Here is a 229226-nt window from a genome sequence, read left to right as displayed (position 1 = left end):
GTGAGGCCGAAGGTGTCGTCCCCGGGTTCCGCCGGGGCCGGGGCCTGCTCCTCGGGGGCGAGGGAGAGGCGGGCGCGGGCGGCGAGGAGTTCCACGTCCTCGCGGAGCGGGCGGGCGCCGAGCCGTACGGCGGTGGCGTGGGCCTCGCGGAGCAGGGCGGTGGCCTCCTCGCGGCGGCCTCCCTCGACGAGCAGCGCGTCGGCGAGGCGGTGCCGGGCGCGGGCCAGCTGGTGCGGGCGTTCGAGGGGCTCCCAGGCGGCGACGACCTCGGCCCAGCGGGCGGCGGTCTCGCGGCCCTCGGCGCGGGCGAGCTCCTCGGAGACCTGCCGGGAGTGGGCCTCCCAGACCGGGGCCGGGGTGGCGAGGGCGCGGACGCAGCGGCGGACCCGGTCGATCGCCGCGGCGCGGCCCCCGTCGGCGGCGGGCAGTCCGCGGCTGTCGGCCTCGGCGGTGATCGCGGTGAGGACGAGCGGCCAGCCGTAGCGGTGGGTGCCGGGCGGGAAGCCGGTCTCCGCGTGGGCGGCGAGCTGTTCCCGTACGTCCGTGAGGCGTCCCTCGGCGGCGGCGATGGCGATCTCGGCCTGGGCCATGGGCAGGGTGTACTGCGGGATCGGGTCGCGGGTGCCGTAGCGCGAGCGGGCCTCGGCGAGGTGCGCGGCGGCCTTGGCGGGCTCGCCGCGGTCGACGGCGAGGTGGGCGAGCTGGAGCAGGGCCGTGCCGCCCGGCTTGGTGCTGCTGGCCCCGGAGCGGAGCAGCTCCTCGGCCTCCTCCTTGCTGCGGTCCCATTCGCCGAGCGCGAGGAGCGACTCGGCGAGGTTGGCGCGGATCCAGCCGGCGCTGTCGACGAGGCCTCGGGAGCGGGCCATCTCGATGCCGGTGACGGCGGTCTCGACGGCTTCGCGGGAACGGCCGAGCGACTCCATGGAGGAGGAGAGGTTCACATGGGCGCGGGCGGCCTCGTGGAACTGGCCGAGGGCGAGGGTCCGTTCGCGTGCCGCTTCCATGGTGGCGAGGCCGCCCTCGGTGTCGCCGGCGGACACCATGATGGTGCCGAGGGTGATCCGGGCGTTCAGCTCGATCGGTTCGGCCTTGACGAACCGGGCGTATTCGACGGCGCGTTCGGCGGCGGCGAGCGCCTCGGGGCCGGGGTTGCGCAGCATGCCCCAGCCGGCGGCGCCGACGAGGACGGTGGCGTGGACGGCGGACGGCGGGAGGCCCTTGACGAGTTCCTGGGCGCGGGCGATCTCCGCCCAGCCGTCGCCCTTGCCCAGGTTGGACTGGAGGCGGGCCATCTCGGTCCAGAACCAGGCGGCGCGCAGCGGGTCGTTCTCGGCGTCGTCGAGGATGCGCAGGGCGGTGCGGCAGATCTTCGAGGCCCGTTCCCGTTCGCCGCTGAGCCGGGCGGCGACGGCGGCCTCGGCGAGCAGGTCGAGGTAGCGCAGCGAGGCGGTGTCGGGGTCGCAGCCGCAGGCGGGGTAGGCGTCGGCGTAGTCCATGGGGCGCAGGGAGTCGCGCGTCCCGGCGGGGACCTTGTCCCACAGTTCCATGGCCCGTTCGAGGAGGCTGAGCTGCTCGGCGTAGGCGTGGCGCTTGCGGGTCTCGACGGAGGCCTGGAGGACGGCGGGGAGGGCCTTCTCGGGGTCGTGCGCGTGGTACCAGTACGTGGCGAGCCGGGTGGTCCGCTCGTGGGCGCGGACGAGGCCGGGGTCGGCTTCGAGGGCCTCGGCGTAGCGCCGGTTGAGGCGGGAGCGTTCGCCGGGCAGCAGGTCGTCGCTGACGGCCTCGCGGACGAGGGAGTGGCGGAAGCGGTAGCCGTCGCCGTCGGGGACGGTGAGCAGGATGTTCTTGCCGACGCAGGCCCGCAGGGCCTCGATGAGTTCGTCCTCGGGGAGCCGGGCGACGGCGGCGAGGAGTCCGTACTCGACGGTGGAGCCGCCCTCGGCGACGATCCTGGCGACCCGCTGGGCGGCTTCGGGGAGCATCTCGACCCGGACGAGCAGGAGGTCGCGCAGGGAGTCGCTGAGCTGGCCGGCGGCGCAGCCGGCCTCGTGGGAGACGACGAGTTCCTCGACGAAGAAGGCGTTGCCGTCGGAGCGTTCGAAGACCTCTTCGACGAGTCCGGGGTCGGGTTCGGCGGCGAGGATGCCGGTGAGCTGGCGGTGCACCTCGGCGCGGGTGAAGCGGGCGAGTTCGATGCGGCGGATGGTGCGGAGCCGGTCGAGCTCGGCGAGGAGGGGGCGCAGCGGGTGGCGGCGGTGGATGTCGTCGGCGCGGTAGCTGGCGACGACCACGATCCGGCCTCGGCGCAGGGTGCGCAGGAGGTAGGTGAACAGGTGCCGGGTGGAGGTGTCGGCCCAGTGCAGGTCCTCCAGGACGAGCACGATCGTGCGGTCGGCGGCGAGCCGTTCCAGGAGCCGTACGGTCAGCTCGAAGAGGCGGGCGGTGGAGTCCTCGTCGGCGGGTTCGTGACCGCCGGGGTCGCCCAGTTCGGGCAGCAGGCGGGCGAGTTCGCCCTCGTGGCCGTCGGCGGCGGCGGTGAGTTCTTCGGGGAGGCGGCGGCGGAGGGCGCGCAGGGCGGAGGCGAAGGGAGCGAACGGCAGCCCGTCGGCGCCGAGTTCGACGCAGCCGCCGAGGGCGACGACGGCGTCCCGGTCGCAGGCCGTGTCGAGGAACTCCTCGATGAGCCGGGTCTTGCCGACGCCCGCCTCACCGCCGATGAGCAGAGCCTGGGGCTCTCCCGCGGTCGCGCGGGAGAGCGCCTCGGTGAGGGCGGTGAGTTCGCCGGCGCGGCCGACGAAGACGGGGCTGACTGACCTGGTCTCCACGGCGCCGAGCATCGCACAGACTTCCTTGCCGTCGCTCATGCGGGGGTCACGCGGCCTTGGTGAAGCGACCGCGACCGCCGACGGCGGCCTGGGCCTCGGCGTGGTGGCCCCCGATCCGGATGCCGAGGATGCGCAGACCCTTGTGGGCCGCGGCCTCGTGGGCCAGGCGGTGGGCGGCGGCCTCGGCGACGAGCTCGGCGTGGTGCATGGTGTGGAGTTCGTACTCGAACATCGTGTGCTCCCTGGGTTTCTTCGGTTTCGGTATCGCTCTCTTGCGATGCCTCTACTTTCGTTTCCCAGGGGGTGCCGTCACATCGGTCGAGTGCCGCATGTTCGGGGTACGGGGGGCCTTAGGGGGGTCCTAGGGGGGCCTTAGGCGGGGTCCCCGGGTGCTCAGGACCCGGTGGTCGGGAGGCTCAGGAACAGGTCGAAGTAGGTACCGACCGACAGCAGCAGCCCGAGCCCGCCGAGGACGGCGCCGGCGACGGCGACCGCGCGGACCCAGACGGGGCGCCGGGGCAGGGTCAGCACGAGGACGCCGACGATCAGGGCGAGGAGCGCGAAGACGCCGTTGACGAGGGCGGTGCTGTGCCAGGCGTCACCGTAGATCTCGTTGATCTGCTGGGCCGGGGTGCCGCCGGCGGAGGTCTTGATCTGCCCGATGAGCGTCTCGCGCTCGGCGACGACCTTGCCGGTCCAGGTGCCGGTGAGGGCGACGGCGGAGAGGGCGGCGGAGACGACGGCAGCGGCGGCGGCGCCGATGCCGGTGGCCTCCGGCGAGGAGACCTCCTCACCGTCGAGCTCGTCCTCGCCCGGCTCGTCGAGCGGATCGACGGCAGTGTCCGCGGCGGTCTCGGTGTCCGGAGTGGTCTCGGCGGTCCCGGCGGTCTCGGTGTCCGGGGTGGTCTCGGCGGTCTCGGCGCTCGTGCCCGCCGCCACCTCGTCGGTCTTCGAGGTGGCGGTCTTCTCGGTCGTCTTGGTGTCCATGCGGCGCACGCTAGGGCGCCCACATGAGAGGCGGCTTAAGACGCCTTCGCCGCGCGCCATTCGGGGGCGAGGACGGCCCAGATCGCGGTGTCGCTGCGGTGGCCGCGGTACAGGTAGTTCTCCCGTACGACGCCTTCCTGCGTCATGCCGAGGCGGCGGGCGACGGCGATGCTCGGCTCGTTCTTCGTGGAGGCGTACCACTCGACGCGGTGGATGCCGCGCTCCTCGATCGCCCAGTCGATGATGACCCGGCAGGCCCGGGTGATCAGGCCCTTGCCGGCGGCGGAGGGCTCCAGCCAGCAGCCCGCCTCGGCGGTGCCGCCCACGGCGTCGAAGGTGCGGAAGAGGACGCCGCCGACGAGCGTGCCGTCGGTCCAGATGCCGTAGATGCGGCCGGTGTCGGTGGCGGCCTTCTCGGCGTACGAGGTGAGGTAGGCGCGGGCGGAGTCGAGGTCCGCGACGACGTCGGGGAGGCCGATGTGCTGTCCGATGAACTCCCGGCCCCGGTCCATGTGGGTGAGGAATTCCTCGGCCTGCCAGGGCTCCAGGGGCCTCAGCTCGGCGCCGTCGTCACCCAGCGATATCGCGAACATCGTCGTTCCTCTCTTCCGCGGCCGTGGCCGTCACGCGCTGTACGGGGATCTTCGCACGGGTGTCGGCGGCCTCGCGGCACTCGGGCGGTTCGATGCTGATCCGGGGCAGGAGGCGGTCGAGCCACTTCGGCAGCCACCAGTTCGCACCGCCGAGCAGGTGCATGAGCGCGGGGACGAGGAGGGTGCGCAGGATGAAGGCGTCGAGGGCGACGGCCGCCGCGAGGGCGATGCCGAACATCGCGATGACCCGGTCCCCGCTGAGGACGAAGGCGAGGAAGACGGAGATCATGATGACCGCCGCGGAGTTGATCACGCGGCTGGTCTCGGCGAGGCCGACCCGGACCGCCCGCCGGTTGTCGCCGGTCTCCAGCCACTCCTCGTACATCCGGCTGACCAGGAAGACCTGGTAGTCCATGGAGAGCCCGAAGAGGACCGAGACCATGATCACGGGGAGGAAGGGTTCGATCGGTCCGGCGCTGCCGAGGCCGAGGAGTTCGCTCCCCCAGCCCCACTGGAAGATCGCGACGACGACGCCGAAGGCGCCGGCGACGGCGGCGACGTTCATGGCGGCGGCCTTGAGCGGGATGCCGATCGAGCGGAAGGCGAGCAGGAGCAGCAGGCAGCCGAGCGCGATGACGGAGCCGACGAAGAGCGGCAGCTTGCCGACGATGATCCCGGCGAAGTCGTCGTACGAGGCGGTGACGCCGCCCACGTGCACGTCGAGGGAGGTGCCGGCCTCGGCCTTCGGCAGGACGTCCTGGCGGAGCCGGTCGACGAGGTCGCTGGTCTGCTTGGACTGCGGCGAGGAGTCGGGGACGACGGTGAGGAAGGCGGTGTCGCCCGCGCTGTTGTACGTGACCGGGGAGACGGCCGCGACGCCCTTGGTGGCGTCGAGCGCGGCCGGCAGCTGGTCGAGGGCGAGCCGGTCGTCGGCGCCGTCGAGGCCGGCGACGAGGGTGAGGGGCCCGTTGACGCCCGGCCCGAAGCCCTCGGCGAGCAGGTCGTAGGCCTTGCGCGTGGTCGCGGTGGCCGGGTTGTTGCCCTGGTCGGAGGTGCCGAGGTGGAGCGAGAGCGTCGGCAGCGCCAGGACGCCCATGACGAGGACGGCGACGCCGCCGAGGAGCTTGGGGTGCCGCTCGACGAAGGCGGACCAGCGGGCGGCGAAGCCGGTGGGCAGCTCGGGCTGCGGCCCGCGCTCGGCGAGCGTCCGGCGTTCGCGCCGGGACAGCGCCCGCATGCCGATGAACGAGAGCAGCGCGGGCAGCAGGGTGACGGAGGCGGCGACCGTGAGGAGCACGGTGAGCGAGGCGGCGATGGCGACGCCGTTGAGGAAGCTGAGCCGCAGGATCAGCATGCCCAGGAGCGCGATGCAGACGGTGGCGCCCGCGAAGACGACGGCCCGGCCGGTGGTGGCGACGGCGGTCTCGGCGGCCTCGGTGACGGAGAGTCCTCGTTTGAGGCCTCTGCGGTGCCGGGTGACGATGAACAGGGCGTAGTCGATGCCGACGCCCAGGCCGACGAGCATGCCCAGCATGGGGGCGAAGTCGGCGACGGTCATCAGATGGCCGAGGAGCACGATCCCGGAGTACGCGATGCCGACGCTGACGAGCGCGGTCGCGATCGGGAGCACGGAGGCGGCGAGCGAGCCGAAGGCGAGGAAGAGGACGACGGCCGCGACGGCGACGCCGACGACCTCCGCGATGTGCCCGCCGGGGGCCTCGGTGAGGGCGACGGCGCTGCCGCCCAGCTCGACCTGGAGATCGTCCGTGGCGGCGGCCTTGGCGGTGTCGACGAGGGCCTTGGCCTGGGCCTCGGGGATGTCGTCGGACTGCGCGTCGAAGGTGACCGTGGCGTAGGCGGTGTGCCCGTCCTCGCTGATCTGGCCCCGCGCGTCCTCGTACGGGGAGGTGACGGCGGCGACGCCGGGCAGCTCGGCGACCTTGTCGAGCATGCCGCCGACGCGTTCCTCGACGGCGTCGGCGCGGACGCTGCCGCGCTCGGTGTGCCAGACGATGGTGTCGCTGTCGCCGCCGAGGCCGTGGAAGCCCCGGTCGAGGAGGGCGGTGGCCCGGCCGGACTCGGTGCCGGGGACCTCGTAGTCATTGGAGTACGCGCTGCCGGCGAGTGTCGCGCCGGCGGCGGTCCCGCCGAGCGCGAGGAGCCAGAGGAGAACGACGACGAGACGGTGACGGACACACCACCGTGCGATTGCGGCCAAGGACGTACTCCTGACTGGATCTGTACTCGCGCCCCACTGTTACAGCCAAACGTGATCGTTTGCCCGTTTCGTGGCGATCCTCACAGGCCGTCCCACGGCTTCGCGAATTCCTCTTGCTGACCGGTCGTGTTCGCGCGCATCCTGACCGTGACGCACGGCCGCGGCGGGGTACGAGAGGGTTGGGCGCTATTGCCCCTTTAGCTCACCCTTATGAGTGATGGTGCGTTTGGGTGATTGTCGTTACGGTCGGGTGCGTGAACCTCAGGGAGTGGGTGAAGGCGCAGGGCGCGCTTCCGCGGACTGCGTATCGCCGGCCGGGCATGGGCGGCCGCCGCTCTGCGGGCAACCGGGCGCCGAGGTCTCCGGGTTCGGCGGCGGCCGATGGCTGAGCAGCCGAAGAGGCGGTTACGGGCCGTCGACACTCCGTTCGTGGTGCTGGGCCCGTCCGGTGTGGCAATCCGTGACCGTCTCAAGCACCTCAGCGCGTGGGACGAGACGGTGTTGCGACTGGTCGGCGCGCACCTGGGGCGGCTGGCGTCGCTGGATCTCAAGGCCCGGTGCGCCGATGGCCTGGAGCATTCCGCGGACACGTGGGCTGTCCGCAAGCGGGCGCTGACGGTCGAGTCGTCGTCCCGCTGGGCCGGGTCGATCACGAAGGCCACGCACGATCAGTGGGCGCTGTCCCGCCGCTGTCAGCTCGCGCACCTCCAGAGCCTGGAGGCCGGGGTTCGCACGCTGATGCACCGGCTGTCGCAGCCGATCGGTGAGAGGGGCACCAAGCGTGCTCCGGGCGGATACCGGTCGAAGGGCGAGTGGTTCCACAAGTCTCGCCGCCCGGCCATCCTGGAACACCGCCTCGACGCCGCTCGCACCGACCGTGCGGCCGGTGTCGTGCACGTGGTGCGCGGCGGCCGGAAGCTGCTCCACACCCGGCACCACCTCGAAGCGGCGCGGCTGACCGAGGCGGAGTGGCGGGAACGGTGGGAGGCGGAGCGCTGGTTCCTGGCCGCCGACGGCGAGTCCGGGAAGCGGTTCGGCAACGAGACCATCCGCGTCACCCCGGACGGCGAAGTCTCGATCAAGCTCCCGGCCCCGCTCGCCCACCTGGCCAACGCTAGGCACGGCCGGTACGTCCTGACCTGCCGCGTCGCGTTCGCGCACCGGGGTGCCGAGTGGCGGGACCGGATCGACGGCGACCGGGCCGTCGCCTACCGCATCCATCTGGATGCGGAACGCGGGCGCTGGTACCTCACCGCGTCCTGGCAGCGGCCCGTGGTCAAGACGGTCCCGCTGGAGACGGCCCGTGCCGCCGGGATGGCCGGTGTGGACACCAACGCGGATCATTTCGCCGCGTACCGGCTCGATGTCCACGGCAACCCGGTCGGCGAACCGCGCCGCTTCGCCTACGACCTCAGCGGGTCGGCCGATCACCGCGACGCCCAGATCCGGCACGCCCTCACCCGGCTCCTGCACTGGACCAGGCAGACCGGCGCGCGGGCGATCGCGATCGAGGACCTGGACTTCGCCGCCGAGAAGACCCGCGAGAAGCACGGCCGCAGGAAGCGGTTCCGGCAGCTCGTCTCCGGCATGCCCACCGGCAGGCTCAAGGCCCGGCTCGTGTCGATGGCCGCCGAGCTGGGTATCGCGATCGTCGCGGTCGATCCGGCCTACACCTCGATGTGGGGCGACGAGCACTGGCGCAAGCCGCTGGCCGCGGCCCACGACGCACGATGTCCCGTCACGATGCCGCGAGCATCGCGATCGGGCGACGCGCCCTCGGGCACCCGATCCGGCGACGGACGGCACCGCCCCACGACGACCGGAGTGATCGTCGCGGGCATCGGACCGCCCAGGCCCCATCGGGCATCCGAGGGCGTGAGGGAACCCGCCACCCCGTCACGGACCGTGCACACGATGCACGTGCCCGAACGGGGACAGCACAGAGAACGCGGGCGACCAGCGCGTCCAACACCGTTCGGGATGCGCGCAGTGCCAGGACGTGGGTCCAAGACCCACTCCTGCTCACTGATTAGGAACGGTCGTATGGCCAGACGCAAGGTCATCAGGGTCGAGGTCAGCAAGCGGGTGCTCTGGATCGGGGCCGAGGCGTACCCCCTGCAGAACATCGCCCGGGCGACGACGGTCCGGATCAAACCCCCGCGCGCGAAGGCCGTGGGCCGCTTCCTCACGTCCCTCCTGATCATCGGCGTCCTGGCGGTCGCCGCGCTCGCCGTCGCCCGGTCCGGCGAGGTGTCCGACAGCGACCGGGACATGATCACCCAGGGGGTGAAGATCACCGCGGCGGTGCTCGTGGCGGTCTTCCTCCTCCAGCTGATCTCCGTCCTGCTCACGAAGACGTACTACGCCCTGGTCATCGAGACCTCGGGCAACCCGCGCACCCTGCTCGCCAGCCTGGACCGGAACGAGGTGCACGCGCTCGTGCGCGACATCATGCGGGCCATCGACGACCCCGCCTTCCCCGGCTTCGTCAAGCAGATGACCACCTACAACATCGGCAGCATGCGTGACTTCTACAACGCGTCCGGCGCGGGCAGCGTGGGAAGGGCGGGACGGTGACCGACAACGGCGAGTTCCACATCGGCACCATGCGCGATTTCTACAACGCCTCCGGGCAAGGGGCCGTCGGCCGGATCGACCACAACCAGCAGGGCGCCCAGGACCCGCAGGCCCTCCACGACGCCGTGATCCGCGCGATCGAGACCCTGCGGACCCGGGTGTCCACCGAGGACCGCGAGGTCCTCGACGCCTCCCTGGAGACCATCCGCCAGGGCGACGACGCACCCCCCGGCGCCTTCCGCCGCGCCCTCGGCACCGTCTCCGGGGTCGCCGCCCTCGTCGGTGAGGTCGGCGTCCCGGTGGCGGAGGCGGTCCGCCGGCTCCTCGCCCTGCTGACCGGCTAGAGGCGACTGGAGACGGCTAGAGACACGGCGCGGCGAACTCGCACCAGACGATCTTGCCGGGGTCGCGCGCGCCCACACCCCAGCGGTCCGCGAGGGTATCGACGAGGAGCAGCCCCCGGCCCGACTCCTCCGAGGGCTCACGGACGGCCGGGACGCCGTCACCACTGTCGTGGACCTCGATGCGGAGCGGGCCGGGGCGCTCCAGATAGAGGTGGAGGCGGTAGCCCCGGCCGGGCGGGACGCCGTGCAGGAGGGCGTTGGTCGCGAGCTCGCTCACGCACAGGAGTACGTCGTCCGCACGCGCGTCCAGACCCCAGTCCAGCAGCGCCTTGCGGGCGAAGTCGCGGGCGAGGGGGACGGAACGGCGCTCACGGCGGTAGAAGGCCTCGCGGAACAGGGGGAGTCGGTCGCTCATGGCGACCACGGTGACGTCTCGCGCCCCACGCGCCCCAGGACACCGACCCGTACAAATTCTTTGTACGGGTCCGGAACGCGTCGAGCCCATACGGAGCGGGGAAGGCACCGCTCATGCAACGCGGCACGAACTCCAGGAAGAAGGTCCCTTCATGGGAAGTGGTCGGCGCCCTCCTCGCGCTTTACCGGAAACAAGCGGGCCTTACCCAGCCCCAGTTGGCCTCGCAGGCGTGCGTGGCCCTGGAGACGCTGGGGTCGATCGAGCAGGGGCGGAGGGCGCTGCGGCTCGGGCTCGCGGGTGAGCTGGACGGCATCCTGAACACGGGCGGGGCGCTGGCGGTGGCGGTGGGGAAGGCGCCGAAGAAGGAGCGATATCCGGCGTTCGTACAGGAGTTCATCGATCTGGAGGCTCAGGCGCTCAGCATCTGCTCGTACCAGAACGGGGTGGTCCCGGGTCTGCTCCAGACGGCGGAATACGCCCGCGCGGTCTTCGACTGTCTCTACCCGCCGATCACTCCGCAGGAAGCGGAGGACCGGATGCTCGACCGGCTCGACCGCCAGGGGATCTTCGAGCAGAAGCCGTGGCCTCCGATGATGTCCTTCCTCCTGAACGAATCCATCCTGGAACAGCCGATCGGCGGCCGGGAGGTGCTGCGGGGACAGATCCTCCATCTGCGAGAGATGGCCGAACTCCCCTTCCTAGCCCTTCAGATCATCCCGAAGGCGCGAACGAAACACGCGGGACTCGCCGGGCCCATGGTGCTCCTGGAAACACCCGACCACGAGCACGTCGCCTACATCGAGGGGCAGCGGGTCAGCTTCCTCATCGACGACCCCGACGAGGTCGGCATCCTCCAGGCCAAATATGGAATGCTGCGGTCACAGGCCCTGACGCCCGAGGACACCATGGGCCTGCTGGAACGTCTGGCAGGAGTGACATGAGCGCAGCAGCACTTTCGTGGTTCAAGTCCAGCTACAGCGGCGACGAGGGCGGTGCTTGCCTCGAAGTCGCCTATGACTGGCGCAAGTCCAGCTACAGCAGCGACGAGGGCGGCGACTGCGTCGAGGTAGCCGCCCACCCCGCCGCCGTACACGTCCGGGACTCCAAGCTCGGCGAGACCAGCCCCGTCTTCACCGTCTCCCCGGCCGCGTGGGACTCCTTCGTCACGCGGGCGGCATTCTGACCGACTGACCGTGAAGGGTCCGCCGGCAAGCCGACGGACCCTTGCGGTGACGGTGGGTCAGCAGGTGGAGCTGTAGCTGATGCGTATGCCGTCGACGGTGATGAAGTCGGGGAACCCCATGCTGCTGTTCGGGGGCAGACAGTAGGTGCCGTTGCTCGTCCGGAGGTACACCACGTCGTCGTTCCGGGTGTTCGTCACGTCCGGCCCGGTCAGGGTGCGGACGTTCTGCCAGTACGACGTGACGTCCTTGAACATGTACGTGGGCGAGTAGTCGAAGAGTGAACCCTGGTAGAAGCACACGTAGGGGTACGAGCAGCCGAACATCGAGTCGGCGTGCGCCGCGGGAGCGCTGACCAGGGAGATCGACAGCGCCGAGACGGTGGCCGCCGCCAGACCTGCGGCCTTCTTCATCGTGGCCTTCATGATTCGCCCCTTGGGTGAGATGTGAAGCAGATGGGTCGGGTGGAGAGCCTGGACCGACAGGCCGCAAGCAACTGGCTCACCATAAGCACGAGTTGCTCCAAGACCACCTGCTTCCGCACCTTCCCGGGACCCTCCCGGGACGACGGTTTCTAAGCGCCGAGACGCACGCTGCGGCCCTCGAGGAGCGCGCGGCCCAGATCGGTGACCGTGTGGAGGGTCGCGTTGCGGTGGCGGTGGCTGGAGACCAGCGCCGCCTCCCGCAGGGCCGTGAGGTGGCGGCTGGCGTTGGGCGGGGTGGTGCCCGCGCGGCGGGCGAGCTCGCCCGTCGCCGCGTCGCCGTCCGCGAGGGCGACCAGCAGGGCGGCCCGTGTCGGGCCGATCAGCGCCGCGAGCGCCTGTGCGTCCGCCGAACCCGTCTCGGGAGTGGCCCAGTGGGTCTCGTGTTCGATCGGGTGGACGAGGACCGGGGGCAGGGCCGGGTCGGCGAACGTCGTCGGGGCATGGCGGCAGAAGAACGACGGCTGGAGCAGCAGGCCGCGGCCGCCCAGGTGGAGGTCCTGCTCGACGGGGAAGGCGACCCGGAGCACCGGGTACTCCCAGCGCGCCGACGGATGGAGCGTACCGAGGACCGCGTCCCAGCCTCCCTCCGCGAGCACCGTCAGGCGGCGCGCCCGGTCGCGGCTCACCTGCGCCCGGATCCGCTCCCAGAACGGGTCGAGCAGGGTGTCGACGTACGCGTGCGCCGCGTCGGCCAGTCTGCCCACCGCCCCGGACTCCCTCGCCGCCAGCTCGCGGCGGCAGATCGCCGGCAGCCGCCTCCCGGGGTTCTGGACGCCGAACTGCGTCAGATCGTTCACCACCTGCTGCAAGGGCGTGGCGCGCAGCGCCTCCAGGCGGTCGGCGAGGCCCCCGCCGACCGCCGGGGTCAGGAAGTCCGGCGAGTACCCGACGGGCGGTGTGAGCGCCGTCAGCATCCGCGTCGTCTCGGGCACCCGGGACAGCGACTCGCGCACCCACGGGCCCAGGAGCACGCCCGAGTCCCGTCTTCGCAGCCGGTGCAGGCTCAACAGCATCTCCCACATCGGATCGGGTCCCGTGGCGATCCTGATCCGCCCGAGGTCCTCGCCCGTGAAGTGAATGCGCAGCATCCCAACCCCTTCCGACCAGGGCAATTGCGTTCCAGCGCACACTAGTTCACGGAACTCCCCCGGTGATCGCAGACTCTGATCCGTTCGGTTTTCGGATCGGCTCACTCACCAACAGAACGGGGGGACGCGAAATGCCCGGGACCCTGGCGAAGCTCGTCCGCGCCATCGCCGCGGGAGTGGTTCTCGCCGGATGCGCCGCGTGTTCGAGTACGGGCACGGGCTCGACGGCGGGCCCGACGCCGGCGACGGCCCCGGCACCGGCCCCGGCCCCGGCCCCCGCCGAGCTGACCGCACTGCACCGGCTGCCGCCCGTGACCGGTCTGCTCTTCACCCCGCAGCTGCGGGCGGCCGAGGCACAGCAGAAGATCACCATCGCCTGCATGGCCGAGCGGGGCTACCGGTACGCCCCCGTCCCCCCGCCCAGGACCCCGGGCGCCGACGAGCGCCCGCAGCCCTTCGGCTTCGAGTCCACGGCCCCCCGGCGCGCGGCCGCCCCTTCGGTGTCCCCCGAGGCGCCGCCCGAGCCGGGCAGCCCCGAGACCACCGCCGCGTACGCACGGGCCCTCTTCGGTGACGAGGCCAAGCGGGTCACCGCCAAGGGCGCGCGGTTGGGCGTCTCGCGGCCGGGCAACGGCTGCATGGCCGAGGCGGAGACGCGACTGCTCGGCGACGGCCGGATGCGCTGGCTCCAGGTGCGGATCCTGCTCTTCGAGGGGCAGGAGCAGGCGCGCGAGGACGTGGAGAAGGACCCGGCGTTCCGCACGGCGACCACGCGCTGGCGGGAGTGCATGGACCGGGCCAAGGTCAAGGTCGAGGATCCCGTGCGGGTGCAGATGTCCCTGCGCTCGGAGGCGGAGCGGCGGACCAGCCCCGTCGCCGCGGCGGACGTGCGCTGCAAGGCGGAGACCGGGTACCTGGCCACGGCGTACCGCCGGCTGGCCGCCGTACAGCAGCGCTGGCTGGACGAACACCCCGACGTCGGGCGGGACTTCGAGAGGCTCTCGGCCCGCCAGGGCAGGGCGGCCGACGAGGCGCTGGGCGGCTGAGCCCTCCCGTCACCACCACAGTCTTCCGCTCCTGAGCCCAGGGGCGGATGTTCCCCGGCAATCCCCGGAACGAAAGAGAGATTGACATGGCCATGCTCAAGAAGTTCGCCACCGTGGCCGGCACCGCCGCACTCCTCGTGGGCGGCGGCATCGCGACCGCCTCGACCGCGTCGGCCGGCCCCAGCTGCCCCGCGGGCTACCACTGCCTCTTCGAGGGCAGCATCGGGTCCTCCGTGCACAACTTCTTCAACAGCGACCCGAACTTCACCGACGACGTGTTCTCCAGCGGGCACGGCGTGAACGACAACTCGTGGTCGGCCAGCAACTCCAGCACCGGCGGATACGAGAGCCACTACTACAAGGACGCCAACTACGTGAACTTCGACTTCTGCGTGAACCCGGGCAGCTCCGTCAGCCACGACCAGCTGTCGGACGACTTCATCGACGGCAACGGCATCGGCCAGCGCGACGAGGCCAGCTCCCTGCTGCTGCGCCCGACGACGTCGGTCTCCTGCTTCTGATCCCCGCGCACGCACGAAAGCGGCCCCGCACCGGAACTCCGGTGCGGGGCCGCCCCCTTGAGCCGTACGAGATCTCCGTACGAGAACGGGATCAGCCCTCGCTGACGCCCAGCTTCTCCAGGATCAGGTCCTTGACCTTCGCCGCGTCGGCCTGGCCACGGGTGGCCTTCATGACCGCGCCGACCAGGGCGCCGACCGCCGCGACCTTGCCGCCGCGGATCTTGTCGGCGATGGCCGCGTTGCCCGCGATGGCCTCGTCGACGGCCGTGCCGAGCGCGCCGTCGTCGGAGACGACCTTGAGACCGCGCTTCTCGACGACCTCGTCCGGGGTGCCCTCGCCGGCGAGGACGCCGTCGATGACCTGGCGGGCCAGCTTGTCGTTGAGGTCGCCGGAGGCGACCAGGGCCGAGACCCGGGCCACGTCCGCCGGCGTGATGGGCAGCTCCTCCAGGGAGACGCCCTTCTCGTTGGCGTTGCGGGCCAGCTCGCCCATCCACCACTTGCGGGCCGACGCCGCGTCGGCGCCCGCCTCCGTGGTGGCGACGATCGCGTCGACCGCGCCCGCGTTGAGGATGGACTGCATCTCGTGCTCGGAGACGCCCCACTCCTCGCGGAGGCGGTTGCGGCGCACGCGCGGCAGCTCGGGCAGAGCGGCACGCAGCTCCTCGACCCACGCGCGGGCCGGGGCGACGGGGACGAGGTCGGGCTCCGGGAAGTACCGGTAGTCCTCGGCGTTGTCCTTGATGCGGCCGGAGGTCGTGGAGCCGTCGTCCTCGTGGAAGTGACGGGTCTCCTGCACGATCGTCCCGCCGGAGGAGAGGACGGCCGCGTGGCGCTGGATCTCGAAGCGCGCCGCCCGCTCCACCGAACGGAGCGAGTTGACGTTCTTCGTCTCCGAGCGGGTGCCGAAGGTCTTGGTGCCGTGCGGACGCAGCGACAGGTTCACGTCGCAGCGCATCTGGCCCTTGTCCATGCGCGCCTCGGAGACGCCGAGCGCGAGGATGAGCGCGCGCAGCTCGGCGACGTACGCCTTGGCGACCTCGGGGGCCCGCTCGCCCGCGCCCTCGATCGGCTTGGTGACGATCTCGATGAGCGGGATGCCGGCGCGGTTGTAGTCCAGCAGCGAGTGCGAGGCGCCGTGGATGCGGCCGGTCGCGCCACCGATGTGGGTGGACTTGCCGGTGTCCTCCTCCATGTGGGCGCGCTCGATCTCCACGCGGAAGACCTCGCCGTCCTCCAGCTGGACGTCCAGGTAGCCGTTGAAGGCGATCGGCTCGTCGTACTGGGAGGTCTGGAAGTTCTTCGGCATGTCCGGATAGAAGTAGTTCTTCCGGGCGAAGCGGCACCACTCGGCGATCTCGCAGTTCAGCGCGAGGCCGATCTTGATCGCGGACTCGACGCCGATCGCGTTGACCACCGGCAGGGAGCCGGGCAGGCCGAGGCAGGTCGGGCAGGTCTGCGAGTTCGGCTCCGCGCCCAGCTCGGTCGAGCAGCCGCAGAACATCTTCGTCTTGGTGCCGAGCTCGACATGGACCTCCAGGCCCATGACGGGGTCGTACTCGGCGAGCGCCGCTTCGTACGACAGCAGTTCAGTGACAGTCACGGTGGAACTTCCCTCTCAGCCCAGCAGGACGTCGTCGTCGCCGAGCCGCTTCAGCTCGCGGTACAGGATGGCGAGGCCGGTGACGATGGCGGCGGCGGACACGACGGCGTCGACGAGCTTGAGCGTGTCGTGCTCGGCGCGGGCCTTCTTGATCTGCTTCGTCACAGCGATGGCGCCGAACGCGGTGGTACCCATGGAGAGGTACGTACCGGTCTTGGACTTCTTGAAGCCCTTGGCCTTCTGCAGTGCACTGGTGGAACTCACAGCGACGGAGCCTCCTCGAGCAGCGGGTGGCCCCACTTTTCCACGAAGGCGGCCTCGACGGCGGCGCCGACCTTGTACAGCCGGTCGTCCTTCATGGCGGGGGCGATGATCTGCAGACCGACCGGGAGGCCGTCCTCGGGCGCGAGGCCGCAGGGCAGCGACATGGCGGCGTTGCCCGCCAGGTTGGTCGGGATGGTGCACAGGTCCGCGAGGTACATCGCCATCGGGTCGTCGGCGCGCTCGCCGATCGGGAAGGCGGTGGTCGGGGTCGTCGGGGAGACGATCACGTCGACCTGCTCGAAGGCCTTCTCGAACTCGCGGGTGATGAGGGTGCGGACCTTCTGCGCCGAGCCGTAGTACGCGTCGTAGTAGCCGGAGCTCAGCGCGTACGTACCGAGGATGATGCGGCGCTTGACCTCGTCGCCGAAGCCGGCCTCACGGGTGAGGGCGGTGACGTCCTCGGCGGACCGCGTGCCGTCGTCGCCGACCCGCAGGCCGTAGCGCATGGCGTCGAAGCGGGCCAGGTTGGAGGAGCACTCCGACGGCGCGATCAGGTAGTACGCGGAGAGCGCGAGGTCGAAGGTCGGGCAGTCCAGCTCGACGATCTCGGCGCCCAGCGACTTCAGCAGCTCGACGGACTCGTCGAAGCGCTGCACGACGCCGGCCTGGTAGCCCTCGCCGCGGAACTGCTTGACGACACCGACGCGCATGCCGGCCACCGAGCCGTTGCGCGCGGCCTCGACGACCGGCGGGACCGGGGCGTCGATGGAGGTGGAGTCCAGCGGGTCGTGCCCGGCGATCGCCTCGTGGAGGAGGGCCGCGTCCAGGACCGTGCGGGCGCAGGGGCCGCCCTGGTCGAGGGAGGAGGAGAAGGCCACCATGCCGTAGCGGGAGACGCCGCCGTAGGTCGGCTTGACGCCGACGGTGCCGGTGACGGCCGCGGGCTGGCGGATGGAGCCGCCGGTGTCCGTGCCGATGGCGAGCGGGGCCTCGTACGCCGCGAGGGCGGCCGAGGAGCCGCCGCCGGAGCCGCCGGGGATCCGGGTGAGGTCCCAGGGGTTGCCGGTCGGGCCGTAGGCGCTGTTCTCCGTGGAGGAGCCCATCGCGAACTCGTCCATGTTGGTCTTGCCGAGGATGACGACGTCGGCGGCCTTGAGGTTCTTGACCAGGGTCGCGTCGTACGGCGGCATCCAGCCCTCGAGGATCTTCGAGCCCACGGTCGTCGGCATGCCGACGGTGGTGAAGATGTCCTTGAGCGCGAGCGGCACACCGGCGAGCGGGCCGAGCTTCTCGCCCCGGGCGCGCTTCTCGTCGACGGCACGGGCCTGCGCGAGGGCGCCCTCGCGGTCGACGTGCAGGAAGGCGTGGACCTTCTCGTCGACGGCCTCGATGCGGGCGAGGTGGGCCTCGGTGACCTCGACGGCGGTCAGCTCGCCGGCGGCGATCTTCCCGGCGATCTCGGCCGCGGTGAGCTTGATGATGGTGTTGTCCGTCATGACTTCTTAGTCCTCCCCCAGGATCTGCGGCACCTTGAAACGCTGCTGCTCCTGGGCCGGGGCGCCGGAGAGCGCCTGCTCGGGGGTGAGCGACGGACGGACCTCGTCCGCGCGCATGACATTGGTCAGCGGCAGCGGGTGGGAGGTCGGCGGTACGTCTTGGTCGGCGACCTCGGCGACGCGGGCGACCGCGCCGATGATGTCGTCCAGCTGGCCGGCGAAGTGATCGAGTTCTTCGCCCTTCAGCTCCAGACGCGCCAGCCGGGCGAGGTGGGCGACCTCCTCGCGCGTGATGCCAGGCATGCGGTTCCTCACGGGGTGAGCTTGATGGTGTCGGACCATCCTATGGCGCCGGTGCCGCTGCCCGTTAAACGGTTTGCCCCAGGAGGGGCAAGGGTCACTGCACCACCTGGCCCGAAGGGTGGTCCAGATCGACCTGGGCGGCGATGTCCGCGGGGCGGCGCCAGCCGTGCTCGCCGCGGGCGAGGAGCCAGGCGGTGGCCTCGCCGGGCGGCATGGCGGCGGCGACCAGCCAGCCCTGGACGGCGTCGCAGCCCAGGTCGCGCAGGCGCTCCCAGGTCTCGTCGTCCTCGACGCCCTCGGCGACAACGAGGAGGCCGAGCGAGTGGGCGAGGTCGACGGTGCAGCGGACGATCTCGGCGTCCTCGGTGTCGACGGCGAGCCGGGCCACGAACGAGCGGTCGATCTTCAGTTCGCTGACGGGCAGGCGGCGCAGGTGGACGAGGGAGGAGTAGCCGGTGCCGAAGTCGTCGAGGGACATCTTCACGCCGTGGCCGGTGAGGCCGTTCAGCGTGTCGGCGGCCCGCTGGGGGTCCTCCAGGAGCACGTGCTCCGTTATCTCCAGCTGGAGGGCGCCGGCCGGGACTCCGTGGCGGGCGAGGCGGGCGGCGACGGCGCCGGCGAAGCCGGGGGTGTGGACGTCGCGCGGCGAGACGTTGACGGCGACCGGGACGTTGAGGCCCTGGGCGCGCCAGCGGGCGACCTGGGCGAGGGCGGTCTCCAGGACGTATTCGGTGAGGTGGGGCATGAGGCCGGAGGTCTCGGCGATGGCGATGAACTCGTCCGGCGGGACCTTGCCGCGCTCGGGGTGGACCCAGCGGACGAGGGCTTCGAGGCCGGCGACCTGGCCGTCGAAGCGGACCTTGGGCTGGTAGTGGAGTTCGACCTCGCCGGCGTCGAGGGCGCGGCGGAGGTCGCCGAGGAGGCCGAGCCGGTCGGGGGTGTTGGAGTCGCGCTTGGACTCGTAGACCTCGACGCCGGTGCGGTCGCGCTTGGCCTGGTACATGGCGACGTCGGCGCGGCGCAGCAGGCCCTCGGCGTCGAGGGCGTGGTCGGGGAAGACGGCGACGCCGGCGCTGGCCTCCAGGACGAGGGTGAGCCCGTCGAGGTCGAGCGGGGAGGAGAGCTCGGCGACGAGGTGGCGGGCGACCCGCTGGGCGCTGGTGGTGGAGTCGGCGGTGGGCAGCAGGACGGCGAACTCGTCGCCGCCGAGGCGGGCGGCCTCGGCGCCGCGGGGCAGGGCGAGGCGGAGCCGTTCGGCGATCTGGAGGAGCAGCCGGTCGCCGGCGAGGTGGCCGAGGGTGTCGTTGACCGAGCGGAAGCGGTCGAGGTCGATGAGGACGAGGGCGGCGCGGGCGCCCTCGCCCTCGGCCTCCTCCAGGGCGGTCCAGGCCCGCTCCAGGAGCCACTGGCGGTTGGGGAGCCCGGTGAGCGGGTCGCGGAGCTGTTCCTCGGCGCGGGCGCGGGCGATCCAGAGGGTGGAGTCGAGGGCGATGAGGGGGACGGCGAAGAGCGGCAGGAGGACCGGCCGGGTGGCGGCGACGACGCAGAGGAGCGGGGCGATGCCGAGGAGGGCGACGGCGACGAGGCACTGCCTCAGGAGGGCGGTGCGGGCGATGGTGGGCAGTCCGCGGCCCTGGGGGGCGAGCGTGTACCACAGGAGGAGGCGGGTGACCACGAGGTAGGTGCCCGCGGCGAGGACGACTTCCGGGAGGTCGCCGATCGTCCAGTCGAGGGGCTGCCAGGGCCGCTCGACGGTCGGTACGTCTCCGAAGAGGGCGAGGACGAGGGCGGCGGCGGCGACCCCGAGGACGTCGGCGGCGGCGTGCAGCAGGCCCTGGCGCCAGCGGTGCCGGCGGGCGGCGCCGACGAGGGTGACGACGGTCAGCGAGACGAGTCCGGCGGGCACCCAGCCGTACAGCAGGAGGACGGCGAGGGTGAGGGCGGCGCCGGAGCCGGTGCCGCCCCACCAGCGGTCCCGGCCGAGGGCGACCAGGTGGCCGACGATGAGGCCGGTGAGGACGGCGAGGGACCAGCCGGCGGCGTCGTCGGGGAAGAGTCCGTGGCCGTCGCTCAGGGCTCGCTGGAGCCCGGCGGCGAGCACGACGGCGGCGATGCCCGCCACGGCTGCGGACAGCCGGGAGGGGAAGCCCAGGGGGACCACACGGCCCTGCGGCCGTGGGACCGGGGCGGCGCTCTCGGTCGGTTCCATTCCCGTCCCTCTCACAGGCGGCGGTGCCGTCGGTGTGCGATGGGCCGCGTCCGGCGCGGCCGTACCGTCGTCCGGCCCCGTCCGTCGTCCGGCGCGCGGCCGCCGGGGGCGGCCGTCCCGGAGGCACGGGTCCGTTGTCCTGACGCCACGACCGGCAGAGCCCTCGTGCGGGCGTGCAGGACTGGACGCACGGTCACCACACTAGGCCGCCGAAGGCTCCGAGGGGCAGCGCTCTCCCTCTCTTGCCCGAATGCGACCAGCCCACCCGTAACGATCTGGTATGCGCCGAACGGGTGAGCTTCCGCAGGGTCCGTGGAGGCTACTCGGCGACGGGGGCGGCGACCTCCCGAGCTGCCTCGGGCCCCTGTTCGAGCAGGACGGAGAAGCCTTCCTCGTCCAGAACCGGAACCTTCAGCTGCATCGCCTTGTCGTACTTCGAACCAGGGTTTTCACCCACCACCACAAAGGCGGTCTTCTTCGAAACGGAACCGGTCACCTTCGCTCCGAGCCGCTGGAGCGACTCTTTTGCGCCATCCCTGGTGAACTTCTCCAGGGTGCCGGTCACGACGACCGTCAGACCCTCCAGCGGACGCGGCCCCTCGTCCTCTCCGGCCCCCTCGTCCTCCAGGCTGACTCCAGCGGCGCGCCACTTGCGCACGATCTCGCGGTGCCATTCCTCCGAGAACCACTGCTTCACGGCGGCCGCGATGATCCCGCCGACGCCGTCGACGGCCGCGAGCTCCTCCTCGGTCGCCTGCTCGATCCGCTCCAGGGAGCGGAACTCACGGGCCAGCGCCTCGGCCGCGACCGGCCCCACGTGCCGGATGGAGAGCCCGTTGAGGAAGCGGGCGAGCGGGCGGGTCTTCGCCGCCGCGATGTTCTCCAGCATCGCGAGCGCGTTCTTCTTCGGCTCGCCCTTCTGGTTGGCGAAGACCGTGACGATCTTCTCCTCGCCGGTCTTCGGGTCCCGCTTGGGCAGCCCGCTGTCCGCGTCGAGGACGTACGCCTTGATCGGGAGCAGCTGCTCGATGGTGAGGTCGAAGAGGTCGCCCTCGTCCAGGAGCGGCGGCTCGGCGGGCTCCAGGGGGCGGGTCAGGGCCGCCGCCGCCACCGCACCGAAGTTCTCGATGTCGAGGCACTGCCGCCCGGCCAGGAAGAAGAGGCGCTCGCGCAGCTGCGCCGGGCACGTCCGGGCGTTCGGGCAGCGGAGGTCGATGTCGCCCTCCTTCATCGCCTTGAGCGGCGTCCCGCACTCCGGGCACTCGGCGGGCATCACGAACTCCCGCTCGGTGCCGTCCCGCAGGTCGGCGACCGGCCCGAGGATCTCCGGGATCACGTCGCCGGCCTTGCGCAGCACGACGGTGTCGCCGATCAGCACGCCCTTGGCCTTCACGACCTCCTGGTTGTGGAGGGTCGCGAACTCGACCTCGGAGCCGGCCACGGTCACCGGCTCGACCTGCGCGTACGGCGTGACGCGCCCGGTGCGGCCGACGCCGACCTTGATGTCGATCAGCTTGGTGTTGACCTCCTCCGGCGCGTACTTCCAGGCGATCGCCCAGCGCGGGGCGCGCGCGGTGGAGCCCAGCCGGCCCTGGAGCGGGATCTCGTCGAGCTTGACGACGACGCCGTCGATCTCGTGCTCCACGGAGTGCCGGTTCTCCCCGAAGTACGCGATGAACTCCCGCACTCCGTCGAGGGAGTCGACGACCTTGTTGTGCCGGGCGGTGGGCAGGCCCCACTCGCGCAGCAGCTCGTACGCGTGCGACAGGCAGTCGATGGCGAAGCCCTCGCGGGCGCCGATGCCGTGCACCACCATGTGGAGCGGGCGGGAGGCGGTGACCTTCGGGTCCTTCTGCCGGAGCGAACCGGCGGCCGCGTTCCGCGGGTTGGCGAAGGGCTTGTCACCGGCCTCCACCAGACGGGCGTTGAGCCCCTCGAAGGCCTCCATCGGGAAGTAGACCTCGCCGCGGATCTCGACGAGCTCCGGGACGCGGTCGCCCTTGAGGCGCTCCGGGATGTCGGCGATCGTCCGGACGTTGGGCGTGATGTCCTCGCCGGTGCGGCCGTCGCCGCGGGTGGCGGCGCGGGTCAGCCGCCCGTGCTCGTACGTGAGGTTCACGGCGAGGCCGTCGACCTTGAGCTCGCACAGGTAGTGGAAGTCGGGCGTGCCGACGTCCCGCGCGACGCGCTCGGCCCAGGTGGCGAGCTCCTCGTCGTCGAAGGCGTTGTCCAGGGAGAGCATCCGCTCCCGGTGCTGGACGGCGGTGAACTCGGTCGCGTACTGCCCGGCGACCTTCTGGGTCGGCGAGTCCGGCGTCCGCAGCTCCGGGTACTCCTCCTCCAGCGCTTCGAGCGCGCGCAGGAGCTTGTCGAACTCGCCGTCGCTGATGACCGGCTGGTCCTTCACGTAGTACCGGAAGCGGTGCTCCTCGACCTGCTCGGCCAGCTCGGCGTGCTTCTCCCGTGCCTCGGCGGGCAGGGCCCCCTGTTCGACTGCCACCGTTTCGTCCTCCCGTTACTCAGGGTTGTCCGCGAGCGACCGTGCCGCTCTGACGCAGTGGGCGAGCGCCGCCCGGGCATAGGCGGGCGAAGCACCCGCGAGCCCGCACGTGGGCGTGACGACCACGGACTCCGCGAGAGCCCCCGGATTCAGCCCCAGCCTGCGCCACAGCGTTCTGACACCCATGACGCTACCGCCCGGGTCTGACAATGCCGTGTCGGTGGACGGCACCACACCGGCGAAGAGCTTCGTGCCGGCCTCCACGGCCTCGCCGATCGGCTCCTCGTCACGTTCGGTGAGAAGCGAGAAATCGAACGAGATGCCCGCGGCCCCGGCGCGACGCAACAGTGCGAACGGCACGTCGGGCGCGCAGGAATGGACGATCACCGGCCCGTCGTGGACGGCCATGACGTCCCGCAGGGCGCTCTCCACGACCTGCCGGTCGACGGCCCGGTGGGTGCGGTAGCCGCTGGCGGTACGGATCTGCCCGCGCAGGACGGCGATGAGCGAGGGCTCGTCGAGCTGGAGCACGATCCGCGCCCCCGGGACCCGCTTGGCGAGCTCCGCGAGGTGCTCGCGCAGCCCCTCGGCGAGGGACGCGGCCAGGTCGCGGCAGGCCCCGGCGTCGCCGAGGGCGGCCTCGCCGCCGCGCAGTTCCAGGGCGGCGGCGAGCGTCCACGGGCCCACCGCCTGGACCTTGAGCGGACCCTCGTACCCCTGGGTGAACTCCTCCAGGGCGTCGAGGTCCTCGCCGAGCCAGGAGCGGGCCCGCTTGGTGTCGCGGCCCGGCCGGTCGCTGATCCGCCAGCCGCTCGGCTCCACGTGCGCGTACAGGTCGACGAGCATCCCGAGGGTCCGGCCGATCATGTCGGCGCCGGGGCCGCGCGCGGGCAGCTCCGCGAGGAACGGGAAGTCCTCGAAGGACCCGGTGACGGTCTTGGCGGCCTCGCGGGCGTCGCCCCCGGGCAGGGACCCGACGCCGGTGGCGGGGCCGAAGAGCTTCATGTCGCCCACGCCTACCGCCCCGGGCGCACGGTGAGGTCGTTGATCTCCGCGTCGCGCGGCAGGTCGATCGCGGTGATGATCGCCGTCGCCACGGACTCGGGATCGATCCAGCGGGACGGGTCGTACTCCTTGCCCTCCTGCTGGTGCACCTTCGCCTGCATCGGGCTGGCGGTGCGGCCCGGGTAGACCGAGGTGACCCGCACGCCGTGGGCGTGCTCCTCGTGCCGCAGGGAGTCCGCGAGGGCCTTGAGACCGTGCTTGGACGCGGCGTACGCGCCCCACTCGGCGTGCGCGTTGAGCCCGGCGCCCGAGTTCACGAAGACGACGTGGCCCTGCGAGACCCGCAGCTGCGGCAGGAAGTGCCGGGTCAGCTCGGCCGGGGCGACCAGGTTGACGTTCAGCTGGTGGTGCCAGGTCTTCGGGGTCAGCTCCCCGATCGGCCCGAGGTCGACGACACCCGCGATGTGCAGCAGGGAGTCCACCCGGTCGGGCAGGCTCTGGTGCGAGAACGCCCAGGACAGCCGGTCCGGGTCGGCGAGGTCCCCCACGAGCGTCCGCGCCCCGGGGAACCGCGCGGCGAGTTCCTTGGCCCGCCCCGCGTCGCGCGCGTGGAGCACGAGCTCGTCCCCGCGCGCGTGGAGGCGGCGCGCGACGGCCGCGCCGATGCCGGAACCGGCTCCGGTGATCACATGAGTTGCCATGGTCACCATGCTCGCATCAGCGGGAGGCGATCTCCGCCTCCAGGTGGGCGAGGGCCGCCGGGCCGTCCTCGGCGAAGAGGACGAGCTCGGAGAGGGGGCGGGGCAGGAAGCCCTCGTCCTCCATGCGGCGGAACTGGGCCTTGAGGCCGTCGTAGAAGCCGGCCGTGTTGAGCAGGACCACCGGCTTGTCGTGCTTGCCGTGCTTCTTCAGCTCCAGGATCTCGGTGGCCTCGTCGAGGGTGCCCGTGCCGCCGACCATGACCACGATCGCGTCGGACTTGGCGAGGAGCAGCGCCTTGCGCTCGGCCAGGTCGCCGGCGACGACCATCTGGTCGGCGTTCGTGCGGGCCTTGTGGGCGAGGAAGTCGACGGAGACGCCGACCAGCCGGCCGCCGGCGTCCTGGACGCCGTCCGCGACGACCTTCATGAGGCCCGTGTCGGAGCCGCCCCAGACGAGGGTGTGGCCGGCCTTGCCGAGGCGGGTGGCGAAGTCGCGGGCGGCGGTCGTGTAGCGCTCGTCGAGGTCGGCGGCGGAGAGGAAGACGCAGATGTTCATGGCCCCACCGTAGGGGGTCGCGAAAGAAGTCCGGCGGGCGGCGATGAGTTTGGGCGACGGCCCTGGTCTGCCCTGCCATGGACGAGGTGCGCAGGGGTCGTGTGGTGTCGCGGGACGGTACGGAGATCGCGTACGAGCGGTACGGGGACGGGCCGGCCGTCGTGCTGGTGGGCGGCGCGGACGGCGGCGGGCGGGCCCTCGCCGGGCTGCTCGCCCGGCGGTTCTCCGTCGTGACGTACGAGCGGCGCGGACCGGGCACGGCGGAGCGGGAGATCGAGGACCTGGCGGCCGTCCTGGAGGCGGCGGGGCCGGGTGCGGCCGTGCACGGCACGGAGACGGGCGGCGCCCTCGCGCTCGCGGGGGCGGCGGCCGGGCTGCCGGTGGGCGCGGTGTCGGTCTACGAGCCGGAGCCGCTCGCGGACGACCTCGTACGGGCCGTCCACGCGCGCGTGCTGGTCGTCGACGGGGGCGCGAGCCCCGTGGCGACCCGCCGGGCCGCCCGCGCCCTGACGGCGGCCCTCCCCCGGGCCCGGCACCGCACCCTGACGGGCCAGACGCACGAGGTGGCCCCGCACGTCCTGGCGCCGGTCCTGGCGGACTTCCTCGACGAGTCCTAGCCCTGGGCGGGTGCGGCCGTGCGCCGTGCCGTCGTCGCGATCGTCGCCGAGCCCACCACGCGCGTGCCGTCGTACAGGACGATCGCCTGGCCGGGGGCGACGCCGCGGACGGGCGCGTCGAAGGCGACCTTCAGCTCGCCGTCCTCCAGGGAGGCGCTCACCGGGGTCTCGTCGCCGTGGGCGCGGAGCTGGGCGGTGTAGCGGCCCGGGCCCTCGGGGGCGGTGCCGCACCAGCGGGGCTTGATGGCGGTGAGGGCGGTGACGTCGAGGGCCTCGGCGGGGCCGACGGTGACGGTGTTGTTCACGGGCGAGATGTCGAGGACGTAGCGGGGCTTGCCGTCCGCGGCCGGGTGGCCGATCCGCAGTCCCTTGCGCTGGCCGATGGTGAAGCCGTACGCGCCCTCGTGGGTGCCGATCTTGGCGCCGGACTCGTCGACGATGTCGCCCTCGGCCTTGCCGAGGCGGGTCGCCAGGAAGCCCTGGGTGTCGCCGTCGGCGATGAAGCAGATGTCGTGGCTGTCGGGCTTCTTCGCGACCGCGAGCCCGCGCCGCTCGGCCTCCGCCCGGATCTCGTCCTTGGTGGTGAGGGTGTCGCCGAGCGGGAACATGGCGTGGGCGAGCTGCTTCTCGTCGAGCACGCCGAGGACGTACGACTGGTCCTTGGCCATGTCGGAGGCCCGGTGCAGCTCGCGGGTGCCGTCCTCGTTGAGGACGACGGTCGCGTAGTGGCCGGTGCAGACCGCGTCGAAGCCGAGCGCGAGCGCCTTGTCGAGGAGCGCCGCGAACTTGATCTTCTCGTTGCAGCGCAGGCACGGGTTGGGCGTGCGGCCCGCCTCGTACTCCGCGACGAAGTCGTCGACGACGTCCTCGCGGAACCGCTCGGCGAGGTCCCACACGTAGAAGGGGATGCCGATGACGTCGGCCGCCCGGCGCGCGTCGCGCGAGTCCTCGATCGTGCAACAGCCGCGCGCTCCCGTACGGAAGGACTGCGGGTTCGCGGAAAGGGCCAGGTGCACGCCGGTGACGTCGTGACCGGCTTCGGCGGCGCGGGCGGCGGCGACGGCGGAGTCCACTCCGCCCGACATGGCGGCGAGGACGCGGAGAGTCTTAGTCATAGCGGTACCAGGGTACGGGGCGACGGGAACCGCGGTCGCGGGAGTAAGCGTTCTCCCGGGCATGGGGAGCAAGCCTGAGGGCACGGGGAACGGGGCGGGCGGGCGGCGGATGGGGCGCCGGGCCGTGCTGATCGGCGGCGCGGCGGCCGCCGTGGGCACGGCCGCGCTGGCCAGGGACGAGCTGGGCCGGCTCTGGTGGCGGCTGCCGGGGATGGAGAAGAAGCGGGTCGAGGGCGAGCTCGACCACAAGGGCGCCGAGTGGACGGCGGCGGCGCGGGCGAACTGGCGGCGGGCCGACCGGCCGGACGACTATCCGATCGACCGGGTCGTGATCCATGTCGTCCAGGGCAGCTACGCCTCCGCCCTGAAGGTCTTCAAGGACCCGTCGCACGGGGCCGCCGCGCACTACGTGGTCCGCAAGGACGGTCATGTGGCGCAGATGATCCGCGAGCTCGACGTCGCCTTCCACGCCGGGAACCGCGACATGAACGAGCGGAGCATCGGCATCGAGCACGAGGGCTTCGTCGACCGGCCGCAGGACTTCACGACGGCGATGTACGGGGGCTCGGCGCGGCTGACGGCCGACATATGCGCCCGGTACGGGATACCCGTGGACCGGGAGCACGTCATCGGGCACGTCGAGGTGCCGGGCACGGACCACACCGATCCCGGTCCGCACTGGGACTGGGACCGGTACATGGAGCTCGTCCGGAGGGCCCGCTCGCGGCTCAGCTGAGGCCGGCGGTCCTGGCCCGCTCGACGGCCGGGCCGATCGCCTCCGCGACCGCCGCCACGTCCTCCTTGGTGGAGGTGTGGCCGAGGGAGAAGCGCAGGGTGCCCCGGGCCAGGTCCGGGTCGGTGCCGGTGGCGAGCAGGACGTGGCTGGGCTGGGCGATGCCGGCGGTGCAGGCGGAGCCGGTGGAGCAGGCGATGCCGGCCGCGTCGAGCAGCAGGAGCAGGGAGTCGCCCTCACAGCCGGGGAAGGTGAAGTGGGCGTTGGCGGGGAGCCGCTCGACGGGGTCGCCACCGAGGATCGCGTCGGGGACGACCGCCCGGACGGCGGTGACGAGCTCGTCGCGCAGGGCGCCCACCTCGCGGGCGAACTCCTCCTGCCCCTCGGCGGCGAGCCGGGCGGCGACCGCGAAGGCGGCGACGGCGGGCACGTCGAGGGTGCCGGAGCGGACGTGCCGCTCCTGACCGCCGCCGTGCAGGACGGGCACGGGGGTGTGCTCGCGGCCCAGGAGCAGGGCGCCGATGCCGTACGGGCCGCCGATCTTGTGGCCGGAGACGGTCATCGCGGCGAGGCCGGAGGCGGCGAAGTCGACCGGGACCTGACCGACGGCCTGGACGGCGTCGGCGTGCAGGGGGACGCCGAACTCGGCGGCGACGTCGGCGAGTTCACGGACCGGCATGATCGTGCCGATCTCGTTGTTCGCCCACATGACGGTGGCCAGCGCGACGGACTCGGGCTCGCGGGCGATCGCCTCGCGCAGGGCGTCGGGGTGGACGCGGCCGTGGCGGTCGACGGGCAGGTACTCGACGACCGCGCCCTCGTGGGTCGCGAGCCAGTCGACCGCGTCGAGGACGGCGTGGTGCTCGACCGGGCTGGCGAGCACGCGGGTACGGCGGGGGTCGGCGGCGCGCCGGGCCCAGTACAGGCCCTTCACGGCGAGGTTGTCGGCCTCCGTGCCGCCGGAGGTGAAGACGACCTCGCTCGGCCGCGCGCCGAGCGCGGCCGCGAGCGTCTCGCGCCCCTCCTCGACGGTCCGCCGGGCGCGCCGTCCGGCGGCGTGCAGGGAGGAGGCGTTGCCCGTGACGGCGAGCTGGGCGGTCATCGCCTCGATCGCCTCGGGCAGCATGGGCGTGGTCGCGGCGTGGTCGAGGTAAGCCATGGTGCGTCGATTCTACGAGCCCGGGCACGCGGGCCCGCCGCCCGGCCCGTTCTCACCGGACGGCGACGGCTGTTCTCGGCCGCGCGGCGGATCAGTCGCGGGGCGCGCGGGCCAGCTGGCGGGACTGGGCGACCAGGCGGTCGGCGCTGTCCCAGACCTCGGCGTCCTCCTCCAGGAAGCCGCCGGCGAGGTTGCGGGTGGTGATCGAGACGCGGAGGGGGCCGGGGGCCGGGCGGCAGCGGACGTGGGTGGTGAGCTCGACGGTCGGGGTCCAGCCCTTGAGGCCCAGCTCGAAGGAGGTCGGCGGCAGGGCGTCCACCGAGAGGAGCAGCGACAGGGCGTCGGGCTCGCGGCCGTCGGCGAGGCCGAACCAGGCGCGCATCTCGCCCTTGCCGGACGGGGCGCCGACCGCCCAGCCCACACAGGCCGGGTCCAGGCGGAGGTCGAGGCGGCCCGCGATCGCCGAGGAGCCGGGGATCCTCGGGGCCGGGGCGTCCGCCGCGCTGAAGCAGTTCTCGATCGCCGCCATCGCCGGGGGCGTCGCGGAGGTGCGGACGTCGTCCGGGAGGGTGTCGAGGTCTCCGTACGAGGCGAGGACGCGGATGCGCTCGACCTCGGTGCCGTCCTCGGCGTACTGGAAGAGCGAGGCCTGGCCGGTGGACAGGGTGCGGCCGGTGCGGACCGTCTCCGTGCGGATGACCGCCGGGCCCGGCACGGACGGCGTCAGGTAGTGCGCCGAGATGGTGAACGGGTCCGGGTGCGGGAGGTGGTCGCCGAGGGCGCGGCCGAGCAGGGCGAGGAGGTAGCCGCCGTTGACGGCGTGGATGATCGTCCAGCCGGCGGAGAGCTCGGCGTCGTAGACCCCGGGTTCCCGGAGGGTGACGGCGGTGTCGCGGTCGAACTCACTCGTGACGGCGACGGCGTTCTCGGTGCTCGTGCTCATGTTTCCGACGGTACCGCAGGTTGCTACTGAGCGGTAGCTTTTTCCGGTTCCTCGCGCGCGGAGGAGCGGCGGTTCCAGGCGCGGGGCGCCCGCCAGTGGTAGCGCATCGCGAGGAGCCGGAGCGCGAAGGCGGTCAGGACCGCGACACCGCTCGTGAACCCGTTGAGCACGTCGAACCGGATGCACAGCACGACCATCGTCGCGCCCACGATCGCCGGGACGGCGTACAGGTCCCGGTCCCAGCGCAGCAGCGACGGCACCTCGTTGGCCAGTACGTCGCGCAGCACACCGCCGCCGACGGCCGTCGCGAGGCCGAGCGCGGCGGAGGAGGTGAGGCCGAGGCCGTAGTCGTACGCCTTCGTCGTCCCCGTCACGCAGAAGAGGCCGAGGCCGGCCGCGTCGAAGACGTTCACCGCGGTCTGGGTGCGCTCCACCTCCGGGTGGAGGAAGAAGACGAGGACCGTCGCGATCAGCGGCATCAGGAAGTAGCCGAGATCGGTGAAGGCGGCGGGGGGCACGGCGCCGATGACCAGGTCGCGGAAGAGACCGCCGCCGAGGGCGGTGACCTCGGCGAGGACGGCGATGCCGAAGACGTCGAAGTTCTTGCGGACCGCGAGGAGGGCGCCGGAGATGGCGAAGACGAAGATGCCCACGAGGTCGAGGGCGTGTTGGACGGAGGGGGTGAACAGGTCGTGGAGCACGGGCCCATTGTCCCGGTCGTCCCGTCCGCCCCCGGACACGGGGAGGCCCCTGCCGCCGTACGGCGGCAGGGGCCTCCCTCGGCCTCGCCCGGGGATCACTCCCCGGACGCGTCGTCCTTCTTCACGTCGATCTTCTCCACGTCGGCCTCCGCCTTCGCCTCGGCCTCGACCTCGGCCTCGGCCTCCGGTGCCTCGGCTTCCGCCGCCGGCTCCGGCTCCGGGGCCTCCGGCTTCTTCGTGATCGTGACCTCGACCGACTGGCGGGGCTCCGGGACCGTCACGCCCTCCGCGTTCTCCGGGTGGTGGCAGGCCACGCGCTGGCCCGGCCGGAGCTCCAGGAGCGGGGGCTCCTGGGTCTTGCACAGGTCCGTCGCCTTCCAGCAGCGGGTGTGGAAGCGGCAGCCCGGCGGCGGGGCGATCGGGGACGGGACGTCGCCCTGGAGCAGGATGCGCTCGCTCTTCACGCCCCGGCGGCGCGGGTCCGGGATCGGGACCGCGGACATCAGGGCCCGGGTGTACGGGTGCATCGGGGCCTCGTAGAGGGACTTGCGGTCCGCGAGCTCCACGATCTTGCCCAGGTACATCACCGCGATGCGGTCCGAGACGTGCCGGACGACCGACAGGTCGTGCGCGATGAACACGTAGGTGAGGCCCAGCTCCTCCTGGAGGTCGTCCAGGAGGTTGACGACCTGCGCCTGGATGGAGACGTCCAGGGCGGAGACCGGCTCGTCCGCGACCACGAGCTTCGGCTTGAGGGCGAGGGCGCGCGCGATGCCGATGCGCTGGCGCTGGCCGCCGGAGAACTCGTGCGGGTAGCGGTTGTAGTGCTCGGGGTTCAGGCCGACCAGGCCCAGCAGGCGCTGGACCTCCTTCTTCACGCCGCCCTCGGGCTCGATGCCCTGGAGCTTGAAGGGGGCCGAGACGATCGAGCCGACCGTGTGGCGCGGGTTCAGCGAGCCGTACGGGTCCTGGAAGATCATCTGGACGTCCCGGCGCAGCGGGCGCATGCCCGACACGCCGAGGTGCGAGATGTCCGTGCCCTGGAACTCGATCTTCCCGCCGGTCGGTTCGAGGAGGCGGGTGATGAGCCGGCCCATCGTCGACTTGCCGCAGCCGGACTCGCCGACGACGCCGAGGGTCTCACCGGGGTAGACCTCGAAGTCGAGCCCGTCGACCGCCTTGACCGCGCCGGTCTGACGCTGGAGCAGGCCCTTCCGGATGGGGAAGTGCTTCTGCAGGCCGGTGACCTTGAGCAGGGGCTCAGTGCTCTTGTTGTCGCTCACAGCTTCGGCGCAATCTCTTCGGTCCAGATGCGGGTGCGCTCCTCCTGCGGCATGTGGCAGGCCGAGTGGTGACGCTCTCCGACGAGGGTCAGCTCGGGGCGCTGGGTACGCGTGATGCCGCCCTTGGGGACGTCGGCGTACGGGCAGCGGGGGTTGAAGGCGCAGCCGCTCGGGACGTTGATGAGGCTGGGCGGGTTGCCCTTGACCGGGATGAGCCGCTCGGTCTGCTCGCGGTCGATCCGCGGCATCGAGCCGAGCAGGCCCCAGGTGTAGGGGTGCTGCGGCTCGTAGAAGACGGACTCGGCCGGTCCGCGCTCGACGCAGCGCCCGCCGTACATCACGAGGATGTCGTCGGCGAGCTCGGCGACGACGCCGAGGTCGTGCGTGATGATGATGACCGCGGAGCCGAACTCCTTCTGGAGGTCGCGCATCAGGTCGAGGATCTGGGCCTGGACCGTCACGTCGAGCGCCGTGGTGGGCTCGTCGGCGATGAGGAGCTCGGGGTTGTTGACGAGCGCCATGGCGATCATCGCGCGCTGGCGCATGCCGCCGGAGAACTCGTGCGGGTAGTTGTCGAACCGCTTGAGGGGCTCGGGGATGCCGACCCGGTCGAGGAGTTCGACGGCCCGCTTCTTCGCCGTCTTCTTGTCCACGCTGTGGTGGACGCGGTACGCCTCCACGATCTGGTGGCCGACCGTGTAGTACGGGTGCATCGCGGACAGCGGGTCCTGGAAGATCATCGCCATCTCGCGGCCGCGCATCCTGCGGACCTCCTCCGGGTCGCCGGAGAGGAGCTCGCGCCCGTTCAGCCAGATCTCGCCGGAGATCTTCGCCTTCTGCCGGCCGTACTGGCCGACCGTGTGCAGGCCCATGATGCCGAGCGAGGTGACCGACTTGCCGGAGCCGGACTCGCCCACGATGCCGAGGGTCTTGCCCTTCTCCAGCTGGAAGCTGAGGCCGTCGACCGACTTCACCAGACCGTCGTCGGTCGGGAAGTGGATCTTCAGGTCGCGCACGTCGAGGAAAGCTTCGGAGGGGGCGGACTTCCCGGTGTCGACGGGCTCTCCCACCGCCGCGCCGGTCTTCGTCAGCTTGTCCGTCATGCGAGCCTCACTCGGGGGTCGATCACCGCGTACAGAAGGTCCACCACGAGGTTGGCGATGACCACGGCCGCGGCCGTGATGAGCGTGACCGCCAGGATCAGCGGCAGGTCCCGCTCGCTGACGGCCCGGAAGGCCGCCTGGCCGAGGCCGGGAAGGCTGAACGCGGTCTCGGTCAGGATCGCGCCGCCGACGAGGGCGCCGAGGTCCATGCCGAAGATGGTCAGGATGGGAGTCATGGTGGAGCGCATGGCGTGCTTGCCGAGCACGACCGACTCCGGCAGGCCCTTGGCCCGCGCGGTGCGGATGTAGTCCTCGCCGAGGACCTCCAGCATGGTGGCGCGGGTGAGGCGCGCGTACATCGCCGCGTACAGGAAGGCGAGGGTGACCCAGGGAAGGAGCAGGCCGCCGAACCAGCCACCGAAGGACTCGGTGATCGGGGTGTACGAGGACTTGAGCCAGCCCAGCTGCGTGCGGAAGACGAGCATGGACAGCATGGCGGTGAAGAAGATGGGGAGCGAGACGCCGGCCAGCGCGGTGATCATCGCGGCGCGGTCCACGATCGTGCCCCGCTTGAGCGCGGAGACCACGCCTGCCGAGACGCCGAGGATCAGCCACAGCACGGCGGCGCCGAGGACCATGGACAGGGTCACCGGGAAGGCGTCGACCAGCATGCTCCAGACGTCCTGCTCCGTACGGAACGAGTAGCCGAAGCAGGGCGCGGCGCAGTGGATGGTGTCGCCGCCGCCGGTGTAGTCCCGGCCGACGAAGATGCCGGAGACGAAGTGCCAGAACTGCACCAGGATCGGCTCGTCCAGGCCCAGCTTCTGCCGGATGGCCTCGATGGAAGCCGGATCCGCCTGCTTGCCGACGAACATCGCGGCAGGATCGCTGCCGGTCAGCTTGGGGATGAGGAAGAAGATGCTGAGCGTCACGAGCGTGACGACGAGCAGCATCACGACGACTGAGAAGAGCCGTCGGAATATGTATGCAAGCATGCGGTCGGCCGGTCGGCGGCCGGGGAATCCGGTCGGATTCCCCGGCCGCCGGGGCGGCCATCACCTGCCCTTCGGACCTGGCGGCGGGTGGTGCGCCGGTGAAGCGGGTCGGATTACTTGACGACGCCGAGCGACGCGTAGTCGTAGCGGCCGTTGTAGGCGTCCGCCGTGTAGACGTTGGTCAGCCGGGAGCTGCGCCAGATGATGTTCTTCTCGTTGGTGAAGGGCAGGTAGACCGCGGCCTCCGACACCTTCGTGTTGATCTGCTTGTAGAGCTCGCCGGCCTTGGCCGGGTCGGTCTCCTTCAGCGCCTGGTCGAACAGGCCGTTGATGGCCTTGTCGTTCAGCTCGGAGAAGTTGTTGTTACCGCTCTGGAGGATGAAGCGGCCGTCGACCAGCGGCTGGAGGAAGCCCTGACCGGTCGGGAAGTCGGCGCCCCAGCCCATGATGATGATGCCGTAGCCCTTTTCCTTGACCACCTTCGGCGAACCGATGATGCCGGAGGTCTGGGCGCCGTCGAACTGGTCGATCTGGGCGTCGATGCCGACGGCCTTCAGCGACTGCTGGAGGGACTCGGCGGTCGCGATCTCGATCTTCTTGTTGTTGCGGACCGCGATCGTGGTCTTGAAGCCGTTCGGCTTGCCGCACTTCTTCAGCGCGTCCTTGGCCTTGGCCAGGTCCGGGGCGCCGGCGAGCTTGCCGTACGGGTCGGCCTGCGGGTCGGCGCCCTTGATGCCCGGGGGCAGCATGTTGGGGGCGATGTCGCCACCGGCCTGCGGGCCACCGCGGGCGGTCTGGAGGGACTTCGAGTCGGCGGCGTAGATGATCGCCTTGCGGCACTCGATGTTGGGGATCACCGTCTGCGGGAAGACCGCGTAGCGGATGAAGCCCGTCTGCGGGTTGTCGACGTTGCCCTTGTGCTGCTGGAGCACCTTCTGGCGGGCGGCGGCGCCGACACCCGTCGCGTTGAGGTCGAGGTCGTACTCGCCCTCGACCAGACGGTTGTCCATGTCGTCGGCGTTCGTGGTGAACGTGACGCTGATGCTGTCCGGGAGCGCCTTGCGGACGGTGTCGGACTTGGCGTCCCACTTGTCGTTGCGGACGAGCTTCATCGACTTGTTCGGCGTGTACGACTGCCACTTGTACGGGCCGGAGGAGAAGGGCTTCAGGCCGTACTTGGCCTTGGTGTCCTTGTCCTGGCGGACCGGGGAGGCGGCCGGCATGGCCAGCATCTGCAGGAAGTCACCGTTGGCGACCGGCAGCTTGAAGATGATGGTCTTGTCGTCCGGCGTCTCGATCGCCTTCAGACCGAGCTTGTCCGCGGAGGTGTCCTTGTACGGACCCTTGTACTCGCCCTTGGGGTCGAGGACCTGCTGGAGGTAGATCGGACCGCCGGAGATGACGTCCTGGGCCCAGATGCGCTCGATGCCGTACTTGATGTCCTTGGAGGTGATCGGCTTGCCGTCCTCCCAGGTGATCCCGTCCTTCAGCGTGAAGGTGTAGGTGAGGCCGTCGGCCGAGACCTTGCCGGCGTCGGTGGCGAGGTCGGGGACCAGCTCGGTGGAGGCGGTGCCCGGCTCGGCCTTGAAGGTGACGAGCTGGCGCGTGTAGTAGCGGGCGAAGTCCCACACGAAGCCGTAGTAACCGCGCTGCGGGTCCCAGCTGTCGGCCTCCTGCGAGCCGATGAACTTCAGCTCGCCGCCCTTCTTGTCGGAGGCGTTGGCGACCTTGTTCACGCCGGCGTTGAAGCCGGGCGCACCCGCGCTGCCCTTGCCGCCATCCTTGTCCGCGCCGCCGCCACAGGCGGTGGTGACGACCATCGTGGCCGCCGCAAGCAGCGCGCCCGCGGCGATTCTGCGCTGAGAGCTTTTCAGCATGGGTCCAGCAACCTCCGGGATAGTGGCGGCCGTTACGGCGGTCCGCCGATTGGGGATGGGCCTCCTGTCGCCAGCGGCAGGGGCGGGTCTTGCGTGTCGTCGGCGAACGGTCAGCGGGAGCCCTTCGGGTCGAGCGCGTCACGCACGCCGTCACCGAAGAGGTTGAACGCCAGAACGGTGATGAAGATCGCGAGGCCGGGGATCACCATGAACAGGGGGTCCGACTCGTAGGTGGTGATGGCCGTCGACAGCATCTGGCCCCAGGAAGCGGTGGGAGGCTTCACACCCGCGCCGAGGAAGCTGAGCGCCGCTTCGGTCAGGATGTTGGTGGGGATCATGAGGGTCGCGTAGACCGTGATCGGGGCGATCAGGTTGGGCAGCAGTTCGCGGCGCAGGATGTAGAAGCGGCCGGCTCCCAGGCTCTGGGCGGCCTCGACGTACTCGCGGTTGCGCAGGCTGAGGGTCTGGCCGCGGACGATGCGTCCCACGTACGGCCAGCCGAAGAAGCCGATCACCAGGACGAGGGCGGCGATGCGCACCCCCGAACCGTCGAGTCCCAGGAGCGAGTTGGGCAGCACCGAGACCAGGGCGATCGTGAAGAGCAGCTGCGGGAAGGCGAGCATGACGTCCATGACCCGGCTGAGGGCCGCGTCGATCCAGCCGCCGAAGTAGCCCGCGATGATGCCGAGGACGGTGCCGAGGAAGACCGCGAAGACCGCCGCCAGGAAGGCGACGAGCAGCGAGATCCGGGCGCCGTAGACGATCCGGCTGAAGACGTCGCGGCCGTTGACGGGCTCGACGCCGAGGAGGAAGTCGCCGTTGATGCCGCCCCAGGACCCGATCGGCGTGCCGAACAGCGGGTCGATCTGGTCCTCGTGGAACTCGTCCGGCGGGTGGCCGAGGAGGCCCACGATGACCGGCGCGAAGATCGCGACGAGGATCAGGAAGATGACGACGAAGGCGCCCGCGAGGGCCAGCTTGTCGCGCTTGAGGCGGGTCCAGGCGATCTTCCAGGGAGAGCGCCCCTCGATCGCCTTGCCGGCCGCGCCGGACTTGTCCGGAGTGCCGGGAGCGTCGGGCGCGCCGTCGACGGTGGCGGTCGCCTCGCCCGCACTCGTCTCGTGCAGTGGTGCCGTCATCGTGGTGAGGACCCCTCTCGGCCGCGGATAGCCGGCCCTTGCCCGCCGCGGGTAGCGGCTCGGTGGAACAACCTGCTGGGCATCCGTTCGAAAGGAACAGAACGCCCGGTGTTCCGGGGAGTCTTCAATGCGCTTGCGATCACCCGCCAGACCTGAAGGTGAATGTTTGCTCAAACGTGATGCGGTGCTGCGACTTCCGTTATCCGGACGTCGTGATCACCTGAGCGGACCAACTGGGGCTCTCTTGTGCGCAATCGGACATGCCGCTCAACTGGTGCCTTGCCCTATGGAATTGGGGTGAACGAAGGCCTCCGGAGCGGACTCCGGAGGCCTTTGCCGACAAGTGGGACAGGAGGGACGTCTCAGTATCCGGACGGAGCCGGTGGCGGGTATCCGTAGCCCGGCGCGGATGCGGAACCGCGTCCGGCGTGCGCCTCGCGGTCGTAGAAGGGGCGCGCGTTCGCCCGCAGCCAGAGCGCCACCGGGTCGTACGCGTCGGAGAGCGCGACCGTGGAGACGGGCAGTCCGTCGGGGACGGAGCCGATCGACTGGCGCATCATCGAGCGGACCGTGTCGACGGCCGCCGCGGAGGTGTCGTACAGGTCGAGACCGATGACGAGGTACGGGGAGCCGAGCGCGGGCTGCACCCAGCCGCGGCGCAGCGACCGGACGGCCGGGGTGCGGTGCGCGTTCTGCGTGAGCAGGGCGTAGAACTGCGGCATCTCCAGGGCGGGCTCGGTGACCCGCAGCGGCCCGGCGGGCATCCGGTCCAGACCGGTGGCGATCCGGCGCAGGTCGGGCCAGGGGATGCCGACGCCGCCGCCGGGGGCGTGCGGATTGAGCCAGACGCCCCAGCGGTCGGGGTAGAGGGCGCGGGCGATCTCACGGCCGGTGACGAGCTCGTGGGCGCGGTTCCAGCCGGAGGCGGAGAGCTCCTGGACGGAGGTGACGCAGGGCGCGTAGCCGAAGCCGTCGACCTCCATGTTCCCGTACTGGGCGTCGGGCGCGCCGGGGGCGCCCTGCCAGAGCAGCATGTGGAGCTCGCCGTCGGCGAGGGCGTGCAGCAACTGCTCGTACGCGTCGTAGCGTCCGGGTGCCACCTGGCCCAGTCTGTGCTCGACCTGTCCGGCCGCTGCCGTGCCCGACGCGCTCACCCTGGGTCCCGCCCCTCTTCCGTCCACCGAGTCAGTTCAGCTTAAACAGGGGGCCGCTCAGGCGCCGACGCTCTGGTAGAAGGGGCGCACCCGCTCCAGCATCCAGTCGCCGACCGGGTCCTGCGCCATGTCGAGCAGGATGAGGTTGACGGGCCAGGCGACCTCGACGCGGCCGAGGGCGCGGCCGAGGGCGTCCAGGGGCGCGTTCCGGTCGACGCCGTCCCAGCCGCCCAGCTGGACGCCGATGAAGAGGGCCGGTTCGGTGCCCTCGACGCTGGCGAGGGCGCGGCGGGCGGTGGTGACGACCCCGGTGGCCTCGAACTCGGCGGAGGCGGCGGCGAGGAAGTCGACCGGGTCGTCCTGCCAGTCGGGCTCGAAGAGCCGGACGCGGCCGCCGCTGGCGGGGCCGTCGAGCGGGGTCCGGCCGACGCGGCAGAGCTCGGCGACGGCGGGCGGCGGCAGCGGGACGCCGACCGCACCGCCGGGGTTCACCGCGATGCCGAGCTGCGGGGGCAGGCCGCGGGCGAAGTCACGGGCGGGGGCGACCGTGAAGGACATGTGGGTGCCGACGCAGGCGAGGAACTGCTGCTCGGAGCTGAAGACGGGGACGAAGGCCGCGCCGTCGAGCTCGATGGTGGGGAGGTCCAGGTCGGGGCTGTCGGGGCCGCCGCCGTTGGGCAGGGGCACCCAGACCTGGCTGCGGCCGAGCACCTCGACCAGGCGTCCGCCCGCCTCGGGGTTGCCGAGTGAGGCGGCGAGGACCTCTTCGAGCTCGTTGCCCGGCCACGTCACGTCCACGGTCCCGTTTCCCCTTCTCGCACGGCCTGCCGCCACCGGCCGCCCGGCAGCACCCTAATGCCGCACCGGCGCCGCCGTGGCCCGAAAGGAAGGGTACGGGCGTCCCGGGACGGAAACGGGACACACCCCGCCGGTCGCGCCCTCGGGCCGTCTCCCCTCAGGCCGCCTCCCGGAAGCCGATCCTGCGCAGGGAGTCGGCGGCGTCCCGGTCGAGGAGGGTGACCGAGGCGCAGCCGTGCGGCAGGCTGCCGGACTCGGCGGCCCGCAGGAGCCGGCCGACGGACCGCCGGTGGCGTCCGAAGGCGTACGCGGAGACGCCCCGGCCCCGGGCGTCCTGGCCGGCCCGCGCGGTGTCCGGGGTGACGTCGAGGAGGACCAGGTGCAGGGCGCGGCCCCGGCGTCCGGCCTCGCGGGCGAGCCAGGCCCGCACCCAGGACTGGGTGCCGCAGTCGTGGACGACGACGCTCGCGCCGGAGCGCAGGGCACGGCGCAGTCCGGCGTAGTGCGCGATCCGGACGAGGGGGCGGTAGACGGCGTACGGCAGGAGGCGGGGCATGCGGGCCTCCCAGCGCTCGCGGGCGTCCTGGGAGTCGATGCCGCCTCCTTCGGCGACGCGCTTCAGCAGGGTGGACTTGCCGCTGCCGGGCAGCCCGGAGACGACGACGAGGTCGCCCGCGGCGAAGGTGAGGGCGCGGGGGCCGCGGCCGCCGCGCTCGCGCAGGTCCCGCAGGAGGCGGCCGCGGCGGCGGCTGCGGGCGCGGGCCCGCTGGGACGGTATGCCGGTACTCGTCGCGTATGCGCCGGTGTGCTGGATCCTCATCGCTCTCCCCCTGGCCGGGTCTCAGGAGACCTCAGGAGACCCTTGCCCACGAAGTGTAAAGAATCGGTAATGCGACACAAGCGATTTGCCCCGCCGACACCGCGTGCAATGATGTGCGCGCCAGGCGCGCACAGTCGCCGCACAACCGCATACCGGCCGCTCGAATCCGCGCGGGAGAGTTCCGGACCGCCGAGCGCGTCCGGGCGCCGAAGGAGCAAGACCCTCCCTTGAATCTCTCAGGCCCCGTACCGCGTGGATGAGGCAGATCTGAAAAGCGGGACACGTCGCCGTGTCCCCACCCAAGGTGCAAGCCGACCTTCCGGCGCCGCTCGCCCGGTGCCGAGATGCTCTCGGTGAACCTCTCAGGTTCCATGACAGATGGGGAGGACGTCCTCGCCCGTCATGTGTTTTCGTCACCGATCACGCCCTTGGGACCCGGGAGCCACCCCATGAGCACTGCCCCCCGTCTGACCGCCCTCGATGCCCTGCATCGTTCGCTGGGCGCGACCATGACCGACTTCGCCGGCTGGGACATGCCGCTGCGGTACGGCAGCGAGCGCGACGAGCACAACGCCGTCCGCAACCAGGCCGGCCTCTTCGACCTCTCCCACATGGGCGAGATCACCGTCACCGGCCCGCAGGCCGTGGAGCTCCTGGACCACGCCCTCGTCGGCAACATCTCCACCGTGGGCAACGGCCGCGCCCGCTACACGATGATCTGCCAGGAGGACGGCGGCATCCTCGACGACCTGATCGTCTACCGCCTCGGCGAGACGGAGTACATGGTCGTCGCCAACGCCTCCAACGCCCAGGTCGTCCTCGACGCCCTGATCGCCCGCTCCGAGGGCTTCGACGCCGAGGTCCGCGACGACCGCGACGCGTACGCCCTGATCGCCGTCCAGGGCCCGGAGTCCCCCGGCATCCTGAAGTCGCTCACCGACGCCGACCTGGACGGCCTGAAGTACTACGCCGGCCTGCCCGGCACGGTCGCCGGCGTCCCCGCGCTGATCGCCCGTACCGGCTACACCGGCGAGGACGGCTTCGAGCTGTTCCTGAAGCCCGAGCACGCCGAGGGCGTCTGGAAGGCCCTGACCGAGGCGGGCGAGGGCGTCGGCCTGATCCCCTGCGGCCTGTCCTGCCGCGACACGCTCCGCCTGGAGGCGGGCATGCCGCTGTACGGCCACGAGCTGACCACCGCCCTCACCCCCTTCGACGCCGGCCTGGGCCGCGTCGTGAAGTTCGAGAAGACCGCCAACGAGGGCCGCTTCGTCGGCCGCGAGGCGCTGGAGAAGGCCGCCGAGCGCGCCGAGACCGCCCCGCCGCGCAAGCTCGTCGGCCTGATCGCCGAGGGCCGCCGCGTCCCGCGCGCCGGCTTCTCCGTCGTCAAGGACGGCGTGGTCATCGGCGAGGTCACCTCCGGCGCCCCGTCCCCGACCCTCGGAAAGCCGATCGCGATGGCGTACGTGGACGCGGCCCACGCCACGCCCGGGACCGAGGGCGTCGGTGTGGACATCCGCGGCACCCACGAGCCCTACGAGGTCGTGGCGCTGCCCTTCTACAAGCGCCAGAAGTGACGAAGTCGTCTCACTCTTCGTCTCACCCCGCAAGACCCACGTTCATCAGCACTCCCCCGATCCAGGAGAATCAGGTCATGAGCAACCCCCAGCAGCTGAGCTACACCAAGGAGCACGAGTGGCTGTCGGCCGTCGAGGACGGCGTCGCGACGGTCGGCATCACGGAGTTCGCGGCCAACGCGCTCGGTGACGTCGTCTACGCCCAGCTCCCCGAGGTCGGCGAGACCGTCACCGAGGGCGAGACCTGTGGCGAGCTGGAGTCGACCAAGTCCGTCAGCGACCTGTACTCCCCCGTCACCGGTGAGGTCGTCGAGGCCAACCAGGACGTCGTGGACGACCCGTCCCTGGTGAACTCCGCTCCGTTCGAGGGTGGCTGGCTGTTCAAGGTCCGGATCAGCGAGGAGCCGAAGGACCTGCTCTCCATCGACCAGTACACCGAGCTCACCGCCGGGAACTGAGACCCCCTAGGGATCGATTCATGTCGCTTCTGAACACTCCCCTCCACGAGCTGGACCCCGACGTCGCCGCCGCCGTCGACGCCGAGCTCCTTCGTCAGCAGTCCACCCTCGAGATGATCGCCTCGGAGAACTTCGCTCCGGTCGCGGTCATGGAGGCCCAGGGCTCCGTCCTCACCAACAAGTACGCCGAGGGCTACCCGGGCCGCCGCTACTACGGCGGCTGCGAGCACGTCGACGTGGCCGAGCAGATCGCGATCGACCGGATCAAGGACCTGTTCGGCGCCGAGTACGCCAACGTGCAGCCGCACTCCGGCGCCTCCGCCAACCAGGCCGCGCTGTTCGCGATCGCCCAGCCGGGCGACACGATCCTGGGTCTGGACCTGGCCCACGGCGGCCACCTCACCCACGGCATGCGCCTGAACTTCTCCGGCAAGCAGTTCAACGTGGTCGCGTACCACGTGGACGAGGCCGGTCTGGTCGACATGGCCGAGGTCGAGCGCCTCGCCAAGGAGCACCGCCCCAAGGTGATCATCGCGGGCTGGTCCGCCTACCCGCGCCAGCTGGACTTCGCCGAGTTCCGCCGGATCGCCGACGAGGTCGAGGCCTACCTGTGGGTCGACATGGCCCACTTCGCGGGCCTGGTCGCCGCCGGTCTGCACCCGAACCCGGTCGCGTACGCGGACGTGGTGACCTCCACCACGCACAAGACGCTCGGCGGCCCGCGCGGCGGCATCATCCTGGCGAAGAAGGAGTTCGCCAAGAAGCTGAACTCCTCGGTCTTCCCCGGTTTCCAGGGCGGCCCGCTGGAGCACGTGATCGCGGCCAAGGCCGTCTCCTTCAAGGTCGCGGCCTCGGAGGAGTTCAAGGAGCGCCAGCAGCGCACCCTCGACGGCGCCCGCGCGCTCGCCGAGCGCCTGGTCCAGGACGACGTCACCGCCCACGGCGTCTCCGTCCTGTCCGGCGGCACGGACGTGCACCTGGTCCTGGTGGACCTGCGCGACTCCGAGCTCGACGGCCAGCAGGCCGAGGACCGTCTCCACGAGGTCGGCATCACGGTCAACCGGAACGCCGTTCCGAACGACCCGCGCCCGCCGATGGTCACCTCCGGTCTGCGCATCGGCACGCCGGCCCTCGCGACCCGCGGCTTCCAGGCCGAGGACTTCGCCGAGGTCGCCGACGTCATCGCCGAGACCCTCAAGCCGGGCTTCGACGCCGACAAGGCCGCCGCCCTCAAGGCCCGGGTGACCGCTCTCGCGGACAAGCACCCGCTGTACCCCGGCCTGAAGTAATTTCGTACCCTTTTGTTCGTACGGAATCTCCGGGGCACCCCGCACACTGGACAGTGAGCGCGGTGCCCCGGCCCATGCTCAGCCCCTTCTCCGCGCTTCTCTGCTCCACCCCGGCAGACAACGGCGTCTAGCCCCCACAAGGAGTCCTTCCGTGGCCATCTCGGTCTTCGACCTGTTCTCGATCGGCATCGGTCCGTCGAGCTCCCACACGGTGGGCCCCATGAGGGCGGCCCGGATGTTCGCCCGCCGGCTGAAGAACGAGGGCCTGCTCGCCCACACGGCGAAGATACGGGCCGAGCTGTACGGCTCCCTCGGCGCGACGGGCCACGGCCACGGCACCCCGAAGGCCGTCCTCCTCGGCCTGGAGGGCAACTCGCCGCGCACGGTGAACGTGGAGACCGCCGACGACGAGTTCGAGCGGATCAAGGCGAGCGGGAAGATCAACCTGCTCGGCGCGCACGAGATCCCGTTCTCCTTCGACGACGACCTGATCCTGCACCGCCGCAAGGCGCTCCCGTACCACGCCAACGGCATGACCGTCTTCGCGTACGACGCGGAGGGCGGGCTCGTCCTGGAGAAGACGTACTACTCCGTCGGCGGCGGCTTCGTCGTCGACGAGGACGCGGTGGCCGGCGAGAACCCGATCATCCCGGACGACACCGCCCTGAAGTACCCCTTCCGCACCGGCGACGAGCTGCTCCGCCTCACCAAGGAGACCGGCCTGTCGATCTCCTCCCTGATGCTGGAGAACGAGAAGGCCTGGCGCACCGAGGAGGAGATCCGCGAGGGCCTCCTGGAGATCTGGCGGGTCATGCAGTCCTGCGTCTCGCGCGGCATGTCCCGCGAGGGCATCCTGCCGGGCGGCCTGAAGGTCCGCCGCCGCGCCGCGACCTCGGCCCGCAAGCTGCGCTCCGAGGGCGACCCGGCCGCGCACGCGATGGAGTGGATCACCCTCTACGCGATGGCCGTGAACGAGGAGAACGCGGCGGGCGGCCGGGTGGTCACCGCCCCGACGAACGGCGCGGCCGGCATCATCCCGGCGGTCCTGCACTACTACATGAACTTCGTCCCGGGCGCGGACGAGGACGGCATCGTCCGCTTCCTCCTCGCGGCCGGCGCGGTCGGCATGCTCTTCAAGGAGAACGCCTCGATCTCCGGCGCCGAGGTCGGCTGCCAGGGCGAGGTCGGCTCGGCCTGCTCGATGGCGGCGGGCGCCCTCGCCGAGGTCCTCGGCGGCTCCCCGGGGCAGGTGGAGAACGCGGCCGAGATCGGCATGGAGCACAACCTCGGCCTGACCTGCGACCCGGTCGGCGGCCTGGTCCAGATCCCCTGCATCGAGCGGAACGGCATGGCGGCGGTCAAGGCCGTCACGGCGGCGAAGATGTCGATGCGCGGCGACGGCAGCCACCTGGTCTCCCTCGACAAGGTCATCAAGACCATGAAGGAGACGGGCGCCGACATGAGCGTCAAGTACAAGGAGACCGCTCGCGGCGGTCTCGCGGTGAACATCATCGAGTGCTGAACCGTTCACTCGCACGGCCGGCCGGCCCCGGGATCCCCGGGGCCGGCCGGCTTCGTGTCAGGCCCGGACCCAGAGGACGATGATGTCCTGGCGGTCGGCGCTGAAGGGCTCGCAGGTGAAGATCGGCCCCCAGATCCTGTAGCCGGCCTTCCCCGCGGCCTGGCAGTCGGCGTACGAGGAGTACGAGCTGTTCGCGTAGTAGCCCGGACCGGGATTGGCCTGCGCGGCTCCGGCGGCTCCGAGCGCGAGTGCCCCTGCGGTGACGGCGGTCGCGAGTGCGGCTGCTGTGCGGCGGTACATGGCATTGCCTCCTGAAAACGCCGGGATGCCCCGGCGGAGTGCGTGACGATGCGATGTGGTGCGTTGCGTTGCGGTACGTCCGGCTGCGCAGCCGGGGACGAACGTACCGTCACCGAAAGAGCCGCACAATAGGTCTAGGCCAATGCGTCAGGTCTGGGGGTACGCCGAAGCCCGGACAGGCGGCGACCCGTGTCGCTCCGCCCGCCCGGGCCGGCAGGTCAGGCTCAGGCCTTGCTGTAGTGCGCCCAGAACTCGTCCCAGGACAGGACGCCGTCGCCGTTGTCGTCGCGCTGCTTGATGAGCACCTCGGCGACCGTCTCGGTGACGTTGAAGTCGCCCAGCTCCGCCATGACGTGCTTGTACTCCGCGGCGGTGATGAAGCCGTCGCCGTCCACGTCGAACCTGTTGAATGCCGTGCGTGCCGACTCGATGTCCGCCACTGCGTCCGCCCCTTCTTGGTGCTTGTCTGACGGGGGCCAGATTAGCTGGCCGCCCGGTGCCGGATGATGGGGGTATGAGCAACGAGGTGGCGCGGATACTGGCGGCGGCGACGCGCGGGGAGTTCCCGCCCCCGGACGGTTCGACCACGGTGGTGCCGCAGCCGAACCCCCGGGACGCGGGAGTGCTCGCCTTCACCGCCCACTCGGTGGTCTTCACGGACGCCGACCCGGAGTGGGTGCGGGCCGAGCTGGCGGCCGCGTCCAGCGACCCGCTCGCGGCGAGCATGAACCCGGGATTCCTGTACGCCCTGATGGCCCGCACCGGCCGGCACATGAACACGATCGACCTGCTCACGGTGGCGGACACGCTGCCCGGCCCTCCCCCGCTGGAGCTCCGCGAGATCGACGACCCCACGCACCCCCGGGTGGCGCGGGCCCTGAAGTTCCGCGACGAGGTCCGGGTCTGGGCGGCCGACGGCGGCGTCCTGGCCCTGGGCCGGGGCGTCGCGGGCCGCTGGGAGGCGGCGATCGAGGTGGACGAGGAGGTGCGCCACCGGGGCCTGGGCCGGGCCCTGGCGACGGCGGCCCGCCACCTCGCCCCGGGCGAGGTGGTGTGGGCCCAGCAGTCCCCGGGCAACGCCCGCAGCGTCCGCGTCTTCCAGGCGGCCGGCTACCGCCCGGTGGCCTCGGAGGCGCTCCTGGTCGCCGGCTGAGCCCCGCCCGGAGACGCCCGGCCGGCCGCTACCGGAAGATGCCGGTGTGGCCGAGGGAGTAGCGGCCCGGCTGCGGATAGACCGCGAGTCCGTGCGGGCCGCTGCCGACGGGGATGCGGGCGAGTTGCTTGCCGGTGGTGGTGTCGATCGCGTAGACCTCGGAGTCGTAGCGCCCGGAGAGCCACAGGACCTTGCCGTCGGCGGAGACGCCTCCCATGTCGGGGGAGCCGCCGTCCGGGAGCCACCACTTCTTGGTGAGCTTGTTCTGCTGGAAGTCGAAGACGGAGACCGAGCCCTCGCCGCGGTTGGAGATGTACATCTCGCGCGAGTCCCGGCCGACGTAGAGGCCGTGGCAGCCCTTGCCGGTGGCGAGCAGGGTCGGGGTGGTGAACTTCTCGCCGTCCAGGACCCACATGCCGTGGGCCATCATGTCGGCGATGTAGAAGGTCTTCCCGTCCGGGGAGATCTTCACGTCCTGCGGCATGGCGCCCTGGAAGGGCAGTTTCTGCTGGCCGATCACCTCCATCTTCTCGGTGTCGACCTTGAGGAGTTCGCCGGAGAACTCGCAGGAGACGATGAAGTAGCGGCCGTCGGCGGAGAAGTCGGCGTGGTTGACGCCGTAGCAGCTGACGGGGACGGTCTTCTTCCGCTCCATGGTGTGGGGGTCGCGGAAGACGAGTTCGCGGTCGAGCGAGGCCATCACGATGGCGTACTTGCCGTTCGGCGTGAAGTACAGGTTGTACGGGTCGTGGACCTCGACGGGCTTGCCGGCGATGCCGGTGGCCGGGTCGATGGGGGTGAGGGTGTGGCCCCGGTCGTTGTTGACCCAGAGGGTCTTCATGTCCCAGGAGGGGACGACGTGCTGGGGCTGGACGCCGACCGGGATGGTCTCGACGACCTGGTAGGTCGCGGGGTCGATGACCGAGACGGTGTTGGAGTTGGTGTTGGGGACGTAGACCCGGGAGGGGAAGTTCTTCACCACCGGGGAGAGCCTGTTCGGCCGGTCGGCGGCGTAGACGTCGTGCGGGTCGAGCAGGGGCGGCATGCCGGGCAGTCCGGCGGGGTCGGCGGCCGCCTTGGGCACGGCGGCGGCCTTCTTCACGGGGGCGGCGCCCTCGGAGTGGTTCGCGGTGCCGCAGCCGGCGAGTCCGGCGAGGAGGGCGGCGGCGAGGAGGATCCGGGTCCTCTTGGTGAGGTGTGCCATCAGCTCAGCAGCTCCGTGGTGGTGACCGCGCTCAGGCCGCGGCGGTCGAGGTCGGCGAGGAGGAGGGGCAGCGCGGTGGCGGTGTCCGGGTAGCCGAAGTGCAGGCTGACGACGGATCCGGCGCGGACGGGCCCTATGACGTTGCGGACGACGGCCGCCGCGCCGGGCGAGGTGAAGTCGAGGGAGTCGACGTCGTACGAGAGGACGTGCGGGTATCCGGCGCGCCGGGCGGCGCGCAGGACGTGCGGGGCGGCGTGCTGGGTGCGGGAGGGCCGGAACCAGGTGCCGACGGAGCCGGTGAGGCGGCGCAGCCGTCCCGCGCAGGCCTGGATCTCGGCGAGGGCCTCGGCCTCGGTCATGGCGTTGATGTCGATGTGGCGCTGGGTGTGGTTGCCGAGGTCGTGGCCGCCGTCGAGGACGCGGCGGGCCATCTCGGGGTGTTCGTCGAGCCAGCCGCCGACGGCGAGGACGGTGACGCGGGCGCCGGCCTTCTCCGCCTGGGCGAGGAGCCGCCGGGCGAGGGCGGGGTCGCCCTGGCCGTGGAAGGTGAGGGCGACCCGGGGCCGGTCGCGGGGCCCGTGGGCGATCTCGTCCGGCCGGCCGGGGAAGCGGCGGGGGGCCGGGGCGACGACGGGCGCGGGGGCGGGGTGCCGGGCTGCGGCGGCGGGGGCGGGGCGGGGTTCCGTGCCGCAGGCGGTGGCGAGGGCTCCCGCGAGGGCGGCGGCCGCGCCCGTCCGGAGGGCTCCTCGGCGGTCGGTCGGCTTCACGCGACCATTTAAGAGGGATGTCGCCCGATTGGTCACGATTAGGCCAATTCAGGACGTTTGTCGCCGCGCACCAGGCGTCCACCATGCGGACGAACCCCAGAAACACCCGGCGAACCGTATAGCCATTCACTGTTTACAAGGCGAGTGCTACACGTCACCAACGATTCATTATTGAACTGTCCGCTTTTGACCCACCTTGCCCCACTAGGGACTTTTGGCGGCAAGGCCCCCCGTCTGACATAGTCGGAGACACGACCCCCATTGACCCGGGCCAGGTCGACATAGCGGCCGTGGATACACCCCCCCGTCCACGGCGCACCACACGGAAGCCCCCACGCGCCACACCACGGCGCACGGGGGCTTCCGTGCGTTCCGGTGTCGTCAGGAGCGGTCCGCGACCCGCATCTCGAACCAGGTCGTCTTGCCGCGCGGCGCCAGGTCCACGCCCCAGCGGTCGGCGAGCTTGTCGACGAGGAAGATCCCGCGGCCGCTGATGTCGAGCTCGTGCACCGGCATCAGACAGGGCAGTCCGCGCGAGGGATCGCGCACCTCGATCCGGATCCAGCCCCGGCGCCGCTGTAAGCGCAGGGCGAAGACCCGGGCGCCGGTGTGCCGCACGGCGTTCCCGACGAGCTCCGAGACGAGGAGGACCGCGTGCTCGGCGATCTGCGGGCCCAGCCCCCACTGCCGCAGCACGACGTGCTGGGTGAGCCTGCGGGCCACCCACGCGGATTCGGGGCGGGACGGCAGCCGGATGTCCTCCTCGGACGGATTGCCGTACAACTCCACTTGCGCGGCGGCCTGTTCGTCGTCCGCGGCCGGTGACCACCGCGGTGCGGCGGCGCTCGCGCGCTGCCGCGGTTGTTCCCTACCCTCCAGGCCCGCCATGCTCCCCATCATGGCCGTACGAAGCCCTCCGCGGGGGCCGTTCCGGTGGAATCGGCCCCCGCTCGTGAAGGATCGTCACGGAACCCGTGAAGGAACGTCAGGCGAACTTCGCCTTGCCCGGGCCCTCCTCGACGAAGCTGCGCATGCCGCGCTCCCGGTCCTCGGTGGCGAACAGGCCCGCGAACCAGGTGCGCTCGATGGCGAGGCCGGTGTCGATGTCGGCCTCCAGCCCCTGGTCGATCGCCTCCTTCGCGGCCCGCAGGGCGACGGCCGGGCCCTGCGCCAGCTTGGCGGCCCAGGCGTGCGCCTGCTCGTACACCTCGGCGGCCGGGACGACCCGGTCGACCAGGCCGAGCGTCAGGGCCTCGTCGGCCTTCACCATCCGGCCCGTGAAGATGAGGTCCTTGGCCTTGGACGGGCCGACGAGCCGGGACAGCCGCTGGGTGCCGCCCGCGCCGGGGATCAGGCCGAGCAGGATCTCCGGCTGACCCAGCTTGGCGTTGTCGGCGGCGATCCGGTAGTCGGCGCAGAGCGCGAGCTCGCAGCCGCCGCCGAGCGCGTAGCCGGTGATCGCGGCGACGACCGGCTTGGGGATGCGGGCGACGGCGGTGAAGGAGTCCTGGAGGGCACGCGCGCGCTTGACCATGGCCACGTGGTCCATGACCTGCATCTCCTTGATGTCCGCGCCGGCCGCGAACACCTTCTCGCCGCCGTAGAGGACCACGGCCCGCACGTCGTCGCGGTCGGTCGCCTCCTGCGCCAGCTCGCGCAGCCGGTCCTGGGTGGCGACGTCCAGGGCGTTCATCGGGGGGCGGTCGAGGCGGATCGTGCCGACGCCTTCGGCGACTTCGAGGTTCACAGTCATGGAAGGAAGGTTAGTGTCCGTTAACGCCTAGGGGCCCGGTGCTGTTGCTCACAGCACCGGGCCCCTTCGACCGGAAGGTCACGGAAGACCTAGGCGATCCACTCCGACCAGTCCATGTTCCAGCCGTTGAGGCCGTTGTCCGGCTGGATCTGCTTGTCCTTGGAGTTCTTCACGACGACCACGTCACCGATGAGCGAGCGGTCGTAGAACCAGGCCGCCGGCATCGAGCTGTCGCCCGCGCCGCGGGCGTCGCGCAGGCCGACACAGCCGTGGCTGGTGTTGGTGGTGCCGAAGATCCCCGGGGAGCCCCAGTAGTTGCCGTGCACGAAGGTGCCCGAGTTGGACAGGCGCATCGCGTGCGGCACGTCCTTGATGTCGTACTCGCCGCCGAAGCCCACGGTGGCCCCGTTCATGCGGGTCACCTTGTACTTCTCGCTGATGACCATCTGCCCGTTGTACGTCGTCGTGGACGGCGCGCCCGCGCTGATCGGGATGGTCTTGATGATCTTGCCGTCGCGCTCGACCTGCATGGTGTGCGCGGAGGCGTCCACCGTGGAGACCTGGCGGCGGCCGATGGTGAAGGAGACCGTCTTCTTCTGCTTGCCGTAGACGCCCGGGCGGCCCTCGACGCCGTCCAGGTTGAGCTGCACCGTCACCTTGGTGCCGGCGGCCCAGTAGTCCTTGGGGCGGAAGTCGAGGCGGTCGTTGCCGAACCAGTGGCCCTCGATCTGCACGGCCGGGACGGCCGTCACCTTGATGGCCTTCTCGACGGCCTCGGGGTTCGTGATGCCCCGGGTGAAGTTGATGGAGACCGGCATGCCGACGCCGACGGTCGAACCGTCCTCCGGCGTGTACTGGCCGATGAAGGTGTTCTTCGGGACGAGCGTGGTGAAGGTGGTGTCCTTCGCCGACTCGCGGCCGTCGGCGTCCTTCGCGATCGCGTGGACCTTGTACCGGGTGGCCGCCGCCAGGTGCGCGGTCGGCGACCAGCTGGCGCCGTCGGCGGCGATCCGGCCCTCGACCTCGGTGCCCTTGGGGTCGGCGACCGTGACCGTGGTCAGCTTGCCCTGCTCGGCGGTGACCTTGAGGGCCCCGCTGGTGGCGACCGAGTCGGCGCCGTCCTTCGGGAGGATCGTCACGACCGCCTGCGAGGCCGCGTTCCCCTGGTCGCCGCCGCCCTGGGCGGCCGGGTTCTGGCCCCCCGCGCCCCCGCCGGTGGCGGTCTCGCCGCCGCCGCAGGCGGTCAGGACCAGAAGCAGCGCTCCCGCGGCCAGGGCCTGCAGCTTGACGCCCCCGCGCCGCCGCCCGCTCCTGACCGATGCCCCCGTTATCGGCTGCCCGTTCACTGTGACTGTCTCCCCTCGCACGGCCCGGCATCGCCGCGGCCCCACCCCCGTACGCATCCACTCGCGCACACAGCGCTAGATAATCACACCGCAGGACACGAAAGTTCCTCGCGAATGTCACCGTTCAGTCCCAGTCGACGTGGTACGGGGAGGCGAGCGGGGTCAGCCCAGCGCGGAGCCGGCCTTCCACCGGGGCCAGTCCAGGTTCCAGCCGCCGAGACCGTTGTCGGGGGCGACCTCCTTGTCCCGGGAGTTGACCACCTCCACCACGTCGCCGACGAGCGTCCGGTCGAAGAACCAGCCCGCGGGCGAGTCCGGGCTGCCGCCCTTCTCGTCCCTCAGGCCCACACAGCCGTGGCTGACGTTGGCCGAGCCGAAGGTGGAGGCGTCGGCCCAGTAGTTGCCGTGCAGGAAGGTCCCCGAGTCGGTCAGCCGGATCGCGTGCGGCACGTCCTTGATGTCGTACTCGCCGCCGAACCCGACCGTCCTGCCGTCCATCCGGGTCACGTCGTACAGCTCGGTGACGACCATCCTCCCGTTGTACGTGGTGGTCTTCGGCGCGCCCGCGGTCACCGGCAGCGTGGCGAGGACCCGGCCGTCCCGCCGGACCTCCATGGTGTGCTCCGCCGCGTCCACCCGGGAGACCTGGGAGCGGCCGACGGTGAAGCCGACCGTCTTGCGCTGGATGCCGTACACCCCGGGCGCCCCCTCGACGTCCCGCAGTCCGATCTCCACGGTGACCCTGGTGCCGGGCGCCCAGTACGCGGCGGGCCGGAAGTCCAGCCGCTCCTTGCCGAACCAGTGGCCGACGACCTCCACCGGCGGCTCCGAGGTGACGCGGACGGCCCGCTCGACCGCGGCCCGGTTCTCGATCGGCAGGTTGAAATCGAAGGAGACGATCATGCCGGTGCCGACCGTGGAACGGTTCTCCGGCTTGAAGTAGCCGATGAAGCGGGACTCGGGGACCACGGTGGTGAAGGTGGTGTGCCGGGCCGAGCGGCGCCCGTGCCCGTCGAGCGCGACCGCGTCCACGCTGTACTTGGCGGCCAGCGCGAGCCGGACGCCCGGCCGGGGCCGCCAGCGCAGCCCGTCCGCCGAGATCTCCCCGGCGACCTCGGCCCGCCGGCCGTCCTCGACCTGGGCGACCGTCACCCGTTCGAGCCGCCCGCTGTCCAGCTTCACCTCGACGGGCCCCCCGGCCGGCACGGCCCGGCTGCCGTCCTCCGGGCTCACCCGGATGACATCGCCCGGGGCCCGCACCTTGCCCGGCAGGACGACGTCGATCCCGCCACCGCCGTCCGCCGCCGTACAGCCCACGAGGCCCGCCAACAGTCCCGCCACCACGAGGGCGTGCCCCGCCCGCTTCCACACAAAGGTCACACCCGGCCCAACGACGGCCACCCTCCAGGGGAAACGTGCGTGCGGATCATGTTGGGAGCACGGCCGTGCGGGCAGAACAGGGGGAGAACCACCCGGGGGAGCGGCGGCCGGGACGCCACCGCTCCCCCGGGTGCGGGCCCGACGAGCCGCGGGAGGCCGGGACGGTGGCGAGCGCAGCCGAGCAGGAGGCGGTACAGCAGCATGCCCCGGAGCGGGCCGGACCACCGGTGTGGCCGGGGGCTCCGACCCCGCTGGGGGCCCGCTGCCGGGTCGGTCCCGGCGGGGTGACGGGCACCAACTTCGCCCTGTGGGCGGGCGGCGCGGAGGCGGTGGAACTGTGCCTCTTCGACACCGACGGCACCGAGACGCGCCTCCCGCTGACCGAACTGACGCACGAGATCTGGCACGGCTTCGTGCCGGGCGTCGGACCGGGCCGGCGGTACGGCTACCGGGTGCACGGCCGCTGGGACCCGTGGACCGGCGCCCGCTGGAACCCGGCGAAACTCCTCCTCGACCCGTACGCGCGGGCCGTCGACGGCGACTTCGCCCTGCCCCCCGAGGTGTACGGGCACGTCCGGGACTGGCCGCAGCAGCACGTCGCCGACACCGTCCGCGACGAACGGGACTCCGCCCCGTACGTCCCCAAGGGCGTCGTCGTCCATGACGACGACGACTGGTCCGACGACCGCAGGCCCAAGACGCCCTGGCAGGACTCCGTCATCTACGAACTGCACGTCAAGGGCTTCACCGAACAGCACCCCGGCATCCCGGAACACCTCCGGGGCACCTACGCGGGCCTCGCGCACCCGGCCGCGATCGACCACCTGGTCCGGCTCGGGGTGACGGCGGTCGAACTCCTCCCCGTCCACCAGTTCGCGCACGAGGACCACCTCCTGCGGCGCGGCCTGCGCAACTACTGGGGCTACAACTCCGTCGGCTACTTCGCCCCGCACGCCGGCTACTCCTCGTCCGGGACGGCCGGACAGCAGGTCGGCGAGTTCAAGCGGATGGTGCGGGCGCTGCACGCGGCCGGGATCGAGGTCATCCTCGACGTCGTCTACAACCACACGGCGGAGGCCGGCGAACTGGGCCCCACCCTCTCCCTCAAGGGCATCGACAACCGCGGCTACTACCGCCTCCAGTCCGACGCCCGCCGGTACGCCGACTACACGGGCTGCGGCAACACCCTGCACGTCGTCCAGCCGCAGGTCCTGCGCCTCATCACCGACTCCCTGCGCTACTGGGTCACGGAGATGGGCGTCGACGGCTTCCGCTTCGACCTGGCGGCGGCCCTCGCCCGCTCCTTCCACGACGTCGACATGCTCTCCCCCTTCCTCGCGGTCATCGCCCAGGACCCGGTCCTGCGCCGCGTGAAACTCATCGCCGAACCCTGGGACGTGGGCAACGGCGGCTACCAGGTCGGCGCCTTCCCCCCTCTCTGGACGGAATGGAACGACCGCTACCGGGACGCCGTACGGGACTTCTGGCGCGGGGCGCTGCCCGACGTGCGGGACCTCGGCTACCGGCTGTCCGGCTCCAGCGACCTGTACGCCTGGGGCGGGCGCCGGCCGTACGCCTCGGTCAACTTCGTCACCGCCCACGACGGCTTCACGCTGCGGGACCTCGTCACGTACGAACGGAAGCACAACGAGGCCAACGGCGAGGGCAACCGGGACGGCACCCACGACAACCGCTCCTGGAACTGCGGAACGGAGGGCGAGACGGACGACCCCGCGATCAACGCCCTCCGCCTCCGCCAGCAGCGCAACCTCCTCACCACGCTCCTCCTCTCCACCGGGGTCCCGATGCTCGTCGCCGGCGACGAGATGGGCCGCACCCAGGGCGGCAACAACAACGCGTACTGCCAGGACAACGCGCTCGGCTGGCTCGACTGGTCGCTCCCCGACGACCCCGGACGGGCCGGCCTGCTCACCCTCACCCGCCGCCTCCTCGCCCTCCGCCACCGCCACCCGGTCCTGCGCCGCCGCGCCTTCTTCTCCGGCCGGCCCCAGGGCGCGGACGGGCTGCGGGACCTGGCCTGGTTCACCGCCGAGGGCACCGAGATGACGGAACGCGACTGGTACGCGCCGACGGCCACGCTCGGGCTCTACCTCTCGGGCCGCGACATCCCCGGCCGCGACGCCCTCGGCCGCCCCGTCACCGACGACAGTTTCCTCGCCGTCCTCCACGCCGGCCCCGACCCCCTGGACTTCCGCCTCCCCGGACCGCCGTGGGCCGCGACGTACGAACTCGTCGTCGACACGGCCCGGGAGGACCAGTCCGCACCACCGGGCACGGCCCACCCGGGCGGCGGGACGATCACGGTGGGGGCCCGGTCGGTGGTGCTGCTACGGGTACGGGAGTAGCCGGCACCCCGCCCGCACCGGCTCAGGCGCCGCCCAGGATGCCCCGTTCGTAGCCGGTGGCGACGGCGGAGGCCCGGTCGTTGACGCCCAGCTTGGCGTAGATGTGGGTGAGATGGGTCTTCACCGTCGCCTCGCTGATGAAGAGCTCCGCCGCGATGGCACGGTTCGCGGTGCCCTTCGCGACGAGGGCGAGGATCTCGGCCTCCCGGGCGGAGAGGGCGCCGTCGGAGGAGGAGGAAGGGGCGCGGACCGCCGTCACCAGACGGGAGGCGACGGCCGGGGAGAGGACCGTGCGGCCCTCGGCCGCGGCCCGCACCGCCGCGAAGAGCTCCTCGCGGGGAGCGTCCTTCAGGAGGTAGCCGGTCGCGCCGGCCTCGATCGCGGGGAGGGTGTCCGTGTCCGTGTCGTACGTGGTGAGGACGAGGACCCGGGAGCGGGCCCCGCGCCGGGTGAGCTCGGCGATCGCGTCGACGCCCCCGCCCCCGGGCATGCGCAGGTCCATGAGGACGACGTCGGGATCGAGTTCCAGGGCGAGTTCGACGCCCCGGACGCCGTCGGGGGCCTCGCCGAGGACGCGGAAGCCGGAGCCCTCGGCGGCGAACATGCCGCGCAGGCCGTCCCGTACGACGGGATGGTCGTCGACGATCAGGAGCGTGATGTCAGTCATGGCGCGCCCAACGGTACGCGAGCGGAGATCGCCGTGCCCTCGCCCGGCGCGGTCTCCACGGTGACCGTGCCGGCGAGGCGCTCCGCGCGGGCCCGCATGCCGTCGAGCCCGAACCCGCCGCCGTCGCCGCCGCGTTCGGGCCGGGCGAGCGGATCGAAGCCGCGCCCGTCGTCCCGTACGTCCAGGGTGATCTCGTCGCCCATGTAGGAGAGGGTGACGCCGGCCCGGCCGGCGCCGGAGTGGCGCGCCGCGTTGGACAGGGCCTCCTGGGCGATCCGCAGCAGGGTCGCGGCGACCTCGTCGTGCAGCGGCGCCTCGGTGCCGGTGACGGTGAACCGGGTGTCGACGCCGGTGCGTTCGGCCCAGTCGGCGACCGTCTTGCGGAGGGCCTCCGGGAGGTCGTCGTGCTCCAGGGCGACCGGGCCGAGGTTCCGCACGGAGCGGCGGGCCTCGCCGAGGCTGTGCCGGGCGAGGTCGGCGGCGCGGCCCAGGTGGACCCGGGCGACCTCGGGATCGGTGGCCATGGAGACGACCTGGAGCTGCGCGATGACGCCGGTGAGCCCCTGCGCGATGGTGTCGTGGATCTCGGCGGCGAGCCGCCGCCGCTCGTCGGCGACGCCCGCCTCGCGGGCCTGCACGAGGAGCTGCGCCTGGAGCGCCGCGTTCTCGGCGAGGGCCTGTTCCAGGCGGGCGTTGGTGCGGGCGAGCGTGGCGGCCTTCTCGATCTCCTTGCCGCCGAGGTGGGCGAGGCCGAGGGCGAGGCAGGCGTTGAGCGCGAACAGCCCGCCGAACGCCGCCCACTGGACGGTGGACCGCGGCGGCAGCCCGCCCGACTGCGAGCCGCCGAGCGTCAGCGCCACGGCGAGGAGTCCGGCGCGGGCGTACGCGGGGCGGGGCGGCAGCAGGTGGAAGGCGTCGAAGTACCCGACGCAGGCGAAGACGGCGAAGAACGGGCTCACCCAGGTGAGCGTGAACCCGAGCGCGGTGCGCAGCACGAAGTACGTGACGGAGGCGGGACCGGGGGCGCCGGGGATGCGGACGACGCCGGGGATGTCCGGCGCGGGCGGCTCGCTCGCGGCGAAGGCGCGCTCGCGGCGGGTCCACCAGAGCTGGAGGACGAGGGTCGCGGCGAGGAGGGCGACGAGAACGGCGATGCGGCCGGGGGTGACCCGGTCGGCGGTGGCGAGGGCGAGGACCGTGGCGACGGCGAGCAGCCCGTACGGCGCCCAGCGGAAGAACTGCAGCCGGCGTTCCTCGACGGTCGTCACGGTCCTCGTGGTCACTTCGCCCCTCATGTCCGTCACCTACGTCACTCCCAGCGGAACCAGCGCACGGAGGCACCGGTGAGCACGACCGTCCACAGGGCCATCACCCCCAGCGCGGCCCAGCCGGGCCAGCCGCCCGAAGCGGCCGAGTCGAGGGCCTGCGACGCGGCGCCCAGCGGGCTGAGCCGGACGATCCGCTGCAGGCTATCCGGCATGGCCTGGACCGGCACCCAGACACCCGCCGTGAACATCATGGGGAAGAAGACGACGGTGCCGACGGCGGTGGCGATCTTCTGCGTGCGGGACACGGCGCACACGGCGGCCCCGAGGGCGAGCCCGGCGGCGACGGCCAGGAGCAGCGCGAGGGCATAGCCCACGAGGTTCTCCGGCAGGGCGACCCCGAAGGCGATCCGCCCGACCGCGATCACGAGCAGCGAGGAGACGACCGCGGCGACGGCGTGCAGCACCAGCTGCGCGGTGAGCAGCGCCCCGGGCCGGACGGGGGTGGTGGACATCCGGCGGAGGATGCCCCGCTCGCGGTAGCCGGAGAGGACGGGGGGCATGGCCTGGACCGCGGCCATGATCAAGGCGAAGAGCACGGCGACGGGCACGTACAGGTCGACCATGCGGCGCCCGCCGAGGTCCGCGGAGACCTCCCGGAACGAGGGGACCAGGCCGCCGAGGATCACGAGCAGCAGGGTCGGCGCGACCATCACCCAGAACAGGGCGGCGGGTTCGCGGCCGAAGAGGCGGGCCTCGGTGCGCAGGACGGCCGCGGCAGGGCTGGAGGCACTCATCACAGATCGGTTCCCGTCAGGTCGAGGTAGGCGTCGTCGAGGGTGGCGTCGGTGACCCGGAGCTGGCCGGCCATGACGCCCTCGCGGGCGAGGAGCGAGACGAAGGCGGCGACGGTCTCCTCCGTGCCGGCGACGACCGTCCGGCCGTCCGCCGTCCCGACGGACACGGCACCGGGCAGGGCCCGCAGCGCCCCCGGGTCGAGCGGGGTGCCGGCGTCGAAGGAGATCTCCTTGGCGGCCGACGTACGCCCGATCAGCCCGCCGGGGGTGTCCAGCGCGGAGATCCGCCCCCGGTCGAGGAGGGCGATCCGGTCGCAGAGCCGCTGCGCCTCCTCCATGAAGTGGGTGACGAGCAGCACGGTCACCCCGGCGTCGCGGAGGGACTCGACGAGCGTCCACACCTCGCGGCGGGCGCGCGGGTCGAGCCCGGTGGTGAGCTCGTCGAGCACGACGACCCGGGGGGTGCCGAGGAGCGCCAGGGCGATGAACAGCCGCTGCTTCTGCCCCCCGGACAGCTTCCCGAACCGGGTCCGCAGATGCGGGCGCAGCCCGAGCCGCTCGGCGAGCTCCCCCCGGTCGGCGGGCCGCTCGTAGAAGGAGGCGTACAGGTCGAGCGCCTCACGGACGGTCAGCTTGGCCTGCAGCTCGCTCTCCTGGAGCTGGACCCCGAGCACCCGGGTGAGCTCGTCCCGCTGTGTGGCGGGGTCGTACCCGCACACCCGCACCCACCCCTCGTCGGGGGTCCGCAGGCCCTCCACGCACTCCACGGTGGTCGTCTTGCCGGCGCCGTTGGGGCCGAGGATCCCGAAGATCTCCCCCTCGCCGACCTCGAAGGAAACCCCGTCGACGACCTTCCGGCCGTCGTACGTCTTGTGCAGTCCCCGCACCTCGATCGCTGTCATGCCCTCAGCCTGCCGAGCACGCGGAGCCCGGACCATCGGCCATCGCGCTCGAACCGGCATCATCCGATCGGTCGATGCCGGATACGACCCACCGGCCCGCACGAACGCACCGCTCCCCGCCGGAAAACCGGATGAGACGCGTCAGGGGCGAACCGTATGGTCGGACCTGATGCCCGAGAAACCACACACCCCGCCCCCCGACCGCTCGACGGTCCGCGTCCTGCTCCGCCTCTGGCCGTACGTGCGGCCCGTGCGGGGCCGGCTGATCACGGCCGCGGTCGTCGCGATCGTCGCCTCCTGTCTGTCGCTCGTCATCCCCCTCGTACTGAAGTGGATGGTGGACGGGCCCGTCGCGGACCGGGACCCCGGGGGCGTCTGGCTCGGGGCGCTGTACCTGCTGCTCCTGGGGATCGCCGAGGCCGGCCTCTTCGGCTACCGCCGCTGGCTGGTGGCACGCCCGCTGTCCTCCGTGGAGGCCCGGATGCGCGCCGACCTGTACGGCAGGCTCCAGCGCCTCCCGATCGCCTTCCACGACCGCTGGGCGTCCGGGCAGCTGCTCTCGCGCGGGACGACGGACCTGATGCTGGTCCGGATGTTCCTGGCCTTCCCGCTGACCTTCCTCCTGGTCAACGGCGTGACGATCCTCGCCGGTTACGTCCTCCTGCTCGCCCAGGACTGGACCCTCGGCCTGGTCCTCCTCACGCCCGTGCTCCCCCTCGTGTTCGTCTCCAGCCGCTTCGAGCGCCGGTACGGGACGGTGGCGCGCACGGCCCAGGACCAGGTCGGCGACCTGACGACCGTCGTCGAGGAGAGCGTCCTCGGCATCCGGATCGTGAAGGGCTTCGGCCGGCACCGCAGCCAGGCGGAGGCGTTCCGCCGGCTCGCGGAGGGCCTCCGCGGCACGGAACTGGCCAAGGCACGGCTGCTCGCCTTGATCTGGTCGGTCGTCACCGTCCTGCCGGAACTGGCCATCGGCACGGCCCTCGTGCTCGGCACGGTGCAGGTCGCCGACGGCGACCTGTCGGCGGGCACCCTCGTCGCCTTCCTGTCGACGGCCCTGGCGCTGCGCTGGCCGGTGGAGTCGATCGCCTTCCTGCTCGCGATGACCAAGGAGGCGGCGACCGCGACGGAACGCTACTTCGAGGTGATGGACTCCCCGGAGGAACCGGAGGAACCGGAGACGACCGGAAGCGCACGGCCCGGCACCACCCCGGACGGGGTCCGCTTCGAGAACGTCACCTTCCGCTACCCGGACGCCCCCGAGGAGACGCCCCCCGTCCTGGACGGCATCGACCTCCACATCCGCCCCGGCGAAACGCTGGCCCTGGTCGGCGGCACCGGCTCGGGCAAGACCACGCTCACCGCCCTGGTCCCGCGCCTGCACGAGGCGACGGCCGGCCGCATCCTCCTCGACGGCGCGGACATCTCCCTCATGGAACGGGAGAAGCTCCGCTCCCTCGTCTCCGTGGCCTTCGAGGAACCGACGCTGTTCTCGGCGAGCATCGGCGAGAACGTCCTGATGGGCGCGGAAGGAGCGGGCGATCAGGAACTCCACCGCGCCCTGGGCATCGCCCAGGCGGACGGCTTCGTCGACCGGCTCCCGGACGGCACGGCGACCCAGGTCGGCGAGCAGGGCCTCAGCCTGTCGGGCGGTCAGCGCCAGCGCCTCGCCCTGGCCCGGGCCGTGGTCGGCAGACCCCGCTTCCTCGTCCTCGACGACCCGCTCTCGGCACTCGACGTCCACACGGAGGCCCGGGTCGAGGCGGCCCTGCGGGAGGTCCTCAAGGAGACGACGGCCCTGGTCGTGGCGCACCGCCCGTCGACGGTGATGCTCGCCGACCGGGTCGCGCTGCTCTCCCGGGGCCGGATCGCGGCCGTGGGCACCCATCAGGAACTGCTGCGCAGCAACGCCGAGTACGCCTGGCTGATGTCCGGCGAAGGAAACGACAACCGATGACGGACAACACACCGACCACCCAAGAACCGTCCGACCCCTTCGACCGGGACGACCTCCCGGCCCCGCCCGGAGCGACGGGAGCCCTGCTCCGCTCCCTCCTCGCACCCCACCGCACCCGCCTGGTGGTCATGGCCCTGGTCCTCCTCCTCAGGGAGGCGGCGCTCCAGGCGGGCCCGCTGCTCGTCGCGTACGCCATCGACCGGGGCGTCCCGGCCTTCCGCGCGGGAGACCACGGCCCGGTCGTCGCCGTGGCGACCGGCTACCTCCTCTGCGCCTCCCTCTCGGGCGTCCTCCAGTACGCCTTCGTCCGCGGAGCGGCCAGGATCAACCAGGCCGCGCTGCTCGACCTGCGCGGCCGGATCTTCCGGCACGCGCAGATGCTGAGCGTCGACTTCCACGAGCGGTACACCTCGGGCCGCCTGATCTCCCGCTCGACCACGGACGTCGAATCCCTCCGCGAACTCCTCTCGGAGGGCCTCCAGGAACTGATCGGCGTAGTCCTCTCCTTCCTCTCCATCTCCCTCGTCCTCCTCTGGCTGGACTGGGGCATCGGAGCGGTGGCGGTGGCCTCCTTCGCCCCCCTCTACCTCCTCATCCGCCTCTACCAGGCACGCGCGGGCAGGGTGTACGCGGAGCGCTCCACGGCCATCGCGGGCGTGATCGTCAAGTTCGCGGAGACCATGAACGGCATCCGCCCGGTCCGCGCGTTCCGCCGCGAGAAGACCAACGACACGGAATTCGCGCTCCTCAACCACCGCCACGAACGAAGCAACGGCGACGCCCTCCTCGAAATGGCCCGCTACGTGGTCGGCTCCCGCCTGGTCGCGAACACAGCGGTGGCAGGCATGTGCCTGTGGGGCGCGTACCGCGTGGCCGCCGGCACGCTCGAACTGGGCGTCCTGGCGGCAGCGGTCCTCTACATGCGCCGCCTGTACGACCCGATCGACCGCCTCGGCATGTTCCTGAACTCGTACGAGTCGGCAGCGGCCTCCCTCGCCAAGATCGCCGGCCTGCTCGCCCAGGAACCAGGAGTCCCGGAGACGACGACTCCCCGGGAACTCCCCCACCGCGAGGGAACACCCGGCCGAGAGATCACCTTCACCCACGTCCGCTTCGCCTACCGCACGGGCGGCGAGGTGCTCCCCCGCCTCGACCTGAGGATCCCGGCAGGCCAGACAGTCGCCGTCGTAGGAGCCACGGGCGCGGGCAAGTCGACCCTGGCGAAACTGCTGGCCCGCTTCTACGACCCCACGGAAGGCCACGTCCGACTCGACGGCGTGGACCTCCGAGACCTGGCGACCCCGGACCTCCGCCGAGGCGTAGTGATGGTCACCCAGGAGGCCTTCCTCTTCTCGGGCACGATCGCGGACAACATCGCCATCGGCCGCCCGGAGGCGACACGCGCCGAGATCGAAGAAGCGGCAAAGGCGATCGGGGCACACGACTTCATCACCACCCTCCCCGACGGCTACGACACGGACGTCCGCAAACGAGGCGGCCGCATCTCCGCGGGCCAGCGCCAACTGGTCGCGTTCGCCCGCGCCCTGCTCGCGGACCCGGCGGTCCTGATCCTGGACGAGGCGACGAGCTCCCTGGACGTCCCGGGCGAACGCGCGGTGCAACGGGCGATGGACACGGTCCTCGCGGGCCGTACGGCAGTGGTGATCGCCCACCGCCTGTCCACGGTCGAGGTGGCGGACCGGGTCCTCGTGATGGAGCAGGGCCGGATCGTCGAGGACGGCCACCCGTCGGAACTCGTCGGCGGCGAGGGCCACTACGCGGGCCTGCACCAGGCGTGGCGGGACAGCCTGGTGGGCTGAGGGAGAGCGGCGATCGGACAGAAGCGGGGGACGGGCAGGGGGTCGTGTTCGGGACGTGAAGCGTGATTCGTGGCGCCCCGGCGCCGTACATCACGCAGTCCCGGACGCGACCCCCTGCCCGTCCCCGACGACCCGCCTCAGACGCGCCGCCGCAGGAGCACCAGCGACGACACGGCGGCCAGGAGCATCAACACGGCGGCCCCCACGGCCGCCCCGGACATGGCCTCGACGAAGGCGCTCCGAGCAGCCTCGACAACACCGGGCGCAGCCGACAGCGCACCTCCCAGCGTCTCCCGGGCGGCGGCCGGCGCCGAGGAGGGCATGGCCGCGGTGTAGACGGCCGCGCCGATGGACCCGAGGACGGCCATCCCGAGCGCACCGCCCAGCTCGGACCCGGATTCGAGCACGGCGGCAGCGGCACCGGCCCGCTCGGGCGGCGCGGCGCCGAGGGCGAGTTCGTTGGCGAGGGTCAGCGCGGAGACCAGCCCGGAGGCGTAGACGGCGCTGCCGACGAGGACCACCCAGAGGGGCGTGGCGCGGTCGACCGTGGCCAGCCACGCGAAGCCGCCGGCGGACACGAGAAACCCGCCACCCATGACGTGGGCCCGGTCCACCCGCTGGGCGAGCGCCGCGGCGAGGGGCGCGGCAACCATGACGCCCCCGGCGGGGACGAGGCTCCAGAGGGCCGCTTCGAGGGGGCTCTGCCCGAGGACGGACTGCAGGTACTGGGTGAGGAAGACGGCGAAGCCGACGGTGGCGGCCATGGCGAGCAGGCTGACGAGGACGGACCCGCCGTACGCCGGGGTACGGACGAGCCGCAGGTCGACCATGGGATGGGAGAGCCGCGCCTGCCGCCGCACGAAGACGACCCCGAGCAGAACCCCGACAACGATCCCCAAGGCGGGCACGACGGCCCACCCCCCCTTGGCGAGCTCCTTGACCCCGTAGATCACGGGCAGCAGAGCGGCGAGGGAGAGCCCGGCGCTGAACACGTCGAAGCGGCCCCCGGCGTCGCCCCTGGACTCGCGGAGGAGGACCGGCGCGAGCACCAGCAGCAGCACCATCGCGGGCAGGTTGACGAGAAAGACGGACCCCCACCAGAAGTGCCCGAGGAGCGCGCCGCTGACGACGGGCCCCAGAGAGATGCCGCTCGCCATGACGGTGGTCCACAGGGTGACGGCCTTGGCGCGCTGGGCCGGGTCCTGGAAGAGGGTGCGGATCAGGGCGAGGGTGGACGGCATGAGGCAGGCGCCGGCGGCGCCGAGGAGCGCGCGGGCGCCGATGAGGGCGCCGGGGCTGTGGGCGTAGGCGGCGGCGACGGACGCGGCGCCGAAGAGGGCCGCGCCGCAGAGGAGGAGCTTGCGGCGCCCGACGCGGTCGCCGAGGGAGCCCATGGTGACGAGGAGTCCGGCGAGCACGAAGCCGTACATGTCGAGGATCCACAGCTGCTGGGTCGCGCCGGGCCGGAGGTCGGCGGCGATGGAGGGGATCGCGAAGTAGAGGACGGAGACGTCCATGGAGACGAGGAGGAGAGGGAGCATGAGGACGCCGAGGGCGGTCCATTCGCGCCGGCCGGCGCGGGCGGGTTCTGCGGCCGTGGAAGGGCCGGCGATGAGTGTCATGAGAGGCAGAGAAGCAACCCGACGAGTACACCGCTACGAACGCCCTAGTGCACTGTCCACCGCCCTGCCGAAACCGCACTTCACCCCGGCGTACACCGCTCGGGTGCACTAGTACACTCACCCCCCGTGCCGACCGAACCGCCCTACCTGGCCATCGCCGCGGAGATCCGACGCCGCATCCACGCAAGGGAGTTGGCTCCGGGCGACCGGGTGCCGTCGACGCGGGCGATCACGCGCGAGTGGGGCGTGGCGATGGCGACGGCGACGAAGGCGCTGGCGGCGCTGCGCCAGGAGGGCCTGGTGCGCGTGGAGCCGGGCGTCGGCACGGTGGTGGCGGACCCGAAGCGGTCGCGACAGGGCGCGCCGGCGTCCCTCACCCGGACCCGCATCGTGCGTACGGCGATGGAGCTCGCGGACGCGGAGGGCCTGAACGCCCTGACGATGCGCCGGCTGGCGACGCTCCTGGACACGTCGGCGATGGCGCTGTACCGGCATGTTCCGGGCAAGGGCGAGCTGGTGCGGCTGATGACGGACGAGGCCTGCGGGGAGGCGCCGCTCGGGCCGGTGCCGGCGGACTGGCGGGAGGGCCTGGAGCGGGCGGCGCACTGGATGCGCGAGGTGTTCGCGCGGCACCGGTGGATGGCACAGGCGATGGCCACGCTCACGCGACCGGTGGCCACGCCGAACGCGATGGCGTACACGGAGTGGGTGCTGGCGGTGCTGTGGAGGACGCCGTTGTCGTCGTCGCAGAAACTGCACGCGCATCTGACGCTGTTCGCGTTCGTCCAGGGCCTGGCGATGGCGCACGACCTGGAGGAGCAGGCGCGGCTCGACACGGGCCTGTCGGACGACGAGTGGATGGAACAGAACGAGCCACGGTTCGACGCGGTGCAGTCGGGCGGTCCGTATCCCCTGCTCGATGCGATCGCCCATGACGGGGGGTTCGAACTGAGCCTGGAGACTCTCTTCGAATTCGGCCTCCGCAGAACGCTGGACGGCATCGCGACCCTGATCGACGAAACGTCCGGTTAACGAACACGGACATTCGGGCAGCGGACGGTTTCCGGCCAACTTGCCGACGCGGTCCTGACAGGTACCCGTCAGTTCTGCCAGTCTCTCCCCCGGTTCTTCGCACCACCGTTCACCGTGTCACCCGATCGGGTTCCTACCCGGACGAGTGACGCGTCACAAGTACAACTTCATGCTCCACAGCTCTCCTTGCTCCGCCCGGACGGGCCCACCCAAGTCCGCCGGTACCCCCCTCGCCTAAGGAGTCTGCGTGAGATCCACGCCCAGCCGTCGCGCCACCGCGACCGGCGCCCTGATCGCCGCCGCCGCCATGCTCACCCTCGGCGTGCAGGCCGGCCCCGCATCGGCCGGCACCTTCGGGACCGCCGCCACCGCGGCGCAGTCCCTCGGCAAGGTCAACCCGGGCAAGCTCCCGGCCGACCTCTCCCCCGCCCAGCGCACCGCGCTGATCAAGGCGGCGGACGCCGACAAGGCCGCCACGGCCAAGTCCCTCCACCTCGGCGCCCAGGAGAAGCTCGTCGTCAAGGACGTCGTCCAGGACCGCGACGGCACGACCCACACGCGGTACGAGCGCACCTACGCCGGACTGCCCGTCCTCGGCGGCGACCTGATCGTCGACGAGAGCAAGGCCGGCGCCACCACCGGCGTCATCAAGGCCAACCGCGCCGAGCTCAAGAACGTCGACCTCAGCGCCGTCGTCGCCCCGGCCGCCGCCGAGAAGCAGGCCCTCGGCCTCGCCGCCGCGGACGGCTCGAAGAAGACCGCCGCCGACCGCGCCCCGCGCAAGGTCGTGTGGATGGCCAAGGGCGCCCCCGTCCTCGCGTACGAGACCGTCGTCGGCGGCCTCCAGAAGGACGGCACCCCGAACCAGCTGCACGTCATCACGGACGCGAAGTCCGGCGCGAAGCTGTTCGAGTGGCAGGGCATCGAGACCGGCGTCGGCAACACGATGTACAGCGGCCAGGTGACCCTCGGCACCGCGCCCTCGTACACGCTGACCGACACCACGCGCGGCAACCACAAGACGTACAACCTCAACGGCGGTACGTCGGGCACCGGGACGCTGTTCTCCAACACCACGGACACGTGGGGCAACGGCCTCCCGTCCAACAAGGAGACCGCGGGCGCGGACGCGCACTACGGTGCCGCCCTCACGTGGGACTACTACAAGAACGTCCACGGCCGCTCCGGCATCCGCGGTGACGGCGTCGGCGCGTACTCCCGCGTCCACTACGGCAACGCGTACGTGAACGCGTTCTGGGACGACTCCTGCTTCTGCATGACCTACGGCGACGGCTCGGGCAACACCAAGCCGCTCACGTCCATCGACGTGGCCGCGCACGAGATGACGCACGGCGTCACCTCCAACACGGCCGGCCTGGTCTACAGCGGCGAGTCCGGCGGCCTCAACGAGGCCACCTCGGACATCTTCGCGGCGGCCGTCGAGTTCTACGCCAACAACCCGTCCGACCCGGGCGACTACCTGGTCGGCGAGAAGATCAACATCAACGGCAACGGCACCCCGCTGCGCTACATGGACAAGCCGAGCAAGGACGGCGCGTCCAAGGACTCGTGGTACTCGGGCATCGGCAACGTCGACGTCCACTACTCCTCGGGCCCGGCGAACCACTTCTTCTACCTGCTCTCCGAGGGCAGCGGCGCCAAGACCGTCAACGGCGTGAACTACGACTCGCCGACCTCCGACGGCCTGCCGGTCACCGGCATCGGCATCGACAAGGCCCGCCTGATCTGGTTCAAGGCGCTCACCACCAAGTTCAACTCCTCGACCAACTACGCCGGCGCCCGCACGGGTGCCATCGCCGCGGCCACCGACCTGTACGGCGCGAGCAGCCCCGAGGTCGCGGCCGTCCAGGACGCCTTCGCCGCGATCAACGTGGGTGCGCGCTCCGGCGGCGGCAACCCCGGCGGCGGCACGGTGTTCACCAACGACACCGACGTCGCCATCCCGGACTCCCCCGGCCCCGCGGTGACCTCCTCCGTGACCGTCTCCGGCATCACCGGAAACGCTCCGAGCAACCTCCAGGTCGGCGTGGACATCATCCACACCTGGAGCGGTGACCTCGTCGTCGACCTGATCGCCCCCGACGGCTCGGTCTACAACCTGTCCAACCGGGTCGGCGGCAGCGCCGACAACATCCAGCAGACCTTCACCGTGAACGCCTCCTCCGAGGTCGCGAACGGCGTCTGGAAGCTCCGGGCCCAGGACAAGGCCGGCGCCGACACCGGCTACATCAACAGCTTCAAGCTGACCTTCCCGTAAAGCACCACCGCACGGGAGCGGGCGCCCCGGAGGGAACGTTCCCTCCGGGGCGCCCGCGCGTCTGCATACCCTGGACCGCATGATCAGGGTGCTCCTTGCGGACGACGAGGCGATGATCCGGGCCGGAGTGCGGGCGATCCTCGCCACCGACCCGGGGATCGAGGTGGTGGCCGAGGCCGGCGACGGACGCGAGGCCGTCGAGCTCGCCCGCGAGCACCGGCCCGACGTGGTCCTGCTCGACATCCGGATGCCCCGGCTCGACGGGCTCGGCGCGGCCACGGAGCTGCGCGCGACGGTGCCGGACGCGGCCGTCGTCATGCTCACCACCTTCTCGGAGGACGCGTACATCGCGCGGGCGCTCGGCAGCGGCGTCAGCGGCTTCCTCCTCAAGGCCGGGGACCCGCGCGAACTGATCGCCGGGGTCCGGGCCGTGGCCGGCGGCGGCGCCGCCCTCTCCCCCACGGTCGCGCGGCGGGTCATCGACACCCTCGGCGGCGGCGAGCGGTTCTCCCGCGCGGCCGAGGCGCGGGCCCGTCTGGAGCCCCTCACGGGCCGGGAGCGGGAGGTCGTCGCGCTCCTCGGCGCCGGGCTCTCCAACCAGGAGATCGCCGACCGCATGTACGTGGTCGAAGGCACGGTCAAGGCGCACGTGAGCGCCGTCCTCGGCAGGCTCGGCCTGCGCAACCGGGTCCAGCTCGCGGTCCTGGCGTACGAGGCGGGCCTGGTCCCCGATGCGTGAACGCGCCTTCGACCTGGGTCTCTGGCTGCTGCTGTGCGTCCCCGTCCTGCTCAAGTCGGACCCGGACGACGGCGGGAGCTGGACCGGGGTCGCCGTCGGCGTGGCGCTCCTCGGCGGCTGCGTCGCGGCCAGCCGGCGGTGGCCGCTGGCGCCGGTCGCGGTCGTGGTCGCGGTGAGCCTGTCCTCCGCCCTGGAACTGTTCACCGCCTCGTACAGCCTGGCCCTGCTCGCCTTCGGCTATCTCGCCGGACGGCGGCAGGAGCAGACCCGGGCGGCGCTGTGGCTGTTCGGCGCGGTCGCGGCGGCGGGACTGCTCCTGACGGCGGTCACGCACGCCTCCCTCGGCCAGTGGTTCACGCTGCTGCTGACGCTCGCCCTGGCGGTCGTGGCGCCCTGGCTGATCGGCCGTTACGTCCGCCAGTACGACCGGCTCGTACGGAGCGGCTGGGAGCTGGCCGACCGGATGGAACGGGAGCAGGCGGCCGTCGCCGACCGGGAGCGGCTGCGGGAACGGTCCCGGATCGCGGGCGACATGCACGACTCCCTCGGCCACGACCTCGCCCTGATCGCGATCCGCGCGGGCGCCCTGGAGGTCGATCCGGCGCTCGGTCCCGCCCAGCAGCACGCGGCCGGCGAACTGCGGCGCGCGGCGGCGGACGCGACGGCCCGGCTCCGGGACATCATCGGCGTGCTCCGCGAGGACGACGCCGGGGCGCCGACGACCCCGTCCGGGGAGACCGTCGAGGAGCTGGTCTCCCGCGCCCGCGCCTCGGGCCTCTCCGTCTCCCTCGCCCCGGCCCCCGTGCCGACGCTCCCCGGCATGTCGGGCCTCGCCCTGCACCGGGTCGTCCAGGAGGGCCTGACGAACGCGGCCAAGCACGCGCCGGGCGCGGCGGTCTCGGTCGCGGTCACCGGGGACGGCCCGAACGTACGGGTCAGGGTGGCGAGCGGTCCGGGCAGCACCGCCCCTCCGGGCCTGGCCTCCGGTGGCACCGGGCTCGTCGGGCTCGACGAGCGGGTGCGGCTCGCCGGGGGTTCGCTGACGCGCCGGGGTGCCGGGGACGGCGGGTTCGTCCTGGAGGCCGTCCTGCCCCGGAACCCCCCGGCGCCGCTGCCGGCCGCGCCGACCTCGGCGCGGGAGCTGGACCGGGCGCGGCGCGAGGTCCGCAAGGGGCTGGCGCGGGCGATCTGGATCCCGCTGGCGCTGCTCGGCGCGCTCGGTCTGCTGATGGGCGGGGTCGCCGTGTGGACGCAGGCCCAGTCGTACCTGGAGCCGGAGGACTACGCGGGGCTGCGGATCGGGCAGTCGCTCAAGGAGATCGCCGAGAGCGCCGAGGACTGGCCGGCCCGCCCGCTGGACGGCCCGCCGCAGCGCACCCCGGCGGAGCCGCCGGGCGTGGACGAATGCCGGTACTACCGGTCCACGATGCTGGCCGCGATCCCGGTGTACCGGCTCTGCTTCGTCGACGGGCACCTCGCCGACAAGGCGAAGGTGCCCTAGGAGGACCCTGCGCTACCTCAGGAGCACCCCCGCCCCCTCCCCCGTGGACTCCTCCGGCAGGGCCGCGAGGCCGAGCTCGGCCGGGTGGGCGAGCAGCGGGTGGGCGGGCAGGACGCGGACGGTGCAGCCGAAGGAGCCGGTGCGGTCGAGCTCCAGGGTGCCGGCGTAGGGCTGCCGCCCGTCCAGGTCGGGGCCGCCCGCCGGCTTGAGGGTGACGGTGCGGGTGGCGGCGAGGGTGTCGTCGGCGTCGACGCGGCCGGTGACGGCCTGCACCTCGACGTCGTCCGTCCCGAGGCCGCCGAGCGCGACCCGGACGCGGACGACGGGCGTCGCGCCGAGTTCGGCGTCCGCCTCGGCGAGGTCGTCGCCGATCTCCACGTGGTCCACGGCCACCGCCGGCCAGGCCTCCCGGACCCGGGCCTTCCAGGCGGCGAGGTCCCGCGCCCGGTCCGGACCGAGGGCCCGGCGGGCGCCGGCGGCGGGCACGTACAGCTTCTCGACGTACTCGCGGACCATCCGGTCGGCGAGCACCTTCGGGCCGAGGTCGGCGAGGGTGCGCCGGACCATCGCCGTCCAGCCGGACGGGACGCCGTCGGGGCCGCGGTCGTAGAAGCGGGGGGCGACCCGGCGCTCGATGAGCTCGTAGAGGGCGGCGGCCTCCAGGTCGTCGCGGCGCTCCTCGTCGGCGGCGGCCGCGCCGTCGGCGGTGGGGATGGCCCAGCCGAATTCGGGCTCGTACCACTCGTCCCACCAGCCGTCGAGGACGGAGAGGTTGAGGCAGCCGTTGAGGGCGGCCTTCATCCCGCTCGTACCGCAGGCCTCCAGGGGGCGCAGGGGGTTGTTGAGCCAGACGTCGCAGCCGGGGTAGAGGCCGCGGGCCATCTCCATGCCGTAGTCGGGCAGGAAGACGATGCGGTGCCGGACCCGGGGGTCGTCGGCGAAGCGGACGAGTTCCTGCACGAGCCGCTTCCCGCCGTCGTCGGCGGGGTGGGCCTTGCCGGCGACGACGAGCTGCACGGGCCGCTCGGGGTGGAGGAGCAGCGCCCGCAGCCGGTCCTTGTCGCGGAGCATCAGGGTGAGCCGCTTGTACGAGGGGACGCGGCGGGCGAAGCCGATGGTGAGGACGTCGGGGTCGAGGACGGTCTCGGTCCAGCCGAGTTCGGCGGCGGCCGCGCCGCGCTGCCGCCAGGAGGCCCGCAGCCGGTCCCGTACGTCGGCGACGAGCCGTTCGCGGAGGGTGCGGCGCAGCTCCCACAGCTCCCGGTCGCCCGCGTCCGGCCCGAGCCGGGCGGCCTCGGGGGCGACCCAGGTGGGGGCGTGGACGCCGTTGGTGATGGAGGTGATGGGCACCTCGTCGGCGTCGAAGCCCGGCCAGAGTCCGGCGAACATGGAGCGGCTGACGGCACCGTGGAGGGTGGAGACGCCGTTGGCGCGCTGGGCGAGGCGCAGGCCCATGGCGGCCATGTTGAAGACGCCGGGTTCGCCGCCGAGGGGGGTCTCGTCGCCGAGGGCGAGGATCCGGCCGAGGTCGACGCCGGGGAGGGCGCCGTCCTCGCCGAGGTGGCGGGCGACGAGGGCCCGGTCGAAGCGGTCGATGCCGGCGGGGACGGGGGTGTGGGTGGTGAAGACGGTGCCGGCCCGGACGACCTCCAGGGCGGCGTCGAAGTCGAGCCCCTCGCCGCCGAGTTCACGGACGCGTTCGAGACCGAGGAAGCCGGCGTGGCCCTCGTTGGTGTGGAAGACCTCGGGGGCGGGGTGGCCGGTGAGCCGGGTGTACGTGCGGACGGCGCGGACGCCGCCGATGCCGAGGAGCATCTCCTGGAGGAGCCGGTGCTCGCTGCCGCCGCCGTACAGCCGGTCGGTGACGCTCCGTTCGCCGGGGGCGTTCTCCTCGACGTCGGAGTCGAGCATGAGCAGCGGGACGCGGCCGACGCGGGCGGTCCACAGATGGGCGTGGAGGCTGCGGCCTCCCGGCAGGGCGAGGGTGATCCGGGCGGGGGTGCCGTCGGCCTCGCGGAGCAGCGTGACGGGCAGCTCGTCGGGGTCGAGGACGGGGTACTGCTCCTGCTGCCAGCCGTCCCGGCCGAGGGACTGCCGGAAGTAGCCGTGCCGGTAGAGCAGGCCGACGCCGATCAGCGGGACGCCGAGGTCGCTCGCGGACTTGAGGTGGTCGCCGGCGAGGATGCCGAGGCCGCCGGAGTACTGGGGCAGGGCCGCGGCGACGCCGAACTCGGGCGAGAAGTAGGCGACGGCGGCCGGGGCGTCGCCGGGCCGGCCCTGGTACCAGCGGGGGGCGTGCAGGTACTGGTCGAGGTCCTCGGCGGCCACCCGCAGCCGCGCCAGGAACTCCTGGTCGGCGGCGAGCGCGGCGAGCCGGGGCGCTTCGAGGGCGCCGAGGATCCGGACGGGGTCGGTGCCTGCCGGGCTCTCGGGGGCGAGGGACGCGAAGAGCGCCCGGGTGGGCTCGTGCCAGGACCAGCGCAGGTTCTGCGCGAGGTCGGCGAGGGGTCGAAGGGTGTCGGGGAGGACGGGACGCACGGTGAATCGACGGATTGCCTTCACGTTGTCCACCTTCGCAGGCCGTGACGGAACGGAGCGAAAGCACCACGCTGTGCGTCCGCGACTGTCGTCCCGGAAGGTTAGGCCACCCCGACGGCCCCCACCAGAGCGCCCCAGTCACACCCCGGCCTGTTCGCGCGCTTGCCGAAACGGCTACGCCCGAGTAGTTAACAAAGCGCCGGATTGCCCACCCGAGAACCGGGGGAAGGCTCCCCCGGTACGCCCCCGAACCCGTCTCCCAGTAACCCTCGTTCATCCCTGTGGACCCGCCATCCGAGTGAACGCGGACAGGAGCCGTCATGCCCGCAACCCGCCGGCCGTCGACGGAGCTAGAAAGAGCGCACCACCACCCGCACCCCCGTAACCCGTCAGGTGATGCCGTGAATCCGCTCATGGGACGCATTCCCGTACTGGACGTCCGCCCGTTGGTCGACTGCGGTCGCCGCCCCGCGAAGGCGGTGGCCGGAGAGTCCTTCGAGGTGACGGCGACCGTCTTCCGCGAGGGCCACGACGCGGTCGCCGCCAATGTCGTGCTGCGCGGCCCCTCGGGCCGCCCCGGCCCCTGGACCCCGATGCGCGAACTGGCCCCGGGCACCGACCGGTGGGGGGCCGAGGTCACCCCGGACGCCGAGGGCTCCTGGACGTACACCGTGGAGGCATGGAGCGACCCGGTGGCCACCTGGCGCCACACCGCGCGGATCAAGATCCCGGCCGGGATCGACTCCGAACTGGTCCTCGCCGAGGGGGCCGAGCTGCACGAGCGGGCCGCGAAGGGCGTCCCGAAGAAGGGCGGCGGCCGGGAGGCCGTGCTCGCGGCGGCGGACACGCTGCGCGACCCGTCCCGCCCGGCCGCGGTGCGGCTCGCGGCGGCGCTCGCCCCGCAGGTGGTCGACGCCCTGGACCGCCACCCGCTGCGCGAACTGCTCTCCTCCTCACCCGCGTTGCCGCTCCAGGTGGAGCGCGAGCGGGCCCTGTTCGGCTCCTGGTACGAGTTCTTCCCGCGCTCGGAGGGCGTGCGGAAGGTGAAGGGGCGTACGGTCCCGGGGAACTTCCGCACCGCGGCCGAACGGCTCCCGGCGGTCGCCGCGATGGGCTTCGACGTCGTCTACCTGCCGCCGGTGCACCCGATCGGCGAGACCCACCGCAAGGGACCGAACAACTCCCTGTCGGCGTCGCCGAGCGACGTGGGCGTGCCGTGGGCGATCGGCTCGCCGGAGGGCGGGCACGACGCGCTCCACCCGGACCTGGGGACCTTCGAGGACTTCGACGCGTTCGTGGCGCGGGCCCGGGAGCTGCGCCTGGAGATCGCGCTCGACTTCGCGCTCCAGTGCTCCCCGGACCACCCGTGGGTGGAGAAGCACCCGGACTGGTTCCACCACCGCCCGGACGGCTCGATCGCGTACGCGGAGAACCCGCCGAAGAAGTACCAGGACATCTATCCGATCGCGTTCGACAGGGACATGGACGGGATCGTCGCGGAGACCGTGCGGATCCTGCGGTTCTGGATGGACCACGGGGTGCGGATCTTCCGCGTCGACAACCCGCACACCAAGCCGGTGGTGTTCTGGGAGCGGGTGATCGGCGAGATCAACCGGGCCGACCCGGACGTGATCTTCCTGGCGGAGGCGTTCACCCGCCCGGCGATGATGCGGACGCTCGGCGCGATCGGTTTCCAGCAGTCGTACACGTACTTCACCTGGCGCAACACCAAGGAGGAGCTGACGGAGTACCTCACCGAGCTGTCCGGGGAGACGGCCGCGCTGATGCGGCCGAACTTCTTCGTGAACACCCCCGACATCCTGCACGCCTACCTCCAGGAGGGCGGCCGGCCCGCGTTCGAGGCGCGCGCGGTGCTCGCGGCGACGCTCTCCCCGTCCTGGGGCATGTACGCCGGGTACGAGCTGTGCGAGAACGCCCCGCTGCGGGACGGCAGCGAGGAGTACCTCGACTCGGAGAAGTACGAACTCAGGCCCCGCGACTGGGAGTCGGCGGAGCGGGCGGGGGCGACGATCACCCCGCTGATCACCGCCCTGAACCGGATCAGGCGCCGCCACCCGGCCCTCCGCCGGCTGCGGAACCTGACCTTCCACGACACCGACAACCCGCAGGTGATCGCGTACTCGAAGCGCTCGGGTTCGAACATCGTTCTGGTGGTCGTCAACCTCGACCCGCACCACACCCAGGAGGCTTCACTCTCGTTGAACATGCCGGAACTCGGCCTCGACTGGCACGAGACCGTGCCGGTGCGCGACGAGCTCACCGGCGAGACCTATCACTGGGGCAGGGCCGCTTACGTGCGCCTAGAGCCGGGTGTCACGCCCGCGCACGTACTCGCCCTGCGACCGTCCCCGCAGACCGGAGGGTCACCCACCACATGACTGTCAACGAGCCCGTCCCCGACACCTTCGAGGACACCCCCGCCAAGGACCGCGATCCCGACTGGTTCAAGCGGGCGGTGTTCTACGAGGTCCTCGTCCGCTCCTTCCAGGACAGCAACGGCGACGGCGTCGGCGACCTGAAGGGCATCACGTCCAAGCTGGACTACCTCCAGTGGCTGGGCGTGGACTGCCTCTGGCTGCCGCCGTTCTTCAAGTCCCCGCTGCGGGACGGCGGCTACGACGTCGCCGACTACACGTCGGTGCTCCCCGAGTTCGGCGACCTCGCCGACTTCGTGGAGTTCGTCGACGCGGCCCACCAGCGCGGGATGCGCGTGGTCATCGACTTCGTCATGAACCACACCAGCGACCAGCACCCGTGGTTCCAGGAGTCGCGGCGCGACCCGGACGGCCCGTACGGGGACTACTACGTCTGGGCGGACGACGACAAGCAGTACGCGGACGCCCGGATCATCTTCGTCGACACCGAGACGTCCAACTGGACCTTCGACCCGGTCCGCAAGCAGTACTACTGGCACCGGTTCTTCTCGCACCAGCCGGACCTCAACTACGAGAACCCGGCGGTGCAGGAGGAGATCCTCTCCGCGCTGAAGTTCTGGCTGGACCTGGGGATCGACGGCTTCCGGCTCGACGCGGTGCCGTACCTGTACCAGCAGGAGGGCACCAACTGCGAGAACCTCCCGGCCACCCACGGCTTCCTCAAGCAGGTCCGCAAGGAGATCGACGACCACTACCCGGACACGGTGCTGCTCGCCGAGGCCAACCAGTGGCCGGAGGACGTCGTCGACTACTTCGGCGACTTCCGCTCCGGCGGCGACGAGTGCCACATGGCCTTCCACTTCCCGGTCATGCCGCGCATCTTCATGGCCGTGCGGCGCGAGTCCCGCTACCCGGTCTCCGAGATCCTGGCGAAGACCCCGGAGATCCCCTCCGGCTGCCAGTGGGGCATCTTCCTGCGCAACCACGACGAGCTCACCCTCGAAATGGTCACGGACGAAGAGCGCGACTACATGTACGCCGAGTACGCCAAGGACCCGCGCATGCGGGCCAACATCGGCATCCGGCGGCGGCTCGCCCCGCTCCTCGACAACGACCGCAAGCAGATGGAGCTGTTCACCGCGCTGCTCTTCTCGCTGCCCGGCTCGCCGGTGCTCTACTACGGCGACGAGATCGGCATGGGCGACAACATCTGGCTGGGCGACCGGGACGGGGTGCGGACCCCGATGCAGTGGACCCCCGACCGGAACGCGGGCTTCTCCTCCTGCGACCCGGGACGGCTCTACCTGCCGGCCATCATGGACCCCGTCCACGGCTACCAGGTGACGAACGTCGAAGCCGGGATGGCGTCCCCGTCCTCGCTCCTCCACTGGACGAAGCGGATGATCGAGATCCGTAAGCAGAACCGCGCCTTCGGGACGGGGACGTACACGGAACTCCCGGCCTCCAACCCGGCGGTGCTGGCGTTCCTGCGCGAAGACGGCGACGACCTCGTGCTGTGCGTGAACAACTTCTCGCGGCACGCGCAGCCGACCGAGCTCGACCTGCGCCGCTTCGACGGCACCCGGCCCGTGGAGCTGATCGGCGGGGTGCAGTTCCCGGCCATCGGCCAGCTGCCCTACCTCCTGACCCTTGCGGGACACGGCTTCTACTGGTTCCGTCTCAAGAAGGCCTGAGCGACGGCCAGTTCCCGTACGAACCCGGGTGGGGCGGTTACCTCCGTCCCACTCCGGGCACTGTGAACGACACACGATCCACGCCACGATCCAGGTCCATCCGGGCCTTCTTGCCGGGCCCATACGGATCTTCCCTTTCCGACACGTCCCGCACATCCGGACAGCCACAGCCGCAATCCGGGACAATCTGCGCATTTGAACGCCTATGAAAGCCACTTGCGCACCCCGGGGAAAGGACGCGATGCCATGCCGGAGACCGCATCCACCACCCGGGCCCCGGACGCCCTCCTTCCGTCCCTCGCCCCCCTGCTCCACGAATGGCTGCCACGGCAGCGCTGGTTCGCGGGCAAGGGCCGCCGGGTCACCGGATTCACCCTGGACGCGGCCACCGAGCTGCTGCCCCTGGACGGCACGGGACCCGGCCTCCTCCACCTGCTCGTACGGGTCGAACAGCCGGGCCGCCCGGCCGGGACGCCCGCCGACTGCTACCAACTGCTCCTGGGAGTAAGGACCCAGCTCCCACCCCGCCTCGCCCCCGCCCTGATCGGGCGGATCCGGCAGGGCCCGCTCGCCGGACGCGCCGTCTACGAGGGACTGCGCGACCCGCGCCTCGCCGGCCTCCTGTACGAGCGCCTGCGCACCCCGGGCCGCACCGGCCCGCTGCGCTTCCACGCCACGACGGCCCTGCCACCGGCCCTGGCCCCCCGCATGCTCGACGCGGAACAGTCCAACTCGTCCCTGGTCTACGGAGATTCGTTCATCCTGAAGATCTTCCGGCGGGTCAGCCCGGGGGCCAACCCGGACCTGGAGCTGCCGCTCGCCCTGGCCGGGGCGGGCTGCGCCCGCGTCCCGGCGCCGGTGGCCTGGTTCGAGTCCGGGGCCTCCACCCTCGGCGTCCTCCAGCCCTACCTGCGGGACTCCCGCGACGGCTGGCGGCTCGCCCTCGACGCCCTGGCGGACGGCCGGGAGTTCACGACCGAGGCGCGGGCACTGGGCCGCGCGACCGCCGAGGTCCACCTGGCGCTCGCGTCCGCCCTGCCGACCCGCCGCCTCGGCCGCTCCGAGACCGGGCAACTGGCCGCCGCCATGGACCGCCGCCTGCACACGGCGGCCCAGGCGGTGCCGGCGCTGCTGCCGTACGTACCGGGCCTGCGGGCCGTGTTCGCGGCGGCGAGCGGCGGGGCGGAGGTCCAGCGCATCCACGGCGACCTGCACCTCGGGCAGACCCTCCGCGGCTCCGACGGCGGCTGGGCCGTCATCGACTTCGAGGGCGAACCGGCGAAGCCGCTCGACGAGCGGCGCAGCCCGCAGCCGACCGTCCGCGACGTCGCCGGCATGCTCCGCTCCTTCGACTACGCGGCCCGCACCCACCGCCCCTGGAACGCGGACTGGGCGACGCGCTGCCGCGCCGCCTACTGCACCGGCTACGCGGAGGTCGCGGGCGTCGATCCCCGTGCCGACCCGGCCCTCCTCCGCGCCTACGAGACCGACAAGGCCGTCTACGAGGTCGTGTACGAGGCCCGGCACCGGCCGGACTGGCTTCCGGTCCCGATGTCCGCGATCGAACGCCTCGCGGCCCGGTGAACCGCGACGTGTCGGGCCCTCGACGGGCGGGCCCGACACGTTCGGCGCAGTCCCGCCGCGCGCCGCACCGCCCCCCGCCTGCGAAAGCCCGACGCGCCCCGTTCGGCCGAGTGTCCCGGCCCGCCACCCCACCGTTCCGTTCCCGTACCCCCTTCCCCTGCCCCCAGGAGGCACCCCCGTGACCGGCCGTCCCGCAGGCAAGAAGTCCAGCACCGTACGGAAGGCGCCCGTGCTCGACCCGGGCGACCGGGCCCGGCTGCTCGCCGGGGAGCATCACGATCCGCACGGCCTGCTCGGCGCGCACCCGGTGAAGGGCGGGGTCGTCATCAGGGCGCTGCGCCCCTGGGCGAAGGAGGTCGCCGTCCTCACCAAGGGCAGGCGGCTCCTGATGGACGACGACGGCGACGGGCTGTTCTCGGTGTTCGTCCCGCTGCTGCGGAAGGTCCCGGCGTACGAGCTGCGGGTGCGGTACGACGGGGACGAGCTGCCGCTGCACGACCCGTACCGCTTCCTGCCCTCGCTCGGCGATCTCGACCTGCATCTGATCGGCGAGGGCCGGCACGAGGAGCTGTGGACGGCGCTCGGCTCGCACCCGATGACGCACGAGGGAGTGGAGGGCACCCGCTTCGCCGTGTGGGCGCCGAACGCCCGCGGCGTGCGGGTCACGGGTGACTTCACGCACTGGGACGGCACGGCGCTGCCGATGCGTTCGCTGGGGTCGACGGGCGTGTGGGAGCTGTTCGTGCCGGGGGTCGGCGAGGGCGCCGTCTACAAGTACGACATCGCGCGGCCCGACGGTTCGCACACGGTCCGCGCGGACCCGATGGCCCGCCGGACCGAATGCCCTCCGAACACCGCCTCGATCGTCACCGCGTCGCACTACGCGTGGGACGACGCCGAGTGGATGGAGCGGCGCGGGGCGCGCCCGCCGCACGAGGCGCCGATCTCGGTCTACGAGGTGCACCTGCCGTCGTGGCGGCCGGGGCTGACCTACCGCGAGCTGGCCGAGCAGCTGCCCGCGTACGTCCGTGATCTCGGGTTCACGCACGTGGAGTTCATGCCGGTCACCGAGCATCCCTTCGGCGGGTCCTGGGGCTACCAGGTGACCGGTTTCTACGCGCCGACGGCCCGCATGGGGACCCCGGACGACTTCCGGTTCCTCGTCGACGCGCTGCACCGGGCCGGGATCGGCGTCCTGATGGACTGGGTGCCCGCGCACTTCCCGAAGGACGACTGGGCGCTCGCGGAGTTCGACGGGCGGCCGCTGTACGAGCACGAGGACCCGCGCCGTTCGCACCACCCCGACTGGGGGACCCTCGAGTTCGACTACGGCCGCAAGGAGGTGCGGAACTTCCTGGTCGCGAACGCCGTGTACTGGTGCCAGGAGTTCCACGTGGACGGGCTGCGGGTCGACGCGGTGGCGTCGATGCTCTACCTGGACTACTCGCGGGAGCACGGCGACTGGCTGCCGAACGAGTTCGGGGGCCGGGAGAACCTGGACGCGGTCCGCTTCCTCCAGGAGATGAACGCCACCGTGTACCGCCGCTGCCCCGGCGTCGTCACCTTCGCCGAGGAGTCGACGGCCTGGGACGGGGTGACGCGGGCGACGGACCAGGTGGGCCCCGGCGGCTTCGGCGGTCTGGGCTTCGGCATGAAGTGGAACATGGGCTGGATGCACGACTCGCTGGAGTACGTGCAGAAGGAGCCGGTGCACCGCAAGTACCACCACCACGAGATGACGTTCTCGATGGTGTACGCGTACAGCGAGAACTACATCCTGCCGATCTCGCACGACGAGGTGGTGCACGGCAAGCGGTCGCTGGTGTCGAAGATGCCGGGCGACTGGTGGCAGCAGCGGGCCAACCACCGCGCCTATCTGGGCTTCATGTGGGCGCACCCGGGCAAGCAGCTGCTGTACATGGGGCAGGAGTTCGCGCAGGGCGCGGAGTGGTCGGCGGACCACGGGCCCGACTGGTGGCTGCTCGATCCGGCGTACGGGGCGGAGGCGGACCACCGGGGGGTGCGGGACCTCGTCCGGGACCTGAACACGGTGTACGCGGGGACGCCCTCGCTCTGGGAGCGGGACACCGCTCCGGACGGTTTCCAGTGGGTGGTGGGGGACGCGGCCGAGGACAACGTCTTCGCGTTCCTGCGCTTCGACGGCTTCGGTTCGCCGCTGCTCGCGGTGTGCAACTTCTCGCCGGTGGTGCGGCACGACTACCGGCTGGGGGTGCCGGACACGTTCGCGGCCTGGGCGGAGGTCCTGAACACGGACGCGGCCCGGTACGGGGGCTCGGACGTGGTCGGCACCGACCCGGTGAAGACCGAGTCGGTGCCGTGGCACGGCCGTGAGGCGAGCGTACGGATGACGCTGCCGCCGCTGGCGACGGTCTGGCTCAGGCCGGCGTGACGGCCGGCCTGATCACTCCGAGCCGCTGAGTGGCCCGGGTGAGCGCCACGTACAGGTCGTTGACCCCGTGCGTGGCGCCCTCCCGGATGCCGTCGGGGTCGACGACGAGGACGGTGTCGAATTCGAGGCCCTTCGCCTGCCGGGGGTCGAGGAGGACGACCGGCCGGGTGAGGTCGGGCTTCGGGCCGTACGAGGCCTCGGGGAGGGCGGCGATCAGTCCGGGGTGGAATCCGGCCGGGGCGATGACGGCGATCCGGCCCTCCTCGCGGAGTTCGGCGGCGACCGCGTCCGCCGCCTCCTTCACCGGGTCCTCGGCGGTCCGGTCCCAGGGCTCCACGCCGGTGGAGCGGACCGAGCGGGGCGGTTCGAAGCCGGGGTCGGCGGCCCGCCGGGCCTCGGCGGCGACGGCCATGATCTCGGCGGGCGTGCGGTAGTTGACGCCGAGGCGGACGTGGTCCCAGCGGTCCTCGACGTACGGGCCGAGGATGGACCGCCAGGCGCCGACGCCGGCCGGGTCGCCGGTCTGGGCGGGGTCGCCGACGAGGGTCATGGAGCGGCTGGGGCTGCGGCGCATGAGGAGCCGCCAGGTCATCGCGGAGAGCTCCTGGGCCTCGTCGACGATGATGTGGCCGAAGGCCCAGGTGCGGTCGGCGGCGGCCCGTTCGGCGGCGGTGCGGTGGTCGGCCTCCTCGTGGCGCTCGGCGAACCGCTCGGCGTCGATGATGTCGTGCGCGGAGAGGACCTCGGAGGCGTCCTTGTCGAGCTCCTCCTTGTCCTCGAACTCGTAGGTGCGGGAGGCGAAGGAGACGTCGAGGACGCCCTGCGCGTACTGGATCTGCTTCTGCCGCTCGGCCTCCTCGGCGGCGCGGAGGGCCGAGTCGTCCTCGCCGAGGAGCTCGGCGGCCTCGTCGAGCAGGGGTACGTCGGCGGGGGTCCAGGGCCCGGCGTCGCGCCGGATGGCGGCGGCGGCCTCGTCGTCGAGGTGGGTGGGCTCGGCGAGGTAGTCGGCGAGGAACTCCTGCGGGGTGAGCGCCGGCCAGAGGGTGTCGATGGCCCCGTGGACCTCGGGGTTGGCGGCGATGCCCTTCGCGAGCAGGGCGATGTCGTCGGGGCCGAGGAAGTTGGGGCCGCCGTAGGGGTCGGCGCCGATGCGGTCGGCGAGCTGTTCGGCGAGCGCGTCGAGGATCCGGAAGACGAAGTAGGGGCGGGCGAGGTTGTGCGGGAGCGCGGTCTCGCGGGCCTTGTGGCGGGCTTCGAGGGCCATGTCCCAGTCGATGACCAGGTCGCCGTCGTCGTGCGGGACGATCAGCGGCTCGCCGCGCTCGGGCACCCGCTGCCGGTCCCGTACGGCCGCGGCGAGGGCGTCGGCCATGGCGGCGGCGCCCTTCACGGCGGCGGCGCGCGGGGTGTCGGTGCCGGTGGCGCGGACGCCGGGGAACAGCTCGGCGGGGGTGGCGAGGAGCACGCCGGTCTCGCCGAGGGAGGGCAGGACGTTGCCGATGTAGCCCAGGAAGGCCGGGTTGGGCCCGACGATGAGCACCGCCCGCTTGGCGAGCTGCTCGCGGTGCGCGTACAGGAGGTACGCGGCCCGGTGCAGGGCGACGGCGGTCTTCCCCGTACCGGGACCGCCCTCCACGACGAGGACCCCGCGGTGCGGGGAGCGGATGATGGCGTCCTGCTCCGCCTGGATGGTCTGCACGATGTCGTGCATCCGCCCGGTGCGGGCGGCGTCCAGCGCGGCGAGCAGCACCTCGTCGGCGTTCCGGCTCTCGTGGCCGGTGCGGGTGGCGTCGGCGAGGTCGAGCACCTCGTCGTGCAGGGACACGACCTCGCGCCCCTTGGTGGTGATGTGCCGGCGGCGGGTGAGCCCCATCGGCTCGTACCCCGTGGCGAGGTAGAAGGGCCGGGCGACCTCGGCCCGCCAGTCCACGACGAGCGGCGTACGGTTCGCGTCGTCCTCCCGGATGCCGAGCCGCCCGATGTGGTGGTCCCGCCCGTCCCTGAAGACGAGCCGCCCGAAGCAGAGCCCGCTCTCCCCCGCGTCGAGCGCGGCGAGCAGCCCGGACCGCTCGGCGACCATCACGTCCCGTTCGAGGCGGGACTGGGCGCTCCCGGTTCCGGGCGTGGCGAGGGCCCGGGCGACGCCGGCTTCGGCCTGGTCCCTCAGGTCGTCGAGCCGCGCGTAGAGCGAGGTGATGAATTTCTGCTCTTCCCGAAATGGCTCGGTTGACAATTCGACTCCCAGCGCGATACAGTGCGTTTATTGAACTTCTTTGTTTCTCCCGTGTCCTGAGACACGGAATTCGCAAATATACGTGACACAACACCCCGGCTGTCAATTCTAGTCCGGGGTATTTTTGTGCCCTCGAAAATGCCGCGCGCCGACAGCCGTCCATGTCGAAAAGCCCCGGGGCGAGTGCCCCGGGGCTTCGTCGTGCCGGGAGGACCGGGCCGGGATCGGGGAGCCGGGGCTGCGGCGGGACTACACGGAGCAGCGGCGGGCGGTGCGGAGGTTCGCGACGGCCGAGTACGCGGCCGCGCGGCTGCTGCTGCCCGCGGCGCTGCTGCCGCACGTCGTGGCCGCCGTCGCGTTCATGCACGAGACCGACGACCGGATCGACCGCGGGACCCCGGGCGAGCGGGCGGCCGCGCTCGTGGAGTGGGACGGGCTCGTGCGGAAGGCCTTCGCCGGGGGCGATGCCGGGCTGCCCGTGCTGCGCTGCCTGGTGCGCACCGCCGGGCGCCACCCGGACGTGCGGGCGCACGCGGAGGAGTTCCTGCGGGGCTGCGCGCGCGAGGTGGAGTGGCGGACGATCGCGGACGACGAGGAGCTGGAGCGGTACGTACGGGAGTACTCCCTGCCCGCGCTGATGCTCACGGCCTGTCTGCTCGCCCCCGGGGAGGCGTCGGAGCGGGAGGCGTTCACGGACGGCTGCCACCGGCTCATCCGCGCCATGCAGCGTTTCGACTTCCTGGAGGACCTGCCGGAGGACGTGCGCGCGGGCCGGCCGGGCGTCCCCGCCGACGCGGTGGCGCGCCACGGCGCGGACCTCACCCGGCCGAGCGCGGCGCTCGGCCGGCTCGTCGAGGAGCAGGTGGGCCGGGCCGCGGCCGACCTGACGGCGGCGGGCCCGCTCGCGGACGTGGTGGACCCGGTGCACCGGCCCTTCGTGCGGGCCCTCGTCGGCGTCCAGCGGCTCCGCCTCGACGCGGTGCGCCGCGCCGGTCCGGCGCTGGCGGCCCGCACGTCGGGGCCGTCGGCTCCGGCGGCGGGCGCGCTGCTGCTCAGGGAGGCGGTGGCGCGGGGGCGCGGCTGAGCCCTCGCCCCCCCGTTACGCCCGCGTCGGCCGGAGAACCTCCTCCAGGTCGGCCAGGAGGCGGCGCTTCGGGCGGGCGCCGACGATCGACTTCACGGGTTCGCCGGCCCGGAAGACCATGAGGGTGGGGGCGGCGAGCACCCCGTACGTGAGGGTGGTCTCCGGGTTGCGGTCCACGTCGATCTCGACGATCCGGAGGCGGCCGGCCTCCTCCGTGGCGAGGGCGTCGAGGACCGGGGTCAGCTGCCGGCACGGGCCGCACCAGTCCGCGGTGAACTTCACCAGGACCGGCAGCTCCGAGCCGAGGACGTCCTTCGCGAAGTCCGCGTCCGTCGTGTGCGTGGTGTGGGTGGTGTGGGTGGTCATTTCGTCGTCCCTTCCGCTTCCGTCATGTCGAGTTCGCATCGGGGCTCCGGGCCGTGCGGGAGTTCCGCCTCGGCCCGCAGCAGTTGGGCGCCCAGGTGGGCGCGTACCGCCTGGAGCTGGTCGATGAGGCCGTCCAGCTCGGTGAGTTTGCGGCGGTAGACGGCGATCGAGGCGGGGCAGGAGTCCCCCGCCGGGTGCCCCGCGCGCAGGCAGTCGACGAACGGCCGGGTCTCCTCCAGTTCGAAGCCGAAGTCCTGGAGGGTCCGGATCTGCTGGAGCAGCCGCAGGTCGTCCTCGTCGTACGTGCGGTGGCCCTGGTCCGTGCGCCGGGCGGTCAGCAGGCCCCGGGACTCGTAGTACCGCAGGGTCCGCGTGGTCGTTCCGGCCCGCTCGGCCAGCTCTCCGATGCGCATGTCCCCGACGGTAGGCCTTGACGTCGGCGTCAGGGCAAGGGGTGGCGTCAGGCCGGCGGCAGGAGCGGCTTCCGCTCGACCGGGGAGGACAGGACGATCGAGGTCGTGGTCCGGCCGAGGGCCGAGGTCCGCTCCAGGACCTCTTCGAGGTGGATGGTGTCGGTGACGGCGACCTTGAGGATCCAGCAGTCCTCGCCGACCACGTGGTGGACCTCCAGGACCTCGGGGCGCGCGATGAGCTCCAGGGTGCGGGGGTGCTTCAGGTTGTAGCCGCCGTGCGGGTTCACGCGGATGAAGGCCTGGATGCCGTAGCCGAGCAGGGCCGGCGAGACGTGCGCGCCGTAGCCGGTGACCGCCCCGCTCGCCTCCAGGCGGCGGACGCGCTCGGTGACGGCCGCGGGGCTGAGCCGGACGCGGCGGCCGAGCTCGCTGAGTTTGATGCGGCCGTCGGTCTGCAGGAGGTCCAGGATCTGCCGGTCGATGGGGTCGAAAGCGGCCGCCGAGGTTTCGTCGGTGGCGGCGCGCGAATGCCGTGGTTCCTTCGGCGGGACGGCCTGCACTCCCATGTTTCCCCCTTCAAACGGCGAGCGCACAACGTAACACTTGTCCCAGGAGACAAGGGAGTTGGGGGAGTCGGAATTCATGGACGTTCTGGTGATCGGCGGGAACCGCTATTTCGGAAAGCGCCTCATCGCGCTGCTCCGGGAATCCGGGCACCGGATCACGGTGCTCAACCGGGGTTCTTCCGCCGCCCCGGAGGGAATCGAGCAGCTGGTCGCGGACCGCGACGACGAGAACGCGCTCGCATCCGTGCTCGCGGGCCGTTCCTTCGACGTCGTCGTGGACCAGGTCTGCTACACCCCGCGCCAGGCGGAGATCGCCCGGCGGGTGTTCGCGGCGCGCACCCGGCGCTATGTGATGACGTCGACCGTGGAGGTGTACGAGTACGAGGACTCGGCCGTGCCGGTCCCCGAGTCGGCCCTCGACCTGGCCGAGGTGACCGTCGACACGGGCCTGCCCTGGGAGGACCCGGAGTTCCTCGGCGCGCACTACGGGGAGGGCAAGCGGCAGGCCGAGGCGGTCTTCGCGGCGGGTTCCCCGTTCGCCTGGGCCTCGGTGCGGGTGGCGCACGTCCTGGGCGGCGCCGACGACTTCACGGGCCGGCTCGACCACTACGCGCGGCGCATCCGGGCGGGCGAGCCGATCGCCGTGCCGGTGGTGAACCACCCGGCGACCTATGTGTACGTGGAGGAGATCGCCGCGTTCCTCGCCTGGGCGGTCGGGGCGGACTTCACCGGCCCGGTGAACGCGCACTCCCACGGCCCCCTCGCGACCGCCGACATCTGCGCGGAGATCGAGAAGCTCGTGGGCGGCCGGACGGTCTTCCGGGAGGTGGAGGTCGGCGAGGTCTCGCCGTTCTCCTTCGCCCGCTCGTACGGCATGGACAACTCCCGTGCGGTGTCGCTGGGTTACTCGTTCGGCGATTCCGGCACATGGCTGCCGAAGGCAGTGGCGGAGACGATCGGGGAGGCCCGCTGATGCGGTACCGGATGCTGGGGGACGTACGGGTCGGGGCGATCGGCTTCGGCACGATGCCGCTCTCCATCGAGGGCCGGCCGGACGGGGCGCGGGCCGTCGCCACCGTGCACGCGGCCCTGGACGCGGGGGTCACCCTCCTCGACACCGCCGACTCCTACCACCCGCCGGGCGGCACCCCGGGCGAGGGCGAACTCCTCGTACGGCGGGCCCTCGCCTCGTACGGCGGCGCCACGGACGACGTGCTCGTGGCCACGAAGGGCGGCCGGGGCCGTACGGCCGACGGCGGCTGGACCGTGGACGGCCGGCCCGCACACCTGCGGCGGGCCGCGGAGGACTCCGCGCGGCGGCTCGGCGGCGACGCGATCGGCCTGTACCAGCTGCACAAGCCCGACCCGGCCGTCCCGTACGCCGAATCCCTCGGAGCCGTACGGGAGTTGCTCGACGCCGGCACGGTCCGCCTCGCGGGCGTCTCGAACGTGGACGTCCCGCAGATCCTGCTGGCCCGCGAGATCCTCGGCGACCGGCTCGTCTCCGTCCAGAACCGCTACTCCCCGGCGGTCCGGGACGGCGAGGCCGAGCTCCGGCTCTGCGCCGGGCTCGGCCTCGCCTTCCTGCCGTGGAGCCCCCTGGGCGGGATCTCCCGCAGCTCCCTGGACGGGGCGTCCGCCCAGGAGGAGGACCCCGGGTTCGGCGCCTTCCACCGGGTGGCCCGGGCGCATGGGGTCAGCCCCCAGCGGGTCGCGCTGGCCTGGCTGCTCGCCCGCTCGTCCACGGTCCTCCCGATCCCGGGGGCCAGCCGGCCGGAGACGGTGCGGGACTCGGCGGGCGCGGCGGACCTGCGGCTCTCGGAACGGGACCTCGCGGAGCTGGACGGGCGCTGACCGCGAGGAGGTCGCCGCCCGGTCCGGGCGCGGGCCCGCACGGGGCGGGCGGGCCCGTGGCCCCCGGGGCGGGTCAGACGCCCGCGCGGGCCTTCTCCTCGCCCTCGTCCGCGCGCGGAGCCGGCACCGCCGGCGTCCCGTGGTCGTCGACGAGGGTCTGCTCGTCGAAGGGGATCCGCCCCGCGAGGACGTCGGCGGCGCGGGCCTTGTCGATCTCCTTGGTCCAGGTGCCGACGAGGACCGTCGCGACCGCGTTGCCGGCGAAGTTGGTGAGGGCGCGCGCTTCGCTCATGAAGCGGTCGATGCCGACGATGAGGCCGACGCCGTCGACGAGTTCGGGCCGGTGGGACTGGAGGCCGCCCGCGAGGGTGGCGAGGCCGGCACCGGTGACGCCCGCGGCGCCCTTGGAGGCGATGATCATGAAGACGAGGAGGGAGATCTGCTCGCCGATCGACAGCGGGTTCCCCATCGCCTCGGCGGTGAAGAGCGAGGCCATCGTCAGGTAGATCGCGGTGCCGTCGAGGTTGAAGGAGTAGCCGGTCGGCACGGTGATGCCGACGACGGGCTTGCTGACGCCCAGGTGCTCCATCTTCGCGATGAGCCGGGGCAGCGCGGACTCCGAGGAGGAGGTGGAGAGGATCAGCAGGAACTCGCGGCCCAGGTACTTCAGGAGGGCCCAGATGTTGATCCCGGCGATCAGGCGGAGCAGCGTGCCGAGGACCACGAAGACGAAGAGCCCGCAGGTCACGTAGAAGCCGATCATGATGACGGCCAGCGACTTCAGGGCCGCGGCACCCGTCGCGCCGACGACGGCCGCGATCGCGCCGAACGCGCCGACCGGCGCGGCCCACATGATCATCCCGAGGATGCGGAAGACGAGCTTCTGGATGTGCCCGATCCCGCGCAGAACCGGTTCCCCGGCCGCCCCCATCGCCTGGAGGGCGAAGCCGGCGAGCAGCGCCACCAGGAGGGTCTGGAGGACCTCGCCCCCGGTGAAGGCGGAGACGAGGGTCGTCGGGATGATCCCGAGCAGGAAGTCCGACGTCGACTCGCTCGCGCCCTCCGCCTGCTTCGCGCCGGCCTCGGCGAGCTCCTTGGTGAGGTGGAGTCCGGAGCCGGGCTCCAGGAGGTTGCCGACGAGCAGACCGATCGCGAGTGCGACGGTCGACATCACGAGGAAGTAGCCGAGGGCGAGTCCGCCGACGGCGCCGACCTTCGCGGCCTTCCGGACCGAACCGACACCGAGCACGATCGTGCAGAAGATGATCGGCGAGATCATCATCTTGATCAGGTTGACGAAGCCGGTGCCCAGCGGCTTGAGCTCGACGGCGACGCCCGGCGCCAGGAACCCGACCGCGATGCCGAGCAGGACGGCGCCGATGACGGTCAGATACAGATAGTGGGTACGGTCCCGGCGTGCGGCCACGGGGTCCTCCTCGTGCTGATGGATGTCCACGTCCCGGTGGACCTCCGCGACTATCCATCAGCCTGTGACCCGGGTCACGGTTGCGTTCGTTTCGTTCACGGCGGCGTTCCCGGCGGGAGGGCGCGATTCGGGCACCCGTTGCCGCCGCACACGTTCCCATGTGCACACTTACCCGCATGCGCCGTCTGCGTCTCCCCCTCCCCCGCCCCCGCAGCCTGGCCGGCCAGCTCTTCGCGATGCAGGTCGTGCTCGTGGCCGCCGTCGTGGCGGGATGCGTGGTCTTCGCGTACCTCACGGACCGGACGCAGGCCGAGGAGACCGCGCGGCGCCAGGCCACCGCGACCGCCGCCGCCGTCGCCGACTCCCCGTCCGTGGTCGCCGCCGCCCGCTCCGCCGACCCGACCGCCGCCCTCCAGCCGTACGCGGAATCGCTGCGCCGCCACGCGGGCGTCGCCTTCGTGGTGATCATGGCCCCGGACGGCACCCGCTGGACGCATCCCGAGCCGGCGCAGATCGGGCGCACGTACCTCGGTCACATCGAGGAGGCCCGGCGGGGCCGGCTCTACTCCGAGACGCACCTCGGCGTCCTCGGCCCCTCCGTCCGGACGGTGGCGCCCGTCCTCGACCACGGCCGGGTCGTCGCCCTGGTCAGCGCGGGCATCACCATCGACAAGATCAGCGAGCAGGTACGGCAGCAGGTGACCGCGCTGCTCGGGACGGCGGGCGCGGCGCTCGCGCTCGGCGGCGCGGGGACGTACGTCGTGAACGCGCGCCTGCGCCGCCACACGCACGGCATGAACGCCACCGAGCTGAGCCGGATGCACGACTACCACGAGGCCGCGCTGCACGCGGTCCGCGAAGGGCTCGTGATGCTCGACGGACGGCGGCGGATCGCCCTCATCAACGACGGCGCGCGGGAGCTGCTCGGCCTGGACGAGGGGGTCGTCGGCCGGTCCGCCGCCGAACTCGGCCTGCCCGCCCCGCTGACCGGGGCGCTGCTCTCCTCGGAGCCGCGCGTCGACGAGACGCACCTGACGGCCGAGCGGGTCCTCGTGGTCAACACCCGCCCGGTGGTGGGCGGGGAGCGGCGCGGCACCGTCGTCACGCTCCGGGACCGCACCGAACTCCAGGCGCTCTCCGGCGAGCTGGACTCCGAGCGGGGCTTCACGGAGGCGCTGCGCTCCCAGGCCCACGAGGCGGCGAACCGGCTGCACACGGTCGTGTCGCTGATCGAACTGGGCCGGGTGGCGGAGGCGGTGGAGTTCGCGACGGCGGAACTGGAGCTCGCGCAGGCGCTGACCGACCGGGTCGTCGACGCCGTCGGCGAACCCGTCCTCGCGGCGCTGCTGCTCGGCAAGGCGGCACAGGCCAACGAGCGGGGCGTGGAGCTGGTCCTCACCGAGGACAGCCGCATCGACGACGGCCGGGTGCCTGCGGCCCTGCCCTCCCGGGACCTGGTGACGATCCTCGGCAACCTCATCGACAACGCGGTCGAGGCGGCCGGCGGCACCCCGCACGCCCGCGTCACCGTCACGGTCGCCGCCCGCGCGGGCGACGGCGAACTCCTGCTCCGCGTCGGCGACAACGGCCCCGGGGTCCGCCCCTCCGACCGCGAGGCCGTCCTCGGCCGCGGCTGGTCCACCCGAGGCCCCGGCCGCGGCCTCGGCCTGGCCCTGGTCGGCCAGGCGGTCTCCCGCGCCTCGGGCACGCTGGACCTCACGGAGGCGGCGGAGGGCGGCGCCCAGTTCACCGTACGACTGCCGCTGCCGGTGCCTGTGCCGCTGCCACGGGAGGGCGGGCCGGCAGACGGCGGCCCCGGGGACTCCGGCGCCCCCCGCACCCCCGAAGCCCCCCGTCCCGCCACCCCGGAGGTGTCCGCATGAGCACGAGCCCCCTCCGGGTCCTCGTCGTCGAGGACGATCCCGTCGCCGCCGATGCCCACGCCCTCTACGCCGGACGCGTCGAGGGCTTCCAGGTCGTCGGGGTGGCGCATTCGCGGGCCGCGGCCGTGCGGATCCTGGACCGGACGCCCGTCGACCTGATCCTGCTCGACCTGTACCTGCCCGACGGGCACGGCCTCCAGCTGCTGCGCGCCCTGCGGGCCGTCGGGCATTCCGCGGACGTCATCGCCGTGACCTCGGCCCGAGACCTGGCGGTCGTCCGCGAGGGGGTGTCCCTCGGGGTCGTCCAGTACGTGCTGAAGCCCTTCGCGTTCGCCACGCTGCGGGACAGGCTCGTCCGGTACGCCGAGTTCCGGGCGGCCGCCGGGGAGGCCTCCGGGCAGGAGGAGGTGGACCGGGCCCTGGCCACGCTGCGGGCGCCGCAGCCCGCCACGCTCCCCAAGGGGCTGAGCGCCCCGACGCTCGAAGCGGTGACCCGTACGCTCCGCGCGACCCCGGCGGGGCTGACCGCCGCCGAGGCGGGCGCGGCCGTCGGGATCTCGCGGATCACCGCGCGCCGCTATCTGGAGCACCTGGTCACCGGGGGCCGGGCCGTGCGCGCCCCGCAGTACGGGCAGATAGGGCGGCCCGAGCTCCAGTACCGCTGGCTCGACGGGCCCGCGCGCGGACACTGAGCATCCGTAGGGTTACCGTCCGGTTCCCATGTTCCTACGACGACGCACGTTGGGGGAACGCACCGTAGCCACCCGTCACTTCCGATACCTACCGTGGCCGGGTGCACCAACCCTCCCCACCCTTCGACGCCCAGGCCGCGCGCCGGCTCCGCGAGGGCCTCGGCATGGCCCCGGAGCATGTCGCGTACGGCCTGCGAGCCCAGTACGGCCTCCTCGTCCACCCCGACACCGTGGTCGCCTGGGAGCGCGGCCGGGCGATCCCGGACGAGCAGGAGCTCACCGCCCTCGCGGGCGTCCTGTGGTGCTCCCCCGTGGACCTGATCGCCGCCCCCGCCACCCTCCGCGAGCACCGGGTCGCGCGCGGGCTCGCCGCCGAGGACCTCGCCCGGCTGGTGGGCGTGTCGGCCTCCGCGTACCAGCGGATGGAGGACGAGGGCCGCTGGCGCGGCACCGAACGCCAGACGGCCGCCCTCGCCGAGGCGCTCGGTCTCGGCCCGCGCGCCCTGATCACCGCGACCGGCGGCGACGAGCCGCTCGCGGAACTGCTGCGCAACGCGGCCGCCACGCGCTGGCAGGCGTACGTGAAACCGGTCCTGAAGATGGTGCCGCTGCCCAAGCGGACCGTGGAGCCCGCGCTGCAGCGGCTCCACGCGGATTACCACGCGCGGATGGCGGCGGTCAGCAGCTGGGGCGCGCCGGGGGCGACCGGCGACGAAGGACGCGCCTATCTGGACGGGATAACCGACAGCTTCTGGGCGGCGGTCGGCCTATGACGGCGGGACCCGGCCCGTGGCAGCGGGGCCCGGCCCGTGACGGCGGGACCGGCCCGTACATTGGCGCCGTGAGACGACACATACCGTTCGACCGACTCCACAACTTCCGTGATCTGGGCGGCTATCGGACCGCCGACGGCGGCACCGTGCGGTGGGAGACCCTCTACCGCTCCGACTCCCTCGGCAAGCTCGCGGACGCCGGCCCCGACGACCTGGAGCGCTTCCGCGCGCTGGGCGTGGGCACGGTGATCGACCTGCGCTATCCGTGGGAGATCGCCGGCAAGGGCCGCCTGCCGGAGACCGAGGGGGTCTCCTGGCACAACCTCTCCATCGAGCACCGCCCCTACGACCAGGAGGCGGTCGATCCGGCCCTGGACCCCTGGCGCTACCTCGCCGACCGGTTCGCCGAGGTCGCCGAGGACGGGGCGGAGGAGCTCCGTGCGGCCCTGGAGCTGATCGCCGCCGCCCAGGAGCCGCTCGTCTTCCACTGCGCCTCCGGGAAGGACCGCACGGGTCTGCTCGCGGCCGTCGTCCTCGCCCTCCTGGACGTCCCGGACGAGGAGATCCTCGCGGACTTCGCGCTCACCGAGCTGGCCACGGAGCGGCTGATCGGCGACTGGCGGGCGACGCACCCGGGCCGGGAGCCGCGCTGGCCGGGCTTCGGCCGGGCGCCCGCCGACATCATCCGGCTGTTCCTCGCGGACCTGCGCGGGCGGTACGGCTCGGTGTACGGGTACGTCACCGGCCACGTCGGGCTCGACCCGGCGGTGGTGACGGCGCTCAGGGCCCGGCTGGTGGAGGCCGCCTGACCTCAGTCCCGGTCGAAGTCGAAGAGCTGGCCCGCCGCGTCCGGCGCGCAGGCCGCCTGGGCGAGCCGCGCCCAGGCGGCCTCGCGGTCGCCGACGACGGTGACGCAGCTGCCGGGGGTCGCCGGGTCGGCCGGGACGATCCGGTAGCCCTCGACGGGGGTGCCGTACGCCTCCAGGGCGAAGGCCTCCACCCGGGTCGGGTCGCCGCACGCGGCGTCCTCGTACGCGGCGCCGGGTATCCGGCCCCCGGAGGGGATGCCGGAGCAGCCGGGGCCGAGGTCGGGGTGGTGCGAAACGATCCTCCACCGTCCGCCGCCCAGCTCCGCCAGCGAATAGCGCGGGAGGCCCGCCGCGGCGCACGGCACCTGGTGCACCTGCCCGGTGCGGGCGCCGCGCCGCTCGCCGAGGCAGAACTCGGTGCCGGCCACCCGGATGCGGACGTCCCCGGCGGCCGGTGCGGTGGGCCTGCGGGGCGGGTGTCCGGCCTGCCCGTCCTTCAGGAAGGCGACGACACTGACACCGGCGAGCACGAGCCCCGCGAACGCGATCGCCGCGACCAGGCCGCGCCGTATCCGGGTCCGGGGCCCCGGACGGGCCTCGCCGGGATCCGGGGCTTCGGGGGTGCCGGGCCAGGCGGGCGGTTCTCCGGGGTCCTCGGCGGCGGCCGGGCCCGTGGCCGCCGGGCCGGGTCCGTACAAGCCGCCTGCCGCGGGCTCCTCCCGTGCGGTCCGCGGATCAGGAGCGTGCTCCCCCGGCGTCATCCGCGCCTCCCCCTTTCCGCCGGACAGGGTCGGGGCATGTCCGGGACAGGCCCCCAGCCTTGTTGATCCCGCGCCGGGGCTCAAGGGCGGAATCCGGCATTTCCGGGGGAGGCGTCGGGAGAAGTCGGGGCGGAGGTCCCGGCGGAGGGGCCGGAAGGCCGTCCCGTACGGCTCCGGTGACCGGAGCCGCACCGGACGGGTCCCGCTCTAGAAGACCGACTCCGCCTCGCGCATGCGGTCCTCCGGGACCGTCTTGAGCTGGGTCACGGCCTCGGCCAGCGGCACCATCTCGACGTTCGTGCCGCGCAGGGCCGTCATCCGGCCGAAGTCGCCGCGGTGCACGGCCTCCACCGCGTGCCAGCCGAAGCGGGTGGCGAGGACGCGGTCGTACGCGGTCGGCGTGCCGCCGCGCTGGACGTGACCGAGGATGACGGGACGGGCCTCCTTGCCGAGGCGGCGCTCCAGTTCGTACGCGAGGGCCGTGCCGATGCCCTGGAAGCGCTCGTGGCCGAACTGGTCGATCTCACCCTTGTCGTAGTCCATCGTGCCCGCGGCGGGGTGGGCGCCCTCGGCGACGCAGATGACGGCGAACTTCTTGCCGCGGGCGAAGCGCTCCTCGACCATCTTGGCCAGGTCGGCCGGGTCGAAGGGCCGCTCGGGAAGGCAGATGCCGTGGGCGCCGCCGGCCATGCCGGACTCCAGGGCGATCCAGCCGGCGTGCCGGCCCATCACCTCGACGACCATCACGCGCTGGTGGGACTCGGCGGTGGTCTTGAGCCGGTCCATGGCCTCGGTGGCGACGCCGACGGCGGTGTCGAAGCCGAAGGTGCGGTCGGTGGAGGAGATGTCGTTGTCGATGGTCTTGGGGACGCCGACGACCGGCACGCCGGCCTCGTGGAGCATCCGGGCGGCGGTGAGGGTGCCTTCGCCGCCGATCGGGACGAGCGCGTCGAAGCCGCTCTTCTCGATGAGCTCCTTGGCGTTGTCGCAGGCCGCGCGGAAGCGGTCGCGCTCCAGGCGGGAGGAGCCGAGGATGGTGCCGCCGCGGGCGAGGATGCCGCTGACGGCATTGAGGTCGAGGGCGCGGTAGCGGCCGTCGAGCAGGCCCGCGTAGCCGTCCTCGAAGCCGATGACCTCGTCGCCGTAGTGGGTGACGGCCCGGTGCACGACCGACCGGATCACTGCGTTCAGGCCGGGGCAGTCGCCGCCTGCGGTGAGAACTCCGATGCGCATCGTGCTGTGTCTCCTGCTCGGTCGCGGTCCGTTATGAGCCACCTCGATTCTCACACGCCGTTACCGGCGGGCGCGCTCGCCGGACGTCCGCGCGTCCTTCCCGGCGGCCCCGGGGAGGCCTTTCGTCCCTGGTCCCCGGGCCCTTCGTCCGGCGGGCGGCGTAACCATCGCCGGGGGTATTGTCAAGGGGGTAATGCCGCCCTATCGGGGCTTTCTGAGCACTGTCGATTGACGCACGGGCCGCGGAGAAGGTGCCGCGAGGGCACCCTTCCGGCCCCTTCCGCAGGACTGGACAGGAGACCACGGCGTGACGCGCAGCGTGTACGTGACCGGGATCGACCGCGGTGACGGCCGCCAGGTCGTCGAGCTGGGAGTCATGGAGCTCCTCACCCGTCAGGTGGACCGGGTGGGGGTGTTCCGGCCCCTCGTGCACCACCGTCCCGACCGGCTGTTCGACCTGCTGCGCGCCCGCTACCGGCTCACCCAGGACCCGTCGACGGTCTACGGCATGGACTATCACGAGGCCTCCGCGCTCCAGGCCGAGCAGGGCACCGACGAGCTGGTGTCCCGGCTCGTCGACCGCTTCCACGCCGTCGCCCGCGACTACGAGGTCGTCCTCGTCCTCGGCACCGACTTCGCCGCCACCCAGCTCCCCGACGAGCTCGCGCTCAACGCCCGCCTCGCCAACGAGTTCGGCGCCTCCGTCATCCCGGTCGTCGGCGGCAAGGGCCAGCCCGCCGAGTCCGTGCGCGCCGAGGCGCGCAACGCCTTCCGGGCGTACGACGGACTCGGCTGCGACGTCCTCGCGATGGTCGTCAACCGGGTGGCCGGCGAGGACCGCGAGGCCATCGCCGAGCGGCTCGCGGCCCGGCTCCCCGTACCGTGCTACGTCCTGCCGGACGAGCCGGCGCTCGCCGCGCCCACCGTCGCCCAGATCACCCACGCGCTCGGCGCCACCGTCCTCCTCGGCGACGACGCGGGGCTCGCGCGGGACGCGCTCGACTTCGTCTTCGGCGGCGCGATGCTGCCGAACTTCCTCCACGCGCTGACCCCGGGCTGTCTGGTCGTCACCCCCGGGGACCGGGCCGACCTGGTCGTCGGCGCGCTCGCCGCGCACTCGGCGGGCACCCCGCCGATCGCGGGCGTGCTGCTCACCCTGAACGAGCGGCCCGGCGAGGAGATCCTGACCCTGGCGGCCCGCCTCGCGCCCGGAACCCCCGTCATCTCCGTGCCCGGCAACAGCTTCCCGACCGCCGCCGAGCTGTTCGCGCTCGAAGGCAAGCTGAACGCGGCGACCCCGCGCAAGGCGGAGACCGCCCTCGGCCTCTTCGAGCGGCACGTGGACACCGCCGACCTCCTCAAGCGGATCTCGGTCGCGCGCAGCGGCCGGGTCACGCCGATGATGTTCGAGCACGAGCTGCTCGAGCAGGCGCGGGCCGACCGGCGCCGGGTGGTGCTCCCGGAGGGCGCCGAGGAGCGGGTGCTGCGCGCCGCCGACGTGCTGATCCGCCGTGACGTCTGCGACCTGACCCTGCTCGGCGACGTCGAGACCATCCGCAAGAAGGCCGCCGACCTGAGCGTGGACCTGGGCGACACGCAGCTGATCGACCCGCAGACCTCCGAGCTGCGCGACGCGTTCGCGGAGCAGTACGCGGCGCTGCGGGCCCACAAGGGCGTCACCGTGGAGCTGGCGTACGACGTCGTCTCGGACGTGAACTACTTCGGCACCCTGATGGTCCAGGAGGGCCTGGCCGACGGGATGGTGTCGGGGTCCGTGCACTCGACGGCGGCGACCATCCGGCCCGCGTTCGAGATCATCAAGACGAAGCCGGACGCGTCGATCGTCTCCTCGGTCTTCTTCATGTGCCTCGCCGACAAGGTGCTGGTGTACGGCGACTGCGCGGTCAACCCGGATCCGGACGCCGAGCAGCTCGCGGACATCGCCGTCCAGTCGGCGGCGACCGCGGCCCGCTTCGGCGTGGAGCCGCGGATCGCGATGCTCTCGTACTCGACGGGCACCTCGGGCTCCGGCGCCGACGTCGACAAGGTGCGGGAGGCGACGAAGCTGGTCCGCGAGGCGCATCCGGAGCTGCGGATCGAGGGTCCGATCCAGTACGACGCGGCCGTCGAGCCGTCCGTGGCGGCGACGAAGCTGCCGGGTTCGGAGGTGGCGGGCCAGGCGACCGTGCTGATCTTCCCGGACCTCAACACGGGCAACAACACCTACAAGGCCGTGCAGCGTTCGGCCGGTGCCGTGGCCGTCGGGCCGGTGCTCCAGGGCCTGCGCAAGCCGGTGAACGACCTCTCGCGCGGCGCCCTCGTCAGCGACATCGTCAACACGGTCGCCATCACGGCGATCCAGTCCCAGGCCCAGGAGCTCCCCGCATGACGACACCGACCCGCGTTCTGGTCCTCAACTCCGGCTCCTCGTCGGTGAAGTACCAGCTGCTCGACATGAAGGGCGACCGCCGGCTCGCGCAGGGCCTGGTCGAGCGGATCGGCGAGGAGACCTCCCGGATCGTCCACACCCCGCTCCAGGGCGGGGAGAGGCGCGAGAGGAACGGGCCGATCGCCGACCACGCGGCCGCGCTGAAGGCGGTCGCCGAGGAGCTGGCGGCGGACGGTCTGGGCCTGGACTCCTCCGAGCTGGCGGCGATCGGCCACCGGGTGGTGCACGGCGGGCTGCGGTTCACCGAGCCGACGGTCATCGACGAGGAGGTGCTCGCGGAGATCGAGCGGCTCGTGCCGGTGGCGCCGCTGCACAATCCGGCAAACCTCGTCGGCATCCGTACGGCGATGGCGCTGCGCCCGGACCTGCCGCAGGTGGCGGTCTTCGACACGGCCTTCCACACGACGATGCCGGAGTCGGCGGCGCGGTACGCGATCGACGTGGAGACCGCCGACGCGCACCGCATCCGCCGGTACGGCTTCCACGGCACCTCGCACGCGTACGTCTCGCGGGAGACGGCGCGGCTGCTCGGCAAGGAGCCGGAGGAGGTGAACGTGATCGTGCTGCACCTGGGGAACGGCGCCTCCGCCTCGGCGGTGCGGGGCGGCCGGTGCGTGGACACCTCGATGGGCCTGACCCCCCTGGAGGGCCTGGTCATGGGCACCCGCTCGGGCGACATCGACCCGGCGGTGACCTTCCACCTCAAGCGGGTGGCGGGCATGTCGACGGACGAGATCGACGTGCTCCTGAACAAGAAGTCCGGTCTGGTGGGCCTCTGCGGCGACAACGACATGCGGGAGATCCGCCGGCGGATCGACGAGGGCGACGAGCGGGCGGCGCTCGCCTTCGACATCTACGTCCACCGCCTGAAGAAGTACATCGGGGCGTACTACGCCGTCCTCGGGCGGGTGGACGCGGTGGCCTTCACGGCGGGGGTCGGCGAGAACGCCGCGCCGGTGCGCGAGGCCGCGATCACGGGCCTGGAGGAGCTGGGGCTCGCGGTGGACTCCGACCTCAACTCCGTCCGCTCGGACGAGGCCCGGATCATCTCGCCGGTGTACGCGCGGGTGGCGGTCGCCGTGGTGCCGACGGACGAGGAGCTGGAGATCGCCCGGCAGAGCTACGCACTGGTGCGCGGAGAAGTGAACGCCTGAGCGGACCCGCGCCCATTTGTACTTTCCGCCAGACGGAATATTCCGCAGTGAAACAAACCGATAGGATCCGCCTCATGCGCCGTTCCAAAATCGTCTGCACGCTGGGCCCCGCCGTCGACTCGTATGAGCAGCTGAAGGCTCTCATCGAGGCCGGTATGAACGTGGCCCGATTCAACTTCAGCCACGGTTCCCAGGCGGAACACCAGGAGCGGTACGACCGCCTCCGGCAGGTCTCCGCGGACATCGGGCGCGCCGTCGGCGTCCTCGCCGACCTCCAGGGCCCGAAGATCCGTCTGGAGACCTTCGCCGAGGGACCGGTCGAGCTGGTGCGCGGTGACGAGTTCACCATCACCACCGAGGACGTCCCCGGCGACAAGTCGATCTGCGGCACCACCTACAAGGGCCTGCCCGGCGACGTGGCCAAGGGCGACCAGGTCCTGATCAACGACGGCAACGTCGAGCTGCGCGTCGTCGAGGTCGACGGCCCCCGGGTCAAGACCATCGTGGTCGAGGGCGGCGTCATCTCCGACCACAAGGGCATCAACCTGCCCGGCGCGGCGGTCAACGTCCCCGCCCTGTCGGAGAAGGACATCGAGGACCTCCGCTTCGCCCTGCGGATGGGCTGCGACATGGTCGCCCTGTCCTTCGTCCGGGACGCCGACGACGTCAAGGACGTCCACAAGGTGATGGACGAGGAGGGCCGCCGGGTCCCCGTCATCGCCAAGGTCGAGAAGCCGCAGGCCGTCGAGAACATGGCCGACGTCGTCGCCGCCTTCGACGCGGTCATGGTGGCCCGTGGCGACCTCGCCGTGGAGTACCCGCTGGAGAAGGTCCCGATGGTGCAGAAGCGCCTCGTGGAGCTCTGCCGCCGGAACGCGAAGCCGGTCATCGTCGCCACCCAGATGATGGAGTCGATGATCACCAACTCGCGGCCGACCCGCGCCGAGGCGAGCGACGTCGCCAACGCGATCCTGGACGGCGCGGACGCGGTCATGCTGTCGGCCGAGTCCTCGGTCGGCGCCTACCCGATCGAGACCGTCAAGACGATGTCGAAGATCGTCGCCGCGGCCGAGGAGGAGCTGCTCTCCAAGGGCCTCCAGCCCCTGGTCCCGGGCAAGAAGCCGCGCACCCAGGGCGGCTCCGTCGCCCGCGCGGCCTGCGAGATCGCCGACTTCCTGGGCGGCAAGGCCCTCATCGCCTTCACCCAGTCCGGCGACACCGCCCGCCGCCTCTCCCGCTACCGGGCGCAGCAGCCGATCCTCGCCTTCACGACCGACGAGAACACCCGCAACCAGCTCACCCTGAGCTGGGGCGTCGAGTCCTTCCTCGTCCCCTTCGTGGACAACACGGACGCCATGGTCGACCTCGTCGACGCCGAGCTCCTCAAGCTCCAGCGCTACAACGAGAACGACACCATGGTCATCACCGCCGGCTCGCCCCCCGGCGTCCCCGGCACGACCAACATGGTCCGCGTCCACCACCTGGGCGGCGGCCAGCGCGACTGACGCCGCCCCGACGCCATGACGAGGGCCCCCGTCCGGATCGGACGGGGGCCCTCGTCGTGTGCGGCTCCCGGAAGGGGTACGGGGGTCAGCTGGGCTCGATCGTGTTGTGGAGGCCCTTGACCGTGAGGGTGCCGCCGAACTGGCCCGCCTGCTTGAGCTTCACGTTGGTGAAGAAGGCCCAGGGGACGTCGAGCGGGGGCGGGGAGTCCGGGGCGAAGGTGACCGGGACGATGCCGAAGAGGTTGCCCTTCAGCTCCTCCGTGTACATGGTCACCGTGCCGTTGCGGATGGTCGAGGTCGAGCCCGGCTTGGAGCGGACGTGCGCCGTGCGGCCGTCGGAGTGCTCCGCCAGCTGGTGCAGGTCCTTGATGTCGATCGAGGTCGCGGTGAACTTCAGGACCTTCTTGATCTTGCCGCTGCCGGTCTTCACCTCGACGATGCCGTGGTACTTCAGGCCGGTCAGGTTGAGCAGGGTGCTCTCCAGGCGCCACGGCTCGTCCGGGAGCAGCGGGATGCCCGGTTCGAGGTCGGCGTCGGCGAGGGCCTGGGCGTCGTACTCGGGGCACGGGAAGCGGGGCTTGGCCCCGTCGGGTATGTCCGTGTCCTTCTTGGCGTCGAGGCCCTTGGCGCTCTCGGGGAGCTCCTCGACCTTCGCGCCGGCCTGGGCGGCGGCCCGCTCGATCGCCGTCCTCGTCCGCTGCGCGGCCGGATCCTCCGCGGTCCTCGACTGCGCGGAGGCGGAGGCCGTGGCGGTCGGGGCGGGCGCGTCGGTCGCCGGCGCCTTGTCGGCGGGGGCCTCCGTCGGGGTGGGCGCGGCCGTGGTGGGAGCCGTCGTCGTGGGCGCGGCCGTCGGCGTCTTGTCCGGGCCGTCGAGGAGGTCCTTCAGGGCGTCGCCCACGCCCAGCGGGTCCAGCGGGTTCCTGGACTGCGTCGGCGAGGGGGTGGCGGTGGCCGTGGGGGTCGCGGTGGGCGCGGGGGCGGTCGCCTCGCGCTCCTGCGCCTGCGGCGCGGCCGTCTGGCCGGTCTGCGTCGCGGTGGGCGTCGGGGTCGCGTCCGGCGTCACGGTGGCGGAGGGCGTGGCGGTCGCCGTGGGGGTGTCCGTCGGCGAGGCGGTGGCGGTGGGCTTCGCGCTCTCCGTCGGCTTCGCCGTCTCGCTCGCCTCGGGCGTCGGCTCGTCCGAGCGCGTCACACAGGGGCCGGGGGCGAAGGGGATCTCCTTGTCGTCCGCGAGGGCGAGCTTGGGCGTGAGGCCCATGCCCACGAGCACCGCGGTCGGCATGGCCGCCAGTGCCATCGCCTTCCCGGCGGGGCCCTGGATCCTGGTCAGCAGCGACTTGCGCGGGGCCGCGTGCCGCGGGCCCTGCTTCGCGAGCGCCGGCTGATTCTCGTCACCCCGCACTGTTCCTCCCGCCGTTGGCGTCGGTCGTGGTTTCGGTCGCCATGTGCTCCGCCTCGCGCTGCTCCGGGAGCACGGCCGCGGGCACGGCCTCCGTCCCGGGCTCCGCGCCGGTCTCGTGGGAGGCCTCGGGGTGACCGTCGTGCTGTGCGTCCTCGGTCTCCTCGACCGGGGGTGCGGGCGCCCAGGAGGCGGACATGGCACCACCGATGAGGGAGAACAGGAATCCGATGACGAGGCCGCCGAAGTTCGACACCGGGATGGAGACGAGGGCCAGGACGATCGTCGCGATGCCCGCGAACACCCGGACGACGGGCTGGAACCACATCGTCAGTCCGAGCGTGATGAGCAGGACTCCGATGATCAGCGCGCCGGCTCCGGCGGTCGTCGCCATGGCGAGCGTCATGTTGCCGAGCCGCATGTCCCCGTACGGGAGGTAGGCGATCGGCACGCCGCCCAGCATGGTGAACAGTCCCGCCCAGAAGGGCCTGGTCTGCCGCCAGACCTTGAACCGGTTCGCCTTCTTGGGGACTTCGCGGGAGGCGGGGATCTCGGCGCTCATGGAACAGCTCCCTGGAAGCGGTGTTGCTGAGAAAGATGAGGAGAAGGGACCTGGCGGGTGGGACCGCACGTGGCGGCCCCACCCTCCGGAACGGATCGGTCCTTACGGACCGGCCGGCCCTAGAAGCACTCGGCGTCCGTGCCCTTGTGCAGCGACAGGTGCAGGCCGGGCAGCTTGAAGGTGGCGGCCGTGGTGGCCCAGGCCTTCTGCTCCACGTTGCTCAGCGTCGCCACGTCGGCGCGCTGGCCGAAGCCGTACGGGTTGGCCTTGGTGTTCGGCTGGATGCCCGGCTTGCCCGGCGCCTTCGCGAGCGCGCCCGCGGCGACACCGAGGTCGAGGTTGGTGAACTCGGCGTCGGTCTTGAGGTCGGAGACATCGAGGTAGATGCCCGACGCCTGGACCTTGTCCTCGTCCCTGCCGCTCTGGGCGGCCTTGGTGCCGGCCGTCAGACGGAGGGTGACCGAGTCGTTGATGAACGGCACCTTCGGCGTCACGACCGACTGGCACATGTTCGTGATCTTGGCGGTGGAGAAGCCGGACACGGCCACGGGGGCGGCGAAGTCCTTGCCCTCCAGGTCCTTGCCGGGGTCCACGCTGCCGTACTGGACGAAGTCCGTGCCCTCGAGCTTGTCGGCGTGGACCTTGAACTCCTGGCCGGAAATGCTGAAGGACGCGGCGAGCGCGCCCTGGGCGAGGCCGACGCCGATCGCGGCCGTCGCGGCCACGCTCGGGACCATGACGACGGCGAACCGCTTCCATCTGGTTCCGCCACGAACCTGGGACTTCATGAGAATTCCTCCTTCTCGGACGTACATCTCCGGAGAGACCCCGGGAGGTCACCCTGGGATGGGAGAAGAGCTACGTCCTCGGGAAGGAGAGCGCCGAGGCATCAGGCGGCGCGATGCGCGTCCGAATCACCGGCGATCACCCCCGAGCGACAACCATGGGCGCGCCTTGGAGCGCGACCTGTTCGGACAGGCCCCGTTCGATGAGAGCGGGAACCCCCCTGTCCGCGACCGGTGCCGGAACACCGGTCGACTCGGTGGGGACCCTCGCCGCGATCCCGGTTGGTTGCCGGGGTGATGCGGTTCGGACCGAGCGTCGCCGATCGTGGTCCATTCCGGGCCCCCGCACAAGGGGGTTCATTACCGGCTAGTAACGGGGGGATAACCACGCCATGGCGGGGCGGGACCGAACGGGCACGCTGGGTGCGTTCGAGCGACGGGGAATGTCAGGAGATCATCGGATGAATACGGACAGAACGCCGGGTTCGATTTACTACAAGTAACAGCGGCCGCGATTACCAAGTTTTGGTAAAGCGCGGCCGCGATTTGTCACCCTGCTGCCAAATCGTCAGACGATCCGGCGCGCCCAGGGAGCTAGAACAGCACCCGTGCGAGGGCCTGTCGGGCCGCCGTCACGCGCGGGTCGTCGGAACCGATCACCTCGAACAGCTCCAGGAGGCGCACCCGCGCCGCGTTCCGGTCCTCGCCCGCCGTGCGGCGCACGGTCTCCACGAGGCGGCCGAAGGCGTCCTCCACGTGACCGCCCACCAGATCGAGGTCGGCGGCGGCGATCTGCGCGGTGACGTCGGCCGGGCCGTCCGCCGCGTTCCTGCGGACGGCGGCGGGGTCCATGTCCCGCACCCGGGTGAGCAGTTCGGCCTGCGCCAGGCCGAGCTTGGCCTCCGGGTGGGCCGGGTCGTCGGCGAGCACGTTCTCGTACGCCTGGACGGCACCCGCCAGGTCGCCGGCGTCGAGCGCCGTCATGGCGGCCTGGAGGAGGGCGTCGTACGGACCGGCCGGCCGCGCGGCGGAGGCCGGGGCGTCGGCGTCCGCGTCCACGACGATGCCGGTGAGACCGAAGCGCTCCTCGCCGACCAGGATCAGCTGGTCGAGGGTCTCCCGGATCTGGGCCTCGGGCACCGCGCCCTGGAAGAGCGGGAGCGCCTGGCCGGCGACCACCGCGAAAACGGCCGGAATTCCCTGGATGCCGAACTGCTGCATCAGCATCTGGTTGGCGTCGACGTCGATCTTCGCGAGCAGGACGCGGCCGTTGTACTCGACGGCGAGGCGCTCCAGGAGGGGGCCGAGCTGCTTGCACGGCTCGCACCACTCGGCCCAGAAGTCGAGGACGACCGGAACCTCGGCGGAGCGCTGGATCACATCGCGCTCGAAGCCGGCCTCGTCGACGTCGATCACCAGGGCCGACGGGGGCACCGCGGCGGAACCACCCTGCCGGACGGACTCGGCGCGCGCCTGCTCCGCCTTCGCCTTGGCCTCTCCGGCCGCCTTCACCGCGGCGAGGTCGACGACGCCGCTCATGGACATGTTTCGGGGCTGCATGGATACATCCTCCCCCTTCCGCGCGCGTAACCGGTAAGCCATGGCTGAACCGTGCCGTCCGCGCATCTCCCGCCGGTGTGTGCGAGACGCGCGGACGACACGGTTCTTCGTCTTCGGCGGCACCGGGTCCCCACCCGGCACCTTCGCTCCGCACCGGGTCCCCACCCGGTGCGCTGGTTGTCGCTCAGGCCGCTCAATGCCTTTCGCTACAGGTCGTAGCGTAACTCCAGGGACGGATCCCACGGGAGGGCGCGAGGGGGTTCCGGGCGGTGAACTGCCTCACACCGCGGACCCCTGGCGGTATACCTACCGGCGGGTATGGTCGCTTTCCATGTCGTCGATGTGTCCCCGCTCCACCCCCCGCGGCAGCCGTACCGGGCGCCCCCGCTCCACCGAGGCCGACGCGGCCATCCTGGAGGCGACCCGCGCGGCCCTGGTCGACCTGGGCTGGTCCAAGCTCACGATGGGGGACGTGGCGGGCCGTGCCGGGGTGGCGAAGACGACGCTGTACCGCCGCTGGGCCAACAAGAACGAGCTCGTCGTGGACGCCGTCGCCGTCCTCTTCGACGAACTCGAACTGCCCGACCTCGGTTCCCTCCAGGCCGACATCGAGCACGTGGTGCTCCAGTTCGCGGCCCTCCTCGAACGGCCCGAGACGAAGACGGCCCTCATGGCGGTCGTGGCCGAGTCGACCCGGGACGAGCCGCTGCGCGAGCGGATCCGCGCCTCCATAGTCGACCGCCAGAAACGGCTGGTCCTCTCCGGCCGCGAGCGGGCGCAGCAGCGCGGCGAACTCCCGCACCACCTCGACCCGGTCGCCGTGGACGCCACCGACGACCTGATCTTCGACGTCGTCGCGGGCGGCGGCGATCATCGCGTCGAGGGAGGCGCGGACCTCGGCGTCGTCGCGGCGGCCCTTGCGCTCGCCGAGGACGCGGACCTGCTCCCACTCGACCTCGTGGCTGACGCGCAGGATCTCCAGGTCGCCGGTGACGGAGCCGTGGTGGACGTTGACGCCGACGACCCGCTTGTCGCCCTTCTCCAGGGACCGCTGGTACGTGAAGGCGGACTCGGCGATCTCGCCGGTGAACCAGCCGTCCTCGATGCCGCGCAGGATGCCGGAGGTGATCGGGCCGATGGGGTGCCGGCCGTCCGGGTGGGCGCGGCGGCCGCGCTCCTTGATCTGGTCGAAGATCTTCTCGGCGTCGGCCTCGATGCGGTCGGTGAGCTGCTCGACGTACCAGGAACCGCCCAGCGGGTCGGCGACGTTGGCGACGCCGGTCTCCTCCATGAGGACCTGCTGGGTGCGGAGCGCGATCTCGGCGGCCTGCTCGCTGGGGAGCGCGAGGGTCTCGTCGAGGGCGTTGGTGTGGAGGGAGTTGGTGCCGCCGAGGACGGCGGAGAGGGCCTCGACCGCGGTGCGCACGACGTTGTTGTACGGCTGCTGGGCGGTGAGGGAGACGCCGGCGGTCTGGGTGTGGAAGCGGAGCCACTGGGCCTTGTCGGTCTCGGCGCCGTAGACCTCCTTCATCCAGCGGGCCCAGATGCGGCGGGCGGCGCGGAACTTGGCGATCTCCTCGAAGAAGTCGAGGTGCGCGTCGAAGAAGAAGGAGAGGCCGGGGGCGAAGACGTCGACGTCGAGGCCGCGGGAGAGGCCGAGCTCCACGTAGCCGAAGCCGTCGGCGAGGGTGTACGCGAGCTCCTGCGCGGCCGTCGCGCCGGCCTCTCGGATGTGGTAGCCGGAGACGGAGAGCGGCTTGTACGCGGGGATGTTCGCCGCGCAGTGCTCCATCAGGTCGCCGATGAGGCGCAGGTGGGGCTCGGGCTCGAAGAGCCACTCCTTCTGCGCGATGTACTCCTTGAAGATGTCGGTCTGGAGCGTGCCGTTGAGGACGGCCGGGTCGACGCCCTGGCGCTCGGCGGCGACCAGGTACATGCAGAAGACCGGGACGGCGGGCCCGGAGATCGTCATGGACGTCGTGACGTCGCCGAGCGGGATGTCCTTGAAGAGGACCTCCATGTCGGCGGCGGAGTCGATGGCGACACCGCAGTGGCCGACCTCGCCGAGGGAGCGGGGGTCGTCGGAGTCGCGGCCCATGAGGGTGGGCATGTCGAAGGCGACGGAGAGGCCGCCGCCGCCGGCGGCCAGGATCATCTTGTAGCGCTCGTTGGTCTGCTCGGCGTTGCCGAAGCCGGCGAACTGGCGGATGGTCCAGGTCCGGCCCCGGTAGCCGGTCGGGTGGAGTCCCCGGGTGAAGGGGTACTCACCGGGCCAGCCGATGCGCTCGAACCCCTCGTAGGTGTCGCCGGGCCGGGGCCCGTAGACCGGCTCGACGGCGTCGCCGGAGAGCGTGGTGAAGTCGGCGTCCCGCTTGCGGGCCTTGTCGTAACGGGCCTGCCAGCGACGGCGGCCTTCCTCGATGGCGTCAGCGTCCATGCTTCGAATTTACTAGGACGTCCTAGTAAATGTCGATGGGAAACCCCCGCACATCAGTGCGGGGGTGAACGCTCAGGCCTTGACCGGCTGCGGCTGCCCGCCGCTGACCAGCGGAAGCGTCTCGGCGACGACCTTGCGCTCGACGAAGAACGCGGCGGTCGGGATGGTGCCGGAGACCAGCACCCACAGGAGCTTGCCGAACGGCCACTTCGCCTTGGAGCCCAGGTCGAAGGCGAAGACGAGGTAGATGATGTAGAGGACGCCGTGGAGCTGGGAGACCGCGAAGGTCAGGTCCTCGCCGACACCGAAGCCGTACTTGGCGACCATGCACGCGCACAGGATGAGGAGCATGACCGCGGTCACGTAGGCCATGACGCGGTAGCGGGTCAGCACGCTGGATTTCATGCCGTCGAGCGTAACGGCACGTTCCGGGCGATCTTCGCGGGGGTCGGCCCCCGCCCGGCCCCCGGCTCAGCCCTCGTCGAAGTCGTGCGCCGCCACCCGCAGCGGGCGCAGCATCGCGAAGATCTCCGCGCACTCCTCGGCGTCGTACGCGCCGAGGCCGAACTCCATCTCCATCAGGTCGCGGGTCGCGGACTCGACCACCTCGCGGCCCTTCTCGGTGATGGAGGCGAGCGTTCCGCGCCCGTCGTTGGGGTTGGGCCGCTTGCTCACGAGCCCCGACCTCACCAGCCGGTCCACCGTGTTCGTCACCGAGGTCGGATGGACCTGCAGCCGCTCGCCGATCTTGGACATCGGCAGCTCGCCCGCCTTGGAGAAGGTGAGCAGGACCAGGGCCTCGTACCGCGCGAAGGTCAGCCCGTACGGCTTGACGACCGCGTCGACCTCCGCGAGGAGGATCTGGTGGGCACGCATGATCGAGGTGATCGCGGCCATCGAGGGGACCGGGCCCCAGCGCTTCTGCCAGAGTTCGTCGGCTCGGGCGATGGGGTCGAAGGGGAGACTGAGCGGCTTGGACACGCTTCGACCTTATCGACTGGTCATATGCCGGTCAGCCCCGTCTCGCCTTTCGGTCGCGCGCAGCTCGGCGGCGGCGGCGAGGAGGCACAGGGTGCCGAGGACGCCGGTACCGGCCACGACCGTGTGCACGGGCGCGAACTCGGCCGCGATCCCGGCCCCGGCCATCCCGACGCCCTGGACGGTCATCATGCCCGCCGTCATCAGGGTCATGGCCCTCCCCCGCTGCTCCTCGGGGACGGCGGCGACGAACCAGGCGTCGAGGCCGAGGGTGTACGCGCCGGTGGCGCCGGCCAGGAAGAGCGCGACGGCCGCGAGGGCGACGCCGGGCCGGGGCCCGTACAGGAGGTACGGCAGGACGCCGACGACGGCGAGCGGCAGCACGATCCGGGAGCGGGTCGCGGCGGAGAGGAACGATCCGGCGAAGAGCTCGCCCGCGATCGTGCCGACGGGCAGCGCGCACATGAGCAGGCCGAGGGCGGCGGTGGAGACGCCGATCTCGTCGGCGTAGGGGGCGGCGAGGGCCTCGGGGACGACGGCGAACAGCGGCGGCACCCAGAACATCAGCATCAGGGCCCGCACGCGCCGGTTCCGCAGCACGCCCCAGGTCCCGGAGAGCCCGCCGTCCGCCGCCTCACCCGCCCGGGCGGGCCGACGGACGGTGCCGATCCGGAGCAGGAGCGCGGAGGCGAGGAAGGTGGCGGCGGTGACGGCGAGCGCGCCGCGCGGCGGGACGACGGTGAGGAGGACGCCGCCGGCGGCGAAGCCGGTGAGCAGCGCGCTCTGCGACACGATCCTCAGCAGCGACCGCCCGAGGACGAACAGGTCGCCCTCGCCGAGGATGTCGGCGAGCGTCGCCATCCGGGTGCCGTTGAAGACGGGCGAGACGACGGCGACGGCGCAGCGCAGCACGAGCAGGACCGCGACGGGCGTGGCCGGCACGACCATGACCGCGACGCAGCCCGCGCAGACGAGGTCGCAGACGACGAGGATCCTGCGGGGCGGAAGCCGGTCGGCGAGCCCGGCGAGGAGCGTGCCGCCGACGAGGTACGGCAGGAACCCGAGCGCGAAGGTGAGCGAGGACAGCAGCGGCGACCCCGTCATGTCGTACACGAGCACGGTGAGCGCGAGCTCGCTGACGACGACCCCGAGCAGCGAGCACAGATGCGCCACGAACACGAACCGGAACTCCCGGACGGCGAAGACGGCGCGGTAGCCGGGGCCGGGGGCGGCGCCCCTGGTGGGCGGGCCCTCGGCGGCAGGGGCGGGCGCGGCGTCCCGCGTCGGGGCGGGCCCGGGGTCGGGGACGGCGCCCCTGGTGGGCGGGCCCTCGGGGCCCCCGGCCCGGGCCGGGGCCGCCGGGGCGGCGGCAGGGGCGGGAGGCGTCGGGGCAGGGGTGTGCGCGGGCACCGTCACCGGCGTCCGGGTGTTGTTCTCGGGCATGGGCGCAGCGTGCCCGGCATGCGGGTCGCGACCTAGACTTTCGGGTCCAGCCGAATGTTCCGGGAGGGGTCGTGCCGTACCACCTGCGTTTCGGTGAGGCCGATCCCCTGCGGATCCGGTTCGCGATCTCGCCGCTCTGGGAGACGCACTCCGCCGTGCGGGTGCTCGCGCGGCCCGCGAAGCAGGGGTACCACCTGCCCTGGATGCGGCGGATCGCCGACGCCGCGCGGGAGCTCGACCTCGGGCCGCTGCAGCTGCTCATGCCGCTGCGCGGGCACAACCCGGACTTCCTCTACCCGCCGCCCCTGGGCCCCGCCGCCGCCTTCGAGGACGAGATCGCCGCCGTACGGGAGACCGATCCCTCGCTCGTCCTGGACGACTTCGAGCGGGCGCTCGCGGAGACGCCGGGCGCCGCGGACACCGAGGAGGGGCGGCGGCTCCTCGCGGACCCCGCCGGGGCGGTGCTGCGGCTCGCGGACCTGCTCCGGGCCGCGTACGAGGCGCTGATCGCCCCGGACTGGCCCCGGCTGCGCGCGCTCCTGGAGGCCGACGTGGCGTACCACTCGCGCCGGCTCGCGGAGGGCGGGCTCGAACGGCTCCTGGACGAGCTGCACCCCGCCTTCGACTTCGCGGCGGAGACGGCCACGCTCCGGGTGGACTACCCCGGGGAGCACGACCGGCCGCTCGACGGCCAGGGGCTCGTCCTGATGCCGTCGGTGTTCACCTGGCCGGACGTGGTGAGCGGCTTCGATCCGCCCTGGCAGCCGACCGTGGTCTACCCGGCGCGCGGGATCGGCGGCCTGTGGTCCGAGCCCCGGGACCGCACCCCCGAGGCCCTCGCCCGGCTTCTCGGCCCGGTGCGCGCGGACGTCCTGTGCGCCCTGGCCGAGCCGATGGGGACGACGGCGCTGGCCCATCTCCTCGGCCGGGCGCCCTCCTCCGTCTCCGCACATCTGTCGGTGCTGCGGGACGCGGGGCTGCTCACCTCGCGGCGGTACGGCCACCAGGTGCTGTACGAGCGGACCCCGCTGGGCATCGCGGTGTCGCAGCCGGAAGCCGGGTGACGGCCGGCCACGGACGGAGCCCCCGGTCCCGAGCCGGGACCGGGGGCTCCGTCCGTGCGAAGTCCGTGCGAAGTCCGTGCGAAGTCCGTGCGAACGGTGCGGCGTCAGGCGCCGAGGTGGCGCTCCACCGTCTCGACCTTCGCGGTCAGGCCGTCCGTCACGCCGGGACGGATGTCGACCTTCATGACCACCGAGACGCGCGGCGCGCGGGCCTCGACGGCGGCGACGGCGCGCTTCACGACCTCCATCACCTCGTCCCACTCGCCCTCGATCGACGTGAACATGGCATCGGTCCGGTTCGGGAGTCCGGACTCACGGACCACTCGGACCGCGTCGGCGACGTACTCACCGACCTCCTCCCCCACGCCGAGGGGAGTGACGGAGAACGCGACGATCATGCCTTCACCGCTTCCCGGGCGGCGCGGGAGGCGATGACGGCGTCCTCGGCCTCGCGCTTCAGCTTCCGCTCGGCGTAGAAGCCGCCCAGGGGCAGCACCGAGAGGACGAAGTAGAGGGCGGCGGTGCCGAAGCTCCACTTGGTCTTGTTCCAGGCGTCCAGCCAGAAGAGGACGTACAGGATGAAGAGAATGCCGTGGACCGCTCCCATGACCGGCACCGCGTTGAAGTCCGTCGTCCGCTTGAGCACCGAGCAGACGAGCAGCAGCAGGAACGACACCGCCTCCGGCGCGGAGACGAGCCGAAGCCTGTGCAGGGAGGATGCAGTCTTGATGTCCACGACGGGGGTCACCTTCGTTCGATCTTGTGAACGGATACACAAGGGCCCGTCCATCATGACCCAGCCGGGGAACGACCAGCGCTGGAGGGGTGGGGTTCGCCTGGACACCCAGGGGAAGCGCTCCCGGCAGAAGAGCGAGGAGGTGGGGGATCGATCCGTGTCCACAAGTTCCGCCTTCGCCCCACCGTCCGGCAGGCCCACGCCCTGGGCGAGATGCTGCGGGACCACTGCTCGCTCTACAACGGCGCCCTGCAGGAGCGTCGGGGTGCCTACCGGCACGCCTCGAAAACGACCATCAGGTACACCGACCAGTCCGCCCAGCTCAAGGAGATCCGGGCGTTCGACCCGGATCGTCAGGGCCGATGGTCGTTCAGCTCGCAGCAGGCGACGCTGCGCCGCCTGGACAAGGCGTTCGATGCGTTCTTCCGCCGGGTGAAGGCGGGTCTCACCCCCGGCTGTCCCAGGTTCAAGGGCGTGGGGCACTTCGATACCGTCCTGTTCCCGAAGGACGGGGACGGCTGCCGCTGGGACTCCACGCCGGGTGACCGGCAGACCCGCGTGCGCCTGCAAGGCGTCGGGCACGTGCGGGCGCACCGGCACCGACCGGTACGCGGGCGGGTCAAGACGATCAGCGTGAAGCGTGAGGGCGGACACTGGTACGTGGTCCTCGCCTGCGATGAAGTGCCGGTCGAGCCGCTTCCCGCCAGCGGGCCGGTCATCGGCATCGACATGGGCGTGACGCATTTCCTCACCAGATCGAACGGCGAGCATGTCGAGAATCCGCGCTACCTCGAAGCATCCGCCGAAGCGTTGACCATCGCGCAGCAGCACCTCTCGACGTTCCCCGAGCGGACCGGGTCGAGGTCGAAGAAGCATCGGGCCGCAGTCCGGAAGATCGCCAAGCTGCACGGCAAGATCAGGCGGCAGCGACGTGACCATCATCACAAGACCGCGAAGGTGCTGATCCACGACCACGACGTGATCGCCCACGAGCGGCTGAACATCGCGGGTATGACCCGTGTCCCAAAGGCCAAGCCCGATCCCGATCGGCCCGGCGCGTTCTCGCCGAACGGCGCCGCCGCGAAAGCGGGCTTGAACCGCGGCATCCTCGACTCGGGTTGGGGACTGTTCCTGTCGATCCTGGCGCAGAAGGCTGAAAGTGCCGCTCGCCGCGTGATCGCAGTGGACGCCCGCAACACCTCCCGTACGTGCCCACGCTGTGGGCACGTCGCCAGGGAGAACCGCGTCACCCGAGCGACGTTCGAGTGCACGGCATGCGGCTTCCTCGCGAACGCCGACCACGTCGGCGCGCTGAACGGGCTCAGCAGGGCCGGGCTGGCCCTCTGTGCGGAGCCACGGCCTCCGCACAGGAAGCCCGCCGCCGCAGCGGCGGGTGGAGTCACCGTGCACGTCCACTTTGCTGTCTCTTTGGCCGGGGGCCCAGTACCTTCCTCGGGTGGCAACGTTCCGACTCCAAGGCAGCAAGGTGCTCGCCGTCTCCATGGCCGGCGACGCCGTCAAGGCGAAGAACGGCTCGATGGTCGCCTACGACGGCCAGATGGCGTTCAAGAAGATGAGCGGCGGTGGTGAGGGCCTGCGCGGCATGGTGACCCGCCGGCTCACGGGTGAGCAGATGGAGGTGATGGAGGTACGCGGCCAGGGGACCTGCTGGTTCGCCGACCGGGCCTCCGAGATCAACCTCGTCTCCCTGCACGGCGACAAGCTCTGGGTGGAGGCGAGCAATCTGCTCTGCACCGACGCGGGGCTGCGCACCGGCACCAGCTTCACGGGGCTGCGCGGCGGCGCCACCGGCAACGGTCTGTTCACGACCACGGTCGAGGGCACGGGCCAGGCGGCGATCATGTCGGACGGCCCCGCGGTGGTGCTGCGGGTGACCCCGCAGTACCCGCTCCAGGTCGACCCCGGCGCGTACATCGCCCATCAGGGCAACCTCCAGCAGCACTTCCAGTCGGGTGTGACCTTCCGCACCCTCATGGGCGAGGGCGGCGGCGAGGCCTTCCAGATCCGCTTCGAGGGCGACGGGCTCGTCTACGTCCAGCCGAGCGAGCGGAACACGATCGGGGGTGACGTCTGATGCCGTTCCGCGAGATCAACTCGAAGATGGTCGAGGCGACCGTCGTCCCCGGGCAGCGGATGTTCAGTCAGCGCGGCGCGATGATCGCGTACCGCGGCGACGTCGCTTTCACGCCGAACATGGCGGGCGGCCAGGGCGGTCTGATGTCGATGATCGGCCGCCGGGTGGCCGGCGAGGCGACCCCGCTGATGTCGGTCGAGGGCAACGGCACGGTGATGTTCGGGCACGGCGGGCACCACGTCCACGTGGTCGCGCTGACCGGCGACACCCTGTACGTCGAGGCGGACCGGCTGCTCGCCTTCGACGGGACCCTGGAGCAGGGCACGATGTTCATGGGCTCGCAGGGCGGGGTCATGGGCATGGTCCGCGGCCAGGTGACCGGCCAGGGCCTGTTCACCACGACCCTGCGCGGGCACGGCTCGGTGGCCGTGATGGCGCACGGCGGGGTGATCGAGCTGCCGATCGCCCCCGGGCGCCCGGTGCACGTCGACCCGCAGGCGTACGTGGCCCACCGCGGCGACGTGCGGAACAAGCTGTCCACCGCGCTCGGCTGGCGCGACATGGTGGGGCGCGGCTCGGGCGAGGCCTTCCAGCTGGAGCTGAGCGGCAACGGTGTGGTGTACGTGCAGGCCTCGGAGGAAAAGCTGTGACCGGTCCCGTGATCCACGATCCGATGACCCTGCCGTCGGACGACAACGTCAATCCGTACACCTTCTGCGTGGAGCTCAAAGGGAGCCAGTGGTTCCTGCAGAAGGGGAAGATGATCGCCTACTACGGGCGGATCGAGTTCAACGGCATCGGGCACGGGCGGCTCGACCGGCTGGTGCGGACGTCCTTCCACTCGCCGCTGCACGCGAGCGACTGGGTGGTGGCCGAGGGCAGCGGGAAGATGCTGCTCGCGGACCGGGCCTTCGACGTGAACTCGTACGACCTGGACGAGGGCAATCTGACGATCCGCTCGGGGAACCTGCTGGCGTACCAGCCCTCGCTGGCGCTGAAGCAGTCGATCGTGCCGGGGTTCGTGACGCTGATCGGCACGGGCAAGTTCGTGGCCGCGTCGAACGGTCCGGTGGTCTTCATGGAGCCTCCGATGCGGGTGGACCCGCAGGCGCTGGTCGGCTGGGCGGACTGCCCCTCGCCCTGTCACCATTACGACCACGGCTACATGACCGGTGTGATGGGCGGCGTACGGGCCCTGACGGGCATCGGCGGGACCTCCGGCGAGGAGCACCAGTTCGAGTTCGTCGGGGCGGGCACGGTGCTGCTCCAGTCGACGGAGCTGCTGATGCCGGAGCGGGCGGTCGGCGGGCCGCCGGCGCAGGCGGGCGTGCCCGGTGGGCACGGTTCCGGCCAGAGCGTGCCCGGTTCGGTACCGCGCCTTCCCGGCCAGCTCGGTGACCTCCAGCGTCGCTTCGGTCTGTGAGCGGTAGTCTGCGGAGTGTGACGTGATCGAACGCGCGCTCCCAGACTTCGTCAAGTATTCAACTTCTTAGGTAGAATCCATACATGGAGACCGAGACCGCCACCCCCTGGCTCACCGACGGCGAGCAGTGCGCCTGGCGCACGTTCCTGGACGTCCAGAGAATGCTCACGTACCAGCTGGAGAGGGACCTCCAGCCCTTCGGCCTGACGATGAACGACTACGAGATCCTGGTGAACCTCTCGGAGTCGGCGGAGCGGCGGCTGCGCATGAGCGACCTCGCCGCCGCCACCCTCCAGTCGAAGAGCCGGCTCTCGCACCAGATCACCCGCATGGAGAACGCCGGTCTCGTCCGCCGCGAGAACTGCGAGTCCGACCGGCGCGGGCTCTACGCCGTCCTGACCGACGACGGCATGGAGACCATGCGCAAGGTCGCCCCGCACCACGTCGAGTCGGTGCGCAGGCACTTCATCGACCAGCTCAGCGGCGAGGCCCTCGGCGACCTCCACGAGTCCCTGAAGCCGATCGCCGAGCAGCTCCGCGGCCGCCGCGGCAAGCCGTGACCTGACAGACAACGGGAAGGGCCCCTCCGGTCGCCGGAGGGGCCCTTCCCGTACGTGCCCGAGGTCAGTTTCCGGTCAGGCTCGCGACCAGCTCGTCGGAGGCCGCGTACGGGTCGAGGGCGCCCGCCACGATCCGCTCGGCGAGGGCGTCCAGGCGCCGGTCGCCGTGCAGGTCGCCGATGCGCTCGCGCAGGGCCGTGACCGCGATGGTCTCCACCTCGCGCGCCGCACGGGCGCGGCGGCGCTCCGCCAGGACCCCGTGCTCCTCCATCCAGGCGCGGTGCTTCTCCAGCGCCTCCACGACCTCGTCGATGCCCTCGCCGCGCGCCGCGACCGTCTTGACGATCGGCGGCCGCCAGTCGCCCGCGGCCCGCGCCTCTCCGAGGCCCAGCATGTGGTTGAGCTCCCGGGCGGTGGCGTCCGCGCCGTCCCGGTCGGCCTTGTTCACCACGTACACGTCGCCGATCTCCAGGATGCCCGCCTTCGCGGCCTGGATCCCGTCGCCCATGCCCGGCGCGAGGAGCACGACCGAGGTGTCGGCCTGGGAGGCGATCTCCACCTCCGACTGCCCGACGCCGACGGTCTCCACGAGGATCACCTCGCAGCCCGCCGCGTCCAGGACGCGGATGGCCTGCGGGGCGGACCAGGCGAGCCCGCCGAGGTGGCCGCGGGTCGCCATCGAGCGGATGTAGACGCCCGGGTCGGAGGCGTGCTCCGACATCCGGACCCGGTCGCCGAGGAGCGCTCCCCCGCTGAACGGGGAGGACGGGTCGACGGCCAGGACGCCGACCCGCTTGCCCGCCCGGCGGTACGCGGAGACCAGCGCGGACGTCGACGTGGACTTGCCCACGCCCGGCGAGCCGGTCAGGCCCACCACGTACGCGCCGCCGGTGAGCGGCGCGAGCGCCGCCATCACCTCGCGCAGCTGCGGGGACGCCCCCTCCACGAGCGAGATCAGCCGGGCCACGGCCCGCGGCCTGCCCTCCCGTGCCTGGGCGACGAGTTCGGGGACGTCCACCATGTGCGCTGCTCCTTGACCGAAGGACTTACTTGCCGGGGACCTTGACGATGAGGGCGTCGCCCTGGCCGCCGCCGCCGCACAGGGCCGCCGCGCCGACGCCGCCGCCGCGCCGCTTGAGCTCCAGGGCCAGGTGCAGCACCAGACGGGCGCCGGACATGCCGATCGGGTGGCCGAGCGCGATGGCGCCGCCGTTGACGTTCACCTTTTCGGGGGTGACGCCGAGGTCCTTCATGGACTGGTGCGAGACGGCGGCGAAGGCCTCGTTGATCTCGATCAGGTCGAGGTCGGAGACCTCCAGGCCCTCCTTCTTGAGGGCGTGCAGGATCGCGTTGGACGGCTGCGACTGGAGGGAGTTGTCCGGGCCGGCCACGTTGCCGTGGGCGCCGATCTCGGCGATCCACTCCAGGCCCAGCTCCTCCGCCTTCGCCTTGCTCATGACGACCACGGCGGCGGCGCCGTCGGAGATCTGCGAGGCGGTGCCGGCGGTGATGGTGCCGTCCTTGGTGAAGGCCGGGCGGAGCTTGCCGAGGGACTCGACGGTGGTCTCCGCGCGGATGCCCTCGTCCTTGGAGAAGACGACCGGCTCGCCCTTGCGCTGCGGGATCTCGACCGGGGTGATCTCGGCCTCGAAGATGCCGTTCTTCTGGGCGGCGGCGGCGCGCTGGTGCGAGAGGGCGGCGAGCTCGTCCTGCACCTCGCGGCCGATGCCGAGGCGGGTGTTGTGCTTCTCGGTGGACTCGCCCATGGCGATGCCCTCGAAGGAGTCGGTGAGACCGTCGTACGCCATCGCGTCGAGCATCTCGATGGCGCCGTACTTGAAGCCCTCGCGGGACTTCGGCAGCAGGTGCGGGGCGTTCGTCATGGACTCCTGGCCACCGGCGACGACGATCTCGAACTCGCCGGCGCGGATCAGCTGGTCGGCGAGCGCGATGGCGTCGAGACCCGACAGGCACACCTTGTTGATGGTGAGCGCGGGGACGTTCATCGGGATGCCGCCCTTGACCGCGGCCTGGCGGGCGGGGATCTGCCCGGCGCCCGCCTGGAGCACCTGGCCCATGATCACGTACTGCACCTGGTCGCCGCCGATGCCGGCCCGGTCGAGGGCCGCCTTGATGGCGAAGCCGCCGAGGTCGGCGCCCGAGAAGGACTTGAGCGAGCCGAGGAGGCGACCCATGGGCGTGCGGGCGCCCGCGACGATCACTGAAGTGGTACCGGTCGTTCCAGACATGAGGCACGGCCCCTTGGGATGAGAGGTGAACGAGGGTTTACCGCCAATGTACTGAGCGGCGCGGCGCCCGGTCACCGGCCGAACGGTGTGATCGCGCGCACGTTGCGTAACCATCTCTCCGGCGGTGCACTGGAGGCATGCTGACGCGTATCGACCACATCGGGATCGCCTGTTTCGACCTGGACAAGACCGTCGAGTTCTACCGTGCCACGTACGGTTTCGAGGTCTACCACTCCGAGGTCAACGAGGAGCAGGGCGTCCGCGAGGCCATGCTCAAGATCAACGCCACCGACGACGGCGGGGCCTCGTACCTCCAGCTCCTGGAGCCCACCCGGGAGGACTCCGCGGTGGGCAAGTGGCTCGCCAAGAACGGCGAGGGCGTGCACCACATCGCCTTCGGCACGGCGGACGTCGACGGCGACGCCGAGGCCATCCGCTCCAAGGGCGTCCGGGTCCTCTACGACGAGCCGCGGATCGGCTCCATGGGGTCCAGGATCACCTTCCTCCACCCCAAGGACTGCCACGGCGTCCTCACGGAACTGGTCACCTCGGCCGAGCCGTCCGCTGACCACTCCTCAGCGGAGCACTGACCTCCGGATTCCTGGCCCGGTAGAGTGGGCGGCTCCGGGCCGGGGCCGGTCGGGGCCGCTCCGTCCGGCATCGAAGTCGGGATGTCGGGGTCGTCCGATCTGCCACGATTTCCCGGGGGTCCGTCCTCGACCGTGAGGACGTGCTCGTAGGAGTTGCGACCAGGGTTGGGGTCTCCCCTGCTCGAAGAGCTCGGGGAAGGATGGGACCGCGCAGTGCGGGGCTACGAACGCCAGGAGAGCCACCGAGCTGAAGACGACCATCTCGCCAGGTTCGAAGCCGAGATGGACCGGCTGAAGACCGAACGCGAGAAGGCCGTCCAGCATGCCGAGGACCTGGGCTACCAGGTCGAGGTCTTGCGCGCCAAACTCCACGAGGCGCGCCGCACCATCGCGTCCCGGCCCGCGTACGACAGCGCCGACATCGGCTACCAGGCCGAGCAGATGCTGCGGAACGCGCAGGTGCAGGCCGAGCAGCTCCGCCAGGACGCCGAGCGCGAGCTGCGCGAGGCCCGCGCCCAGACCCAGCGCATCCTCCAGGAGCACGCCGAGCACCAGGCCCGGCTCCAGGCCGAGCTGCACAACGAGGCCGTCCAGCGGCGCCAGCAGCTCGACCAGGAGCTCAACGAGCGCCGCCAGACCGTCGAGGCGCACGTCAACGAGAACGTCGCCTGGGCCGAACAGCTGCGCGCCCGCACGGAGTCCCAGGCCCGCCGTCTGATGGAGGAGTCCCGCGCGGAGGCCGAGCAGGCGCTCGCCACCGCCCGGGCCGAGGCCACCCGGCTCGCCGAGGAGACCAGCCGCCGCGTCGGCGCCGAGGCGGAGTCCGCCCGTGCCGAGGCCGAAGCGATTCTGCTGCGCGCCCGCAAGGACGCCGAGCGGCTCATGGCCGCCGCCTCCAGCCAGGCGCAGGAGGCCACCAGCCACGCCGAGCAGCTCCGCTCCACCACCGCCTCCGAGACCGACCAGGCCCGCCGCCAGGCCACCGAGCTCTCCCGCGCCGCCGAGCAGCGCATGCAGGAGGCCGAGGAGCGGCTCCGGCTGGCCCGCGCCGAGGCCGAGAAGGCCCTCACCGAGGCCAAGGAGTCCGCCGCCCGGCAGCTCGCCTCCGCCGAGTCGGTCAACGAGCAGCGCACCCGCACCGCGAAGGCGGAGATCGCCCGGCTCGTCGGCGAGGCCACCAAGGACGCCGAGGCGCTCAAGGCCGAGGCCGAGGAGAAGCTCCGCGAGGCGACCGCCGAGGCGGAGAAGCTCGTCTCCGAGGCCACCGAGAAGGCCGTCACGGCCGCCGCCGAGGACTCCGCCGCCGCGCTCGCCAAGGCCGCCCGCAGCGCCGAGGAGATCCTCACCAAGGCGTCCGAGGACGCCCGGGAGACCACCCGCAAGGCCTCCGAGGAGGCCGAGCGGGTCCGCCGCGAGGCCGAGACCGAGGCCGACCGGCTGCGCGCCGAGGCCGGCGAGCAGGCCGACGAACTGCTCGGCTCGGCGAAGGACGACACCAAGGAGTACCGCGCCAAGACGGTCGAGCTCCAGGAGGAGGCCCGGCGGCTGCGCGGCGAGGCCGAGGCGCTGCGCGCCGAGGCCGTCGACGAGGGCGAGCGGATCCGCTCCGAGGCCCGGCGCGAGGCCCTCCAGCAGATCGAGGAGGCGGCGAAGACCGCCGAGGAGCTCCTCACCAAGGCCCGTACGGACGCCGAGGAGCAGCGCACCAAGGCCGGCGCCGAGAGCGAGCGGGTCAAGTCGGAGGCGATGGAGCGCGCCCAGACGCTCCGCACCCAGGCCGAGGAGACCCTGGAGCGCACCCGCGCCGAGGCCGAGCGGCTGCGGGCCGAGGCCGAGGAGCAGGCCGAGTCGGTGAAGGCCGCGGCCGAGGAGGCCGCCGCCGGGCTGCGCGCGGACGCCGAGCGGGCCGCCGAGGCGCGCCGCGCGGAGGCCGCCGAGGAGCTGACCCGGCTGCACGCCGACGCCGAGGCGAAGGTGGCGGCCGCCGGGGAGGAGCTCGCCGACGCGCGGGCCGAGGGCGAGCTGATCCGGCGCGAGGCCGCCGAGGAGACGGAGCGGCAGCGGACCGAGGCCGCCGAGCGGATCCGGTCCCTGCGGGAGCAGGCCGAGCAGGAGGCCGAGCGGCTGCGCGCCGAGGCCGCGTCGGACGCCTCCACCACCCGTACCGAGGCCGAGTCCGCGGCCGTACGGCTGCGCACGGAGGCCGCCGAGGAGGCCGAGCGGCTCCGGACCGAGGCCCAGGAGACCGCCGACCGGGTGCGGGCCGAGGCCGCCGCCGCCGCCGAGCGGGTCGCCGCCGAGGCCGCCGAGGCCCTGGCCGCCGCGCAGGAGGAGGCCGCCCGGCGCCGTCGGGAGGCCGAGGAGACCCTCGATTCGGCCCGCTCCGAGGCCGGCCGGGAGCGCGAGCACGCCCGGGAGCAGTCCGAGGAGCTCCTCGCGGCCGCCCGCAAGCGGGTCGAGGACGCGCAGGCCGAGGCGCAGCGCCTGGTCGAGGAGGCGGACACGCGGGCGACCGAGATGGTCGCCGCGGCCTCGCGAGCCGCCCAGGAGGTCCGGGACTCGGTCGCCGGGCTGCGCGAGCAGGCCGAGGAGGAGATCGCCGGGCTGCGCTCCGCCGCCGAGCACGCGGCCGAGCGGACGCGCACCGAGGCGCAGGAGGAGGCGGACCGGGTCCGCTCCGACGCGTACGAGGAGCGGGAGCGGGCGTCCGAGGACGCCGCCGCCACGCGGGCGCGTGCCCAGGAGGAGTCGGAGGCCGCGAAGGCGCTGGCCGAGCGGACGGTCACGGACGCGCTCGCCGAGGCGGAGAAGCTGCGGGCGGACACCGCCGAGTACGCCCAGCGGGTGCGCACGGAGGCGACGGACTCCCTCGCCTCGGCCGAGCAGGACGCGGCCCGCACCCGCGCCGACGCCCGCGACGACGCCAACCGCATCCGTTCCGAGGCCGCCGAGCGCGCCGAGACGACGGTCGCCGAGGCCCGCGCTGAGGCCGAGCGGATCGGCGCCGAGGCGGAGCAGGTCCTCGACGAGGCCCGTCAGGCCGCCGACAAGCGGCGTACGGACGCGGCCGAGCAGGCCGACACCCTCATCGGCGAGGCCACGACCGAGGCCGAGCGGATCGGGGCCGAGGCCGCCGCACTGCTGGAGCAGGCCGAGCAGGTCAAGGCCGACGGCGAGGCGCACGCGGAGGCGCTGCGCGACGCGGCGCTCGCCGACGCCGAGCAGGTCCTCGACGAGGCCCGTCAGGCCGCGGACAAGCGGCGTACGGACGCGGCCGAGCAGGCCGACACCCTCATCGGCGAGGCGACGACCGAGGCCGAGCGGATCGGGGCCGAGGCCGCCGCGCTGCTCGCCGAGGCCGAGCAGGTCAAGGCCGAGGGCGAGGCGCAGGCGGAGGAGCTGCGGGCGGAGGCCCGTACCGAGGCCGAACAGGTCCTCGACGAGGCCCGCAAGGCCGCCGACAAGCGGCGCGCCGACGCGGCCGAGCAGGCCGACACCCTCATCGGCGAGGCCACGGCCGAGGCCGAGCGGCTCACCGCCGAGGCGGTCGAGCTCATGGAGACGGCCGAGCAGGACGCGCAGCGGCTGCGGGCCGAGGCCGAGCAGGTCAAGGCCGAGGGCGAGGCGCAGGCGGAGGAGCTGCGGGCGGAGGCCCGTACCGAGGGCGAACAGGTCCTCGACGAGGCCCGCAAGGCCGCCGACAAGCGGCGCGCCGACGCGGCCGAGCAGGCCGACACCCTCATCGGCGAGGCGACGACCGAGGCCGAGCGGATCGCGGCCGAGGCCGCCGAGCTGCGCGAGACGACGGAGCGGGACGCCGAGCGGCTGCGCACGGAGGCCGAGCAGGTCAAGGCCGACGGGGAGGCGCACGCCCAGGCCCTGCGGAACGCGGCGCTCGCCGATTCCGACCAGATCCTGGACGAGGCCCGCAAGGAGGCCGACAAGCGGCGCGCGGACGCCGCCGAGCAGGCCGACGCCCTCGTCGGCGAGGCGACGGCCGAGGCCGAGCGGATCGTGAACGAGGCGGCCGAGCTGGCCGATTCGGTCGGCGCGGACGCCCGCGCCGAGGCGGGCCGGACCGTCGGCGCGGCCTCGGAGGAGGCCGAGCGGCTCCGTGCCGAGGGCGCCGAGGCGATCGCCGAGGCCCTCCAGGACGCCGAGCGGATCCGTACCGAGTCGGAGCGGGTGAAGGCCGACGCGGAGGCCGCGGGCGAGCAGATGCGCGCGGAGGCCCGCGAGGAGGCGGACCGGACGCTCGACGAGGCGCGGGAGGCCGGGGCCCGGAAGCGTACGGACGCGGCCGAGCAGGCGGACCAGCTCGTCGCCAAGGCCCAGGAGGAGGCGCTGCGCGCCACCGCGGAGGCCGAGTCGCAGGCGGACACGATGGTCGGCGCGGCCCGCAAGGAGGCCGAGCGGATCGTCGCCGAGGCGACCGTCGAGGGCAACTCGCTGGTGGAGAAGGCCCGTACGGACGCGGACGAGCTCCTGGTCGGGGCGCGCAGCGACGCGACGGCCATAAGGGAGCGGGCCGAGGAGCTGCAGAGCCGCATCGAGGGCGAGATCGAGGAGCTGCACGAGCGGGCGCGGCGCGAGTCGGCCGAGCAGATGAAGACGGCCGGCGAGCGCGTCGACAAGCTGGTGAAGGCCGCGGAGGAGCAGCGGGCCGAGGCGGAGGAGAAGGCGAAGGAGCTGGTCTCCGATGCGAGTTCGGAGGCGAGCAAGGTCCGGATCGCCGCGGTCCGCAAGGCGGACACGCTGCTGAAGGAGGCCGCGCAGAAGAAGGCCTCGATCATCGCGGAGGCCGAGGCCATCAAGGCGGAGGCCGAGCGGATCCGCGCCGAGGCCGCGGCCGAGGCCGAGAAGACGGTGGCGGAAGGACAGCGCGAGCTGGAGACGCTGACGCGGCGCCGCAAGGACATCAACGCCGAGATCTCCCGTGTCCAGGACGTCCTGGAGGCGTTGGAGTCTTTCGAGACTCCGTCAGCCGGAAAGGACGGGGTCAAGGCGGGCGCGTCGTCGGGATCCACTCGTACGGGTGGCAAGTCCCAGGACGGCTAGCCACTCAAAAGGCTGGACATTCTCCAGATCAAACGGGCATACGCTCGATGACACGCCGCTTCGGCCCCTAGGATTCCCTCTAACACCTCACCGGTCTCATTCGACAGGAAACCCATGAGCGACACATCCTCCCCCTTCGGCTTCGAGCTCGTGCGGCGCGGTTACGACCGCGGTCAGGTGGACGACCGCATTACCAAGCTCGTGTCCGACCGCGACAGCGCTCTGTCCCGCATCACCTCGCTGGAGAAGCGCATCGAGGAGCTCCACCTCGAGACGCAGAACGCCCAGGCGCAGGTCACCGACGCCGAGCCGTCGTACGCGGGGCTCGGCGCCCGGGTCGAGAAGATCCTCCGGCTCGCCGAGGAGGAGGCGAAGGACCTGCGTGAGGAGGCCCGTCGCGCCGCCGAGCAGCACCGCGAGCTGGCCGAGTCGGCCGCCCAGCAGGTGCGCAACGACGCGGAGTCGTTCGCGGCCGAGCGCAAGGCGAAGGCCGAGGACGAGGGCGTCCGGATCGTCGAGAAGGCGCAGGGCGAGGCCAACTCGCTGCGTGCCGAGGCGCAGAAGGACGCGCAGTCGAAGCGTGAGGAGGCGGACGCCCTCTTCGAGGAGACCCGCGCCAAGGCCGCCCAGGCCGCCGCGGACTTCGAGACGAACCTGGCGAAGCGCCGTGAGCAGTCGGAGCGGGACCTCGCCTCGCGTCAGGCGAAGGCCGAGAAGCGCCTCGCGGAGATCGAGCACCGCGCCGAGCAGCTCCGCCTGGAGGCCGAGAAGCTGCGGACGGACGCGGAGCGCCGGGCCCGCCAGACGGTGGAGACCGCGCAGCGCCAGGCCGAGGACATCGTGGCCGACGCGAACGCCAAGGCCGACCGGATCCGTTCGGAATCGGAGCGCGAGCTCGCGGCGCTGACGAACCGCCGCGACTCGATCAACGCGCAGCTGACCAACGTCCGCGAGATGCTGGCGACGCTGACCGGTGCCGCGGTGGCGGCGGCCGGCTCCCCGATCGACGACGAGCGCACGGCCGGTGTCCCGGCCCAGCAGTCGCGGTAAGCGGCCCCTGCGCAGAAGCCCCCCGTCATTCCGGTGGCGGGGGGTTTTGCGTGCCCTTAGGTTGGTGCGCATGATCGAGCTTGAGGGCCTGACGAAGAGGTACGGGACGAAGATCGCGGTCGACCATCTCTCCTTCCAGGTCCGCCCCGGCGTGGTCACCGGCTTCCTCGGGCCGAACGGGGCGGGCAAGTCGACGACGATGCGGATGATGCTCGACCTGGACAACCCGACGAGCGGCACGGTCCGGATCGACGGCAAGCACTACCGGGACCTGGCCGAGCCGCTGAAGTACATCGGGGCGCTGCTCGACGCCAAGGCGATGCACGGCGGCCGCTCCGCGTACAACAACCTGCTGTGTCTGGCGCAGTCGAACCGCATCCCGGCGAGCCGGGTGGGCGAGGTGCTCGATCTGGTGGGTCTGACGGCGGTCGCGAAGAAGAAGTCGAAGGGTTTCTCCCTCGGCATGGGGCAGCGGCTGGGGATCGCGTCGGCGCTCCTCGGCGATCCCGAGATCCTGATGTTCGACGAGCCCGTCAATGGTCTGGACCCCGAGGGAATTCACTGGATCCGCAATCTGATGAAGGCGTTGGCGGCCGAGGGCCGGACGATCTTCGTTTCCAGCCATCTGATGAGTGAAATGGCGCTGACGGCCGATCACCTGATCGTGATCGGTCAGGGAAAGCTGCTGGCCGACACGTCGATGGCGGATTTCATCCAGCAGAATTCCCGGAGTTATGCGCGGATGCGCTCGCCGCAGCAGGAACGGCTGCGGGACGTGCTCCACGCCAACGGGTTCATCGTGATCGAGGCGGGCAACGGGACGCTGGAGATCGACGGGGCGAGCACGGAGAAGCTGGGTGAGCTGGCGGCGGAGAACGGGCTCGTGCTGCACGAGCTGAGCGCCCAGCGCGCCTCCCTCGAAGAAGCGTTCATGCAGATGACGGCCGGCGCGGTGGAGTACCACGCGCACGGCACCGACGTACACGGCGGCGCGCCGGCGCCCGGCCCCCAGTGGGGCACGACCTCCGAGGGAGCCTGATCGATGGCAGCGGCATCCGCGGTCCTGCAGTCCGAGTGGACCAAGATCCGGACGGTGTCGTCGACCGTCTGGACGCTGGCGAGCGCGCTCCTCGTCACGGTGGCGATGAGCGCGGCGCTGTGCGCCCTGTTCAGGTCGACCTTCGACGATCTCTCCGACATCGAGCGGGCGACCTTCGACCCGACGTTCGCCAGCTTCTCCGGGACGATCCTCGGCCAGCTGGCGATGGTGGTCTTCGGCGTCCTGGTGGTCGGCACCGAGTACTCCTCGGGCATGATCCGCACCTCGCTCGCGGCGGTCCCGCAGCGCGCGACCTTCCTCTTCTCGAAGATCGCCGTGGCCGGGGCGCTCGCCCTGCTGGTGGGCCTGGCGACCAGCTTCCTCTCCTTCTTCCTCGGCCAGGCGCTGCTCGGCGAGCACCGCACCACCATCGGCGCGGACAACGTGCTGCGCGCGGTGGTCGGCGGCGGCCTCTACATGGGGCTGATCGCGATCTTCTCGATGGGCGTCGCGACGATGCTGCGCTCCTCGATGCTGTCGCTCGGCATCCTGGTGCCGTTCTTCTTCCTGATCTCGCAGATCCTCTCGAACGTCCCGAAGGCCAAGGAGGTCGCCAAGTACTTCCCCGACCAGGCCGGCTCCAAGATCATGCAGGTGGTGCCGAACGCGCTGGGCTCGGACAAGGCGCCGTACGGCCCCTGGGGCGGGCTCGGGATCATGCTGCTCTGGGTGGCGGCCTCGCTGATCGGCGGCTATCTGGTGCTGAAGAAGCGGGACGCCTGATTCACCCGCTCTTGGCCGGAACCGTCAACGGCTGGATAAGCTCCTAGCTCATACGGGGGGCTCCGGCCGACGGCCGCCACGCCCCGACACGGATGCGATCGACCTGTCTGGGGCTGGAGAATGATCGAGGCAGTCGGCCTGACGAAGCGCTACGGCGCCAAGACGGCCGTGTACAACCTTTCCTTCCAGGTGAGGCCCGGTGTCGTCACCGGATTCCTGGGCCCCAACGGCTCCGGCAAGTCCACGACCATGCGCATGATCCTGGGCCTCGACCAGCCCACCGCGGGCCATGTCACGATCGGCGGGCACCCCTTCCGGCGGCTGCCGAACGCGCCCCGCCAGGTCGGCGCGCTCCTCGACGCCAAGGCCGTGCACGGCGGCCGGAGCGCCCGCAGCCACCTCCTGTCGCTCGCGCAGCTGGCCGGCATCCCGGCGCAGCGCGTCGACGAGGTCCTCGGCGTGGTCGGCCTCCAGGACGTCGCCAAGCGGCGCTCGAAGGGCTTCTCGCTCGGCATGGGCCAGCGGCTCGGCATCGCGGCGGCGCTCCTCGGCGACCCGCAGGTGCTGCTCTTCGACGAGCCCGTCAACGGCCTGGACCCCGAGGGCATCCTCTGGGTGCGGAACCTGATGAAGAAGCTGGCCGCCGAGGGCCGCACGGTCTTCGTCTCCAGCCACCTCATGAGCGAGATGGCGCTGACGGCCGACCACCTGATCGTGATCGGCCGGGGGCAGCTCCTCGCCGACATGCCGGTGAAGGACTTCATCTCGGCGAACTCCGCCGACTTCGCCCGGGTGCGGATCCCGGGGACCGAGCCGGGGCAGCGGGAGAAGCTGACCTCGGTGCTCGTGGAGTCCGGTGGCCAGGTGCTGTCCGAGCCGGACGGGGCGCTGCGCGTCACGGGCCTGCCGCTGCCGCGGATCAGCGACCTGGCGTACGACGCGGACGTACGGCTCTGGGAGCTGTCCCCGCACCAGGCCTCGCTGGAGGAGGCGTACATGCGGCTGACGCAGGGCGCCGTCGACTACCGCTCCACCGACGACCGCCTCGCCCACCTCCAGCCGCCCCCGCACCCGGGGCAGCCGGGGTACGGGCTGCCGCCGCAGCCGCCGGTCCCGGAGGCGCCGCAGGAGGGCTGGTACGCCCCGCCGCCGCCCGGACAGAACCCGTACGCGGGCGCCCCGGGCCCGTACGCGGGCGCGCCGCAGGCGCCCGGTCCGTACGCGGGCGCGCCGCAGGCCCCCGCGCCCGGTCCGTACGCCCCTCCGGCCGCTTCGCAGCCGGGCTTCCCGCAGCCGAGCGAGACCCCGAAGGACGCCCGATGACCGCCCCCACCCACCACCACGCCCCGGCGCCGCACGCCTACGTCTCCCCCATCCCGGTCCGCGCCGCGCACCTCGGTGACGCGCTCGCCTCCGAGTGGACGAAGATCCGCTCGGTGCGTTCGACGATGTGGACGCTCGGGGTCATGGTCCTGCTGATGCTCTCCATCGGCCTGGGCGTCGCGGCCATCGCCTCGACCGCCGACGTCTCGATGGGCGGTCAGTCCGCGCTGGCCTTCGGTTTCTTCGGGATGCTGCCGGCGTCGATCTGCGTGATCACGCTCGGCGTCCTGACGATCGCCTCCGAGTACGGCACGGGCATGATCCGTACGACCCTGACGGCCTGCCCGAGCCGGGGCCGGGTGCTGACGGCGAAGGCGATCGTCTTCTTCCTGCTGGTCTTCTCGGTCACCACGGTGACCGCGACCCTGGTGGGGGTGGCGCAGGTCGCCCTCGTGGACACGGCGGCGACGCCGACGGGCGGCGAGTGGCTGCGGGCGACGGTCGGCGCGGGCGCCTACCTGGCCCTGCTCGGGCTGCTGTCGCTCGCGGTGGGGACGGTCATCCGGCACTCGGCCGGCGCGATCACGGTGATGATCGGTCTGCTGCTGCTGCCGCTGGTGGCGGGCATGTTCATGATGGCCGAGGCGCTGCTGTCGGTGCAGAAGTTCCTGTTCACCTACGCGATCCCCTCGCAGATGATCGCGCTCTACAACGACACCCCGCAGTTCGGCGACTCGGGCCCGGCGGGCTGGGAGGCGCTGCTGATCCTGGCCGCCGTCGCGGCGGCGGCCCTGGGCGGCGCGTACGCCCTGCTGAACAGCCGGGACGTCTGAGCCGCCGGACAGGACCTAGTACCTCGGCGCGTTGCGGGACCGCTGCACCCTGCTGGTGCGGCGGTCCTTCGCGTTCCAGCAGGCCTTGTGCCAGTGGCGGCGGTCGTCGACGCCGCCCCACTCCGGCCAGGCGACGACGTGCGGGGCACCGGACGGGATCTCCTGGTCGCAGCCGGGGCAGCGGTAGCGCTTGCCGGGGGAGCTCGCTCCGGCGACGAGGCGGACGTACCATTCCTCGCCCTGCCAGGTCTCGGTGCTCTGCACGCCGCCGTACCGGTCGCCGTGGTCGCTCTGCTGCGCGGGCTTCTCGCCGCCTCGGGAGCGGTTGTGGCGCGGGGACACGGGCACACCTCACGGGGTCTGGGAACACGGACCGTTCCCTCCAGCCTACGGGCCGCCACACGGTGCCCCGGGCCCCGTCCGCGACGGCTTAGCCGAAAATCGCAAGAACTTCATGAACGGCCGTTGCCTTTGGCACGTGTCAGACGTTGTTGCCAGTGCGAGGGGAGATGTACGCGTCGGCCGCAAGGAGGCAGAAGGCGATGCGCGTGGGTACGTTCGTTCTGGCAGCCCAGTTCCCGGGCCAGGGCCAGGGGGAGGCACTGCACCGGGCGGTGCGGACCGCCGAGGTGGCCGAGGAGGCGGGGCTCGACTCCGCCTGGCTCGCCGAGCACCACTTCGTGCCGTACGGGGTCTGCCCCTCGGCCGTGACGCTGGCCGCGCTGCTCCTGGGCCGCACCCGGCGGCTCCGGATCGGCACGGCGGTGAGCGTGCTCCCCACCGTCCACCCGGTCTCCCTCGGCGAGCAGGCGGCGCTGCTGCACCTCACCTCGGGCGGCAGGTTCACCCTCGGGGTGGGCCGGGGCGGGCCCTGGGTCGACCTGGAGGTGTTCGGCGCGGGCCTGGAGGCGTACGAGAAGGGGTTCCCGGACTCGCTCGACCTGCTGCTGCGCTGGCTCACCGAGCCGCGCGTCGGCGCCGACGGGGAGCGGTTCGCCTTCCGCGAGGTGCCCGTCGTGCCCCGCCCCGACGAGCTGATCGACGGCCCGGCCTCCCCCGAGGTGGTCGTGGCCTGCACCTCGCCGAAGAGCGTGCGGCTCGCGGCGGAGCGCGGACTGCCGATGCTGCTCGGCATGCACTGCGGCGACGAGGACAAGGCCGAGATGGTCGCGGCCTGGGCGCGGTGCGCGCGGGAGGCCGGCCGGGAGCCGGACGAGGTCGCGCGGATCGGGGCGAACCACGTCTCGGCGGGGGTGGCCCAGCTCGCGGACCGGGGGACGGACGCGGCGGAGGCGCTGGTGAAGGCGATGCCGGGCTGGCTGCGACAGGGGCTCGACGCGCATGTGACGGTGGACGGCCGGCACCGGGTGATGCGGGACCCCGTCGCGTACACGGAGCTGCTGTGCGGGCTGCACCCGGTGGGCACGCCCCGGCACGCGGCGGACCGGCTCGCGGCGACGGCGGAGCGTACGGGCATCACGCGCTTCGCCCTGCTCGCGGAGGGCTCGGGCGACCTCGCGGCGACCGAGGAGAACGTCCGGCGCCTGGGCGCGGAGGTCCTGCCGCTCCTGGTGTGAGAGCGACCGCTTCCGGGACTGTGCTGCCGCTCCCGCACCTGTCGGCGGCGATGCGCGTCGGCTCGCATCGATCGCGTCCTCCCGCGGCGCCGAGCGGCAGCACCAGGTCTCAGCAGTCGCGCAGTTCCGGCGACTGGTTCAGCAGCTGTCCCCGGACGGACGTGAAGCGGGCGAGCCGCTCGTCCACCGCCGGGTCCAGCGGGAAGACCGCCACGCGGTGGCAGTTCTGGAAGGCGAGACGCACCCCGAAGTGCCGCTGCAGCGCACCACGGATGGCATCGCTCGCGAGCGCGCGCAGCAGCTGACCACGTGCCTGCTCATTCGGCGGCGGCGTCTGGTTGTCGGCGAACTCTCCGCCGTCGACCTTCAGCTGTGCCACCAGAGAACTGATCATCTCCCATGCGTAGGGCAGGGAGGTCCGGACGCAGTCGACGAAGTCGGCTTCGTCGACCTCGCCTCGCTCGGCCTGTTCCAACAGTGCCGGTGAGACGTCGAGCGACATGGGTTCTCCTCTCGCGACCCCGCGGACGGGGTCTTGCGGGCAGGGACGAAGGCCGGGCCGTACGCCACGCAGAGTGCACGGACGACGACCTCCAGCTTCCACGGTAAGCGCGCAGTCCGGGCGACACCAGAAGAATGGGCGCACAACCGGCTGATAACCGACGGGTGTTCGGCTCATGACCGCGCTCCGGCGCATCCCGGAGGCCGCGCGGAGCGTGCCCGCCCGATGTCCGGGTCATGCCCGGGTGATGCCCGAATCGCGCGGAAGAGGGCCCGTCTTGTAGCGTTGCCGACCATGCGTCTCGTCATCGCCCGTTGCTCCGTGGACTACGCCGGCCGGCTCACCGCCCACCTGCCCTCCGCACCCCGTCTGATCCTCGTCAAGGCAGACGGCAGCGTCTCCATCCACGCGGACGACCGCGCGTACAAACCCCTCAACTGGATGTCCCCTCCGTGCACCCTCAAGGAAGGCTCCGAGGGTGAGGCGGGCATCTGGACCGTGATCAACAAAGCGGGCGAGAAACTGATCATCACGATGGAGGAGATCCTCCACGACTCCTCGCACGAGCTGGGCGTGGACCCCGGCCTCATCAAGGACGGCGTCGAGGCGCACCTCCAGGAGCTGCTCGCCGACCGGATCGAGACCCTCGGCGAGGGCTACACCCTGATCCGCCGCGAGTACCCGACCGCCATCGGCCCCGTGGACATCCTGTGCCGGGACGCCGACGGCGGGACGGTCGCGGTGGAGATCAAGCGCCGCGGCGAGATCGACGGCGTCGAGCAGCTGACCCGCTACCTGGAGCTGCTCAACCGCGACCCGCACCTGGCTCCGGTGAAGGGCGTCTTCGCGGCCCAGGAGATCAAGCCGCAGGCGCGGGTCCTCGCGACGGACCGCGGGATCGGCTGCGTCGTCCTCGACTACGACGCCCTGCGCGGCATCGAGGACGACAAGCTGCGGCTGTTCTGACGCCGGCAGGAGTACGAGTACGGGGACGGCCCCGGGTGCGGTGAGCGCGCCCGGGGCCGTTGCCGTGTCCGTACGGGGTCAGGCGGGGGTCTCCGTGGCGGTGGGGGTGCCGGCGGAGGACGCGCTGAGGCTCGTGGTCGCGCCCGAGGACGGCGGCTCGGTCGTCGTCGGGGGCGTCGTGGACGGTTCGGTCGTCGTCGGCGTCGGGTCGGGGGTGGTCGTCGGCGGCTTCGACGGCGTGGTCGTGGGCTTGGGCGAGGTCGTCCTCGTCGGCCTCGGGCCGCCCGTCGTGGTGGGGGCCGTCGTCGTCGCTCCCCCGGTGGGCCGCGTCGTCGCGCTGGGAGACGTCGTCGCCGACGGGCTGTCCGAAGGCGACGGGGAGCCCGACGCGGACGGGTCCGTCGAGGCGGACGCCGACGCGCTGCCGGAGCCCGAGGGGCTCGGGGAGTCCGAGCGGGTGGCCTCCCCGGTCTCGGCCGGGTCGGTCCGGCCGTCGGTCGGCGGCTCCTGGCCGTCGACGCCGTCGTCGGTGCCGCTCTCGCCGGCGGTGCTGTCGGAGGTGACGCGGTCGTTGGCGGGGTCCGTACCGTCGCCGGAGGTGGCGCCGAGGGTCACGACGGTGCCGAGGACGGCGACGAGCAGCGCGCCGGCGCCGACGGCGACGAGGTTGCGGCGGGCGCCGCTGAGGATGCCGCCCTTGAGGCCGGGGCGGCGGCTGCCGCTCTCGGCGGTGTCGGGGCGGGCGAGGAGCGTCGGGCCCTCGTCGGGGAAGCCGGGGAACGCGGGGACGGGGGCCGTCGCCGGGGTCCGGACGGGGCCACCGGGCAGCGGGGCCGTGACGGGCTCCGGTGCGGGGCGGGCGGGGCGGGCGGCCGGGCCGCGCAGGGCGGGGGTGCCGCGCGGCGGGGAGACGGGCTCCACGGCGGCCGCGTGCTCTCCGGAGAGGTCGGCGACGAGGGCGAGCGCCCGGCGGCCGGCGACGGTGCCGCGCTTGTCGGCGAGCACCCCGCGCATGGCGATGGAGGCCTCCAGCTCGGCGCGGGCGCGCTCCAGGTTTCCGCCGCAGATCGCGAGGACGCCGAGTTCGTGGTGGAAGTAGGCCTCCTCGGCGACCTCGCCGGTGAGCCGGGCGGCTTCCTGTCCGGCGCGCAGGGCGCGCTCCCAGGCGCCCCAGTGCAGTCCGGCGGCGAAGGCGGGCGCGGCGGCGCGGGCGAGGAGGACGGCGGTGGCCCGGTGTTCGGCGGCGGTGTCGCCGGTGCCGGGGATCAGCGCGGCGAGGGCGGCGAGCAGGGCGTCGGACTCGGCGGCGGCCCGTTCGGGGGTGACGGAGGGGTGGGCGGCCCACCAGGCGTAGTGCTGGGCGGCGGTGTGGGCGCGGTCGGTGGCCTCGTGCTCGTAGCCGTGGGCGAGGAGCTGGGTGAGGACTCCGGCGGCGAGGCGGTAGCGGGGGCCGACCGGGGAGAGGAGGCCGCAGGCCACGAGTTCGCCGAGGGCGGCGTCGGCGTGGGTGTCGCCGACGAGGGCCGGGAGGTGGGCCTGGTGCGGGACCTCGCCGCCGAGGGCGACGGCGAAGCGCAGGGCGGTCTGGGCGGAGCGGCTGAGCCGGGAGGCGAGGAGGGCGGCGGGGGCGGCGCCTTCGCCGAGGCTGGGCAGCGGTATGTCGCGGAGCTCGATGTCGGGGTCCTCGACGCCGTCGAAGGCGGCTGCGGCGGCGGCCGCCGCCGCGACGGGGTCGGCGGGTCCGAAGGCCTCTTCGAGGGCGCCGAAGGCGTCGAACTCGGCGGGGGTGACGCGCAGCCGGTCGCGCTGCCGGAGCAGGGCGCCGGCCTGGACGAAGCGGAGCGGGAGGCCTTCGGACTCGAACCAGAGGTCGCCGGCCCAGTTGGCCTCCTCCTCGGTGAGGGCGCGGCCGACGGCGCTCTCCAGGAGCTCCAGGGCGGCGGCGCGGCCGAGGCCGGCGAGGAGGACCTCCTCGATGGGGGCGTCGGCGGAGGGGGCGGGCGCGTCGGGGGCCGAGGCGAGGAGGAAGGCGCACTCGGGGGCGGCGGCGAGGAGTTCGTCGAGGGCGGTGCCGCCGAACTCCAGGTCGTCGACGACGACCACGGCGCCGACGGCGCCGAGCCGGTCGAGGAGGGCGGCCCGGTCGGGGCGGTGGTCGGGGGCGTACCGGACGGCGGTGAAGAGCTCGTGGAGGAGTTCGGTGGGGGTGCGGTGGTGGCCGGAGAGGCGGACGACGCCGTCGGGGGCGAGGCCGGCGCAGTCGGCGGCGACGGCGTCGAGGAGGGCGGTGCGGCCGGATCCGGGGGAGCCGACGAGGCGGGCGCAGCGGCCGCTGCGGAGGATGCCGGCGAGCCGCTCGCGTTCCTCCTGGCGTTCGAGGAGGGGAAGTTCGGGTGCGGCGGGGCCCGGCGGGGCGGGCGGGGCGGCGGCGCGGGCGGCCTCGGCGCGCTCCTCGGGGGTGCGGGGGCGGGGGGCCGCCGGTTCCCGTCCGGGCGGGCAGGGTTCGATCTCGCTGCCGTCGACGGGGTTGACGGTGAGGAGCAGTTCGCCGGAGACGAGCTGGACGACGCGGGCGCGCGCGGGTGTCTGGGCGGGCGCCGGCGCGGGCACGCCACGGTCCTGGCGGGTCTCCTCGCCCTCGGTGTCGTGACCGTACTCCTCCGACCCAGGGTTGATCGGGTCCATGGTGCAAGCCCCCAAGAAGCGGTTCCGGTGCCCGCCGGTGGTTCCGTCCATGTGCAGGCGGGGCCGTCATGGTGCGGGCGACCGAACCCTAGACCGTGGTCAGGGGCTCGGGAACAGCCGGGGTGCTCCCGAGACCAAGACGTCATGGTCTTGTGAGGATTGAGCGTGACGCCTGTTTCACACAGCTGCTTCACACGCGACGGGCGTCCCGGGGGTCACACGCGGGGCAGGGACTCCAGGGCGAGGCCGCCCTCGATGGCGAGGATGCGGTGCAGCCGGGTGGCGACGAGGAGCCGCTGCATCTGGGGCGGCACCCCCCGCAGGACGAGGCGCCGGCCGCAGCGGCCTGCCCTCCGGTGGGCGCCCATGATGACGCCGAGTCCGGTGGCGTCCCAGGAGTCGAGGCCGGTCAGGTCGAGCACCAGGTCGCCGACTCCGTCGTCGACGGCCGAGTGCAGGACCGTACGGGCGTCCGCCGCGCTGCGGACGTCGAGGCGGCCCCCGACGACCAGCTCGACATGGTCGCCCCTGATGTGCATATGCGCTCCCCGAGAGTGCTCCGTCTTCGCAACAACTGACTGCCGCACCGGCAGATACGTTGCGCCTTGTCAGCGAACCGATACCGAAATTCACCCCATGGAGTGAGGGCGGGGTGGCGGGTCCGGCTCAGTACTTGTAGAAGCCCTGCCCGCTCTTGCGGCCGATGTCACCCGCGTCCACCATCCGGCGCATCAGCTCCGGCGGCGCGAACTTCTCGTCCTGGGACTCGGTGTAGATGTTGTTGGCGGCGTTCACCAGGATGTCGATGCCGGTGAGGTCGGCGGTGGCGAGCGGGCCCATGGCGTGGCCGAAGCCGAGCTTGCAGGCGATGTCGATGTCCTCGGCGGTGGCGACGCCCGACTCGTGGAGCTTGGCGGCCTCGACGACGAGGGCCGAGATGAGGCGGGTGGTGACGAAGCCGGCGACGTCGCGGTTGACGACGATGCAGGTCTTGCCGACGGACTCGGCGAACTCCCGGGCGGTGGCGAGGGTCTCGTCGCTGGTCTTGTAGCCGCGGACGAGCTCGACGAGCTGCATCATCGGGACCGGCGAGAAGAAGTGGACGCCGACGACGGCCTCGGGGCGCTCGGTCACCGCGGCGATCTTGGTGATCGGGATCGCGGAGGTGTTGGAGGCGAGGACGGCGCCGTCCTTGACGATCTTGTCGAGCGAGCGGAAGATCTCGTGCTTGACGTCGAGGTTCTCGAAGACGGCCTCGACGACGACGTCCGCGTCGGCGACGGCGTCGAGTTCGGTGGTGGCGGTGATCCGGCCGAGCGCGGCCTCGGCGTCCTCGGCGGCGAGCTTGCCCTTGGCGACGAACTTGTCGTACGAGGCCTTGATGCCGTCGGTGCCGCGGGTCAGGGCGGCGTCGGTGACGTCACGCAGGACGACGTCCCAGCCCGCCTGTGCCGAGACCTGTGCGATGCCGGATCCCATGAGTCCGGCCCCGATGACGGCGAGCTTCCTGGCCACGATCTTCCACCCCTCTACACCTGTTCACTTCTGGCTCTCCGGCGGAGATTAGCGGTCGCGGGGCCCCATGTGACCGCTAAGTAACGCGCGTCACGCTCTCTTTGACGGACGTCACACTCACGACACCCCCCGGTCCTCGCGCACCGCGTACGTCAGGACCTTCTCGCTCAGCAGCTCCTCGATCTCGTCGAGGAGGACGAGGGCCTCGCGGGAGACGGTGCTCGCCTTGCGCCCGGCGGTCATCTCACCGGTGATGTAGGCGACGACGGTGCTCTCGATCCAGGCGATCTGGCCGCCGACGAGCAGCGGCAGCGGATCGTCGTCCGCGGCGCCGGTCTCCTCGCGCAGGGTGGTCACGACGGCCTCGTGGACCTGGTCCCGCAGGTGGAAGAGGCGGGCCTTGAGGGTGGGCGCGTGCTCGATGACGTTCATGAAGGCGTCGAAGCCGTCCATGAGTCCGTACGCCGGGGAGACGGCCCCGATGTCCTGGCGCAGTTCCCGCAGGACCGCCTGCGCGGCGGACTCGCCCCGGTCGCGGCCGCGGATCATCCGGGCGAGGCGCAGGGTGACGCCGGCCATCCGGTCGAGGAAGAGGTCCTCCTTCGCCGGGAAGTAGTTGTAGACGGTGTTGACGGAGACGTCCGCCGCCGCGGCGACGTCCGCGACGGTCACGGCGACGAAGCCGTGCTCCAGGAAGAGCCCGGTCGCGATGTCCGAGATCCGCTGCTTCGTCTCGCGCTTCTTGCGTTCCCTGAGTCCCTCGGCCATGGGCCCATCGTAGGCAATCCTAGACACCCTGAAATTTCGGTGCCTCTTAATTTTTGGTGGCGTTGCAAAATTTAAGCGACTCTGTTTTCGTGGTCGCCATGCCCATCATCAGCACGGCCGGGCTCGCCCGGACCTTCGCGACGAAGAGCGGCCCCGTGGAGGCCGTCCGCGGGATCGACCTCACCGTCCGGCCCGGCGAGATCCTCGGACTCCTCGGCCCCAACGGCGCCGGCAAGACCACCACCCTCCAGATGCTCACGACGCTCCTGCCGCCCACCGCCGGCGCCGCCACCGTCGCCGGCCACGACCTCGTCGAGGACCCCGCCGCCGTCCGCCGGCGCATCGGGTACGTCGCCCAGTCCGGCGGCCTCGACCCCCAGGAGACCGTCCGCTCCGAACTCGTCATGCAGGGCAGGCTCTACGGCCTGGACCGGACGACCGCCGCGGCCCGCGCCGAGGAGCTCGCCGCCGACCTCGGCCTCACCGAGCTCCTCGACCGGAGGACCCCGGCGCTCTCCGGCGGCCAGCGCCGCCGGCTCGACCTCGCGATGGGCCTCACCCACCGCCCCGAGGTCCTCTTCCTCGACGAGCCGACGACCGGCCTCGACCCCGGCAGCCGTGCCGACCTGTGGGCCCTGGTGCGGCGCCTGCGCGACGAGCACGGCACCACCGTCGTCCTCACCACGCACTACCTCGACGAGGCCGACGCGCTCGCCGACCGGATCGTGATCGTGGACAAGGGGACGGTCGTCACCGAGGACACCCCCGCCGGCCTCAAGGCCGCACACGGCGTGACCACCCTCCAGGAAGCCTTCCTCGCCGCCACCGGCCGCGGCCCCGCCCCCGCCGACACCGCTCCCGTCGCCGTCTAGGAGACCCGTGATGCTGCTCCGCGACACCGCGCTGCTCTTCGGGCGCTACGCCCGCCAGACCCTGCGCTCCCCGTTCCAGATCTTCTTCGGCGCCCTGATGCCGCTGCTCTACCTGTTCTTCTTCGGCCCGCTGCTCACCGGCCTCCCGCTGGGCCGCGAGGGCGACTCCTGGCAGATCCTCGTCCCCGGCCTGCTGCTCCAGCTCGGCCTCTTCGGCGCCTCGTTCGCCGGTTTCTCGATCATCATGGAGAAGGGCTGGGGCGTCTTCGACCGGATGCGGGTCACCCCGGTCAGCCGGCTCGCCCTGCTCCTCGGCCGGGTCCTGCGGGACGCCGCGCTCTTCGTCTTCCAGGCGGTCCTGCTCGTCCTGGTGGCGATCCCGATGGGCCTGCGGGCGCCGCTCGCCGGGATCCTCCTCGGCTTCGGCTTCGTCGCCCTGCTCTCCGCCGCGCTCGCCTCCCTCTCGTACGCACTGGCCCTGAAGCTGCGCACCCCGCAGGAGTTCGGCCCCGCGATCAACACGCTCGCGATGCCGGCGATGCTGCTCTCGGGCCTGATGCTGCCGATGGCCCTCGCCCCCGGCTGGCTCGACGTGGTCTCGCACCTCATGCCGTTCCGCTACCTGGTGGACGCGGTCCGGGAGGCGTACACCGGCCACTACACGACGCCGACGATGCTGTACGGGGTGCTGGTCGCCCTCGGTCTGACGGCGGTGGCCGTGACGGTGGGCACACGCACGTTCCGGAGCGCCGGTGCCTCACTAGGCTGACCTCATGGTCAATCTGACGCGCATCTACACCCGTACCGGCGACAAGGGCACCACGGCGCTCGGTGACATGAGCCGGACCGCCAAGACCGATCTGCGGATCTCGGCCTACGCCGACGCGAACGAGGCGAACGCCGCGATCGGGACGGCCATCGCCCTCGGGCAGCTCGACGAGGACGTCGTGAAGGTCCTCGTCCGGATCCAGAACGACCTCTTCGACGTGGGCGCCGACCTCTGCACGCCGGTGGTGGAGAACCCCGAGTACCCGCCGCTGCGCGTCGAGCAGGGCTACGTCGACAAGCTGGAGGCCGACTGCGACCGCTTCCTGGAGCGGCTCGACAAGCTGCGCTCCTTCATCCTGCCGGGCGGCACGCCCGGGGCCGCCCTGCTGCACCAGGCGTGCACGGTGGTCCGGCGCGCGGAGCGCTCCACCTGGGCGGCCCTGGAGGTGCACGGCGAGACGATGAACGCCCTGACCGCCACCTATCTCAACCGGCTCTCCGACCTTCTGTTCATCCTGGCCAGGACGGCCAACAAGGAGGTCGGAGACGTGCTCTGGGTGCCCGGCGGAGACCGCTAGGCCGGATGCCGGGCATGCCCCTGCCGGGGCTCCGGGGGTCGCCCCCCGGGGGATGCGGCGTCCTTGCCCGGACCGCGGACAAGGAGGTCGGGGACGTGCTCCGGGTGCCGGGCGGGGACCGCTGCCCCGGCGTCCGGGTCCTTCTTCGGCCGGACGAAGTAGCTGAGCGCGATCAGGCCGTGGATGCCGACGGCCCGCCACGCGGCGAACATCCAGCCGCGCAGGCCGTCGGTGTTCCCGTCGTCGCCGACGTACCCGATCGCGAGCAGCAGCAGGACGGTGGCGACGGCGCCGCCGGCGAGCGTGCCCAGCCAGATCCGGCCCTCGTGGCGGGCGCGCGCCCTGCCGTACTTCGGGGGCTTCGGGGGCGGCGGCGCGCCGTCGAGGCGGTGGGCGGCGTGGCCGTCGAGCCACTTCACGGTGCGGTGGCCGTGGCCGACGGTGTAGCCGAGGTAGAGCGCGGCGAGGCCGTGCTCCCAGCCGGGGTCGGCGCCGTTCTTGAGGTCGATCGCGGTGACGACGAGGAGGACGACCTCCAGGAGCGGCTCGCACAGCAGCAGCGCCCTACCCGCCCGGGGCTTCTTCAGGAGGTAGCGGGTGGCGAGGCCGGCGGCCAGCAGGACCCAGAAGCCGACCTCGCAGAGCACGATCAGCGTGACGATCACGGCGGTTCCCCTTTCGGTGCCCCTCCAGCGTTCCGCGGGGCCGGGCCCGACGCGTCGTCGCCGGTGACGAGGTGCGTCTACATCGTTCGACGGAGGGACGGATCGGCCCGGGCGAGGAGGTCCCGGCCCGGTGCGGCATGTTGGATGAGTACGTGACGCTCCCCCGCCCGACGCTCCCCCGCCCGCACCGCGTCGACCTGCTCATCGCCGCCACCGGGCTGGTCGGCGGCCTGATCCTGTGGTGGTTCGGGCTGCACACCCAGGTGGACCGGCTGTTCACCGAGCGCTGGGTGACCCTGGTGCCGCTCGTGGTGATGTCCGGCTGCGAGGCGGTGCGCCGGACGGCGCCCCGGGCCGCGCTGAGCGTCGGCACGCTCGCGATCGTCGCGGACCAGTTCACGTACGGGAGCCTGGCCACCGTCCTGATGTTCACGGACGTCGTCTACGCGGCCGTCGTGTACGGGCCGACCGCCCACGCCCGCCGCGTCCCCTACACCACCGGGCTCGTCACGGTCGGGGTGACGATCGGCTTCCTGGTCTGGTGGCAGAACGCGTACGCGCTACTCGTCGGCGTCATCACCGGCATGATCTCCTTCCTCCCCGCGATCACCGGCGCGATCGTCCGCAACCACCGCGAGACGGCCGACGCCGCCCGGCTGCGGGCCGAACAGACCGCGCTGCTCGCCGAGATGGACCGGGCGCAGGCGGTCGTGGCCGAGCGGGCGCGGATGGCGCGCGAGCTGCACGACGTGGTGGCGAACCACCTCTCGGCGATCGCGATCCATTCCACGGCCGCGCTCTCCCTCGACGAACCGGCCACCACCCGGCAGGCGCTGACGGTGATCCGGGAGAACAGCGTGGCGGGTCTCGCCGAGATGCGGCGGCTGATCGGGCTGCTGCGGGACAGCGGCGGGGACGCGGCGCCGGGGGCCGTGCCGAGCCTCGACGGCCTGGACTCCCTGCTCGACCGGGCCCGTGCGAACGGCGCGGCCGGCGGTCTGGAGTTCGTCCTGGAGGACGGCCGGCCGCCGGGCGGGGCCGCCCTGCCGGCGCCCGTGGAGCTGGCCGCGTACCGGATCGTCCAGGAGTCCCTGACGAACGCGGTCAAGCACGCCTCCCCCGGTACGGTCACCGTGCGGGTCGGTCACGGCGACGGCCTCCTGACGGTGGCGGTGGACTCGCCGTACGGGGAGCGGCCGGGGCCGGGGGCGCCCGGGACGGGATCGGGGCTCGTGGGGATGCGGGAACGGACGGAGCTGCTCGGCGGGGAGTTCCGGGCGGCGGCCTCGGGAGCGGTCTGGCAGGTGCGGGCGGTGCTGCCCGCGGACGAGAAGGCGGGGAACGCATGACGATCCGGGTGGTCGTGGCCGAGGACCAGTCGGCGGTACGGGCGGGGCTCGTGCTGATCCTGGGCAGCGCGCCGGACATCGAGGTGGTCGGCGAGGCGCCGGACGGGGAGCGGGCGGTGGAGCTGGCGCGCGAACTGCGCCCGGACCTGGTCCTGATGGATGTGCAGATGCCCCGGATGGACGGGGTGACGGCGACGGGGATCGTCGTCGCGGAGGGGCTCGCCGACGTCCTCGTCCTGACGACCTTCGACCTGGACGAGTACGTCTTCGGGGCGCTGCGCGCCGGGGCCTCCGGCTTCCTGCTGAAGAACGCGGACGCGAAGGACCTGATCACGGCGGTACGGACGGTGGGGCGCGGCGAGGGCCTGATCGCCCCGGCGGTGACGCGGCGGCTGATCGCGGAGTTCGCGGCCCCGCGCCGCCGGGTGGCGGATCCCGCCGTACTGGAGGTGCTGACGCCCCGGGAGCGGGAGGTGCTGTCGGCGCTGGGTCTGGGGCTGTCGAACGCGGAGATCGCGGTGCGTCTGGACATGGCGGAGGCGACGGCGAAGACGCATGTGAGCAAGGTGCTCGGGAAGCTGGAGCTGCGGAGCAGGGTCCAAGCGGCGGTCCTCGCGCAGGAGTTGGGGGTTTAGAAGAACTTTGCCGACGATGGTCTGGACCTCTTGACGGTTGGTACAGACCTTTCTACGCTCGCGGGGCGCGCGCACCTTCACGGACCACCCCCACCTTCTCCGTCCGCAACGTGAGGAGCACCGTTGAGCACTCAAGCACCGACGCGCAGAGCAGGGTTCAGAAAGCGGACCGCCGCCGGACTGACCGCCCTGATCCTGCCCCTGGCCGCCCTGGTCGGCCTCGCCTCCCCCGCCGAGGCCGCCACCTCGGCCACCGCGACCTACACCAAGTCCTCCGACTGGGGCACCGGTTTCGGCGCCAACTGGACCATCAAGAACACCGGCACCACCACCATCAGCTCCTGGACCGTCGAGTGGGACTACCCCTCCGGCACCTCCGTCACCTCCGCCTGGGACGCCACCGTCACCAGCTCCGGCACCCACTGGACCGCCAAGAACGTCGGCTGGAACGGCACCCTCGCCCCCGGCGCCTCCGTCTCCTTCGGCTACAACGGCGCCGGCCCCGGAGCGCCCAGCGGCTGCAAGATCAACGGCGCTCCCTGCGACGGCACCACCGTGCCGGGCGACAACCCGCCCTCGGCCCCCGGCACCCCGGTCGCCTCCAGCATCACCGACACCTCGGCGAAGCTCACCTGGACCGCGGCCACCGACGACAAGGGCGTCAAGAACTACGACGTCCTGCGCGACGGCACCAAGGTGACCACCACCACCGGCCTCACCTTCACCGACAGCGGCCTGACCGCCGGCACCGACTACTCGTACACCGTCGTCGCCCGCGACACCATCGACCAGACCGGCCCCGCCGCCGGCCCGGTCGCCGTCCACACCACCGGCGGAGGCGGCGGCCAGCCCCTCCCGAACGCCGTGAAGATGGGCTACTTCACCAACTGGGGCGTCTACGGCCGCAACTACCACGTGAAGAACATCGTGACCTCGGGCTCCGCGTCCAAGATCACCCACATCAACTACGCCTTCGGCAACGTCACCGGCGGCAAGTGCGCCATCGGCGACTCCTACGCCGACTACGACAAGGCCTACACCGCCGACCAGTCCGTCGACGGCGTCGCCGACACCTGGGACCAGCCGCTGCGCGGCAACTTCAACCAGCTCCGCAAGCTGAAGAAGCTCTACCCGAACATCAAGATCCTGTGGTCCTTCGGCGGCTGGACCTGGTCCGGCGGCTTCGGCCAGGCCCTGCAGAACCCGACCGCCTTCGCCCAGTCCTGCTACGACCTGGTCGAGGACCCGCGCTGGGCCGACGTCTTCGACGGCATCGACCTGGACTGGGAGTACCCCAACGCCTGCGGTCTGTCCTGCGACACCAGCGGCGCGGCCTCCTTCAAGACCATGATCCAGGCCATGCGCGCCAAGTTCGGCGCGAACGCCCTGGTCACCGCGGCCGTCACGGCCGACGCCTCCGACGGCGGCAAGATCGACGCCGCCGACTACGCGGGCGCCGCGCCGTACATGAACTGGTTCAACGTCATGACGTACGACTTCTTCGGCGCCTGGGCGGCGAAGGGCCCGACGGCCCCGCACTCCCCGCTCACCTCGTACGCCGGCATCCCGCAGCAGGGCTTCAACTCCGCCGAGGCGATCGCCAAGTACAAGGCCAAGGGCGTCCCCGCCAACAAGCTGCTGCTCGGCATCGGCTTCTACGGACGCGGCTGGACCGGCGTCACCCAGTCCGCCCCCGGCGGCACGGCGACCGGCCCGGCGCAGGGCACGTACGAGCAGGGCATCGAGGACTACAAGGTCCTCAAGAACTCCTGCCCGGCCACCGGCACCGTCGCGGGCACCGCGTACGCCTACTGCGGCACCAACTGGTGGAGCTACGACACCCCCGCCACCGTGAACTCGAAGATGAGCTGGGCCAAGAACCAGGGCCTCGGCGGAGCGTTCTTCTGGGAGTTCAGCGGTGACACCGGCAACGGCGAGCTGGTCGGCGCCATCAACACCGGCCTGAGCTAGGCCAGAAGACGAGAAGCGGGGACGGCGCAGCACGCCGTCCCCGCTTCTTCACGCATCACGCGACGTTCACCCGTTGCCCCGGCGGAGCCGCCTCCAGCCAGGCCATGAAACCCGTCCGGGCGTCCTCGCTCATCGCGAGCTCCATGCGGACGCCCTCGTACATACAGGGCTGGATCACGGAATCGGAGAGCAGCGCGAGCTCCTCCTCGCCCTCCGGCATCCGGCGCTCCAGCGCCACGATGGACGAGCGCTCCAGGGTCCGGCGCGGGCGGGGCGAGTACGAGAAGACACGGAACCAGGCGATCTCGTCACCGCTGTAGCGGGCGACGCCGTACACCCAGCCCTTGCCGGTCGGATCCGGCTCGTCGGGGACGTCCCAGCGCAGCGAACAGTCGAACGTGCCGCCGGCGCGCTGGATCAGTCTCCGGCGCGTGCCGAAGACGAAGAGCCCGATCACCACCAGTGCGACGACCAGGCCGCACACGAGCAGAGCGAGGAACATCTTCACCGACCTCCTCGCTGCGTCCCGTAGCCGGCACCGCCGGCAGAACCGAATACAACCTGCATCTGCATCGCCTCAGCCGCGACACGCTCCGGAAAATTCCGGACCGTGCCGCGGCTGAGGGCACTCCTGCTCGGCGCGGGTCCGCTAGCGGACCGCTACCGCGCGCAGCCGGACCTCGGCGCGCCGCTCGGCGGCGGCGTCGGAGTCCGTCTTCGCACGCTCCAGCGCGCGCTCGGCGCGCTGGGCGTCGATCTCGTCCGCCAGCTCGCAGACCTCCGCGAGCAGAGACAGCTTGTCGTCGGCGAACGAGATGAATCCACCGTGGACGGCGGCGACGATGGTGCCGCCCTCGCTCGTACGGATGGTCACCGGGCCCGACTCCAGCACACCGAGCAGCGGCTGGTGGCCGGGCATGACGCCGATGTCGCCGGAGGTGGTACGCGCGATGACCAGGGTGGCCTCGCCGGACCAGACACTCCGGTCCGCGGCGACCAGCTCGACGTGCAGCTCAGCAGCCAAGGGTGGCTCCTCGGGTCACCACCCGGCGGTCGTGCCGGGTGTTGGGGTCAATTCTAGGGGGCGTGGAGAGGGGGACGGGACGGATCCCGTCCCCCTCGGTCGAGCACGAGGCTCAGGAGACGCCGAGCTCCTTGGCGTTGTTCTTGAGGTCCTCAAGGCCACCGCACATGAAGAACGCCTGCTCCGGGAAGTGGTCGAACTCACCGTCGCAGATCGCGTTGAACGCGGCGATCGACTCGTCGAGCGGAACGTCCGAACCGTCCACACCGGTGAACTGCTTCGCCGCGTGGGTGTTCTGGGACAGGAAGCGCTCGACACGGCGGGCGCGGTGGACAGTGAGCTTGTCCTCCTCGCTCAGCTCGTCGATACCGAGGATCGCGATGATGTCCTGGAGGTCCTTGTACTTCTGCAGGATTCCCTTGACGCGCGTGGCGGCGTCGTAGTGGTCCTGCGCGATGTAGCGCGGGTCCAGGATCCGGGACGTGGAGTCCAGCGGGTCCACGGCCGGGTAGATGCCCTTCTCGGAGATCGGACGGGAGAGAACCGTCGTCGCGTCGAGGTGGGCGAAGGTGGTCGCCGGCGCCGGGTCCGTGAGGTCGTCGGCGGGGACGTAGATCGCCTGCATCGAGGTGATCGAGTGACCACGGGTCGAGGTGATGCGCTCCTGGAGGAGACCCATCTCGTCGGCCAGGTTCGGCTGGTAACCCACCGCGGAGGGCATGCGGCCGAGCAGGGTCGAGACCTCGGAACCGGCCTGCGTGAAGCGGAAGATGTTGTCGATGAAGAACAGCACGTCCTGCTTCTGCACATCGCGGAAGTACTCCGCCATGGTCAGACCGGCGAGGGCCACACGGAGACGGGTGCCCGGGGGCTCGTCCATCTGGCCGAAGACAAGGGCGGTCTTGTCGAGGACGCCCGAGTCCTCCATCTCCGCGATGAGGTCGTTGCCCTCACGCGTACGCTCACCGACACCGGCGAACACGGAAACACCCTCGTGCAGCTTCGCCACACGCATGATCATTTCCTGGATCAGAACGGTCTTGCCGACACCGGCACCACCGAACAGACCGATCTTTCCACCCTTGACGTACGGGGTGAGAAGGTCGACGACCTTGAGGCCGGTCTCGAACATCTCGGTCTTCGACTCGAGGTCCGCGAACGCCGGGGCCTTGCGGTGGATGGACCAGCGCTCGCCGACCTCCGACTCCGCCTCGGGCTCGTTCAGGATCTGGCCCAGCGTGTTGAACACGCGACCCTTGGTGACGTCGCCGACCGGCACCGTGATGCCGTCGCCGGTGTCGACCACGGGGGCCTGGCGGACCAGACCGTCGGTGGGCTGCATCGAGATGGTACGGACGATGCCGTCACCGAGGTGCTGCGCGACCTCGAGGGTCAGCGTCTTGAGCGCGCCGTCCTCGGCCGGGTCGGCGACCTGCACGTGCAGGGCGTTGTAGATCTCCGGCATCGCGTCGACGGGGAACTCCACGTCGACGACCGGGCCGATGACCCGGGCGACGCGGCCCGTGGCGGCGGCCGTCTCAACAGTGGTCGTCATTACTTGTCACTCCCCGCGGTCGCGTCGGCCAGGGCTGCGGTGCCACCGACGATCTCGCTGATTTCCTGGGTGATTTCGGCCTGGCGGGCCGCGTTGGCAAGTCGGGAGAGGTTGTTGATCAAGTCTCCCGCGTTGTCGGTGGCCGACTTCATCGCGCGGCGCGTGGCGGCGTGCTTGGAGGCAGCCGACTGCAGCAGCGCGTTGTAGATGCGGCTCTCGACGTAGCGCGGCAGAAGGGCGTCGAGGACGTCCTCCGCCGAGGGCTCGAAGTCGTACAGCGGACGGAGGGTGTCCGGCTCGCCGGCCTCCTTCGCCACCTCGTCGAGGCTGAGGGGCAGCAGCCGGGCCTCGATCGCCGTCTGGGTCATCATCGAGACGAACTCGGTGTAGATGATGTGGAGCTCGTCCACGCCACCCTCGGCCGTGTCCTTCTCGATCGCCTCGATCAGCGGTGCCGCGACCTTCTTGGCGTCCGCGTACGTGGGCTCGTCCGTGAAGCCGGTCCACGTGTCGGTCAGCTTCCGCTCACGGAAGTTGAAGTGCGAGACACCCCGGCGACCGACGACGTAGATGTCGACCGTCCGGCCCTCGCCCTCCAGCTTCGCGATGAGCTGCTCCGCCGCCCTGATGGCGTTGGAGTTGAAGGCGCCGGCCAGACCGCGGTCGCTCGAGAGGAGCAGGACCGCGGCACGGCTCGGGTTCTCCGCCTCGGTGGTCAGCGGGTGCTTGTCGTTCGCACCCGTGGCCACCGCCGTGACCGCGCGCGTGAGCTCGGTCGCGTACGGAGTCGACGCCTGCACCTTGCGCTGCGCCTTGACGACACGCGAGGCGGCGATCATCTCCATCGCCTTGGTGATCTTCTTCGTCGCGGTGACGGATTTGATGCGACGCTTGTAGACCCGGAGCTGCGCTCCCATGAGTCAGGTCCCTTCCGTCGTCACTTCGAGACGTTGACGGCGGGAGCGTCCGCGCCCAGCAGCTTGCCGTCAGACGTCTCGAACTGCTGCTTGAACTCCGCGATGGCGTCGGCGACGGCCGTCAGCGTGTCGTCCGACATCTTCTTGCCCTCACGGATGGAGGTCATGAGACCGGAGTGGTTCTGGCGCAGGTACGCCAGGAGCTCGGCCTCGAAGCGACGGATGTCGGCGACCGGGACGTCGTCCATCTTGCCGGTGGTGCCGGCCCAGACGGAGACGACCTGGTTCTCGGTGGGCATCGGCTGGTACTGAGCCTGCTTGAGCAGCTCGACCATGCGCTGACCACGCTCCAGCTGCGCCTTCGAGGCCGAGTCCAGGTCGGAACCGAAGGCCGCGAAGGCCTCCAGCTCACGGAACTGGGCCAGGTCCACGCGGAGGCGGCCGGCGATCTGCTTCATGGCCGGGTGCTGGGCGGAGCCACCGACTCGGGAGACCGAGATACCGACGTTCAGGGCCGGACGCTGGCCGGCGTTGAACAGGTCGGACTCCAGGAAGCACTGGCCGTCGGTGATGGAGATGACGTTGGTCGGGATGAACGCCGAGACGTCGTTGGCCTTCGTCTCGACGACCGGCAGACCGGTCATCGAGCCCGCGCCCAGCTCGTCCGAGAGCTTCGCGCAGCGCTCGAGGAGACGGGAGTGCAGGTAGAAGACGTCACCCGGGTAGGCCTCGCGGCCCGGCGGGCGGCGCAGCAGCAGCGACACGGCGCGGTAGGCGTCGGCCTGCTTCGACAGGTCGTCGAAGACGATCAGGACGTGCTTGCCCTGGTACATCCAGTGCTGACCGATGGCGGAACCGGTGTACGGCGCCAGGTACTTGAAGCCGGCCGGGTCGGACGCCGGGGCGGCGACGATCGTCGTGTACTCGAGCGCGCCGGCCTCTTCCAGGGCGCCGCGAACGGACGCGATGGTCGAGCCCTTCTGGCCGATGGCGACGTAGATGCAGCGGACCTGCTTGTTCACGTCGCCCGAGCGCCAGTTGTCGCGCTGGTTGATGATCGTGTCGACGCACAGAGCGGTCTTGCCGGTCTGACGGTCACCGATGATCAGCTGACGCTGACCACGGCCGACCGGCGTCATGGCGTCGACGGCCTTGTAGCCGGTCTCCATCGGCTCGTGCACCGACTTACGGGCCATAACGCCCGGGGCCTGCAGTTCGAGGGCGCGGCGGCCCTCGGTCGCGATCTCGCCGAGACCGTCGATCGGGTTACCGAGCGGGTCGACGACGCGACCCAGGTAGCCCTCACCGACACCGACGGAGAGGACCTCGCCGGTGCGCTGCACCGACTGCCCCTCCTCGATGCCGCTGAACTCGCCGAGGACGATCGCGCCGATCTCGCGCTCTTCGAGGTTCAGCGCGAGACCGAGGGTCCCGTCCTCGAACTTCAGCAGCTCGTTCGCCATGGCGGAGGGAAGACCCTCCACCTTCGCGATACCGTCACCGGCCAGGCTGACCGTGCCGACCTCCTCGCGCGAGGCCGCGTCCGGCTGGTACGACTGGACGAAGTTCTCCAGCGCGTCCCGGATCTCCTCCGGCCGGATCGTGAGCTCCGCCATCTGGGTTCCCTGCTCTCCTTGTTGGGCCCGAAGTTTCTTAAGGGGTCTGGGGGCCGACCCCCAGGAATCTTCTGCAATCTCTGCACGGCCCAACCGGGCCGCTGGTGATGCTGTGTTGCTGTGCTGCTGGTGCTGCTGTGGTCGCTGCCGTCAGCCGGCCAGTCGACGGGTCGCCTCGCCGAGGCGCTCCGCGATGGAACCGTCGATGACCTCGTCGCCGACGCGCACCGTGATCCCGCCGAGGACCGCGGGGTCCACGTCCAGGTTCAGGTGCATCTCGCGGCCGTACAGCTTCGCCAGTACGGCACCGAGGCGCTGCTTCTGCCGGTCCGACAGCGGCACCGCCGAGGTGACGACGGCGACCATCCGGTCCCGGCGCGCCGCGGCGAGCTTGGACAGGGACTCGAGTCCCGCTTCCAGGCTACGTCCCCGGGGCTGGGTCACCAGACGGACGACCAGACGCTCGGTGGTCGCGTGGGCCTTGCCGCCGAGCAGGCTGCTGAGCAGCGTGCCCTTCGCGGTGGCCGTGGCGGTCTTGTCCGTCAGCGCCGAGCGGAGCTCGGTGCTGGAGGACACGATCCGGCCGAACCGGAACAGCTCGTCCTCGACGTCGTCGAGAGCGCCCGCCTTCTGCGCCGCGGTGAGGTCGGCGGTGTTCGCCAGCTCCTCGGCCGCGTCGACCAGGTCGCGCGAACGCGACCAGCGGGAACGCACCATGCCCGAGACCAGGTCGACGGTCTCGCCGCCCACCTGACCGCGCAGGAGTCGCTGCGCGAGCTCGGCCTTGGCCTCACCCGACTGGGCGGGGTCGGTCAGGACCCGGCGCAGCGACACCTCGCGGTCGAGCAGCGCGGTGACGGCGGCCAGCTCGTCCGCGAGCTTCGTCGCGTCGACCGGCGTGTTGTCGGTCAGCGCGTCGAGGGACTCACGGGCGGCGGACAGTGCCTCGCGGCTCGCTCCGTTCATCGGACAGCCTCCGCCTTCTCCTCGAGCTCGTCGAGGAAGCGGTCGATGGTGCGGCTCTGGCGGGCGGCGTCCTCGAGGGACTCGCCGACCAGCTTGCCGGCCAGGTCGGTGGCGAGCTTGCCCACGTCCTGACGCAGCGACGCGGACGCGGCCTTGCGGTCGGCCTCGATCTGCGCGTGGCCGGCCGCGATGATCTCCTCGCGCTGGCGCTGGCCTTCCGCCTTCATCTCCTGGATGATCGCGGTGCCCTGCTCCGTCGCCTCCTGGCGAAGACGCGCGGCCTCGTGACGGGCCTCGGCGAGCTGGGCCTTGTACTGCTCCAGCACACTCTGAGCCTCGATCTGGGCCGACTCGGCCTTCTCGATGCCACCCTCGATGGCCTCGCGGCGCTCGTCCAGAACCTTGTTGATGTTCGGGAGAAGCTTCTTGGCGAGGAAGCCGAAGACGATGACGAAGGCGATCAGGCCGATGACGAGCTCATCGAGATGCGGGATGAGCGGAGGCTGGGGCTCCGCCGCTTCCGCAAGAAGCAGAGCGTTCACATCAGTGCCTTCCGTAAAAAGAATCGGGCAGTCGGTCCGGCTTACTGGTAGACGAAGCCCATGACGATGCCGATGAGGGCGAGCGCCTCACAGAAGGCGAAGCCCATGATCTGGTTGGTACGGATGAGACCGGCGGCCTCGGGCTGGCGGGCGAGGGCCTGCGTACCGTTACCGAAGATGATGCCGACGCCGACGCCGGGGCCGATCGCGGCGAGGCCGTAACCGATCGAGGCGACGTTGCCGACGACGTTCTCCTTGGCGCCGGCGGCGAGGTTGACCATGTCGAGAGCAGCGGACATGCCGTTACTTCCTTCTCTTTCAATGACCCGGTGGGGGTTGGCCACCGGACGACTGATGGTTTCGGGGGTGGAGCTACGGGGCAGGGAGGCTCAGTGGTGCTCGGAGAGCGCGCCCTGGACGTAGCTGCAGGCCAGGAGGACGAAGACGTACGCCTGGACGGCCTGGATGAAGAGCTCGAAGGCGGTCATCACGAGGACCATCACGAACGAGGCGCCGGCGTAGACGAAGCCGATTCCGTTCATGAGGTACCAGGTGGCCAGCGAGAACATCACGATCAGCAGGTGACCGGCGAACATGTTCGCGAACAGTCGCACCGCGTGCGTGAAGGGCCGGATGAGCATGTTCGAGAAGAACTCGAGCAGCATGATGAGCGGGAGGATCGCGCCCAGGGACTTGTCGTACCCGAGCATGTTCTTCCAGGCACCGACGAAGCCGTGCTTCTTGAAGGTCAGCGCCACCCACATGACGTACACGATCAGCGCGAGGGCCGCCGGGAAGGCGATCAGCGAGGTGACCGGGAACTGGGCGACCGGAATGATCGACCAGAGGTTCATGATCCAGACGAAGAAGAACAGCGACACCATGAAGGGGACGTACTTCTCGCCGTCCTTCTTGCCGATGATCTCGTAGACGATGCCGCGGCGCACGAAGTCGTAACCGGCCTCGCCGACCATCTGCATCTTGCCGGGGATCAGCTTGGGCTTGTTGAAGGCGGCCCAGAAGAACCCGACGACCACGATGGAGCCGAGGACGGCGAGCAGCATCGGCTTGGTGATGTCGATGCCGCCCACCGTGGCGATGGGCTCGTACATGAACGTGTGCAGGCCCGGCGCCGGGAAGCCGCATCCAGAGAAGATGTGGCAATCCGGGTCGAAGGCAAGCGTCTGGTCAGCACTCACCGCGGGCTCCTTCAGCGTGGCGCATAGGTACGGCAACCTCGTTGTGTCGGCGCGGCGCGCAGCCGCGGGTCGGCACTGGACTGGTCTTACGGATAAGGGGGCGGCGGTTCGGCATCGAGCCTCTCGCTGGGGCAGGCGCCGTTTCGGATGCCCGCGTCCGCAGTGCCGCAGTTGGCACCGGACGATAGCAGGAAGCCGAACGCGGCTTTATCCCGGCCCTACCCTTCACGACTTGGACCCCGTGTTTCCGGGGTCGATGTACGTGATCTTGGCCTTCATGTAGGCCCGGGCCTGTGCGGCGACCCACACCACGGTCGTCGCGAGCAGCGTGAAGGCGAAGGCCTTGAAGTCGAACAGCGTCGTGTTCTTCAGCAAGGCCAGGAAGATGAAGAGCACCAGCAGCTGGGCCGTGTAGAGCATGAGCCCCATGGCCTGGAAGAGGTGCGGAAGCGACTTCGCCGTCCGCTGGAGAACCAACTGCCCGATCCCCATGAAGAGGATCACCACCAGGGTGCCGACGACGGCACCGATCGCACCCTTGCCACCGGCGACCACGCCGCTGATGACCGTGGCGATGGCGCCGACGGCTGCGGTGGGGACGGCGGTGTGCAGAAGGATGCGTGCGTCGTTCGACGGCATGGCGGTGTCTCCGCTTGCTCTTGGAGGGGGCGATGGTGTCGTCATGGACGAGCGTAAGCCCGGTCCGAGGTGGGTCTCGGGGCCAACAGACCGTCGCACTACGGTCTTTCGGCACTGTCGCCGGGTCTCGTGAACCGTATCACAAACTATTTGAATAGGTCTTTACTCGTAAGGTGTGCCAACAGTCACACATGAGAGTGACCCCGCGCGTGTGTGCGCGACAGCGGGGCAACTTGTCTGCTATGGCACCCGAATGGGGCTTTTCGTCAACCGCGCGCGCCGGCCTTACTCCTGTCGGAGAAGCGCGAACGGTGACCGATGGCGGTCGCCCCGTTGACCCCGGCGGGCACGGGCTCCCGCTCTTCCTCGACCACGTCCTCGGCCTCGACCGGCACGGCGGCCGGCTTGCGGCGGCGGTAGCGGGGCGGCACGACGGACTGCGCCCAGCGCGGGGCGCGCGGCGTGAAGCGCGGCAGCAGGAGCAGCACCAGGCCGATCGCGCTCAGCGCGACGACGCCGAGGACGATCCACATCGAGGTCGAGTGGACCGAGTAGGCCAGCGTGCCGAAGGCGATGAGCGCCGACCAGAAGTACATGATCAGCACCGCGCGGCTGTGCGAATGCCCGATCTCCAGGAGCCGGTGGTGCAGGTGGCCGCGGTCGGCCGCGAACGGCGACTGGCCCTTCCACGTACGGCGCACGATCGCGAGGACCAGGTCCGCCATCGGGATCGCGATGATCGTCAGCGGCAGCACGAGCGGGATGAAGACGGGCAGGGCGGCGTGCGTGGCCTGCCGGGTCGAGCCCTCGAAGATCTTCAGCGCGTCCGGGTCGACCTGGCCGGTGATCGAGATGGCGGAGGCGGCCAGGATCAGGCCGATCAGCATCGATCCCGAGTCGCCCATGAAGATCCGCGCCGGGTGCATGTTGTGCGGGAGGAAGCCCAGGCACATGCCCATGAGGATGGCGGCGAAGAGGGTCGCGGGGGCGGCGGCCTCGATCGTGTAGCCGTACCAGAGGCGGTACGCGTACAGGAAGAAGGCCGCTGCGGCGATGCAGACCATGCCGGCGGCGAGGCCGTCGAGGCCGTCGACGAAGTTCACGGCGTTGATGGTGAGGACCACCAGGGCGACCGTCAGGAGCGTGCCCTGCCAGGGGGTGAGGGCGACCGTGCCGACGCCGGGGATCGGCAGCCACAGGATCGTCAGACCCTGCGCGACCATCACGCCCGCCGAGATCATCTGCGCGCCCAGCTTGATGAGCGCGTCCAGCTCGAACTTGTCGTCGAGGACGCCGATCAGCCAGATCAGCGCGGCGCCGGAGAGCAGCGCGCGGGGCTCGTTGGACTGCTCGAAGACGCTGTTCAGGTTCTGCAGGTGGTCGGCGACGAGGAGTCCCGCGCACAGCCCGAAGAACATGGCGATGCCACCGAGCCGCGGAGTCGGTTCTCGGTGCACGTCGCGGGCGCGGATCTCCGGCATCGCCCCGGTCGCGATGGCGAACTTCCGCACCGGACCGGTGAGCAGATAGGTCACCGCGGCCGTGACACAGAGCGTCAGCAGGTAATCACGCACGGGCTGCCCCACAGGAATCGCTGGCCATCTCAGCCCCACACCCTAGCCGTGCCGTCCATGTGCTTGGAGACACACCGGCCGCCCGAACGGTTGCGCTCGGTCTTCCGTCAGGGCCCATACGGGGGAAATCGGCTGGTCAGCTCCCGTACTTCCGCGCGTACCCGGGCCGTTTCCCCGGGGTCATCACGCAACGCGACGGTGAACAGTGCCGCAATTCTCGCCATCTCCGGGGAGCCCATCCCCTGCGTGGTGACGGCGGCGGTGCCGAGCCGGATCCCGCGCCCCTCCCCGTACGGCAGGGCACAGGTGTCGAGCACCATGCCGGCGGCGGCGAGCCGGGCGCGCGCGGTCCGCCCGTCGACGCCGAGCGGCGTGGGGTCGGCGGTGATGAGGTGCGTGTCCGTCCCGCCGGTGGTCAGCGCGAAGCCCTCGGCGGCGAGCGCGGCCGCGAGGACCCTGGCGTGTTCGACCACCTGATGGGCGTACGCGGTGAACGCCGGCGTGGACGCCTCGCCGAAGGCCACCGCCTTCGCCGCGATCGTGTGCATCTGGGCGCCGCCCTGCGTGAACGGGAACACCGCCCGGTCGATCCGGTCCGCCAGCTCCTCGCCGCACAGGATCATTCCGCCGCGCGGCCCGCGCAGCACCTTGTGCGTCGTCGCGCAGACCACGTCGGCGTACGGGACGGGGCTGGGCGCCGCTCCCCCGGCGACGAGGCCGATGGGGTGGGCGGCGTCGGCGATCAGATACGCCCCGACCTCGTCGGCGATCTCCCGGAAGACCGCGTAGTCGAGGTGCCGGGGGTACGAGATCGACCCGCAGACGATCGCCTTGGGGCGGTGGTGGCGGGCGAGGGCGGCGACCTGCTCGTAGTCGACGAGCCCGGTCTCGGCGTCGACGCCGTAGGGCACGAAGTCGAACCACCGTCCGGAGAAATTCGCGGGCGACCCGTGCGTGAGGTGCCCGCCGTGGTTCAACCCCATGGCCAGAACCGTGTCACCGGGCCTGAGAAGGGCCGCATATGCCGCCAGGACGGCCGAGGAGCCCGAGTGGGCCTGTACGTTCGCGTGGTCCGCTCCGAAGAGCGCAGTGGCCCTCTCGACGGCGATCCGCTCCACGGCGTCCGCGTACTCGCAGCCGCCGTGGTGCCGGGCGCCCGGATAGCCCTCCGCGTACTTGTTGGCGAGCGGCGAACCGAGCGCGGCCAGCACCGCGCGCGACATGAAGTTCTCCGCCGCGATCAACTGCAGACTGTCCGCCTGCCTCCGCACCTCGCCGAGCAGCACATCGGCGACCTCGGGGTCCTGCCGGCGCAGGACGTCGAGTTCCTCATCGGGGGGCGCGGTGACCGACATGAAACCAATGTAGGCAGCCGCACCCCACCCCGCCCGTCGAACGTCAGGGCTTGGCGCCGACGCCCGTCGAAGCCGTCAGCGGCGGGCCGCGATGCCCGTCAAGGCCGTGACCACCGGGTCCAGCGCCTGGTTGATCTCGTCGCCGATCGACCGGAAGAAGGTGATCGGGGCGCCGTAGGGGTCGTTGACCTCGTCGGCGTCCAGGGAGGGGGCGAGGAGCCACCCGCGTAGAGCCGCGGCGGCGCGGACCAGGGCGCGGGCGCGTTCGGCCATGCCGTCGTCGCGGGGGTCCGGGAGGGTGGCGGGGTCGATCGCGCGGACCAGGCGGGTGAACTCCTTCAGGGTGAAGGTGCGCAGGCCCGCCGAATGGCCCATCGAGATGACCTGCGCGCGGTGGTCGCGGGTCGCGGTCAGGACGAGGTCGGCGCGGATGACGTGCTCGTCGAGGAGCTCGCGGCCGACGAAGCCGCTGTAGTCCGCGCCGAAGTCGGCGAGGACCAGTTCCGCGTTGGTCTCCATCGGGGCGCCCTCATGGCCCCAGGTGCCCGCGCTCTCCACGATCAGGCCGCCGCCGAGAGGGTCCCCGAGGCGGACGCTCAGGGCATGGCGGGTCAGCCGCTCGGTGATCGGCGAGCGGCAGACGTTGCCGGTGCTGACGTGGAGGATGCGGAAGGTGTCGCTGGATTCGTGCCCCGCTATGCCACGCCCCTCAGGGGCGGTCAACTGGCCACCTCGAGGTCGGGCACGACCTTCCGGAGCTCCTCCGGGGAGAGCGCGCCCTCGCGCAGCAGCACCGGCACCTTGCCCGTGACGTCGACGATGGACGAGGGGACGATGCCGGGGGTCGGGCCGCCGTCGAGGTAGACGGAGACCGAGTCGCCGAGCATCTGCTGCGCCGCGTCGCAGTCCTCCGGCGCCGGGTGGCCGGTGATGTTGGCCGAGGTGACGGCCATCGGGCCGACCTCGGTGAGCAGCTCGATCGCGACCGGGTGCAGCGGCATCCGGATGGCGACGGTCCCCCGGCTGTCGCCCAGGTCCCACTGGAGGGACGGCTGGTGCTTGGCGACGAGGGTGAGCGCGCCGGGCCAGAAGGCGTCGACGAGCTCCCAGGCCTGCTCGGAGAAGTCGGTGACCAGGCCGTGGAGGGTGTTCGGGGAGCCGATGAGCACGGGCGTGGGCATGTTGCGGCCGCGGCCCTTGGCGGCGAGCAGGTCGCCGACGGCCTCGCCGCTGAAGGCGTCCGCCCCGATCCCGTACACGGTGTCGGTGGGCAGCACGACCAGCTCGCCCCGGCGGACGGCGGACGCGGCCTCGCGCAGACCGGTCGCGCGATCGGTCGCCTCGTTGCAGTCGTATCGCCGTGCCATCAGCTCCCGGCCTCCTCGTGTGCGTCGTGCGTGGTCATGGCATCGCCTTGCGGGCGGTCGCGAAGCGCGGCCGGTTGTTCAGGTCCGGGTGGTCGGCGGCGTCGGCCCAGCCGGCCTCCTCGTTGAAGATCCACGGCACCTGCCCGCCCTGCGTGTCCGCGTGCTCGATGACGACGAGGCCGCCGGGGCGCAGCAGCCGGTGGGCGGTGCGCTCGATGCCACGGATGGTGTCGAGGCCGTCCTCGCCGGAGAAGAGGGCCATCTCCGGGTCGTGGTCGCGGGCCTCGGGAGCCACGTACTCCCACTCGGTGAGCGGGATGTACGGCGGGTTGGAGATGACCAGGTCGACCTGGCCGTCCAGCTCGGGGAGCGCGGTGAGCGCGTCGCCCTCGTGCAGCACGACGCGGGAGCCCTCGACGTTCTTGCGGGTCCACGCGAGCGCGTCCTCGGACAGCTCAACGGCGTGCACCCGCGAGCGCGGCACCTCCTGGGCGAGCGCGAGGGCGATCGCCCCGGAGCCGGTGCACAGGTCGACGATGAGCGGTTCGACGACGTCCATGGCGCGCACGGCGTCTATGGCCCAGCCGACGACCGACTCGGTCTCCGGGCGGGGCACGAAGACGCCGGGCCCCACCTGGAGCTCCAGGTAGCGGAAGAACGCCCGGCCGGTGATGTGCTGGAGCGGCTCGCGGGCCTCGCGGCGGGCGACGGCCTCCCAGTAGCGGGCGTCGAAGTCCGCGTCCTTGACGTTGTGCAGCTCCCCCCGCTTGACGCCGTGCACGAACGCGGCGAGCTCCTCGGCGTCGAAACGCGGTGAGGGAACGCCGGCGTCGGCCAGCCGCTGGGTGGCCTGGGCCACCTCGGCAAGCAGCAGGTTCACGCTGGTCCTCCGTGGTGCGGGGTGGGGCTTGAGGGGGGCCTTACGCGGCGACGGGCTTCGCCCGCCTCACGCTGCGGCGAGCTTCGCCGCCGAGTCGGCGTCGACGCAGGCCTGGATCATGGCGTCCAGGTCGCCGTCGAGGACCTGGTCCAGGTTGTACGCCTTGAAGCCGACGCGGTGGTCGGAGATCCGGTTCTCCGGGAAGTTGTACGTACGGATCTTCTCGGACCGGTCGACGGTGCGGACCTGGCTGCGGCGCGCGTCCGCGGCCTCGGCCTCGGCCTTCTCCTGGGCGGCGGCGAGGAGCCGGGAGCGCAGGATGCGCATGGCCTGCTCCTTGTTCTGGAGCTGGCTCTTCTCGTTCTGGCAGGAGGCGACGATGCCGGTCGGCAGGTGGGTGATGCGGACCGCGGAGTCGGTGGTGTTGACCGACTGGCCGCCGGGGCCGGACGAGCGGTAGACGTCGATGCGCAGGTCGTTGGCGTGGATCTCGACGTCGACCTCCTCGGCCTCGGGCGTGACGAGCACGCCGGCGGCGGAGGTGTGGATGCGGCCGGCGGACTCGGTGGCGGGCACGCGCTGGACGCGGTGCACCCCGCCCTCGTACTTGAGCCGGGCCCAGACGCCCTGGCCGGGCTCGGTGGCGCCGTTGCCGCCCTTGGTCTTCACGGCGACCTGGACGTCCTTGTAGCCGCCGAGCTCGGACTCGGTGGCGTCGATGATCTCGGTCTTCCAGCCGACGCGCTCGGCGTACCGCAGGTACATCCGGAGGAGGTCGCCGGCGAAGAGGGCGGACTCGTCGCCGCCCGCGCCCGCCTTGATCTCCAGGATGACGTCCTTGTCGTCGCTCGGGTCGCGCGGGACGAGGAGCAGGCGGAGCTTGTCGGTGAGCTCCTCGCGCTGCTTCTCCAGTTCCTTGACCTCGGCGGCGAAGTCGGGGTCGTCGTGCATCAGCTCGCGCGCCGTCTCGATGTCGTCACCGGTCTGCTTCCAGGAGCGGTAGGTGGCGACGATCGGGGTCAGCTCGGCGTAGCGCTTGTTGAGCTTGCGCGCGTTGGCCTGATCGGCGTGGACCGAAGGGTCCGCGAGCCTGGTCTCGAGGTCGGCGTGCTCGCCGACCAGTTCCTCGACCGCCTCGAACATCGGGGGCTCCTGGGTTTTCGTGGGTTGCTACGGGACGGCAAAGCGCCGGTCCCGGCCACCCCCGCACGGGGGCAGCCGAAGACCGGCGCAGTGGCTCGCTACTTGGCGGAGCCGGCAGCCTTGCCGAAGCGGGCCTCGAAGCGGGCCACGCGGCCGCCGGTGTCGAGGATCTTCTGCTTGCCCGTGTAGAACGGGTGGCACTCGGAGCAGACCTCGGCACGGATGGTGCCCTCGGTCAGGGTGCTACGGGTGGTGAACGACGCGCCACAGGTGCAGCTGACCTGGGTCTCGACGTACTCGGGGTGGATCTCGCGCTTCAAGGTGTCTCCTAGTTTCGGGAGGGCTCCGGGTCGCCCCCGCGGGTTGCGGACAGCGTGAACCGGGGCCGACGTACCAGTCTGCCAGGACCGGCCGCATCTCCCCAAACCGGGGTCGGGCCGGAAGTATTCCTGGGGCTACCTGACCAGGCCCTCGGCCTTGCCGGTGGCGGCGTCCTTCGTGGCCGACGCGGGGATCGGCAGGTCACCCTTGAGGGCCTTCCAGACCTGTGCGGCCTGGGCTTCGAGGGGGACGACGCGGTTGGGGTCCCGGGGGTCGTACTCGACGGGCAGGGTGACCATGTGGACGTTCTGGGCGCCGATGCCGGCGAGGCCCTTGGCGAAGCCTGTCAGCTCCTGGACGGAGTCGAGTTCGGAGTCGGGCGTGATGGCCTTGGTGGCGGCGTCGGCCAGTCCGTACAGCTTGGCCGGGTTCGAGAAGACGCCGACGTCCTTGACCTGGTTCATGAAGGCCTTCATGAAGGCCTGCTGGAGCTGGATGCGGCCGAGGTCGCTGCCGTCGCCGACGCTCTTGCGGGTGCGGACGAGGCCGAGGGACTGCTCGCCGTCGAGGGTGTGCGTGCCCGGGGCGAGGTCGAGGTGGCTCTTGGGGTCCTTGATGGCCTGCGTGGTGGTGATCTCGACACCGCCGAGCTCGTCGATGAGCTTCTTGAAGCCGGTGAAGTCGACCTCGATGTAGTGGTCCATGCGGATGCCGGACATCGATTCGACGGTCTTGACGGCGCAGGCGGGGCCGCCGACCTCGTAGGCGGTGTTGAACATGGCGCGCCGCTCGCCGGGGACGGCGGTCCCCTTCGCGTCGGTGCAGGAGGGCCGGTCGATGAGGGTGTCGCGGGGTATGGAGACCACGCTGGCCTTCTTGTGGCCCTCGTAGACGTGCACGACCATCGCGGTGTCGGAGCGGGCGCCGCCCTCGTCCTTGCCGTAGGCGCCGTTGTCGCCGGCGCGGGAGTCGGAGCCGAGGACGAGGAGGTCGAGGGAGCCGTTGTCGACGTTCTCGGGGCGCTCCTTGCCGAGCTGGGCGTTGATGTCGACGCCCTTGAGGTTGCCGTCGAGCTTGACGTACACGTAGCCGAGTCCGGCGCCGCCGAGGAGGAGGACCGCGACGGCCCCCGATATGAGGATCGGGGTCTTGCGGCGCCTGGCGGGGGGCTTGCGGCGTCGGCCGCTGCCCGCGCCGCGCGCGCGTCCGCTCTTGCTCTGCTCGGTCATCGTCTTCCCTCGGCCCTCGACACGCACCTTCTGTGACGCCCTCGACTTCACCTTCAGTGACGACGAAGCACCCGAAAGGGTTGCATACGGACCTGTGAGGTTTGAGTGAGCTCGGCCCGGAAACAGCACTGCGCCCACCGTGCGGAACACGGTGGGCGCAGTGGTTTACGCAGGTCACGACCAGGTTACGAGCGCGGTGCCCGTTTCTCGTCGTGTGACGCAGCTCTCGCGTCAGTCGCTGCTGCCGCCCGGCGTCGTCTTCTGGATCTGGAGCAGGAACTCGCCGTTCGACTTCGTCTGCTTGAGCTTGTCGAGCAGCAGCTCGATCGCCTGCTGCTGGTCGAGCGCGTGGAGCACGCGACGCAGCTTCCAGGTGATGGCGAGCTCGTCGCTGCCGAGGAGGATCTCCTCCTTGCGCGTGCCCGAGGCGTCGACGTCGACGGCCGGGAAGATGCGCTTGTCGGCGAGCTTCCGGTCGAGCTTGAGCTCCATGTTGCCGGTGCCCTTGAACTCCTCGAAGATCACCTCGTCCATGCGCGAGCCGGTGTCGACCAGCGCGGTGGCCAGGATGGTCAGCGAGCCGCCGTCCTCGATGTTGCGCGCGGCACCGAAGAAGCGCTTCGGCGGGTAGAGCGCGGTCGAGTCGACACCACCGGACAGGATGCGGCCGGAGGCGGGCGCCGCGAGGTTGTACGCGCGGCCCAGACGGGTGATGGAGTCGAGCAGGACGACCACGTCGTGACCCAGCTCCACGAGGCGCTTGGCGCGCTCGATGGCCAGCTCGGCGACGGTGGTGTGGTCCTCGGCCGGACGGTCGAAGGTCGAGGAGATGACCTCGCCCTTGACCGACCGCTGCATGTCGGTGACCTCTTCCGGACGCTCGTCGACCAGGACGACCATCAGGTGGCACTCGGGGTTGTTGTGCGTGATCGCGTTGGCGATCGCCTGCATGATCATGGTCTTGCCGGTCTTCGGCGGGGCCACGATCAGACCGCGCTGGCCCTTGCCGATCGGCGACACGAGGTCGATGATGCGGGTGGTCAGCACGCCCGGGTCCGTCTCCAGGCGGAGGCGGTCCTGCGGGTAGAGCGGGGTCAGCTTGTTGAACTCCGGACGGCCCCGGCCGGAGTCGGCGGCCATGCCGTTGGCGGAGTCCAGGCGGACCAGCGCGTTGAACTTCTCGCGGCGCTCGCCCTCCTTCGGCTGACGCACGGCGCCGGTGACGTGGTCGCCCTTGCGCAGGCCGTTCTTGCGGACCTGGGCGAGGGAGACGTACACGTCGTTCGGGCCGGGCAGGTAGCCGGAGGTCCGGATGAACGCGTAGTTGTCGAGGATGTCCAGGATGCCCGCGACGGGGATCAGGACGTCGTCGTCGGCGACCTGCGGCTCGCCGGCCTGGAAGTCGTCACGGCCACGACGGCCGCGGCGGTCGCGGTAGCGGCCGCGACGGCCACGACGGCCGCCCTCGAAGTCGTCCTCGTCCTGCGGGCCGGCCTGCTGGCCGCCCTGCTGGCCCTGGGCGCCCTGGCCCTGCTGGCCACCCTGGCGCTGACGCTGGCCGCCCTGGCCACCGCCCTGCTGCTCGTCGCCCTTGCGGTCGCGCTGGCGGTCACGGCGGTCACGGCGGTCGCCGCGCTCCCCGCGGTCGCGGCGGCCGCGGCCCTCGGCGCCCTCGGCGCCCTCGGCCCTGGTGTCGGCCTGCGGCTCGGCCTTGACCTCGCGGGTCTCGGTACGGGCCTCGGTCTTGACGGTCTGGGCGGCCTCGGTCCGGGCCTCGCCCTCCGGGGAACCGGCGGGGGCGGTGGCACGGCGACGACGGCGCTCGCCGGCCGGGGCGTCGTCGGCGGCCGGCTGGCCCGGAATGTCGATCTGCTGCTGGGCGACGGCCTTCTCGGCCTTCTCCGCCTTCGGCGCGGCGGCCTCGGCGGTCTCGCCCGTACGGGCCTTGGAGGTGGCGCGGCGCTTCGGCTTGGCGTCGGCGGCGTCGGCGGCCTTGGCGGGGGCGGCGGAGCCTCCGGCCTGCGCCTCCTTGATGACCTCGATCAGCTGGCTCTTGCGCATCCGCGCGGTGCCCCTGATGCCGAGGCCGGACGCGACCTGCTGCAGCTCGGCCAGGACCATGCCGTCGAGGCCGGTGCCGGAGCGGCGGCGCCGTGCGGTGCCGGTGGCACCTGCGGCGGGCGCGGCGGTGTCGACACTGCTGTCGGCAGTCACGCCCATCAGATCGGTGGTGTCGCTCACGAAGGGTCCTTCCCTGGAGCGGACGTCGGCCATCTGGCTCGGCGACCGGTTGTGCTGTCCGGCAGGGTCCTGGTTCTTGGACCGTGTCCGGGGCGGTGGTCCCGCCGGGTACGGCGGAGAGAGAACGTGCTGTGGGTCCGGCCCGAGCGCCCCCTGCTCGGCCCTTGACTCGAAAGAAGAGCGAGGGGTGTCGTGCCGGTTCCGGAGCGTGCTCAAAACTGCTCAGGCAGGCTGCTCAGGCAGTTGGGGAGGCTCCCGGAAGAATGGGTGGTCCCTGATGGGGACACTCCGCACCGCTCCACAAAGAGGTCGGGTGCAGACTTGAGGTTAACACTACCGGCTCCAACAAACATTCCCCCTCTCACTCACCGGCAATCTCCTGTCCGAGGCGCTGCCCGGCGCCCCGGCCGTCCGGGGCGCTGCCCTGCGCCCCGGCCGCCACACGCCTAGGGCGCCAGCGGCAGGACACTCGCTCCGGACGCGTCGAGGTCGAGCCGGTTCGCGGCCCAGCCCTCGCCCGCGAGGCGGGCGACCTTGTCGGCCGTCCCGTGTTCGGCCAGCGCGAGGACCGTGGGGCCCGCGCCGGAGATGACCGCGGGGACGCCGTCCGCGCGCAGTCGGTTCACCAGGGCGATGCTCTCGGGCATCGCGGGGGCCCGGTACTCCTGGTGCAGCCGGTCCTCGGTGGCCGCGAGCAGCAGCTCGGGGCGGCGGGTCAGGGCCTCGACGAGGAGGGCGGCGCGGCCGGCGTTGGCGGCGGCGTCCACGTGCGGGACGGTGCGCGGCAGGAGTCCGCGGGCGGTCTCGGTCAGTACGGGCTTCCCGGGGACGAAAACCACCGGAACGATGGAATCCGAGGGATCCATCCTGATCGCCTTCGCGGCGCCGGACTCGGTCCAGGCGAGCGTGAATCCGCCGAGGAGACAGGCGGCGACGTTGTCGGGGTGGCCCTCGATCTCGGTGGCCAGCTCCAGGAGGGCGGCCTCGTCGAGCTTGGCGTCCCCGCCTATGGTCACGGCGCGGGCGGCGACGATGCCGGCGCAGATGGCGGCGGAGGAGGAGCCGAGGCCGCGGCCGTGCGGGATGCGGTTGGCGCAGACGACCTCGAGGCCGCGCGGCTGTCCGCCGAGCAGGTCGAAGGCCGTGCGCAGGGAGCGTACGAGCAGGTGCCGCTCGTCGCGCGGGAGCGTCTCCGCGCCCTCGCCGGCGATGTCGATGTGCAGCCCGGAGTCGGCGACCCGGACGACGACGTCGTCGTAGAGCCCCAGCGACAGGCCGAAGGCATCGAAGCCCGGGCCGAGATTGGCGCTGGTGGCGGGGACGCGCACCCGTACGGCGGCGGCGCGGAACGCTGGACCGGCCATCGCTCGTTGACTCTCCTTGATTGCGACAACATGCATTTCAGACAACGCGTATTCAAGAGAAGTACACGGGGACCCGGGGGCCGTCTCGGCCGCGGAGGCGACAACGGCAACGACACCGCGCATATGCGACGGGGCGGGTCGGTACAGCCTATCGAAGGAAGGTTCTGTGGCGACATAGGGCGCACAGGAGGCGCACGATGCGTGTCGCGAGCCATCCTGTGCGCCTATGTAGGTTCCTGATCGGGTTTCACCCGATCAGGAACCGGCGGGCCTCGTTACGTTCAGGCCAGGCCGAGGCGCTCGGCGGCGGCCGCGGCGTCGACCGGGACGGTGACCGGCTGCGGCGCGCCGGCGACGGCCCAGTCGGGGTCCTTGAGGCCGTTGCCGGTGACGGTGCAGACGATCCGCTGGCCGGGGTCGACCTTGCCCTGCGCGGCGGCCTTCAGCAGACCGGCGACCGAGGCGGCCGAGGCGGGCTCGACGAAGACGCCCTCCTGCGCGGCCAACAGGCGGTAGGCCTGGAGGATCTCACGGTCCGTCACCTCGTCGATGAAGCCGCCCGACTCGTCGCGCGCGGCGATCGCGTAGTCCCACGAGGCCGGGTTGCCGATGCGGATCGCGGTGGCGATCGTCGACGGGTCCTTGACGACCTCGCCGCGCACGAGCGGGGCGGAGCCGGAGGCCTGGAAGCCCCACATGCGCGGGCGGTGGGTGGCGAGGCCGTCGGCGGCGTACTCGCGGTACCCCTTCCAGTACGCCGTGATGTTGCCGGCGTTGCCCACGGGCAGGACGTGGATGTCGGGGGCGTCGCCCAGCATGTCCACGATCTCGAAGGCGGCGGTCTTCTGGCCCTCGATGCGGACCGGGTTGACCGAATTGACCAGCGCCACCGGGTAGTTCTCGGAGAGGCTGCGGGCCAGGGTCAGGCAGTCGTCGAAGTTTCCGTCGACCTGGAGGATCTTCGCGCCGTGCACGAGGGCCTGGCCCATCTTGCCGAGCGCGATCTTGCCCTGCGGCACGAGGACGGCGGAGACCATCCCGGCGCGCACGGCGTAGGCGGCGGCGGACGCCGAGGTGTTGCCGGTGGACGCGCAGATGACGGCCTGCGCGCCCTCCTCCTTGGCCTTGGAGATGGCCATGGTCATGCCCCGGTCCTTGAAGGAGCCGGTGGGGTTGGCGCCCTCGACCTTGAGGTGCACCTCGCAGCCCGTGCGCTCGGAGAGGACCTGAGCGGGGACGAGCGGCGTACCGCCCTCACGGAGCGTGACGACCGGCGTCGTGTCCGTGACCGGAAGGCGGTCCCGGTACTCCTCGATGATGCCGCGCCACTGGTGGGTGCCCTTGTGGGTCATGGGTCCTTACTCCCCTTCAACACGCATGATGCTGGCGACACCGCGCACGGTGTCGAGCTTGCGCAGCGCCTCGACGGTCCCGGAGAGGGCGGCGTCGGGCGCGCGGTGGGTGACGACGACGAGGGAGGCCTCGCCGTCCTTGCCCTGCTGGCGCACCGTATCGATGGATACGCCGTGCTCGGCGAAGACCGTCGCGACCTGGGCGAGGACGCCCGGCTTGTCGGCCACGTCGAGGCTGATGTGGTACCGCGTGACGACCTCGCCCATGGAGCTCACGGGCAGCTGGGTGTACGCGGACTCGCCGGGGCCCGTCGCCTCGTTGAGACGGTTGCGGCAGACGGCGACGACGTCGCCGAGGACGGCGGAGGCGGTCGGTGAGCCGCCCGCCCCGGGGCCGTAGAACATGAGCTGCCCGGCGGCGTCGGCCTCGACGAAGACCGCGTTGTACGCCTCGCGGACGGAGGCCAGCGGGTGGCTGAGCGGAATCATCGCGGGGTGCACGCGCGCGGTGACGGACCCGCCGTCGGCGGCCCGCTCGCAGATCGCGAGCAGCTTGATGGTGCAGCCCATCTGCTTGGCGGAGGCGAAGTCCGCGGCGGTGACCTCGGTCATGCCCTCGCGGTAGACGTCGTCGAGACGCACGCGCGTGTGGAAGGCGATCCCGGCGAGGATGGCGGCCTTGGCGGCGGCGTCGAAGCCCTCGACGTCGGCGGTGGGGTCGGCCTCGGCGTACCCGAGCGCGGTGGCCTCGTCGAGCGCCTCGGAGTATCCGGCGCCGGACGTGTCCATCTTGTCGAGGATGAAGTTCGTCGTGCCGTTGACGATGCCCATCACCCGGTTGATCTTGTCGCCGGCGAGGGACTCGCGCAGCGGCCGGATCAGCGGGATGGCCCCGGCGACGGCGGCCTCGTAGTACAGGTCCTGCCCGTGCTGCTCGGCGGCGGCGTACAGGCTCGCGCCGTCCTGGGCGAGCAGCGCCTTGTTCGCCGAGACGACGGAGGCGCCGTGCTCGAAGGCGGTGGTGATGAGGGTGCGGGCCGGCTCGATGCCGCCGATGACCTCGACGACGACGTCGATGTCCCCGCGTTTGACGAGGGCGGTCGCGTCGGTGGTGATCAGCTCGGCGGGGACTCCCCCGCGGACCTTGTCGGGCCGGCGGACGGCCACGCCGGCGAGCTCGACCGGCGCGCCGATGCGCGCGGCGAGGTCGTCGGCGTGCGTCGTCATGATGCGCGCCACCTCTGAGCCGACCACTCCACAGCCCAGCAGCGCCACCTTCAGCGGACGCGTACGCATCATCCGACCTCGTTTCTCGTACTACTTCGTATCTCTACGGTTTCGTATCTCTACGGAGAACCAGTCTCACTCACCGGACGAGGGATTCCGCCTCTCGTCCGGATCCTGAGACATCGATTTCATCACGCGACTATTTCATCACGCGACTATTTCATCAGCCCACGTCGAGGCGCAGGAGATCTTCCTCCGTCTCGCGCCGGACGATGACCCGCGCCTCGCCGTCGCGGACGGCGACGACGGGCGGCCGGAGCGCGTGGTTGTAGTTGCTGGCCATGGAGCGGCAGTACGCGCCGGTGGCCGGCACGGCGACGAGGTCGCCGGGCGCCAGGTCCGAGGGCAGGAAGGCGTCCCGCACGACGATGTCGCCGCTCTCGCAGTGCTTGCCGACGACGCGGGAGAGCATCGGCTCGGCCTCGCTGGTCCGCGAGACGAGGCTGACGCTGTACTCGGCGTCGTACAGGGCGGTGCGGATGTTGTCCGACATGCCGCCGTCGACGCTCACGTACGTCCGCAGCCCTTCGAGCGGCTTGACGGTGCCGACCCGGTAGAGGGTGAAGGCGGTGGGGCCGACGATGGCCCGCCCCGGCTCCACGGAGATGCGGGGCGTCCGCAGCCCGGCGGCCTCGCACTCCCGGGTCACGATCTCGCTCAACGCCTTGGCGATCTCGTGCGGCTCGCGCGGGTCGTCCTCGGAGGTGTACGCGATGCCGAGCCCGCCCCCCAGATCGATCTCGGGCAGCTCGACCCCGTGCTCGTCCCGCACCTCGGCGAGCAACTGCACGACACGCCGCGCGGACACCTCGAAGCCGGCCATGTCGAAGATCTGCGACCCGATGTGCGAGTGGATGCCGATGAGCTCGAGGCCGTCGAGCGTGAGGGCCCGCCGCACGGCCTCGGCGGCCTGCCCGCCGGCCAGCGCGATCCCGAACTTCTGGTCCTCGTGGGCGGTGGCGATGAACTCGTGCGTGTGCGCCTCCACACCCACGGTCACGCGGATCTGCACGCGCTGCCGCTTGCCGAGGGACTGGGCGATGTGCGCGACCCGCACGATCTCCTGGAAGGAGTCGAGCACGATCCGCCCGACACCGACCTCGACGGCCCGCCGGATCTCTTCCTCACTCTTGTTGTTCCCGTGGAAGGCGATGCGCTCGGCGGGCATCCCCGCGGAGAGCGCGGTGCTCAGCTCTCCCCCGGAACACACGTCGAGGTTCAGCCCCTCCTCCTTGAGCCACCGCACGATGGCACGGGAGAGGAACGCCTTCCCGGCGTAGAACACGTCGGCGTCCTTGCCGAAGGCCTCGGCCCAGGCACGGCAGCGGGCACGGAAGTCGGTCTCGTCGAGGAAGTAGGCGGGCGTGCCGAACTCCTCGGCGAGGGCGTCGACGCCGAGGCCGCCGACGGTGACGACCCCCCGCTCGTCCCGCTTGACGGTCCGGGCCCACACCTTCGGATCGAGGGCGTTGAGGTCGGCGGGCGGAGCGGAGTAGTGCCCCTCGGGAAGGACATCGGCGTGGCGGGGCCCGGCGGGGTGGGCGGAACGGCTCATGGTCTGCGTCTTTCAGATCTGGTCGGGTGCGCTGATGCCGAGCAGGGCGAGGCCACCGGCGAGCACCGTCCCGGCGGCTTCGGCGAGCGCGAGCCGGGAACGGTGGGCGGCCGAGGGTTTCTCGTCGCCGAGCGGCAGAACGGTGTGCTGGAACGCGAGCAGCGCGTCGGCGGTGGCTTCCAGGTGCCGGGCGACCCGGTCGGGGGCGCGGTGGCGGGCGGCGGCGAGGAGGACGACGGGGTGGTCGCCGAGCACGCCGAGAAGCTCAGGAGCGTGGATGTCCGTCTCGTACGAGGGCCCGGTCCCGAGCTGCGCCCCGTTGACGAGCAGCCGCCGGACCCGGGCATGGGCGTACCGGACACGAAAGAGGGAGTTGCGCTCGTGCTGGACGAGGAGGGGCGGTCCGTCGAGCACACGATCATGCGGAGCGGCCCGCAACAGCGCCCACCGCGCGGCGTCGACCCCGAGGGCCTCGGGCTCGTACGCCCCACCCCTCACATGGATCCGCTCGTCCCCGCCGAACCCGGCGTCGGCCCCCTGGCCGAGAAGCAGCCGGAGAACGACCTCGGTGACGACCCCGGCCCGCTCCTCCGCCACCTCGGCGAACCGCACGACGGTCCCGGCGAGCGCGTCACCGTGCCCGTACTCGGACCCGGCGGCGAGAATCGCCCGTACGAGCTCCCCTCCGACGTCACGACGAAGGGTGAAGTTCAGAAACCCGGGCCCGGTGATGTCCACGGCCAGGATCCCGGGGGCCTCCTGGAGCCGCTCCTTCAGAACCCCGGCCACATCGAGCGCACTGCGCCCGGCCGGCCTCGCCAGACTGAGCGCGACACTGCTGGCGTACTCCCCGGTCCCCCCGGGCCGCGCCCTCTCCACCTTGACCCGCGCAGGGACGTCCACCCGCAGCGCACCCTCATCGACCGCACGGCGCACGGCGTGCTGCACGGTCAGGGAGAGGTCCGCGGGGGTCACGAGACAAGCCTAGGGGAGGAGGGGGGTCAGAACGCGAACCGGTTTCGCCATACGGGCACCTCCACGGCGCCCCCCTCACACCACCCCCCGCGCACTCCTCGCGCGCTGAGAGTCCTGCCGCCGGACGTCCTTCGGCCGAGAGGCCTGCACCCGGGATTCCTGCTGCTGACGGAGGCCTCCGGACCGGGAATCCTGCGGTCGGGCGTCCTGCGGTCTGGTGCCCTGCGAGCGGGAGTCCTGCGGCCGGGAATCCTGCGGTCTGGTGCCCTGCGAGCGGGAGTCCTGCGGCCGGATGTCCTCGCGCCGAACATCCTGCGCTCGCATGTTCTGCGACCGGGGGTCTTCGCGGCGGACGTCCTGCGACCAGGAGTCCTCACGACCGACATCCTGCGACCGGCAGTCTTCGCGGTGGCTGTCCTGCCCCTGAACGTCCTGCCCCCGGCCGCCCTCCCCCTGGACGTCCCGCTCCCGCGGCCCGTCGACTGCGGCCGGCTCCTCTCCCCCGTCCTGCCCGGCCGCGTCCGGACGCTCCCGCCGCTCACGGTGCATCAACTGCCGGACCACACGGACGAGGTCCGAGGGTTCGAAGGGCTTGGCGAGGAAGGCGTCGACCCCGGAGGACACCCCACCGACCTCGTGCTCTCCGCAGGCGCTGATGATCGCCACCGGCAGATGACTGGTCCGCGGGTCGGCCCGCAGCCGCTCGGCCGTCTTGATCCCGTCCAAGCGGGGCATGACGACGTCCAGGGTGACGACATCAGGACAGACCTGATGCACGACATCCAGGCACTCGGCACCATCGGCCGCGGTCACGACCTCGAACCCCTCGAGTTCGAGATTGACCCTGATCAACTGGCGGATCACCTTGTTGTCATCGACAACGAGTACCCGACCGGACACGCCTGACACACGAACGAGAGTAGGCCGCCCCGAAGGGCCGCGTCCGGGTTTTGCCCACTTCTGACCCGTGCGGGGGACCCACCCCCCGGTGACGCCCCGGAAATACCTGTTCACAGGCACCCCCAGAGAGCTGGTAGGGTTCTACCCGTCGCCACCAAGCGCAACGAAAGCCCCCGTAGCTCAGGGGATAGAGCAACGGCCTCCGGAGCCGTGTGCGCAGGTTCGAATCCTGCCGGGGGCACTTCGCAAGAAGTGCCGGACAGACCCCGTGATCAGCGGAAACGCTGAGAGCGGGGTCTTGTTGTATGTGCGGGCGGGTGAGGTCGGAGCCGTGCGGTGGCATGCGGGAAGACCCCGTCCGCGGCGGGAGAGCTGCGGACGGGGTCTTCCTCTGGTGGGGCCTGGGGGTTACTTGACGTTGATCGCGGTCCAGGCCTTGGCGACCGCGTTGTACTGGGTGCTGCCGGTGCCGTAGAGGTCCGCGGCGGCCGAGAGGGTGGCCGTGCGGGCGCCGGAGTAGCCGGTGGTGGAGGTCATGTAGGTGGAGAGGGCCTTGTACCAGATCTTGTACGCGGCCTGGCGGCCGATGCCGGTGAGCGTGGAGCCGTCGTAGGTCGGCGAGTTGTAGGTGACGCCGTTGATGGTCTTCGTGCCGCTGCCCTCGGACAGCAGGTAGAAGAAGTGGTTGGCCGGGCCCGAGGAGTAGTGGACGTTGAGGCGGCCGACCGTCTTCGACCAGTAGTCGGCGGAGCTGCCGTCCTTGCTGGGCTTGTCCATGTAACGGAGCGGCGTGCCGTTGCCGTTGATGTCGATCTCCTCGCCGATGAGGTAGTCACCGGTGTCGGAGGAGTTGTTGGCGTACCACTCGACCGAGGTGCCGAGGATGTCGGAGGTCGCCTCGTTCAGGCCGCCGGACTCGCCGCTGTAGCGGAGGTTCGCGGTGGAGGAGGTCAGGCCGTGGGACATCTCGTGGCCGGCCACGTCGAGGGACGTGAGCGGGTGGGTGTTGTTGATGCCGTCGCCGTAGGTCATGCAGAAGCAGGAGTCGTCCCAGAAGGCGTTCACGTACGCGCTGCCGTAGTGGACGCGGGAGTAGGCGGCGACGCCGTCGCCGCGGATGCCGCTGCGGCCGAGCTCGTTCTTGTAGAAGTCCCACGTGACGGCCGCACCGTAGTGGGCGTCGGCGGCCGCGGTCTCGCGGTTGGAGGCGAGGCCGTTGCCCCACGTGTCCGTGGAGTTGGTGAAGAGCGTGCCCTGGCCGGACGTGCCGCCGTTCAGGTCGTACGTCTTGTGGCCGCCGCGCGCGGCGTCGTTGAGGGAGAACGTGCCGGAGCCCGAGGTGCCGAGGGTGACCTGGCCGGAGTACATCGTGTTGCCGACGCCGGTCTCGATCGTCTCGACGGAGGAGAGCTCCTTGCCGGTGGTGGCGTCGGTGACGACCTGGCGGCGGCTCGGGGTGCCGTCCTTCTGGACGCCGGTGACGTACGTCTCCCAGGCGAGGACCGGCTTGCCCGTGGCCGCCCAGATCACCTTGCGGGCGGAGGAGACCTTCTCGTCCGCGTTGGCGGCGGAGGCGAGGGCGGCCTTGCCCGCGGTGGCGGACGAGACGGCGGCCGTCGTGGTGGCGACGGATATGCGGGCCGAGGTCGCCTTGGTGGTGGAGCGGGCGCCCGACTTCTTCTCGTGGACGACCAGGTCGCCGCCGAGGACCGGGAGGCCCGCGTAGGTGCGCTCGTAGCGGGTGTGAACGGTGCCGTCCGCGTCCTTGACGACGTCCCGGACGACCAGCTTCTCCTGGGCGGCCAGGCCGATGGAGCGGGCGGTGGCGGCGGCCTCGCCCTGCGCCTCGTGGATGGCGGCGGCGCGCTGGGAGGCGGTCAGCTTGACCGCCGTGGCACCGGCCTCGCGCTGGGCGTCGGCGTTGGCGGATCCGGTCTGGACACCGACGACGACCATGGCGGCCGAGGCGATCAGGGCGGCGGCGCGGGCGGTGGTACGGCGGTGCGAGGACTGCTGGCGGGTCACGCGGGCTCCTTCGCTGAAAAGCGTGGGGATGTGGGGGTGGGTGTTGCGGGTGTGAGCGTGCCAGCGAAGACGCCTGTTTGACAGGTCTGCAACAAGGATTTGACCAGCTGTTGTCCGAAGGACAGATAACTCTGTTCGTTATGCGGGGAGTTAGGGGAACCTTGCGTTCCTCTCTGCCCAGATTCGGGCAGCATCAAGCCCCCTCGGCGGGATCGTCGAGGGGCTCGGATCGAATGGGGCGTTTGGGCTTGCGTGGGTTGTTTGCGGGCTCTTCGAGGGAGTTGGGGAGGGAGTCGAGGCCGGGCCGTGCGCCGCTTGCGGGGCAACCCCCTTCGCCGAGCGCGGCCGTACAGGACGTCCACCCCGTTCCACTCGCACGCCTTCTCGCAGCGGACCCGGCCGGGCTCCCGGCCGAGGGCCGCACTCGTGACCCCGAGGAGCTTTGTCCCCCACATGGGTGACATCGCGCCACGTCTGGAGCGGTGCGGGGGCCTCCTGTCGCCGCTCCCCCGAACCGGACGGATTCCGCGTCCCGGCCTTCGTCCCGACCTTCGTCCCGACCTTCGTCCCGGCCTTCGCCCCGACCTTCGTCCTGGACGGCGGACAGGTCGCCCTCCGGTCCCGCCCGCTCGCGCCGGGACCCCGCGCCGGAGTTCTCCGTCATCGCCGCGCGCCTGTCGGGGTGCCCGTCTTGCGCGTCGACCGAGAACCGTGGGGCGCGGGGCGGTGAGGGGGGGCGCGAAGCGGCTCGGCATCGTCGGTCCGCCGGAGCGGCCCCGGGTCCTGGTCGTACGGCTCCCCGACGGCCCCACCCTGGCCGTCTCGCTCCGGCTGACCTCGGTCCGGTCGGCCTCGGTCCGGTCGGCCTCGACCCGGTCGCGGGTGCGCGGGGCCGCCTGCCGGGGAGTCGGGGAGTCCGGGCGCGGGCCGGCGCGGTGGGTGGGTGGGTGGGTGGGTGGGTAGGTGTGCGGGCCCGCCGCTCCCGGTCGAACTGCGTCGGGTCACGGGGCGGGATGGGGCGGCCCCGGTCGTCCGAGTCCGGTTGGAGGGGGAGGCGGAGGGACGCCTCCGGAGTGCGGGACAGCCACCTGCGCCTCGTCCGTCGCCGGCGTGTCGGTCGTTCGGATACCGAGTGCAACTGCCTTGCTCCGTAACGTACATGGCGGAAAGAGGTCGCAACGGGCGTCCCGTGCGCGGTAGGTGCCGCCGGTTCGGCTTTGTTGTCCTTCCCGTGGTGCACACTTGCTGCCTGGCACAGCGCTCACGGGGAAGGCGGCCTGGCAATGCTGACGGGGATCGAGGAGGTCGACTGGGCCTCGCTGGGGCACGCGTACGGCCCCGCGGACGACGTGCCGGAGCTGCTCCGCGGACTCGCCTCCACCAACCCCGCGGAGCGGGAGACCGCCCTCGACGGCATGTACGGCGCCGTGCACCACCAGGGCGACGTCTACGACTCGACGCTCGCCTGCATCCCCTTCCTCCTCGAACTCGTCGCCGACCCCGATGTCCAGGACCGGGGCTGCATCATCGAGCTGCTCACCAGCATCGGCGGGATCGAACTCGACGACGACGAGGAACTGGACGAACTCGGCGTCGACGACGAGGAGTTCATCCCCGCCGCCAACTACGCGATGGCCGCCGCCGCCATCGCCGCGGGCGCCGACGTCTTCCTCGGGCTCGTCTCGGACCCCGACCCCGAGGTGCGGCTCACCGCTCCCTGCGCGCTCGCCTCGCTGCACCCCGAGCCCGCCCGGGTGCTGGCCCTGCTGCGGGAGCGGCTCACCGTCGAGCGGGACACCGAGGTGCGGCTCACCCTGGTGGCCGCCGCCGGGCGGATCGCCCTGCGGCACGCGTCGCTGCACGCCGAGACCGTCGAATGGCTCGGCTGGCTCGCCCGCGCCGCCCACGACCCCGGGCTCCGGCTCGCGGCACTCGTCCAGCGGGCGCGCTGCGCTCCCGCCGACATCCCGGACGACGTGGTGCCGTGGGTGACCGGGCTCCTGGAGGAGATCAGGACCTCGGCGAACCGGCCTGTCTCCCCCGGCGCGGAGCGGGCCGCGACGCCGACCCTCATCGGGCAGGTCCGCGAGCTCCTGGAGGAGCACGCCGCCGGCCGGCCGGCCCCGTGGACCGAGGAGCTGCTGCGGACCCTGCACGCCGCGCTCGACGACCGGGTCGACGACCGCATCGCGCTGGTCCTCGCGCAGCTGCGCAGCCCGGACTGGGGGCAGCGTTCGGACGCGATCTGGTTGTGCGGCGGTCTGATACGGGTCTGGCGCGGGCGGTACGAGGAGGTCGTCCGGCTCGTCGGCGCACAGCTCCAGGACCCCGAGCCGCGGCTCCGGGAGGCCGCCACCTCCCTCCTCGAACGGCTCTTCGAGCTGGGTGCGCCCTCCGCCGACGCACTCGCGGCGCGGCTGGCCGTGACGCCGGGGCCCGCCGGCTCGGGGACCTGCGGGGGGCGGGGCGATGCGGCGGGGCCGGGCGGTGCTGCTGATCAGGGCAGTGCGGCGGGGCTGGGCGGTGCGGCTGGTCAGGGCAGTGCGGCGGGGCTGGGCGGCGCGGCCGATCAGGGCGGCGCGGCCGATCAGGGCGCCTCCACCGAGCCCAGCACCTCCGCCGGCCCAGAGCCCGCGCCCTCCGCCCTCAGCGCGACCCCTTGCTCCGGTCACGCCTTCGTCGGGCGGTCCGGGCGGGACGGGGCGTTGCTCGCGCTCGCTCGCGCAGGGGACACGCGTGCGGTTCCGCTGCTCGCTCGGGCCCTGGAGGAGTCGGAGGTCCGGCGTGAGCTGCTGTACGCCATGGACGGGCTCGGCCCTTCGGCGGCGATGCTCGCACCGCTGCTCCGGCGCCGGCTCGCGGAGGTCGAGCTCGACGAGCGGCTGTACGACCGGGCGGCGCCGCTGCTGTACGCCCTGGCGGCGGTACGGGGTGGTCAGGCCCTGCCGGAGGTGCTGCGGGTGCTGCGCGGGGCGCCCGCCAACCGGCGCGACTGGGTGCGGGAGGCCGCCCTGCGGACCCTGGCGGCCTTCGGGCCCGCCGCCGCGGAGGCCGTACCGGACATGCGAAGACTGATGGCCGCCGATTCGGCTGCGGTGGCCACGACGGCGGCGCGGGCGCTGTGGGCGGCCGAGGGGGATCGCGGGGACGTGCTGCCGGCCCTGGAGCGGTGGCTCCGGCCGGGCACGTCGGGTTCGGACTGGTGCGCCGCCGCGCAGGCCCTCGGCGAGATCGGCCCGGCGGCGGCCGCGGCGGCCCCGGCCCTCCGGCCCGGCCTGGCCTCGCGGGACCTGTGGGTGCGGGTCCGCAGCGCCGCGGCGCTGTGGCGGGTGTCCGGCGAGGCGTCGGCCTCGCTCCCGGTGCTGCTCGCGGCCTGGGAGGAGAACCGGCACGCGCGCGTGGACATCGCGGAGTGCCTGGCGGAGATGGGTCCCGCGGCCTCGGGCGCGCAGCTGGCGATCCTCACCGAGCTGACCCGTAGGCGCCGTCACAACGCGCGCGAGGACGGCTCGGGCAGCCACGACATCCATCTCGACGAGAAGCTGCTGACCCTGTGCCGGGCGGCGCTGGCACGGATGGAGCGGGGGGCGTTCTAGGCCTGCCCGGAGGCGGTGACAATCCGCTGGTGAGACAAAAAGGACTTCACTCCGCATAAGGTCTACTGGGAACCCGACCCCCACCGACCGACCGAGGAGCAGGAGCAGCGTGAGACCGCGCGGAGTCCGGAGCGCCGCCGGCGGCGTCCTGTGCGTCCTCGGCCTCGCCCTCGCGCTCACCGGCTGCGGCGGCCGCGAGGGCGCCCTCAAGAGCGCCGGGCCCACGCCCACCGCCGTGGGGCCGGTCCGGCTCTGGCCCGACCTTCCGCCCGCCACGAACCCGCCGATCGACTACGGCGAGTCCGACACCCAGCGCGTCCCCGGCATCGAGGTCCCCGACAACGACGTGCACTCCGTCGACCCGGTGGCGGTCGTCCAGGCCGAGGTGCGCGCCCGCCCGGACACGTCCACCGGCACGGACGGCCTGTACGAGGCGACCGCCCGGGCCATCGAGGCCTGCGGCACGGCGCCGGCGGCCTGCCCGGTCCTGCGGCCGTACTACCGCGACCTCACCGGCAACGGCCGGGACGAGCTCATCGTCGGCATCCGGATGCCGGACCAGCAGGTCGGGGTGCGGGTCTATCTCGCCGAGAACGGTGCGCTGACCCGGATCATGTCCACCGTCGACCAGGTCATCAGCGTGGAGCTGGCCGGCCGGGACCTGATCCTGCGGGTCGGTTCGGCCGGCATCCCGGGGTACGAGTACCGGACCGCCTGGACCTGGGACGAGCAGCAGCGCAGCATGCTGCCCACCCGGGACGAGATCGTCCGGGTGAAGCCGCCCGGCACCGGACCCTCGACGGTGCCCGCGCCCCGCCTGGTGAAGCCCACGCCGACCCCGACGAACACACCCGCGCCCGTACTCCCGGAGGCGACCCCGTGAGGCCCGTCCCGCTCCCGCCGGAGGCGACCCCGGCGAGGCCCGCCTCGCTCCCCCCGAAGGCGACCTCGACGAGGCCCACCTCTCTCGCCCCGGGGGCGACCCCCGCGAGGCCCGCCCCGCTCCCCCCTGAGGCGACCCCGTGAGGGCTCCCCGGCGGCCCGCCTGGACCGCGACCCTGACCTCGAAGGCCGCGCTCTTCATCACCGTGATGTGCTGCGCCCTCGCCGCGCTGCTCGGCGTGCTCGTCCACGTCTCGGTGACCGGCCAGACCGTGAGCGACTCCCGGAACAAGGCCCTGACGCAGCTCACCGAGGTCAGCGGGCTCTACGAGGCGGGCGAGCCGCTCCCCCGGTTCGCCGGCGTGGACCCGCCCGGGTTGCCGCCCTCGCTGCGGGCGCTCGCCCTGCGCGGGGAACGAGGCACGGTGGTCACGGAGTACCAGGGCCGGCCGACGATGTGGGCGGCGGGCCCGGCGGACGGCCGCGCCCTCGCCGTACGCCTCGACTACACCCAGAGCGCCGAGACGATCGACGCGCTCGACCGCTCGATCGTCGGCTCCTCCGTGCTGGCGATCGGGGTGACCCTGCTCGTGGGCGCCTTCGCCGTCACCCGGGTCACCCGCCGACTGCACCTCACCGCGCAGGTGGCCCGCCGGATCAGCGCCGGCGACCTCGACGCGCGCGTGGGCGATCCCCGTACGAAGGACCCGACCCGGCCCCAGGACGAGGTGGCCACCGTCTCCGGGGCGCTCGACACGATGGCCTCCTCGCTCCAGCGCAAGCTGCAGACCGAGCAGCGGTTCACCGCCGACGTGGCGCACGAGCTGCGGACCCCGCTGACCGGGCTCTCGGCGGCGGCCGAGCTGCTGCCGGAGGGGCGGCCCTCGGAGCTCGTACGGGACAGGGTGCGGGCGATGCGCGGGCTCACCGAGGACCTCCTGGAGATCTCACGGCTCGACGCCCGCACCGAGACCGTGGACCTGGCGGTGCACGAACTCGGGCCGCTCGCCGAGCGGGTGGTGCGCGCCTCGGGCACGGCCGCGGACGTACGGATCGTCCGGGACGCCACGGTGGAGACGGACCGGCGGCGCGTGGAGCGGGTGCTCGGCAATCTGGTGGCCAACGCGCACAAGCACGGGGCGCCGCCGGTGGTGGTGACGGTGGACGGCCCGGTGGTGTCCGTACGGGACCACGGGCCGGGATATCCGGCGTACCTGCTGGAATCGGGGCCGCAGCGGTTCCGCACCGAGAGCGGCGGCAAGGGGCACGGCCTCGGGCTGACCATCGCGGCGGGCCAGGCGGAGGTGATCGGCGCCGAACTGGTCTTCGCGGCCGCCCCGGACGGGGGCGCCGAGGCCCGGCTGCGGCTGCCGGAGTACGTACGGCTCGACGCCTCCGACACGGAGGAGTGACGGCACACCGTCACACAAAAGGGACATAGGGCATACCGCTTGCTACGTTGCGGACCATGACCGCACCCGCACCACGGCCCCGGAGCCCGGACGTGCCCCCGCCCGGCATCCGTGTCCCGAAGCGGCGCGGCGTGGAGCTGTCGCTCCTGATCGGCGCGGTCCTGATCTCCGTCCTCGGCTACGCGGAGGTCGGCCTCGCCCGCAGCGGCGCCGTGCCGCCCGACGCCGCCCGCTACGGGGCCGGACTCGGGCTGCTCGCGCTCCTCGCCCATCTCGCGGTCCGCTTCCGCGCCCCGTACGCCGATCCCCTGCTGCTGCCGATCGCGGTCCTGCTCAACGGCCTCGGCCTGGTGCTGATCTACCGCCTCGACCTGGAGACGCCGAAGGACCAGGCGGCGGCGACCCAGCTGGTCTGGTCGACGCTCGGGGTCGCGCTGTTCATCGTGGTCGTCCTGCTGCTCCGCGACCACCGGACGCTCCAGGGGTACGCGTACGTGTCGGTGGCCGCCGCGCTCGGCCTGATGATCCTGCCGATCTTCTTCCCGGCGGTGAACGGCGCCAAGATCTGGATCAGGATCGGTGGATTCTCCTTCCAGCCCGGCGAGTTCGCCAAGATCCTGCTCGCGGTCTTCTTCGCCGCGTACCTCGCCGCCAACCGCAACGCGCTCGCGTACACCGGCCGCCGCATCTGGAAGTTCCAGTTCCCGACGGGCCGGATCCTCGGGCCGATCGTCGCGATCTGGCTGCTGAGCGTCGGCGTCCTCGTCCTGGAACGGGACCTGGGCACCTCTCTGCTCTTCTTCGGCCTCTTCGTGATCATGCTGTACGTGGCGACCGGCCGCACCGGCTGGATCGCGGTCGGTCTCGTCCTGGCCTCCGCGGGCGCCTTCCTCGTCGGCTCGCTCGAACCCCACGTGCACAGCAGGGTGCAGGACTGGCTCGACCCCTTCGCCTCCATCCGGGCCGGGAACGGGCCGGGGCAGCTCGCCCAGTCGCTCTTCGCCTTCGCCGCCGGAGGAATGCTCGGCACCGGGCTCGGCCTCGGCCATTCCGTCCTCATCGGCTTCGCCACCAAGTCCGACTTCATCCTGGCGACGGCCGGCGAGGAGCTGGGGCTCGTCGGCCTCACCGCGCTCTTCCTGCTGTACGCGCTGCTCGTCGCCCGCGGCTACCGCGCCGGCCTCTCGCTGCGCGACCCCTTCGGGCGGCTGCTCGCGATCGGCCTCGCCTCGATCGTGGCGCTCCAGGTCTTCGTGATCGCGGGCGGGGTGATGGGGCTCATCCCGCTGACCGGCATGGCGATGCCGTTCCTGGCCCAGGGCGGTTCGTCCGTGGTGACCAACTGGGTGATCGTCGCGCTCCTCATCCGGGTCAGCGACTCGGCCCGCGCACCCCAGCCCGACGACGCCGACACCGGGGAACTCGCGAAGGTGGGCACACAGTGATCCGGTACATCCGGAGGGCCGCCGCCCTCTGCCTCGTCCTCCTCGTCGCCCTGCTCGTCAACGCCGCCCGCGTGATGGTCTTCGAGGCCGACTCCCTCGACGACAACCCGGCCAACCGGCGCATCGCGATCGACCGGTACGCACACCCGCGCGGCGAGATCGTCGTCGACGGAAAGCCGGTGACCGGCTCCCGGGACAGCGCGCAGCAGCTCCGCTGGGAACGGACCTACCTGCAGGGGCCGCTGTACGCCCCGATGACCGGCTACGCCTCCCAGACGTACGGCACGACGCTCGTCGAGCACGCCGAGGACGACATCCTCGCCGGCACCGACCCGAAACTGGCGCCGCTCCCCCTCTGGAACGACCTCACCCGCGGCCGGCAGCCCGGCGGCGACGTGGTGACCACCCTCCGCGCCCCCATGCAGGAGGCCGCCTACCGGGGGCTCGACGGGAAGCGGGGCGCGGTCGTCGCGGTCGAACCGTCGAGCGGCCGGATCCTGGCCCTCGTCAGCTCGCCCTCGTACGACCCGGGCGTCCTCTCCGGGACGGGTCAGGAGGTCAAGGACGCCTGGCGGCGCCTCAACACCTCGCCCAACCAGCCGATGCTCAACCGGGCCCTGCGGCAGACCTACCCACCGGGCTCCACCTTCAAGATCGTGACGGCCGCTGCGGCGCTGGACGCCGGGGTGGTCCGGGACGTGGAAGCCCCGACGGACACCCCCGACCCGTTCGTCCTGCCCGGCACCCGGCAGGTCCTGCCCAACGAGGCCACGGGCTGCGGCGACGCCTCCCTCGCCTCCGCGATCCAGTGGTCCTGCAACACCGTGATGGCCGGACTCGGAGTGAAGGTGGGCCTGGACGGGATGGTCGAGGCGGCGGAACGGTTCGGCTTCAACGACACCGGGCTCCGGGTGCCGTCCTGGGTGGCGAAGTCCAACTTCGACCGGCGGATGAGCCCGGACCAGCTGGCCCTGTCGTCGATCGGCCAGTTCGACACGACCGCGACCCCGCTCCAGATGGCCCTCGTCGCAGCCGCCGTCGCCAACAACGGCGAAATCGCCTCCCCCTACCTCGTCGACCGCACCACCACCTCCGGCGGCACAACCGTCGACCACACCGGCCGCCGCAGCTACCGCCAGGCGATGAACCCCGCGACCGCCATGCAACTCCAGCGCCTGATGGTCCGAGCCGTCGAAGAGGGCACCGGAACCAACGCCGCCATCCCCGGCGCCCGCGTCGGCGGCAAAACAGGCACCGCCCAACACGGCTTCGGCAACACCGGCACCCCCTACGCCTGGTTCATCGCCTGGGCCCAGTCCGACGACGCCGCCCAACCCGCCGTGGCGGTGGCAGTCGTCGTCGAGGACGCGGAGGCCTCCCGTACGGACATCAGCGGGGGCGGCAGCGCGGCGCCGATCGCGAAGGCGGTGATGGAGGAGGCCCTGCGGTTGGAGGCGGAGGCGCGGAATCCGTAACCGGGATCCTGGGTTCGAGGTCCTGGATCCGGGATCCGGGATCCGTAGCTTGCAGCCCGGATCCGGGATGTTGGATCCGGGACCTCGAACCCAGGACGTTGGATCCCGGACGTTGGATCCCGGAGGTTGGATCCCGGAGGTTGGATCCCGGATCCAGAACCTCGGGGTCCGGGACCTTGGGTCCGGGACATTGGATCCGGGACATTGGATCCGGGATGTTGGATCCGGGATGTTGGATCCAACACCCCATCACGACACCGCTTCGCCCTCCGCGATCGCCGCCTCCACCTCCGCGACCCGCTCGGCCTCCTCCGTCGCGAAGCGCTCGCGGTCCAGGGCCTCCGCGATCTCCTCGTCCTGGCTCATCAGCAGGTCCAGGTTGGAGTCGCCGAGGTCGAAGACGCCCATGTCGAGGTAGGCCTTCTGGAGGCGTTCGCCCCAGAGGCCGATGTCCTTGACGCAGGGGACGATCCGGCTGAAGAGGAGCTTGCGGAAGAGGTGCAGGAACTCGCTCTGTTCGCTGAGTTCCTCGGCCTCCTTCTTCGGGATGCCGAAGTTCTCCAGGACCTCGACTCCGCGCAGTCGGTCGCGCATCAGGTAGCAGCCCTCGATGACGAATTCCTCGCGTTCGCGGAGTTCGGCGTCGGAGAGCTGCTTGTAGTAGTCGCGGAGTGCCATGCGGCCGAAGGCGACGTGCCGGGCCTCGTCCTGCATGACGTACGCGAGGATCTGCTTGGGCAGGGGCTTGTCGGTGGTGTCGCGGATCATGCCGAAGGCGGCGAGGGCGAGGCCTTCGATGAGGACCTGCATGCCGAGGTAGGGCATGTCCCAGCGGGAGTCGCGGAGGGTGTCGTCGAGGAGGCCCTTGAGGTTGTCGTTGATCGGGTACAGCATCCCGATCTTCTCGTGGAGGAAGCGGCCGTAGATCTCGGCGTGCCGGGCCTCGTCCATGGTCTGGGTGGCCGAGTAGAACTTGGCGTCCAGGTCGGGGACGGACTCGACGATCCGGGCGGCGCAGATCATGGCGCCCTGTTCGCCGTGGAGGAACTGGCTGAACTGCCAGGAGGCGTAGTGCCGGCGCAGGTCGCCCTTGTCCTTCTCGGTCATCTTCGCCCAGTGGCGGGTGCCGTGGAGGGTCAGGACCTCGTCGGGGGTGCCGAGCGGGTCGTACGGGTCGACCTCGATGCCCCAGTCGATGCGGGTGGCGCCGTCCCACTGCTTGTCCTTGCCCTTCTGGTAGAGGGCGAGGAGCCGCTCGCGGCCGTCGTCGTAGTCCCAGGAGAAGCGGGCGGCGCCGGTGGCGGGCACCTGCCAGCCGGGTGCGGCGGGGGCGTTCACGTAGAGGTCGTGCGTCGACACTGACGACTCCTTCCGTCCGTTTCCAGCAGGCTCACACGGTGCTAGACGGATCGTCAACAAGTCGGATGTGAAGGATTGAACGCCTTGTCTGCGGGCGGGGTTACGCTGCCGTCCATGACGAGCGCCGCCACCCCCGCGTACCGCAGGCTCACCGTCGAGGAGCGGCGCGGGCAGCTCCTCCACGCCGCCCTGGAGCTCTTCGCCCACCGGGCGCCCGAGGACGTCTCGCTCGACGACGTCGCCGAGGCGGCCGGCGTCTCGCGGCCCCTCGTCTACCGGTACTTCCCCGGTGGCAAGCAGCAGTTGTACGAGGCCGCCCTGCGCTCCAGCGCCGACGCCCTGAACCGCTGCTTCGCCGAGCCGCCGACCGGGCCGCCGACCGAGCGGCTCGGCCGGGTGCTCGACCGTTACCTGGCCTTCGTCGACGAGCACGGCACCGGGTTCAACGCCCTGCTGCGGGGCGGCAGCGTCGCCGAGACCTCCCGGACCTCCGCGATCGTGGACGAGGTGCGGCGGGCCGCCGCCGAGCAGATCCTCGTCCACCTCGGGGCGGAGCGGCCGGGTCCCCGGTTCGGCATGCTCGTCCGGACGTGGATCGCCGCCGTCGAGGCGGCCTCGCTCATCTGGCTCGACGAGGGGAAGCGGCCTCCGGCGCGGGAGCTGCGGGACTGGCTCGTCGACCATCTCGTCGCCCTGCTCGCGGCGACCGCGGCGCGCGACGAGGAGACGGCGGAGATCGTGAAGCGGCTCCTCGCGCAGGAGACCCCCGAAGGGCCGGTGGCGACGCTGGCCCGCCGGGTGGTGCCGGTGCTGGGCGAGGCGGCCCACCTGCTGTGAGGCGGGGGCCGGGGGAGACTGTGGGGGTGAGAAGTGAGAACACCCCCTTCCGTGGCGGCCCCCTCGACGGCCGGGCCCTGCCGATCCTGGTCGGCCCGACCGGCCACCCTCCGAAGTGGTACGAGATCCCGGTCCCGGCGCACGACGGGCACCCGCCGACCCTGCACACCTACCGGCGCGAACCCTCGGGCTACACGAAGCGGCTCGGTCTCCAGCGCGGCTGGGTGTACGTGTACGCGCCCGAGGGGCGGGAGCGGCGCGAGCTGAAGTGGCCGTGGTCGAAGCCGACACCGAAGCCGACATCGAAGCCGAACGAGTGACGCCGCGAGACGCGCCTTGATTTGTGCGGTAATCGGATGAAGTGACACGTCATCATCCCCGTGGAGGTGATGACGTGTCGCGAAGGCTGCTGCGCACGGTCTGCACGGGGGCGCTCGCCGCGACGACGGCGCTCACGGGAGTACTCCCCTCGGCGAGTGCCGCCCCGGCCCCACCCGCGGACCCTCCGGCGGAGGCCCCGATCGCCTGGGCGGATCCGGCGGCGGAACCGGTGGGACCGGTGGATCCGGCACCCTCCACCGCAACCCCCGCCCCAGCCCCGGTCGGACCGGTGGCCCCGGGAGCCCCCAGCACCCCCGCATCGCCTACATCACCTGCATCACCTGCATCACCTGCATCACCTGCGCCCCCCGAATCCCCCGAGGTCCCCGGAGACCCGTCGACCTCGACCCCTTCGGCCGCCTCGGCCGCCCCCGTTCCTGCCGCCCAGGACGACGCCTCCGCGCTCCCGCCCCCCGGCGGGGACTCCGTCGGGGGGCTGCTCACGCGGCTGCGGACGCTCTATCGGCAGGCCGAGGAGGCGACCGAGCGGTACAACGCCGCCGAGGAGGCACTGAAGGTCCAGGACGCCGACACCAGGAAGGTCACCGCCCGGCTCACCGCCGCCCGGGCCGCGCTGGCGCAGGGCCGGGCCGCGGCCGGGCGGATCGCCCGGGACCAGTACCAGGGCAGGTCCGAGTTCTCCTCGTTCCCCTCGTACCTGCGGCTGCTCTTCGCCCCGGACCCCCAGTCGGCCCTGGACGAGGGACATCTGATGGACCGCGTGGCGCGTGACCGGGCCACCGCCCTCTCCCGGCTGACGGACGCCGAGCGGCAGGCCGGCAGCCTCGCCAGCGCCTCCCGCAAGGCCCTGGACCGGCAGCAGGGGCTCGCCGCCGCGCAGCGCAAGCGGCGCGACGAGGTGCGGGGCAAGCTCCTGGAGGTCGAGAAGCTGCTCGCCGCGCTGTCGCCGGACCAGTTGTCCCGGCTGACCGCGCTCGAACACGTCCAGACCGCAGGCGCGCAGCGCGAACTGCTCGACTCCGGCGTCCTGGAGGGGGTGCGCACCCCGTCCCGGGCGGGCGCGGAGGCGCTGCGCTTCGCGGTGGGCCAGATCGGCAAGCCGTACGAGTGGGGGGCGGAGGGCCCGGAGGCGTACGACTGCTCGGGGCTGACGCAGCAGGCGTGGGCGGCGGCCGGCCGGGAGCTGCCGAGGACCAGCCAGGAGCAGTGGGCGACCCTGCCCCGGGTGCCGCTGGCCGAGCTGCGCCCCGGCGATCTGGTGGTCTACTTCCCCGGCGCGACCCATGTGGCGCTCTACCTCGGCGAGGGCCTGGTGGTGCAGGCCCCGCGCCCCGGCGGGAAGGTGAAGGTCTCGCCGATCGCGGCGAACCCGCTGCTCGGTGCCGTACGGCCCGACCCGGACGGAACGGCCCTGAAGGCGTACACCCCGCCCACACTCCCGGCGGGCGCGAAGGACGGCGCGGACGAGGGATACGACAAGAACTGAACTACCGCCCCCGGCCCACCCCTTGCCCTCGCACGTAATATCCAACAAGCTTGACGGGTCCTTACCGATGGCCGACCGTCGGCCCCGGACACGGAGCCCCGTCATGCCCAGACTCTTACCGGACACCCGCCCCCGACGCGCGCTCGCCGCATCGAACTTCGTCAACGCCGTCGGCAGCGGACTCTTCCTGACCGCCGGCGTCCTGTACTTCACCCAGGCCGTGCGCCTCCCGGCCGCCACCGTGGGACTCGGCCTCGGCATCGCCGGACTCCTCTCGCTGGCCGTGGGCATCGCCGTCGGCCACCTCGCGGACCGGCGCGGCGCGCGCGGGGTCTACGTGACCACCCTGACGGTGCAGGCGCTCGCCACGGCGGCCTTCGTGCTCGCCGACAGCTTCTGGCCGTTCGTCCTCGCCGTCTCCGCGGCCACCGGCGCCAAGGCGGCCGGCCTCGCCGCCCGGGCGCCGCTCATCCGGCACCACGGAGGGGACAGGCCGCAGGAGTTCCGCGCCTATCTGCGGGCCGTGACCAACGTCGGCATCTCCCTCGGCGCGCTCCTCGCGGGGTGGGCGGTGCAGGTCGGGACCCTCGGCGCCTACCAGGTCCTCGTCGCCGGGAACGCCTGCGCGTTCGCCGCCTCCGCCGCCGTCCTGTTCCTGCTGCCGCCCGTCGCGCCCGCGCCCGCCGCCCGCGGCCCCCGGTGGATCGCGCTGCGGGACCGGCCGTACCTGGCGCTCACCGCGCTCGACGGCGTCATGGCGATCCAGTTCAAGGTGCTCACCGTCGCGATCCCGCTCTGGCTCGTGGGGTCCACCACCGCCCCGCACTGGCTCGTCTCCGGCACCATGCTCGCCAACACCGTCCTCGTCGTCGGCCTCCAGGTGCGGGCGAGCCGCGGCGTCGACTCGCCCCGGGCCGGCGGCCGCGCCTACCGGCGCGCCGGAGCGGCCTTCCTCGTCTCCTGCGCCCTCGTCGCGCTCTCCGCCGGGACGCCCGTCGCGGTGGCGGTCGTCCTGCTCCTGGCGGCCGTGGTCGTCCACACGGTCGGCGAACTGTGGCATGCGGCGGGCGGCTTCGAGGTGTCGTACGCGCTCGCGCCGCCCCACGCCACCGGCCAGTACCTGGGCGTCTTCGGCCTGGGCGCCGGTCTCTCCGAGGCCCTCGGCCCCGGGCTCCTCATCGCGCTCTGCATCGGCTGGGGCCGCCCCGGCTGGTTCGCCGTGGGCGCCCTCTTCGCCCTGACGGGCCTCCTGACCCCGTTCGCGGTCCGCCGCGCGGAATCACGTCACTCGAAGAGCGCGACGACGCCGACCACCCAGACCGACACGAACGCGACCGTTCCGGCCAGGCAGCCGAGGCCGATGAGGACGCCGCCGAGCGTCAGGCCACCGGTGTCCGGGACGTGCTCCTCGTCCGCGTCCTCCGCGTAGGAGGCGGGATCGTCCCAGTCGACCGGCCGTCCCCGCTCCTCGGCACGGGCCGTACGGAGCGTCACCAGCCGCTCCTCGGCGCAGGCGGTCGCCGCCAGCGCCTCGGGCCCGCGCCAGGCGAGGGCCTTCATGCGCCGGGCGGAGGACCCGTACCGCTCCTCGAAGGCGACGGTCTCGTCCGGGTCCCGGTCCTCTTCGAGGTACATCCAGCGCCCCGCCTCCGCCGCGTCGCCGTACAGCCGGTACACCTCGGCGAGTCGGCGGCGCAGGGTCAGGTCGTACGGGAAGGAGGAGACGAGTCCGCGCAGGCGCTGGCGCGCCATCGGCACACGGCCGGCGGCCAGGTCCGCGTCCACGCGGGCGAGGGTCTGAGACGGGGGCATGCCTCCATGATCGGGCACGGGAACACGCCGTCTCGACCCGATTCCGACGGCCGGCCCCGGCGCACGGGTGCCGGCCGCCGGCCGTCGGCCGTCAGTCGTCGGCCATCGGCCGTCAGTCGTCAGTCGTCGGCCATCGGCCGTCAGTCGTCAGTCGTCGGCCCGGTCAGCCTCTGGAGACCCCGGTCAGCTTCCGGAGACCTCGGCCAGGTACGCGGCCGTCTTCTCGGGCTCGAAGAAGAAGTTCTCGAAGTCCGACGGGTCGTTGAAGCCGTTCGCGAAGCGGTCGGCGACGGGCTGGAGCTGGCCGGCCGCGCCGAGCAGGTTGAGGACGTGCTCCGGCGGGGGCGCCAGCATCGCGTTCGTCCACTTGGTGACGTGCTGGGCCGTCTTCCAGTAGCGGTCGAAGGTGTCCTGCATCCACGCCTCGTCGAAGGGCTTGTCGCCCTGCTCGACGATGGCGGCGAGGTACGTGGCGGCGCACTTGGAGGCCGAGTTGGAGCCCTGGCCGGTGATCGGGTCGTTGGCGACGACGACGTCGGCGACGCCGAGGACCAGGCCGCCGCCGGGGAGCCGGCCGATGGGGTTGCGGACGGTCGGCGCGTACCGGCCGGCGAGGGTGCCGCCCGCGTCGGTCAGCTCGACCTTGGTGGCCCGCGCGTACTCCCAGGGGGTGAACTTCTCCATGAGCTCCAGCGTCAGCGCCAGGTGCTCGGAGGGGTCCTTGACGCCCTTGAAGACGTCGAGCGGGCCGCCGGGGACGCCCTCCCAGAAGAGGATGTCGGCGCGGCCGCCGGTGGTGAGGGTCGGCATGACGAAGAGCTCGCCGACGCCGGGGACGACATTGCAGCGGACCGCGTCGAAGTCCGGGTGCTCGGGGCGCGGGCCGAGGCCGTGGACGTACGCGACGGCCAGCGCGCGCTGCGGCTCGCTGTACGGGGAACGGGAGGCGTCCCGGCCGAACATGGAGACCAGCTCGCCCTTGCCGGCCGCGACGAGCACCAGGTCGTAGTTGCGGGAGAAGTAGTCCAGGTCGCCGACGGCCGCGCCGTGTATCACCAGCTGGCCGCCGCGCTGGGCGAAGGTGTCCATCCAGCCGGCCATCTTCACGCGCTGGTCGACGGACTGGGCGTAGCCGCCGAGCTTGCCGACCCAGTCGATCAGGCGGCCGGAGTCGGGGCCGGCGACGGAGACGCCGAGGCCCTCGATGCGGGGGGCCTGGGACTCCCAGAAGTTGAGCGCGAGGTCCCGCTCGTGCTGGAGGGCGGTGTCGAACATGCACTGGGTGGACATGACCCGGCCGGTGCGGATCTCGTCCGCCGTCCGGTTCGACATGAGGGTGACCTCGTACCCCTGCGACTGGAGTCCGAGGGCGAGCTGCAGGCCGGACTGGCCTGCGCCGACTATGAGTATCTTCCGCATGGGTGGTGCTCCTGGCGACTGTGAGCTACGGGGAGGGCTGTTCGAGGCCGGCTATTCGGGCGTGGCTTCGAGGGCGTGCGCGACCATCGAGAGCAGGGTCTCGACGACGCTGTACCGCTTGCGCGCGTCCATGATCACCACGGGCACGTGCGCGGGCACGGTCAGGGCCTCCCGTACGTCGTCCGCCTCGAACGCCTCCGTGCCCTCGAAGTGGTTGACGGCCACGATGTACGGCAGCCCACAGCTCTCGAAGTAGTCGAGCGCCGGGAAGCAGTCGGTCAGGCGCCGGGTGTCGGCGAGCACGATCGCCCCGATCGCCCCGCGCACCAGGTCGTCCCACATGAACCAGAAGCGCTGCTGACCCGGCGTGCCGAAGACGTACAGCACCAGGTCGTTGTCGAGGGTGATCCGGCCGAAGTCCATCGCCACCGTGGTGGTGAGCTTGTCCGGGGTGGCGGTGAGGTCGTCGGTCTCCTCGCTCGCCTGCGTCATCAGCGCCTCGGTCTGGAGCGGGGTGATCTCCGAGACGGCGCGGACGAAGGTGGTCTTGCCGACGCCGAAGCCGCCCGCGACCACGATCTTCGTCGCTATCGGGGCGCGCGAGTGGTCGAGCTGCCAGTCCTGGGCGCCCTCTTCGGCATCCAGGAGCGGGTCCTCGGGACCCGGCTGGGCGGGGATGCCGGCGAGCGCCGGGGTTTCGGAGACGGCGGTGGCGTCAGAGACGACGGAGTCCACTCAGCACCCTTTCGAGGAGCGCGCGGTCGGGCTGGCCGGTGCCGTGACCGGTCCCGTACACACGGATCTTTCCCTGGTCGGCCAGGTCGCTGATCAGCACCCGGACGACCCCCAACGGCATCTTCAGAAGCGCCGAGATCTCCGCGACCGTCCGCATCCGGCGGCAGATCTCGACGATGGCCCGCATCTCCGGCATCAGCCCGCGCGGAGCCGGCCCGCCGTCCGTCAGGGCCTTGCGGGCGGCGGGCGCTTCGAGCGCCGCCACGAAGGTCTCGACGAGCAGGATGTGACCGAAGCGGGTGCGGCCGCCGGTCAGCGAGTACGGGCGCACGCGCGCGGGGCGCCGTCCCTCCCCTCGTACCGGCAGCTTGAAGGCGCGGTGAGCGGAGGACAGGGCCGTCATTGGGCGCTCTCCATCGATTTACGCAGCTCGCTGCGGACTTCGGGGGTGAGCACGTGCCCGGCGCGGCCCACGAAGAGCGCCATGTGGTACGCCACGACGCTCATGTCGCAGTCGGGCGTGGCGTGCACGCCGAGCAGCGAACCGTCGCTGATCGACATGACGAAGACGCTGCCCTCCTCCATCGCGACCATCGTCTGCTTGACCCCGCCGCCGTCCATCAGCCGGGCGGCGCCGACGGTGAGGCTGCCGATGCCGGAGACGATGGTGGCCAGATCGGCGCTGGAGCCGCGCGGCCCGCCGGGACGGCCGGCGGCGGGTGTCGTCGCGGCCTGCTGGGTGGCCGGGTCCGACGAGAGCAGCATCAGGCCGTCGGAGGAGACCACGGTCACCGAGCGGACGCCCGGGACCTCCTCCACCAGATTCCCCAGCAGCCATTGCAGGTTGCGGGCTTCCGTGCTCAGTCCGAACGTTCCCGTCGCAGTCAACTGCGTGCCTCCTCGACTGTGTCCCCCGTCATCTCCTCTGTACGTGCAGTCCTCGCGGCTTCTATGCGCGCCGTGTCCAACTCCGCCTCCACGTCCCGGCGCCCGGCCTTGGCGCCCTGGTGGAAGCCGCCGAGCCGGCGGCGCAGGGCCTCCGCGTCCACGCTTCCCCGGCGGGGCGTGGTGTCGGCTCCGGCCCTGCGGACCACCTGCGGGGTGCGCTTGGGCAGGCCCTTGTCGGTGACCCGCTCCCACTGCCCGGCACGCGGTCCGGGAACCGGCGCGTCTTCGGCGGCCGGCGCCTCTGCCGGGACCGGCTCCCCGTCGGCGGCGCGCTCGTGGGTGTCCGGCTCCGGCGGCGGGTCGGGCAGCCGGACCTGGAGCGTGGTCTCGGAGACGGATTCGTACGGCTCGGGCGCCGGCTCGGGCGCCTCGTACGCGGCTTCGGGTTCGGGCGTCGGCTCGTGCGCGGCTTCCGGCTCGGGCGTCGGCTCGTACGCGGCTTCCGGCTCGGGCTCGTACGGCGCTTCGGGCTCCGGCTCGGCGGTGTGCTCGGGCTCGTGCTCCTGGGCCTGCTCCTGGACCGCTTCCGTCTCCGCCGCCAGGAACGCCGCCTCCGCCGCCTCCACGAGCGGGTCGCGGTGCCGGGGCGGGAGGGTGTGGGAGTTGGCCTCGGCGACGGAGCCGGGCAGCTGGATGACCGGCGTGGCGCCCGCGATCCGTACGGGCTCCGTCACGGCCGTCGGCGGGGCGGTGGGCAGCAGGGACAGCGGCAGGACCACGACGGCGGCGGTGCCGCCCGGCTTCTGCTCGCGCAGTTCGACGCGGACGCCGTGGCGGGCGGCGAGCAGGGCGACGACCCGCATGCCGAGGCCCTCGCCCTCGAAGGCCTCCGGGTCGGCCTCGGCGAGGCGCGCGTTGAGCTCGGCGGACCGTGCGGGGGCCATGCCGATGCCCGAGTCCTGCACGGAGAGCATCACCTCGCCGCTCTCCAGGAGCCAGCCGGAGAGCTGGACCTCGGCGTCGGGCGGCGAGAAGGAGGTGGCGTTCTCCAGGAGTTCCGCGACCAGGTGGCTCAGGTCGTCCGCGGCGAAGCCGGCGATCTGGGCGTGCGACGGCAGGGACTGGATGGTGACCCGCTCGTACCGCTCGATCTCGCTGACGGCGGCGCGCAGCACGTCGACGAGCGGGACGGGCCCGGCGTGGCCGTGGACGTGCTCGTGGCCGGCGAGGACGAGGAGGTTCTCGCTGTGGCGGCGCATGACGGTCGCCATGTGGTCGAGCTTGAAGAGGGTCGCGAGGCGGTCCGGGTCCTGCTCGCGCTCCTCCAGCTTCTCGATGACGCCGAGCTGCCGCTCGACGAGCCCGAGGCTGCGCAGCGAGAGGTTGACGAAGGTGTGGTGGACGGTGTTCCTGAGCCGTTCGAGGTCGGCGGTGAGGAGGGCGACCCGGCCCTGGAGGTCGGCGCGCTGGGCGGCGAGCTCGGCGCCGACGGCGTCCTTCTCGGCGGCCAGGTCGGTGCGCTCGTCGCTGAGCCGCTCGGTCCGCGCGGCGAGGCCGGCGAGCTTGCCGTGCAGGGCGTTGAGGGAGCGGACGACCTGGGCGAACTCGTCGTTGCGGCCGGTGAAGCGGATCGCTTCCTCGGCGCCCGGCTCGGGGGCGGCGGCGAGCCGGGCGGCGCCGAGGCGGAGCACGGCGAGCGGCCGGGTGAGCGTACGGGCGACGTAGGTGGAGATGCCGATCGCGACGAGGAGGCAGCCGCCGAGGAAGGCGATGCGCATTTCGAGGGCTTCGACGTCGTCGTCGCGGAGTGCGGCGAGGCGGTCGACCCGCTCGGTGGCGAGGGCGGACTCGACGCCCCGCATCTGCTCGATGCGGGCGGAGAGGGCGGCCTCCAGGGCGGCCGGGTCCGTGCCGCGCTCGGCCTCGGTCAGCTTGGGCTGGTCGGTGAGGGAGGCGAGCGCGAGTTCGGCGCTCTTGACGTCGGGGCCGGTGACGGTGGCCGCGAGGGAGTCGCGGGCGGTGGCGCCGGCGGCCTGGTCGAAGTCGCCGAGGGCGGCGAGTTCACGGACGCGGGCCTGCTGGGCGGCGGCGGTGAGGCCGTCGCGGGCCCGGTCGGCCTCGGCGGCGCCCTCGGGCTCGTCGGCGACGTACGTGCCCGTCTGCGCGTCGTAGTGGACGTCCCCGGTGGGCTCGGGCTGCGGCACGCTGAGCGCGGCGACGAGCAGCCCGCGGGTGGCCGAGGCCTGTTCGACGGCGCGGCCGAGGGCGGCGGGGGCGCGGGTGGCCTCGGTCAGGGCGGCGTCGGAGGCGCGGGGCGGGGTCTTGTCGGCGAGTTCGTCGGCGAGGGCCTGGAGCTTGGCGATGACGTCCGTGTACGCCTTGTGGGCCTCCAGGGCCGTGCCCTTGCCGGTGAGGGCGGTGCGGCGGACGGAGGGGACCGCGGCGAGGTCGCGGCGGAGTTCGGCGGTGGCGGCGGGCCGGATCTCGTCGATCTGGCGGTCGACCCGGGTGGCGCGCACGTCGGTGATCTGCCGCTTGTGCTTGGCGTCGCCGGTCTGCTCGTCGCGTCCGGCGGCGATGTACGCCACGACCTCGTCGCGCTCGTCGGCGAGGGAGTGCGCGAGGGTGACGGCCTGCCGGTCGAGTTCGGCGAGGGTGACGAGGCGCTGGGACTCGGTGAGCTCGGTGGAGGCGGTGAGGATCGCGGGGGCTCCGGCGGCGAGGACGGTGACGCCGACGAGGGCGACGCCGGCGACCAGCCGGTTGCGGACGCGCTTGGGCCGGCCGGCGGGGGCCTGCGGCTCACCGGGGGTCTCGCTCTGCGTGCCGTTCATGCTCCGAGGCCGCTTCTTCTGCACCGGTGCTCGCATTCTTGATTCGTCCGCCGATGAAGCAGAGGTGACGGCCGGTCACATGGAGCGCGCCCCCACCCCTGGTACGGCTTCCGACCATTCCAGCGCTTCCGGCAAGGGGACGGGCATCGGCCGCTCCGCCACCCGAACGAGTGAACAACACTCCGTAGTTGGCGAACAACTTCCGGAGGCGCGTGCCGGGGGTCCGCGCGGGGCGCCGGTTGGATCTTCCGGGCGGGCTTTGACAGGATGCGCGCCCGCAGCTTCCCGGAGGCGGCAGTTCCGTCCTTCACACCTCTTCCGCAGGGTTGGTACAGGCCTTTTCCGGTCATTTGCAGGTCCAGTGAAGGAGTCCACCGGGGAATGCGTGGGGGCGGGCACACTGGATGCCATGCGCAGCGAAGCCGCCTCCCTTCCCGGCAGCCCCGAACGCCCCAACGAGGACTGGGTGGCCGCAGCTCTGCCCGCCTCGGGGAGCGGGGGGACGGTCGTCCTGCTCGACGGCGTCACACCTCCCGCCGGTGATGACGGTTGTGTGCACACGGTCCCGTGGTTCACCGCGCGGCTGGGCGGGGCTTTGACCGAACTGTCCGGTTCCCGTCGGGACATGACCCTGTCCGAGATCCTGTCCCTGGCCATCCGGCGCACCGCGGACGCCCACCGCGACACCTGTGACCTTTCTCACGTGCGAACGCCTCAGGCAACAGTGGTGCTCGCCCGCTGGGACGAGGCGTCGGTCGAGCATCTGGTCCTCTCCGACTCCGTGCTCCTCCTGGAGTCTCCGGACGGGGCGGTACGGGCCGTGCTCGACGACCGGCTCGACCGGGTGCCGGACGAGGTGCGGCGTTCCCTGGCGGCGACGGACCGGCTGCGGAACCGGGAGGGCGGCTTCTTCACGGCGGCGGCGGACCCGGCGGTCGCGCGGCGGGCGGTGACCGGGACGAGCCCGCGCGCGCAGGTGCGGGCCCTGGCGGCGCTCACGGACGGGGCGAGCCGCTGGGTGGAGCTGTTCGGCGAGGGCGACTGGGCGGACTGCTTCGGCGTGCTGCGCGCGGAGGGTCCGGCCGGTCTGCTGCGCAGGGTGCGGGCCCTGGAGGCGGCGGACGAGCGGGCCGGCGGGGCGCACCGGTGGAAGCTGCACGACGACGCGACGGCGGTGTACGCGGAGCTGTCTGGCCGCTGATCCCCCCTGGCCCCACCGCCGGACCCCCCGGGCTCCTCAGCCTTCCGAGCGGACGTTGAAGTGGTGCAGGAGGCGGGCGAGTTCGGCGACCTCGGTGCGGTCCCAGTCGGCGAGTTTGCGGACGTAGCGTTCGCGCCGGGCGTCGCGGACGCTGCGGAAGCGGTCCCGGCCCTCCTCGGTGAGGCGGACGAGCGAGGCGCGGCCGTCGGCGGGGTCGGGGTCGCGGGCGACGAGCCCGAGGTCCTCCAGGGCGCGCAGCTGGCGGCTCATGGTGGCCTTGCCGACGCCGAAGTACCCGGCGAGCTCGGTGGCCCGCTGGGGTCCGGCGTCGTCGAGGCGTACGAAGAGGCCGTACGCGGCGGGCTCCAGTTCGGGGTGGACCTCGCGGGCCATCTCGCCGGACTGGGCGCGGGCGCGGCGGAGGAAGACCGCCAGCTCCCGTTCCAGGGCGAGGAATTCCTGGTCCACACCACCGCCGGTGGTGGCCCGGCCTTCATGTCCCGTACCGCTTCCGTGCACGTCAGCACCTCCCGCGCGCTTCCGGTCGCTGAAAGTTTCTTCCCGCGGCGTCCATCGCCGCAGCTCCTCCAGTATTTCGCAGGCGTAGACCAACGGCGGCGACCAGGCCCTCTTCCGCCGGTGGGTCTACGTGCGTAGCGTCTTCTCCACAAGTCCTGGATGACATGTCCATTCCAGGATGTGCCGACACCCCCACCGATCCTTTCGGAGGCACGCAATGCGTGTGCACAGATCCGGAACGACCCTCGCCGGCGCCACCCTCGCGGCCCTGGCCCTCCTCCTCCCCCTCGGCCTCTCCAGCACCGCCACCGCCGCCCAGGACCCGGGCGCCCGGCAGGCGACCCCCGCACGCGGCTCCGCCCACATGGGCATGGGCGTGATCGCGCACGACGGCCAGGGTCCCAAGTCGGGCCCCGTGTCGACCCTCGCCGTCCAGACGGAGGGCGTGGACGTCTCCGGCCACAACGGCAACGTGGACTGGTCCACCCTGTGGAACAGCGGGGTCAAATGGACCTACCTCAAGGCGACGGAAGGCACGTACTACAAGAACACGTACTTCAACCAGCAGTACACCGGCTCCTACAACATCGGCATGATCCGGGGCACGTACCACTTCGCCACCCCGGACACGACGACCGGAGCCGCCCAGGCGGACTACTTCGTCAACAACGGCGGCGGCTGGTCGCGGGACGGCAAGACGCTGCCGGGCGTGCTCGACATCGAGTGGAACCCGTACGGCGCGACCTGCTACGGCAAGACGGCGTCCGGGATGGTGGCGTGGATCCAGGACTTCGTGAACCGGTACAAGTACCGGACGGGCCGCGACGCGGTGATCTACACGGCCACGAGCTGGTGGAAGCAGTGCACCGGCAACTCCTCGGCCTTCTCCTCCACCAACCCGCTGTGGATCGCGCGGTACTCGACCGACGTCGGCGAACTCCCCGCCGGCTGGCCGTACTACACGATCTGGCAGTACACCTCCTCCGGCCCGACGGTCGGCGACCACGACCACTTCAACGGCGACTACTCGCGCGTACAGGCGCTCGCGAACGGCTGACCTCGCACCCCTCGCTCCACGGCGGCCTCCCGGGCCTGCGGCACCCGGGGGGCCGCTTCGGCTTTTTCGGCCCACCCCCTTGCCCATTGGTATGGACCAATGCGACGCTCTAGCGCGGCCGCCCGGAATTCAACTTCCGTGCGCCCAGCGCGCGTTGCTCGTCCCGTACTCCCCCACGCACGAGAGAGAGCCCCCGCATGCCCTCCTACCGCCGCACCGCCACCGTCGCCGCCTCCGTCCTGTCAGCCACCGCGCTCGTCGGCCTCACCCCCACGGCGGCCGGTGCCCACGGGGCCGTCTTCAACCCCGTCAGCCGGGTGGTGGCCTGTTACGCCGAGGGCCCCGAGACGCCCAAGTCGCAGGTGTGCAAGGACCTCGTCGCCGACTCCGGCACCCAGCCGCTCTACGACTGGAACGAGGTCAACATCGCCAACGCCGACGGCCGGCACCAGGCCCTCATCCCGGACGGCAAGCTCTGCTCGGCCAACCGCGAGAAGTACCGGGCCCTGGACTGGGCGCGCACCGACTGGCCGGCGACGGCCGTCGCCGCCGGCTCCTTCGACTTCAAGATCCGGGTGACGGCCGCGCACTCGGGCACCATGACCGTCTACATCACCAAGCCCGGCTTCGACCCGACCCAGCCCCTGAAGTGGTCCGACCTGGACCCGGCCCCCGTCGCCGTCTACAACACCACCCGCACCGCGACCGACGGCTACTACAACTTCACGGGGCAGCTGCCGGCCCGCACCGGCCGCCACATCATCTACAAGATCTGGCAGCGCAACGACAGCCCCGAGGCCTTCTACAGCTGCTCGGACGTCACCTTCGGCGGGGCGGCGACCGCGACGAAGACCCAGGCCCAGCCCCAGGCGCCGACCGAGGCGAAGATCGCGGAGGGCGCGGCGCTCTCCACCGTGAGCCACGCGGGCCATGGCGGCGACGAGCAGCCCCCGGCCCTCTCCGCCGAGACCGCCGAGGCCCCCTCCTCGCCGCTCCCGATGGCCCTCGCGGGCGCGGGCGCCCTCGCCGCCTTCGCCGGCGGCAGCCTGCTCCTGGGCCGCCGCCGCAACTCCTCCGCCTCCTAGGCCTCCCCGCCTAGGAGGGGGAGGCACCGAGCGGGAAGAGGGCGGTGAGCCGGGGTATCGCCAACCCCTCCGGCCGAGACCCCCGGGGCTGCTCGCCCTCTTCCCACTCCCCCGCCGCCTCCGCGGCGTCCTCCGCCTCCTCGACGGCGTCGAGGAACTCCTCGCCGTCGTCGTCCTCCTGGCCCGTCAGCTCGTCCCACGCGTCCTGGGCGACGTAGTCGAGCTCCTCCCACTCGGGCCACTCGTCCTCGTCCCACTCGTCGTGGTGCCGGCCCACGAGCGCCCGTACCCCCGGCAGGTCGGCCAGCGCGTCCGGGTCGGCGAGGACCGACTCGTACGCCTTCCGTCCCTGGCCCACGAGCCAGAGCGTGAAGTAGTGGAAGCCGTCGTCGGTGCAGGCGCCGCCCTCGATCCGGTTCGCCGCCGCCCCTATCGCGCGCGTGTCGGCGCGCTCGGTCGCCCTCTCCAGCCGCACCTGGAACTCCACGCTCTCGGCCGCCGGACGCCGGAGCAAGTCCGCCCGCAGCCATTCCAGTCGCTCGTCCCGGTCACCGGTCCGGCGGCCCAACTCGTCGATGAGAGCCCAGAAGGCGTCGTCGTTCATGCGTACGAGCATGCCAGCCCCGGCTGACATCCGGGTAACGAGATCCGAACGCGCGGGAGCGGGGTGCCGGACCGGCACCCCGCTCCCGCGGACGGGGAGTTACGCGGCCACGTCCACCGGCACCACCGCCGGGGCGAGGGCGATCTCCAGGACCTGGCGGACGTCCGTCACCGGGTGGACCTCCAGCTTCTCCAGGATCTCGGCCGGGACGTCGTCCAGGTCGGCCTCGTTCCGCTTGGGGATCACGACCGTCGTGATCCCCGCCCGGTGCGCGGCGAGGAGCTTCTGCTTCACGCCGCCGATCGGCAGCACCCGGCCGGTGAGGGAGACCTCGCCGGTCATGGCCACGTCCGTACGGACCAGCCGACCGCTCAGCAGGGAGGCGAGGGCGGTCGTCATGGTGATGCCCGCGCTCGGCCCGTCCTTGGGCACCGCGCCCGCCGGGAAGTGGATGTGCACGCCCCGGTCCTTGAGGCCGGTGACGGGCAGCTCCAGCTCCGCGCCGTGCGAGCGGAGGAAGGAGAGCGCGATCTGCGCCGACTCCTTCATCACGTCGCCCAGCTGACCGGTGAGGGTCAGCCCGGCGGCGCCCGTCTCCGGGTCGGCGAGGGACGCCTCCACGAAGAGGACGTCGCCGCCCGCGCCGGTCACGGCGAGCCCGGTGGCGACACCCGGCACGGCCGTCCGCCGCTCCGCCGGGTCCTGCGCCGACTCCGGCACGTGGTGCGGACGCCCGATGAGCTCCCGCAGATCGTCCGGTCCGACCGTGAACGGCAGCTCGCGGTCGCCCAGTTCGTGCTGGGCCGCGACCTTCCGCAGCAGCCGGGCGATCGACCGCTCCAGGGTGCGGACGCCGGCCTCGCGGGTGTACTCGCCGGCCAGCTTCCGCAGCGCGGACTCCTCCAGGACGACCTCGCCGGCCTCCAGACCGGCCCGCTCCAGCTGGCGCGGAAGCAGGTGGTCACGGGCGATGACGACCTTCTCGTCCTCCGTGTAGCCGTCGAGGCGCACCAGCTCCATGCGGTCGAGGAGCGCCTCGGGAATGGCTTCGAGGACGTTGGCCGTGGCGAGGAAGACGACGTCGGAGAGGTCGAGTTCGACCTCCAGGTAGTGGTCGCGGAAGGTGTGGTTCTGCGCGGGGTCGAGGACTTCGAGGAGCGCCGCCGCGGGGTCGCCGCGGAAGTCGGAGCCGACCTTGTCGATCTCGTCGAGCAGGACCACCGGGTTCATGGACCCGGCCTCCTTGACGGCCCGGACGATCCGGCCGGGCAGGGCGCCGACGTACGTCCGCCGGTGACCGCGGATCTCCGCCTCGTCCCGTACGCCGCCGAGGGCGACCCGGACGAACTTCCGGCCCATCGCGTGCGCGACGGACTCGCCGAGCGAGGTCTTGCCGACGCCGGGCGGTCCGACCAGGGCGAGGACGGCGCCGCCACGGCGGCCGCCGACCACGCCGAGACCGCGGTCGGAGCGCCGCTTGCGCACCGCCAGGTACTCGGTGATCCGCTCCTTCACGTCGTCGAGGCCCGCGTGCTCCGCGTCCAGGACCGCGCGGGCGCCCCGGATGTCGTACCGGTCCTCGGTCCGCTCGTTCCACGGCAGTTCGAGGACGGTGTCGAGCCAGGTGCGGATCCAGGAGCCCTCGGGGGACTGGTCGCTGGACCGCTCCAGCTTCTCGACCTCCTTGAGGGCGGCCTCCCGCACCTTCTCGGGCAGGTCGGCGGCCTCCACGCGGGCGCGGTAGTCGTCGGACTCGTCGCCCTCGGTCTCGCCGTTGAGGTCGCGGAGCTCCTTGCGGACGGCTTCGAGCTGGCGGCGGAGCAGGAACTCGCGCTGCTGCTTGTCGACGCCCTCCTGGACGTCCTTGGCGATGCTCTCGGCGACGTCCTGCTCGGCGAGGTGCTCGCGGAGCTGGGCGGTGGCGAGCCTGAGGCGGGCGACCGGGTCGGCGGTCTCCAGGAGTTCGACCTTCTGCTCGACGCTGAGGAAGGGCGAGTACCCGGAGTTGTCGGCGAGGGCGCCGACGCCGTCGATCTGCTGGACGCGGTCGACGACCTGCCAGGCGCCGCGCTTCTTGAGCCAGCTGGTGGCCAGCGCCTTGTACTCCTTGACCAGTTCGGTCACGGAGCCGGGCAGCGGGTCGGGCAGGGTCTCCTCGACGGTGCTGCCCTCGACCCACAGGGCGGCGCCGGGGCCGGTCGTGCCGGCGCCGATGCGGACGCGGCCGAGGCCGCGGATGAGCGCGCCGGGGTCGCCGTCGGACAGGCGTCCGACCTGCTCGACGATGCCCAGGACGCCGGTGCCGGCGTAGGTCCCGTCGATCCGCGGCACGAGGAGCACGCGGGGCTTGCCCGCGCCGCCGCGGGCGGCGGCCTGGGCGGCCTCGACGGCGGCCCGTACATCGTTCTCGGACAGGTCCAGCGGCACCACCATTCCGGGCAGCACGACCTCGTCGTCGAGCGGCAGCACAGGCAGAGTGAGCGGCACGGACGCCTTGGACTCAGAAGCCATGATCTCCCCTTCGGCAGTCAAGTTGAGCTATACGCACTCAATGCTTGTGAGCCCGGGGATGTTCCCGGACGTCCGTTCGCTCTGAGCGATCACTCGCACACGCGCCCGCGTGGAGCCGATGTAATGCCTCCATGGATATAGCAGCCATTACAGCAGCGTGGGTGGCGGGCTGGACCGTCTCCCGGGGCACCCCGCCCGCCGTCGCCGAGCCCTGGGGCCACCGGATCGACGTCGGCCTGCCCCGGCACGTCGTACGGCACGTCCTGCCCGCCCCCGACGCGGCCTCCGTCGGCGCGCTCTGCGCCCGGCTGACCACGCCGTACAGCTGGCTCAAGGTGATGGCGGCCCCGGAAGACGTCGAGCCGTGGATCACCGAGGGCTGGACCGTCCCCGACGACCCGGGCTTCATGATGGTCAAGCCGCTGGACCCCGGCGCCCGCCCCGCACCGCCCGAGGGGTACGCCAGGACCACCGAGGTCGAGGACGGTGTCGTCCGGGTCCGGATCCTCGCCCCGGACGGCGCCCTCGCCGCCCAGGGCCGGATCGCCCCGACCGGCTCCACCGCCGTCGCCGACCAGATCGAGACCGACCCCGCACACCGGCGCCGCGGCCTCGGCACGAACGTCATGCGCACCCTGGAGGCCGCCGCCGCCCAGGCGGGCGCCGCCACCGGAGTCCTCGCGGCGACCACGGACGGCCTCGCCCTGTACGACTCGCTCGGCTGGCGCCACCGGGGCCCGGTCACCGGGATCGTACGGACGGGACCGGAAGGCCGCTGAGGAGTGGAATCCCGGCCGTCCGGCTGCGCGCGGGGCCCGGGACGGGGCATGCTCGACCCATGGTGCGAGACGTACGGGGTACGTGGACGTGGTGCGGGACCCTGCTGCTCGCGGGGGCCCTGGCCGGCGGCCTGAGCGGCTGCGGCCCCGGGGTGCCGTCCGCGCCCGGCGGATCGCCGTCGAGCGTGAGCGCGCCGGCCCTGCCGAGCCCCACGACCGAGCCCGCCACGCCCTCCGCGGAGCCCCGACCGACGGAGGTCCTCGTCGAGGTCGTCGTCGACGGCGGCCTCGCCGGCGTCCACAACCAGCTCGTCGTCCACTACGACGGCAGCTGGACCAGCCGCTCCGGCGACAAGCCGCCCCGGACCGGCCGGCAGACCCCCGCCGAGGCCGCCGAACTGCGGGCGGCCCTGGAGGACCCCGCCTTCGCCCTCGTCCCGGAGCGCCCGACGGGCAGCCCGATCCCCGACGGCTTCCAGTACCACCTGACCTACCGCCACCGCCTCGTCGTCGCGGACGACGGCGAACGCCCGCCCGCCCTCCAGCGCGTCTTCGCCGCCCTGCCGGAGGGCGGCCCGCCGACGAACCCCTGAGCGCGCCCGGGAGACGGCCCGCAGACGAACCCCTGAACGCGTGAACCGGGGGACGGCCCGCCGACGAACCCTGAGCGCGTGAACCGGGAGACGGCCTCCCGGCGATAGAGAGGGCGTGAGACTGTTGCGCCCCGCAGGGGGAGGCCCCTCCGGGGGCGACGAGGACGACGACGCGGCGCTGCTGCGCGCGGTCGCCCGGGGGGACACCGAGGCGCTGGCCGTGCTCTACGACCGGCACGCCGGATGGCTGTACGCCCGGCTGGCCCGGCGCTGCCCGGACGAGGAGACCGTACGGGAGGTCCTCCAGGACACCTTCGTCACGGTCTGGCGCTCGGCCGGCGGCCACCGGGGCCGGGGCGAGGCCGGCGGCTGGCTCTGGGTGATCGCCGCCCGGCGCCTGGTGGACGCGCGGCGGGCCGGCGCCCGCGCCGAACGCGCCGCCGCCCGGCCCGTGGAACCACCCGTCCCCGCGCCCTCCGCCGAGGACCGGGTGCTCGCGGGCCTGGAGTACGGGGAGGTCGGCGCCGCCCTCGACCGGATCTCGCCCGAGCTCGCCGAGGTGCTCCGGGCCACCGTCGTCGACGGGCTGACCACCCGCGAGACCGCCCGGCTCCTCGGCATACCCGAAGGCACCGTCAAGACCCGCGCCCAACGCGCCCGCCGCGAACTCCGCGCCGCCCTCGGCCCGCACCCTCTGGGAGGCACCGCATGACCGCCCCCTGGCACGTCTCCGACACCCTGGCCCACCAGTACGCCGCGGGCTCCGCCCCCGAGACGGACGCCTGGTCCCTGGAGAAGCACATCGAGTCCTGCACCCCCTGCGCCTCCCGCGTCTCCACAGCGGTCCGCACCGGCCCGGCGGGCCCGAACCTAGCCGCCGTGCGCGCGGAACTCCTCGCCTCCCTGGGCCACGCGCCGACCACGGGAACAGCCGCCACGCGCGGGCGTGGACGGCCGGCCGAGCCGGACGCGGAACTCACCGCCGGAGGCACGCGCACGGGGATCGCCGCAGCAGACACGCGCGCGGGGATCGCCGCCGTGGGCCCGCCGGGTGAGGCCATCGCGGCGGCCAGGGGCGGGGAGCAGCCGGCCGACGCGGGCACGCGCGCGGGGTTCGTCGCCGTCGGGCGGTGGGCGCGGCTCTGGTGGGCCGCCGGACCCGCGTTGCGCGGGTCGTGGGTGGTGGCTGTGGTGCTCGTTCTCGGTGGGGCGTTCGCGCTCGCCTACGGGGCCGGGTTCAGGGGGGCCCGCAGTTGGCTGCTCGCCGTCTCGCCCGCGCTGCCGCTCGCCGGGGTGGCCGTCTCGTACGGACGGCATGCCGACCCCTTGTACGAGATCACCGCCGCCACGCCCTCGGGCGGGCTGCGCCTCCTGCTCACCCGGACCGCCGCCGTACTCGGCTCCTGCGTACCGCTGTTGACCGCCGGCGGGGCCCTGCTGCCCCCGGTGGCCGGGTTCCCGGGGGCGGCCGCCTGGCTGCTCCCGGGCCTGGCGCTGACCCTGGCCGCGCTCGCGCTCGGGTCGTTCGTCGGCTGCCGGGAGGCGGCCGCGACGCTCGGCGGCGGGTGGCTGCTGGCCGTGGCGGGCCCCCTCCTCGGGCCCGCGGGGGCGGCCGGTGTCGCCCGGTACTTCGCCGGCCCCGCCGTACAGGGCGCCTGGGCCGCCGCCGCCCTCGTCTGCGCCGCCCTCCTCGCGCTGCGGCGCCGTTCCTTCGACCACCTGGAGCCCCGGTGAACCCACCGACCACCGTCGCGGTGACCGGACTGACCGTCCGGCACCGCCGTACCGTCGCCCTCGACGCGCTCGACCTCTCCCTCGGCCCGGGCGTGCACGGCCTGCTCGGCCCGAACGGGGCCGGGAAGACCTCTCTCATACGGGTCCTCGCGACCGTCGCCGCGCCCGCCTCCGGCCGGGTGGAGCTGCTCGGCGCCGACGCCGCGCGCCCCGGCGAGCGCACCGGGATCCGGCGCAGGCTCGGCTATCTGCCGCAGGAGTTCGGCCACTACCCGGCGTTCACGGTGCGTGAGTTCGTCGCGTACGTGGCCTGGCTCAAGGAGATGCCCGCCGACCGTGTCCCGGCGGCCGTGGAACGGGCCGTGCGGCGGGTCGGGCTCGAAAACCGGATCGACGCGCGCATGAAGACGCTGTCCGGCGGGATGGTGCGGCGCGCCGGAATCGCCCAGGCCATCGTCAACGACCCGGAGCTGCTGCTCCTCGACGAGCCGACCGCCGGACTCGACCCGGAGCAGCGGGTCGACTTCCGCGCGCTGCTGCGGGAGCTCGGCACGAGGGCGACGGTCGTGGTCTCGACGCACCTGGTGGAGGACGTGGCGGCGGCCTGCACGGACGTCGCCCTCGTCGAGGCGGGCCGGCTCGCCTTCCAGGGCACGACGGCGGAACTCGCCGCGCTCGGCGGCGAGTCCACGGATCCGGCCGACTCCACGACGAGCGCGGTGGAGCGCGGCTACACGACCGCGCTGCGCGCCCACCGCGACGCGGCGGGCCGGCGGACGGAGGCCCTGCGGTGACCGGGACCCTCGCCCCCTCCCGTACGGACGCACCCGCGCGCGTACGGCCGGTTTCCCCGCTCCGGACCGAGCTGCGACGCGGTCTCGGCCCCTGGGCCGGCGCCGCCGCGGCGCTCGTCGTCCTGGTGACGATGTACGGCAAGGCCCCCCAGTGGCAGACCCGTTGGACGGACGTGACGGGGCTGCTGCACGTGGTCGTCGGGCTGCTCGGCGGGCCCGTCGCGCTCGCGGCCGGCTGCCGGCAGGGCGGCCGGGACCGGCGGCGCGGCACGGCGGAGCTGTGGGAGTCCGTCCCGCGCTCCCCGCTGCGCCGCCTCCTGGTCGCGGTCGCCCCGTCCGCGCTGTGGCCGGTCGCCGGGGTCCTGTTCGCCGACGCCGTGTGCCTCCTCGCGGCCTGGCCGTACGTCTCCGCGGGCCGCCCCTACCTCGAACTGCTCGCCACCGACGCGGTCGCGATCGCCGCCCTCGGCGTGCTCGGGCACCTCGCCGGGCGGCTGGCCCCCTGGCGTCCGACGGCCCTGCTCCTGGGGATCGTCGGGTACATCGGGCTCGCCATCGGTACCTACACGAACGCGAAGGCCCGCTGGCTCGGCCCGGCCGTCGAGTACAGGTACGCCTGGGCCCGGACGGTGTGGTGGTTCGGTCCGGTGTCGATGGCGTGGACGGCGGGGCTCGCCCTCGCCGCGCTCCTCGCGTACGGGGCACGCACGGCCCGCCTGCGGGCGCTCGCGCTGATCCCGCTGGCCGTCGCGGTCACCGCCGCCGGGATGATCCTGCGGCTGCCGCCGAACAACGGCCCGTGGCACGTCGATCCGGCCCTGACCCGCCCCGTCTGCGACGGCGGCGCACCGCAGGTGTGCGTGACGGCCCTCGACCGGAAGCTGCTCCCCGCCGTGTCGGAGGCCCTCGCCCCGGTGAACGCGCGCCTCAGGGGGCTGCCGGGCGCGCCGGCCCGCTGGGCGGCCGGCCCCCTCGCCCCCCGCCCCGGCGACGTGGCCCTGCTCGATCCCGTGGCGGACGCGGTGCGGGGGCGGATCGAACGCGCCGATCGGTACCGGAACTTCGCCGTGATGCAGCTCTTCTCGGACACGTGCCGGCAGGGCGACCTCACCGGCCCGGACGCCGAGCGGGTGATCACCGTCAACACCGCGGTCATCCAGTGGCTGGCCCCCACCCCGGACGGCGGGCCCGACGTCGTCGGCACACAGCCGTACATCGACCGCCTGCGCTCCAGGTCCCCCGCCGCCCAGCGCGACTACCTGGCCCGCTACCTCGCGGCGAACCCCTGCCACCCCGACGAGGTGCCGATCCCGTGAACCCCTCCTCGTGGAAGCTCTACGCCCGCTCCCGCGCCCTGCCCGGTGCCCTCGCGGTCCTCGTCGCGACGGCTGCGGCCGCCGCCTGGGCGGCCCGGTGGCTGGTGTCGCTGCCGGGGGCCGGTCCGACGGACCGGCTGCCGGTCGTGACCCTCGGCCCGCTGCTCGCGGCGGCCGTGATCGGGACCGGTCTGCACACGCCGAGCGACGAGCTGGACCGTACGGCGGCACGCGCGTGGTGGCCCCGCCGGCTGGCCCATCTGCTGGCCGCGACCGTGCTCGCCGGACTGCTGCTCGCCCTCGCGGTGCCGGGGCACGCGGAGGAGTTCGGCGCGCCCGCCGCCGTACGCAACACCCTGGGTCTGGTCGGCGTGGCGGCGGGCGGCGCCGCCCTGGCCGGCGCCCGGCTGAGCTGGTTCCCGCCCGCCTGCTACCTGGGCGCGGTCGGTCTGGCGGCCCCCGCCGAGCCGGGTGGGGCGGGAGCCTGGTGGGCGTGGGCGATGCAGCCGGGCCCGGAGGGCGGGGCGTGGACGGTGGCGGCGGCCGCCTTCACGGCCGGTGCCGCGCTGTACGCGTGGCGGGGCGCCCGGCGCACGGCGGCCGGGGCCTGAGTCACTCCTTCGGCGCCGCGATCTCCGCGTACTGGCGCCGGAGGTACGCGCCCACCCGGGCCGGCATGTCCATCGCGGACGGGTCGAGGGCCCACTGGATCTGGAGGCCGTCCATGACGGCGAGGTGCTCCTGGGCGACGCCCAGGCAGTCGGTGTCGGGGCGGAGCTCGCCGCTGCGCACGGCCTCCTCCAGGAGCTCGACGGTGTGCCGGAGCACGCGCGCGTAGCGCTCCTTGAAGTACTGGTGGGCGGGGTGGTCGGCGTTGCCGGACTCGCCCACCAGGACGTTGAACATCCGGACGATGCCGGGGCGCCGGGTGTTCTCCTCGATCAGGGCGACGAGGGTCTCCAGATAGGCGGCGTACGACTCGGGGTCGACGCTGAACAGCCGCTCCACGTCGTGCTGTTCGCTCTGCGCGAGGACCGAGAGGAGCAGGTCCTCCTTGCTGCGGAAGTGGTGCAGCAGACCGCCCTGGGTGATCCCGCAGTCGCGGGCGATGCGGGCGAGGGAGGAGGCGTTGAAGCCCCACTGTCCGAAGTGGTCGACGGCGGTGTCCAGGATCTTCTGGCGGCGTGCGTCGCCGACCGCGTAGCTGCCCCTGCCTGCGCTCTTGCCCGCGCTCTCGCGGGGCGCTCGACCCGTGTTCTCCGGCATGCGGTCACCTTAGCCGGGTCCGGAAAAAGGTTTCCGCCGTGTGACCCAGGACACAATACAGAAACCTAGTGGTCACTCAGTTTTCGCGTTTAGCCTGTGGTCGCCAAAGGGTCGGCACCGCCGTCGGCCCGTGACCGACGGAGTCCTCCCCATGACCTTCGGTCGAGTAGCCCCGGAGCCACCCATGCACCCGTACCAGGACCCCGCCCTCCCCGTCGACGCGCGCGTGGAGGACCTCCTCTCCCGCATGACGCTGGAGGAGAAGGCCGGCCAGATCTTCCACACCATGCTCATGATGAACGCCGACGGCACCCCGGTGACCGAGGCCGACGGGGACACCCTGGAGCTCACCACCCCGCAGCTCATCCAGGACCTGAAGCTCACCCACTTCAACCTGCTCGGCACCTACGGCGCCCGCGAGATGGCCCTCTGGCACAACGCGATCCAGGAGATGGCCGAGAGCACCCGGCTCGGCATCCCGGTCTCCCTCTCGACCGACCCCCGGCACTCCTTCACCGACAACATCGGCGCCTCCTTCAACGCCGGCGCCTTCTCCGCCTGGCCCGAGGCGCTCGGCCTGGCCGCGATCGGCGACCCGGAGCTGGTCTTCCGCTTCGCCGACACCGTCCGCCGCGAGTACCTCTCCGTCGGCTTCCGCACCGCGCTCCACCCGCAGATCGACCTCGCGACCGAACCCCGCTGGTCCCGCCAGACCGGCACCTTCGGCTCCGACGCGAAGCTGACGGGCGAACTGGTCCAGGCGTACGTGCGCGGCCTCCAGGGCCCCGAGCTCGGCCCGGACTCGGTGGCCGCGATGGTCAAGCACTTCCCCGGCGGCGGCCCCCAGAAGGACGGCGAGGACCCGCACTTCCCGCACGGCAAGGAGCAGGTCTACCCGGGCGGGATGCGCGACTACCACCTGGAGCCGTTCAAGGCCGCGATCGCCGCCGGCTGCTCGCAGATGATGCCGTACTACGGCCAGCCCGTCGGCACCGACTGGGAAGAGGTCGGCTTCGGCTTCAACAAGGGCGTCATCACGGGCCTGCTCCGCGAGGAACTCGGCTTCACCGGCATCGTCTGCACCGACTGGTGCCTCCTCATGGACGCCCCGATCTTCGGCGAGATGCACGAGGCCCGCGCCTGGGGCGTCGAGCACCTGAGCGTCGCCGAACGCGCCGCCAAGGCCCTGGACGCGGGCGCGGACCAGTTCGGCGGCGAGGAGTGCCCCGAGGTGATCGTCGAGCTCGTCACGACGGGCCGGATCCCCGAGGCGCGGATCGACGCCTCCGTACGGCGCCTGCTGCGGGAGAAGTTCCTCCTCGGCCTCTTCGACGAGCGCCGGTACGTCGACCCCGACGAGGCCGCCGAGACCGTCGGCCGCGCCGACTTCACCGCCGCGGGCGCCGCCGCCCAGCGCCGCTCGCTCACCGTACTCACCGACGGCCCGCTCCCCCTCTCGGGACGACCGAAGCTGTACGTGGAGAACGTCGACCCGGCGGCCGCCGCGGCCTACGGCGAGATCGTCACCGACCCCGCCGACGCCGACCTCGCGATCCTCCGGCTCCGCACCCCGTACGAGGACCGCCCGAACAAGTTCGAGTCCTTCTTGCACTCCGGCAGCCTCGCCTTCCCCCAGGAAGAGCTGGACAGGATCCTCACCCTCCTCACCGCCACCCCCACGGTCGTCTGCGTGAACCTGGAGCGGCCCGCCGTCCTGCCCGAGATCGCCGAACACGCGGCCGCACTGATCGCCGACTACGGCGCGAGCGACGAAGCCCTCCTCGACGTGGCCTTCGGCCGTGCGAAGGCCGAAGGCAAACTGCCCTTCGAGCTTCCGCGCTCGATGGCAGCGGTGGCGGCGTCCCGGCCGGACGTGCCGAACGACACGGTGGATCCGGTGTTCCCGCACGGCCACGGCCTGCAGATCTGACCCGGGATCCAGAATCCGGGATCCAGAATCCGGGATCCCGAACATTGGATCCCGAGTGCTGGATCCCACCCCTGGAGCCCGACTTCTGGAGCCAGTGCTCGGATTTTGGATCCAGGATCCCGGATCCAAAATTCGGATATCGGATCCAATATCCATGATTCGGATATTGGATCCGGGATCCGCCCACAGACCGCGGGGCATCTGACGACCCCGCGCCGATCCGGGGCCCGCCCGTGGGGGGCCGGGCCCCGGATCCTCTTCTCCCTGCCCGCATGTCATGCTCATGAAGGGACCGCACGCATGCGCACGTACCTCGCGCTGTCCGCAGCAGCCGCCGTACTCGCCGCCGCCGGCGCCACCGCGTACGCCACCACTCCCGGCAGCACCCCCGGCAGCACTTCCGTCTCCCGTCCGCTGGCGGGGATGCGGATCCTGATCTCCAACGACGACTCGATGCAGGCGGCGAAGGCGAGCAACTCCGACGGGCTCGGCCTGTACGAGCTCCGCCGGGCGATGTGCGCGGCCGGTGCCGACGTGGTGGTGATGGCGCCCTGGCAGGTCCAGTCCGGCAAGGGCACGGCCGTCACCAACGGCGGGGTCCTGACCGTCCAGCGCCGCACCGTTCTGCCCGCCGGCTACGAGGACGACTGCGCCCAGGCACCCTCCGGCGGCGCGGTGTACGGCGTCTGCCTGGCCGACGGCCCCTGCACCGGGAACTCCCCGTCCGCGACCCCGGCCGACACCGTCAAGCTCGCCCTGCGCGCCGGCCTGAAGGCCAAGGCCGGCTGGAACCAGGCCCCCGACCTGGTGCTGACCGGCATCAACTCCGGCCCCAACGTCTCCGCCCAGGTCAACGACTCCGGCACGGTCGGCGCCGCCGTCGCCGCCCTCGACCAGGACGTCCCCGCGATCGCGTTCTCCTCCTCCGGCGACGAGACCAACACCGTCTTCCCCCGCGTGAACTACCGCGCCAACGCCGAGTTCGGCGCCCGCTTCGTCGCCGGCCTGAAGGAACGCGGCCTGCTCACCAGCGGCTTCGCCCTCAAGGTCGACTACCCCGACGTCAGCGCCGGACAGCGCGCCGGAGCCCCCGCCTGGACCCGCGTCGGCGACGGACAGGTCGTCTGGCACGCCTACGAACAGACCGGCCGGGACTCCTTCGGGATCGGCCTCGGCATCTGCGAGGAGAACCCCGGCGACCCCTGCACCGAGACCACCGGGAACGCCGACTCCACCGCCCTGCTCCGCGAAGGCCGGATCGCCGTGGCGCCGATCACCGCCGACCGCACCTACGGCGTCCCGGTCGGCGCCCGCCGCGAGCTGAAGGCGATCGAGCGGTACGTGGAGCACGAGGCCCCGCGCTCGTAAGACCCTTGACCCGTAACGCTCGTTATGCGTTTGTCCCGGCCGTCGCCGCTTCGCGAGGATGGCCGGGACGAACCGTACGCACACGAGCAACGGAGTGATCATGACCAGCCCCGTCACCCTCGACCGCCGAGAAGGGCCGTACGGAGAAGTTGTCCTCCGCCGCCGTGCCGAGCACTACGAGATCATCGCCAACGGCACCTTCCTGATGGACACCTCCGACGGGCGCTCCGAGCGGCTCCTGATCGACGCGGCCCTGGCCGCGCTCCCCGAGGGGTCCCGCCAGGGCGCCTCCGTCCTCGTCGGCGGCCTCGGCGTCGGTTTCTCCCTCGCCCATGCCGCCGCCGACCCCCGCTGGGGCCGGATCGCGGTCGCCGAGCGGGAGGAGGCGATCATCGACTGGCACCGGAAGGGGCCCCTCTCCGCGATCTCCGGGCCCGCGCTCGCCGATCCCCGGACCGTGATCCTGCACACGGACCTCGTGACCCACCTCCACACCACCACCGACACCTACGACGCCCTCTGTCTCGACATCGACAACGGCCCCGACTGGACGGTCACCGAGGACAACGAATCCCTTTATTCGGCCGAGGGATTGGCGGCCTGCGCGGCCCGGCTGAACCCGGGCGGGATCCTCGCCGTGTGGTCCGCGCAGCCGTCCGCGGATTTCGAGGAGTCGTTGCGGAATGCCGGATTCAGCGGGGTACGGACGGAAGAGATCCCCGTTGCCCGGGGCGTCCCCGACGTGGTCCACCTCGCCGTCCGTCCCGGGTAACTCCTGGATAGCCGGGACGCCGTCGGTACCTCTAGGCTGCTGCACCGACATCGGCGACGCGAGGCGGGGCAATGGAGCAGACACACACCACTCACCACGGTGCGGCGGCCACTCCGGGGGCCCAGCGGCGCGTCCTGGTGGTCGAGGACGACGCCACGATCGTGGAGGCGATCTCCGCGCGGCTGCGCGCCGAGGGCTTCCTCGTCCAGACCGCGACCGACGGTCCCGCGGCCGTCGACGCGGCCGAGGCCTGGCAGCCCGACCTGATGGTCCTGGACGTGATGCTGCCCGGTTTCGACGGCCTGGAGGTGTGCCGCAGGGTCCAGGCCCAGCGTCCCGTCCCGGTCCTCATGCTGACCGCCCGCGACGACGAGACCGACATGCTGGTCGGCCTCGGCGTCGGCGCGGACGACTACATGACGAAGCCGTTCTCGATGCGCGAGCTGGCCGCCCGGGTGCACGTGCTGCTGCGCCGGGTGGAGCGGGCCGCGCTCGCGGCGGTCACCCCGCGCAGCGGGATCCTGCGCCTGGGCGAGCTGGAGATCGACCACGCGCAGCGCCGGGTCCGGGTCCGCGCGGAGGACGTGCACCTGACCCCGACCGAGTTCGACCTGCTCGTCTGTCTGGCGAGCACCCCCCGGGCGGTGCTCTCCCGCGAGCAGCTGCTCGCCGAGGTGTGGGACTGGGCGGACGCCTCGGGCACCCGGACCGTGGACAGCCACATCAAGGCGCTGCGCCGGAAGATCGGGGCCGAGCGGATCCGCACGGTCCACGGCGTCGGTTACGCGCTGGAGACCCCGGCGCCGTGAACCCGCCGGGGCCCCGGGGGCCGGACACGGGACAGGGGTCGCGACGGCCCCGCCGGATCGTGATCTCGATCAAGACCAAGCTGGGCGCCCTGGTCGTCGGGGCGGTGCTGCTGACCTCCGGTCTGGCCCTGGTGGCGATCCGTACCTCCACGGAGTTCCGGTACATCACGATCTTCGCGATGATCGCGACCCTGCTGATCACCCAGTTCGTGGCGCAGTCCCTGACGGCGCCGCTCGACGAGATGAACACGGTGGCCGGGTCGATCTCGCGCGGCGACTTCAGCCGCCGGGTGCGGGGTGCGGACCGGCGGGACGAGCTGGGCGACCTCGCGTCGACGATCAACCGCATGGCGGACGACCTGGAGGCCGTCGACCGGCACCGCAAGGAGCTGGTGGCCAACGTCTCGCACGAGCTGCGCACGCCGATCGCCGCGCTCCGGGCCGTCCTGGAGAACGTGGTGGACGGGGTGTCCGAGGCCGATCCGGAGACCATGCGGTCGGCGCTGAAGCAGACGGAGCGGCTCGGCCGGCTGGTGGAGACGCTGCTCGACCTGTCACGCCTCGACAACGGTGTCGTCGCGCTCAGGGCGAGCCGTTTCGAGGTCTGGCCGTATCTGTCGGGGGTGTTGCGGGAGGCGAACCTGGCGGCGTCCCAGCGCGGCCTGTCGTCCACCTCGGGCCTGCACCGCCGTACGGACGTCCATCTGCATCTGGACGTGTCGCCGCCCGAGCTGGTCGCGCACGCGGACGTGGAGCGGCTGCACCAGGTGATGGCGAACCTGATCGACAACGCGGTGAAGCACTCCCCTCCGCACGGCCGGGTCACGGTCCGGGCCCGGCGCGGTCCGTATCCGGACTCGCTGGAGCTGGAGGTCGAGGACGAGGGTCCCGGCATCCCGGAGTCGGAGCGGCACAAGGTCTTCGAGCGGTTCAACCGGGGCGCGGCCCCGGATCGGCAGGGTCCGGGCAGCGACGGAGGGACGGGGCTCGGGCTCGCGATCGCGCGGTGGGCGGTGGATCTGCACGGCGGCGGGATCGGAGTGGCCGAATCGTCACGTGGCTGCCGCATCAGAGTCACCCTTCCGGGCAGTCTCCCCCCGCGAGATTGACGTAGGGTTCGAACCGGAAGCGCGCGTTCTGCGTGTACATGAGCGGGACCTGCTTGTCCGTGCCTGTACGTGAGCGGGACGTGATCAGGGGTGCGGCCGAAGTGGGCCGTGCTCGCGCTTTTCCGTACCCTCACACATGTGGAACCACGCTTGTTTCCCGCCATTCAAGGCGTCGAAACACGCTGTCAAGTGTGACTTGCGCAACGTTGGACTGCCTGGCCTGCACCTCTCGGCCGGACAGGCGTAGCCTTTATTTCCGCTGTCCATCACCTTGCGAAGCGGAAGAGGGCGGTTGCCGCCGTGTCGTCTCAGTCCCCCAGTACCCCGAGCTCCCCGGCCGACCAAGACGGGCAGGGCGTGAGCCCCGCAGCCGCCTTCGGTGCCAATGAGTGGCTCGTCGACGAGATCTACCAGCAGTACCTCCAGGACCCGAATTCAGTCGATCGTGCCTGGTGGGACTTCTTCGCCGACTACAAGCCCGGAGCGTCGGAGACCCCGGCCGCCCCGGCCGCCACCACTCCGAGCGCGCCCGTCGCGCCGCAGGCGGGCCCCGCACAGGCCGCGCCTTCGGCTCCGGCGGCCGTTCCGGCCCCCGCGCCCGCCCCGGTCGCGGCCCCGGCTCCCGTGAAGCCGGCCGCGGCCCCCGCGCCGGTCGCCGCGAAGCCCGCCGCCGCCGCTCCGGCCGCGGTCAAGGCCGCCCCGGCCGCCGAGGCGCCCGCCGGCCCCGAGCTGATCACGCTGCGCGGCCCCGCCGCCGCGGTCGCGAAGAACATGAACGCCTCCCTGGAGGTGCCGACGGCCACGTCCGTCCGCGCCGTCCCGGTGAAGCTGCTCTTCGACAACCGGATCGTGATCAACAACCACCTGAAGCGCGCCCGGGGCGGGAAGATCTCCTTCACGCACCTCATCGGCTACGCGATGGTGCAGGCGATCAAGGCCATGCCGTCGATGAACTACTCCTTCGCGGAGAAGGACGGCAAGCCGACCCTGGTCAAGCCGGAGCACGTGAACTTCGGCCTCGCGATCGACCTGGTCAAGCCCAACGGCGACCGCCAGCTCGTCGTCGCGGGCATCAAGAAGGCCGAGACGCTCAACTTCTTCGAGTTCTGGCAGGCCTACGAGGACATCGTCAAGCGCGCCCGCGTGGGCAAGCTGACGATGGAGGACTTCTCCGGCGTCACGGTCTCCCTGACCAACCCCGGCGGCCTCGGCACCGTCCACTCCGTGCCGCGTCTGATGCCCGGACAGTCCGTCATCATGGGCGTCGGCTCGATGGACTACCCGGCCGAGTTCCAGGGCACCTCCCAGGACACCCTGAACAAGCTGGGCATCTCGAAGGTCATGACCCTGACCTCGACGTACGACCACCGCGTCATCCAGGGCGCCGCCTCCGGCGAGTTCCTGCGCATCGTCGCCAACCTCCTCCTCGGCGAGGAGGGCTTCTACGACGACATCTTCAAGGCGCTGCGCATCCCCTACGAGCCGGTCCGCTGGCTCAAGGACATCGACGCGTCGCACGACGACGACGTCACCAAGGCCGCGCGCGTCTTCGAGCTCATCCACTCCTACCGGGTCCGCGGCCACGTCATGGCCGACACCGACCCGCTGGAGTACAAGCAGCGCAAGCACCCCGACCTGGACATCACCGAGCACGGCCTCACCCTGTGGGACCTGGAGCGGGAGTTCGCGGTCGGCGGCTTCGCCGGCAAGTCGATGATGAAGCTCCGCGACATCCTCGGCGTCCTGCGCGACTCGTACTGCCGCACCACCGGCATCGAGTTCATGCACATCCAGGACCCGAAGCAGCGCAAGTGGATCCAGGACCGCGTCGAGCGTCCCCACGCGCGCGTGGAGCGCGAGGAGCAGCTCCGCATCCTCCGCCGCCTGAACTCGGCCGAGGCCTTCGAGACCTTCCTGCAGACGAAGTACGTCGGCCAGAAGCGCTTCTCCCTGGAGGGCGGCGAGTCCGTCATCCCGCTGCTCGACGCGGTCATCGACTCCGCCGCCGAGTCGCGCCTGGACGAGGTCGTCATCGGCATGGCCCACCGCGGCCGCCTCAACGTCCTCGCGAACATCGTGGGCAAGTCGTACGCGCAGATCTTCCGCGAGTTCGAGGGCAACCTCGACCCGAAGTCGATGCACGGCTCCGGCGACGTCAAGTACCACCTGGGCGCCGAGGGCACCTTCACGGGTCTCGACGGCGAGCAGATCAAGGTCTCCCTGGTCGCCAACCCCTCGCACCTGGAGGCGGTCGACCCGGTCCTGGAGGGTGTCGTCCGCGCCAAGCAGGACGTCATCAACAAGGGCGGCACGGACTTCACCGTCCTGCCCGTCGCCCTCCACGGCGACGCGGCCTTCGCCGGCCAGGGCGTCGTCGCCGAGACGCTGAACATGTCGCAGCTGCGGGGCTACCGCACCGGCGGCACGGTCCACATCGTCATCAACAACCAGGTCGGCTTCACCGCCGCCCCGGAGTCCTCGCGTTCCTCGATGTACGCGACCGACGTGGCCCGCATGATCGAGGCGCCGATCTTCCACGTGAACGGCGACGACCCGGAGGCCGTGGTCCGCGTCGCGCGGCTCGCCTTCGAGTTCCGCCAGACGTTCAACAAGGACGTCGTGATCGACCTCATCTGCTACCGCCGCCGCGGTCACAACGAGGGCGACAACCCGCAGTTCACCAACCCGCAGATGTACAACCTGATCGACAAGAAGCGTTCGGTGCGCAAGCTGTACACCGAGTCGCTCATCGGTCGCGGCGACATCACCCTCGAAGAGGCGGAGCAGGCGCTCCAGGACTTCCAGGGCCAGCTGGAGAAGGTGTTCGCGGAGGTCCGCGAGGCCACCGCCGCCCCGGCGGCGACGACCGTCCCGGACGCGCAGGCCGAGTTCCCGGTCGCCGTCACCACCGCGGTCTCCCAGGAGGTCGTGAAGCGGATCGCCGAGTCGCAGGTCAACGTCCCGGAGCGGATCACGGTCCACCCGCGTCTGCTCCCGCAGATGCAGCGCCGTGCCGCCTCCATCGACGACGGCACCATCGACTGGGGCTTCGGCGAGACCCTCGCCATCGGCTCCCTGCTGATGGAGGGCACCCCGGTCCGCCTGTCGGGCCAGGACTCCCGCCGCGGCACCTTCGGCCAGCGCCACGCGGTCCTGGTCGACCAGGAGACCGGCGAGGACTACACCCCGCTGCTCTACCTGGCCGAGGACCAGGCCCACTACAACGTCTACGACTCGCTGCTCAGCGAGTACGCGGCGATGGGCTTCGAGTACGGCTACTCGCTGGCCCGCCCGGACTCCCTGGTCGTCTGGGAGGCCCAGTTCGGTGACTTCGTCAACGGCGCGCAGACCGTCGTCGACGAGTTCATCTCCTCGGCCGAGCAGAAGTGGGGCCAGACCTCCGGCGTCACGCTGCTCCTGCCGCACGGCTACGAGGGCCAGGGCCCGGACCACTCGTCCGCGCGCCCGGAGCGCTTCCTCCAGATGTGCGCCCAGGACAACATGACGGTCGCCATGCCGACGCTGCCGTCGAACTACTTCCACCTGCTGCGCTGGCAGGTCCACAACCCGCACCACAAGCCGCTCATCGTCTTCACCCCGAAGTCGATGCTGCGTCTGAAGGCCGCGGCGTCCAAGGTGGAGGAGTTCACCACCGGCGGCTTCCGCCCGGTGATCGGCGACTCGACGGTCAACCCGGCCGACGTCCGCAAGGTCGTCTTCTGCGCCGGCAAGGTCTACTACGACCTGGAGGCCGAGCGTCAGAAGCGCGGTGACACGGAGACCGCGATCATCCGTCTGGAGCGCCTGTACCCGCTGCCGGGTGCCGAGCTGCAGGCCGAGATCGCCAAGTACCCGAACGCCGCGAAGTACATCTGGGCGCAGGAGGAGCCGGCGAACCAGGGTGCCTGGCCGTTCATCGCGCTCAACCTGATCGACCACCTGGACCTGGCGGTCGGCGCGGACATCCCGGCGGGCGAGCGCCTGCGCCGGATCTCGCGTCCGCACTCCTCCTCCCCGGCGGTCGGCTCGGCCAAGCGTCACCAGGCGGAGCAGCAGCAGCTGGTCAACGAGGTCTTCGACGCCTGATCGACCACTCCGTACGCGTGCGGAAGGAGGCCCGGCACCCCACTCGGGGTGCCGGGCCTCCGGCGTTTTCCGCGCTCGTACGGGCTGTCAGCCCAGGTTGGCCTCGAAGTCCCAGTAGGGCCTGTTCCGCTGCCGTGCCGACAGGGTGTGCGGGTGCTGGGCGCCGAGCGTGCGGGTGAGGGTGAGCAGCGCGTCCTCCTCCAGCTTGCCCGCCTCCTCGTTCTCCCTGAGGCCGCGCAGGTCGGTCGCGAGGGCCACCTGGCTCGACAGGGTGAGCGGGTGCTCGTTGCCCAGGGTGTGCCGGGCGCGGCGCAGGGTGTCCCGGCTGAGCTCGGCGGCGTCGTGCACCCGGCCGTTGAAGTTGCGGGCGGCGGAAGCGTTGAGGGCGCAGCCGAGGACCCAGGGGTGGTCGGGTCCGAGCGAGGAGGTCAGTCCGGCGAGCGCGGCCTCCAGGATGGCCAGGGCGTCCGCGCGTTCGCCGGCCGCCTGGAGGACGAGGGCGGTGTTGGCGAGGACTCCGGTGGCGACCGGGTGTGCGGGGCCGAGGAGGGCCCGGTAGCCGGCTTCGGCCTCGTGGCTGAGTTCGCGGGCCTTGTCGAGGTCGCCGTGCTCGCGCAGGAAGTTGGCGTAGTTGTTGATGGACGAGAGGGTGATGTAGTGGTCGCGCCCGTGCACCTGCTGCATCTGTTCGAGCACGCTCGCCATGGTGGCGCCGAGGTCCTGCTGGAAACTGCCCTCCCGCCGGCGGCACAGGGCGAGCTGCGCCCGGGCGTACAGGGTCTGCAGGTGCTGCGGCCCCATGACCCGGACGTGCACGCGGACGTTGGCCTCCTGGCGGGCCAGCGCCTCGCGGTACTGGCCGAGCAGGCGCTGGTCCTGGGCGACGTTGTTGCCGAGGATGAGGGTCTGCGAGTGCAGGGCGCCGAGAGTGCTCTCCGCGCGGGCGAAAGAAGCGATGTCCTGCTCGTACGCCTCCTTGTAGCGTCCGAGCATCCGCAGGGCGACCCCGAGGTTGTTCCCGGCGACGAGGGTGAGGAACTCGTTCTCGCCGAGCAGACGCCGGGACTCCGCGACGACGTCGCGCTGCATGCGTTCCGACTCCTGGTACTGACCGAGGTAGCGGAGGTCGCTGGCGATGGAGATGAACGAGCGGAGCGAGCCGAGCGGATCGGGAACCGCTGCCTCGTCGAGGCGGGCGCGCAGGGCGAGATCGAGTTGGTGCGCGTCACGGAAGCGTCCGTAGCTGCGCAGGATGGAGCACTCCTGGTTGGTGAGTTCCTGCATCTGGGGGCTCACCGGGTCCATGAAGGTGGACCAGTTCTCCCGGATCCGTTCCGCGAGCCGGATGCCGGCCCGGTATTCGGCGCTGCGGAAGCAGTAGCGCAGGCAGTTGAGCACGGCGGTCTGCACGCGCGGGTTCTGGCTGGCCAGGGCCCCGGAGGGCTCCAGGTGCGGCAGCAGTTCGGCGTACCGGGGCCAGTTCCGGCTGTCCAGGGGGTTGCCGGGGTCGGCCTCGGCCAGCAGGACGCGGACGGCCTTGCGGTGGGCCGCGCGGTGTTCGCCGTCGGTGAGCCGGGCGACGATGTCGTGGACGAGCCGGTGCATGTGCACGGACTCCTGGTGGGGGCCCATCTCCCCGCTGGCGACCGGGCCGCGCGACTCGCGGCTGAGTACGGAGTAGTTGACCAGGGTGTCCAGGGCCCGGGACCAGGCGGCGAGGTCGGCGACCATCCAGCGCAGGTCTTCGGGGAGGTCGGCCTGCGGGTATGCGCGGACGATGCCGAGCGGGATGCGGCCGGGGGCGAAGGAGGCGCACAGGCTGAGCACGTCGATGGCCTGCGGCTGGGTGCGTCGGAGCCGGTTGATCAGTATCGACCAGGAGGTCAGGGAGGAGTGGGGGATGCCGTCGCCGCCGGTCGGCTCGTCCATGGTGTTGATCCGTCCCTCGCGGACCATGCGGAGGTACTCGGGGACCTCCATCCGGGACTCGCCGAGCCAGGCGGCGGCCTGGACCAACTGCAGCGGCACGTCGTCGAACTCGGCGGCGACCTCGTCGGCCTCGGGCGCGGTGATGTGCGGGGCGCGGCGCATCAGATAGCCCGTGGACTCGGCCCGGTCGAAGCCGCGGATGTTCAGGGTGTCCGTGAATTCGTCCCAGCCGCGGTTGCGGGAGGTGATCAGCACGTGGCCGGGGCCGTGCGGCAGCATCACGTTCGCGCCGTCGGTGTCGTCCCAGCCGTCGAAGACGACGAGCCAGCGGGAATGCGGGTCGCCACGGCGCAGGGCCTCGCGGACGGCGCGGATGCGTTCGCCGGGCTCGTTGCCGGTGGTCAGGCCGAGTTCGGCGGCGAGTTCGCCGAAGCGGTCGCGCTGCACGTTGCGGTCGTCGGAACTGACCCACCAGACGACGTCGTAGTCGGAGCTGAAGCGGTGGGCGTACTCGGCGGCGATCTGGGTCTTGCCGATGCCGGACATGCCGACCAGGGTGCACGCGGCGTTGCCGCGCTCGGCGTCCATGAGCCGTTCCTGAAGCTCGGTGAGCAGATCGTCCCGGCCGGTGAAGCGGGGGTTGCGGCGCGGGATCTCGCCCCAGATCTCGGGCGGGGTGTCCGGGAAGCGGACGAGTGATCCGGCGGGCAGCCGGCGGCCGGTGGCGCGGCGGGGCTCGATGCCGAGTCGGCTGAGCAGGCGGGCCTCGGCCTCCTCCTCGCCGACGCCCCACAGGCTGACGGGTTCGAGGACGGCGGTGGCCGGGAGCAGGGTCCGGTTGGTGAGGTTGACCGCGGCGAACCGCTCGGCCTTGGCCGCGACGAAACCGCGCAGCGCGTCGTTCCACTCGCCGGCCGCGCGCGGGCCGAGCTGGAAGAACCAGTCGTCCAGGACGAGCAGCACCTGGCCGCGGGCGAGCAGCAGATCGCCGAGCGAGTCCTCCAGGGGCACTTCGCGCGGCGGGTCCCAGCGCTGCAGGCTGGCACGCACCCCGTGGGCGTCGAGCCGCTGGTTGATCCAGTTCGCCCAGGGGCGGTGGTAGCCGGGGAAGACCACGAGTACGTGCTGCGGTGCACTCCCGGCTCCGTGGTCCGCCGCACCGCCCGACCGCTGTTCCGCCATCTGTCGTGTCTCCCGTCCCGCTCGCGCGCAACGCAGTGTCATGTGCCGTGGGCACAGTGTTACCCAGCGGCGAGGGGAGCCGCGCCCAGGCTCGCGTGATGCAGCCGCATTTGATGCGTGAACTCCCTTCCCTCCAAAGTCAGTTCATCGGATTCAAGCAGGATCTTCAGCGCTTCACCCACCTGATCGTGGATGTCGTCGAACTGTTGCCCGGCACCGGACCGCCAGGACCTCGGCACGCCGTCGGCGGTGACCACGCGCCGCCACAGGTCGGCCAGGGCCAGGTGCGCGTAGGCACCGTGCAGGACGCCCGCGATGGGCCGCGGGTCCGGCCGCCAGCCGACCCGGTGCACGGCCTCCCGCCCGGGGCCGTACAGCGGCACGAGTTCGTGGAGCGTGGCCAGCTTGCTGTGGTGGAGCTCGTGCACGAGCGTCTCGGCCATGCCCTCGCCCTCGGCGGGCAGCGAGGTCAGGATGGCTCCGGGAGCGGCGCTGAGGGTGGCGCCGAGATGCCGTGGCCCGCGCGGGACGAGTGGAACGACCACGCGGACCACGCGGGCGACCTCGGCCGCCCGGCCGGGATCGGTGCGCAGCAACAGGTCCCGGGCGGCCCGCCACCGGGCGGACCAGGCGGCGTGGTCGGTGTCGGCGTGATCGGCCGCGGTCACCGCCGGGGCGCCGCCCGGCACCCGGTACGGGTCGAGGTCGTCCAGGCGCGCGACGCCGCCCGGCAACGGACGCACCGCGCTCCAGTCAGGTCCATGGCCGGTGAGCACGCGATGGTGCCGGTCGACGAGCGTGAGGCCCGAGGCCACGGCCCGGCGGGCGCCGTCCGGGTGGAACCGCACGGTCCGCTCGCCCGCGCTGATCCGCACCCGTTCCGCGGCCACCCGCAGCCGGCCCACGCCGGGCAGCGGGAGCAGACCGTCCGGCGTCTCCACGGTCAGGTCGAACGGGCCACCGCACCGCAGGGCGGCGGTGGCCGCGAGGCTGTCCAGGTGGCCGAGCATCCGGTCGAAGTCCGGCCCGGCAGGCTCGGCGAGCGCCCCGGCGAGCCAGGCCCCGGTCGTCGGGTAGTCCAGGACGTCCCGGACAACGGCAGGATGCCGTCGCTCGACCCGTTCGAGCAGTTCCCAGGAGCGCTCGAACCTGCTGAGCACGCCCTGTTCGACGGACTCGCGATCTCGGCCGACCCGGATCAGGAGTGCCTTGAGGAGCAGCAGCCGTCGGGTGTGCAGGGCGGACCGCAGCACGGCGAGTCCGGCCGGGGCGGGGCTGACCCGGGCCAACTCGGCGAAGGCGGGCGCGAGCAGGGGCGCGCCGTTCACTCCCGTTCCCCTGGGCCGTCGGCGGGCGGCACGCATCTGACCGAAAACAGCCGGTCGACGCGGCCACTCCACCGGAGCTCAGCCGTGGACCCCGTCCCCGTTCCCGCCTTCGAACCAGGAATCCCCCAACTCCTGCGGATGCCAGAGCACCCGCTCGACGGCGGCCGCCAGGGCGGGATCGTCCATGAAGCGCAAGGTCCGCAGGTCCACATCGGCGAGGTCGGGCAGGCCCCATGGCCGGTCGCTGCCCCTGTCGACGGCTGCGACCCGCTTCGTGTGCTCCAACACCCTCGGCTCCTCCTCACCGACCCTTGTCCCCCACGGTCGTAGCGGCGGAGCGGTTCTTCCCGACGTCCGAAAGCCAGAAACCCGTTCGACTCAACTGCGCCCATGTGCGCCCCCGTTATCAAGCCGTTCCGATTCCCCTTCGCGCCATTCCCACCAGGGCGGCGCGATCCGGCGCCGTTCCTCGCGGGAGAGGCGGCCCGGTCGCGGGCGGTGGTCGGCGCTCACCTCGGCGAGCAGGTCCCTGGTCCGCTCCACGTCCGCCCAGTCCACCGGCACCAGCATGCCGTCGAGGCGTCGCCACTGCTCGGCCGCCTCCGCCAGGACGGTCGCGGCCTGGCCGACGCGGTCCATCAGGTACAGCACCGCCCCCTGGGCGTGGAGCGCCCGCGCCAGGGTGACCGTGCCGGGGGTGTCGCCGTGGGCGGCGCGGCTGTCGTCGGCGGCGCGCCGGAAGTCGGTGAGGGCGACGGCGAGCTGCCCGTCCCTCGCCGCCTCGCTCAGCTGCAGTTGGGTCCAGCCCAGTTGGAGCCTGACCTCGGCCCGGGCAGCGGGGTCGGAGGTGGCGCGGACGGCCTCGTCGAGGAGGTGGCGGCTCTCGTACAGGTCCGGCAGGAAGCCCGCGCGGTCGAAGCGCAGGGCGAGCACGCTGCCGATGAGGATCCGGGCCCGCTCGCGGGCGGCGACCCCGGCGGGGAGGCAGGTGAGGGCCTCGCGCAGCACGGACTCGGCGCGGTCGACCGGCCCCGTCCCGGTGCCGGCGGCGGCGCGGCGCAGCAGGGACTCGCCCCAGGCGAGCAGCAGTCCGCCGCGCTGCGCGCTCCCGGCGGGGGCGAGCAGGCCGGCCTCCTCGTACGCCTGGTCGGTCCCCGGGCCGTCGCCGGTGGCCTCGTGCAGGCGGGCGCGTGCGACGGCGTGACGCAGCCTCAGGGCGCGGCCGTCGCCGAGGAGGGCCTCCGCCCGGTCGAGGACGGGGGCGACGCGGTCCGGTCCGGCCTTGGCGAGGTACAGGGCGTCGGCGAGGTCGAGCAGGCCTGCGGCGCTCTCCCGCAGCCCGACGGCTGCGGTGAGCTCCTCGGCCGCGGCGGCGCCGTCGCCGCGCGCCAGGAGCAGCCGTCCCCGGCGCAGGTGCAGGGTGGGCCGGGCGGCCGGGGGCCACTGGTCCGCGTCCCCGGCGAGGGCGGCGAGGGCGGCGTCGAGCTGCCGGGGGTCCTCGGTCTCCTGCCACAGGGCGTGGTGGACGACGGCCCGTTCGAGGCGGGCCTCGGCCCAGTGCTCGTCCCCGGGCCGGGCCAGCCTTCCGGCGTGTACGAGGGTGTCGGCGGCCCGGGTGAGGAGCTCGGGGCGGCGGCCCGCACGCCGGACGGCCCCGGTGCCCGCCTCCGCGTACAGGATGCGTCCGAGGAGGAGCCGGGCCTCGACGGGCGCGGCGGGGAGCGCCTCCTCGGCGCGCTCGCGGGCGGCGGCGAGGAGGGCGGGGTCGGACTGGGCGCGTCCCTGGTCGAGGAGGCGGCGGGCCTCGGTGAGGGGGTCGGGGGTGACGAGGTCGGGGTGGTAGAAGCGGAGCACGCGCGCGGGGATGCGGGCGAACAGCTCCGCCTCGGCGTCCTCGGGACCGATGGGTTCGTCGGTCCCGTCGGGCGAGACGGCGAGACCGGGTCCGCCCTCGCCGGCGGCGGGGCCGTGGCCGGCGAGGCGGGCGGCGGCGAGCGCCGGGAAGTTGCGCGTGCCCTGGCCGAAGTTGCGCTCCACGTACTCCGAGCAGTGCTTGAGGACGAGGGCGGCGGCGCCGGGATCGAGCGAGCCGAGGAGGAACTGCTGGATGCCGGGCGAGTAGCTGAAGCAGGGGTACGGGGCCGGGCCGGGCCGTCGGCGCAGGAGTCCGCTGAGCAGGACCTCGGCCAGTTCCATGGGCCCGGTGTCGGGCAGCATCGCGCGCTGGACGAGCTGCATGACGGGGAGGGTGAGCGGGGCCGCCGCGAGGTGGACGGCGAGCCGGAGCGCGCCGGGCGAGGCGCCGGCCCGGAAGGCGTGCAGGAGTTCCTCGTCGGCGCGGGGCGTCCGCGGTGCCCGCGGCGTCCGCGGCCGGGCCGGTTCGGGGGCGAGCCAGGCGGCCCAGCCGCGTACGGTGTCGCCGCCGTGGCCGGTGTGGAGCCGGGCCCAGGAGGCGAAGGCCTCGGGGGTGGGGGTGAGCACGGGCACGGCCCGCCGGGTCGGGTCGAGGGCCGCCCAGGGTTCGTCGTCGGAGCGGAAGACGGCGGGGCCGCGGGAGGCGGCGGAACGCTGGAAGGTGCCCGGTTCGGCGGGGAGCGCGGTGCGCGGCCAGAGGCGCGGGGGCAGCGGCTGGACGAGGGCGAGCGGGGAGTGCCGGGGCCACTGGCGCAGGAAGCGCTGGGCGGCGCCGCGCTGCCAGAGCGGGCCGACGCAGTCGCTGACGATGAGGGTGAAGCGGCGTCCGGTGGGGTCGTGGAGCTGGTCGACGGGGCGGAGCCGCGGTCTGCCGTCGGTGCCGCTGGTCGTGGTGACGAGCGGCGGCCCTTCGCCGGTGTCGTACAGCCGGTGCACCTGGACGTCGCGGAAGGCGCCGGACTGCTGGCAGGCCTGGCGGAGCTCCTCGACCATGCGGTCCCAGACGACCATGGCGGGGCCGGTGTCCATGAGGAGCTGGATGTCGGGGCGGCGGCCGGCGGCGGGGCGCAGGACCGGGGTGAGGATGCCGGCGGCGGCGCTGCGCTCGGCGGTGGCCTCCTCGTCGAGGGTTCCCTCGCCGGGACGCGGCGGGACGGGCGCGTACCCCCGCAGCGGGCGCAGGGCCTTCTGGAGGCCGAGGAGTCCGGGCAGGGCGTTGGCGCCGGGCGCGCGTACGGGCAGGGTCGCGCCCTGCCCCGTACCCCCGCCGACGCCGCCGCGCGCTCCGTCCGCCGGGGCGGCTCCGCCGCGCATGTGGATGCCGACGGACTCACCGCCGCCGGTACGCGCGGGCGTGCGTCCGGGCGCCTCCTCACGATTGGCCGGATCTCGCCTCTCGTCGGCGGGCCGGGCGGTCCCCGTGCTCCTGTCGTCCGCGCGGGACGGCGGCTCCGGATCGGGAGTCTCCGGTTCCGGCAGCCACTGGGACAGCCAGAGCGCGTCCGCGACGGCCTCGGCGGACGGGTCCGCGCCGCCCGCCCGGAGTCTGCGGGTCAGCTCCTCCAGAGGCATCCGGTCCGTCCGGGGCATCCGGTCATCACCTCGGCTGATCGAGCGGCTGCATGAGCATCTCCGCGATGCGTTCCCTGGTCACCCGCTCGGCGCGGGAGGCGTGCTGGGTGAGGTAGAGCGCGTTGAGCAACTGGTCGGTGGCGATGACCTCGCCCGGCTCCCGGTTCAGGAAGCGCCGGACGAGGCCCTGTTCGCCGTCGCCCGCCGCGGCGTCGGGCCCGAGGTGGGCCTCGATCATGGCGCCGAGCTGCTCCTCGCCGGGCGGTTCGAGCTCCAGGCGGATGCAGCGGCGCAACAGGGCGGCGGGGAAGTCCCGTTCGCCGTTCGAGGTGAGCACGATGAAGGGGAAGGTGGTGCAGCGGATCCGGCCGCCCTGCACCGGCACCTTGCGGCCGTCGTCGCTGAGCACCTCGACGACGGGCTCCCGATCGGCCAGCCGCTCCAGCTCCGGAATGGCGAACTCGCCCTCCTCCAGGGCGTTCAGGAGGTCGTTCGGCAGGTCGAGGTCGCTCTTGTCGAGCTCGTCGATGAGCAGCACGCGCGGCTGCTCGGACGGAAGCAGCGCGGTACCGAGCGGCCCGAGCCGGATGTACGACCCGATGCCCGCCGGGGCCGCGGCGGCGGAACCGGACGCACCCGACTGGGCCCGCTCCAACTGGACGTCCTGGAGACGGCCGATGGCGTCGTACCGGTAGAGGCCGTCCTGAAGGGTCGAGCGGCTCACGATCGGCCAGCGCAGCACCCGACCGAGGCGCAACTCGTGCGCGACGGCGTGCGCGAGGGTGGACTTGCCGGTCCCGGGATTCCCCGTGACGAGCAGCGGCCGCCGCAGATACAGGGCCGCGTTGACGGCGTCGGTCTCCGCCGGCCGGGGGTGATGGTTCTGGACGAGCCTCCGCTTCACACCGAGCCGCCGGTCCGATCCCGCCAGGGTGTCGTCCGCGCCCCCCGCCGAGAAGTCCCGCCAGGGCGGCGGAGCGGGCAACCGCCGTATCTCGTCGTGCGGATGCCCGGCCCCACGGTAGATCCGCCAATCGTTCACGATGGACTCCTCCTGGCTGTGGTCTGCTGGCCGGGCCCGTCGAACGTACCGCCCGGCCCCCACCCCTGCCGACCCCCAATCCGGTCGTCCACGACCGAGTCGTGAACTGCCGGACACCCGACCCGAAGAAGGGCGAACGGGACCTGCGCCGGGCCCGTGCGCGCGGGGCGGACGGGGTGGGACGGGCCGCGCGTCGGGGCCGGGTCCGTGGGGCGGGCCGGGGTGGACGGGCGCGGCGGCCGGGACGCGCTCGGGGGGGGTTGAACGGGCCTCGTACCGGAGCCGGACCCGTGGGGCGGGGCGGGGTGGACGGGCCGCGCGTCGGGGCCGGGTCCGTGGGGCGGGCCGGGGTGGACGGGCGCGGCGGCCGGGACGCGCTCGGGGCGCGCCGTACCGCCGTCACGGGTCCTCCTCGCCGAGGAGTGGCGGGGCCTCCAGGCGGCCGGCGTGCGGTGGGCGGTCGGGGGGGTCGTACAGGACGGCGATGGTCTCGGCCCAGGCGAGGTCGGCGCGCTCCGGGACCAGGGCGCGCAGGGAACGGATGGGCTCACCGAGCCCGTGGGCTGTGCGGGCGTCCGCGAGCAGCCAGTCCGCCTCGACGTGGAAGGCCGCGCAGTCGGTGTGGTCGTGGACACCGGTCCGCCAGAGGGCCAGCGGGTGGCCGGCGGCCAGGGCCGCGTTCATCGCCATGAACCCGTCGCCGCTGCCCACCGGGCCGCAGTAGACGGGAACGGTGCCGCCCTCGACCTCGCGGAGCCGCTCGAGGGTCTCCTCCGGGGTCTCCCGGCGCACGCGCGGGGTGTGGGCGTCCGGGCCCGCGCCGGGCACCTCGGCACGCAGCGGGGTCGCGCGCAGCGGCCCCCGCACCCCGGCCTCCCAGCGCGCCCGCCACTCGGGCGACGGCTCCGTGTCGTGGCGCCGGGCGTCCCGGATGACCACGATGCGGCGCTGTCCGAGGGTGGTGGCCCCCCACGTCTCGTCGGGGCCCTTCGGGGGTTCGAGCCGCCAGGTGTCGAGCGGTTCGTCGAAGAGCTCGCGCGGCAGCACGGCTTCCACGGAGGCCAGGTGCGGCCCGTTGTCGCCGAGCCGGAGGGCCTCGGCGAGCGGCCCGCGCAGGGTCTTCTTGAGCTGGGCCCGCTCGACGCCGCGGTCGTCGCCGTGGAGCGGGGTGACCATGTGCCCGTCGCGGAGCAGCTTCACGCGCCACGGGTAGCGCCGGTCCCAGCGGGGCGTGTCGATCTCCAGGAGCACGTCCGCGCGTGCCCGGCGCTCGCGGACGCGGGCGAGGGCCGCCGAACCGCCGGAGCCGATCAGGTCGTCGATCTCGCGGCGGAGGTACGGGCCCGCGTCGGCGGCCCGGTCGATGATCCAGTTCCGGAAGGCGGTCGTGTCGCCCACCCCGCCGGGACGGCCGGAGACCCGCCGGACGACGTGGGCGGCGTACAGGAGGACGGCGTCGAGGCCGGGGTCGCCCGGATCGGTGCGGCCGGGCGCGCGCAGCCCGTACAGCAGGGCGGCTCCCTCGCACCATCTGCGCGGGTCGTCCTCGAACGCGTCCGGGGTGGTGTCGTTCCTGATCCAGGCCTTGACCTGGTCGACCAGGTCCATGATCTCGCCGGGGTTGATCGGCTCGGGCAGCGCGGCGAACTGTCCCCGCAGCCGGGTGCGGAGCTGCGGGCTCAGCGGGTGCCCGCCGCCGGACTGCCGCTGCGCGCGCGTCCAGTCGGATCGGTCGTCCGTCGACTGGAGGTAGTGGTCGAGGTGATGACGGTCGTGGTCGCGCAGGGCCTCGGCCCAGTACTCGCCCCCCGGCGCGTCGTGCAGACGGCGCAGGTCGGTGAGGGGGACGAGGGCGCCCTGATGGGACCAGCGTCCTTTGTTGAAGCCGATCACGGCACCCATGACGTCGTCGACGACCGGGCCGCCGGAGCAGCCCTCGACGGGCAGCGCCCTCTCCGTCACGAGGGCATGGGCGTCCACACCGCTCAGATCGCCGTGGATCTGACGGATGCCCAGCTCTCCGGTCTCCCGGGACCAGCCGTGCAGACCGACCTGGGTGGTCCGGGCCGGGGGCCGGTCGGCGAGCATGACGCAGGAGGCCTTGGACGTGCCCGGTACGCGCACGAGTGCGACGTCGGGGAAGCCCCAGGGCTCGGGGCGCACGTCGGGATCCTCGGGCCGGGGCAGGGCGAGCATCACCGTGCCCTTGGAGTGGCGCGTGTCCCTGCCGTCCTGCCAGGTGATGCCGACGGCCGGCTCATTCCTCCACACCGCTCCACCCCCCTCGGCCACGACATGGGCGCAGGTCAGCACCCAGCCGGGGGCGATGAAGAAGCCGGTGCCCCAGAACCGGTCGCCGTCCCGGTCATACCCGCCCCGGGGAGCCCCGATGCGTACGAGTGCGGGGCGCACGAGAGCGTCGAAGGCGCTCATGCGGCGCCATCGGCCGCCGGGCGCCGCTGCGGGCCGATGCCCGAGCGCGGTTCCGCGCCCTCGGGTGCGGACACCGCCGCGGATTCGGCCTGCTCCGTCGGTGAAGCCGTCGCCGCCTGCGGAGCCGTCGCCGTCTCTGACGCCGTCGTCGTCTCCGAAGCCGCGGGGCCCTGTTCGGTCCAGGTGAGGGAGACGTTCACGGAGGCCTTGCCCGCGCCGTCCGCGAGGACGCCGATCACCTTGCCGGACTGCGCGGACAGTTCGATGCCGAAGCTGACGGCGACCTCCACCGACCCCTGCGGATCGAGGCCGGCGCGCAGGGAGCCGACGACTCCGCGCACCACGTCCGTGAGCCCGCCGGCCATCGAGACCACCCGGTCCCTGACGCCGGTGTCCTGGAAGCCGCCGCCTCTGCCGAGCTCTTCCGCGTCGCTGACCCGTGCCCAGACGGGCGTGCCGTCGTCCAGTCGAATCCGAGCGATCCCGTGTGCCACAGCGGCCCCCGCTCCCCGAAGCGATGTTGGATCCAGAAGGCTAATCGGTGGGACTGACGGGCGACAGGGGATGTGAGGGGTACGGCCTATCCTGATCGCATGTACTTCACCGACCGTGGCATCGAGGAACTGGAGAAGCGGCGCGGCGAGGAGGAGGTCACCTTCGAGTGGCTCGCCGAGCAGCTGCGGACGTTCGTCGATCTCAACCCCGACTTCGAGGTGCCGGTCGAGCGCCTCGCGACCTGGCTGGCCCGTCTGGACGACGACGAGGACGAGGACGAGTAGGAAGCCCCTCCGGCTGCGGGGTCACCGCTCCCGCAGCCGGTCGTAGGCGAGCCCGAGCGCGCCGTGCGCGACGAGCAGCGCCCCGGCCGTCGCCCAGCCGCCGCTGCGCCGGCCGGCGCCCCAGAGCAGCAGCGGCACCCCCACGAGGAGCTGCGCCCCGCTCAGTGCGCGCGCCTTGGGACCGCGCAGGTACGGGCCGAGGGGACCACCCTCCACCACGTCGAGCTCGGCGCGCACGGCGCCTTTCCAGCCCGCCCATTCGAGCTGCTCGGCGCCCTGGGCGAGGGCGACGGAGCGGAGCCGGTCGGCGCTCTCGCCGGGGACGATTCCGGTGGGCAGGACGAGTCCGGCGCGGGCGAGGACCGCGACGACGCCGAGGAGCCGGGCGTGGGCGTCGGCGTCCGGGTCGGGCCCGGTGAGCGGTTCGAGGGCCTGCACGTCCAGGACGGGGTCGAGGTCGAGCCGGGCGGCGAAGGTGCGCATGGCCTCGTCCTCGCCGACGGGGGTGCCGTCCGCGAGCCAGGTGTAGCCGACCGTACGGCGGAAGCCGGCGGCGAGCGTGAAGCCGGCCCGGTCGCGGTCCCACCAGAGCGCGACGACGGGCCAGCCGGCGGCCGAGACGGCGAGGGCGGTGGCCCAGCCGGTGACGACCTGTTCGACGGGTTCCCCGCCGTGCAGCCAGGGCTTCCCCTCCGGTACGAGCACGCTCCATTCGGCTCCCGCGGGGGCGAGGAGCAGCTGCTCCCGTAGGAGGTGGGCGGGCGGCCGGACCGCCTGGGGTTCGGCGCGGCAGAGCAACAGGGCTCCGACGGGGTGCGGTCCGGATGTCGCGTTCATGCGCCTTACGCTAGGCCATTTTGTCCACTTAAGTCGCACATCACCCCCTACCCCATCAGGGAAGAGTCAGGGTTGACTCCATCGGACCGAGATATATCGTGTCTATCGAGAGACGCGATATGTTGCGTTGCCGATACGGGAGGTCAGCACCATGACACAGTGGTCCGTCACCGAGCCGACGAAGCTGGCTCCGGCCGAGCCGGTGACACGTCTACAGGTCCGCATCGTCAACGGCGCGGTGAACGTGGTGGGGACGGACGAGGGTTCTACCCGGCTGGAGATCTCCGAGATCGAGGGTCCGCCGCTGATCGTGACGCAGGACGGCTCCACCCTGACCGTGACCTACGAGGACCTCCATTGGAAGAGCATCCTCAAGTGGCTCGACCGCAAGGAGTACCGGCGCCGGACGGCCGTCGTCTCCGTCGCCGTCCCCGCGGGCGTCGACGTCGAGGTGGGCGCGGTCGGCGCCGAGGCGGTCGTCACCGGGATCAGAGGGCGTACGGAGGTGCGCGGGGTCACGGGCGACACCACCCTCCTCGGCCTCTCCGGCCCGGTCCGCGCCGAGAGCGTCTCGGGGAACCTGGAGGCCCAGTCGGTCACCGGAGATCTGCGCGTCAGTTCGGTGACCGGCGACGTGACGGTGATCGAGGGCGCGGGCTCCTCCGTGAAGGCCGACACGGTCAGCGGTGACATGGTCATCGACCTCGACCCGGCCCGGCTCGACGGGCCGCCCGCCGACATCCGACTCACCAGCGTCTCCGGCGAGGTCGCCATCCGGCTGCCGCACCCGGCCGACGCCCGCGTCGAGGCCAGCACGACGAGCGGCGCCGTGTCGAACGCCTTCGAGGACCTGCGGGTGGGAGGCCAGTGGGGCGCCAAGTCCATCACCGGCACGCTCGGTTCGGGCCGGGGCACGCTCAAGGCGACCACCGTCTCCGGCTCCATCGCCCTGCTCCGCCGCCCCGAGCCCGAGGACGACGGCGACGCCGCCGCCTCGTCCACCCCCTCCGTGACCGGAAAGGTGCTCTGACATGCCGCCCGTCTTCGCCCACGGACGCCTCCGCCTCTACCTCCTCAAGCTGCTCGACGAGGCCCCGCGCCACGGGTACGAGGTGATCAGACTCCTGGAGGAGCGCTTCCAGGGGCTGTACGCGCCCTCGGCCGGCACGGTCTACCCGCGCCTCGCCAAGCTGGAGGCCGAGGGCCTCGTCACCCACGCCAGCGAGGGGGGCCGCAAGGTCTACTCGATCACCGACGCCGGCCGCGCCGAGGTGGCGGGGCGCGGCGCCGAACTGGAGGACCTGGAGCGGGAGATCCGCGAGTCGGTCTCGGAACTGGCGGCGGAGATCCGCGACGACGTGCGGGGTGCGGCCGGGCGGGTGCGCAGCGAGATGCGCGCCGCGGCGGGACAGAGCCGCACGGTGGATCCCCCCTCGTTCGCCGAGGCCAAGGAGGAGATGCGCCGGTTCAAGCAGGAGTGGAAGCAGCAGGCCCGCGAGGCCCGCGAGGAGGCCAGATCGGCGCGGCGCCAGGCGAAGGAGTTCCAGCGGGTCGCCCAGCAGGTGCAGGAGGAGGTCCAGGACCGGTTCCTGCGGGGCGACTGGCCCAAGGGGGTCTGGGAGGGGATCTCGGGGATCACGGCCCAGCTCGGCGACCTCGTGGCGGGCACGACCCACCCGAAGGCCGCCTCGCCGGAGTCGCCGTTCACGAAGGCCCCGGCCGACGAGGCACCGGAGTGGGCGCGGGACACGGCGAGCACGGGCGACCCGGCCCGCGACCTCGACCGTCTCCTCGACCGCTTCCGCGACGAGATCCGCGACTCGGCCCGCGACCACGGCGTGACCGAGGACCAACTGACGGAGACCCGCCACCACCTCTCGACGGCGGCCCTCCACATCACAGCCCTGCTGAACTCCGAACGAAAGGCCTGACCGCCCGGACGCCCCGGACACACCCGGGGCCATGACCTGCCCCGGGGCCGCCGGGCACCCCGAGCCCACCCGGCACCCTGGGCACACCCGGAACTACAGGCCAGGCCGGGCACCCCGAGCCCGCCGGGCCCGCCGAACCCGCCGAGGCACCGGACGCACCCGGGCCTACAAGCCAGGCCGAGTGCACCGGGCGCACCCGGGGCGATGGGCGGGCCGGGCACCCCGGGCCTGCCCAGGACCGCCAGGCGCACCCGAGCACCCCGGGCCCGCCCGGGACCGCCGGGACCGCCCAGGGCCGCCAGGCGTACCCGAGCACCCCGGGACCGCCCAAGACCGCCAGGCGCACCCGGGCACCCCGGGACCACCCAGGACCGCCGGGCCCGCCCAGGACCGCCGGGCGTACCCGAGCACCCCGGGACCGCTGGGCGGGCCCGGGGCCACGGCCCAGGCCAGGGCGATGGGCCGTGGGAAAGCCCGTCAGCCCCGGGTGACGGTGACCGTCACGTGGGTGCGG

The 229226-nt window shown here is 72.2% G+C and carries 195 protein-coding genes, 1 tRNA gene, 5 pseudogenes and 1 riboswitch (2 of these 202 cut by a window edge); of the genes and pseudogenes, 86 read left to right on the top strand and 115 right to left on the bottom strand.

Annotated features, from left to right (window positions below):
* From ACFYUS_RS04165 to ACFYUS_RS04145, 5 genes are all read right to left on the bottom strand, one after another.
* Nucleotides 1-2864, bottom strand: partial view of an AAA family ATPase gene (locus ACFYUS_RS04165; RefSeq protein WP_388845517.1) — the 5' portion only. The gene continues 193 nt to the left of window position 1, outside the view; 2864 of the gene's 3057 nt are visible here — the first part of the coding sequence; its start codon is at nt 2862-2864; its stop codon lies off the left edge, out of view.
* A gap of 7 nt (nt 2865-2871) precedes the next feature.
* Entirely contained in the window at nt 2872-3057 is a 186-nt protein-coding gene (locus tag ACFYUS_RS04160; RefSeq protein WP_388845515.1) for a hypothetical protein, read from the bottom strand.
* Between the two features lie 161 nt (nt 3058-3218).
* On the bottom strand, nt 3219-3812 hold the full coding sequence (locus ACFYUS_RS04155) for a hypothetical protein (protein ID WP_388845512.1): 594 nt from the start codon (nt 3810-3812) through the stop codon (nt 3219-3221).
* Between the two features lie 35 nt (nt 3813-3847).
* On the bottom strand, nt 3848-4405 hold the full coding sequence (locus tag ACFYUS_RS04150; RefSeq protein WP_388845509.1) for a GNAT family N-acetyltransferase: 558 nt from the start codon (nt 4403-4405) through the stop codon (nt 3848-3850).
* The gene (locus tag ACFYUS_RS04145; RefSeq protein ID WP_388845506.1) at nt 4383-6623 is read right to left on the bottom strand and encodes an MMPL family transporter; all 2241 of its coding nucleotides are present in this window, start codon (nt 6621-6623) and stop codon (nt 4383-4385) included. Before ACFYUS_RS04145 ends, ACFYUS_RS04150 begins: the two co-directional genes overlap by 23 nt.
* A 381-nt stretch (nt 6624-7004) precedes the next feature.
* Between ACFYUS_RS04145 and ACFYUS_RS04140 the strand changes: the two are divergent.
* The 3 genes and pseudogenes from ACFYUS_RS04140 to ACFYUS_RS04130 all read left to right on the top strand — a co-directional run bounded on the left by ACFYUS_RS04140 (nt 7005) and on the right by ACFYUS_RS04130 (nt 9544).
* Nucleotides 7005-8656: pseudogene (locus ACFYUS_RS04140) on the top strand (IS200/IS605 family accessory protein TnpB-related protein).
* On the top strand, nt 8538-9200 hold the full coding sequence (locus ACFYUS_RS04135; protein ID WP_388845503.1) for a DUF6232 family protein: 663 nt from the start codon (nt 8538-8540) through the stop codon (nt 9198-9200). The pseudogene ACFYUS_RS04140 and the gene ACFYUS_RS04135 overlap by 119 nt, the downstream one beginning before the upstream one ends.
* Nucleotides 9197-9544 (top strand): hypothetical protein, encoded by a 348-nt coding sequence (locus ACFYUS_RS04130; RefSeq protein ID WP_388845501.1) that lies wholly within the window; start codon nt 9197-9199, stop codon nt 9542-9544. Before ACFYUS_RS04135 ends, ACFYUS_RS04130 begins: the two co-directional genes overlap by 4 nt.
* A 16-nt stretch (nt 9545-9560) precedes the next feature.
* Here ACFYUS_RS04130 and ACFYUS_RS04125 read toward each other — a convergent pair whose 3' ends face one another.
* Nucleotides 9561-9959: an ATP-binding protein gene (locus ACFYUS_RS04125; protein ID WP_388845498.1), complete on the bottom strand. Its 399-nt coding sequence runs from the start codon at nt 9957-9959 to the stop codon at nt 9561-9563.
* 113 nt (nt 9960-10072) lie between these two features.
* Here ACFYUS_RS04125 and ACFYUS_RS04120 point away from each other — a divergent pair, with 113 nt between their 5' ends.
* Both ACFYUS_RS04120 and ACFYUS_RS04115 read left to right on the top strand, forming a co-directional pair.
* Entirely contained in the window at nt 10073-10900 is an 828-nt protein-coding gene (locus tag ACFYUS_RS04120) for a Scr1 family TA system antitoxin-like transcriptional regulator (RefSeq protein ID WP_388845495.1), read from the top strand.
* Entirely contained in the window at nt 10897-11142 is a 246-nt protein-coding gene (locus ACFYUS_RS04115) for a DUF397 domain-containing protein (protein WP_388845492.1), read from the top strand. The genes ACFYUS_RS04120 and ACFYUS_RS04115 overlap by 4 nt, the downstream gene beginning before the upstream one ends.
* 57 nt (nt 11143-11199) lie before the next feature.
* Here ACFYUS_RS04115 and ACFYUS_RS04110 read toward each other — a convergent pair whose 3' ends face one another.
* Both ACFYUS_RS04110 and ACFYUS_RS04105 read right to left on the bottom strand, forming a co-directional pair.
* A complete protein-coding gene (locus ACFYUS_RS04110; protein WP_388845490.1) occupies nt 11200-11565 on the bottom strand; it encodes a hypothetical protein in 366 nt (121 codons plus the stop codon).
* A 149-nt stretch (nt 11566-11714) separates the two neighbouring features.
* Nucleotides 11715-12713 carry an ArsR/SmtB family transcription factor gene (locus ACFYUS_RS04105; RefSeq protein ID WP_388845488.1) on the bottom strand — a complete coding sequence of 333 codons (999 nt, stop codon included), beginning with the start codon at nt 12711-12713 and terminating at the stop codon, nt 11715-11717.
* Between the two features lie 131 nt (nt 12714-12844).
* Between ACFYUS_RS04105 and ACFYUS_RS04100 the strand changes: the two genes are divergently transcribed.
* Nucleotides 12845-13759 (top strand): hypothetical protein, encoded by a 915-nt coding sequence (locus ACFYUS_RS04100; RefSeq protein WP_388845485.1) that lies wholly within the window; start codon nt 12845-12847, stop codon nt 13757-13759.
* 86 nt (nt 13760-13845) lie between these two features.
* Complete coding sequence (locus tag ACFYUS_RS04095) at nt 13846-14280, top strand: hypothetical protein (RefSeq protein WP_388845482.1); 435 nt, start codon at nt 13846-13848, stop codon at nt 14278-14280.
* 91 nt (nt 14281-14371) lie between these two features.
* On the opposite strand, the gene gatB is transcribed toward ACFYUS_RS04095, so the two are convergent.
* From gatB to ACFYUS_RS04050, 9 genes are all read right to left on the bottom strand, one after another.
* The gene (gene gatB, locus ACFYUS_RS04090; RefSeq protein ID WP_388845479.1) at nt 14372-15883 is read right to left on the bottom strand and encodes an Asp-tRNA(Asn)/Glu-tRNA(Gln) amidotransferase subunit GatB; all 1512 of its coding nucleotides are present in this window, start codon (nt 15881-15883) and stop codon (nt 14372-14374) included.
* 15 nt (nt 15884-15898) lie between these two features.
* Nucleotides 15899-16147 (bottom strand): hypothetical protein, encoded by a 249-nt coding sequence (locus ACFYUS_RS04085; protein WP_078908511.1) that lies wholly within the window; start codon nt 16145-16147, stop codon nt 15899-15901.
* Nucleotides 16144-17643, bottom strand: coding sequence for an Asp-tRNA(Asn)/Glu-tRNA(Gln) amidotransferase subunit GatA (gatA, locus tag ACFYUS_RS04080; protein ID WP_388845476.1), 1500 nt, complete (start codon nt 17641-17643; stop codon nt 16144-16146). Before gatA ends, ACFYUS_RS04085 begins: the two co-directional genes overlap by 4 nt.
* Before the next feature lie 6 nt (nt 17644-17649).
* Nucleotides 17650-17946: an Asp-tRNA(Asn)/Glu-tRNA(Gln) amidotransferase subunit GatC gene (gatC, locus tag ACFYUS_RS04075; RefSeq protein ID WP_318102946.1), complete on the bottom strand. Its 297-nt coding sequence runs from the start codon at nt 17944-17946 to the stop codon at nt 17650-17652.
* 94 nt (nt 17947-18040) lie between these two features.
* Nucleotides 18041-20155: a putative bifunctional diguanylate cyclase/phosphodiesterase gene (locus ACFYUS_RS04070; protein WP_388845472.1), complete on the bottom strand. Its 2115-nt coding sequence runs from the start codon at nt 20153-20155 to the stop codon at nt 18041-18043.
* A gap of 319 nt (nt 20156-20474) precedes the next feature.
* Nucleotides 20475-22655: an NAD-dependent DNA ligase LigA gene (gene ligA / locus ACFYUS_RS04065; RefSeq protein ID WP_388845469.1), complete on the bottom strand. Its 2181-nt coding sequence runs from the start codon at nt 22653-22655 to the stop codon at nt 20475-20477.
* 15 nt (nt 22656-22670) lie between these two features.
* Nucleotides 22671-23660, bottom strand: a complete 990-nt coding sequence (locus tag ACFYUS_RS04060; RefSeq protein WP_388845466.1) for a methionine synthase — start codon at nt 23658-23660, stop codon at nt 22671-22673.
* An 11-nt stretch (nt 23661-23671) separates the two neighbouring features.
* The gene (locus ACFYUS_RS04055; RefSeq protein ID WP_388845463.1) at nt 23672-24370 is read right to left on the bottom strand and encodes an SDR family oxidoreductase; all 699 of its coding nucleotides are present in this window, start codon (nt 24368-24370) and stop codon (nt 23672-23674) included.
* A gap of 7 nt (nt 24371-24377) precedes the next feature.
* Complete coding sequence (locus ACFYUS_RS04050) at nt 24378-24917, bottom strand: TIGR00730 family Rossman fold protein (protein ID WP_388845460.1); 540 nt, start codon at nt 24915-24917, stop codon at nt 24378-24380.
* A gap of 77 nt (nt 24918-24994) precedes the next feature.
* On the opposite strand from ACFYUS_RS04050, the gene ACFYUS_RS04045 reads away from it, so the two are divergent.
* Nucleotides 24995-25534 carry an alpha/beta fold hydrolase gene (locus tag ACFYUS_RS04045; RefSeq protein WP_388845457.1) on the top strand — a complete coding sequence of 180 codons (540 nt, stop codon included), beginning with the start codon at nt 24995-24997 and terminating at the stop codon, nt 25532-25534.
* Here the strand turns inward: ACFYUS_RS04045 and mnmA are convergent.
* Nucleotides 25531-26649: a tRNA 2-thiouridine(34) synthase MnmA gene (gene mnmA, locus ACFYUS_RS04040; protein ID WP_388845454.1), complete on the bottom strand. Its 1119-nt coding sequence runs from the start codon at nt 26647-26649 to the stop codon at nt 25531-25533. The genes ACFYUS_RS04045 and mnmA overlap by 4 nt on opposite strands.
* Nucleotides 26650-26710: 61 nt before the next feature.
* Here mnmA and ACFYUS_RS04035 point away from each other — a divergent pair, with 61 nt between their 5' ends.
* Nucleotides 26711-27385 carry an N-acetylmuramoyl-L-alanine amidase gene (locus tag ACFYUS_RS04035; protein WP_388845452.1) on the top strand — a complete coding sequence of 225 codons (675 nt, stop codon included), beginning with the start codon at nt 26711-26713 and terminating at the stop codon, nt 27383-27385.
* Here the strand turns inward: ACFYUS_RS04035 and ACFYUS_RS04030 are convergent.
* The 11 genes from ACFYUS_RS04030 to ACFYUS_RS03980 form a co-directional block, all read right to left on the bottom strand.
* Nucleotides 27378-28541, bottom strand: a complete 1164-nt coding sequence (locus ACFYUS_RS04030) for a cysteine desulfurase family protein (RefSeq protein ID WP_388845449.1) — start codon at nt 28539-28541, stop codon at nt 27378-27380. The two genes, ACFYUS_RS04035 and ACFYUS_RS04030, sit on opposite strands and share 8 nt — an antisense overlap.
* A 91-nt stretch (nt 28542-28632) precedes the next feature.
* The gene (locus ACFYUS_RS04025; protein ID WP_388845446.1) at nt 28633-29484 is read right to left on the bottom strand and encodes a thioesterase family protein; all 852 of its coding nucleotides are present in this window, start codon (nt 29482-29484) and stop codon (nt 28633-28635) included.
* Nucleotides 29485-29507: 23 nt separating this feature from the next.
* Nucleotides 29508-30185, bottom strand: coding sequence for a trimeric intracellular cation channel family protein (locus ACFYUS_RS04020; protein ID WP_388845443.1), 678 nt, complete (start codon nt 30183-30185; stop codon nt 29508-29510).
* A gap of 95 nt (nt 30186-30280) precedes the next feature.
* Nucleotides 30281-31468 carry an ABC transporter ATP-binding protein gene (locus ACFYUS_RS04015; RefSeq protein WP_388845440.1) on the bottom strand — a complete coding sequence of 396 codons (1188 nt, stop codon included), beginning with the start codon at nt 31466-31468 and terminating at the stop codon, nt 30281-30283.
* The gene (locus ACFYUS_RS04010; protein ID WP_388845437.1) at nt 31465-32571 is read right to left on the bottom strand and encodes an ABC transporter ATP-binding protein; all 1107 of its coding nucleotides are present in this window, start codon (nt 32569-32571) and stop codon (nt 31465-31467) included. The genes ACFYUS_RS04015 and ACFYUS_RS04010 overlap by 4 nt, the downstream gene beginning before the upstream one ends.
* Nucleotides 32568-33566 carry an ABC transporter permease gene (locus tag ACFYUS_RS04005; protein WP_388845434.1) on the bottom strand — a complete coding sequence of 333 codons (999 nt, stop codon included), beginning with the start codon at nt 33564-33566 and terminating at the stop codon, nt 32568-32570. Before ACFYUS_RS04005 ends, ACFYUS_RS04010 begins: the two co-directional genes overlap by 4 nt.
* A gap of 113 nt (nt 33567-33679) precedes the next feature.
* Complete coding sequence (locus ACFYUS_RS04000; RefSeq protein WP_388845431.1) at nt 33680-35443, bottom strand: ABC transporter substrate-binding protein; 1764 nt, start codon at nt 35441-35443, stop codon at nt 33680-33682.
* A 110-nt stretch (nt 35444-35553) separates the two neighbouring features.
* Nucleotides 35554-36582 carry an ABC transporter permease gene (locus ACFYUS_RS03995; RefSeq protein ID WP_388845428.1) on the bottom strand — a complete coding sequence of 343 codons (1029 nt, stop codon included), beginning with the start codon at nt 36580-36582 and terminating at the stop codon, nt 35554-35556.
* Between the two features lie 362 nt (nt 36583-36944).
* Nucleotides 36945-37736, bottom strand: a complete 792-nt coding sequence (locus ACFYUS_RS03990) for an enhanced serine sensitivity protein SseB C-terminal domain-containing protein (RefSeq protein WP_388845425.1) — start codon at nt 37734-37736, stop codon at nt 36945-36947.
* 57 nt (nt 37737-37793) lie between these two features.
* Nucleotides 37794-38534, bottom strand: coding sequence for an enhanced serine sensitivity protein SseB (locus tag ACFYUS_RS03985; protein ID WP_388845422.1), 741 nt, complete (start codon nt 38532-38534; stop codon nt 37794-37796).
* 157 nt (nt 38535-38691) lie between these two features.
* Entirely contained in the window at nt 38692-39354 is a 663-nt protein-coding gene (locus tag ACFYUS_RS03980) for an AAA family ATPase (RefSeq protein WP_388845419.1), read from the bottom strand.
* 161 nt (nt 39355-39515) lie between these two features.
* Nucleotides 39516-39615: riboswitch (glycine riboswitch) on the top strand.
* 188 nt (nt 39616-39803) lie between these two features.
* Here ACFYUS_RS03980 and gcvT point away from each other — a divergent pair.
* The 4 genes from gcvT (at nt 39804) to ACFYUS_RS03960 (ending at nt 44197) form a co-directional block, all read left to right on the top strand.
* Nucleotides 39804-40928 carry a glycine cleavage system aminomethyltransferase GcvT gene (gene gcvT, locus ACFYUS_RS03975; protein WP_388845416.1) on the top strand — a complete coding sequence of 375 codons (1125 nt, stop codon included), beginning with the start codon at nt 39804-39806 and terminating at the stop codon, nt 40926-40928.
* A 77-nt stretch (nt 40929-41005) separates the two neighbouring features.
* The gene (gcvH, locus tag ACFYUS_RS03970) at nt 41006-41386 is read left to right on the top strand and encodes a glycine cleavage system protein GcvH (protein WP_388845413.1); all 381 of its coding nucleotides are present in this window, start codon (nt 41006-41008) and stop codon (nt 41384-41386) included.
* A 20-nt stretch (nt 41387-41406) separates the two neighbouring features.
* A complete protein-coding gene (glyA, locus tag ACFYUS_RS03965) occupies nt 41407-42675 on the top strand; it encodes a serine hydroxymethyltransferase (protein WP_388845410.1) in 1269 nt (422 codons plus the stop codon).
* A gap of 151 nt (nt 42676-42826) precedes the next feature.
* Nucleotides 42827-44197, top strand: coding sequence for an L-serine ammonia-lyase (locus ACFYUS_RS03960; RefSeq protein ID WP_388845408.1), 1371 nt, complete (start codon nt 42827-42829; stop codon nt 44195-44197).
* Nucleotides 44198-44254: 57 nt separating this feature from the next.
* Here ACFYUS_RS03960 and ACFYUS_RS03955 read toward each other — a convergent pair whose 3' ends face one another.
* Complete coding sequence (locus ACFYUS_RS03955) at nt 44255-44497, bottom strand: hypothetical protein (RefSeq protein ID WP_388845405.1); 243 nt, start codon at nt 44495-44497, stop codon at nt 44255-44257.
* 224 nt (nt 44498-44721) lie between these two features.
* Nucleotides 44722-44937 carry an EF-hand domain-containing protein gene (locus ACFYUS_RS03950; RefSeq protein WP_388845402.1) on the bottom strand — a complete coding sequence of 72 codons (216 nt, stop codon included), beginning with the start codon at nt 44935-44937 and terminating at the stop codon, nt 44722-44724.
* 74 nt (nt 44938-45011) lie between these two features.
* Between ACFYUS_RS03950 and ACFYUS_RS03945 the strand changes: the two genes are divergently transcribed.
* Nucleotides 45012-45650: a GNAT family N-acetyltransferase gene (locus ACFYUS_RS03945; RefSeq protein WP_388845399.1), complete on the top strand. Its 639-nt coding sequence runs from the start codon at nt 45012-45014 to the stop codon at nt 45648-45650.
* A 28-nt stretch (nt 45651-45678) separates the two neighbouring features.
* Here the strand turns inward: ACFYUS_RS03945 and ACFYUS_RS03940 are convergent, their stop codons facing one another.
* The 6 genes from ACFYUS_RS03940 to ACFYUS_RS03915 form a co-directional block, all read right to left on the bottom strand.
* Nucleotides 45679-46854, bottom strand: coding sequence for a YncE family protein (locus ACFYUS_RS03940; protein WP_388845396.1), 1176 nt, complete (start codon nt 46852-46854; stop codon nt 45679-45681).
* Nucleotides 46854-47621, bottom strand: coding sequence for a polysaccharide deacetylase family protein (locus ACFYUS_RS03935; protein ID WP_388845393.1), 768 nt, complete (start codon nt 47619-47621; stop codon nt 46854-46856). Before ACFYUS_RS03935 ends, ACFYUS_RS03940 begins: the two co-directional genes overlap by 1 nt.
* Before the next feature lie 381 nt (nt 47622-48002).
* Nucleotides 48003-48509, bottom strand: coding sequence for an ATP-binding protein (locus ACFYUS_RS03930; RefSeq protein WP_388845390.1), 507 nt, complete (start codon nt 48507-48509; stop codon nt 48003-48005).
* A gap of 97 nt (nt 48510-48606) precedes the next feature.
* Nucleotides 48607-49374 (bottom strand): enoyl-CoA hydratase/isomerase family protein, encoded by a 768-nt coding sequence (locus ACFYUS_RS03925; RefSeq protein ID WP_388845387.1) that lies wholly within the window; start codon nt 49372-49374, stop codon nt 48607-48609.
* Nucleotides 49375-49463: 89 nt separating this feature from the next.
* Nucleotides 49464-50720: an Ig-like domain-containing protein gene (locus ACFYUS_RS03920; RefSeq protein WP_388845384.1), complete on the bottom strand. Its 1257-nt coding sequence runs from the start codon at nt 50718-50720 to the stop codon at nt 49464-49466.
* Between the two features lie 162 nt (nt 50721-50882).
* The gene (locus ACFYUS_RS03915) at nt 50883-52100 is read right to left on the bottom strand and encodes an Ig-like domain-containing protein (protein ID WP_388845381.1); all 1218 of its coding nucleotides are present in this window, start codon (nt 52098-52100) and stop codon (nt 50883-50885) included.
* A gap of 164 nt (nt 52101-52264) precedes the next feature.
* Here ACFYUS_RS03915 and glgX point away from each other — a divergent pair, with 164 nt between their 5' ends.
* The gene (glgX, locus tag ACFYUS_RS03910) at nt 52265-54466 is read left to right on the top strand and encodes a glycogen debranching protein GlgX (protein ID WP_388845378.1); all 2202 of its coding nucleotides are present in this window, start codon (nt 52265-52267) and stop codon (nt 54464-54466) included.
* Nucleotides 54467-54488: 22 nt separating this feature from the next.
* On the opposite strand, the gene ACFYUS_RS03905 is transcribed toward glgX, so the two are convergent.
* From ACFYUS_RS03905 to ACFYUS_RS03890, 4 genes are read right to left on the bottom strand one after another with little or no spacing between them, the layout of a single operon-like run.
* Complete coding sequence (locus tag ACFYUS_RS03905) at nt 54489-55133, bottom strand: response regulator (protein ID WP_388845376.1); 645 nt, start codon at nt 55131-55133, stop codon at nt 54489-54491.
* Nucleotides 55130-56428 (bottom strand): sensor histidine kinase, encoded by a 1299-nt coding sequence (locus ACFYUS_RS03900; protein ID WP_388845373.1) that lies wholly within the window; start codon nt 56426-56428, stop codon nt 55130-55132. The genes ACFYUS_RS03905 and ACFYUS_RS03900 overlap by 4 nt, the downstream gene beginning before the upstream one ends.
* Before the next feature lie 14 nt (nt 56429-56442).
* Complete coding sequence (locus ACFYUS_RS03895) at nt 56443-57195, bottom strand: ABC transporter permease (protein WP_388845371.1); 753 nt, start codon at nt 57193-57195, stop codon at nt 56443-56445.
* The gene (locus ACFYUS_RS03890) at nt 57195-58097 is read right to left on the bottom strand and encodes an ABC transporter ATP-binding protein (RefSeq protein ID WP_388845368.1); all 903 of its coding nucleotides are present in this window, start codon (nt 58095-58097) and stop codon (nt 57195-57197) included. The genes ACFYUS_RS03895 and ACFYUS_RS03890 overlap by 1 nt, the downstream gene beginning before the upstream one ends.
* Before the next feature lie 169 nt (nt 58098-58266).
* Here ACFYUS_RS03890 and ACFYUS_RS03885 point away from each other — a divergent pair, with 169 nt between their 5' ends.
* Nucleotides 58267-60054 (top strand): ABC transporter ATP-binding protein, encoded by a 1788-nt coding sequence (locus ACFYUS_RS03885; protein ID WP_388845364.1) that lies wholly within the window; start codon nt 58267-58269, stop codon nt 60052-60054.
* On the top strand, nt 60051-61874 hold the full coding sequence (locus tag ACFYUS_RS03880) for an ABC transporter ATP-binding protein (protein ID WP_388845361.1): 1824 nt from the start codon (nt 60051-60053) through the stop codon (nt 61872-61874). The genes ACFYUS_RS03885 and ACFYUS_RS03880 overlap by 4 nt, the downstream gene beginning before the upstream one ends.
* A gap of 137 nt (nt 61875-62011) precedes the next feature.
* On the opposite strand, the gene ACFYUS_RS03875 is transcribed toward ACFYUS_RS03880, so the two are convergent.
* Nucleotides 62012-63496 carry an MFS transporter gene (locus ACFYUS_RS03875; RefSeq protein WP_388845358.1) on the bottom strand — a complete coding sequence of 495 codons (1485 nt, stop codon included), beginning with the start codon at nt 63494-63496 and terminating at the stop codon, nt 62012-62014.
* 126 nt (nt 63497-63622) lie between these two features.
* Between ACFYUS_RS03875 and ACFYUS_RS03870 the strand changes: the two genes are divergently transcribed.
* The 4 genes from ACFYUS_RS03870 (at nt 63623) to ACFYUS_RS03855 (ending at nt 69046) form a co-directional block, all read left to right on the top strand.
* Entirely contained in the window at nt 63623-64528 is a 906-nt protein-coding gene (locus tag ACFYUS_RS03870; protein WP_388845355.1) for a TetR/AcrR family transcriptional regulator C-terminal domain-containing protein, read from the top strand.
* Nucleotides 64529-64775: 247 nt separating this feature from the next.
* Entirely contained in the window at nt 64776-66806 is a 2031-nt protein-coding gene (locus ACFYUS_RS03865) for a M4 family metallopeptidase (protein ID WP_388845352.1), read from the top strand.
* 79 nt (nt 66807-66885) lie between these two features.
* Nucleotides 66886-67545 (top strand): response regulator, encoded by a 660-nt coding sequence (locus ACFYUS_RS03860; protein WP_388845349.1) that lies wholly within the window; start codon nt 66886-66888, stop codon nt 67543-67545.
* The gene (locus ACFYUS_RS03855; protein WP_388845346.1) at nt 67538-69046 is read left to right on the top strand and encodes a sensor histidine kinase; all 1509 of its coding nucleotides are present in this window, start codon (nt 67538-67540) and stop codon (nt 69044-69046) included. The genes ACFYUS_RS03860 and ACFYUS_RS03855 overlap by 8 nt, the downstream gene beginning before the upstream one ends.
* Nucleotides 69047-69058: 12 nt before the next feature.
* Here ACFYUS_RS03855 and glgP read toward each other — a convergent pair whose 3' ends face one another.
* On the bottom strand, nt 69059-71608 hold the full coding sequence (gene glgP / locus ACFYUS_RS03850; RefSeq protein WP_388845343.1) for an alpha-glucan family phosphorylase: 2550 nt from the start codon (nt 71606-71608) through the stop codon (nt 69059-69061).
* A 389-nt stretch (nt 71609-71997) separates the two neighbouring features.
* On the opposite strand from glgP, the gene ACFYUS_RS03845 reads away from it, so the two are divergent.
* From ACFYUS_RS03845 to glgB, 4 genes are all read left to right on the top strand, one after another.
* Nucleotides 71998-73983 carry an alpha-1,4-glucan--maltose-1-phosphate maltosyltransferase gene (locus ACFYUS_RS03845; RefSeq protein ID WP_388845340.1) on the top strand — a complete coding sequence of 662 codons (1986 nt, stop codon included), beginning with the start codon at nt 71998-72000 and terminating at the stop codon, nt 73981-73983.
* Entirely contained in the window at nt 73980-75674 is a 1695-nt protein-coding gene (gene treS / locus ACFYUS_RS03840) for a maltose alpha-D-glucosyltransferase (RefSeq protein ID WP_388845338.1), read from the top strand. The genes ACFYUS_RS03845 and treS overlap by 4 nt, the downstream gene beginning before the upstream one ends.
* Before the next feature lie 246 nt (nt 75675-75920).
* Nucleotides 75921-77258 carry a maltokinase gene (locus ACFYUS_RS03835; protein WP_388845335.1) on the top strand — a complete coding sequence of 446 codons (1338 nt, stop codon included), beginning with the start codon at nt 75921-75923 and terminating at the stop codon, nt 77256-77258.
* Between the two features lie 178 nt (nt 77259-77436).
* A complete protein-coding gene (glgB, locus tag ACFYUS_RS03830) occupies nt 77437-79668 on the top strand; it encodes a 1,4-alpha-glucan branching enzyme (RefSeq protein WP_388845333.1) in 2232 nt (743 codons plus the stop codon).
* Here the strand turns inward: glgB and ACFYUS_RS03825 are convergent.
* A complete protein-coding gene (locus ACFYUS_RS03825) occupies nt 79655-81901 on the bottom strand; it encodes a HelD family protein (protein ID WP_388845330.1) in 2247 nt (748 codons plus the stop codon). The two genes, glgB and ACFYUS_RS03825, sit on opposite strands and share 14 nt — an antisense overlap.
* Nucleotides 81902-82172: 271 nt before the next feature.
* Here ACFYUS_RS03825 and ACFYUS_RS03820 point away from each other — a divergent pair, with 271 nt between their 5' ends.
* Nucleotides 82173-82985 carry a squalene/phytoene synthase family protein gene (locus ACFYUS_RS03820; RefSeq protein WP_388845328.1) on the top strand — a complete coding sequence of 271 codons (813 nt, stop codon included), beginning with the start codon at nt 82173-82175 and terminating at the stop codon, nt 82983-82985.
* Nucleotides 82986-83000: 15 nt separating this feature from the next.
* Here the strand turns inward: ACFYUS_RS03820 and ACFYUS_RS03815 are convergent, their stop codons facing one another.
* From ACFYUS_RS03815 to ACFYUS_RS03805, 3 genes are read right to left on the bottom strand one after another with little or no spacing between them, the layout of a single operon-like run.
* Nucleotides 83001-83351: a thioredoxin family protein gene (locus ACFYUS_RS03815; protein ID WP_388845325.1), complete on the bottom strand. Its 351-nt coding sequence runs from the start codon at nt 83349-83351 to the stop codon at nt 83001-83003.
* Entirely contained in the window at nt 83348-83764 is a 417-nt protein-coding gene (locus ACFYUS_RS03810) for a MerR family transcriptional regulator (protein ID WP_388845322.1), read from the bottom strand. Before ACFYUS_RS03810 ends, ACFYUS_RS03815 begins: the two co-directional genes overlap by 4 nt.
* A gap of 47 nt (nt 83765-83811) precedes the next feature.
* Nucleotides 83812-84330 carry an Lrp/AsnC family transcriptional regulator gene (locus tag ACFYUS_RS03805; protein ID WP_388845319.1) on the bottom strand — a complete coding sequence of 173 codons (519 nt, stop codon included), beginning with the start codon at nt 84328-84330 and terminating at the stop codon, nt 83812-83814.
* Between the two features lie 76 nt (nt 84331-84406).
* On the opposite strand from ACFYUS_RS03805, the gene ACFYUS_RS03800 reads away from it, so the two are divergent.
* Nucleotides 84407-85303 (top strand): NAD-dependent epimerase/dehydratase family protein, encoded by an 897-nt coding sequence (locus tag ACFYUS_RS03800; protein ID WP_388845315.1) that lies wholly within the window; start codon nt 84407-84409, stop codon nt 85301-85303.
* Nucleotides 85303-86184: an aldo/keto reductase gene (locus tag ACFYUS_RS03795; RefSeq protein WP_388845312.1), complete on the top strand. Its 882-nt coding sequence runs from the start codon at nt 85303-85305 to the stop codon at nt 86182-86184. The genes ACFYUS_RS03800 and ACFYUS_RS03795 overlap by 1 nt, the downstream gene beginning before the upstream one ends.
* A gap of 73 nt (nt 86185-86257) precedes the next feature.
* Here ACFYUS_RS03795 and ACFYUS_RS03790 read toward each other — a convergent pair whose 3' ends face one another.
* Complete coding sequence (locus ACFYUS_RS03790) at nt 86258-87610, bottom strand: cation:dicarboxylate symporter family transporter (protein ID WP_388845309.1); 1353 nt, start codon at nt 87608-87610, stop codon at nt 86258-86260.
* A 176-nt stretch (nt 87611-87786) separates the two neighbouring features.
* Between ACFYUS_RS03790 and ACFYUS_RS03785 the strand changes: the two genes are divergently transcribed.
* The 4 genes from ACFYUS_RS03785 (at nt 87787) to ACFYUS_RS03770 (ending at nt 91767) form a co-directional block, all read left to right on the top strand.
* The gene (locus ACFYUS_RS03785) at nt 87787-89493 is read left to right on the top strand and encodes an ATP-binding protein (RefSeq protein WP_388845307.1); all 1707 of its coding nucleotides are present in this window, start codon (nt 87787-87789) and stop codon (nt 89491-89493) included.
* Nucleotides 89490-90185: a response regulator gene (locus ACFYUS_RS03780; RefSeq protein ID WP_388845304.1), complete on the top strand. Its 696-nt coding sequence runs from the start codon at nt 89490-89492 to the stop codon at nt 90183-90185. The genes ACFYUS_RS03785 and ACFYUS_RS03780 overlap by 4 nt, the downstream gene beginning before the upstream one ends.
* A gap of 164 nt (nt 90186-90349) precedes the next feature.
* Complete coding sequence (locus ACFYUS_RS03775; RefSeq protein WP_388845981.1) at nt 90350-90958, top strand: helix-turn-helix domain-containing protein; 609 nt, start codon at nt 90350-90352, stop codon at nt 90956-90958.
* 68 nt (nt 90959-91026) lie between these two features.
* Complete coding sequence (locus ACFYUS_RS03770) at nt 91027-91767, top strand: tyrosine-protein phosphatase (RefSeq protein WP_388845302.1); 741 nt, start codon at nt 91027-91029, stop codon at nt 91765-91767.
* 2 nt (nt 91768-91769) lie between these two features.
* Here the strand turns inward: ACFYUS_RS03770 and ACFYUS_RS03765 are convergent, their stop codons facing one another.
* On the bottom strand, nt 91770-92528 hold the full coding sequence (locus ACFYUS_RS03765; RefSeq protein ID WP_388845299.1) for a hypothetical protein: 759 nt from the start codon (nt 92526-92528) through the stop codon (nt 91770-91772).
* Between the two features lie 207 nt (nt 92529-92735).
* Entirely contained in the window at nt 92736-93761 is a 1026-nt protein-coding gene (locus tag ACFYUS_RS03760) for an ATP-dependent 6-phosphofructokinase (RefSeq protein ID WP_388845296.1), read from the bottom strand.
* Between the two features lie 307 nt (nt 93762-94068).
* On the opposite strand from ACFYUS_RS03760, the gene pta reads away from it, so the two are divergent.
* From pta to pyk, 3 genes are all read left to right on the top strand, one after another.
* Entirely contained in the window at nt 94069-96150 is a 2082-nt protein-coding gene (pta, locus tag ACFYUS_RS03755; RefSeq protein WP_388845293.1) for a phosphate acetyltransferase, read from the top strand.
* Nucleotides 96147-97364 carry an acetate kinase gene (locus tag ACFYUS_RS03750; RefSeq protein WP_388845291.1) on the top strand — a complete coding sequence of 406 codons (1218 nt, stop codon included), beginning with the start codon at nt 96147-96149 and terminating at the stop codon, nt 97362-97364. Before pta ends, ACFYUS_RS03750 begins: the two co-directional genes overlap by 4 nt.
* Before the next feature lie 74 nt (nt 97365-97438).
* On the top strand, nt 97439-98869 hold the full coding sequence (pyk, locus tag ACFYUS_RS03745) for a pyruvate kinase (protein WP_388845288.1): 1431 nt from the start codon (nt 97439-97441) through the stop codon (nt 98867-98869).
* A gap of 85 nt (nt 98870-98954) precedes the next feature.
* Here the strand turns inward: pyk and ACFYUS_RS03740 are convergent, their stop codons facing one another.
* From ACFYUS_RS03740 to ACFYUS_RS03725, 4 genes are all read right to left on the bottom strand, one after another.
* Nucleotides 98955-100268 (bottom strand): hypothetical protein, encoded by a 1314-nt coding sequence (locus tag ACFYUS_RS03740; RefSeq protein ID WP_388845286.1) that lies wholly within the window; start codon nt 100266-100268, stop codon nt 98955-98957.
* The gene (locus ACFYUS_RS03735; protein ID WP_388845283.1) at nt 100258-100827 is read right to left on the bottom strand and encodes a DUF6114 domain-containing protein; all 570 of its coding nucleotides are present in this window, start codon (nt 100825-100827) and stop codon (nt 100258-100260) included. Before ACFYUS_RS03735 ends, ACFYUS_RS03740 begins: the two co-directional genes overlap by 11 nt.
* Before the next feature lie 119 nt (nt 100828-100946).
* Complete coding sequence (locus ACFYUS_RS03730; protein ID WP_388845280.1) at nt 100947-101615, bottom strand: DUF6230 family protein; 669 nt, start codon at nt 101613-101615, stop codon at nt 100947-100949.
* A 591-nt stretch (nt 101616-102206) separates the two neighbouring features.
* Nucleotides 102207-103172, bottom strand: a complete 966-nt coding sequence (locus tag ACFYUS_RS03725; RefSeq protein WP_388845277.1) for a tetratricopeptide repeat protein — start codon at nt 103170-103172, stop codon at nt 102207-102209.
* Between the two features lie 340 nt (nt 103173-103512).
* On the opposite strand from ACFYUS_RS03725, the pseudogene ACFYUS_RS03720 reads away from it, so the two are divergent.
* Nucleotides 103513-104049, top strand: a pseudogene (locus tag ACFYUS_RS03720) (TetR/AcrR family transcriptional regulator); the annotation flags it as partial.
* On the opposite strand, the pseudogene ACFYUS_RS03715 reads toward ACFYUS_RS03720, so the two are convergent.
* The 4 genes and pseudogenes from ACFYUS_RS03715 to ACFYUS_RS03700 all read right to left on the bottom strand — a co-directional run.
* Nucleotides 104023-105609 (bottom strand): annotated as a pseudogene (locus ACFYUS_RS03715) (methylmalonyl-CoA mutase); the annotation flags it as partial. The pseudogenes ACFYUS_RS03720 and ACFYUS_RS03715 sit on opposite strands and share 27 nt — an antisense overlap.
* 72 nt (nt 105610-105681) lie before the next feature.
* A complete protein-coding gene (locus ACFYUS_RS03710; protein WP_388845273.1) occupies nt 105682-106014 on the bottom strand; it encodes a DUF3817 domain-containing protein in 333 nt (110 codons plus the stop codon).
* 66 nt (nt 106015-106080) lie between these two features.
* The gene (locus tag ACFYUS_RS03705) at nt 106081-106590 is read right to left on the bottom strand and encodes a MarR family winged helix-turn-helix transcriptional regulator (protein ID WP_388845271.1); all 510 of its coding nucleotides are present in this window, start codon (nt 106588-106590) and stop codon (nt 106081-106083) included.
* Between the two features lie 9 nt (nt 106591-106599).
* Nucleotides 106600-108030: an MFS transporter gene (locus ACFYUS_RS03700; RefSeq protein ID WP_388845268.1), complete on the bottom strand. Its 1431-nt coding sequence runs from the start codon at nt 108028-108030 to the stop codon at nt 106600-106602.
* A 71-nt stretch (nt 108031-108101) separates the two neighbouring features.
* Between ACFYUS_RS03700 and ACFYUS_RS03695 the strand changes: the two genes are divergently transcribed.
* The gene (locus ACFYUS_RS03695; RefSeq protein WP_388845265.1) at nt 108102-109094 is read left to right on the top strand and encodes a DUF5937 family protein; all 993 of its coding nucleotides are present in this window, start codon (nt 108102-108104) and stop codon (nt 109092-109094) included.
* Nucleotides 109095-109198: 104 nt separating this feature from the next.
* Here the strand turns inward: ACFYUS_RS03695 and ACFYUS_RS03690 are convergent, their stop codons facing one another.
* Nucleotides 109199-109492 (bottom strand): MTH1187 family thiamine-binding protein, encoded by a 294-nt coding sequence (locus ACFYUS_RS03690; protein WP_388845262.1) that lies wholly within the window; start codon nt 109490-109492, stop codon nt 109199-109201.
* Nucleotides 109489-109830, bottom strand: a complete 342-nt coding sequence (locus ACFYUS_RS03685; protein ID WP_388845259.1) for a DUF3817 domain-containing protein — start codon at nt 109828-109830, stop codon at nt 109489-109491. The genes ACFYUS_RS03690 and ACFYUS_RS03685 overlap by 4 nt, the downstream gene beginning before the upstream one ends.
* A gap of 153 nt (nt 109831-109983) precedes the next feature.
* On the opposite strand from ACFYUS_RS03685, the pseudogene ACFYUS_RS03680 reads away from it, so the two are divergent.
* The 5 genes and pseudogenes from ACFYUS_RS03680 to ACFYUS_RS03660 all read left to right on the top strand — a co-directional run.
* Nucleotides 109984-111180 (top strand): annotated as a pseudogene (locus tag ACFYUS_RS03680) (RNA-guided endonuclease InsQ/TnpB family protein); the annotation flags it as partial.
* Between the two features lie 151 nt (nt 111181-111331).
* The gene (locus tag ACFYUS_RS03675) at nt 111332-111925 is read left to right on the top strand and encodes an AIM24 family protein (RefSeq protein WP_388845256.1); all 594 of its coding nucleotides are present in this window, start codon (nt 111332-111334) and stop codon (nt 111923-111925) included.
* The gene (locus ACFYUS_RS03670; RefSeq protein WP_388845253.1) at nt 111925-112575 is read left to right on the top strand and encodes an AIM24 family protein; all 651 of its coding nucleotides are present in this window, start codon (nt 111925-111927) and stop codon (nt 112573-112575) included. Before ACFYUS_RS03675 ends, ACFYUS_RS03670 begins: the two co-directional genes overlap by 1 nt.
* Before the next feature lie 23 nt (nt 112576-112598).
* Complete coding sequence (locus ACFYUS_RS03665; RefSeq protein WP_388845979.1) at nt 112599-113348, top strand: AIM24 family protein; 750 nt, start codon at nt 112599-112601, stop codon at nt 113346-113348.
* An 83-nt stretch (nt 113349-113431) separates the two neighbouring features.
* Nucleotides 113432-113908: a MarR family winged helix-turn-helix transcriptional regulator gene (locus tag ACFYUS_RS03660; protein ID WP_369146568.1), complete on the top strand. Its 477-nt coding sequence runs from the start codon at nt 113432-113434 to the stop codon at nt 113906-113908.
* 64 nt (nt 113909-113972) lie between these two features.
* Here ACFYUS_RS03660 and meaB read toward each other — a convergent pair whose 3' ends face one another.
* Both meaB and ACFYUS_RS03650 read right to left on the bottom strand, forming a co-directional pair.
* Nucleotides 113973-114929, bottom strand: coding sequence for a methylmalonyl Co-A mutase-associated GTPase MeaB (gene meaB, locus ACFYUS_RS03655; RefSeq protein ID WP_388845250.1), 957 nt, complete (start codon nt 114927-114929; stop codon nt 113973-113975).
* A 25-nt stretch (nt 114930-114954) separates the two neighbouring features.
* The gene (locus ACFYUS_RS03650; RefSeq protein ID WP_388845248.1) at nt 114955-116157 is read right to left on the bottom strand and encodes an acetyl-CoA C-acetyltransferase; all 1203 of its coding nucleotides are present in this window, start codon (nt 116155-116157) and stop codon (nt 114955-114957) included.
* Nucleotides 116158-116294: 137 nt separating this feature from the next.
* Here ACFYUS_RS03650 and mce point away from each other — a divergent pair, with 137 nt between their 5' ends.
* From mce to ACFYUS_RS03615, 7 genes are all read left to right on the top strand, one after another.
* The gene (mce, locus tag ACFYUS_RS03645; protein WP_388845245.1) at nt 116295-116747 is read left to right on the top strand and encodes a methylmalonyl-CoA epimerase; all 453 of its coding nucleotides are present in this window, start codon (nt 116295-116297) and stop codon (nt 116745-116747) included.
* Between the two features lie 213 nt (nt 116748-116960).
* Complete coding sequence (scy, locus tag ACFYUS_RS03640; RefSeq protein WP_388845242.1) at nt 116961-121805, top strand: polarized growth protein Scy; 4845 nt, start codon at nt 116961-116963, stop codon at nt 121803-121805.
* Between the two features lie 114 nt (nt 121806-121919).
* Nucleotides 121920-122855 carry a cellulose-binding protein gene (locus ACFYUS_RS03635; protein ID WP_352021443.1) on the top strand — a complete coding sequence of 312 codons (936 nt, stop codon included), beginning with the start codon at nt 121920-121922 and terminating at the stop codon, nt 122853-122855.
* 70 nt (nt 122856-122925) lie between these two features.
* Nucleotides 122926-123894, top strand: a complete 969-nt coding sequence (locus ACFYUS_RS03630) for an ABC transporter ATP-binding protein (protein ID WP_388845238.1) — start codon at nt 122926-122928, stop codon at nt 123892-123894.
* A 3-nt stretch (nt 123895-123897) separates the two neighbouring features.
* A complete protein-coding gene (locus ACFYUS_RS03625; RefSeq protein WP_388845235.1) occupies nt 123898-124677 on the top strand; it encodes an ABC transporter permease in 780 nt (259 codons plus the stop codon).
* A 120-nt stretch (nt 124678-124797) separates the two neighbouring features.
* Nucleotides 124798-126000, top strand: a complete 1203-nt coding sequence (locus ACFYUS_RS03620; RefSeq protein ID WP_388845232.1) for an ABC transporter ATP-binding protein — start codon at nt 124798-124800, stop codon at nt 125998-126000.
* The gene (locus ACFYUS_RS03615) at nt 125997-126833 is read left to right on the top strand and encodes an ABC transporter permease subunit (RefSeq protein WP_388845230.1); all 837 of its coding nucleotides are present in this window, start codon (nt 125997-125999) and stop codon (nt 126831-126833) included. The genes ACFYUS_RS03620 and ACFYUS_RS03615 overlap by 4 nt, the downstream gene beginning before the upstream one ends.
* A 15-nt stretch (nt 126834-126848) precedes the next feature.
* On the opposite strand, the gene ACFYUS_RS03610 is transcribed toward ACFYUS_RS03615, so the two are convergent.
* A complete protein-coding gene (locus ACFYUS_RS03610) occupies nt 126849-127175 on the bottom strand; it encodes an ATP/GTP-binding protein (protein ID WP_388845227.1) in 327 nt (108 codons plus the stop codon).
* A 200-nt stretch (nt 127176-127375) separates the two neighbouring features.
* Here ACFYUS_RS03610 and ACFYUS_RS03605 point away from each other — a divergent pair, with 200 nt between their 5' ends.
* A complete protein-coding gene (locus ACFYUS_RS03605) occupies nt 127376-128410 on the top strand; it encodes an LLM class flavin-dependent oxidoreductase (RefSeq protein WP_388845224.1) in 1035 nt (344 codons plus the stop codon).
* A gap of 109 nt (nt 128411-128519) precedes the next feature.
* On the opposite strand, the gene ACFYUS_RS03600 is transcribed toward ACFYUS_RS03605, so the two are convergent.
* Entirely contained in the window at nt 128520-128912 is a 393-nt protein-coding gene (locus ACFYUS_RS03600; protein ID WP_017236120.1) for an SCO5389 family protein, read from the bottom strand.
* A 294-nt stretch (nt 128913-129206) separates the two neighbouring features.
* Between ACFYUS_RS03600 and nucS the strand changes: the two genes are divergently transcribed.
* On the top strand, nt 129207-129878 hold the full coding sequence (nucS, locus tag ACFYUS_RS03595; protein WP_388845220.1) for an endonuclease NucS: 672 nt from the start codon (nt 129207-129209) through the stop codon (nt 129876-129878).
* A 78-nt stretch (nt 129879-129956) separates the two neighbouring features.
* Here nucS and ACFYUS_RS03590 read toward each other — a convergent pair whose 3' ends face one another.
* From ACFYUS_RS03590 to ACFYUS_RS03575, 4 genes are all read right to left on the bottom strand, one after another.
* Entirely contained in the window at nt 129957-132563 is a 2607-nt protein-coding gene (locus ACFYUS_RS03590) for an ATP-binding protein (protein ID WP_388845218.1), read from the bottom strand.
* 215 nt (nt 132564-132778) lie between these two features.
* On the bottom strand, nt 132779-133102 hold the full coding sequence (locus ACFYUS_RS03585; protein ID WP_030210572.1) for an STAS domain-containing protein: 324 nt from the start codon (nt 133100-133102) through the stop codon (nt 132779-132781).
* Between the two features lie 127 nt (nt 133103-133229).
* On the bottom strand, nt 133230-134078 hold the full coding sequence (locus ACFYUS_RS03580) for a 3-hydroxyacyl-CoA dehydrogenase family protein (protein ID WP_388845214.1): 849 nt from the start codon (nt 134076-134078) through the stop codon (nt 133230-133232).
* Nucleotides 134079-134195: 117 nt separating this feature from the next.
* On the bottom strand, nt 134196-134846 hold the full coding sequence (locus ACFYUS_RS03575) for a TetR/AcrR family transcriptional regulator (protein WP_388845211.1): 651 nt from the start codon (nt 134844-134846) through the stop codon (nt 134196-134198).
* Nucleotides 134847-134944: 98 nt separating this feature from the next.
* On the opposite strand from ACFYUS_RS03575, the gene ACFYUS_RS03570 reads away from it, so the two are divergent.
* Genes ACFYUS_RS03570 through ACFYUS_RS03560 form a run of 3 tightly spaced genes read left to right on the top strand, consistent with a single transcriptional unit; the run spans nt 134945 to nt 137064 of the window.
* Nucleotides 134945-135718 (top strand): ABC transporter ATP-binding protein, encoded by a 774-nt coding sequence (locus tag ACFYUS_RS03570; protein WP_388845208.1) that lies wholly within the window; start codon nt 134945-134947, stop codon nt 135716-135718.
* A 10-nt stretch (nt 135719-135728) separates the two neighbouring features.
* On the top strand, nt 135729-136487 hold the full coding sequence (locus ACFYUS_RS03565) for an ABC transporter permease (protein ID WP_388845205.1): 759 nt from the start codon (nt 135729-135731) through the stop codon (nt 136485-136487).
* A 4-nt stretch (nt 136488-136491) separates the two neighbouring features.
* Complete coding sequence (locus ACFYUS_RS03560; protein WP_388845203.1) at nt 136492-137064, top strand: cob(I)yrinic acid a,c-diamide adenosyltransferase; 573 nt, start codon at nt 136492-136494, stop codon at nt 137062-137064.
* Here ACFYUS_RS03560 and ACFYUS_RS03555 read toward each other — a convergent pair.
* Nucleotides 137061-137729 carry a hypothetical protein gene (locus ACFYUS_RS03555; RefSeq protein WP_388845200.1) on the bottom strand — a complete coding sequence of 223 codons (669 nt, stop codon included), beginning with the start codon at nt 137727-137729 and terminating at the stop codon, nt 137061-137063. The genes ACFYUS_RS03560 and ACFYUS_RS03555 overlap by 4 nt on opposite strands.
* A 137-nt stretch (nt 137730-137866) precedes the next feature.
* Between ACFYUS_RS03555 and ACFYUS_RS03550 the strand changes: the two genes are divergently transcribed.
* From ACFYUS_RS03550 to ACFYUS_RS03540, 3 genes are all read left to right on the top strand, one after another.
* A complete protein-coding gene (locus ACFYUS_RS03550) occupies nt 137867-139078 on the top strand; it encodes a sensor histidine kinase (RefSeq protein ID WP_388845197.1) in 1212 nt (403 codons plus the stop codon).
* Nucleotides 139075-139713, top strand: a complete 639-nt coding sequence (locus ACFYUS_RS03545) for a response regulator (protein ID WP_388845194.1) — start codon at nt 139075-139077, stop codon at nt 139711-139713. Before ACFYUS_RS03550 ends, ACFYUS_RS03545 begins: the two co-directional genes overlap by 4 nt.
* A 123-nt stretch (nt 139714-139836) precedes the next feature.
* A complete protein-coding gene (locus ACFYUS_RS03540) occupies nt 139837-141684 on the top strand; it encodes a glycosyl hydrolase family 18 protein (protein WP_388845191.1) in 1848 nt (615 codons plus the stop codon).
* A gap of 55 nt (nt 141685-141739) precedes the next feature.
* Here the strand turns inward: ACFYUS_RS03540 and ACFYUS_RS03535 are convergent, their stop codons facing one another.
* The 25 genes from ACFYUS_RS03535 to ACFYUS_RS03415 form a co-directional block, all read right to left on the bottom strand.
* Entirely contained in the window at nt 141740-142186 is a 447-nt protein-coding gene (locus ACFYUS_RS03535) for a DUF2550 domain-containing protein (RefSeq protein WP_388845188.1), read from the bottom strand.
* Nucleotides 142187-142333: 147 nt separating this feature from the next.
* A complete protein-coding gene (locus ACFYUS_RS03530; RefSeq protein WP_225804664.1) occupies nt 142334-142708 on the bottom strand; it encodes a F0F1 ATP synthase subunit epsilon in 375 nt (124 codons plus the stop codon).
* Nucleotides 142709-142820: 112 nt separating this feature from the next.
* Complete coding sequence (atpD, locus tag ACFYUS_RS03525; protein ID WP_116158817.1) at nt 142821-144263, bottom strand: F0F1 ATP synthase subunit beta; 1443 nt, start codon at nt 144261-144263, stop codon at nt 142821-142823.
* Nucleotides 144263-145180 carry a F0F1 ATP synthase subunit gamma gene (locus ACFYUS_RS03520; protein ID WP_388845184.1) on the bottom strand — a complete coding sequence of 306 codons (918 nt, stop codon included), beginning with the start codon at nt 145178-145180 and terminating at the stop codon, nt 144263-144265. Before ACFYUS_RS03520 ends, atpD begins: the two co-directional genes overlap by 1 nt.
* 20 nt (nt 145181-145200) lie before the next feature.
* Nucleotides 145201-146796 carry a F0F1 ATP synthase subunit alpha gene (gene atpA / locus ACFYUS_RS03515; RefSeq protein ID WP_351183844.1) on the bottom strand — a complete coding sequence of 532 codons (1596 nt, stop codon included), beginning with the start codon at nt 146794-146796 and terminating at the stop codon, nt 145201-145203.
* Between the two features lie 150 nt (nt 146797-146946).
* Complete coding sequence (locus ACFYUS_RS03510) at nt 146947-147762, bottom strand: F0F1 ATP synthase subunit delta (RefSeq protein WP_388845181.1); 816 nt, start codon at nt 147760-147762, stop codon at nt 146947-146949.
* Nucleotides 147759-148304 (bottom strand): F0F1 ATP synthase subunit B, encoded by a 546-nt coding sequence (locus tag ACFYUS_RS03505; RefSeq protein WP_388845178.1) that lies wholly within the window; start codon nt 148302-148304, stop codon nt 147759-147761. Before ACFYUS_RS03505 ends, ACFYUS_RS03510 begins: the two co-directional genes overlap by 4 nt.
* Before the next feature lie 41 nt (nt 148305-148345).
* The gene (gene atpE / locus ACFYUS_RS03500) at nt 148346-148603 is read right to left on the bottom strand and encodes an ATP synthase F0 subunit C (RefSeq protein ID WP_093874070.1); all 258 of its coding nucleotides are present in this window, start codon (nt 148601-148603) and stop codon (nt 148346-148348) included.
* Between the two features lie 90 nt (nt 148604-148693).
* On the bottom strand, nt 148694-149503 hold the full coding sequence (atpB, locus tag ACFYUS_RS03495) for a F0F1 ATP synthase subunit A (protein WP_388845175.1): 810 nt from the start codon (nt 149501-149503) through the stop codon (nt 148694-148696).
* A 225-nt stretch (nt 149504-149728) separates the two neighbouring features.
* Nucleotides 149729-150142, bottom strand: a complete 414-nt coding sequence (locus ACFYUS_RS03490) for a hypothetical protein (protein ID WP_388845172.1) — start codon at nt 150140-150142, stop codon at nt 149729-149731.
* A gap of 266 nt (nt 150143-150408) precedes the next feature.
* Nucleotides 150409-151716: an MraY family glycosyltransferase gene (locus ACFYUS_RS03485; RefSeq protein WP_388845169.1), complete on the bottom strand. Its 1308-nt coding sequence runs from the start codon at nt 151714-151716 to the stop codon at nt 150409-150411.
* 107 nt (nt 151717-151823) lie between these two features.
* Nucleotides 151824-153071 (bottom strand): serine hydroxymethyltransferase, encoded by a 1248-nt coding sequence (gene glyA / locus ACFYUS_RS03480; protein ID WP_388845166.1) that lies wholly within the window; start codon nt 153069-153071, stop codon nt 151824-151826.
* A gap of 75 nt (nt 153072-153146) precedes the next feature.
* On the bottom strand, nt 153147-153794 hold the full coding sequence (locus ACFYUS_RS03475; protein ID WP_388845163.1) for a protein-tyrosine-phosphatase: 648 nt from the start codon (nt 153792-153794) through the stop codon (nt 153147-153149).
* A complete protein-coding gene (locus ACFYUS_RS03470; protein ID WP_388845160.1) occupies nt 153791-154438 on the bottom strand; it encodes an L-threonylcarbamoyladenylate synthase in 648 nt (215 codons plus the stop codon). The genes ACFYUS_RS03475 and ACFYUS_RS03470 overlap by 4 nt, the downstream gene beginning before the upstream one ends.
* Before the next feature lie 34 nt (nt 154439-154472).
* Nucleotides 154473-155318: a peptide chain release factor N(5)-glutamine methyltransferase gene (gene prmC, locus ACFYUS_RS03465; protein WP_352028391.1), complete on the bottom strand. Its 846-nt coding sequence runs from the start codon at nt 155316-155318 to the stop codon at nt 154473-154475.
* 66 nt (nt 155319-155384) lie between these two features.
* Nucleotides 155385-156461 (bottom strand): peptide chain release factor 1, encoded by a 1077-nt coding sequence (prfA, locus tag ACFYUS_RS03460; RefSeq protein WP_388845157.1) that lies wholly within the window; start codon nt 156459-156461, stop codon nt 155385-155387.
* 98 nt (nt 156462-156559) lie between these two features.
* Nucleotides 156560-156781, bottom strand: coding sequence for a 50S ribosomal protein L31 (rpmE, locus tag ACFYUS_RS03455; protein WP_015036196.1), 222 nt, complete (start codon nt 156779-156781; stop codon nt 156560-156562).
* Between the two features lie 135 nt (nt 156782-156916).
* Nucleotides 156917-158011 carry an LCP family protein gene (locus ACFYUS_RS03450; RefSeq protein ID WP_388845154.1) on the bottom strand — a complete coding sequence of 365 codons (1095 nt, stop codon included), beginning with the start codon at nt 158009-158011 and terminating at the stop codon, nt 156917-156919.
* Between the two features lie 231 nt (nt 158012-158242).
* A complete protein-coding gene (gene rho, locus ACFYUS_RS03445) occupies nt 158243-160285 on the bottom strand; it encodes a transcription termination factor Rho (protein WP_388845151.1) in 2043 nt (680 codons plus the stop codon).
* A 413-nt stretch (nt 160286-160698) separates the two neighbouring features.
* Complete coding sequence (gene thrB, locus ACFYUS_RS03440; RefSeq protein WP_388845148.1) at nt 160699-161616, bottom strand: homoserine kinase; 918 nt, start codon at nt 161614-161616, stop codon at nt 160699-160701.
* Nucleotides 161617-161897: 281 nt separating this feature from the next.
* Nucleotides 161898-162968, bottom strand: a complete 1071-nt coding sequence (thrC, locus tag ACFYUS_RS03435) for a threonine synthase (RefSeq protein ID WP_189799865.1) — start codon at nt 162966-162968, stop codon at nt 161898-161900.
* 6 nt (nt 162969-162974) lie between these two features.
* Nucleotides 162975-164267, bottom strand: a complete 1293-nt coding sequence (locus ACFYUS_RS03430) for a homoserine dehydrogenase (protein ID WP_388845144.1) — start codon at nt 164265-164267, stop codon at nt 162975-162977.
* A 151-nt stretch (nt 164268-164418) separates the two neighbouring features.
* A complete protein-coding gene (gene lysA / locus ACFYUS_RS03425) occupies nt 164419-165810 on the bottom strand; it encodes a diaminopimelate decarboxylase (RefSeq protein ID WP_388845141.1) in 1392 nt (463 codons plus the stop codon).
* Between the two features lie 12 nt (nt 165811-165822).
* On the bottom strand, nt 165823-166785 hold the full coding sequence (gene nrtL, locus ACFYUS_RS03420) for an ArgS-related anticodon-binding protein NrtL (RefSeq protein ID WP_388845138.1): 963 nt from the start codon (nt 166783-166785) through the stop codon (nt 165823-165825).
* A gap of 75 nt (nt 166786-166860) precedes the next feature.
* Entirely contained in the window at nt 166861-167694 is an 834-nt protein-coding gene (locus tag ACFYUS_RS03415; RefSeq protein WP_388845135.1) for a response regulator, read from the bottom strand.
* A gap of 160 nt (nt 167695-167854) precedes the next feature.
* Here ACFYUS_RS03415 and ACFYUS_RS03410 point away from each other — a divergent pair.
* Nucleotides 167855-167926: transfer RNA gene (locus ACFYUS_RS03410), tRNA-Arg, on the top strand.
* Nucleotides 167927-168093: 167 nt separating this feature from the next.
* Here ACFYUS_RS03410 and ACFYUS_RS03405 read toward each other — a convergent pair.
* Nucleotides 168094-169710, bottom strand: a complete 1617-nt coding sequence (locus ACFYUS_RS03405) for a M4 family metallopeptidase (RefSeq protein WP_388845132.1) — start codon at nt 169708-169710, stop codon at nt 168094-168096.
* 1283 nt (nt 169711-170993) lie between these two features.
* Between ACFYUS_RS03405 and ACFYUS_RS03400 the strand changes: the two genes are divergently transcribed.
* The 5 genes from ACFYUS_RS03400 (at nt 170994) to ACFYUS_RS03380 (ending at nt 178520) form a co-directional block, all read left to right on the top strand.
* On the top strand, nt 170994-173306 hold the full coding sequence (locus ACFYUS_RS03400; protein ID WP_388845129.1) for a PBS lyase: 2313 nt from the start codon (nt 170994-170996) through the stop codon (nt 173304-173306).
* A 109-nt stretch (nt 173307-173415) separates the two neighbouring features.
* Nucleotides 173416-174189, top strand: a complete 774-nt coding sequence (locus ACFYUS_RS03395) for a hypothetical protein (RefSeq protein ID WP_388845126.1) — start codon at nt 173416-173418, stop codon at nt 174187-174189.
* Nucleotides 174190-174328: 139 nt separating this feature from the next.
* The gene (locus ACFYUS_RS03390) at nt 174329-175600 is read left to right on the top strand and encodes an ATP-binding protein (RefSeq protein WP_388845123.1); all 1272 of its coding nucleotides are present in this window, start codon (nt 174329-174331) and stop codon (nt 175598-175600) included.
* A 56-nt stretch (nt 175601-175656) separates the two neighbouring features.
* A complete protein-coding gene (locus ACFYUS_RS03385; RefSeq protein ID WP_388845120.1) occupies nt 175657-177045 on the top strand; it encodes an FtsW/RodA/SpoVE family cell cycle protein in 1389 nt (462 codons plus the stop codon).
* A complete protein-coding gene (locus ACFYUS_RS03380; RefSeq protein ID WP_388845117.1) occupies nt 177042-178520 on the top strand; it encodes a penicillin-binding transpeptidase domain-containing protein in 1479 nt (492 codons plus the stop codon). Before ACFYUS_RS03385 ends, ACFYUS_RS03380 begins: the two co-directional genes overlap by 4 nt.
* A gap of 249 nt (nt 178521-178769) precedes the next feature.
* On the opposite strand, the gene ACFYUS_RS03375 is transcribed toward ACFYUS_RS03380, so the two are convergent.
* Nucleotides 178770-179879 carry a ferritin-like domain-containing protein gene (locus tag ACFYUS_RS03375; protein ID WP_388845114.1) on the bottom strand — a complete coding sequence of 370 codons (1110 nt, stop codon included), beginning with the start codon at nt 179877-179879 and terminating at the stop codon, nt 178770-178772.
* Nucleotides 179880-179993: 114 nt separating this feature from the next.
* On the opposite strand from ACFYUS_RS03375, the gene ACFYUS_RS03370 reads away from it, so the two are divergent.
* The 4 genes and pseudogenes from ACFYUS_RS03370 to ACFYUS_RS03355 all read left to right on the top strand — a co-directional run.
* On the top strand, nt 179994-180716 hold the full coding sequence (locus ACFYUS_RS03370) for a TetR/AcrR family transcriptional regulator (protein WP_388845111.1): 723 nt from the start codon (nt 179994-179996) through the stop codon (nt 180714-180716).
* A gap of 26 nt (nt 180717-180742) precedes the next feature.
* Nucleotides 180743-181036, top strand: coding sequence for a hypothetical protein (locus ACFYUS_RS03365; RefSeq protein ID WP_388845108.1), 294 nt, complete (start codon nt 180743-180745; stop codon nt 181034-181036).
* Between the two features lie 74 nt (nt 181037-181110).
* The gene (locus ACFYUS_RS03360; protein WP_388845105.1) at nt 181111-182544 is read left to right on the top strand and encodes a C40 family peptidase; all 1434 of its coding nucleotides are present in this window, start codon (nt 181111-181113) and stop codon (nt 182542-182544) included.
* Nucleotides 182545-182611: 67 nt separating this feature from the next.
* A pseudogene (locus ACFYUS_RS03355) lies at nt 182612-183562 on the top strand (MFS transporter); the annotation flags it as partial.
* 266 nt (nt 183563-183828) lie between these two features.
* Here ACFYUS_RS03355 and ACFYUS_RS03350 read toward each other — a convergent pair.
* The 6 genes from ACFYUS_RS03350 to ACFYUS_RS03325 all read right to left on the bottom strand — a co-directional run bounded on the left by ACFYUS_RS03350 (nt 183829) and on the right by ACFYUS_RS03325 (nt 190256).
* Entirely contained in the window at nt 183829-184356 is a 528-nt protein-coding gene (locus ACFYUS_RS03350; protein ID WP_388845102.1) for a DUF6584 family protein, read from the bottom strand.
* A 183-nt stretch (nt 184357-184539) separates the two neighbouring features.
* Complete coding sequence (locus tag ACFYUS_RS03345) at nt 184540-185775, bottom strand: styrene monooxygenase/indole monooxygenase family protein (protein WP_388845100.1); 1236 nt, start codon at nt 185773-185775, stop codon at nt 184540-184542.
* Between the two features lie 51 nt (nt 185776-185826).
* The gene (locus tag ACFYUS_RS03340) at nt 185827-186510 is read right to left on the bottom strand and encodes an ATP/GTP-binding protein (RefSeq protein WP_388845097.1); all 684 of its coding nucleotides are present in this window, start codon (nt 186508-186510) and stop codon (nt 185827-185829) included.
* Entirely contained in the window at nt 186491-186913 is a 423-nt protein-coding gene (locus ACFYUS_RS03335; protein WP_388845095.1) for a DUF742 domain-containing protein, read from the bottom strand. Before ACFYUS_RS03335 ends, ACFYUS_RS03340 begins: the two co-directional genes overlap by 20 nt.
* Nucleotides 186910-187398: a roadblock/LC7 domain-containing protein gene (locus ACFYUS_RS03330; protein ID WP_388845092.1), complete on the bottom strand. Its 489-nt coding sequence runs from the start codon at nt 187396-187398 to the stop codon at nt 186910-186912. Before ACFYUS_RS03330 ends, ACFYUS_RS03335 begins: the two co-directional genes overlap by 4 nt.
* Complete coding sequence (locus ACFYUS_RS03325) at nt 187395-190256, bottom strand: nitrate- and nitrite sensing domain-containing protein (RefSeq protein ID WP_388845977.1); 2862 nt, start codon at nt 190254-190256, stop codon at nt 187395-187397. The genes ACFYUS_RS03330 and ACFYUS_RS03325 overlap by 4 nt, the downstream gene beginning before the upstream one ends.
* 385 nt (nt 190257-190641) lie before the next feature.
* Here ACFYUS_RS03325 and ACFYUS_RS03320 point away from each other — a divergent pair, with 385 nt between their 5' ends.
* Nucleotides 190642-191433: a hypothetical protein gene (locus ACFYUS_RS03320; protein ID WP_388845090.1), complete on the top strand. Its 792-nt coding sequence runs from the start codon at nt 190642-190644 to the stop codon at nt 191431-191433.
* A gap of 36 nt (nt 191434-191469) precedes the next feature.
* Here the strand turns inward: ACFYUS_RS03320 and ACFYUS_RS03315 are convergent, their stop codons facing one another.
* Nucleotides 191470-191952: a MarR family winged helix-turn-helix transcriptional regulator gene (locus ACFYUS_RS03315; RefSeq protein WP_388845087.1), complete on the bottom strand. Its 483-nt coding sequence runs from the start codon at nt 191950-191952 to the stop codon at nt 191470-191472.
* A 217-nt stretch (nt 191953-192169) separates the two neighbouring features.
* Here ACFYUS_RS03315 and ACFYUS_RS03310 point away from each other — a divergent pair, with 217 nt between their 5' ends.
* Both ACFYUS_RS03310 and ACFYUS_RS03305 read left to right on the top strand, forming a co-directional pair.
* A complete protein-coding gene (locus ACFYUS_RS03310; protein ID WP_388845084.1) occupies nt 192170-193009 on the top strand; it encodes a lysozyme in 840 nt (279 codons plus the stop codon).
* A gap of 197 nt (nt 193010-193206) precedes the next feature.
* Nucleotides 193207-194094 (top strand): lytic polysaccharide monooxygenase, encoded by an 888-nt coding sequence (locus ACFYUS_RS03305; protein ID WP_388845081.1) that lies wholly within the window; start codon nt 193207-193209, stop codon nt 194092-194094.
* 10 nt (nt 194095-194104) lie between these two features.
* On the opposite strand, the gene ACFYUS_RS03300 is transcribed toward ACFYUS_RS03305, so the two are convergent.
* Together ACFYUS_RS03300 and lon are read right to left on the bottom strand one after the other, a co-directional pair.
* Nucleotides 194105-194698 (bottom strand): DUF4240 domain-containing protein, encoded by a 594-nt coding sequence (locus tag ACFYUS_RS03300; protein WP_388845078.1) that lies wholly within the window; start codon nt 194696-194698, stop codon nt 194105-194107.
* A 99-nt stretch (nt 194699-194797) separates the two neighbouring features.
* Nucleotides 194798-197209, bottom strand: coding sequence for an endopeptidase La (gene lon / locus ACFYUS_RS03295; protein WP_388845075.1), 2412 nt, complete (start codon nt 197207-197209; stop codon nt 194798-194800).
* Nucleotides 197210-197340: 131 nt separating this feature from the next.
* Here lon and ACFYUS_RS03290 point away from each other — a divergent pair, with 131 nt between their 5' ends.
* The 7 genes from ACFYUS_RS03290 (at nt 197341) to ACFYUS_RS03260 (ending at nt 203036) form a co-directional block, all read left to right on the top strand.
* Nucleotides 197341-197988, top strand: coding sequence for a GNAT family N-acetyltransferase (locus ACFYUS_RS03290; RefSeq protein WP_388845072.1), 648 nt, complete (start codon nt 197341-197343; stop codon nt 197986-197988).
* A 59-nt stretch (nt 197989-198047) separates the two neighbouring features.
* Nucleotides 198048-198581 carry a hypothetical protein gene (locus ACFYUS_RS03285; protein ID WP_388845070.1) on the top strand — a complete coding sequence of 178 codons (534 nt, stop codon included), beginning with the start codon at nt 198048-198050 and terminating at the stop codon, nt 198579-198581.
* Between the two features lie 115 nt (nt 198582-198696).
* Complete coding sequence (locus ACFYUS_RS03280) at nt 198697-199293, top strand: RNA polymerase sigma factor (RefSeq protein WP_388845067.1); 597 nt, start codon at nt 198697-198699, stop codon at nt 199291-199293.
* Nucleotides 199290-200315, top strand: a complete 1026-nt coding sequence (locus ACFYUS_RS03275) for a zf-HC2 domain-containing protein (protein ID WP_388845064.1) — start codon at nt 199290-199292, stop codon at nt 200313-200315. Before ACFYUS_RS03280 ends, ACFYUS_RS03275 begins: the two co-directional genes overlap by 4 nt.
* Nucleotides 200312-201109, top strand: a complete 798-nt coding sequence (locus ACFYUS_RS03270; RefSeq protein WP_388845061.1) for an ABC transporter ATP-binding protein — start codon at nt 200312-200314, stop codon at nt 201107-201109. The genes ACFYUS_RS03275 and ACFYUS_RS03270 overlap by 4 nt, the downstream gene beginning before the upstream one ends.
* A complete protein-coding gene (locus ACFYUS_RS03265) occupies nt 201106-202425 on the top strand; it encodes a hypothetical protein (protein WP_388845058.1) in 1320 nt (439 codons plus the stop codon). The genes ACFYUS_RS03270 and ACFYUS_RS03265 overlap by 4 nt, the downstream gene beginning before the upstream one ends.
* Nucleotides 202422-203036, top strand: a complete 615-nt coding sequence (locus tag ACFYUS_RS03260) for a hypothetical protein (protein ID WP_388845055.1) — start codon at nt 202422-202424, stop codon at nt 203034-203036. The genes ACFYUS_RS03265 and ACFYUS_RS03260 overlap by 4 nt, the downstream gene beginning before the upstream one ends.
* A 1-nt stretch (nt 203037) precedes the next feature.
* Here ACFYUS_RS03260 and ACFYUS_RS03255 read toward each other — a convergent pair whose 3' ends face one another.
* The gene (locus ACFYUS_RS03255) at nt 203038-203691 is read right to left on the bottom strand and encodes a TetR/AcrR family transcriptional regulator (RefSeq protein WP_388845052.1); all 654 of its coding nucleotides are present in this window, start codon (nt 203689-203691) and stop codon (nt 203038-203040) included.
* A 184-nt stretch (nt 203692-203875) separates the two neighbouring features.
* On the opposite strand from ACFYUS_RS03255, the gene ACFYUS_RS03250 reads away from it, so the two are divergent.
* The 6 genes from ACFYUS_RS03250 to ACFYUS_RS03225 all read left to right on the top strand — a co-directional run bounded on the left by ACFYUS_RS03250 (nt 203876) and on the right by ACFYUS_RS03225 (nt 213765).
* Nucleotides 203876-205621 (top strand): glycoside hydrolase family 3 protein, encoded by a 1746-nt coding sequence (locus ACFYUS_RS03250; protein ID WP_388845050.1) that lies wholly within the window; start codon nt 203876-203878, stop codon nt 205619-205621.
* 300 nt (nt 205622-205921) lie between these two features.
* Nucleotides 205922-206989, top strand: a complete 1068-nt coding sequence (gene surE / locus ACFYUS_RS03245; RefSeq protein ID WP_388845047.1) for a 5'/3'-nucleotidase SurE — start codon at nt 205922-205924, stop codon at nt 206987-206989.
* A gap of 100 nt (nt 206990-207089) precedes the next feature.
* A complete protein-coding gene (locus tag ACFYUS_RS03240) occupies nt 207090-207761 on the top strand; it encodes a spermidine synthase (protein ID WP_388845044.1) in 672 nt (223 codons plus the stop codon).
* A 71-nt stretch (nt 207762-207832) separates the two neighbouring features.
* Nucleotides 207833-208570 carry a response regulator transcription factor gene (locus ACFYUS_RS03235; protein WP_030688813.1) on the top strand — a complete coding sequence of 246 codons (738 nt, stop codon included), beginning with the start codon at nt 207833-207835 and terminating at the stop codon, nt 208568-208570.
* Between the two features lie 56 nt (nt 208571-208626).
* Entirely contained in the window at nt 208627-209679 is a 1053-nt protein-coding gene (locus ACFYUS_RS03230; RefSeq protein WP_388845975.1) for an ATP-binding protein, read from the top strand.
* A gap of 300 nt (nt 209680-209979) precedes the next feature.
* Entirely contained in the window at nt 209980-213765 is a 3786-nt protein-coding gene (locus ACFYUS_RS03225) for a multifunctional oxoglutarate decarboxylase/oxoglutarate dehydrogenase thiamine pyrophosphate-binding subunit/dihydrolipoyllysine-residue succinyltransferase subunit (protein WP_388845041.1), read from the top strand.
* A gap of 87 nt (nt 213766-213852) precedes the next feature.
* Here the strand turns inward: ACFYUS_RS03225 and fxsT are convergent, their stop codons facing one another.
* From fxsT to ACFYUS_RS03190, 7 genes are all read right to left on the bottom strand, one after another.
* Nucleotides 213853-216876: an FxSxx-COOH system tetratricopeptide repeat protein gene (gene fxsT, locus ACFYUS_RS03220; RefSeq protein ID WP_388845038.1), complete on the bottom strand. Its 3024-nt coding sequence runs from the start codon at nt 216874-216876 to the stop codon at nt 213853-213855.
* 59 nt (nt 216877-216935) lie between these two features.
* A complete protein-coding gene (locus tag ACFYUS_RS03215) occupies nt 216936-218204 on the bottom strand; it encodes an aKG-HExxH-type peptide beta-hydroxylase (RefSeq protein WP_388845036.1) in 1269 nt (422 codons plus the stop codon).
* A 78-nt stretch (nt 218205-218282) separates the two neighbouring features.
* Nucleotides 218283-218492: a hypothetical protein gene (locus tag ACFYUS_RS03210; RefSeq protein WP_388845033.1), complete on the bottom strand. Its 210-nt coding sequence runs from the start codon at nt 218490-218492 to the stop codon at nt 218283-218285.
* Between the two features lie 90 nt (nt 218493-218582).
* Entirely contained in the window at nt 218583-221708 is a 3126-nt protein-coding gene (locus ACFYUS_RS03205; protein WP_388845030.1) for an SAV_2336 N-terminal domain-related protein, read from the bottom strand.
* Nucleotides 221709-221715: 7 nt separating this feature from the next.
* Nucleotides 221716-222732: an AAA family ATPase gene (locus tag ACFYUS_RS03200; RefSeq protein ID WP_388845027.1), complete on the bottom strand. Its 1017-nt coding sequence runs from the start codon at nt 222730-222732 to the stop codon at nt 221716-221718.
* 399 nt (nt 222733-223131) lie between these two features.
* Complete coding sequence (locus ACFYUS_RS03195) at nt 223132-225165, bottom strand: trypsin-like peptidase domain-containing protein (protein WP_388845024.1); 2034 nt, start codon at nt 225163-225165, stop codon at nt 223132-223134.
* A complete protein-coding gene (locus ACFYUS_RS03190; RefSeq protein ID WP_388845021.1) occupies nt 225162-225659 on the bottom strand; it encodes a CU044_2847 family protein in 498 nt (165 codons plus the stop codon). Before ACFYUS_RS03190 ends, ACFYUS_RS03195 begins: the two co-directional genes overlap by 4 nt.
* Nucleotides 225660-225758: 99 nt before the next feature.
* Between ACFYUS_RS03190 and ACFYUS_RS03185 the strand changes: the two genes are divergently transcribed.
* A complete protein-coding gene (locus ACFYUS_RS03185) occupies nt 225759-225944 on the top strand; it encodes a DUF6104 family protein (RefSeq protein WP_018102711.1) in 186 nt (61 codons plus the stop codon).
* 21 nt (nt 225945-225965) lie between these two features.
* On the opposite strand, the gene ACFYUS_RS03180 is transcribed toward ACFYUS_RS03185, so the two are convergent.
* Nucleotides 225966-226781, bottom strand: a complete 816-nt coding sequence (locus ACFYUS_RS03180; RefSeq protein ID WP_388845018.1) for a hypothetical protein — start codon at nt 226779-226781, stop codon at nt 225966-225968.
* A 151-nt stretch (nt 226782-226932) separates the two neighbouring features.
* Here ACFYUS_RS03180 and ACFYUS_RS03175 point away from each other — a divergent pair, with 151 nt between their 5' ends.
* Nucleotides 226933-227811 carry a DUF4097 domain-containing protein gene (locus ACFYUS_RS03175; RefSeq protein ID WP_388845015.1) on the top strand — a complete coding sequence of 293 codons (879 nt, stop codon included), beginning with the start codon at nt 226933-226935 and terminating at the stop codon, nt 227809-227811.
* A 1-nt stretch (nt 227812) separates the two neighbouring features.
* Nucleotides 227813-228712: a helix-turn-helix transcriptional regulator gene (locus ACFYUS_RS03170; protein ID WP_388845012.1), complete on the top strand. Its 900-nt coding sequence runs from the start codon at nt 227813-227815 to the stop codon at nt 228710-228712.
* A 477-nt stretch (nt 228713-229189) separates the two neighbouring features.
* Here the strand turns inward: ACFYUS_RS03170 and ACFYUS_RS03165 are convergent, their stop codons facing one another.
* On the bottom strand, nt 229190-229226 hold the final stretch of the coding sequence (locus tag ACFYUS_RS03165) for a cellulase family glycosylhydrolase (RefSeq protein WP_388845009.1). 1331 nt of this gene lie beyond the right edge of the window; 37 of the gene's 1368 nt are visible here — the last part of the coding sequence; the start codon falls outside the window, past its right edge; the stop codon is at nt 229190-229192.

The sequence above is a fragment of the Streptomyces sp. NPDC004284 genome, assembly GCF_042874035.1.
In the GTDB taxonomy this organism is placed as follows: domain Bacteria; phylum Actinomycetota; class Actinomycetes; order Streptomycetales; family Streptomycetaceae; genus Streptomyces.
Note: the sequence above shows the minus strand (reverse complement) of the source record. Positions and strands in the feature narration are given on the sequence as shown.

Bases quoted from the DNA above. Each gene is read 5' to 3' on its own strand.
- ACFYUS_RS04010 (WP_388845437.1), bottom strand. From the start codon at position 32,571: ATGACGGACAAGCTGACGAAGACCGGCGCGGCGGTGGGAGAGCCCGTC.
- ACFYUS_RS03955 (WP_388845405.1), bottom strand. From the start codon at position 44,497: ATGTACCGCCGCACAGCAGCCGCACTCGCGACCGCCGTCACCGCAGGG.
- ACFYUS_RS03180 (WP_388845018.1), bottom strand. From the start codon at position 226,781: ATGAACGCGACATCCGGACCGCACCCCGTCGGAGCCCTGTTGCTCTGC.
- ACFYUS_RS03600 (WP_017236120.1), bottom strand. From the start codon at position 128,912: ATGTCGCTCGACGTCTCACCGGCACTGTTGGAACAGGCCGAGCGAGGC.
- prfA (WP_388845157.1), bottom strand. From the start codon at position 156,461: ATGTTCGAGGCGGTCGAGGAACTGGTCGGCGAGCACGCCGACCTCGAG.
- ACFYUS_RS03350 (WP_388845102.1), bottom strand. From the start codon at position 184,356: ATGCCCCCGTCTCAGACCCTCGCCCGCGTGGACGCGGACCTGGCCGCC.
- thrB (WP_388845148.1), bottom strand. From the start codon at position 161,616: ATGGCCGGTCCAGCGTTCCGCGCCGCCGCCGTACGGGTGCGCGTCCCC.
- ACFYUS_RS04025 (WP_388845446.1), bottom strand. From the start codon at position 29,484: ATGAGCACGAGCACCGAGAACGCCGTCGCCGTCACGAGTGAGTTCGAC.
- ACFYUS_RS03470 (WP_388845160.1), bottom strand. From the start codon at position 154,438: ATGGCACGGCGATACGACTGCAACGAGGCGACCGATCGCGCGACCGGT.
- mnmA (WP_388845454.1), bottom strand. From the start codon at position 26,649: ATGACTAAGACTCTCCGCGTCCTCGCCGCCATGTCGGGCGGAGTGGAC.
- ACFYUS_RS04160 (WP_388845515.1), bottom strand. From the start codon at position 3,057: ATGTTCGAGTACGAACTCCACACCATGCACCACGCCGAGCTCGTCGCC.
- ACFYUS_RS03660 (WP_369146568.1), top strand. From the start codon at position 113,432: ATGGAGACCGAGACCGCCACCCCCTGGCTCACCGACGGCGAGCAGTGC.
- ACFYUS_RS03625 (WP_388845235.1), top strand. From the start codon at position 123,898: ATGGCAGCGGCATCCGCGGTCCTGCAGTCCGAGTGGACCAAGATCCGG.
- ACFYUS_RS03585 (WP_030210572.1), bottom strand. From the start codon at position 133,102: ATGCACATCAGGGGCGACCATGTCGAGCTGGTCGTCGGGGGCCGCCTC.
- ACFYUS_RS03750 (WP_388845291.1), top strand. From the start codon at position 96,147: ATGACGACACCGACCCGCGTTCTGGTCCTCAACTCCGGCTCCTCGTCG.
- ACFYUS_RS03885 (WP_388845364.1), top strand. From the start codon at position 58,267: ATGCCCGAGAAACCACACACCCCGCCCCCCGACCGCTCGACGGTCCGC.
- thrC (WP_189799865.1), bottom strand. From the start codon at position 162,968: ATGACCCACAAGGGCACCCACCAGTGGCGCGGCATCATCGAGGAGTAC.
- ACFYUS_RS03795 (WP_388845312.1), top strand. From the start codon at position 85,303: ATGCGGTACCGGATGCTGGGGGACGTACGGGTCGGGGCGATCGGCTTC.
- treS (WP_388845338.1), top strand. From the start codon at position 73,980: ATGACTGTCAACGAGCCCGTCCCCGACACCTTCGAGGACACCCCCGCC.
- ACFYUS_RS03860 (WP_388845349.1), top strand. From the start codon at position 66,886: ATGATCAGGGTGCTCCTTGCGGACGACGAGGCGATGATCCGGGCCGGA.
- ACFYUS_RS03785 (WP_388845307.1), top strand. From the start codon at position 87,787: ATGCGCCGTCTGCGTCTCCCCCTCCCCCGCCCCCGCAGCCTGGCCGGC.
- ACFYUS_RS03880 (WP_388845361.1), top strand. From the start codon at position 60,051: ATGACGGACAACACACCGACCACCCAAGAACCGTCCGACCCCTTCGAC.
- fxsT (WP_388845038.1), bottom strand. From the start codon at position 216,876: ATGGCGGAACAGCGGTCGGGCGGTGCGGCGGACCACGGAGCCGGGAGT.
- ACFYUS_RS03450 (WP_388845154.1), bottom strand. From the start codon at position 158,011: ATGACCGAGCAGAGCAAGAGCGGACGCGCGCGCGGCGCGGGCAGCGGC.
- ACFYUS_RS03980 (WP_388845419.1), bottom strand. From the start codon at position 39,354: ATGAGGATCCAGCACACCGGCGCATACGCGACGAGTACCGGCATACCG.
- ACFYUS_RS03560 (WP_388845203.1), top strand. From the start codon at position 136,492: ATGGTCAATCTGACGCGCATCTACACCCGTACCGGCGACAAGGGCACC.
- ACFYUS_RS03630 (WP_388845238.1), top strand. From the start codon at position 122,926: ATGATCGAGCTTGAGGGCCTGACGAAGAGGTACGGGACGAAGATCGCG.
- lysA (WP_388845141.1), bottom strand. From the start codon at position 165,810: ATGAGCCGTTCCGCCCACCCCGCCGGGCCCCGCCACGCCGATGTCCTT.
- gcvT (WP_388845416.1), top strand. From the start codon at position 39,804: ATGAGCACTGCCCCCCGTCTGACCGCCCTCGATGCCCTGCATCGTTCG.
- ACFYUS_RS04045 (WP_388845457.1), top strand. From the start codon at position 24,995: ATGGACGAGGTGCGCAGGGGTCGTGTGGTGTCGCGGGACGGTACGGAG.
- ACFYUS_RS03730 (WP_388845280.1), bottom strand. From the start codon at position 101,615: ATGAAGTCCCAGGTTCGTGGCGGAACCAGATGGAAGCGGTTCGCCGTC.
- ACFYUS_RS03185 (WP_018102711.1), top strand. From the start codon at position 225,759: ATGTACTTCACCGACCGTGGCATCGAGGAACTGGAGAAGCGGCGCGGC.
- ACFYUS_RS04115 (WP_388845492.1), top strand. From the start codon at position 10,897: ATGAGCGCAGCAGCACTTTCGTGGTTCAAGTCCAGCTACAGCGGCGAC.
- ACFYUS_RS03550 (WP_388845197.1), top strand. From the start codon at position 137,867: ATGTTGGATGAGTACGTGACGCTCCCCCGCCCGACGCTCCCCCGCCCG.
- ACFYUS_RS04005 (WP_388845434.1), bottom strand. From the start codon at position 33,566: ATGCTTGCATACATATTCCGACGGCTCTTCTCAGTCGTCGTGATGCTG.
- ACFYUS_RS04055 (WP_388845463.1), bottom strand. From the start codon at position 24,370: ATGGTGACCATGGCAACTCATGTGATCACCGGAGCCGGTTCCGGCATC.
- ACFYUS_RS03285 (WP_388845070.1), top strand. From the start codon at position 198,048: ATGGTGCGAGACGTACGGGGTACGTGGACGTGGTGCGGGACCCTGCTG.
- ACFYUS_RS04120 (WP_388845495.1), top strand. From the start codon at position 10,073: ATGCAACGCGGCACGAACTCCAGGAAGAAGGTCCCTTCATGGGAAGTG.
- ACFYUS_RS04050 (WP_388845460.1), bottom strand. From the start codon at position 24,917: ATGAACATCTGCGTCTTCCTCTCCGCCGCCGACCTCGACGAGCGCTAC.
- atpA (WP_351183844.1), bottom strand. From the start codon at position 146,796: ATGGCGGAGCTCACGATCCGGCCGGAGGAGATCCGGGACGCGCTGGAG.
- ACFYUS_RS03940 (WP_388845396.1), bottom strand. From the start codon at position 46,854: ATGGCACACCTCACCAAGAGGACCCGGATCCTCCTCGCCGCCGCCCTC.
- ACFYUS_RS03565 (WP_388845205.1), top strand. From the start codon at position 135,729: ATGCTGCTCCGCGACACCGCGCTGCTCTTCGGGCGCTACGCCCGCCAG.
- ACFYUS_RS03290 (WP_388845072.1), top strand. From the start codon at position 197,341: ATGGATATAGCAGCCATTACAGCAGCGTGGGTGGCGGGCTGGACCGTC.
- ACFYUS_RS03810 (WP_388845322.1), bottom strand. From the start codon at position 83,764: ATGCGCATCGGAGAGCTGGCCGAGCGGGCCGGAACGACCACGCGGACC.
- gatC (WP_318102946.1), bottom strand. From the start codon at position 17,946: ATGCCTGGCATCACGCGCGAGGAGGTCGCCCACCTCGCCCGGCTGGCG.
- ACFYUS_RS03175 (WP_388845015.1), top strand. From the start codon at position 226,933: ATGACACAGTGGTCCGTCACCGAGCCGACGAAGCTGGCTCCGGCCGAG.
- ACFYUS_RS03895 (WP_388845371.1), bottom strand. From the start codon at position 57,195: ATGAGTGCCTCCAGCCCTGCCGCGGCCGTCCTGCGCACCGAGGCCCGC.
- ACFYUS_RS03670 (WP_388845253.1), top strand. From the start codon at position 111,925: ATGCCGTTCCGCGAGATCAACTCGAAGATGGTCGAGGCGACCGTCGTC.
- ACFYUS_RS03945 (WP_388845399.1), top strand. From the start codon at position 45,012: ATGAGCAACGAGGTGGCGCGGATACTGGCGGCGGCGACGCGCGGGGAG.
- ACFYUS_RS04000 (WP_388845431.1), bottom strand. From the start codon at position 35,443: ATGCTGAAAAGCTCTCAGCGCAGAATCGCCGCGGGCGCGCTGCTTGCG.
- glyA (WP_388845166.1), bottom strand. From the start codon at position 153,071: ATGTCGGTCACCGCGCCCCCCGATGAGGAACTCGACGTCCTGCGCCGG.
- surE (WP_388845047.1), top strand. From the start codon at position 205,922: ATGCGCACGTACCTCGCGCTGTCCGCAGCAGCCGCCGTACTCGCCGCC.
- ACFYUS_RS03890 (WP_388845368.1), bottom strand. From the start codon at position 58,097: ATGACAGCGATCGAGGTGCGGGGACTGCACAAGACGTACGACGGCCGG.
- ACFYUS_RS04110 (WP_388845490.1), bottom strand. From the start codon at position 11,565: ATGAAGGCCACGATGAAGAAGGCCGCAGGTCTGGCGGCGGCCACCGTC.
- ACFYUS_RS03635 (WP_352021443.1), top strand. From the start codon at position 121,920: ATGAGCGACACATCCTCCCCCTTCGGCTTCGAGCTCGTGCGGCGCGGT.
- gatA (WP_388845476.1), bottom strand. From the start codon at position 17,643: ATGACGGACAACACCATCATCAAGCTCACCGCGGCCGAGATCGCCGGG.
- ACFYUS_RS03345 (WP_388845100.1), bottom strand. From the start codon at position 185,775: ATGCGGAAGATACTCATAGTCGGCGCAGGCCAGTCCGGCCTGCAGCTC.
- nucS (WP_388845220.1), top strand. From the start codon at position 129,207: ATGCGTCTCGTCATCGCCCGTTGCTCCGTGGACTACGCCGGCCGGCTC.
- ACFYUS_RS04125 (WP_388845498.1), bottom strand. From the start codon at position 9,959: ATGAGCGACCGACTCCCCCTGTTCCGCGAGGCCTTCTACCGCCGTGAG.
- ACFYUS_RS03205 (WP_388845030.1), bottom strand. From the start codon at position 221,708: ATGCCCCGGACGGACCGGATGCCTCTGGAGGAGCTGACCCGCAGACTC.
- ACFYUS_RS03605 (WP_388845224.1), top strand. From the start codon at position 127,376: ATGCGCGTGGGTACGTTCGTTCTGGCAGCCCAGTTCCCGGGCCAGGGC.
- ACFYUS_RS03430 (WP_388845144.1), bottom strand. From the start codon at position 164,267: ATGATGCGTACGCGTCCGCTGAAGGTGGCGCTGCTGGGCTGTGGAGTG.
- gcvH (WP_388845413.1), top strand. From the start codon at position 41,006: ATGAGCAACCCCCAGCAGCTGAGCTACACCAAGGAGCACGAGTGGCTG.
- ACFYUS_RS03905 (WP_388845376.1), bottom strand. From the start codon at position 55,133: ATGACTGACATCACGCTCCTGATCGTCGACGACCATCCCGTCGTACGG.
- atpD (WP_116158817.1), bottom strand. From the start codon at position 144,263: ATGACGACCACTGTTGAGACGGCCGCCGCCACGGGCCGCGTCGCCCGG.
- glyA (WP_388845410.1), top strand. From the start codon at position 41,407: ATGTCGCTTCTGAACACTCCCCTCCACGAGCTGGACCCCGACGTCGCC.
- ACFYUS_RS03650 (WP_388845248.1), bottom strand. From the start codon at position 116,157: ATGTCTGGAACGACCGGTACCACTTCAGTGATCGTCGCGGGCGCCCGC.
- ACFYUS_RS03240 (WP_388845044.1), top strand. From the start codon at position 207,090: ATGACCAGCCCCGTCACCCTCGACCGCCGAGAAGGGCCGTACGGAGAA.
- ACFYUS_RS03845 (WP_388845340.1), top strand. From the start codon at position 71,998: ATGGGACGCATTCCCGTACTGGACGTCCGCCCGTTGGTCGACTGCGGT.
- ACFYUS_RS04060 (WP_388845466.1), bottom strand. From the start codon at position 23,660: ATGAAGCTCTTCGGCCCCGCCACCGGCGTCGGGTCCCTGCCCGGGGGC.
- ACFYUS_RS03490 (WP_388845172.1), bottom strand. From the start codon at position 150,142: ATGCCGTCGAACGACGCACGCATCCTTCTGCACACCGCCGTCCCCACC.
- ACFYUS_RS03400 (WP_388845129.1), top strand. From the start codon at position 170,994: ATGCTGACGGGGATCGAGGAGGTCGACTGGGCCTCGCTGGGGCACGCG.
- ACFYUS_RS03535 (WP_388845188.1), bottom strand. From the start codon at position 142,186: ATGTTCCTCGCTCTGCTCGTGTGCGGCCTGGTCGTCGCACTGGTGGTG.
- ACFYUS_RS03520 (WP_388845184.1), bottom strand. From the start codon at position 145,180: ATGGGAGCGCAGCTCCGGGTCTACAAGCGTCGCATCAAATCCGTCACC.
- ACFYUS_RS03510 (WP_388845181.1), bottom strand. From the start codon at position 147,762: ATGAACGGAGCGAGCCGCGAGGCACTGTCCGCCGCCCGTGAGTCCCTC.
- ACFYUS_RS04035 (WP_388845452.1), top strand. From the start codon at position 26,711: ATGGGGAGCAAGCCTGAGGGCACGGGGAACGGGGCGGGCGGGCGGCGG.
- ACFYUS_RS03815 (WP_388845325.1), bottom strand. From the start codon at position 83,351: ATGACCACCCACACCACCCACACCACGCACACGACGGACGCGGACTTC.
- mce (WP_388845245.1), top strand. From the start codon at position 116,295: ATGCTGACGCGTATCGACCACATCGGGATCGCCTGTTTCGACCTGGAC.
- ACFYUS_RS03615 (WP_388845230.1), top strand. From the start codon at position 125,997: ATGACCGCCCCCACCCACCACCACGCCCCGGCGCCGCACGCCTACGTC.
- ACFYUS_RS03385 (WP_388845120.1), top strand. From the start codon at position 175,657: ATGACCGCACCCGCACCACGGCCCCGGAGCCCGGACGTGCCCCCGCCC.
- ACFYUS_RS03760 (WP_388845296.1), bottom strand. From the start codon at position 93,761: ATGCGCATCGGAGTTCTCACCGCAGGCGGCGACTGCCCCGGCCTGAAC.
- meaB (WP_388845250.1), bottom strand. From the start codon at position 114,929: ATGGTGGACGTCCCCGAACTCGTCGCCCAGGCACGGGAGGGCAGGCCG.
- ACFYUS_RS03855 (WP_388845346.1), top strand. From the start codon at position 67,538: ATGCGTGAACGCGCCTTCGACCTGGGTCTCTGGCTGCTGCTGTGCGTC.
- ACFYUS_RS03545 (WP_388845194.1), top strand. From the start codon at position 139,075: ATGACGATCCGGGTGGTCGTGGCCGAGGACCAGTCGGCGGTACGGGCG.
- pyk (WP_388845288.1), top strand. From the start codon at position 97,439: ATGCGCCGTTCCAAAATCGTCTGCACGCTGGGCCCCGCCGTCGACTCG.
- atpE (WP_093874070.1), bottom strand. From the start codon at position 148,603: ATGTCCGCTGCTCTCGACATGGTCAACCTCGCCGCCGGCGCCAAGGAG.
- ACFYUS_RS03930 (WP_388845390.1), bottom strand. From the start codon at position 48,509: ATGGCGGGCCTGGAGGGTAGGGAACAACCGCGGCAGCGCGCGAGCGCC.
- ACFYUS_RS03875 (WP_388845358.1), bottom strand. From the start codon at position 63,496: ATGACACTCATCGCCGGCCCTTCCACGGCCGCAGAACCCGCCCGCGCC.
- lon (WP_388845075.1), bottom strand. From the start codon at position 197,209: ATGGCTTCTGAGTCCAAGGCGTCCGTGCCGCTCACTCTGCCTGTGCTG.
- ACFYUS_RS03835 (WP_388845335.1), top strand. From the start codon at position 75,921: ATGCCGGAGACCGCATCCACCACCCGGGCCCCGGACGCCCTCCTTCCG.
- ACFYUS_RS03195 (WP_388845024.1), bottom strand. From the start codon at position 225,165: ATGAGCGCCTTCGACGCTCTCGTGCGCCCCGCACTCGTACGCATCGGG.
- ACFYUS_RS03995 (WP_388845428.1), bottom strand. From the start codon at position 36,582: ATGACGGCACCACTGCACGAGACGAGTGCGGGCGAGGCGACCGCCACC.
- ACFYUS_RS03310 (WP_388845084.1), top strand. From the start codon at position 192,170: ATGCGTGTGCACAGATCCGGAACGACCCTCGCCGGCGCCACCCTCGCG.
- ACFYUS_RS03775 (WP_388845981.1), top strand. From the start codon at position 90,350: ATGGCCCCGGAGCATGTCGCGTACGGCCTGCGAGCCCAGTACGGCCTC.
- ACFYUS_RS03925 (WP_388845387.1), bottom strand. From the start codon at position 49,374: ATGACTGTGAACCTCGAAGTCGCCGAAGGCGTCGGCACGATCCGCCTC.
- ACFYUS_RS04095 (WP_388845482.1), top strand. From the start codon at position 13,846: ATGGCCATGCTCAAGAAGTTCGCCACCGTGGCCGGCACCGCCGCACTC.
- ACFYUS_RS03800 (WP_388845315.1), top strand. From the start codon at position 84,407: ATGGACGTTCTGGTGATCGGCGGGAACCGCTATTTCGGAAAGCGCCTC.
- ACFYUS_RS03780 (WP_388845304.1), top strand. From the start codon at position 89,490: ATGAGCACGAGCCCCCTCCGGGTCCTCGTCGTCGAGGACGATCCCGTC.
- rho (WP_388845151.1), bottom strand. From the start codon at position 160,285: ATGGCCGACGTCCGCTCCAGGGAAGGACCCTTCGTGAGCGACACCACC.
- ACFYUS_RS03235 (WP_030688813.1), top strand. From the start codon at position 207,833: ATGGAGCAGACACACACCACTCACCACGGTGCGGCGGCCACTCCGGGG.
- ACFYUS_RS03700 (WP_388845268.1), bottom strand. From the start codon at position 108,030: ATGCCCGAGAACAACACCCGGACGCCGGTGACGGTGCCCGCGCACACC.
- ACFYUS_RS03690 (WP_388845262.1), bottom strand. From the start codon at position 109,492: ATGATCGTCGCGTTCTCCGTCACTCCCCTCGGCGTGGGGGAGGAGGTC.
- ACFYUS_RS04150 (WP_388845509.1), bottom strand. From the start codon at position 4,405: ATGTTCGCGATATCGCTGGGTGACGACGGCGCCGAGCTGAGGCCCCTG.
- ACFYUS_RS04030 (WP_388845449.1), bottom strand. From the start codon at position 28,541: ATGGCTTACCTCGACCACGCCGCGACCACGCCCATGCTGCCCGAGGCG.
- ACFYUS_RS03725 (WP_388845277.1), bottom strand. From the start codon at position 103,172: ATGCAGCCCCGAAACATGTCCATGAGCGGCGTCGTCGACCTCGCCGCG.
- ACFYUS_RS03305 (WP_388845081.1), top strand. From the start codon at position 193,207: ATGCCCTCCTACCGCCGCACCGCCACCGTCGCCGCCTCCGTCCTGTCA.
- ACFYUS_RS03900 (WP_388845373.1), bottom strand. From the start codon at position 56,428: ATGAGGGGCGAAGTGACCACGAGGACCGTGACGACCGTCGAGGAACGC.
- ACFYUS_RS04105 (WP_388845488.1), bottom strand. From the start codon at position 12,713: ATGCTGCGCATTCACTTCACGGGCGAGGACCTCGGGCGGATCAGGATC.
- ACFYUS_RS03275 (WP_388845064.1), top strand. From the start codon at position 199,290: ATGACCGCCCCCTGGCACGTCTCCGACACCCTGGCCCACCAGTACGCC.
- ACFYUS_RS04155 (WP_388845512.1), bottom strand. From the start codon at position 3,812: ATGGACACCAAGACGACCGAGAAGACCGCCACCTCGAAGACCGACGAG.
- ACFYUS_RS03570 (WP_388845208.1), top strand. From the start codon at position 134,945: ATGCCCATCATCAGCACGGCCGGGCTCGCCCGGACCTTCGCGACGAAG.
- ACFYUS_RS03370 (WP_388845111.1), top strand. From the start codon at position 179,994: ATGACGAGCGCCGCCACCCCCGCGTACCGCAGGCTCACCGTCGAGGAG.
- ACFYUS_RS03250 (WP_388845050.1), top strand. From the start codon at position 203,876: ATGCACCCGTACCAGGACCCCGCCCTCCCCGTCGACGCGCGCGTGGAG.
- ACFYUS_RS03665 (WP_388845979.1), top strand. From the start codon at position 112,599: ATGACCCTGCCGTCGGACGACAACGTCAATCCGTACACCTTCTGCGTG.
- ACFYUS_RS03575 (WP_388845211.1), bottom strand. From the start codon at position 134,846: ATGGCCGAGGGACTCAGGGAACGCAAGAAGCGCGAGACGAAGCAGCGG.
- ACFYUS_RS03335 (WP_388845095.1), bottom strand. From the start codon at position 186,913: ATGACGGCCCTGTCCTCCGCTCACCGCGCCTTCAAGCTGCCGGTACGA.
- ACFYUS_RS03710 (WP_388845273.1), bottom strand. From the start codon at position 106,014: ATGAAATCCAGCGTGCTGACCCGCTACCGCGTCATGGCCTACGTGACC.
- ACFYUS_RS03620 (WP_388845232.1), top strand. From the start codon at position 124,798: ATGATCGAGGCAGTCGGCCTGACGAAGCGCTACGGCGCCAAGACGGCC.
- ACFYUS_RS03735 (WP_388845283.1), bottom strand. From the start codon at position 100,827: ATGAGCGCCGAGATCCCCGCCTCCCGCGAAGTCCCCAAGAAGGCGAAC.
- ACFYUS_RS04135 (WP_388845503.1), top strand. From the start codon at position 8,538: ATGCACGTGCCCGAACGGGGACAGCACAGAGAACGCGGGCGACCAGCG.
- ACFYUS_RS03805 (WP_388845319.1), bottom strand. From the start codon at position 84,330: ATGGGAGTGCAGGCCGTCCCGCCGAAGGAACCACGGCATTCGCGCGCC.
- ACFYUS_RS03320 (WP_388845090.1), top strand. From the start codon at position 190,642: ATGCGCAGCGAAGCCGCCTCCCTTCCCGGCAGCCCCGAACGCCCCAAC.
- ACFYUS_RS03255 (WP_388845052.1), bottom strand. From the start codon at position 203,691: ATGCCGGAGAACACGGGTCGAGCGCCCCGCGAGAGCGCGGGCAAGAGC.
- ACFYUS_RS03170 (WP_388845012.1), top strand. From the start codon at position 227,813: ATGCCGCCCGTCTTCGCCCACGGACGCCTCCGCCTCTACCTCCTCAAG.
- ACFYUS_RS03300 (WP_388845078.1), bottom strand. From the start codon at position 194,698: ATGAACGACGACGCCTTCTGGGCTCTCATCGACGAGTTGGGCCGCCGG.
- ACFYUS_RS03765 (WP_388845299.1), bottom strand. From the start codon at position 92,528: ATGACGCCGGGGGAGCACGCTCCTGATCCGCGGACCGCACGGGAGGAG.
- ACFYUS_RS04100 (WP_388845485.1), top strand. From the start codon at position 12,845: ATGCCCGGGACCCTGGCGAAGCTCGTCCGCGCCATCGCCGCGGGAGTG.
- ACFYUS_RS03590 (WP_388845218.1), bottom strand. From the start codon at position 132,563: ATGGACCCGATCAACCCTGGGTCGGAGGAGTACGGTCACGACACCGAG.
- ACFYUS_RS04070 (WP_388845472.1), bottom strand. From the start codon at position 20,155: ATGGAACCGACCGAGAGCGCCGCCCCGGTCCCACGGCCGCAGGGCCGT.
- ACFYUS_RS03675 (WP_388845256.1), top strand. From the start codon at position 111,332: ATGGCCGGCGACGCCGTCAAGGCGAAGAACGGCTCGATGGTCGCCTAC.